The 230686-nt window shown below is 47.8% G+C and carries 222 protein-coding genes, 3 tRNA genes, 4 pseudogenes and 1 riboswitch (2 of these 230 cut by a window edge); of the genes and pseudogenes, 70 read left to right on the top strand and 159 right to left on the bottom strand.

The annotated features are described in order from the left end of the window. A protein-coding gene (gene fliB / locus CIB36_RS01740) for a flagellin lysine-N-methylase (protein ID WP_093987885.1) crosses the window boundary here: on the top strand, window positions 1–175 show its end. It extends 962 nt beyond the left edge of the window; 175 of the gene's 1137 nt are visible here — the last part of the coding sequence; its start codon lies off the left edge, out of view; the stop codon is at window positions 173–175. A gap of 23 nt (window positions 176–198) precedes the next feature. Here fliB and CIB36_RS01735 read toward each other — a convergent pair whose 3' ends face one another. Together CIB36_RS01735 and CIB36_RS01730 are read right to left on the bottom strand one after the other, a co-directional pair. Beyond that, window positions 199–1533, bottom strand: coding sequence for a sensor histidine kinase (locus CIB36_RS01735; RefSeq protein WP_093987884.1), 1335 nt, complete (start codon window positions 1531–1533; stop codon window positions 199–201). Further along, window positions 1526–2224, bottom strand: a complete 699-nt coding sequence (locus CIB36_RS01730) for a response regulator transcription factor (RefSeq protein WP_093987883.1) — start codon at window positions 2222–2224, stop codon at window positions 1526–1528. The genes CIB36_RS01735 and CIB36_RS01730 overlap by 8 nt, the downstream gene beginning before the upstream one ends. A gap of 139 nt (window positions 2225–2363) precedes the next feature. On the opposite strand from CIB36_RS01730, the gene CIB36_RS01725 reads away from it, so the two are divergent. The 3 genes from CIB36_RS01725 to CIB36_RS01715 are packed head-to-tail and all read left to right on the top strand — an operon-like array spanning window position 2364 to window position 6191. Further along, window positions 2364–4841, top strand: a complete 2478-nt coding sequence (locus CIB36_RS01725; RefSeq protein WP_093987882.1) for a YfhO family protein — start codon at window positions 2364–2366, stop codon at window positions 4839–4841. A gap of 17 nt (window positions 4842–4858) precedes the next feature. Continuing rightward, window positions 4859–5260, top strand: a complete 402-nt coding sequence (locus CIB36_RS01720) for a GtrA family protein (protein ID WP_229408158.1) — start codon at window positions 4859–4861, stop codon at window positions 5258–5260. After that, window positions 5253–6191, top strand: a complete 939-nt coding sequence (locus tag CIB36_RS01715; RefSeq protein ID WP_093987880.1) for a glycosyltransferase family 2 protein — start codon at window positions 5253–5255, stop codon at window positions 6189–6191. The genes CIB36_RS01720 and CIB36_RS01715 overlap by 8 nt, the downstream gene beginning before the upstream one ends. Window positions 6192–6238: 47 nt before the next feature. Here the strand turns inward: CIB36_RS01715 and CIB36_RS01710 are convergent, their stop codons facing one another. From CIB36_RS01710 to CIB36_RS01680, 9 genes are all read right to left on the bottom strand, one after another. Then, on the bottom strand, window positions 6239–6466 hold the full coding sequence (locus tag CIB36_RS01710; protein WP_093987879.1) for a serine kinase: 228 nt from the start codon (window positions 6464–6466) through the stop codon (window positions 6239–6241). A gap of 16 nt (window positions 6467–6482) precedes the next feature. After that, window positions 6483–8162, bottom strand: coding sequence for a glycoside hydrolase family 13 protein (locus CIB36_RS01705; protein ID WP_093987878.1), 1680 nt, complete (start codon window positions 8160–8162; stop codon window positions 6483–6485). 14 nt (window positions 8163–8176) lie between these two features. Beyond that, window positions 8177–9004: a carbohydrate ABC transporter permease gene (locus CIB36_RS01700; RefSeq protein ID WP_093987877.1), complete on the bottom strand. Its 828-nt coding sequence runs from the start codon at window positions 9002–9004 to the stop codon at window positions 8177–8179. Beyond that, on the bottom strand, window positions 9004–9867 hold the full coding sequence (locus CIB36_RS01695) for a carbohydrate ABC transporter permease (protein WP_093987876.1): 864 nt from the start codon (window positions 9865–9867) through the stop codon (window positions 9004–9006). The genes CIB36_RS01700 and CIB36_RS01695 overlap by 1 nt, the downstream gene beginning before the upstream one ends. A 55-nt stretch (window positions 9868–9922) precedes the next feature. Continuing rightward, entirely contained in the window at window positions 9923–11245 is a 1323-nt protein-coding gene (locus CIB36_RS01690) for an ABC transporter substrate-binding protein (RefSeq protein WP_093987875.1), read from the bottom strand. Window positions 11246–11260: 15 nt separating this feature from the next. Then, the gene (locus CIB36_RS13205) at window positions 11261–11404 is read right to left on the bottom strand and encodes a hypothetical protein (protein WP_158662544.1); all 144 of its coding nucleotides are present in this window, start codon (window positions 11402–11404) and stop codon (window positions 11261–11263) included. Beyond that, window positions 11394–11540, bottom strand: coding sequence for a hypothetical protein (locus CIB36_RS13200; protein ID WP_158662543.1), 147 nt, complete (start codon window positions 11538–11540; stop codon window positions 11394–11396). The genes CIB36_RS13205 and CIB36_RS13200 overlap by 11 nt, the downstream gene beginning before the upstream one ends. 96 nt (window positions 11541–11636) lie before the next feature. After that, window positions 11637–12881 carry a GNAT family N-acetyltransferase gene (locus CIB36_RS01685; protein ID WP_093987874.1) on the bottom strand — a complete coding sequence of 415 codons (1245 nt, stop codon included), beginning with the start codon at window positions 12879–12881 and terminating at the stop codon, window positions 11637–11639. A 24-nt stretch (window positions 12882–12905) separates the two neighbouring features. Continuing rightward, window positions 12906–16100, bottom strand: coding sequence for a UvrD-helicase domain-containing protein (locus CIB36_RS01680; protein WP_093987873.1), 3195 nt, complete (start codon window positions 16098–16100; stop codon window positions 12906–12908). 134 nt (window positions 16101–16234) lie between these two features. Between CIB36_RS01680 and CIB36_RS01675 the strand changes: the two genes are divergently transcribed. Then, entirely contained in the window at window positions 16235–17608 is a 1374-nt protein-coding gene (locus CIB36_RS01675) for an MATE family efflux transporter (protein ID WP_093987946.1), read from the top strand. Window positions 17609–17777: 169 nt separating this feature from the next. Next, on the top strand, window positions 17778–19070 hold the full coding sequence (locus CIB36_RS01670; protein WP_093987872.1) for an MFS transporter: 1293 nt from the start codon (window positions 17778–17780) through the stop codon (window positions 19068–19070). A gap of 48 nt (window positions 19071–19118) precedes the next feature. Here CIB36_RS01670 and CIB36_RS01665 read toward each other — a convergent pair whose 3' ends face one another. The 15 genes from CIB36_RS01665 to lon form a co-directional block, all read right to left on the bottom strand. Beyond that, on the bottom strand, window positions 19119–19916 hold the full coding sequence (locus CIB36_RS01665) for an ABC transporter ATP-binding protein (RefSeq protein WP_093987871.1): 798 nt from the start codon (window positions 19914–19916) through the stop codon (window positions 19119–19121). After that, window positions 19909–20814 carry an ABC transporter permease gene (locus CIB36_RS01660; protein WP_093987870.1) on the bottom strand — a complete coding sequence of 302 codons (906 nt, stop codon included), beginning with the start codon at window positions 20812–20814 and terminating at the stop codon, window positions 19909–19911. The genes CIB36_RS01665 and CIB36_RS01660 overlap by 8 nt, the downstream gene beginning before the upstream one ends. A 34-nt stretch (window positions 20815–20848) precedes the next feature. Further along, on the bottom strand, window positions 20849–21790 hold the full coding sequence (locus CIB36_RS01655; protein ID WP_407657443.1) for an ABC transporter substrate-binding protein: 942 nt from the start codon (window positions 21788–21790) through the stop codon (window positions 20849–20851). Window positions 21791–22229: 439 nt separating this feature from the next. Further along, window positions 22230–23507, bottom strand: a complete 1278-nt coding sequence (locus CIB36_RS01650; protein WP_093987869.1) for a nickel-dependent lactate racemase family protein — start codon at window positions 23505–23507, stop codon at window positions 22230–22232. A 175-nt stretch (window positions 23508–23682) separates the two neighbouring features. Then, window positions 23683–24063 carry a NifB/NifX family molybdenum-iron cluster-binding protein gene (locus tag CIB36_RS01645; protein WP_093987868.1) on the bottom strand — a complete coding sequence of 127 codons (381 nt, stop codon included), beginning with the start codon at window positions 24061–24063 and terminating at the stop codon, window positions 23683–23685. A gap of 82 nt (window positions 24064–24145) precedes the next feature. Beyond that, complete coding sequence (locus CIB36_RS01640; RefSeq protein ID WP_093987867.1) at window positions 24146–25480, bottom strand: esterase/lipase family protein; 1335 nt, start codon at window positions 25478–25480, stop codon at window positions 24146–24148. Between the two features lie 98 nt (window positions 25481–25578). Beyond that, the gene (locus CIB36_RS01635; RefSeq protein ID WP_093987866.1) at window positions 25579–26004 is read right to left on the bottom strand and encodes an ACT domain-containing protein; all 426 of its coding nucleotides are present in this window, start codon (window positions 26002–26004) and stop codon (window positions 25579–25581) included. Between the two features lie 17 nt (window positions 26005–26021). Further along, window positions 26022–26600 (bottom strand): indolepyruvate oxidoreductase subunit beta, encoded by a 579-nt coding sequence (locus CIB36_RS01630; RefSeq protein WP_093987865.1) that lies wholly within the window; start codon window positions 26598–26600, stop codon window positions 26022–26024. After that, window positions 26597–28336, bottom strand: coding sequence for an indolepyruvate ferredoxin oxidoreductase subunit alpha (gene iorA / locus CIB36_RS01625; RefSeq protein ID WP_093987864.1), 1740 nt, complete (start codon window positions 28334–28336; stop codon window positions 26597–26599). The genes CIB36_RS01630 and iorA overlap by 4 nt, the downstream gene beginning before the upstream one ends. 42 nt (window positions 28337–28378) lie before the next feature. Beyond that, window positions 28379–29680 (bottom strand): phenylacetate--CoA ligase family protein, encoded by a 1302-nt coding sequence (locus tag CIB36_RS01620; RefSeq protein WP_093987863.1) that lies wholly within the window; start codon window positions 29678–29680, stop codon window positions 28379–28381. 96 nt (window positions 29681–29776) lie between these two features. Beyond that, on the bottom strand, window positions 29777–31309 hold the full coding sequence (locus tag CIB36_RS01615) for a sodium:solute symporter family transporter (protein WP_093987862.1): 1533 nt from the start codon (window positions 31307–31309) through the stop codon (window positions 29777–29779). A gap of 184 nt (window positions 31310–31493) precedes the next feature. Continuing rightward, complete coding sequence (locus tag CIB36_RS01610) at window positions 31494–31787, bottom strand: DUF3784 domain-containing protein (RefSeq protein WP_093987861.1); 294 nt, start codon at window positions 31785–31787, stop codon at window positions 31494–31496. Window positions 31788–31800: 13 nt separating this feature from the next. Continuing rightward, window positions 31801–33099: a diaminopimelate decarboxylase gene (gene lysA, locus CIB36_RS01605; RefSeq protein WP_093987860.1), complete on the bottom strand. Its 1299-nt coding sequence runs from the start codon at window positions 33097–33099 to the stop codon at window positions 31801–31803. A 29-nt stretch (window positions 33100–33128) separates the two neighbouring features. Next, entirely contained in the window at window positions 33129–33722 is a 594-nt protein-coding gene (yihA, locus tag CIB36_RS01600; protein ID WP_093987859.1) for a ribosome biogenesis GTP-binding protein YihA/YsxC, read from the bottom strand. 11 nt (window positions 33723–33733) lie between these two features. Further along, window positions 33734–36148, bottom strand: coding sequence for an endopeptidase La (lon, locus tag CIB36_RS01595; RefSeq protein WP_093987858.1), 2415 nt, complete (start codon window positions 36146–36148; stop codon window positions 33734–33736). A gap of 280 nt (window positions 36149–36428) precedes the next feature. Here lon and trhA point away from each other — a divergent pair, with 280 nt between their 5' ends. Then, window positions 36429–37082 (top strand): PAQR family membrane homeostasis protein TrhA, encoded by a 654-nt coding sequence (gene trhA, locus CIB36_RS01590; RefSeq protein WP_093987857.1) that lies wholly within the window; start codon window positions 36429–36431, stop codon window positions 37080–37082. Between the two features lie 6 nt (window positions 37083–37088). Here the strand turns inward: trhA and CIB36_RS01585 are convergent, their stop codons facing one another. The 4 genes from CIB36_RS01585 to CIB36_RS01570 form a co-directional block, all read right to left on the bottom strand. Then, on the bottom strand, window positions 37089–37448 hold the full coding sequence (locus CIB36_RS01585) for an ArsR/SmtB family transcription factor (protein ID WP_093987856.1): 360 nt from the start codon (window positions 37446–37448) through the stop codon (window positions 37089–37091). A 161-nt stretch (window positions 37449–37609) separates the two neighbouring features. Continuing rightward, window positions 37610–37906, bottom strand: a complete 297-nt coding sequence (locus tag CIB36_RS01580) for a hypothetical protein (protein WP_093987855.1) — start codon at window positions 37904–37906, stop codon at window positions 37610–37612. A gap of 80 nt (window positions 37907–37986) precedes the next feature. Beyond that, window positions 37987–38628: a TetR/AcrR family transcriptional regulator gene (locus CIB36_RS01575; protein WP_093987854.1), complete on the bottom strand. Its 642-nt coding sequence runs from the start codon at window positions 38626–38628 to the stop codon at window positions 37987–37989. Window positions 38629–38782: 154 nt separating this feature from the next. Beyond that, window positions 38783–40039, bottom strand: coding sequence for an MFS transporter (locus CIB36_RS01570; protein ID WP_093987853.1), 1257 nt, complete (start codon window positions 40037–40039; stop codon window positions 38783–38785). Between the two features lie 161 nt (window positions 40040–40200). On the opposite strand from CIB36_RS01570, the gene CIB36_RS01565 reads away from it, so the two are divergent. Beyond that, the gene (locus tag CIB36_RS01565; protein WP_158662542.1) at window positions 40201–41112 is read left to right on the top strand and encodes a zinc dependent phospholipase C family protein; all 912 of its coding nucleotides are present in this window, start codon (window positions 40201–40203) and stop codon (window positions 41110–41112) included. A 71-nt stretch (window positions 41113–41183) separates the two neighbouring features. Here the strand turns inward: CIB36_RS01565 and CIB36_RS01560 are convergent, their stop codons facing one another. Together CIB36_RS01560 and CIB36_RS01555 are read right to left on the bottom strand one after the other, a co-directional pair. After that, a complete protein-coding gene (locus CIB36_RS01560) occupies window positions 41184–42440 on the bottom strand; it encodes a chloride channel protein (protein WP_093987851.1) in 1257 nt (418 codons plus the stop codon). 37 nt (window positions 42441–42477) lie between these two features. Then, window positions 42478–43782, bottom strand: a complete 1305-nt coding sequence (locus CIB36_RS01555; RefSeq protein ID WP_093987850.1) for a pyrimidine-nucleoside phosphorylase — start codon at window positions 43780–43782, stop codon at window positions 42478–42480. A 248-nt stretch (window positions 43783–44030) separates the two neighbouring features. Here CIB36_RS01555 and CIB36_RS01550 point away from each other — a divergent pair, with 248 nt between their 5' ends. After that, window positions 44031–44573 carry an NADH peroxidase gene (locus tag CIB36_RS01550; RefSeq protein ID WP_093987849.1) on the top strand — a complete coding sequence of 181 codons (543 nt, stop codon included), beginning with the start codon at window positions 44031–44033 and terminating at the stop codon, window positions 44571–44573. Between the two features lie 123 nt (window positions 44574–44696). Here CIB36_RS01550 and CIB36_RS01545 read toward each other — a convergent pair whose 3' ends face one another. Further along, window positions 44697–45524, bottom strand: a complete 828-nt coding sequence (locus tag CIB36_RS01545) for a hypothetical protein (protein ID WP_093987848.1) — start codon at window positions 45522–45524, stop codon at window positions 44697–44699. Between the two features lie 170 nt (window positions 45525–45694). Here CIB36_RS01545 and CIB36_RS01540 point away from each other — a divergent pair, with 170 nt between their 5' ends. Next, window positions 45695–46033: a helix-turn-helix domain-containing protein gene (locus CIB36_RS01540; RefSeq protein ID WP_093987847.1), complete on the top strand. Its 339-nt coding sequence runs from the start codon at window positions 45695–45697 to the stop codon at window positions 46031–46033. A 16-nt stretch (window positions 46034–46049) separates the two neighbouring features. On the opposite strand, the gene CIB36_RS01535 is transcribed toward CIB36_RS01540, so the two are convergent. Next, window positions 46050–46286 (bottom strand): hypothetical protein, encoded by a 237-nt coding sequence (locus tag CIB36_RS01535; RefSeq protein ID WP_093987846.1) that lies wholly within the window; start codon window positions 46284–46286, stop codon window positions 46050–46052. 339 nt (window positions 46287–46625) lie between these two features. Here CIB36_RS01535 and CIB36_RS01530 point away from each other — a divergent pair, with 339 nt between their 5' ends. Next, a complete protein-coding gene (locus CIB36_RS01530; RefSeq protein WP_093987845.1) occupies window positions 46626–49187 on the top strand; it encodes a cation-translocating P-type ATPase in 2562 nt (853 codons plus the stop codon). Between the two features lie 46 nt (window positions 49188–49233). Here CIB36_RS01530 and CIB36_RS01525 read toward each other — a convergent pair whose 3' ends face one another. The 5 genes from CIB36_RS01525 to CIB36_RS01495 all read right to left on the bottom strand — a co-directional run bounded on the left by CIB36_RS01525 (window position 49234) and on the right by CIB36_RS01495 (window position 55188). Next, window positions 49234–49440: a hypothetical protein gene (locus tag CIB36_RS01525; protein ID WP_093987844.1), complete on the bottom strand. Its 207-nt coding sequence runs from the start codon at window positions 49438–49440 to the stop codon at window positions 49234–49236. 426 nt (window positions 49441–49866) lie between these two features. After that, window positions 49867–51405 carry a DUF5605 domain-containing protein gene (locus CIB36_RS01515; RefSeq protein ID WP_093987842.1) on the bottom strand — a complete coding sequence of 513 codons (1539 nt, stop codon included), beginning with the start codon at window positions 51403–51405 and terminating at the stop codon, window positions 49867–49869. Between the two features lie 40 nt (window positions 51406–51445). After that, window positions 51446–52456, bottom strand: a complete 1011-nt coding sequence (locus CIB36_RS01510) for a LacI family DNA-binding transcriptional regulator (protein WP_093987841.1) — start codon at window positions 52454–52456, stop codon at window positions 51446–51448. Window positions 52457–53206: 750 nt separating this feature from the next. After that, window positions 53207–54385 carry a tyrosine-type recombinase/integrase gene (locus CIB36_RS01500; protein ID WP_093987944.1) on the bottom strand — a complete coding sequence of 393 codons (1179 nt, stop codon included), beginning with the start codon at window positions 54383–54385 and terminating at the stop codon, window positions 53207–53209. Window positions 54386–54405: 20 nt separating this feature from the next. Next, a complete protein-coding gene (locus CIB36_RS01495) occupies window positions 54406–55188 on the bottom strand; it encodes a helix-turn-helix domain-containing protein (RefSeq protein ID WP_158662541.1) in 783 nt (260 codons plus the stop codon). A 302-nt stretch (window positions 55189–55490) separates the two neighbouring features. On the opposite strand from CIB36_RS01495, the gene CIB36_RS01490 reads away from it, so the two are divergent. From CIB36_RS01490 to CIB36_RS01460, 7 genes are all read left to right on the top strand, one after another. Continuing rightward, window positions 55491–55673, top strand: coding sequence for a hypothetical protein (locus CIB36_RS01490; RefSeq protein ID WP_093987838.1), 183 nt, complete (start codon window positions 55491–55493; stop codon window positions 55671–55673). A gap of 1 nt (window position 55674) precedes the next feature. After that, entirely contained in the window at window positions 55675–55950 is a 276-nt protein-coding gene (locus CIB36_RS01485; protein ID WP_093987837.1) for a MerR family transcriptional regulator, read from the top strand. A 15-nt stretch (window positions 55951–55965) separates the two neighbouring features. Continuing rightward, window positions 55966–57468 carry a DNA primase family protein gene (locus CIB36_RS01480; protein ID WP_093987836.1) on the top strand — a complete coding sequence of 501 codons (1503 nt, stop codon included), beginning with the start codon at window positions 55966–55968 and terminating at the stop codon, window positions 57466–57468. A gap of 271 nt (window positions 57469–57739) precedes the next feature. Beyond that, window positions 57740–57961, top strand: a complete 222-nt coding sequence (locus tag CIB36_RS01475) for a hypothetical protein (RefSeq protein WP_154825186.1) — start codon at window positions 57740–57742, stop codon at window positions 57959–57961. Then, the gene (locus CIB36_RS01470) at window positions 57962–58171 is read left to right on the top strand and encodes a hypothetical protein (RefSeq protein WP_093987834.1); all 210 of its coding nucleotides are present in this window, start codon (window positions 57962–57964) and stop codon (window positions 58169–58171) included. 11 nt (window positions 58172–58182) lie between these two features. Next, entirely contained in the window at window positions 58183–58407 is a 225-nt protein-coding gene (locus CIB36_RS01465) for a hypothetical protein (protein ID WP_093987833.1), read from the top strand. 198 nt (window positions 58408–58605) lie between these two features. Beyond that, entirely contained in the window at window positions 58606–59511 is a 906-nt protein-coding gene (locus CIB36_RS01460; protein WP_093987832.1) for a sigma-70 family RNA polymerase sigma factor, read from the top strand. Window positions 59512–61007: 1496 nt separating this feature from the next. Here the strand turns inward: CIB36_RS01460 and CIB36_RS01450 are convergent. Then, entirely contained in the window at window positions 61008–61373 is a 366-nt protein-coding gene (locus tag CIB36_RS01450; protein WP_093987830.1) for a helix-turn-helix domain-containing protein, read from the bottom strand. A 450-nt stretch (window positions 61374–61823) separates the two neighbouring features. Between CIB36_RS01450 and CIB36_RS13455 the strand changes: the two genes are divergently transcribed. Further along, a complete protein-coding gene (locus CIB36_RS13455; protein WP_041968760.1) occupies window positions 61824–62066 on the top strand; it encodes a hypothetical protein in 243 nt (80 codons plus the stop codon). A gap of 116 nt (window positions 62067–62182) precedes the next feature. Here CIB36_RS13455 and ant(6) read toward each other — a convergent pair whose 3' ends face one another. From ant(6) to CIB36_RS01420, 4 genes are all read right to left on the bottom strand, one after another. Further along, window positions 62183–63049, bottom strand: a complete 867-nt coding sequence (gene ant(6), locus CIB36_RS01435; RefSeq protein WP_021422333.1) for an aminoglycoside 6-adenylyltransferase — start codon at window positions 63047–63049, stop codon at window positions 62183–62185. A 176-nt stretch (window positions 63050–63225) separates the two neighbouring features. Further along, on the bottom strand, window positions 63226–63915 hold the full coding sequence (locus tag CIB36_RS01430) for an MBL fold metallo-hydrolase (protein WP_021422329.1): 690 nt from the start codon (window positions 63913–63915) through the stop codon (window positions 63226–63228). After that, window positions 63906–64289, bottom strand: a complete 384-nt coding sequence (locus CIB36_RS01425) for a cytidine deaminase family protein (protein ID WP_021422332.1) — start codon at window positions 64287–64289, stop codon at window positions 63906–63908. Before CIB36_RS01425 ends, CIB36_RS01430 begins: the two co-directional genes overlap by 10 nt. Window positions 64290–64319: 30 nt before the next feature. After that, window positions 64320–65120: a helix-turn-helix domain-containing protein gene (locus tag CIB36_RS01420; protein ID WP_021422317.1), complete on the bottom strand. Its 801-nt coding sequence runs from the start codon at window positions 65118–65120 to the stop codon at window positions 64320–64322. A gap of 469 nt (window positions 65121–65589) precedes the next feature. Here CIB36_RS01420 and CIB36_RS01415 point away from each other — a divergent pair, with 469 nt between their 5' ends. From CIB36_RS01415 to CIB36_RS01385, 6 genes are all read left to right on the top strand, one after another. Next, a complete protein-coding gene (locus tag CIB36_RS01415; protein WP_021423970.1) occupies window positions 65590–66003 on the top strand; it encodes a cysteine-rich VLP domain-containing protein in 414 nt (137 codons plus the stop codon). A 111-nt stretch (window positions 66004–66114) separates the two neighbouring features. Beyond that, window positions 66115–66510 (top strand): replication initiator protein A, encoded by a 396-nt coding sequence (locus CIB36_RS01410; protein WP_054323976.1) that lies wholly within the window; start codon window positions 66115–66117, stop codon window positions 66508–66510. Window positions 66511–66691: 181 nt separating this feature from the next. After that, window positions 66692–67636, top strand: coding sequence for a MobV family relaxase (gene mobV, locus CIB36_RS01400; protein WP_032511066.1), 945 nt, complete (start codon window positions 66692–66694; stop codon window positions 67634–67636). Window positions 67637–67708: 72 nt separating this feature from the next. After that, window positions 67709–67903 (top strand): hypothetical protein, encoded by a 195-nt coding sequence (locus CIB36_RS01395; protein WP_002578728.1) that lies wholly within the window; start codon window positions 67709–67711, stop codon window positions 67901–67903. A 100-nt stretch (window positions 67904–68003) separates the two neighbouring features. Further along, window positions 68004–69626, top strand: a complete 1623-nt coding sequence (locus CIB36_RS01390) for a recombinase family protein (protein ID WP_032511070.1) — start codon at window positions 68004–68006, stop codon at window positions 69624–69626. A 142-nt stretch (window positions 69627–69768) separates the two neighbouring features. Continuing rightward, window positions 69769–70269, top strand: coding sequence for a hypothetical protein (locus CIB36_RS01385; RefSeq protein ID WP_093987829.1), 501 nt, complete (start codon window positions 69769–69771; stop codon window positions 70267–70269). Window positions 70270–70383: 114 nt separating this feature from the next. Here CIB36_RS01385 and CIB36_RS13705 read toward each other — a convergent pair whose 3' ends face one another. Next, a complete protein-coding gene (locus tag CIB36_RS13705; protein ID WP_154825188.1) occupies window positions 70384–70608 on the bottom strand; it encodes a Lar family restriction alleviation protein in 225 nt (74 codons plus the stop codon). Between the two features lie 198 nt (window positions 70609–70806). Beyond that, entirely contained in the window at window positions 70807–71082 is a 276-nt protein-coding gene (locus CIB36_RS01380) for a hypothetical protein (RefSeq protein WP_093987828.1), read from the bottom strand. Between the two features lie 308 nt (window positions 71083–71390). On the opposite strand from CIB36_RS01380, the gene CIB36_RS01375 reads away from it, so the two are divergent. From CIB36_RS01375 to CIB36_RS01365, 3 genes are read left to right on the top strand one after another with little or no spacing between them, the layout of a single operon-like run. Continuing rightward, a complete protein-coding gene (locus CIB36_RS01375) occupies window positions 71391–71606 on the top strand; it encodes a hypothetical protein (protein WP_093987827.1) in 216 nt (71 codons plus the stop codon). Between the two features lie 19 nt (window positions 71607–71625). After that, a complete protein-coding gene (locus CIB36_RS01370) occupies window positions 71626–71940 on the top strand; it encodes a DUF4258 domain-containing protein (protein WP_093987826.1) in 315 nt (104 codons plus the stop codon). Between the two features lie 3 nt (window positions 71941–71943). Next, window positions 71944–72180: a type II toxin-antitoxin system MqsA family antitoxin gene (locus tag CIB36_RS01365; protein WP_093987825.1), complete on the top strand. Its 237-nt coding sequence runs from the start codon at window positions 71944–71946 to the stop codon at window positions 72178–72180. A gap of 270 nt (window positions 72181–72450) precedes the next feature. Here the strand turns inward: CIB36_RS01365 and CIB36_RS01360 are convergent. The 4 genes from CIB36_RS01360 to CIB36_RS01345 all read right to left on the bottom strand — a co-directional run bounded on the left by CIB36_RS01360 (window position 72451) and on the right by CIB36_RS01345 (window position 76013). Further along, window positions 72451–72525, bottom strand: a tRNA-Glu gene (locus tag CIB36_RS01360). A gap of 86 nt (window positions 72526–72611) precedes the next feature. Further along, window positions 72612–73712, bottom strand: a complete 1101-nt coding sequence (locus tag CIB36_RS01355) for a CPBP family intramembrane glutamic endopeptidase (RefSeq protein WP_093987824.1) — start codon at window positions 73710–73712, stop codon at window positions 72612–72614. A 22-nt stretch (window positions 73713–73734) separates the two neighbouring features. Further along, window positions 73735–74667, bottom strand: coding sequence for an adenylyl-sulfate kinase (locus CIB36_RS01350; protein WP_158662540.1), 933 nt, complete (start codon window positions 74665–74667; stop codon window positions 73735–73737). 113 nt (window positions 74668–74780) lie between these two features. Next, on the bottom strand, window positions 74781–76013 hold the full coding sequence (locus CIB36_RS01345) for an LCP family protein (protein WP_158662539.1): 1233 nt from the start codon (window positions 76011–76013) through the stop codon (window positions 74781–74783). 328 nt (window positions 76014–76341) lie between these two features. On the opposite strand from CIB36_RS01345, the gene proS reads away from it, so the two are divergent. Next, window positions 76342–77781 carry a proline--tRNA ligase gene (gene proS / locus CIB36_RS01340; RefSeq protein ID WP_093987821.1) on the top strand — a complete coding sequence of 480 codons (1440 nt, stop codon included), beginning with the start codon at window positions 76342–76344 and terminating at the stop codon, window positions 77779–77781. Window positions 77782–77841: 60 nt separating this feature from the next. On the opposite strand, the gene CIB36_RS01335 is transcribed toward proS, so the two are convergent. The 6 genes from CIB36_RS01335 to CIB36_RS01310 all read right to left on the bottom strand — a co-directional run bounded on the left by CIB36_RS01335 (window position 77842) and on the right by CIB36_RS01310 (window position 83930). Beyond that, entirely contained in the window at window positions 77842–78294 is a 453-nt protein-coding gene (locus CIB36_RS01335) for an Lrp/AsnC family transcriptional regulator (RefSeq protein ID WP_093987820.1), read from the bottom strand. 216 nt (window positions 78295–78510) lie between these two features. Beyond that, complete coding sequence (locus CIB36_RS01330; RefSeq protein WP_093987819.1) at window positions 78511–79956, bottom strand: aminoacyl-histidine dipeptidase; 1446 nt, start codon at window positions 79954–79956, stop codon at window positions 78511–78513. A 2-nt stretch (window positions 79957–79958) separates the two neighbouring features. After that, on the bottom strand, window positions 79959–80330 hold the full coding sequence (locus CIB36_RS01325; protein ID WP_093987818.1) for a hypothetical protein: 372 nt from the start codon (window positions 80328–80330) through the stop codon (window positions 79959–79961). Window positions 80331–80342: 12 nt separating this feature from the next. Further along, the gene (locus tag CIB36_RS01320) at window positions 80343–80678 is read right to left on the bottom strand and encodes a PqqD family protein (protein ID WP_093987817.1); all 336 of its coding nucleotides are present in this window, start codon (window positions 80676–80678) and stop codon (window positions 80343–80345) included. Window positions 80679–80841: 163 nt separating this feature from the next. Beyond that, window positions 80842–82773: an OPT family oligopeptide transporter gene (locus CIB36_RS01315; protein WP_093987816.1), complete on the bottom strand. Its 1932-nt coding sequence runs from the start codon at window positions 82771–82773 to the stop codon at window positions 80842–80844. A 239-nt stretch (window positions 82774–83012) separates the two neighbouring features. Next, window positions 83013–83930: a nucleoside hydrolase gene (locus CIB36_RS01310; RefSeq protein ID WP_093987815.1), complete on the bottom strand. Its 918-nt coding sequence runs from the start codon at window positions 83928–83930 to the stop codon at window positions 83013–83015. Window positions 83931–84196: 266 nt separating this feature from the next. Between CIB36_RS01310 and uxuA the strand changes: the two genes are divergently transcribed. Further along, complete coding sequence (uxuA, locus tag CIB36_RS01305; protein ID WP_093987814.1) at window positions 84197–85237, top strand: mannonate dehydratase; 1041 nt, start codon at window positions 84197–84199, stop codon at window positions 85235–85237. A gap of 264 nt (window positions 85238–85501) precedes the next feature. On the opposite strand, the gene CIB36_RS01300 is transcribed toward uxuA, so the two are convergent. Together CIB36_RS01300 and melA are read right to left on the bottom strand one after the other, a co-directional pair. After that, entirely contained in the window at window positions 85502–86848 is a 1347-nt protein-coding gene (locus CIB36_RS01300; protein WP_093987813.1) for a sodium-dependent transporter, read from the bottom strand. A 294-nt stretch (window positions 86849–87142) separates the two neighbouring features. Continuing rightward, window positions 87143–88465, bottom strand: a complete 1323-nt coding sequence (melA, locus tag CIB36_RS01295) for an alpha-glucosidase/alpha-galactosidase (protein WP_093987812.1) — start codon at window positions 88463–88465, stop codon at window positions 87143–87145. A 122-nt stretch (window positions 88466–88587) separates the two neighbouring features. Here melA and CIB36_RS01290 point away from each other — a divergent pair, with 122 nt between their 5' ends. Further along, window positions 88588–89415 (top strand): AraC family transcriptional regulator, encoded by an 828-nt coding sequence (locus CIB36_RS01290; RefSeq protein ID WP_158662538.1) that lies wholly within the window; start codon window positions 88588–88590, stop codon window positions 89413–89415. Between the two features lie 79 nt (window positions 89416–89494). Here CIB36_RS01290 and mutT read toward each other — a convergent pair whose 3' ends face one another. After that, window positions 89495–89911 carry an 8-oxo-dGTP diphosphatase MutT gene (gene mutT / locus CIB36_RS01285; RefSeq protein WP_093987810.1) on the bottom strand — a complete coding sequence of 139 codons (417 nt, stop codon included), beginning with the start codon at window positions 89909–89911 and terminating at the stop codon, window positions 89495–89497. A 293-nt stretch (window positions 89912–90204) separates the two neighbouring features. On the opposite strand from mutT, the gene CIB36_RS01280 reads away from it, so the two are divergent. The 3 genes from CIB36_RS01280 to CIB36_RS13190 all read left to right on the top strand — a co-directional run bounded on the left by CIB36_RS01280 (window position 90205) and on the right by CIB36_RS13190 (window position 91351). After that, window positions 90205–90567 carry a hypothetical protein gene (locus CIB36_RS01280; protein ID WP_158662537.1) on the top strand — a complete coding sequence of 121 codons (363 nt, stop codon included), beginning with the start codon at window positions 90205–90207 and terminating at the stop codon, window positions 90565–90567. A gap of 123 nt (window positions 90568–90690) precedes the next feature. Continuing rightward, complete coding sequence (locus CIB36_RS01275) at window positions 90691–91194, top strand: hypothetical protein (RefSeq protein WP_158662536.1); 504 nt, start codon at window positions 90691–90693, stop codon at window positions 91192–91194. 4 nt (window positions 91195–91198) lie between these two features. Then, the gene (locus CIB36_RS13190) at window positions 91199–91351 is read left to right on the top strand and encodes a hypothetical protein (RefSeq protein WP_158662535.1); all 153 of its coding nucleotides are present in this window, start codon (window positions 91199–91201) and stop codon (window positions 91349–91351) included. A gap of 176 nt (window positions 91352–91527) precedes the next feature. On the opposite strand, the gene CIB36_RS01270 is transcribed toward CIB36_RS13190, so the two are convergent. From CIB36_RS01270 to CIB36_RS01250, 5 genes are all read right to left on the bottom strand, one after another. Next, entirely contained in the window at window positions 91528–92106 is a 579-nt protein-coding gene (locus tag CIB36_RS01270) for a TlpA family protein disulfide reductase (RefSeq protein WP_093987807.1), read from the bottom strand. A 13-nt stretch (window positions 92107–92119) separates the two neighbouring features. Next, the gene (locus CIB36_RS01265; RefSeq protein WP_093987806.1) at window positions 92120–92782 is read right to left on the bottom strand and encodes a cytochrome c biogenesis CcdA family protein; all 663 of its coding nucleotides are present in this window, start codon (window positions 92780–92782) and stop codon (window positions 92120–92122) included. Continuing rightward, a complete protein-coding gene (locus CIB36_RS01260; protein ID WP_093987943.1) occupies window positions 92770–92982 on the bottom strand; it encodes a DUF6132 family protein in 213 nt (70 codons plus the stop codon). The genes CIB36_RS01265 and CIB36_RS01260 overlap by 13 nt, the downstream gene beginning before the upstream one ends. Before the next feature lie 686 nt (window positions 92983–93668). After that, complete coding sequence (locus CIB36_RS01255) at window positions 93669–94679, bottom strand: LacI family DNA-binding transcriptional regulator (RefSeq protein WP_093987805.1); 1011 nt, start codon at window positions 94677–94679, stop codon at window positions 93669–93671. Between the two features lie 168 nt (window positions 94680–94847). Continuing rightward, window positions 94848–95624 carry an alpha-L-rhamnosidase N-terminal domain-containing protein gene (locus CIB36_RS01250; RefSeq protein ID WP_093987804.1) on the bottom strand — a complete coding sequence of 259 codons (777 nt, stop codon included), beginning with the start codon at window positions 95622–95624 and terminating at the stop codon, window positions 94848–94850. Window positions 95625–96018: 394 nt separating this feature from the next. Between CIB36_RS01250 and istA the strand changes: the two genes are divergently transcribed. Further along, window positions 96019–97587, top strand: coding sequence for an IS21 family transposase (gene istA / locus CIB36_RS01245; RefSeq protein ID WP_093987803.1), 1569 nt, complete (start codon window positions 96019–96021; stop codon window positions 97585–97587). Next, window positions 97577–98320 carry an ATP-binding protein gene (locus CIB36_RS01240; protein ID WP_093987802.1) on the top strand — a complete coding sequence of 248 codons (744 nt, stop codon included), beginning with the start codon at window positions 97577–97579 and terminating at the stop codon, window positions 98318–98320. Before istA ends, CIB36_RS01240 begins: the two co-directional genes overlap by 11 nt. Window positions 98321–98527: 207 nt before the next feature. Here CIB36_RS01240 and CIB36_RS01235 read toward each other — a convergent pair whose 3' ends face one another. The 11 genes and pseudogenes from CIB36_RS01235 to CIB36_RS01185 all read right to left on the bottom strand — a co-directional run bounded on the left by CIB36_RS01235 (window position 98528) and on the right by CIB36_RS01185 (window position 111855). Beyond that, window positions 98528–100411 carry a glycosyl hydrolase family 18 protein gene (locus CIB36_RS01235; RefSeq protein ID WP_093987801.1) on the bottom strand — a complete coding sequence of 628 codons (1884 nt, stop codon included), beginning with the start codon at window positions 100409–100411 and terminating at the stop codon, window positions 98528–98530. A gap of 164 nt (window positions 100412–100575) precedes the next feature. After that, window positions 100576–100917 carry an RNA polymerase sigma factor gene (locus CIB36_RS01230; protein WP_456085487.1) on the bottom strand — a complete coding sequence of 114 codons (342 nt, stop codon included), beginning with the start codon at window positions 100915–100917 and terminating at the stop codon, window positions 100576–100578. Between the two features lie 456 nt (window positions 100918–101373). After that, a pseudogene (locus tag CIB36_RS01225) lies at window positions 101374–101528 on the bottom strand (cysteine-rich KTR domain-containing protein). A 26-nt stretch (window positions 101529–101554) separates the two neighbouring features. Continuing rightward, window positions 101555–102571: a sensor histidine kinase gene (locus CIB36_RS01220; RefSeq protein ID WP_093987799.1), complete on the bottom strand. Its 1017-nt coding sequence runs from the start codon at window positions 102569–102571 to the stop codon at window positions 101555–101557. Between the two features lie 2 nt (window positions 102572–102573). Further along, window positions 102574–103239, bottom strand: a complete 666-nt coding sequence (locus CIB36_RS01215; protein WP_093987798.1) for a response regulator transcription factor — start codon at window positions 103237–103239, stop codon at window positions 102574–102576. A gap of 82 nt (window positions 103240–103321) precedes the next feature. Next, window positions 103322–105883 carry an ABC transporter permease gene (locus CIB36_RS01210; protein WP_093987797.1) on the bottom strand — a complete coding sequence of 854 codons (2562 nt, stop codon included), beginning with the start codon at window positions 105881–105883 and terminating at the stop codon, window positions 103322–103324. Further along, window positions 105873–106559, bottom strand: coding sequence for an ABC transporter ATP-binding protein (locus tag CIB36_RS01205; RefSeq protein ID WP_093987796.1), 687 nt, complete (start codon window positions 106557–106559; stop codon window positions 105873–105875). The genes CIB36_RS01210 and CIB36_RS01205 overlap by 11 nt, the downstream gene beginning before the upstream one ends. Window positions 106560–106702: 143 nt before the next feature. Further along, window positions 106703–107017: pseudogene (locus CIB36_RS01200) on the bottom strand (TnpV protein). A 326-nt stretch (window positions 107018–107343) separates the two neighbouring features. Next, window positions 107344–107697 (bottom strand): annotated as a pseudogene (locus CIB36_RS01195) (VirB4-like conjugal transfer ATPase, CD1110 family); the annotation flags it as partial. Window positions 107698–108158: 461 nt separating this feature from the next. Next, window positions 108159–109460 (bottom strand): ABC transporter substrate-binding protein, encoded by a 1302-nt coding sequence (locus CIB36_RS01190; protein WP_093987795.1) that lies wholly within the window; start codon window positions 109458–109460, stop codon window positions 108159–108161. 160 nt (window positions 109461–109620) lie between these two features. Further along, the gene (locus CIB36_RS01185) at window positions 109621–111855 is read right to left on the bottom strand and encodes a helix-turn-helix domain-containing protein (RefSeq protein WP_093987794.1); all 2235 of its coding nucleotides are present in this window, start codon (window positions 111853–111855) and stop codon (window positions 109621–109623) included. A gap of 308 nt (window positions 111856–112163) precedes the next feature. On the opposite strand from CIB36_RS01185, the gene CIB36_RS01180 reads away from it, so the two are divergent. From CIB36_RS01180 to CIB36_RS13755, 8 genes and pseudogenes are all read left to right on the top strand, one after another. Continuing rightward, window positions 112164–113042, top strand: a complete 879-nt coding sequence (locus CIB36_RS01180) for a carbohydrate ABC transporter permease (protein ID WP_093987793.1) — start codon at window positions 112164–112166, stop codon at window positions 113040–113042. A gap of 33 nt (window positions 113043–113075) precedes the next feature. Continuing rightward, the gene (locus CIB36_RS01175; RefSeq protein WP_093987792.1) at window positions 113076–113888 is read left to right on the top strand and encodes a carbohydrate ABC transporter permease; all 813 of its coding nucleotides are present in this window, start codon (window positions 113076–113078) and stop codon (window positions 113886–113888) included. 70 nt (window positions 113889–113958) lie between these two features. Beyond that, window positions 113959–115062 carry a hypothetical protein gene (locus CIB36_RS01170; protein ID WP_093987791.1) on the top strand — a complete coding sequence of 368 codons (1104 nt, stop codon included), beginning with the start codon at window positions 113959–113961 and terminating at the stop codon, window positions 115060–115062. A gap of 24 nt (window positions 115063–115086) precedes the next feature. Then, on the top strand, window positions 115087–116970 hold the full coding sequence (locus CIB36_RS01165) for a beta-N-acetylhexosaminidase (RefSeq protein ID WP_093987790.1): 1884 nt from the start codon (window positions 115087–115089) through the stop codon (window positions 116968–116970). A gap of 46 nt (window positions 116971–117016) precedes the next feature. Beyond that, a complete protein-coding gene (locus CIB36_RS01160; protein WP_093987789.1) occupies window positions 117017–117652 on the top strand; it encodes a LamG domain-containing protein in 636 nt (211 codons plus the stop codon). 20 nt (window positions 117653–117672) lie between these two features. Further along, complete coding sequence (locus CIB36_RS01155; RefSeq protein ID WP_093987788.1) at window positions 117673–118335, top strand: cyclase family protein; 663 nt, start codon at window positions 117673–117675, stop codon at window positions 118333–118335. A gap of 169 nt (window positions 118336–118504) precedes the next feature. Continuing rightward, window positions 118505–119716 (top strand): Gfo/Idh/MocA family protein, encoded by a 1212-nt coding sequence (locus tag CIB36_RS01150; protein ID WP_093987787.1) that lies wholly within the window; start codon window positions 118505–118507, stop codon window positions 119714–119716. A 305-nt stretch (window positions 119717–120021) separates the two neighbouring features. Next, window positions 120022–121240: pseudogene (locus CIB36_RS13755) on the top strand (IS110 family RNA-guided transposase). 649 nt (window positions 121241–121889) lie between these two features. Here the strand turns inward: CIB36_RS13755 and CIB36_RS01140 are convergent. The 5 genes from CIB36_RS01140 to CIB36_RS01120 form a co-directional block, all read right to left on the bottom strand. Further along, window positions 121890–121976, bottom strand: a tRNA-Leu gene (locus CIB36_RS01140). A 145-nt stretch (window positions 121977–122121) separates the two neighbouring features. Further along, window positions 122122–123936: a Na/Pi cotransporter family protein gene (locus CIB36_RS01135; RefSeq protein WP_093987786.1), complete on the bottom strand. Its 1815-nt coding sequence runs from the start codon at window positions 123934–123936 to the stop codon at window positions 122122–122124. A 180-nt stretch (window positions 123937–124116) separates the two neighbouring features. Beyond that, window positions 124117–125016 carry a rubredoxin-like domain-containing protein gene (locus tag CIB36_RS01130; protein WP_229408156.1) on the bottom strand — a complete coding sequence of 300 codons (900 nt, stop codon included), beginning with the start codon at window positions 125014–125016 and terminating at the stop codon, window positions 124117–124119. Window positions 125017–125109: 93 nt separating this feature from the next. Next, the gene (locus CIB36_RS01125) at window positions 125110–126210 is read right to left on the bottom strand and encodes an FkbM family methyltransferase (protein ID WP_093987785.1); all 1101 of its coding nucleotides are present in this window, start codon (window positions 126208–126210) and stop codon (window positions 125110–125112) included. A 1-nt stretch (window position 126211) separates the two neighbouring features. After that, entirely contained in the window at window positions 126212–128122 is a 1911-nt protein-coding gene (locus tag CIB36_RS01120; protein WP_093987784.1) for an ABC-F family ATP-binding cassette domain-containing protein, read from the bottom strand. A gap of 114 nt (window positions 128123–128236) precedes the next feature. Here CIB36_RS01120 and CIB36_RS01115 point away from each other — a divergent pair, with 114 nt between their 5' ends. Continuing rightward, window positions 128237–128941: an ABC transporter ATP-binding protein gene (locus tag CIB36_RS01115; protein ID WP_456085486.1), complete on the top strand. Its 705-nt coding sequence runs from the start codon at window positions 128237–128239 to the stop codon at window positions 128939–128941. Between the two features lie 254 nt (window positions 128942–129195). On the opposite strand, the gene hemW is transcribed toward CIB36_RS01115, so the two are convergent. Then, window positions 129196–130290, bottom strand: coding sequence for a radical SAM family heme chaperone HemW (gene hemW, locus CIB36_RS01110; protein ID WP_207726150.1), 1095 nt, complete (start codon window positions 130288–130290; stop codon window positions 129196–129198). Then, window positions 130280–131152, bottom strand: coding sequence for a 16S rRNA (adenine(1518)-N(6)/adenine(1519)-N(6))-dimethyltransferase RsmA (rsmA, locus tag CIB36_RS01105; protein WP_093987782.1), 873 nt, complete (start codon window positions 131150–131152; stop codon window positions 130280–130282). The genes hemW and rsmA overlap by 11 nt, the downstream gene beginning before the upstream one ends. Window positions 131153–131302: 150 nt before the next feature. On the opposite strand from rsmA, the gene CIB36_RS01100 reads away from it, so the two are divergent. From CIB36_RS01100 to CIB36_RS01085, 4 genes are all read left to right on the top strand, one after another. Further along, window positions 131303–131704, top strand: a complete 402-nt coding sequence (locus tag CIB36_RS01100) for a cytidine deaminase (RefSeq protein WP_093987781.1) — start codon at window positions 131303–131305, stop codon at window positions 131702–131704. Window positions 131705–131877: 173 nt separating this feature from the next. Next, complete coding sequence (gene pflB, locus CIB36_RS01095) at window positions 131878–134091, top strand: formate C-acetyltransferase (RefSeq protein WP_093987780.1); 2214 nt, start codon at window positions 131878–131880, stop codon at window positions 134089–134091. 61 nt (window positions 134092–134152) lie between these two features. Next, on the top strand, window positions 134153–134890 hold the full coding sequence (gene pflA, locus CIB36_RS01090) for a pyruvate formate-lyase-activating protein (RefSeq protein ID WP_093987779.1): 738 nt from the start codon (window positions 134153–134155) through the stop codon (window positions 134888–134890). A 176-nt stretch (window positions 134891–135066) separates the two neighbouring features. Continuing rightward, the gene (locus CIB36_RS01085; protein WP_093987778.1) at window positions 135067–136416 is read left to right on the top strand and encodes an MATE family efflux transporter; all 1350 of its coding nucleotides are present in this window, start codon (window positions 135067–135069) and stop codon (window positions 136414–136416) included. Between the two features lie 33 nt (window positions 136417–136449). Here CIB36_RS01085 and CIB36_RS01080 read toward each other — a convergent pair whose 3' ends face one another. The 11 genes from CIB36_RS01080 to CIB36_RS01030 all read right to left on the bottom strand — a co-directional run bounded on the left by CIB36_RS01080 (window position 136450) and on the right by CIB36_RS01030 (window position 150832). Then, on the bottom strand, window positions 136450–137640 hold the full coding sequence (locus CIB36_RS01080; RefSeq protein WP_158662534.1) for a ubiquitin-like domain-containing protein: 1191 nt from the start codon (window positions 137638–137640) through the stop codon (window positions 136450–136452). A gap of 479 nt (window positions 137641–138119) precedes the next feature. Further along, on the bottom strand, window positions 138120–140273 hold the full coding sequence (locus CIB36_RS01075; RefSeq protein WP_093987776.1) for a Tex family protein: 2154 nt from the start codon (window positions 140271–140273) through the stop codon (window positions 138120–138122). Between the two features lie 62 nt (window positions 140274–140335). After that, window positions 140336–141778: a DUF4340 domain-containing protein gene (locus CIB36_RS01070; RefSeq protein WP_093987775.1), complete on the bottom strand. Its 1443-nt coding sequence runs from the start codon at window positions 141776–141778 to the stop codon at window positions 140336–140338. A gap of 3 nt (window positions 141779–141781) precedes the next feature. After that, on the bottom strand, window positions 141782–143248 hold the full coding sequence (locus CIB36_RS01065; protein ID WP_093987774.1) for a GldG family protein: 1467 nt from the start codon (window positions 143246–143248) through the stop codon (window positions 141782–141784). Window positions 143249–143262: 14 nt separating this feature from the next. Then, entirely contained in the window at window positions 143263–143964 is a 702-nt protein-coding gene (locus CIB36_RS01060; protein WP_093987773.1) for an ABC transporter permease, read from the bottom strand. Then, window positions 143961–145001, bottom strand: a complete 1041-nt coding sequence (locus tag CIB36_RS01055; protein ID WP_093987772.1) for an ABC transporter ATP-binding protein — start codon at window positions 144999–145001, stop codon at window positions 143961–143963. Before CIB36_RS01055 ends, CIB36_RS01060 begins: the two co-directional genes overlap by 4 nt. 228 nt (window positions 145002–145229) lie before the next feature. Next, on the bottom strand, window positions 145230–146288 hold the full coding sequence (locus CIB36_RS01050; protein WP_158662533.1) for an aldose epimerase family protein: 1059 nt from the start codon (window positions 146286–146288) through the stop codon (window positions 145230–145232). 16 nt (window positions 146289–146304) lie between these two features. Then, a complete protein-coding gene (gene srtB / locus CIB36_RS01045) occupies window positions 146305–147210 on the bottom strand; it encodes a class B sortase (RefSeq protein WP_093987770.1) in 906 nt (301 codons plus the stop codon). Further along, on the bottom strand, window positions 147203–148468 hold the full coding sequence (locus tag CIB36_RS01040; RefSeq protein ID WP_093987769.1) for a competence/damage-inducible protein A: 1266 nt from the start codon (window positions 148466–148468) through the stop codon (window positions 147203–147205). Before CIB36_RS01040 ends, srtB begins: the two co-directional genes overlap by 8 nt. A gap of 26 nt (window positions 148469–148494) precedes the next feature. Further along, entirely contained in the window at window positions 148495–149673 is a 1179-nt protein-coding gene (thiI, locus tag CIB36_RS01035) for a tRNA uracil 4-sulfurtransferase ThiI (RefSeq protein ID WP_093987768.1), read from the bottom strand. A 13-nt stretch (window positions 149674–149686) separates the two neighbouring features. Beyond that, window positions 149687–150832 carry a cysteine desulfurase family protein gene (locus CIB36_RS01030; RefSeq protein ID WP_093987767.1) on the bottom strand — a complete coding sequence of 382 codons (1146 nt, stop codon included), beginning with the start codon at window positions 150830–150832 and terminating at the stop codon, window positions 149687–149689. 175 nt (window positions 150833–151007) lie between these two features. Between CIB36_RS01030 and ypeB the strand changes: the two genes are divergently transcribed. The 3 genes from ypeB to CIB36_RS01015 all read left to right on the top strand — a co-directional run bounded on the left by ypeB (window position 151008) and on the right by CIB36_RS01015 (window position 153510). Beyond that, entirely contained in the window at window positions 151008–152357 is a 1350-nt protein-coding gene (gene ypeB / locus CIB36_RS01025) for a germination protein YpeB (RefSeq protein WP_093987766.1), read from the top strand. A 95-nt stretch (window positions 152358–152452) separates the two neighbouring features. Next, window positions 152453–153184 (top strand): AzlC family ABC transporter permease, encoded by a 732-nt coding sequence (locus CIB36_RS01020; protein WP_229408155.1) that lies wholly within the window; start codon window positions 152453–152455, stop codon window positions 153182–153184. Continuing rightward, window positions 153181–153510 (top strand): AzlD domain-containing protein, encoded by a 330-nt coding sequence (locus tag CIB36_RS01015; RefSeq protein WP_093987765.1) that lies wholly within the window; start codon window positions 153181–153183, stop codon window positions 153508–153510. Before CIB36_RS01020 ends, CIB36_RS01015 begins: the two co-directional genes overlap by 4 nt. 43 nt (window positions 153511–153553) lie before the next feature. On the opposite strand, the gene spoVAE is transcribed toward CIB36_RS01015, so the two are convergent. The 4 genes from spoVAE to CIB36_RS00995 all read right to left on the bottom strand — a co-directional run bounded on the left by spoVAE (window position 153554) and on the right by CIB36_RS00995 (window position 157819). Beyond that, entirely contained in the window at window positions 153554–153922 is a 369-nt protein-coding gene (gene spoVAE / locus CIB36_RS01010; protein ID WP_093987764.1) for a stage V sporulation protein AE, read from the bottom strand. 13 nt (window positions 153923–153935) lie between these two features. Further along, on the bottom strand, window positions 153936–154955 hold the full coding sequence (gene spoVAD / locus CIB36_RS01005) for a stage V sporulation protein AD (protein ID WP_093987763.1): 1020 nt from the start codon (window positions 154953–154955) through the stop codon (window positions 153936–153938). 13 nt (window positions 154956–154968) lie between these two features. Beyond that, complete coding sequence (gene spoVAC, locus CIB36_RS01000; RefSeq protein WP_093987762.1) at window positions 154969–155412, bottom strand: stage V sporulation protein AC; 444 nt, start codon at window positions 155410–155412, stop codon at window positions 154969–154971. A gap of 145 nt (window positions 155413–155557) precedes the next feature. Next, the gene (locus CIB36_RS00995; protein WP_158662532.1) at window positions 155558–157819 is read right to left on the bottom strand and encodes a helix-turn-helix domain-containing protein; all 2262 of its coding nucleotides are present in this window, start codon (window positions 157817–157819) and stop codon (window positions 155558–155560) included. Window positions 157820–158349: 530 nt separating this feature from the next. On the opposite strand from CIB36_RS00995, the gene CIB36_RS00990 reads away from it, so the two are divergent. From CIB36_RS00990 to CIB36_RS13185, 8 genes are all read left to right on the top strand, one after another. Then, complete coding sequence (locus tag CIB36_RS00990) at window positions 158350–159309, top strand: ABC transporter permease (protein ID WP_203226417.1); 960 nt, start codon at window positions 158350–158352, stop codon at window positions 159307–159309. A gap of 16 nt (window positions 159310–159325) precedes the next feature. Then, on the top strand, window positions 159326–160228 hold the full coding sequence (locus CIB36_RS00985) for a carbohydrate ABC transporter permease (RefSeq protein ID WP_093987759.1): 903 nt from the start codon (window positions 159326–159328) through the stop codon (window positions 160226–160228). Between the two features lie 90 nt (window positions 160229–160318). Beyond that, window positions 160319–161803, top strand: a complete 1485-nt coding sequence (locus CIB36_RS00980) for an extracellular solute-binding protein (RefSeq protein WP_093987758.1) — start codon at window positions 160319–160321, stop codon at window positions 161801–161803. 38 nt (window positions 161804–161841) lie between these two features. Next, window positions 161842–162906: an ADP-ribosylglycohydrolase family protein gene (locus CIB36_RS00975; protein WP_093987757.1), complete on the top strand. Its 1065-nt coding sequence runs from the start codon at window positions 161842–161844 to the stop codon at window positions 162904–162906. A gap of 304 nt (window positions 162907–163210) precedes the next feature. Next, window positions 163211–164485 carry an adenylosuccinate synthase gene (locus CIB36_RS00970; protein WP_093987756.1) on the top strand — a complete coding sequence of 425 codons (1275 nt, stop codon included), beginning with the start codon at window positions 163211–163213 and terminating at the stop codon, window positions 164483–164485. Window position 164486: 1 nt separating this feature from the next. After that, a complete protein-coding gene (locus CIB36_RS13590) occupies window positions 164487–164612 on the top strand; it encodes a hypothetical protein (protein WP_267872642.1) in 126 nt (41 codons plus the stop codon). A gap of 113 nt (window positions 164613–164725) precedes the next feature. After that, a complete protein-coding gene (locus CIB36_RS00965) occupies window positions 164726–165706 on the top strand; it encodes an SPFH domain-containing protein (protein ID WP_093987755.1) in 981 nt (326 codons plus the stop codon). 10 nt (window positions 165707–165716) lie between these two features. Next, window positions 165717–165893 carry an Arc family DNA-binding protein gene (locus tag CIB36_RS13185; RefSeq protein WP_154825230.1) on the top strand — a complete coding sequence of 59 codons (177 nt, stop codon included), beginning with the start codon at window positions 165717–165719 and terminating at the stop codon, window positions 165891–165893. A 43-nt stretch (window positions 165894–165936) separates the two neighbouring features. Here CIB36_RS13185 and CIB36_RS00960 read toward each other — a convergent pair whose 3' ends face one another. The 3 genes from CIB36_RS00960 to CIB36_RS00950 are packed head-to-tail and all read right to left on the bottom strand — an operon-like array spanning window position 165937 to window position 167772. Beyond that, entirely contained in the window at window positions 165937–166392 is a 456-nt protein-coding gene (locus tag CIB36_RS00960) for a GNAT family N-acetyltransferase (RefSeq protein ID WP_093987754.1), read from the bottom strand. A gap of 14 nt (window positions 166393–166406) precedes the next feature. Beyond that, window positions 166407–167225, bottom strand: coding sequence for a putative ABC transporter permease (locus CIB36_RS00955; RefSeq protein ID WP_093987753.1), 819 nt, complete (start codon window positions 167223–167225; stop codon window positions 166407–166409). Between the two features lies 1 nt (window position 167226). Further along, window positions 167227–167772 carry an NUDIX domain-containing protein gene (locus tag CIB36_RS00950; RefSeq protein ID WP_093987752.1) on the bottom strand — a complete coding sequence of 182 codons (546 nt, stop codon included), beginning with the start codon at window positions 167770–167772 and terminating at the stop codon, window positions 167227–167229. 174 nt (window positions 167773–167946) lie between these two features. On the opposite strand from CIB36_RS00950, the gene CIB36_RS00945 reads away from it, so the two are divergent. Next, window positions 167947–168849, top strand: a complete 903-nt coding sequence (locus CIB36_RS00945; protein ID WP_093987751.1) for a M14 family metallopeptidase — start codon at window positions 167947–167949, stop codon at window positions 168847–168849. 32 nt (window positions 168850–168881) lie between these two features. Here CIB36_RS00945 and CIB36_RS00940 read toward each other — a convergent pair whose 3' ends face one another. From CIB36_RS00940 to CIB36_RS00920, 5 genes are all read right to left on the bottom strand, one after another. Next, window positions 168882–169319, bottom strand: coding sequence for a GtrA family protein (locus CIB36_RS00940; RefSeq protein WP_093987750.1), 438 nt, complete (start codon window positions 169317–169319; stop codon window positions 168882–168884). Between the two features lie 139 nt (window positions 169320–169458). Beyond that, a complete protein-coding gene (clpX, locus tag CIB36_RS00935) occupies window positions 169459–170706 on the bottom strand; it encodes an ATP-dependent Clp protease ATP-binding subunit ClpX (RefSeq protein ID WP_093987749.1) in 1248 nt (415 codons plus the stop codon). An 18-nt stretch (window positions 170707–170724) separates the two neighbouring features. Further along, window positions 170725–171306, bottom strand: coding sequence for an ATP-dependent Clp endopeptidase proteolytic subunit ClpP (gene clpP / locus CIB36_RS00930; protein WP_093987748.1), 582 nt, complete (start codon window positions 171304–171306; stop codon window positions 170725–170727). A 125-nt stretch (window positions 171307–171431) separates the two neighbouring features. Continuing rightward, window positions 171432–172718, bottom strand: a complete 1287-nt coding sequence (gene tig / locus CIB36_RS00925; protein WP_093987747.1) for a trigger factor — start codon at window positions 172716–172718, stop codon at window positions 171432–171434. Between the two features lie 148 nt (window positions 172719–172866). Continuing rightward, window positions 172867–173553, bottom strand: coding sequence for a metallophosphoesterase (locus CIB36_RS00920; RefSeq protein ID WP_093987746.1), 687 nt, complete (start codon window positions 173551–173553; stop codon window positions 172867–172869). 118 nt (window positions 173554–173671) lie between these two features. Between CIB36_RS00920 and CIB36_RS00915 the strand changes: the two genes are divergently transcribed. Next, window positions 173672–173854, top strand: coding sequence for a DUF1540 domain-containing protein (locus CIB36_RS00915; protein WP_158662531.1), 183 nt, complete (start codon window positions 173672–173674; stop codon window positions 173852–173854). A gap of 40 nt (window positions 173855–173894) precedes the next feature. Here CIB36_RS00915 and thrC read toward each other — a convergent pair whose 3' ends face one another. The 17 genes from thrC to CIB36_RS00830 all read right to left on the bottom strand — a co-directional run bounded on the left by thrC (window position 173895) and on the right by CIB36_RS00830 (window position 187947). Beyond that, window positions 173895–175388, bottom strand: a complete 1494-nt coding sequence (gene thrC / locus CIB36_RS00910; RefSeq protein WP_093987744.1) for a threonine synthase — start codon at window positions 175386–175388, stop codon at window positions 173895–173897. 21 nt (window positions 175389–175409) lie between these two features. After that, window positions 175410–176330, bottom strand: a complete 921-nt coding sequence (locus CIB36_RS00905) for a dipeptidase (RefSeq protein WP_093987743.1) — start codon at window positions 176328–176330, stop codon at window positions 175410–175412. 125 nt (window positions 176331–176455) lie between these two features. Then, window positions 176456–176773 carry a YraN family protein gene (locus CIB36_RS00900; protein WP_093987742.1) on the bottom strand — a complete coding sequence of 106 codons (318 nt, stop codon included), beginning with the start codon at window positions 176771–176773 and terminating at the stop codon, window positions 176456–176458. A 32-nt stretch (window positions 176774–176805) separates the two neighbouring features. Beyond that, window positions 176806–177432 carry a ribonuclease HII gene (gene rnhB / locus CIB36_RS00895; RefSeq protein WP_093987741.1) on the bottom strand — a complete coding sequence of 209 codons (627 nt, stop codon included), beginning with the start codon at window positions 177430–177432 and terminating at the stop codon, window positions 176806–176808. Then, window positions 177429–178313: a ribosome biogenesis GTPase YlqF gene (ylqF, locus tag CIB36_RS00890; RefSeq protein WP_093987740.1), complete on the bottom strand. Its 885-nt coding sequence runs from the start codon at window positions 178311–178313 to the stop codon at window positions 177429–177431. Before ylqF ends, rnhB begins: the two co-directional genes overlap by 4 nt. Before the next feature lie 21 nt (window positions 178314–178334). Next, entirely contained in the window at window positions 178335–178871 is a 537-nt protein-coding gene (gene lepB, locus CIB36_RS00885; protein ID WP_093987739.1) for a signal peptidase I, read from the bottom strand. Between the two features lie 73 nt (window positions 178872–178944). Further along, entirely contained in the window at window positions 178945–179289 is a 345-nt protein-coding gene (rplS, locus tag CIB36_RS00880; protein WP_093987738.1) for a 50S ribosomal protein L19, read from the bottom strand. A gap of 195 nt (window positions 179290–179484) precedes the next feature. Continuing rightward, the gene (locus CIB36_RS00875) at window positions 179485–180177 is read right to left on the bottom strand and encodes an LrgB family protein (protein WP_407657439.1); all 693 of its coding nucleotides are present in this window, start codon (window positions 180175–180177) and stop codon (window positions 179485–179487) included. Continuing rightward, a complete protein-coding gene (locus CIB36_RS00870) occupies window positions 180170–180535 on the bottom strand; it encodes a CidA/LrgA family protein (RefSeq protein ID WP_093987939.1) in 366 nt (121 codons plus the stop codon). The genes CIB36_RS00875 and CIB36_RS00870 overlap by 8 nt, the downstream gene beginning before the upstream one ends. 177 nt (window positions 180536–180712) lie before the next feature. Continuing rightward, window positions 180713–181972, bottom strand: a complete 1260-nt coding sequence (hflX, locus tag CIB36_RS00865; RefSeq protein ID WP_093987737.1) for a GTPase HflX — start codon at window positions 181970–181972, stop codon at window positions 180713–180715. Window positions 181973–182037: 65 nt separating this feature from the next. Then, on the bottom strand, window positions 182038–182640 hold the full coding sequence (spoIIR, locus tag CIB36_RS00860) for a stage II sporulation protein R (RefSeq protein WP_093987736.1): 603 nt from the start codon (window positions 182638–182640) through the stop codon (window positions 182038–182040). 61 nt (window positions 182641–182701) lie between these two features. Beyond that, window positions 182702–183574, bottom strand: a complete 873-nt coding sequence (gene ispE, locus CIB36_RS00855) for a 4-(cytidine 5'-diphospho)-2-C-methyl-D-erythritol kinase (protein ID WP_093987735.1) — start codon at window positions 183572–183574, stop codon at window positions 182702–182704. Window positions 183575–183588: 14 nt separating this feature from the next. Then, window positions 183589–184725, bottom strand: a complete 1137-nt coding sequence (locus CIB36_RS00850) for a DUF362 domain-containing protein (protein WP_158662530.1) — start codon at window positions 184723–184725, stop codon at window positions 183589–183591. Beyond that, entirely contained in the window at window positions 184716–185291 is a 576-nt protein-coding gene (locus tag CIB36_RS00845) for a flavodoxin domain-containing protein (RefSeq protein ID WP_093987733.1), read from the bottom strand. The genes CIB36_RS00850 and CIB36_RS00845 overlap by 10 nt, the downstream gene beginning before the upstream one ends. 73 nt (window positions 185292–185364) lie before the next feature. Next, a complete protein-coding gene (locus tag CIB36_RS00840; protein WP_093987732.1) occupies window positions 185365–186528 on the bottom strand; it encodes an aminotransferase class I/II-fold pyridoxal phosphate-dependent enzyme in 1164 nt (387 codons plus the stop codon). Window positions 186529–186536: 8 nt separating this feature from the next. Continuing rightward, window positions 186537–187007 carry an Lrp/AsnC family transcriptional regulator gene (locus CIB36_RS00835; RefSeq protein ID WP_093987731.1) on the bottom strand — a complete coding sequence of 157 codons (471 nt, stop codon included), beginning with the start codon at window positions 187005–187007 and terminating at the stop codon, window positions 186537–186539. 91 nt (window positions 187008–187098) lie between these two features. Beyond that, window positions 187099–187947, bottom strand: a complete 849-nt coding sequence (locus CIB36_RS00830) for a histidinol-phosphatase HisJ family protein (protein ID WP_093987730.1) — start codon at window positions 187945–187947, stop codon at window positions 187099–187101. A 180-nt stretch (window positions 187948–188127) separates the two neighbouring features. Between CIB36_RS00830 and CIB36_RS00825 the strand changes: the two genes are divergently transcribed. The 3 genes from CIB36_RS00825 to CIB36_RS00815 all read left to right on the top strand — a co-directional run bounded on the left by CIB36_RS00825 (window position 188128) and on the right by CIB36_RS00815 (window position 190652). Then, the gene (locus CIB36_RS00825) at window positions 188128–188763 is read left to right on the top strand and encodes an alpha/beta fold hydrolase (RefSeq protein WP_093987729.1); all 636 of its coding nucleotides are present in this window, start codon (window positions 188128–188130) and stop codon (window positions 188761–188763) included. Between the two features lie 243 nt (window positions 188764–189006). Further along, complete coding sequence (locus CIB36_RS00820) at window positions 189007–189276, top strand: ACT domain-containing protein (RefSeq protein WP_093987728.1); 270 nt, start codon at window positions 189007–189009, stop codon at window positions 189274–189276. A gap of 17 nt (window positions 189277–189293) precedes the next feature. Further along, window positions 189294–190652, top strand: a complete 1359-nt coding sequence (locus tag CIB36_RS00815; protein WP_093987727.1) for a PFL family protein — start codon at window positions 189294–189296, stop codon at window positions 190650–190652. 47 nt (window positions 190653–190699) lie between these two features. On the opposite strand, the gene CIB36_RS00810 is transcribed toward CIB36_RS00815, so the two are convergent. The 3 genes from CIB36_RS00810 to cls are packed head-to-tail and all read right to left on the bottom strand — an operon-like array spanning window position 190700 to window position 193757. Continuing rightward, the gene (locus tag CIB36_RS00810; protein ID WP_093987726.1) at window positions 190700–191719 is read right to left on the bottom strand and encodes a glycoside hydrolase family 172 protein; all 1020 of its coding nucleotides are present in this window, start codon (window positions 191717–191719) and stop codon (window positions 190700–190702) included. A gap of 53 nt (window positions 191720–191772) precedes the next feature. Then, the gene (locus CIB36_RS00805) at window positions 191773–192189 is read right to left on the bottom strand and encodes a hypothetical protein (RefSeq protein ID WP_093987725.1); all 417 of its coding nucleotides are present in this window, start codon (window positions 192187–192189) and stop codon (window positions 191773–191775) included. 35 nt (window positions 192190–192224) lie between these two features. Beyond that, on the bottom strand, window positions 192225–193757 hold the full coding sequence (cls, locus tag CIB36_RS00800; RefSeq protein WP_207739083.1) for a cardiolipin synthase: 1533 nt from the start codon (window positions 193755–193757) through the stop codon (window positions 192225–192227). Window positions 193758–193939: 182 nt separating this feature from the next. Here cls and CIB36_RS00795 point away from each other — a divergent pair, with 182 nt between their 5' ends. Beyond that, window positions 193940–194716, top strand: a complete 777-nt coding sequence (locus CIB36_RS00795) for a type III pantothenate kinase (RefSeq protein ID WP_093987937.1) — start codon at window positions 193940–193942, stop codon at window positions 194714–194716. 65 nt (window positions 194717–194781) lie between these two features. Here the strand turns inward: CIB36_RS00795 and CIB36_RS00790 are convergent, their stop codons facing one another. The 15 genes from CIB36_RS00790 to asd all read right to left on the bottom strand — a co-directional run bounded on the left by CIB36_RS00790 (window position 194782) and on the right by asd (window position 206971). Next, window positions 194782–195243, bottom strand: coding sequence for a hypothetical protein (locus tag CIB36_RS00790; RefSeq protein ID WP_093987724.1), 462 nt, complete (start codon window positions 195241–195243; stop codon window positions 194782–194784). Then, a complete protein-coding gene (locus CIB36_RS00785) occupies window positions 195240–196184 on the bottom strand; it encodes a diacylglycerol/lipid kinase family protein (RefSeq protein ID WP_093987723.1) in 945 nt (314 codons plus the stop codon). Before CIB36_RS00785 ends, CIB36_RS00790 begins: the two co-directional genes overlap by 4 nt. A gap of 145 nt (window positions 196185–196329) precedes the next feature. After that, on the bottom strand, window positions 196330–197619 hold the full coding sequence (locus CIB36_RS00780) for a PLP-dependent aminotransferase family protein (RefSeq protein WP_093987722.1): 1290 nt from the start codon (window positions 197617–197619) through the stop codon (window positions 196330–196332). Between the two features lie 114 nt (window positions 197620–197733). After that, window positions 197734–199029 (bottom strand): nickel pincer cofactor biosynthesis protein LarC, encoded by a 1296-nt coding sequence (gene larC, locus CIB36_RS00775; RefSeq protein WP_093987721.1) that lies wholly within the window; start codon window positions 199027–199029, stop codon window positions 197734–197736. 1 nt (window position 199030) lies between these two features. Beyond that, window positions 199031–199786 carry a nickel pincer cofactor biosynthesis protein LarB gene (gene larB, locus CIB36_RS00770; RefSeq protein WP_093987720.1) on the bottom strand — a complete coding sequence of 252 codons (756 nt, stop codon included), beginning with the start codon at window positions 199784–199786 and terminating at the stop codon, window positions 199031–199033. A gap of 64 nt (window positions 199787–199850) precedes the next feature. Then, a complete protein-coding gene (locus CIB36_RS00765) occupies window positions 199851–200711 on the bottom strand; it encodes a YitT family protein (protein WP_093987719.1) in 861 nt (286 codons plus the stop codon). Window positions 200712–200774: 63 nt separating this feature from the next. Next, window positions 200775–201167, bottom strand: coding sequence for a Mini-ribonuclease 3 (locus CIB36_RS00760; protein ID WP_229408154.1), 393 nt, complete (start codon window positions 201165–201167; stop codon window positions 200775–200777). 22 nt (window positions 201168–201189) lie between these two features. After that, complete coding sequence (gene obgE / locus CIB36_RS00755; protein ID WP_093987718.1) at window positions 201190–202464, bottom strand: GTPase ObgE; 1275 nt, start codon at window positions 202462–202464, stop codon at window positions 201190–201192. A 129-nt stretch (window positions 202465–202593) separates the two neighbouring features. Beyond that, on the bottom strand, window positions 202594–202875 hold the full coding sequence (rpmA, locus tag CIB36_RS00750) for a 50S ribosomal protein L27 (RefSeq protein ID WP_093987717.1): 282 nt from the start codon (window positions 202873–202875) through the stop codon (window positions 202594–202596). 5 nt (window positions 202876–202880) lie between these two features. Then, complete coding sequence (locus tag CIB36_RS00745) at window positions 202881–203195, bottom strand: ribosomal-processing cysteine protease Prp (protein WP_093987716.1); 315 nt, start codon at window positions 203193–203195, stop codon at window positions 202881–202883. Next, window positions 203195–203506 carry a 50S ribosomal protein L21 gene (gene rplU, locus CIB36_RS00740; RefSeq protein WP_093987715.1) on the bottom strand — a complete coding sequence of 104 codons (312 nt, stop codon included), beginning with the start codon at window positions 203504–203506 and terminating at the stop codon, window positions 203195–203197. Before rplU ends, CIB36_RS00745 begins: the two co-directional genes overlap by 1 nt. A 138-nt stretch (window positions 203507–203644) precedes the next feature. Then, on the bottom strand, window positions 203645–204154 hold the full coding sequence (locus CIB36_RS00735) for a prolyl-tRNA synthetase associated domain-containing protein (RefSeq protein ID WP_229408153.1): 510 nt from the start codon (window positions 204152–204154) through the stop codon (window positions 203645–203647). Continuing rightward, complete coding sequence (gene dapB, locus CIB36_RS00730) at window positions 204132–204881, bottom strand: 4-hydroxy-tetrahydrodipicolinate reductase (RefSeq protein ID WP_093987713.1); 750 nt, start codon at window positions 204879–204881, stop codon at window positions 204132–204134. Before dapB ends, CIB36_RS00735 begins: the two co-directional genes overlap by 23 nt. 71 nt (window positions 204882–204952) lie before the next feature. Further along, window positions 204953–205843, bottom strand: coding sequence for a 4-hydroxy-tetrahydrodipicolinate synthase (gene dapA, locus CIB36_RS00725; protein WP_093987712.1), 891 nt, complete (start codon window positions 205841–205843; stop codon window positions 204953–204955). Between the two features lie 48 nt (window positions 205844–205891). Beyond that, window positions 205892–206971, bottom strand: coding sequence for an aspartate-semialdehyde dehydrogenase (asd, locus tag CIB36_RS00720; RefSeq protein ID WP_093987711.1), 1080 nt, complete (start codon window positions 206969–206971; stop codon window positions 205892–205894). A 151-nt stretch (window positions 206972–207122) separates the two neighbouring features. Next, window positions 207123–207301, bottom strand: a riboswitch (Lysine riboswitch). Window positions 207302–207505: 204 nt separating this feature from the next. Between asd and queA the strand changes: the two genes are divergently transcribed. The 3 genes from queA to CIB36_RS00705 are packed head-to-tail and all read left to right on the top strand — an operon-like array spanning window position 207506 to window position 210318. After that, a complete protein-coding gene (gene queA, locus CIB36_RS00715) occupies window positions 207506–208534 on the top strand; it encodes a tRNA preQ1(34) S-adenosylmethionine ribosyltransferase-isomerase QueA (RefSeq protein WP_093987935.1) in 1029 nt (342 codons plus the stop codon). Window positions 208535–208575: 41 nt separating this feature from the next. Then, window positions 208576–209706, top strand: coding sequence for a tRNA guanosine(34) transglycosylase Tgt (tgt, locus tag CIB36_RS00710; RefSeq protein ID WP_093987710.1), 1131 nt, complete (start codon window positions 208576–208578; stop codon window positions 209704–209706). Window positions 209707–209757: 51 nt separating this feature from the next. Then, window positions 209758–210318, top strand: coding sequence for a manganese efflux pump MntP (locus tag CIB36_RS00705; protein WP_229408152.1), 561 nt, complete (start codon window positions 209758–209760; stop codon window positions 210316–210318). 121 nt (window positions 210319–210439) lie between these two features. Here CIB36_RS00705 and CIB36_RS13640 read toward each other — a convergent pair whose 3' ends face one another. Genes CIB36_RS13640 through CIB36_RS00685 form a run of 3 tightly spaced genes read right to left on the bottom strand, consistent with a single transcriptional unit; the run spans window position 210440 to window position 212887 of the window. Then, window positions 210440–211426 carry a GNAT family N-acetyltransferase gene (locus CIB36_RS13640; protein WP_324612326.1) on the bottom strand — a complete coding sequence of 329 codons (987 nt, stop codon included), beginning with the start codon at window positions 211424–211426 and terminating at the stop codon, window positions 210440–210442. Then, a complete protein-coding gene (locus CIB36_RS00690) occupies window positions 211423–211893 on the bottom strand; it encodes a pyridoxamine 5'-phosphate oxidase family protein (RefSeq protein WP_093987709.1) in 471 nt (156 codons plus the stop codon). The genes CIB36_RS13640 and CIB36_RS00690 overlap by 4 nt, the downstream gene beginning before the upstream one ends. Window positions 211894–211909: 16 nt before the next feature. Beyond that, window positions 211910–212887, bottom strand: a complete 978-nt coding sequence (locus CIB36_RS00685) for a peptidylprolyl isomerase (RefSeq protein WP_158662529.1) — start codon at window positions 212885–212887, stop codon at window positions 211910–211912. A 328-nt stretch (window positions 212888–213215) separates the two neighbouring features. On the opposite strand from CIB36_RS00685, the gene CIB36_RS00680 reads away from it, so the two are divergent. Next, a tRNA-Ser gene (locus CIB36_RS00680) sits at window positions 213216–213307 on the top strand. 521 nt (window positions 213308–213828) lie between these two features. On the opposite strand, the gene nspC is transcribed toward CIB36_RS00680, so the two are convergent. The 16 genes from nspC to CIB36_RS00600 form a co-directional block, all read right to left on the bottom strand. Next, complete coding sequence (gene nspC / locus CIB36_RS00675) at window positions 213829–215037, bottom strand: carboxynorspermidine decarboxylase (RefSeq protein ID WP_093987932.1); 1209 nt, start codon at window positions 215035–215037, stop codon at window positions 213829–213831. Window positions 215038–215042: 5 nt separating this feature from the next. Next, the gene (locus tag CIB36_RS00670; protein WP_093987707.1) at window positions 215043–216302 is read right to left on the bottom strand and encodes a saccharopine dehydrogenase family protein; all 1260 of its coding nucleotides are present in this window, start codon (window positions 216300–216302) and stop codon (window positions 215043–215045) included. 17 nt (window positions 216303–216319) lie between these two features. Then, window positions 216320–217186, bottom strand: a complete 867-nt coding sequence (speB, locus tag CIB36_RS00665) for an agmatinase (protein ID WP_093987706.1) — start codon at window positions 217184–217186, stop codon at window positions 216320–216322. After that, window positions 217186–218043 carry a polyamine aminopropyltransferase gene (speE, locus tag CIB36_RS00660; RefSeq protein ID WP_093987705.1) on the bottom strand — a complete coding sequence of 286 codons (858 nt, stop codon included), beginning with the start codon at window positions 218041–218043 and terminating at the stop codon, window positions 217186–217188. Before speE ends, speB begins: the two co-directional genes overlap by 1 nt. A 14-nt stretch (window positions 218044–218057) precedes the next feature. After that, on the bottom strand, window positions 218058–219518 hold the full coding sequence (locus CIB36_RS00655) for an aminotransferase class I/II-fold pyridoxal phosphate-dependent enzyme (protein ID WP_093987704.1): 1461 nt from the start codon (window positions 219516–219518) through the stop codon (window positions 218058–218060). 655 nt (window positions 219519–220173) lie between these two features. Continuing rightward, window positions 220174–221160 (bottom strand): lipoate--protein ligase, encoded by a 987-nt coding sequence (locus CIB36_RS00650; protein ID WP_093987703.1) that lies wholly within the window; start codon window positions 221158–221160, stop codon window positions 220174–220176. Next, window positions 221157–221747 (bottom strand): GDSL-type esterase/lipase family protein, encoded by a 591-nt coding sequence (locus CIB36_RS00645; protein ID WP_093987702.1) that lies wholly within the window; start codon window positions 221745–221747, stop codon window positions 221157–221159. The genes CIB36_RS00650 and CIB36_RS00645 overlap by 4 nt, the downstream gene beginning before the upstream one ends. Window positions 221748–221772: 25 nt before the next feature. Then, a complete protein-coding gene (lpdA, locus tag CIB36_RS00640; RefSeq protein ID WP_158662528.1) occupies window positions 221773–223122 on the bottom strand; it encodes a dihydrolipoyl dehydrogenase in 1350 nt (449 codons plus the stop codon). Between the two features lie 10 nt (window positions 223123–223132). Then, on the bottom strand, window positions 223133–224161 hold the full coding sequence (locus CIB36_RS00635; protein WP_093987700.1) for an alcohol dehydrogenase catalytic domain-containing protein: 1029 nt from the start codon (window positions 224159–224161) through the stop codon (window positions 223133–223135). Window positions 224162–224172: 11 nt separating this feature from the next. Further along, entirely contained in the window at window positions 224173–225441 is a 1269-nt protein-coding gene (locus tag CIB36_RS00630) for a dihydrolipoamide acetyltransferase family protein (protein WP_093987699.1), read from the bottom strand. 11 nt (window positions 225442–225452) lie between these two features. Next, window positions 225453–226427: an alpha-ketoacid dehydrogenase subunit beta gene (locus CIB36_RS00625; protein ID WP_093987698.1), complete on the bottom strand. Its 975-nt coding sequence runs from the start codon at window positions 226425–226427 to the stop codon at window positions 225453–225455. 18 nt (window positions 226428–226445) lie between these two features. After that, window positions 226446–227435 carry a thiamine pyrophosphate-dependent dehydrogenase E1 component subunit alpha gene (locus CIB36_RS00620; RefSeq protein ID WP_093987697.1) on the bottom strand — a complete coding sequence of 330 codons (990 nt, stop codon included), beginning with the start codon at window positions 227433–227435 and terminating at the stop codon, window positions 226446–226448. Beyond that, on the bottom strand, window positions 227432–228235 hold the full coding sequence (locus CIB36_RS00615; protein ID WP_093987696.1) for a hydroxypyruvate isomerase family protein: 804 nt from the start codon (window positions 228233–228235) through the stop codon (window positions 227432–227434). The genes CIB36_RS00620 and CIB36_RS00615 overlap by 4 nt, the downstream gene beginning before the upstream one ends. A 12-nt stretch (window positions 228236–228247) precedes the next feature. Beyond that, a complete protein-coding gene (locus tag CIB36_RS00610; RefSeq protein WP_158662527.1) occupies window positions 228248–228667 on the bottom strand; it encodes an RbsD/FucU domain-containing protein in 420 nt (139 codons plus the stop codon). Window positions 228668–228689: 22 nt separating this feature from the next. Then, window positions 228690–230237, bottom strand: a complete 1548-nt coding sequence (locus CIB36_RS00605; RefSeq protein WP_093987694.1) for a GH39 family glycosyl hydrolase — start codon at window positions 230235–230237, stop codon at window positions 228690–228692. Between the two features lie 61 nt (window positions 230238–230298). After that, window positions 230299–230686, bottom strand: the end of a protein-coding gene (locus tag CIB36_RS00600) for an extracellular solute-binding protein (RefSeq protein ID WP_093987693.1). 1388 nt of this gene lie beyond the right edge of the window; 388 of the gene's 1776 nt are visible here — the last part of the coding sequence; its start codon lies beyond the right edge, outside the window; its stop codon occupies window positions 230299–230301.

The raw sequence follows: 230686 nt of genomic DNA, 5'->3' as shown, positions 1-230686 counted from the left end.
AGGTACGGGGACCCTTACCAGTGATCAGCGGGTCGGCAACGCCAAGGATTATTCCCGGGAGATAGAATACTCTCCGGAAAATCTGGACGCATTCTATTTAAAAAGCTGGGAAGAGGATTGCTTTTCCTTAGACGCGCTTTTCTCGTTACTTTTCACTCATAAAACAAAGGGATGATGAATATTCATCATCCCTTTGTTTTATGATACTGGCAAGGTAATTTGAATAGAAAAGATCCCATCCTCCGACATCACATATAATTCCCCATGATGCAGAGAGACCATCTTCTTCACGCTCTTTAAGCCGATCCGGTTGCTTTCAACCTGTTCGTCATCCTCCTTCACGCGGTTACGCAGGGAAAATACGACCTGCCCGGGCTTGCAGAGCATTTCTACCTCAACGGCAAAATTTTTGTCCCCATATTTCAATACATTGGAAAACAGATTGCTGAAGATCCGCTTAATCATGTTCCCATTGCCCTGCATGCTCCCCGAAGCCACCTTCAGGTTCCGTTTCACCCGGAAGCCGGCTAGTTCAATGAAATCAATGTGTTCGATCAGGTTTTGCTTGATGTCAGTCAGCAAAAGGCTCGAAAATTCGACCGTATCACTCTGTTCAAAAACCAGCGCATACTCAAACATCCGGTCGGACAATTCCCGGATGTCCTCCACCTTTTTCAGGCAGCGGTCTAAATATTCTTCCCGCTTTTCTTCAGAACAACGTTTCCTCTTAATGATCTCCAGATAACCGGTCAGTGTGGTCAGCGGCGTTTTTAAATCGTGGGACATCGCACTGATCAGGTCCCGATTAGCGCCCCTACTTTCCTTTTCCTGCGAAATGTTTTCATCCAGCGCGATCCGCAGCGAGTTTAGCTGGCTGGCCAGCACCGCAATCTCATCCGTCCCGTTTACTGTCACCGGATGGCTTAAATCCCCTTCAGCCATCACCAAAATCTCTTCTTCAATCTGGCAAAGGTATTCCATCCTCCTTCGGACAAAATGCAGGATCGGAAATAAAAATACCCCTAAAGAAATCAGCAGACTCAGCACCAGATAAGGGATCATGATCTGAGCGATATAATAGGAGTAAAAATAAACGTCCGCCTCCTGATCCTGAAAGGCGACCCGCATCTGAACGGTTTCGTCATCGGTCAGATAAACTGCCTCTACCCCGCTCAAAAGGCTTCCAGTAATAAAGTCGTCCAATACCGGGGCGTAGTATCCTGTGATATATTCACCGGTCTGCGCGTCGTAAATACTGATCCCCGTATATTCGTCCCTACCTTGGATCAGTTCCCAAAGCTGGTGTTCTTCCTCCTCGTTTGTTGGGCGGACGTTGATTTGGACCGCGCGTTCCGCAAAATCAGAAATAAACTGCCCCTGGCGAGAGGAAAGCAGATGATGATCGCGCATTGCCTGATAAACCGGGAGCCGGATCCCCCACAGCAGGCAGAACACCAGCACCCCCGCAACACCGGATACCAGCATGGTAAAAAACAAGCGGACCGTTAATTTGGACAGATATTGTTTAATCACAGCAGTAACCCCTTCCCCAGATGGTCCGGATATACTCTGGATGCTGCGGATCTTTTTCGATTTTCTTCCGCAGGTTGCGGATGTGTACCATCACTGTGTTGTTGGCCCCGTAGTAATAATTTTCCTTCCATACCGCCTCGTAAAGCTGTTCGGCCGAAAGGGTGCGCTTCCTATTTTTGGCCAAAAATAAAAGCATGGCAAACTCTGTGTCAGTCAGCTCCACCTTTTTCCCTTGGATCTTCACTGTCCCAGATGCTTCATCAATCGTCATTTGCTTGATCTGGATGACCGGTTCAGACATCACTTCTTCTTTTCCGCGGTATACGTGGTACCGGCGGATCAATGCCTTGACCCTGCCCACCAATTCACTGTAAGAAAAGGGCTTTGGAAGATAATCATCCCCGCCGCTGGAAAATCCCAGCGTCTTGTCCCCATCCTGAGATTTTGCGCTTAAAAACAAAATAGGCGCATTGCTGATCTTCCGGATCTCCAGACAGGTTTGATATCCGTTCATCTTTGGCATCATCACATCCAAAATGATCAGGTCAAATTCATGCTGCATGATCTGATCCAAAGCCTTCAAGCCGTCGTTTGCCTCAATCACCTGATACCCCTCCCCAGATAACAGGATGTTGATGATCTCTCGGATCTCTTTATTATCGTCCACTACCAAGATTTTTGATTCTTCCATACAGGGACCTCTCTTTCTTTCCTTAGCCCTATTATACACGATTCTTCCCAATTTGAAAATCTTAAGAATTCTTTAGATTTTCTTTCGGTAACAATTAAGGAATCGGAAGTATAATCATTGATTGGAAAGGAGCCGTGCCATGCCTAAAAAACAAATTCTATATCCGATCCTATTAACAGCGGCTGTGCTTGTGTTGCTGTTTTTTTCTGTGCCTGCCGGTTCTGCCTTTGGCTCTGAAGTAGACTGGCTCTGCCAGCATGTAAGTATTGCCGAGCATTTTAGGCAGAACGTTTATGAAACGGGCAGCCTGCTGATCGATTACTCCGACTTGGGTGCTGGAAGTAATTTTTATATGTTCTCCTATTACGGGTACCTGCGGCCTGACATCCTGATCGGCTGTCTGCTGCCCATGGTACCGATGAAAACGATTTTGATCGTTTACGCCGTACTTGGCATCATCGCTTCGGTAAACCTGTGTTATTTCTGGCTGAAAAAGCAGGGCTTTGCCCCATTTTTCTGTTTTCTCGGAGGGATGCTCTTGGCATGCGCCTCCTGTTTCTTCCAAGCACACCGCCAACTGATGTTTGTCAATTACCTGCCGTGGCTGTTTTTGGCGCTTTTGGCAATCGACTACTTCTTAAAACAAGGCAGGATCGTACCATTTGTGTTATCTGCACTGATGTTTATCCTGCACAGCTTTTATTTTTCGATCTCCTGCTTTGCAGTTTGTTTCATTTATCTGCTTTACCGTTCCCGGGAAAAACGAACCGTCTTTTATTTTATCATCGGCTGCGGGATCGCCGTGGCATTGGCGGCGGTTTTACTGGTGCCTACCGCCTTGGTTCTGCTGGAGCATACCAAGGACAATGGCTCCGGGGCGTCGCTTCCCATCATTCTGGCGGTCAATCCCACACTGCGCTCCCTGCTCTACAGCGGGTATAGCTGCGGCTTGACCTTAGTCAGCTTATACGGCCTATTTCTGGGGATCAAGCACCGTCCTACCAGAGGCCTTGGCATCGCGGTCTTTTGTGCGGTATTCCTGAATATCGTGCCGTTTATCTTAAACGGCGGCCTGTATATCAAGTCAAAGATTTTAATTCCGTTTGTTCCGCTGGTCATTCTTATTTGTATTACAGTGCTGGCGGCGCTGTATCAGCAAACATTAAAACACAGCCTATGGCTTTTGCTGTTAAGCTTCGTTCCGCTGTTTTTCCAATCCTTCAAATGGCTGGTCATTCTGGACGCAGTATTTCTGCTGCTGTTTTTCCTGTTTTCCCAACGCGCAAAGGGGAAGCTTCTTCCCTATCTGTCCCTGCTGGTCGTCCCGCCGCTTCTATTTGTCCAGACAAACCGCACCGAAAGCTTTGTCCCGGCCGAGGATCCCCGCCAGGCGGTTTTTACCGAGGAAGAAATGAAACAGGTATATCAAAACACCAATGCGCGTTTTGACCAGATCGACACAGACGAAGCGATCGCCACTGTCAACCTGACCCCTGTTCAGGGAATGAAAAAAAGCACGATGTATTCATCCAGCATGAATACGGAATATTCTGCATTTTATTATGATCTGATGAAAAACCCGATCAGCATCAATAACCGCGTCGCCCTGTTGGCGGCTCCGAACCCATTTTTTGAATATCTGATGGGAATCCAATACCTGCAAACCACCAACCAAATGCTTCCTGACGGATATACGGTAAAGCTGCAAAAGGGAGAAAACGTACTTGCTGAAAATGATTCTGTGCTCCCTACCGCTTACGTCAGCTACAATCTGATGGGAAAAGCGCAGTTTGACACCCTTTCTTATCCGGAAACACTGGATGCAATGACAAACTATACCATTGTTTCCAACGCGGAGGAAATCCCATTCCAATCCGAAGTAACGCCATTTCAGCTAGATTACAGCATCGAACCGTCCCCGGACGGATTAGAAACTGCATCTTCCGATGGTGTGTATGACCTTCATGTGAAGCAGGAAACAGAGTTAACGGCCAGTTTAACCCAACCGATCCCGGCAGGGCATACCTTGATCTTGACCTTTGAGGTGGAAAATCCGGATGGACGGGCTGTGATCATCTCCTGCAATGGGATCCGGAACAAGCTGTCCGCCGATTCAGCAGCCTATCCAAATCACAACCATCAATTTACCTATTACCTTTCTTCCAGCCAGCCCATTGACACTCTGGACTTCACATTCAGCAAGGGAGATTACCAAATTTCCAACATAAAAGCATATCTATATGATAACGCAAAGATGGGCAATGAAGGGATCACCCCTCTTTCTTTTCAGGAAACCAAAGGAAACACCGTGCTTCAGGGCAGCGCAGAGGTACAAAAAGACGGGTATTTTGTCACCTCTCTTCCAATTCAAAACGGTTATCAGGCGTTTGTGGACGGGAAAGAAGTGGAGATCGAAACCGTGAACACAGCCTTTGTCGGATTCCCGATCACCAAAGGGAGCCATCAAATACAGATCACCTTCACACCTCCGGGCAGGAATTTAGGCATAGCCATTAGCCTGCTGGCACTGGCCGTGCTGGCTGTAGGAATGATTTGGGAGATCAGGCGTACACGCCGGGGAAAACCGGCCTTATCCAGCCCGGCACAAAGCAAATAAACATAAAGGAAGGACACATGATGAACAAGGAAAACTTCAAGGAATTGATCCGTTACGGTATCAACGGCGTTTTGACCACAGCCGTCAATTATGTGGTGTATTTTCTGTTGCTGCAATGCCATGTCAATTATTTAGTCGCCAATACCATCGCTTGGGTCGCAGCCGTTTTATTCGCATATTATACGAACCGAAAGATGGTATTTCACTCTGACCAGGACGTAAAAAAGGAATTCCTTTCCTTTGTTGGGCTTCGTTTCATCACACTTTTAGCGGAAAATGTGTTGCTGTTCTGCTTTATCAATCTTCTCAGTTTTTCACCGATGTGGTCAAAGCTGTTCGTCAGTGTGATCACCGTACTGGCCAATTATATCATCTGTAAAAGCAAAATCTTTATTAAGGGGGAAAACCAGCATGGATAAGATCAGTATTGTTGTGCCTTGCTATAACGAAGAGGAATCCCTTCCCCTATTTTACCGGGAAGTGTCAAAAGTCATGGAGGGAATCCCAGATACAGAAACAGAATTTATCTTTGTGGATGATGGAAGCAACGACCACACCATGGAGGTTTTAAAATCTCTTTCTTATAAAGACCCCCGCTGCAACTACTTTTCCTTTTCCAGAAATTTCGGGAAAGAAGCCGCCATGTACGCCGGTTTAAAGCATGCCAAGGGTGACTACTGCGTCATCATGGACGCGGATTTACAGCATCCGCCGGCTCTCCTGCCCGCCATGTACGAGGCAGTCAGCCAAGAGGGCTACGACTGCTGTGCCGGTTTTCGGGAAGACCGGGAGGGGGAGGGGAAACTCAGAAATTTTCTTTCCCGCAGCTTTTATAAAGTGATCCAGAAAATGTGCCGTTTGGAAATGAGTGATGGCGCTGGGGACTTCCGGATGATGAACCGCCTGATGGTGGATTCCATCCTGAAAATGAAAGAATACAACCGCTATATGAAAGGGATCTTTTCCTTTGTCGGGTTTGAAACCAAATGGCTTCCGTTCCGCAATGTAGAACGCGCGGCAGGACAAACCAAGTGGACCTTAAAAAGCCTCTTCCGTTATGCGATCGACGGAATCTTCTCCTTTTCCACCGCCCCGATCACCCTGGCAAGCATTGTCGGCGTTCTTTTAGTGCTGGCAGCGCTTGTTATCAGCATTTACGGCCTTGTGCAGATTGGGCTGGATGCCCCGGTCAGCGGTTGGCTCTGGATGACGGATCTGATCCTCTTTTTAGGGGGAATCCAGATGTCCTTTATTGGTATCATCGGCCAATATATTGCAAAAGACTATATGGAAAACAAAAACCGTCCCATTTATATTATCAAAGAGAGCAACCGGTTCCGCCGCAATTAACGGTAGTATAAAAAGAGAGTGGAAAGATAAAACTTTCCACTCTCTTTTTATACTGCAAACTCATCAAATTCCTTTACTACAGGGTCATTTTCTTCGCAGTAAAGGTGCAGCTCGATTGGCTGCGACAGGTCCAGACTGAAAATTCCCATGATGGATTTTCCATCGATCTTATAACGTCCGGATACCAAATCCAATTCATACGGGCAATGGATCGCTTTGGTATTAAAACTTTTCACATCATTGATCGTTTCCAACCGAATCCTTCGTGTTACCATAAAATCAGGCTCCTTTTTAAATCAAATAGACAAAAGCTTCATAAGGCTGCAGCGTCATCTGAGATTCGCAGCAGTACCGTGCCACTGCATTGTCGATCAGGCAAACCCCCGGCCGGACGATAAATTCCTCCGGCGGGAAAAACACTTCTTCCCGCGAACTGAAATTGCAGGCGCATAGCAGCTTCTGCCCCTCCATTTTTCTAGTATATGCAAAAATCGTTTCATCATTCGGGTCTAGCAGCTCATAGCTCCCGTAAACAATGATTCTGTGTGTTTTTCTCAGCCGAATCAATTTCTGGTAGTAACGGTATACTGAATCCGGGTCTGCTATCTGTTGTTTCGCATTGATCTGCGGGTAATTCGGATTTACCTCGATCCATGGCTCCCCTGTGGTAAATCCCGCGTTTAGGGTGTCATCCCACTGCATGGGGGTACGGGCGTTATCCCTACTTTTACGCCGGAGATAACGCAGCATCTCCGGTTGTGTTAGGATTCCATTTCCGGTCAGCTCCCGGAAAGCATTCAGGCTTTCAATATCCCGGTACTGGCTGATCGTTTCAAAGGAGATGTTCGTCATCCCCAGTTCTTCCCCTTGATAAATATAGGGCGTGCCCTGCATCATATGCAGACAGGTGGCAAGCATTTTTGCCGACTGGACCCGGTGCTTTGGGGAATCGTCGCCAAACCTTGAAACGGCACGGGGCTGGTCATGATTGCTCCAGTACAGGCTGTTCCACGCCTTTCCCGCCAATTCGGTCTGCCATTTGGAAAGGGTGGCTTTCAGTTTTACCAGCTTGGGCGGGGTATCATTCCATTTAAAGCCTAACGGGTGGTCGTCCAGTCCCATATGTTCAAACTGGAACACCATGGAAAGCTCATCCCCCTCTTCCCCTGCATATTTTCGGGCCTCCTCCACCGTTACGCCCGGCGTTTCGCCAACTGTCATTACATCATACCGGGAAAGCACTTCCCGGTTCATCTGCTGCAAATACTCATGCACGCGCGGGCCGTTGACAGTATAAGGGGAAGCGTCGCCGTAAAGCCCATTTTGAACAGGGCCGTTAGGGAGTCCCGGCGTTTTGGAGATCATGCTGATGACATCCATCCGAAAGCCGTCGATCCCCTTGTCCAGCCACCATTTCATCATTTGGAACACTTCTTCCCGTACTGTCGGATTCTCCCAGTTCAGGTCAGGCTGTTTTTTGGAAAAAAGATGCAGGTAATACATGTTTGTGTGTTCATCAAATTCCCAAGCGCTGCCGCCGAACACGGACCCCCAATTATTCGGTGGACAGTTTCCGTTTCCCTCCCGCCAAATATAATAATCCCGGTATGGGTTGTCCCGGGAGCTTCTACTTTCCGTAAACCACGGATGTTCATCAGAGGTATGGTTTACCACCAAGTCCATCACTAATCGCATCCCAAGCTTGTGGATCTGGAAAAGCAGCCGGTCAAAGTCCTCCATCGTGCCAAATTCCGCCATGATCGCCTGATAATCTGAAATATCGTATCCATTATCGTCATTCGGGGACTGGTATACCGGAGAAAGCCATATCACGTCGATCCCCAGTTCTTTGAGGTAATCCAGTTTGGATAAGATCCCGTTTAAGTCCCCGATCCCGTCGCCGTTAGAATCACAAAAGCTTCTGGGATAGATCTGGTATACAACGCTTTCCTTCCACCATGTTTTTTTCATCGCGTTCCTCCTATCTACTTGATCGCACCCTCTGTCACGCCTTTGACGATATACTTCTGGCAGAACAGATAAAAAATCACGATCGGGATCATACAAAGAAGCAGCCCTGCGGTGGCTAAATCCCACCGCTTGGAAAACTGGCCGAAAAATAGGAAGGTCTTCAGCGGCAGGGTCTGCCAGCCGGTTTTGTTGATCATCAGCTGCGGCAGCAAAAAGTCATTCCAGATCCACATCACATTCAAAATCGCAACGGTAATCAGGATCGTCTTTAACAGCGGCAGAACGATCCGAAAAAAGGTCTGGAACATATTGCAGCCGTCTATCGTAGCCGCCTCTTCCAGCTCCAGCGGAACATTTTTGATAAACCCGTGCAGCATGATAATGGAAAGGCTTGCCCCAAACCCCAAATACATCACCACGATCCCCGGCCGGTTCATCATGTTCATGGCATCCATCAGGCTTACCAGCGGCAGCATCACACACTGAAAGGGGATCAGCATCGCCGCGGCGAATGACAGGAAAATGATATTGCTGATCTTCCACTTATAACGCACCAACGCCCATGCAGCCATGGCGCAGAAAATTAAAATCAAAACCGTAGCCGATATCGTAATTGCGGCCGAATTGAAAAAAGAGGTGGCAAAATCCAGCTTTTCAAATGCTTCCGGATAGTTTTTCCAGAGAAAGGTGTCCCGGTTCGGCAGCCCAAGTACATCTAAATAAATGTTTTTTAGTGATTTAAAGGAGTTGATCAGCAAAATCCAGATCGGGGATAAAAACAATAATGCCAGCAAGCTCCCCAGTAAAAACAGGCCGATCCGTTTCATTCGCGTCCTGCCCATCACATCTCCACCTCCCTTTTCTTGCTCAGGTACAGCTGTGTCAGGCTGATGGCCGCAACCACGATCAAAAAGAGGACCGCTTTTGCCTGCGCGATGCCTAGCTGATTAAATTTAAAAGCAGAATTATAAATGTTCATAGCCAGCATTTCGGTAGAATGATAAGGTCCCCCGCCGGTCAGCGACAGGTTTTGGTCGTACATTTTAAAGGAATTGGTCAGGGATAGGAATAAACCTATCGTAAATGCAGGGGCCACCAGCGGCAGGATGATTTTTGTCAGGCGGTGCCAGCCGTTGGCGCCGTCGATCTGTGCGGCCTCCATCACACTGTCCGGGATATTCTGAATCTGCGCAATATAAATGATCATCATATATCCGGAAAGCTGCCAAGTCACCAAAATCAAAAGTCCCAGCGCCGCGGTGGCCGGGGTAGATAACCAGCCCTGCAGCCAAGGAATCCCCAAGGCCTTTCCTACTGAATCAAACGCCTGCGTAAAGATAAACTGCCAGGTAAAGCCCAACAGAATCCCCCCGATCAGGTTGGGCAGGAAAAATACACTGCGCATCAGGCTGCGCAGCGGGACCGCCTGGGTCACCAAAAGCGCCAGAAAAAATCCCACTACATTTAAGCTTACTACCGCGCAGGCCGCAAACACAGCCGTAAACAGGAAAGACCGCCAAAAACCGGAATCCTCAAAAATATCAGCATAGTTTCTGACCCCCACCAAGGAAACTTCGTTCCCGATCCCATTCCAATCGGTAAAAGAATAATAAATGCCGGTAAACGCCGGGATCAGCTGAACAAGAATAAAAGCGATCAGCGCCGGGGCAATAAACACCCAAAAGCCCCATTTGGGTCTTTTCATCAGACATACCTCCTCTTAAAAAGCCGGAGAAACGCTTTCCCCCGGCTTTTTCATATTACTTTCTCGCCTTTTCCCAATCTGCTTTTGATTCCCTGACTACTTCGTCCCAGCTTTTTTCTCCCGCCACATAGGACTGGATATTGACCCCTAATGATTCCTGCGCCCAGCCGGTCGGCGCACCGGTCCACACCCACGGGGCGATCGTTCCGTCCTTTACATGCTGTGCAACGATTTTACTTAACGGGTCAGACGGCGCCAGATCGCCGTAATTTGTAAACGGCGGAATAAAGCCTAAATCGTCCACCACGATCTTTTTCCCTTCTTCAGACTGGTACAGCCAGTTTAAAAAGTCTTTCGCGGCCTGTTTATCCGTATCGCTTGATCCGCTGTTTACCGACCAGTAGATCGGTACCCCAACCGGAATATTTCCTTCTGACACGCCTTTTAGCGGGATCGGGATCATACCGGTATGCTGGGCGACCTCCTCATCAACGTTTTTAATTTCAGGATACACCCAGTTTCCCTGCTGGATCACCGCGACCCGTTCGATCGCATATCCGCCGCCCACCTGCATGGAATAATCCACCGCGTTTAAATTAGATGGGGTCTTTGCACTGGAGGTGTATTTGACCTGTAAATCGATCAGGTCTTTGAGCTGGTCCCCGTATTTGAAATCAATCGATTCTGATTCAAACGCCTCTGTGGCGCTGGAAAACTCCTGTCCCAGGCTGACGTTTGCCGTATGCATCCCAGTGACCCATGTTTCCTTTACCGGGTATTCCATCACCGCTTCCAGGACAGGGAACTCGTCTTTTAGCTTTCCGTCCTCGATCATCTCCTGCAATTTTCCAAATGCCTGGTCGATTTCTTGGTAGGTTTTCAGGCTTTCCCCGTCGATACCAGCCGCTTCAAAAATGTCCTTGTTATACAAAAAGCCATATCCTTCCACCGACATGGGCAGTCCGTAAACCTTCCCGTTATCGGAAACATCGTCCAGCAGCCCTTCCGCCACCTTGCCGATCCACTCCTGATCAGACAAATCTTCTAAATTCTTTTTCCAGTCCACAATATCCTGCGGCCCGCCGACATTAAAAATCTCCGGCTGGTCAGAACTGGACATCTTGGTCCGCAGGGCAGCGCCGTAATCGTCCCCGCCGCCGACAGTTTCCAGGTTGATCGTTACATTTTTATGCTCTTTCATGTACGTTTGGGTCGCTGTTTTTAAGGCGTCGTTTACTTCTACCTTAAACTGAAAAATATCAACGGTCGCCTTTTCTTTGTCCGCATTATTTTTCCCGGAATCAGTGCAGCCGGTAACCATAGAACAGCCCAATCCCGCGGCCAGACAGATGGCAAGCATCCTTTTTAAATGTTTCATAGGTGTTTCTCTCCTTTAAAATAAAGCTTTTACCAATGAGGTTTCGTTGTCATCAGTATGCCCAATTTTTGTTAAAATAGACGGTTCGCCCAAGCTGTACAAAAAACAGCAGGCATCTCCCATGCTTGGGACTGCCTGCCGCGCTTTTTTATAGATCATCTGCATCCTGCACCGGACGATCGCCGTCTTCTCCAATGCCGGTATAACTGCCCTGCACATCGGATTGGATCTTATTTTTTTCGGTGCTTTTCGCTTCTTCCCGCAGTGTTTTCTCCATTTTTTTCTTTTTTCCCATGGTGCTGTCACTCCTTGTTTTTTCTTAGTATCACAAAAAGAAAGAAAAATATACAAAAAAAGAAACGCTGTTATCTCACAGCGTTTCCTAAATTTTTTAAAAGAAGTCGTGCAGCCAGATAGATTTTTTAAAGAATACCTGGTCGATCGCCGGCGTATCTTCCCGGATCTCTACATTTGGCATGATGCGGATCTGTTCCCTTTCAAAGCAGCCGGTGATCAGCCGGGTGAATTCCCGAATCCCCATCGAAACCTGTGCATCCCCGCCAGATGTTTTTTCCACCTGAACAGCCTTTCCGTTTTCAAAAGAAACGGAAAATACCCCTTCATTCCATGGTGCCATCGGATCGGACAATTCGATCGAAAGGCTACCGCTGCCCTGATACACAGCCGATCCCAAAACCTTTTGGGCGTCAACTACCCGGTACATTCCCATAAAATGCTGATTCCTGCGGATCGGGTTTGTTTCTCCCAGATAAAATTCCAGCGGAAAATCGGGAGAAAGCGCAACGGTAAGGCAATCATAATCCGAGGAAAAAGATTTTGCAAACCGCAGCAGCGCTTTGAGCCCCTCCGCGTCACTAAAAGCAAATTCCACCTGACGGAAGTTGGAGGAGCAGTTCATTCTTCGCTCCCCGTCCACGGTATCCTTAAAAAACCGTAAATAGCCTTTTGGTTCCCCGTTTTTGTCGCGGTAAAGATACCAATATTTTTTCGAGGTGAGCGGATCGTCCTGAAATAGGGCAAAGTCAAGCTTCTCCCGTACAACCGTTAAATCATACCTGCCGCAAAAATCCCGGTACACCTTTTCAAAATCATCTACCGGTTCCCCCGGCGAGTAAAGGTGGAACTTCCCTCCTTCTTCTGGGAAATCCGGGATCACAGACATCGGAATCACCCATTCCATCGTCTGCGTGGCAAGCTCGTACCCAAACTTCCGGTAAAACTGCACCGAAAAAGGATACAGCGCCGCAAATGCATCGCCCCTGTCTTTCATGTCCTGGATCGCTACGCGCATACATTCCCGGATCACGCCACGGCGGCGGTATTCCGGGCGGGTAGAAACGAACCCTACCCCGCTCATCCCAAGCTCTGTCCCGCCAAACCGTACCTGATACGGATAGGTGGAGATCACGCCCATCATGGTACCGTCGTCATCAAATGCCGCAAACCGGGAAAGGGTATAATAGTCGGTGTGCGAGGACGGGTGTTCCATTTGGCGGCAGATCCGTTCCTCATTGCTCATCTTTAGTGTGTTCTCTTCGATCGGGAATTCAAACGCAATGCTTCCAACCGCCTCAGCTATCGAATATTCTTCCCGTTTGATCTTTCTTGCGATCATATACTTCCTCCTTTGACTTTTTTATCATGAAAAGAAACTCAACTGTTTCCCAACCGGCCTTTCCTTAGGCGCTTTTGCTGTTTCCTCCTGAAGCAGATCACGGGGGATCTCCTTTAAAAAGCGTGACGGTTCTTTCGCGGTAAGAAGGTTTAATTCCTCCCGTGCACGGGTCATCCCTACATAAAACAAACGGCGTTCTTCCTCAATATCAGAAAACAGATTCCCCCGGCTCAACGGCAAATACCCCTCCTGCACGCCAGCCAAAAACACTACCGGGAACTCCAGTCCCTTAGAAGCATGGAGCGTCATCAAGGTAACAGCGTCGGCAGAATAATTTTTTTCGCTCCGCCGTTTCCAGTCCGCCTCTTCGCCGATCATCAGCGCCTGCAAAAATTCCACCATGCTTTGGTAAAACACCGCCATATGAAGCAGTTTTTTCACGCCCTCTGAAACCTCCATACCAAGCCGGGAAACCAAATCGCCCAGAAGTTTTTCCGGCCTTTGTTTGGTAAAATGGGAAGAAAATTCCCAAAACAAGGTAAGCCACAGAGGAAAAGCTTCCTTTTCCTCTGGCCCGGGCTCCCCCAACCCATTTTTTAGGATCTCATCGCAGATCCCGTCCGGGTCGGTAAGCTGGAACAGATACTGCAAACAATCCCGCAAGGCCAGCTTATCCTTCCTGTTCTCCAGAAAGCGAAAAAAGGAAAGCACTCCGCGTACCTGCTCATCCTCCAGCAGATCATCTTTTCCTAGCACAACATAAGGGATGCTTTCTTTCCGCAGGCACTGCTTCAAAATCTCTGCCTGCTGGCGGGTGCGGTACAGCACCGCAATCTCTGAAAAGCTGCGGGGGAGCTCCTGTTCCTGTCCAAAAGCATGGGCCTCCAGCATATCCATGCCGCCCACCATGCGGTTGATGCGTTTTGCCAGTTCAATTCCTTGTGAAAGCTCGCTTTCAGCCTGAACCGCCACCACGGGGCCTTTGCTTTTGCTTTCAGCCAGCAGCAGCCTTTCCCCGCCCGGATTATGCCGTATCGAAGCAAGCGCGCACTGGATAATCTCCGGAGAAGAACGGTAATTGGTGCGCAGACGGATCATTTCGCAGTCAGGAAAGTCCGCTTTCAGACGGTCAAAACAATCAGCCCGCGCGCCACGGAACCCATAAATCGCCTGATCTGGGTCGCCGATCACAAACAGCCGGTTTCCATTCCCAGCCCATGCGCAAACCAACTGATATTGGATCTCGTTAATATCCTGAAATTCATCTACCAATAAATATGAAAAGCGTTTCCGCTCTTTTTTTCGGAAGGAAACGTTATCTTCCCACAGCTTCTTCCCGAAAAGCAGCAGATCGTCAAAATCCATCGCCTGCGCCTGAGAAAGCAGCTGTTCATACGCCTCATACCATTCTTCCCGCAGTGTGTCGCTGCTTTTTATCAGCTTATTTTTGCAGGAGGAAACTTCCTGCAAAAACCGCTTCGGCCTCCAAGAAATGGAGAACCTGTCCAAGACCTCTCTGGCGAAGCTTTCCGCCTGACAGGGATCTAAAATCGCATGAAACGCCCCGTTCTGCTGCAACTGGCGCAAGCAGACCGCGTGGAACGTCCCGATCCGCACCTGATTTGCCTGCCGTTTAGAGCCAAGCTCCCGCTCCAGACGTTCCCGCATTTCCTTTGCCGCCTGATTGGTAAAGGTGACCGCCGTGATCTCACTGGGTTTTACCCCTTGTTCCCGAATCAGATGACAAAGCCTAGAGATCAGGGTCTTCGTTTTTCCAGTGCCGGGTCCTGCTGCCACTGCAACCGCAGACGCTTTTGAATTGACAGCCTGCTGCTGCTCCTCATTTAAAAGCTGCGCGACAGCCTGACTTTGTTCTTCCGATTGCTTTTGCAGTTTGGGAAGATTCGGTTTTTCCTCTGTTTTCTGTTTTCTCTCAGCAATACCAGTGACCGGCAAAAAACTTAGCTGCCCATTTAGTTCATCAATCTCCGATGCGCTCAGCGGCTTCAGCTTGCCGTATTCCCCGTCATAGCCGGGTTCCCATTCTACTTTTCCATTGCGTAGACGTCGGATCCCCTCCTCGATGCAGGGGCCGGCCGCTATTCTGATGTCCTCAAGCGGGGCTTCCCGCAGGATATAAAACTCCGCGCCTAAGCTTTCCAGCATTTTGCCGTACTCTGCCAGCACCTTTTTACTCCCGGCAGAGCGCCCAGTCGAAGCAGCGATCACCTCCGGCAAAGGAACCAAGCTTTCAAAGGGCAATGCATTTTTCGGACGGTACCCCTCTTTCCGGTCTGCCAAATCCTCTACCCGGTGGTCCACCCCAATGGTCAATTTTTTTCCGCAGACAGGGCATTTTCCATCATATTGCTTTGTCTGGGCGGGCCGCAGGCACAAATGGCAACTGCGGTGCCCGTCATAATGGTACTTCCCTTCCTCCGGGAAAAATTCAATGGTCCCCCGAAACCCGCCGGGAGCGCCCTCTTGGATCGCCTTTGCCATAGCATGATAGGAGAGGTCTATCTCCATCAGGTTTGCTTCCCGCCCCAGCTTTGCGGGGGAATGGGCGTCCGAATTGGACACCATGGTCAGCCTGTCCAGTGCGGAAACCCGCCAGTTCATCGGCGGGTCAGAGGAAAGCCCGGTTTCAAACGCATGGATATAGGGAGTAAGATCTTCAAAGCATTCCTCGATCGTATCAAAGCCTGAAAAGGCGCCAAACATGGAAAAATGCGGCGTCCAAATATGGGCGGGGATAAATACCGCGTTAGGACAGGCATCCAGTGTGATTTCCAGAAGATCGCGGCTGTCGATCCCCAAAATGGGGCGGCCGTCCGAATGGATGTTCCCAATGGCCTCTAACTTTTTAGATAGCCTTTCTGCCTGTTCCAATCCCGGTAATAGGATCAGGTTATGTACCTTTCGCACCTTACCGTTCTTTTTATAGATTGAACTGATCTCCCCGGAAACAACGAACCGCGGGGCTTCTCCAAATCGTTTTCCCGGCGCACGCAGATCCTGCTTCAGCACATAAAGCCCTTCTTCTGCCGGCGTTAACGTTTCCTTTAATCGTTCCCTCCATGCCGGGTGGGTAAAGTCCCCGGTTCCCAATAATCCAATCCCTTTCCGGTCCGCCCAAAGATCCAAATATTCCGGGATCCCTTCCTTGCTGGTAGCCCGTGAATACTTGGAATGGATATGAAGGTCTGCAATCAGCATCCTGTTCACCTGCCCCTTTTACAGAATACTTTTATTATACCGTTGACCCTGATAAAAAGCAATCTTTTTCATTGCCGCCGGCTTTCAAATGTGATATGATAAAACCGTACTTTTTTGGCGGGACGGTGGCAGACATGAAAGTGGAAAATAATTTAGGGACGGACTCTATCACAAGGCTGGTGTTCCGGATGGCAATCCCCAGTATGCTCGCGCAGTTTGTAAGCGTGCTTTACAGCATTGTCGATAGAATGTATATCGGCAATATCCCTAAGATCGGCGCTGCCGCACTGGCAGGCGTAGGGGTATGCGGCCCGGTCATCACCATGATTGGCTCGATCGCTTTCTGGGTAGGGATCGGCGCAACGCCTTTGATCAGCATCCGTATGGGGGAAGAAAATCTTCCCGCCGCTAAAAAAATTGTCGCCAACGCGTTTCTTTTAATGGGAGTACTCTCGCTGCTGGCAGGAACAGCAGCTTTTCTGTTCCGGGAGCCGATGCTTCTTTTATTCGGCGCCAGCCCGTCTACTTACCTGTACGCAGAGGAATATTTTTCTGCCTATTTGGCCGGAACCCTATTTGCAGTTCTGGCAACCGGAATGAACCAGATCATTATCTGCCAAGGCTTTGCAAAGGTGGGGATGGCTTCGGTGATGATCGGAGCCGTCAGCAATATTGTCCTTGATCCCGTGTTTATCTTCCTGTTCGATATGGGAGTGCGCGGCGCGGCAGTGGCAACCGTCCTTTCCCAACTGTTCAGCTGTATCTTTGTGCTGCGGTTTTTATTCCATAAAAGCCTTCCCGCCCCGATCACCTTTGGCTCCTATTGCCTGCAAACCATGGGGAAAATATTGTGGATGGGCCTTACTCCGTTTTTGATCATCGCGATCGACAATGTCATGATCATTGCTATGAATGCTGTTTTGCAGCATTACGGCGGGCCCCAGCGGGGAGATGCTTTGGTTACCTGCGCCACCATTGTGCAAAGCTTTATGCTGGTGATCACCATGCCGCTGGGCGGGATCAGCGGAGGCACCCAAACCATCTTAGGCTATAATTACGGTTCAGGGGATACCGGCCGGGTAAAACAGGCGCAAAAACGGATCATCCTAATGTGCGCCGGGTACACGGCCCTGCTGCTGCTTTTTGCCCAGACGGCCAGCCCGTTGTTTATCCGTATGTTCACCCAAGACCCCGCCTTGGTCCATCAGGCTGAATGGGCGATCCGTGTCTATACCCTGGGCGTGATCCCATTGGGCGTACAGTATGCAATCGTAGACGGCTTCACCGGGATCGGCAAGGTAAACCTTTCTTTGCCTCTTTCCTTTTTCCGAAAGCTTGTTTACTTTGTATCCCTGTTTCTGCTTCCCTTCCTTTTGGAAGCAGAGTATACCTTTTTTGCAGAAACCATCTCGGACTTTTTAGGCCCGGCAGCTTCTATCACAGTTTTCCTGCTATTAAACCGCCGCATCCTAACCCGCCGGGAAAAAGAGCTTGGGCTTTACAGCTAACCTTTTTCAAGCGATTCAACTAGAAAGGAACCTTATCATGAAACTCTGTATTGGCAACGCTCCATGCAAGGTCTGCTAGGACGAACCTACATGGAGCACTGACCCTCTTCGTCCCAAAAGGCTTTGCGTCCAGTTTGAAAACAAATAAGAAATAAGGAGCAAAGTCGAAATGAAACAATTACATATATTTTTCCATGAGCTTCACAGCTTTTTGATTTTATGGATCACGCAGGCACTATCCACATTAGGCAGTTCCATGACAAGCTTTGCGCTGATCATCTGGTCTTATCAGCAGCAGGGTTCCGCACTGAACACCGCGTTATTGTCGGTCTGCTCCTATGTGCCCTATATCATGATGAGCATTTTTGCCGGTGCGCTCAGCGACCGATGGGATAAAAAAGCCACCATGCTAGCCAGCGACAGCTTTGCGGCAATGTGTACGATTATCACGCTGTTTTTGCTGCAAACAGGCCGGTTGGAGATTTGGCACCTGTATTGCCTGAACGCCCTGTCTGGCCTTATGAATACCATACAACAGCCGGCGGCGGATGTTACAGTCAGCCTGCTGATTCCCAAAAAGCACTACCAAAAGGCAAGCGGGATGCGCTCGTTTTCTAATTCCCTGATCAATATTTTGACTCCGGTGATCGCGGCGGCCCTGCTGTCGCTATTTCAGATCCAAGCAGTCATTATATTTGACCTTGTCACATTTGGGATCGCGTTTATTTCCCTGCTGTTTTTTGTCAGGATCCCTCAAGCTATTCCGCGCCAAGAGAAACGGGAACCGGTTTTTCGATCTGCCAAGACTGGGCTGCGGTATTTAAAACAAAACCGTGGGATCTTAGACTTGATCCTGTTTTTGGCTGCGATCAACTTTACCGCTTCGGTATATAACGCGGCGTTCCCTGCCATGCTTCTCTCCAAAGAAAACGGCGGGGAAACGGCGCTGGGAATCGTCAATTCAGCAACGGGAATCGCATTGCTGCTGGGAAGCATCGCCGCTTCAGTGCTTCCTGCGCCAAAAAGCCGGGTGCGGGTCATCTGCAACACCCTGCTGTTTTCTATGAGCACGGAAAATTTCCTGCTCGCATTCGGAAATTCTGTCCCTGTATGGTGCATCGGCGCTATTCTGGGCTGGACTTGCATCCCAGTTATGAACGCCAACATGGATGTACTGCTGCGCGGTCATGTGCCTCTTCCTATGCAGGGCCGTGTTTTCTCGACCCGGAACACCCTGCAATTTTTCACGATACCAATCGGGTATTTTACAGGAGGCATTTTAGTGGATAAGGTGTTCGAGCCTTTGATGGCGTCCCAGCCCCAAAACTCCCTGCCGTCGATCTTATTTGGAACAGGGAAAGGGAGTGGAGCCGCGTTTTTATTCTGCCTGCTTGCTGTTGTTGGCATCGTGACCTGTCTGCTGTTTCGGAAAGATCCCCATATCTGGAAGCTGGAACAATAACCTTGCCGAAAAAAACACCTGTATCCTAGGATACAGGTGTTTTTGCATTTATTCCGAAAATAAAATTCGGTCGTTATCCAGTTCTCCGTGATTTTTCTGCGCATATAGCTCCAGCAGCTCCGGCACCGTCATGTTTTCGCGTTCTTCCCCGGAAAGGTCCAGAATGATCTTTCCGGCATTCATCATAATCGTGCGGGTACCGGTATGCAAAGCCTGATTGATATTATGGGTGATCATCAGGGTAGTCAGGTCCTGCTGTTTGACGATTCGGTTCGTGATCTCCATCACCTTTTCCGCCGCCGAAGGGTCTAGCGCCGCAGTGTGTTCGTCAAGTAGCAGTAATTTTGGCTGGGCAATCGTGCTCATCAGCAGGGTGACTGCCTGGCGCTGCCCGCCGGAAAGGAGGCCGACCTTTGTTTTCATACGCTCCTCCAGTCCCATCCCGAAGTCGGCAAGTGCTTCCCGGAAAAAAGCGCTGTCCGATTTTTTCAGCGCAAACTGAAAAGCCCCGCGCTTGCTCCTGGCATAAGCAATCGCCAGGTTTTCCTCCACCGTCATATCTGGGGCGGTCCCTTTCATAGGATCCTGAAACAGCCGGCCAATTTGTGCCGAGCGTTTATGCTCCTTTTTATAGGTGATGTCCTCTCCATCCAACAAAATCGTGCCTCGGTCCAGCCAGAAAGTCCCGCTGACAGCGTTCATCAGCGTTGATTTCCCTGCGCCGTTCGTTCCGATCAGGGTTACAAATTCCCCTTTTTTCAAATGCAGGCTGACGTCGCATAATGCGTGATGCTCATTGGGAGTCCCTGCTAAAAAGGTTTTATCAATATGGTTCACTTCAAGCATTTCGGCGTCCTCCTTTTCTTATTTTTCTTAATTGCATCGTCCTTTTGACCGTTGGGATCGCCAAAGCAATGACAACGATAACAGCGGATACCAGTTTCAGCATATAAGATGGGAAAAAGCTGGTCTTTAGCGCCAAGGCAATGATCAGACGGTATACTAAAGACCCTACAATGGCGGAAATAATCCCCACAGAAACAGAGCGTTTTCCAACGATCGCCTCCCCAATGATGACAGAGGCAAGCCCAACGACTACCATCCCTGTCCCGGAGCTGACATCGGCAAAGCCCTGATACTGGGCGATCACTGCGCCGCTTAACCCTACGCAGCCGTTGGCAACCGCCAATGTAATGATCTTTACCGCGTCAACATTGATCGAAGAGGCCCGCACCATATCCTCATTATTTCCTGTGGCACGGATAGAAAGCCCCAGCTGGGTTTTGAAAAAACAGATACAAACCGCAACACATACAAACGCAAATACACAGCCAACCGCCAGCTGGGAGCCATCCTTTCCCAATGCCGGGAGCGCAGTCAGCAAATCGCTGAACAAGGTGTTTTTCCCAATCAGGGAAAGGTTGCTTTTGGCGCCCATGACAAATAGGTTCACAGAATAAAGGCCACTCATCGTTAAAATCCCTGCCAAAATTGGGTGGATCCCAACTTTAGTCTGCAAAAGCCCGGTGATACAACCGGCAAGCGCTCCAGCAAGCAAGGCCAAAACGATCCCTAAATAAGGGTGCCCCGCTACAGTAAAGGAAGCCGATACCGCCAGCCCTAAGGTGAAACTGCCGTCCACCGTCAAATCTGGAATATTTAAGACCCGGAACGTGATATAAACCCCTAAAGCCAATAGCCCATAGATCATTCCAAGCTGCAAGGAGCCGATCACCAACGTCATGTTTCATTCATCCTTCCCTGAAAATTTTTTGCGGTTATTGCGCATCCTCATCTGTTAGGACCTGCGCGGTAGCGGTGATGTCGTCCGGAAGAGTCGCTCCGATCGCTTCCGCTGTATCGGAGTTGATCACAGTTGTAAATTGATCGGCCACGACCGCAGGGATATCAGTAATCGCCGTACCTTTTAAATACTGGTCGGCCATGTCGGCGCTCATGGCCCCGATCTCCCTATCGCTGATGCTGACCGTGGCAAACGCTCCGGAAGCCACCATGACAGCAGAGCTTCCGTAAACCGGGAGCTGTGCTTCACGTGCCACCTCGGCCAACTGCGGCATCGCAGTCTGCACAACGCTGTCATTCGGGACAAAGATCGCGTCGACCTTCCCCACTAACGACTGTGCCGCCTGCTGCACCTCGCTGGAATTTGTTACAACCGCCTCCTCATACTTTAAGCCGTTTTCATCCATATATTTTTTGACCTCTTCTACCGTTGTTACCGAATTTACCTCGCTAGTGCAATAAATCAGGCCGTAGGTCGTTTTTCCCGGAGTCAGCTGGTCAGAGAGCTTGAACATCTCGTCTACCGGGATCGCATTGGAAGTACCGGTCGCATTTTTGTCCGGTTTTTCCATGTCCGTGATGATCCCAGCCCCGACCGGGTTAGAAACAGAAATAAAGATGACCGGAATATCACTCCCCATGTTGACCATTGCTTGTGCGGCCGGAGTAGCGATGGCCGCTACTAAATCCACATCGGAATCCACCATTTCCTGGCAGATCGAGTTCAGGTTCGTTGCGTCGCCCTGTGCATTTTTATAATTGATCTCCAGCTTATCATCGGTATATCCCAGCTCTGTCAAACGGTCTAAAAAGCCTTCCCGCATATCGGTGAACGCTCCGTTATCTGCCATTTGAACGATTCCAACAGTCAGTTTCCCATCGTCTTTACCAGAATCTTCTCCGCCGCAGGCAGTCATTCCTACTGCCATGGCTCCGGTTAAAAGAAACGCCAATGTTTTTTTGAATAAGTTTTGTGTTTTCATGATTTTGATCTCCTTTTCAAAATAAAATGGTTCGTTTGGCTTTTTGACGGAGGATCGAAGCAATAAAAAAGCATCTGTCCTTCTATCAAGGACAGATGCACTACACCTGCGGTACCACCTTGTTTGACACTAACGTGCCCAACTCATCAGAATGCCAACACACTCTTTGCCCGATAACGCTGGCCTGCGTCACAGAATACTTGGCTTTTACCTTTCCCTGTGCCCTCCGTGGTCCATTTATCTGCTCCGCATCTCCGCCGGGCTTCCAGCCTCCCCAGCTCTCTGTAGGCGCGTGATGCAGTTTTATCTCCACATCATTGGTTTAATAATAGTATAATCACAAATGCGTTATTTTGTCAATACTTTTTTTCATTTATTCCTCTGATAAATAAGGAACTGTGTTTCCGCCCATCGGCATTACATAAACAGTCCGGCCTGTCAAATCAACATGTGACATTAGCTCCTCCATGCTGGAAAAGCCCCGCAGCTGCATATCGCGCAAGGTATCAGCCGGCAGTTCGGTCAGCATCAACACCCGGCTGCGGCGGATCGCTTCACAGCTTGCGTAAAAAATATAACCGGCGATCGTAAAGTTTTCCCGCAGGTCGCGGTCCAGCGTGCCGCTTTGCAGGGAACGGATCCAATCGAAAAAATCCGGAGCCCCGCCGCCCTCTTCACAGCGTGCCAAAAAGATCATGGTCCCGCCGTCCTTCAAGCACTGGGAGGCATTCAATAAGGATTTTACTCCCTGGTACAGGTTCATATCTTTTGGGAAGCCTCCGCAGCTTACCACCACTGTGTCCGCTTTTTCCCGAATCGGTACGCCGAAATATCTGTCTACCAACCGGCAGCTTTCTTCCCAAGCCGCTTTCCAGTTTCCGCAGACCAAACGGGAATGTCCGCCCGAAGCGCCCGTGATAATATTGATCCCAAATACCGGGTCTACAAATTGCGCGGCTTCAATCATATCCTCGTGCACTGGGTTGTCCTTGAGCTTACGCATCCCAATCAGCTCATGGGAATGCGGCTCCAATGGATCCAGGCACATCAGGTGATTCTGTACAATAGTCGACTTCGCACTGACTCCCGGCAAAATGCTCTTTCTTCCGCCGCCAAAGCCGGACATCAAATGGTGTACCGTTCCGCCTATCAGGATCACTTTCCGGTCACAGACCAGCGGGTTTACAAAAACCTGTGTTCCCCGGCTGGTCAGCCCCAAATACTTTAAATCCGGCGCTTCACAATCATGGTTGACCACCCGCACTGTATGGTAAACCCTGCTTCCAGCTAATTTTTCCAATTCTTCTTCCGTCATGGGACGGTGTGTCCCCAGCGCTACCAAAATAATAATTTGTTCTGCCAAAAGCCCTATCGTATCCATCAGGTACGCCACCAACAGATCGCAGATCTTGTCCTGGCGCATCCAATACCGGGTAATGTCGCTGATCACGATAGTTACCTCGTCTTCCGCGCCGATCAATTCCCGCAGGGGTCTGCTTTCAATGCACTCATCCTCTACCGCATGCAAAAACGCATTTGGCAAATCCTCGATTTCTTGGGGGGGAGTCCCCTGTAATACCCGGACAGATTTTGCCGCGCTTAAGTCGACCGGAATTGTTGTATCGCCGTACTTTAGCTGAAACGGATCCATATGATTCCTTCTTTCTTCGTATCGTCTGCTTGTTATTTTAACATAAATCCATAAATCAGTCAAAAACGCTTCCGGTCAACGATACCGTCCAAGCGAATGCCAACATATGAAACCACACATCCTCCCGTTTAAAAAATAAAAGCCCAGGAATTTTCCTGAGCTTTTATGCTGTCTTTTAGTGCGATCCGCAGGAATGGTTCCCGCAGTTGTGGTGTCCGTCCTCGTGATGACTGCATGCGACATCCGGATCAAACTGAAGTTTTCCGGCCGCAAACGCTTTCACCGCTTCATCGGCTAACCCGGTCACTCCGCCGTAAAGCCGGATCCCCGCTTCAGCCAGCGCCTGTTTTGCCCCGGCGCCGATCCCGCCGCAGATCAGCACATCAACGCCCTGCTGCTGCAAAAAGCCAGCAAGCGCGCCGTGCCCGCTGCCCAGCGTGGGAACGACGATCCCATCTTTTACTTCATCGTTTTGCACAGTGTAAATTTTAAATTCCTCGGTGTGCCCAAAATGCTGGAACACCTGTCCATTTTGGTAAGTAACTGCTACTTTCATCTGTTCAGGTCCTTTCAAGATGTTTTACTTCTATTAAATAGTGTATCACATTTTCTAAAAACAATCAACTTCCTAAATTTTTTTAAAATCCCTGTTTTTTCAAATCACTGACCAGGTCTACATAAAATTCCCGCACGTCAAATCCCTTGAGATTCTTGCGGAAAAGGTCGATCATATCCCCGTGCGAGATGCCTTTCCGCCCGGGAGGTGTCAAAACCCGGCACCGGCTTCCCCATTTCGCGGCCTCTAAACTAACTAATCCGTCATTTTCGCGGTCAAAATGCTTGACAAACCCATGGCTGAAATTCAATGGAAACGGCGCACTGAAAAAATTTTTCATGCAGGAGGCCGTACTTTGGTAGAACACCTCTTCCGAATCCGGCATCAGCTGATTCAGTTCTGCGCACCGGGAGGCGGTCAGATCCTGCACAGCGCCCAAAAAATCCGGGTCTTTATCGCCAAATTTACGCAAGGCAGAGTTATATTTCTTCGCCAGAAAATTACGGAATCCTGCCGGAAGCTTTTGCAGCAGATAATCCGCAAAGCCACAGCCGCGGTGCGGGGTATTGATGGTTGTCAACGAAGCGACATAAGGCGCAGCCCCTAAGCGGCTGATCGCATAACGGGTGTCCAGCCCTCCTTTGGAATGTGCGATCACATTCAGTTTTTCTGCTCCTGTTTCTTCTAATACCTGCAGCATCCGGGCCTTCAGCTCCTCCGCGCTTTTTTCCACCGAAGCGGCGGACTGCTGGTTCCCATAAAATAAAACCGCCCCATTTTTCTTTAATTCTTTTGGGATGCGTCCCCAGTAATTAAAATATTTCATATCCCGGAAAAACACTCCATGCACCAGAAGCAACGGATATTTGGTCCTGCAAAGCTCGCTTTCCTGCCGCACGGCATTCAGTTCCATTTTGTCTGTTTCCATCTCGTATTCCAGCCGGACAATCCGGCAAATCTGGAACACCAATACCAGATTAACAATAGGCATCCACCACAACAGAAGAAGGACAATTCTCCGGGTGATCCCCACCTGTCCTGACGTCACAAAAATACGTACCAACCCATTCCACGCCAATACAAGGATCCCCAAAATGGAAACAATTAAATTTGTGATCCACCAGCCATAACCCTGACCGCCGGAAAAAACAGTAATCCCGGTACGGATGCTCACCCACAGATCCACACAGAACACCATTAGAAACAAAATCAGCAGTTCCCGCCCGTCAAACATAGCCTGAAATCGGTCAAAACGCTTGTTCCAAGTTGGTTTTACATTGATCCATAAAAAGGCCAAAACAGCGACCGGCGACAGTAAGATATACGCAGCCGGCGGCAGTTCCGCCAAATGGCAGAGATACGGAAAATTGGTGATCCCCAGCAATACCGCAAAATACACCCACAAACTGACGCGCATTGGGCGTTCTCCCCTTTCTTTTCCTTTGTTTCATCATAGCATAAAATAAGGGATAAAACAACGAAAAGCCACAGAAATGATTCTGTGGCTTTTTCTTCTTAGATGATTTCCCCCTGTTCCAGCACACGGATACCAGCGGTTTTCAGCGCGTCAGTTCCCTTTTGCGGGTCGTCTACCCGCACAATCACCGTTGCAAATCCCGCCTCCGGCGTCAGAAACGCATAGGCATATTCAATATTTTGCCCGGCGTCAGCCAAGGCCCGCATGATCTTCGCAAAATTCCCCTGTTCATCAGGAATGGAAACGACCATGACGTCAATGATAGAAACAGAAATATGATTTTCCAGAAGAACCTCTTCCGCCTTTTCCGGGTCGTTGACGATCATCCGCAAAATCCCAAAATCAGTGGTATCTGAGATTGCAAATGCACGGATATTAACGCCGGCCTCGTTCAGGTAATCGGCGATCTCTGCCAGCTTTCCCACCTGGTTTTCTACGAATACGGATATTTGCTTTACTGCCATAACGATCCCTCCATCTGTTAGTTTCCGGACTGATACCCCAAGTCAAATGCTTTTAAGTTCATTTCCACAAATTTGGGAGGTACCGTTTCCCGGATCGCCTGTTTCCAAACCTCCGGCGACAGGTCCATATGGGCCGCCATTACCCCCATCAGAACAACGTTGACTGCCTTGGCTGACCCCGCCTGCACGGCAAAATTCAGCGCGTCAACTGCATTTACTTTTACCCCGGTTTTTTCCAGCGCTTCCAAAACGCCTTCTGGATACTGCGCCGATCCGATCACCACCGGCATTGGGTCCATCTTCTGAGTATTCACCACAACAGCGCCATCCCGTTTCAGATACGGCAACCACCGGGCCGCCTCCAACTGTTCAAACGCCAGAATAATGTCGGCTTCCCCTTTTTCCACGATCGGGGAGCAAACTTCATCACCATATTTTACATAGGTCACCACAGAACCGCCGCGCTGGCTCATGCCGTGCACCTCGGATACTTTTACATCATAGCCCTGCGCCACCAAAACATTTCCCAACAGGCGGCTTGCCAGCAAAGTCCCTTGTCCGCCGACCCCTACGATCATAATGCTTTTTGTGTTCATTCCTGGTTTCCTCCTTCAATCGCGTTAAAGTGGCACAGCTGCGTACATACGTTACAGCCTACGCACTGGGTAAAGTCGATCTGCGATTTGCCATCCTTAAAGCTGATCGCCGGACAGCCGATCTTCATGCACATCTTACAGCCTGTGCACTTATCTTTATTTACCTGGAACGGAGGGTTGTGCTTCACATTCTTTAACAGCACGCAAGGACGGCGGGAAATCACAACAGACGGTTCTTCGGCCGCCAGCTCTTCCCGGATCACGGTTTCGGTTTCTTTTAAATTGTACGGGTCTACTACACGAACACGGCGGATCCCTACCGCTTCAGCAAGCTTTTCCAAGCTGACCGCGGTGGTCGGGTCGCCCTTGATGGTCTTCCCGGTGGTCGGGTTTTCCTGATGTCCAGTCATGCCGGTAATGCTGTTATCCAAAATGATCACCGTAGAATTGCTCTGGTTATAGGCAATATTGATCAGCCCGGTCACGCCGGAATGCATAAAGGTGGAATCCCCGATCACAGCTACAGAATTCTTTTCATTGGCCGTGTTTGCTTTGTTCCGCCCGTGCAGGCCGGAAACAGAGGCCCCCATGCAAACACAGGTATCCATCATAGCAAGCGGCTGTAAAGCGCCCAGCGTATAACAGCCGATGTCCCCGCTGACTGTCACCTTTAATTTTTTCAGCGCATAATACAGTCCCCGGTGCGGACATCCTGCGCAAAGCACCGGCGGCCGCGGCGGGATCTCCAAATCAGTGGAGATGCTTTGGGTAGCCTCTCCCAAAATCACCTGTTTCACCAGGCTCTGGAAGTATTCTCCCTGCAGGGTGAAGGCGTCTTTCCCGATCACAGTAACGCCGATCTGCTTGCAGTGCTCTTCTAAAAATGGGTCCAGTTCTTCCACAACATAAACCTTGTCGCACTTTGCGGCAAAATCCTGGATCAGTTTTACAGGCAGCGGGTACACACAGCCCAGTTTTAGGTAAGAGGCCTTGTCGCCCAGCGCTTCCTTGGCATATTGATAGCAGATCCCGGAAGTGATGACCCCGATCTTGGTGTCGTGGTATTCCACCTTGTTGATCGGCGCAGTTTCCGCCCAAGCGATCTGCTTCTGGATGCGGTCTTCCACCACAACGTGGCGCACCTTTGCCATCCCTGGCATCATCACATATTTCTGCGGGTCCTTTTTATATTCCCTTACGCCGTTGTCTACCCGTTCCCCTAGTTCAACTAAGCTGCGGGAGTGCGCGATCCGTGTTGTCAAGCGCAGAATCACCGGCGTATCAAACTGCTCTGAAAGCTCAAACGCCATCTTGGCAAAGGAAAGACATTCCGCAGAGTCAGCCGGTTCCAGCATCATCACTTTAGAAGCTTTCGCATAGTGGCGGGAATCCTGTTCGTTTTGGGAGGAATGCATGCCCGGGTCGTCTGCGACCGCAAGCACCATCCCCGCGTTTACGCCGGTGTAGGAGGCGGTAAACAGCGGATCCGCGGCAACGTTTAAGCCAACGTGCTTCATCCCGCAGAAAGAACGCGCCCCGGCAATCGCCGCGCCGATCGCGACCTCGGCCGCCACCTTTTCATTCGGCGCCCATTCGCTGTACATATCGTCATAGGTCGCGGCACATTCAGTGATCTCCGTGCTCGGCGTTCCCGGATAGCTTGAAATCACCCGACAGCCGCCCTCATACAGGCCGCGCGCTACCGCTTCATTGCCAATCAATAACTTTTTTTCCATCATCATGATCCTTTCTATCACTTCAAACGGTATTCCGCATTTTTATTTCTGGTTTCTTAAGTCTACAATCCGTTGTGCTTTTCCCTCAAAGCGCTGCAAGGTTTTGGGACCAACCAGAGAAACCTTACATTGAATCCCCAAAACGGTCTGCAATTTGTGCTTGATCACACCCTGCAATTCCTGGATCTTTACAAAGCTGTCCAGCAAATTGCGGTTTTCCAGTTCGGATTTTACCTCCAATGTATCGGTAAAGCCTTCCCGGCGTACGATCAGCTGATAGTGCGGGCTGATCTGCGGGATGGTGACCAAAACGCTTTCGATCTGGGACGGGAATACGTTCACACCCCTGATCTTCAGCATGTCGTCGCTTCGTCCTTGTACCTTGTCCATCCGGACGTGGGTACGCCCGCAGCGGCACGGCTCGTAATTTAGACGGGTAATGTCACGGGTGCGGTACCGCAGAAGAGGGATCCCTTCTTTGGTAAGCGGAGTGATGACCAATTCCCCGGATTCGCCCGGCTCCAGCACTTCCCCGGTTTCCGGATTGATAATTTCTGGCAGAAAGTAGTCTTCATTAAAATGCAGGCCGTCGCGTTCAGAACATTCTCCGGATACGCCTGGTCCCATCAGCTCACTCATGCCATAGTTATCCGTGGCAAACAATCCCCATGCCGCTTCGATCTGCCAGCGCATCTCCGGTGTACAGCCTTCAGAGCCAAACAGCCCCAGCCTTAAATGGTAATCGCTCATCGGGTAATCCAGTTCTTTCGCCACCTCGGCCATATACAGCGCATAAGACGGAGTGGCCACCAACGCAGTAGTACCGAAGTCGCGCATATACATCAGTGCCTTTTCGGTATTTCCGCTGGAGTTCGGGACAACGGTCGCCCCGATTTTTTCCAAGCCGTAGTGCAGTCCCAAGGCTCCAGTAAACATGCCGTACCCAAACGAGATCTGGACCACGTCCTCCGCAGTTGCACCAGCCGCCATCACTAAGCGTGCCATACAGTCGGACCACATGTCCAAATCCTTGCGGGTATAACCCACTACAGTCGGTTTCCCAGTAGTACCGGAAGATGCATGGATCCGCACCAGCTCTTTTTTGGGCACCGCAAACAGACCAAACGGATAATTATCCCGCAGGTCCGCCTTAGTAGTCATTGGTATGTACTGGATATCCTTGAGAGATTTGATCTTCTCGGCAGTCACCCCGGCTTCGTCCAGCCGTTTTGTATAGAAAGGGACGTTGCGGTAGCAGTAGTCCACCGTCCATTTCAGTCGTTCCAACTGGAGCGCTTCCAGTTCTTTTCTGCCCATCGTTTCTATTTCTTTTTGAAAAAACATAGCATTCTCTCCTATTTCTACCCTTACAATTATAAACGATTCCCTTTTTTTATTCAATAGCAAAAAGGCGGAAAAGAAAATCCGCCTTTTTCCATTCTATTTTTGATACGCCGCAAAAGCGTTGTCTACTAAAGCCTGATCCGGCTTTTTGGTAAATCTGCTGACCACTGGCACCAGTACCAGCCCAAACAGCATGGCAAATGCGCCTGCATTGATCGGCGACAGGATATTCAGCTTCCAGCCCAAACCCTGTACTGCTTCTACCAGTTCCGGGAACCACCCCAAGCTGAACAGCACCATGTGTGCCACCGTAATTCCAACCCCAGCGATAAAGGAAGCCCAAACCGCCGCCACCGTCGTTTTTCGGAAAAACAGCCCATATAAGAACGGTGCCAAAAATGCGCCGGCCAAAGCGCCCCAGGAAATGGACATCAATGTTGTGATGTAAGCGTTCGGGTTGAGCGCAATCACCACAGAGATCACCAAAAATACCGCAATGAACACCCGCATAATGAATACAGTCCGATCTTCCCGCAACCTCTTGCACAGGGGCTTGATCAGGTCGATCGTCAGTGTAGCGCTGGAGGTCAGCACCAGCGAAGAAAGGGTGGACATGGAGGCCGACAGCACCAACACCACCACGATCCCGATCAGAATATCCGGCAAAGCCGATTCCAGCAAAGCGGGAATGATGGCATCATAAACAGGCTTTCCGTTGCTGCCCAATTCCAATTCACTGACAAAGATCCGGCCAAATCCGCCCAAAAAGTAGCTTCCGCCCGCAACCACCAATGCGAACACCGTGGAGATGATCGTTCCCCTGCGGATCGCGGAATTGTCTTTAATGGCGTAGAACTTCTGCACCATCTGCGGAAGCCCCCATGTACCCAGTGAGGTGAGGATGATGACTCCCAGAAGGTTGATGGGATCCGGTCCCAAAATAGAACTCAGACTACCCTGAGGAACCCCGGTATCAGAAACCTTCGACAGGCTTGTGACCGCGGTAAATAATCCGCCCTTTTCCTCCAAAGCAAAGAACACAACGGCGACAATACCGGCCAGCATAATGATCCCCTGTATAAAATCGTTGATCGCAGTTGCCATGTATCCGCCTAAAATTACATAAATCGCAGTAATCACTGCCATGGCGATGATGCAGTAGGCGTAATCAAACCCAAACGCCATGCTGAACAGCCGGGATAGGCCGTTGTAAACAGAAGCGGTATAAGGAATCAAAAAGATAAATACGATCAGTGCGGCGACTGTTTTCAGCTTTTTCGAGCCAAACCGGCGCTCAAAAAATTCCGGCATGGTGGTCGCTTCCAGATGCTTTGACATCATCCGCGTCCGTTTACCCAATATCACCCACGCAAGTAGGCTCCCCAGCAGGGCGTTCCCGATCCCGATCCAGGTGGAGGCCAAGCCGTAAGACCAGCCAAATTGCCCCGCATATCCAATAAATACTACCGCAGAGAAATAGGACGTTCCATAAGCAAAGGCAGTAAACCATGGGCCCAGGCTTCTCCCGCCCAGCACAAATTCTGACACGCTTTTCGTTCTTTGTTTGCAATATACCCCGATCCCAATCATTACGGCCAGGTATACGATCAAAATAATCCAGGTACTCATCTTCGCCCCTCATCTCCTCAGTTTATCACTTTAAAGCTTTTATGCTTTTGCTTCTTAATGATTTTACTCATTAAAGCGACTAGAATTTATTATACGCTCCTTTTCCAGATCCGTCAAGTGTTTTTTCAATCATTTTCAAAAAAGCCGGGCGGGGTTCCCCGTCCGGCTTTTTTGAAAGGCCTGTCTATTTTCTTTTACAGCCAATATTTGCGTAAATCAGCAGTACAATAACCGCCGCACAGATCACAGCCCCAGATAAGACCGCGAACCACAGGGTGTCAGCCAACGCTATTGCCAAAATGATGCCTCCCACGAATAACAGGAAAACGCCCATGGTACGGCACAGCTTTTTTTCATCATATTTTCGTCTTTCTTTTTCAGAAGCAGTATTGTAGCCGGCAATCAGCCAGCTTCCTTTCCCAAAAAGCAAGGGAAAGGACAGCAACAAAAATACGGCTGCAATCACATACACTGCCATCGCCTTTTCCTCCCTACAGATCACAGGAGATCAAATCGTTCAGGGTCTCCCGCCGGACGATCAGGCGGGCTTTTTCATCACGGAGCATCACGACTGCCGGTTTTCTGACCCGGTTATAGTGAGAAGCCATGGAATAATTATAAGCCCCGGTCGCGCAGGAAGCTAAAATATCCCCGATCTGGGCATTTTGCAGCGCCACATCTTTTCCCAGCAGGTCGCCGCTTTCACAGCAGCGCCCGGCAACGGTGACCGTATCCACCTTTTCTTCCCCGGCCTTATTCGCCAAAATAAAGTCATATTCCGACCCGTATAAAGCATACCGCGGGTTATCGGTCATACCGCCGTCTACAGAAACATATTTCCGCACACCCGGGATCTCTTTGATTCCGCCGACGCGGTACAATGTGATTCCCGCCGCCCCTACGATAGAGCGTCCCGGCTCCAGAATGATAAAGGGCAGCGTTAACCCCTTTTCAGCTACGATCTCTTTTACCTTTTTGGACACCTGTTCCATATAGGAACGGTAAGCCGCCGGCTGGTCGGCCGGTACATACCGGATGCCGAATCCGCCTCCAAGGTTCATCGTATGCAATTCATATCCCAATTCGTCTTTTACCTGAGCAATAAAAGAAAGTATTACTTCTGCGGCATGGACGAATGGGTCGATCTCAAAAATCTGGGAGCCGATGTGGCAATGCACCCCGTCCAGCAGAAGATTGGGCAGGGCAAGCGCTTGCTTTACCGCCTCCATAGCAGTGCCGAACTGGATAGTAAACCCGAACTTTGAGTCGATTTGGCCGGTTTGGATAAAGCTGTGCGTATGTGCTTCGATTCCCGGTGTCAGACGAAGCAGGACTTTCACATTTTTGCGCTGTTCCCCAGCGATCCGGTTCAGCAGTTCAAGCTCGCTGAAGCTGTCTGCAACGATCCAGCCCACCCCGTATTCGATTGCTAAATTCAGTTCTTCTTCGGTCTTGTTGTTCCCGTGATAGCAGATCTTTTCCGCCGGAAATTCCACACTCATCGCGGTATACAGCTCCCCGATCGACACCACGTCGATTCCAATCTGTTCGGACTTTGCGATCCGGTAGATCTCCTTGCAGGAAAACGCTTTGGAAGCATAGCATACCAGCCCCCCGCCATGGTAATACTGCTCCACAGAATCCCGAAACTGCCCCATATTGGTGCGGATCATCGCTTCATCCATCACATAAAGCGGCGTACCGTATTCTTCAGCCAGGCTGACAGTGTCCACGCCTGCAAAAACCAGATGCCCGTTTTTCCCAACGCTTAAATTGCTTGATACAAACATCTACCTCTCCCCTTTCCTTATATTATCCGTCAGTCCATTTCCTGACTGACGATCTCCTCGATCAATTTCCTCATCTCTTCAATCCCAGCCCCTGTTTGGGAAGAACAGGGAAGGATGGTGAGCTGCTCCCCGTACGGCAGCTCCTTTCGGATTGCTGCCAAACGTTCTTTGGTCTGCGTCTTATTTAATTTATCCGCCTTGGTAAGCACCACCGCAAACGGAAGCTCGCATTCGATCAGGTAATTTGTCATGTCAATATCCAGTTTTGTGGGCGGATGGCGCATGTCCACCAGCTGGAAAACCAGCCCTAAATTGCGGTCATCCCCAAAATATTTTTCAATCAGCGCCGCCCAGCGCTCCTTTTCAGATTTTGCCACCTTGGCATATCCATATCCGGGCAAATCCACAAAGTGGACATTCTCTACCCGATAAAAGTTAATGGTCGCTGTTTTTCCCGGCACAGCCGATACCTTGGCCAACGCTTTCCGGTTAAACAGCTTGTTGATCAAAGAGGATTTTCCCACATTAGAGCGCCCGGCAAAGGCAAATTCCAACTCATCGCTTTTGGGAAGCTGGCTAGACAATCCATAAGAAGTGAGAAATTCCGCCTGGTTAAAGTTCATAGGTTCCTCCTTTAGCAGGAAATCACCGGTACTGCTTCCGGCTCCGCGCCCAGCATCACCAAATCAGGAAGTGTTTCCTGCGGTTTTTCTGGTTGTGTCAAAGCAACGTCCAGCACCTCGCGGATCGTCCGTACCGGAACAAAATGCAGACCCTTTTGGATGGTTTCGTCAAATTCAGCAATATCCGGCTTGTTTTCCTGCGGGATCACCACCGTGTGAATCCCTGCCCGGAATGCCGCAATCGATTTTTCTTTCAGCCCGCCGATCTGCATGACCCGCCCACGCAGGGAAATCTCCCCTGTCATAGCCACGTCATGGCGTACCGGAATCCCGGAAAGGGCGGAAACAAGCGCCGTCGTCATCGTTACCCCGGCAGACGGCCCATCTTTCGGAACAGCCCCTTCCGGCGCATGGATATGGATGTCCATCGTCTTATAAAAATCAGCCGGAATCCCATACTCCTTGGCGATTCCCCGGACATAACTCACGGCAATTTTTGCCGATTCCTGCATCACAGTACCCAAATTCCCGGTGATCTGGATTTTTCCGGTGCCCTCGTAAACGCCGACTTCGATCTCCAGTGTTTCCCCGCCGACAGAAGTCCATGCCAGCCCAGTTACCGCTCCAACACGGTCTTCCTGTGCCGCTTGTGTCACCGCGTATTTTTTCGGTCCCAGCATTTCTTCCAGCGCTTTGGCGTTCACTGTCACCTTTTTAAATCCGTCAGAAAGCTTTTTCTTTGCCGTTTTCCTGCAAACAGAAGCGACCGCACGTTCCAGCTTCCGCACTCCGGCTTCGCGGGTGTACCGGTCTATCAGGGTGTAAACGCCTTCCTGCCCAAAGGAAATGTCTTTGGCGGTCAGACCGTGTTTTTTCACCTGTTTTGGGACTAGGTATTTTTTGGCGATCTGGAATTTTTCTTCACGGGTATAGGAGGATAATTCAATGACCTCCATCCGGTCCAAAAGCGGCGCTGGGATGGTCGACAGGTCATTCGCCGTTGTAATAAACAGCACCTCACTTAGATCAAACGGCAGTTCTATGTAATGGTCGCGGAAAGTACTGTTCTGTTCGCTGTCCAGCACCTCCAGCATCGCGGCGGAGGGATCCCCTTTAAAATCAGCCCCCATTTTGTCGATCTCATCCAGCAAAATCAGCGGATTGCGCACCTTCGCCTGCTTTAAGGCGTTGATGATCCGGCCCGGCATCGCGCCCACATAGGTTTTGCGGTGCCCGCGGATATCCGATTCATCCCGCACGCCGCCCAAGGACAGGCGGACATATTCCCGGCCCATTGTACGGGCAATGCTTCTGCCAATCGAGGTTTTCCCCACACCCGGAGGCCCGACTAAGCAGATGATCTGCCCTTTCATCTCTGGGGAAAGCTTGCGCACTGCCAGGATCTCCAAAATGCGTTCCTTCACTTTGTCCAGCCCATAATGATCCTGGTTCAAAATCCGTTGGGCACGCTTTAGATCTAATGTATCCTTGGTAACGTTGTCCCAAGGAAGCTCCAAACAGGTCTCCAGATAGGTACGGATCACATTCGCTTCCTGAGACTGGGGCGGGCATTTGGCAAGCCGGTCTGCTTCTTTGTATAATTTTTCCCGGTCGTCATCCGAAATATGCTCGATCGCCGAGATCTGGTCCATCAGGGTTTCAATGTCTTCCCGCGCGTCGTCTGTTTCTCCCAGTTCGTTCGAAATCACCCGCAGCTGTTCCCGCAAAAAGTAATCCCGCTGGTTTTTATCCATCTGTTCTTTGACCTGCTCGTAAATATTCCGCTCCAGGGCCAGTACCTGGCTTTCCCTTTGCAGCACCTCGGATAAAAGCTTTAACCGCTTGTAACTGCTGTTCGCCTCCAGCAAAAGCTGGCGGTCCTCAAAGGGGAGCATGATGTTATATACCACGGATTCAAACAATCCCTCTGCCGTATCCTGCCCCAGCGCCTCCAAAATAATCTCCTTAGACATCTTCGGCACTAAAAGGCTGTAGCTTTCAAACAGGGATTTTATCACCCGCATCATCGCTTCCATCTCTTCTACAGCGACTGTACGCCGCTTGGACACCGGTATTTCTTTCACCTCTGCGACCAGCGCGGGGCTTTCTTCCAAAAGCTCCACCATTTTGGCGCGGTACAAGCCTTCCACCATCACATGGACAACGCCCTCCTGCCCTTTGAGCATCTGCTTGATCACCGCAACGACCCCTACCGCATAAAGGTCCTTTTCCTTTGGGTCGTCTACTAACACATCTTTCTGTGCAGTCAAAAAGATCTGCTTATCGCCAGCCATAGCCTGCTGCAATGCCAGCATGGACTTTTTCCTTCCAACATCAAAATGCAGCGACATTTTTTCCATCATCACCAGCCCGCGCATTGCCAGCGCCGGCATAATTACAGTATTTTCCACTTCAAACCGTTTCATCGTCAAATCTCCTTTCTTCTGAAACTATCTATCGAAATCTTCTAAATTCCACAAATAATTTACCTCATATTATACAAAAAAAGCGGGGACATTGCAAGTTCCCCGCTTTTTGCCGTCAGTGTTTTGTAAGACCTGCCAGAAGCGGTCTGCAAAACAGCTTTCCTTTTGCGTGTTCTCACGATAGAGAAGGGTATTTTCCCCACGCTCATTTTCTGTTCACAAAACATTTTCTTTTGTCTGCTATAATAAAATAGAAATTTTAGAAAAGAGGCACTTGCTTATGTCCCATAACAAAAAACGTTTCCTCCCATTTTATACAGTCGGGGAAGAGATCGCAAATTCCGTTACCCATGGGGTCGGTTCCCTGCTTGCGATCGCCGGCTGTGCCGTTATCGTCGTTTTTGCCGCCTTTACCGGCGACCCTTATAAAATCGTGAGCTCCGCTATTTTCGGTGCTGGACTGATCATCATGTTTACCATGTCCACTCTGTACCATTCTTTGACAAATCCCACCGCCAAATTTGTATTCCGCGTCTTTGACCACACATCCATCTTTATCCTGATCGCGGCCACCTATACCCCGCTGATGCTGGTCAGCCTGCGCGGCTGGCTTGGCTGGACGATCCTTGGCGTGGTGTGGGGCTCCGCCGTTGTAGGGATCGTCTTGAATGCTATCAGTGTGGAACGCTTCAAGGTTTTATCCATGGTCTGCTATATTGCCAGTGGTTGGTGCGTGATCGCCGCCATCTACCCCTTGGCCCGGTCACTGGACCTGTTTGGTACGGTCCTTCTAGTAGCCGGGGGCGTCGCCTATACCGGCGGATTATTCTTTTACCGAAAAAACACGGTCCGGTATATGCACTCTATCTGGCATATTTTTGTCCTGATCGGCGCAGTCTGCCATTATTTTTGCATCCTCTTTTATGTAATCTAAGGCAGCTTACTCCAGCACATGCTCCAGCCCCTGGTCAAAAATGGTTTTGACATGGGCGTCAGCCAAAGAATAGTAGACAGTCTTTCCCTCCCGGCGGTATTTTACCAGCCGGCTCTGCTTGAGCACCCGCAGCTGGTGCGATACTGCCGACTGGCTGGTCCCCAAGAGGTCTGCAATATCGCAGACACACATCTCGCTTTCAAATAAAGCATATAAAATTTTGATCCGGGTACAATCCCCGAATACCTTAAACAGATCTGCAACGTCATATAAAATCTCATCATCCGGCATGTCCTGATGGACGCGGTCTACAATTTCATGATGGACCTGCATACAGTCGCAGCGCTCTATTTCTTCCCGATTCATTCTTTCGCCGCCTTACATAGGAACAGTTGTTCATGTATTTGATTATTATTATAGGAAAGATCCGCCTGTTTGTCAATGACTCCCTTTTCCAAGAAAAAATCAAAGCAGCAAAAAAGCGCCCATGAAAAAACGGGCGCTTTTTTGCTGTCCTTCCCTTATCCTTATGGCCTGCGCCGCAAGAACAGCAGCCGAAACAGATCAAACAAAAGGGCGATGATGCCAAGCCAGAAGCAAATCGCTCCCCATACCCTGTATCCGGATCGAAACAGGAAACAGGCTCCCGCTATCAGCCCTGCTTCCGCCGTGAATGAAACCGTACGAGCAACACGTCGAAACCACCTTCCCCGTTCCCATTTCCGTGTTACAGCCCTGTCAAAACGATCGGCGGTATCTTCGATCTTTTTTCCAAGCTGGTCTGCCATCGCTTCTACTTTCCGGTCAAATTCCTGCTCTGTCATCATAACTCCTCCTTTAATACATTCTCCGAGAATGTATCTTTGTAAAATAAATTGCCTCAAAAGAGGCAATGAGATACATATTATTTTTCCCATTTGGCAAAAACACGGCGCGCCATCTTTAAGATAGTGTCGTCTATCAAGTCAAGACCTGCTTTTTTTAATACTTCGCCAGCAAATAAAAACCTGCGGAAAAGTTCTTCTGAATCAGCCGGGTATATCGATGGGATCAGCCAGATTCCTGTTAGCATCTGCAATAGCTCCGCCAGTTCTTTGGGACAGCCGGAGTGGATAGAACCGTCTTTGATCCCCTCTTCGATCAATTCCTGCCAAAACGGAACAAAAAATTTCTGATCGTTTTCGATCATTTCCGCCAGGATCCTGGGATTCTTCAAAAGCGGAAGAGCCTGCGCAGTCAGTTCTTCTGAGTGGGGAATAGCATGGGCCAGCTTTATCACTTCCCGGATCTTCTGCAAGCCGTTTAAATCCCGCCGCCCTTTGACCTGCTCAAAAGGATTGTTGTCCCAAAACATCTTGTCGCCCAACGCGTCCATAATATCTTCTTTTGACTTAAAATGATGATAGACCGCCCCTTTGGTCAGATCGCCCAGCGCTGATACAATATCTGGTATCGTTGTATTTTCGTATCCCTGTTCCAAAAATAATTTCTGCGCCACCGCAAGGATCCGCTCCCGGGTAACTTCAGGATATTTGTTTCTGGACATACAGCACCTCATTTCTTTTACATTCTTTCGGTATGTATTGATTATAACTGATCTAAACCACTTTGTCAAGAATAGATCCTTTAAGAATGTAAACGCTTTTAAAAAAACTGCAAAGCCGTCTCACTTTGCAGTTTTTTTACTTCTTTAATTTCAATTATGCAGCCGAATCTGTTTTTGTTTCCGCGTTTGGTACGAACAACAGGATAACAAAACCCAAAACAAACAGAACCGCAATGCTCAGCACCCCATACCGGGCGTTTCCGGTCAGCAGAGTAGCAAGCCCCATCAAAGCCGGACCGATCACAGTGGCATATTTTCCAAATATATTGTAAAAGCCGAAATATTCGTTGTTGTTTTCTTTCGGGACCAGCTTTCCAAAATAGGAGCGCGACAAAGCTTGGATCGTCCCCTGTACGATCCCCACAACAACTGCCATGATCCAAAACTGCCATTGGTGCGTCAGGAAATATCCAAAAATGCACACGCCGACATAGGTGACAATGCACCACAACAGGACCCGCTTGGTAGAAAAACGCTGGGAAACCTTAGCGAATACCAGCACCGCCGGGAACGCGACAAGCTGGGTCACCAGCAAGGCAATGATCATCCCGGTGGTGTCCAGTCCAACCGCCTGGCCGTAAGTGGTAGAAAGCTTAATGATGGTATCCACTCCGTCAATATAGAAGAAGTATGCCAGCAAAAACAGCCCGATGCTCTTGTTTTTAGCGATCAGCCTACAGGTGTGCCCAACCTGCTTAAAAGCAGCTTTCATCACGCCGCCCTGAAGCTTGTCGTTATAATATTTTTGATGGACCCTGCGCATCATAGGGATGGTGAACAGCACCCACCAAACCGCGTTGATCAAAATCCCGACCTTAACAGCGCTCATAGCGTCAAGCCCAAACGGGGTGGTAATGTACAGGATAATACTGATGATAAACGGGATACAGCTCCCCACATATCCAACCGCATATCCAAACGAAGAGATAAAATCCATCCGTTCGTCCTGTGTGACGTCGACCAAAAATGCGTCGTAAAAAATATTTGCCCCTGCATACCCGATCCCAGTCAATAGATTGACAGCAAGCAGCACATAATAATTATCAATAAAAGCCATTGCAAAAAACATGACTGCGGCCAGTACAAAAAAGCTGGTGAAAAATAGTTTTTTCTTTCCTTTCCTGTCGGCCAATACCCCCAGCAGCGGGGCAAGCAGCGCGATCACCAGCGTTGCACCCGACTGGACAAAGGACCAGTTAGCCGTGGTGGAAGCGGAGGAAAGTCCGGAAAATTCTTGCCCGATCGTCGCAATGTAGGGCGGGATCATAGCAGTCAGCATCATGATATAAGCGGAGTTTGCACAATCATATAAGCTCCAGCTCAGTTCCTCTTTTGTCAGTTTCAGTTTCATATGATCTCCCTCGCATTGTTCTCGTTTTTCTTATTATCCCCTGTTTTCGTAAGATTTGCAAGAAGATTCATTGAAAGATCATGTAAAATCGTTGCATTCACTGGATTTGCTTTTCATATTTTGGTATAATAACCATATACTTCATGAAACGAGGGATCCCTATGCCGGATTTAACCACACACGCTTTATTTGCCCATCATGTCTTACCGTTGCTGGATCAGTCCCTTCAGGATAAGATCAACCTTCATCCTCAGGTGTTCGTGCTTGGCGCTCAGGGGCCGGACCTGCTGTTTTTCAGAAAAGCTGTTACTGGGAACAGCAGCCTGCGGAAATTCGGTGGGATGATGCATCATTCCAAGGTGCGGGAAGTGTTTGACTATATGCAAAATACCCTGCCTTCCAAAAAGGGAATGGAACGGGAAGTGTTAGAGATATACTGCTATGGCTATGTCTGCCACTATTTTTTGGATAAGACTGTGCATCCGTTCGTCTATTCTGAGGAAGAACGGTTAAAGCCGATCTTATCCGATTACTCCCACAACGCGCTTCACGCCAAGATCGAATCAGAGATCGATTCCGCCCTATACGCTCACTTTACCGGAAAGCCGGTCACAGAATTTTCTGTCCGAAAAGAGATTGGCGTCAGCTCCAGTGAAAAATGGATCATTGCCCAATTTTATACCGACTTGCTGCAAACAGTATACGGCGTGAACGCACCGGCGCTGGAGGTCGACCGATCCATCACGGAAATGATCCGCGTCAGCAGTCTGCTGTATGATCCAACCAGAATCAGCTATACTGCCGGTTCTCTGGTAAGCGCCCTGATCCGCCCGCTGCGCAGCACAGCAAGCCACATGAAGCCAAAATCCGTTGCACATGATGTGTTAAACCTGAACGGCCGGCGCTGGCGGAACCCGTCGCCGCCGTCACAGCGTTCTGAGTTGTCTGTTCCCCTGCTGTTTGAGCAAGCCAAGCAGGAGGTGCTCCCCCTGCTAGAGCAGATCGAACAGACCGGACATTTTTCATTTGACACCTCTTTAGATTTTAGCGGCCGGTTTCCCGAAGCAGATTAACAAAGCCCCTGTTATTTCGTTAAGAAATAACAGGGGCTTTGTTATGTACATCCCAAAAATTCCTGCCAAGCTTATTTTGCCTGCCGGTCAATATAATCTGGATGCAGCTTGGAATAAACGATCTTCTGGCTAGAATAAAGGCTGTAATATCCCGACAGCAGGTAGCTGACTGCGCTGGCCGCGGCAAACAGCGCCAATCCCTGTACCCCGAACAGCTCAATTCCCAAAAACAGAGCCGCGATCGGACAGTTCACCACCCCGCAGAACAGGGAAACCATCCCAATGGCTGCGCCCAACGCAGGCTCAAGTCCAACCAGGCCGCCCAAGGTATTGCCAAATACTGCGCCGACAAACAGCGTCGGTACAATTTCTCCGCCTTTGTATCCAGCCCCCAATGCCACCGCTGTCAAAAGCATCTTCCAAAAAAATGCGTCAGGACGCGCCGTGCCCTCTAATGCCCGCATGATCACATCCATTCCGGCTCCACAATAATCGCGGGAACCGATCACCTCTACTAGGCAGATTGTAACGATCCCACCCAAGGCGATCCGCAGGTATGGGTTAGTCATCTTTGCCCTGCAAAACCGTTCAGAGCGATGCAGAAAAACACAGAATACGATGCTGATCCCCGCGCAGGCGGCCGCCAAAATCCCCACTTTTATCAGAATGGTGACATCCAACCCTTGTACCGCGACCTGAGAGAATTTTTCCGGTACAGCCCCCATCGCCCCCGTGACCAGATGCGCGATCAGCGCAGAAAGGATACAGGGCAGAAAGGCAACATAATACATGATCCCAACGCTGATGACCTCCATACTGAAGATCGCCGCGGTCACCGGTGTCCCGAACAAGGCTGAAAACACCGCACTCATCCCGCACATGGTGATGATATGCAGATCTTTTTCCTCCAGCCGGAGAAATCGGCCCAAAAAGTGGCCCAGGCTCCCCCCGATCTGTAAGGCGGCTCCCTCCCTGCCTACCGATGCCCCGCACAAATGGGAAAGCACCGTGCTGACAAAAATAAGCGGCGCCATCCGCAGCGGGACCCGTTCCGCGGAACGGATCGACCGGATCACCGTATTCGTCCCCTGGTCTCCCAGCATGCCGGCTAGCTGATAGATCCCTACAATCAGAAGCCCGGCGATGGGCAAACAGTATAACAGCCATCTGTGTTCGTCGCGCAGTTGGGTGACATAATTGACGCAAAGATGAAACACCGCGCCTACCGCCCCGCAAAGCAGGCCGGCAGCGACAGCGCAAAGCGTCCATTTTAAAAATGTTTGGAGATATGCTCCCACAGAACGGCATCTCTGTTTGATCACAGACATCATATCCCTCTTCTTTCTCTATTTATGGGGCTATTATCTAGGGCATCAGTTTTTCATAGATCATCGGTTCCGGTACTGGGCAAGCTTCTGAAAGGAAAACAGACTGCCCCAGCTGGCGCTTTGCCTGTTCTAAGCGTTCTGCGCTGTTGGTGTAAAGCCATGCAACTGCCTCGCCCCGGCGCACCGCGTCGCCCGGATGCTTTTCCAGTACGATCCCCGCACTAAAGTCGATCTGTGTATCTTTCGTTTCCCGGCCCGCTCCCAAAAGGCAGGCTGCCAGTCCGACGCCGTGGGTGTCATAACCGGAAAGATAACCATCCTGCTGTGCATAATACGGTTCGATGACTGCTGCTTTTGGGAAAAGGGAAAGGTCATCAAGCCAGTCGGTGTTTCCTCCCTGCGCCGCTACCAGTTCCTTCCACTTCTCAAATGCACGGCCCGATCCAAGCGCCTCCTGCACCAATTCCCGGCAGTGCTCCTCGCTTCCTTTCCCTGCCAGTTGCAGCATTGCCGTGGAAAGTTCTGTGCAAAGATAGGTCAAAGCCTGTGGGCCATTCCCCTGTAAGGTTTGAGTCGCTTCGATCACCTCTAAGGAATTTCCGACTGCATTTCCCAAAGGCATATTCATGTTGGTGATCAATGCGCCGACCTTTCGGCCCGCATTCTTTCCGATCTCAATCATCTCCTTAGCCAGCGCGCAGGCGCTTTCCGTTGTCTTCATAAAGGCTCCGTTTCCGGTTTTCACATCTAACAGCACTGCATCTGCCCCAGCGGCGATCTTTTTGCTCATGATGCTGGAGGCGATCAAAGAAAGGTTATCCACCGTTGCCGTTACATCCCGCAACGCATAGATTTTTTTGTCTGCCGGCGCCAGGTTTCCCGATTGTCCTACCACGCTGATCCCGATCCTGTTCACCTGTTCGATGAACTGCCGCGGGGACAGCATGGTCTGGAATCCCTCAATCGATTCTAATTTATCAATCGTTCCTCCAGTATGCCCTAAGCCACGGCCCGACATCTTTGCTACCGGTACCCCGCAGGCCGCAACAATCGGCCCAACGATCAGCGTCGTTTTATCGCCTACCCCGCCGGTAGAATGCTTGTCAACCTTTACCCCTTGAACCGCAGACAGGTCGATCTGATCCCCTGATCCCGCCATAGCCAAGGTCAAATATTTTGTTTCTTCCGATGTCATGCCATTCAAATAGGTCGCCATCAAAAACGCGGACATTTGATAGTCCTGAATTTCTCCTGCTGTATATCCGTTTATCGCAAACTGGATCTGTTCGTTTGTTAGAACCTTACGGTCCCGCTTGGCCTCAATAATATCTATCATTCGCATAACAACACCCCTTTTTTAAATTATAACAAATACTTTTACTGCTTCACAACCGTTTCATAACAGTTTCAAAAATATTTTTATATTTTTACTGATTCCAGCCTTTGTTCTTTTTTAAAATTGCATGATTTTTTAGTGCCAAAATCGAAAAAAGGTCTTGCAATAATTATACTTATATGGTATAATTAAATCGTATTCAAAGGGAAATATATCCTTGTTGAACGAAAAACTGAATTTAGGAGGACTTGAAAATGAAAAAATTCGTATGTCAGGTTTGTGGTTATGTGTATGAAGGAGAAGCTGCACCGGAATTTTGCCCTCAATGTAAGGCGCCGGCAAGCAAATTTACAGAACAAAGCGGCGAAATGAGCTGGGCTGCTGAACACGTAGTCGGCGTAGCTCAGGGCTCCAGTGAAGATATTATGGAAGATCTGCGCGCTAACTTCCAGGGCGAATGCACAGAAGTTGGGATGTATCTGGCTATGGCAAGAGTTGCCCACAGAGAAGGCTATCCGGAAATCGGCCTGTATTGGGAAAAAGCAGCTTATGAAGAAGCGGAACATGCTGCAAAATTTGCAGAACTGCTGGGTGAAGTTGTTACTGACAGCACCAAGAAAAACCTTGAAATGCGCGTAGAAGCTGAAAACGGCGCAACTGCAGGGAAATTTGATCTTGCAAAACGCGCGAAAGCTGCAAATCTTGACGCTATCCATGACACGGTTCACGAAATGGCCCGCGACGAAGCTCGTCACGGCAAAGCATTTGCTGGCTTGCTGAAAAGATACTTCGGCTAATCAAAGCTTTTGATCGTTGTTTTAAAAAGGGAACAGGATACCTGTTCCCTTTCTTTTTTCACCTTTGATCCCTGTTAGAAAAGGAGCCCTCCATAATGGAGGGCTCCTTTTCCTGTTTTTATATTATGCGTTTACACTGATGTACAAAGCTTCAAAAGCTGGAATCGTCAAAGTAGAACCCATTACAGTTTCATAGGTCTTCATTCCAGAAAGATACCCGTACATAGTAACAATGTCATCTTCTAAGATCCGCGATTCACCGCTGCTGGCCTTTGTATATTGCACATAAATAGTATCGTCCCAAATCCCATATTTTCCTTTTGTAATGTTAACTCTTAGAGCAACTGTATTTCTACTTTCCATAACTTGTATCACTTCGCCTTTAAAAACGGCCTTTTTCCCAAAATATTGATCTGGGTCACGCGCGATCTTATCATAGCTGTAAGATTTGCATTCCTTTTGAAAGGCTTCCCGCTTCTCTTTGTCAGATAATTCGTACGATTCTGTTTCCAGTTCTGCGCCGCATACGGTGCACTTTTTCACTCTGATTCCAGCAGTTTCCAAATCTGCTTTTGTTTTTACTTCCCAATCCCCCGGTGTATGTTCTGCTAAATCTGTCTCTTCTGTAAGCGTTTGCCCACAGTTTGAGCAAACCCCGGAACGCTGCCCTTTCTTAGAACAGGTGGAAGCTGCGTCTACACTCCATTTAGCTACGTTATGCCCTAACGCCGTACCTTCTGTAAGCCCACATCTGGCGCAGGTCTTTGGTGTTTCGCAGAGTGCTTCTTCCCATTCATGCCCCAAAGCCTCTCCTTCTGTTTCTTCACAAAGTGTACAGGTCTTAGGCTCGGTACAGCTTGCTTCCTGCCATTCGTGTTCACAGCCGCAGCCTGTTGCAGCTACCGTAAATGACATCAACAATATCGGGATCAATAAAGCCATTTTTTTCATATCCGTCGCCTCTTTTTGAAAGATTCTATCCATAGCAGTATATTCTTGTCAATGAAAGATAAGAATGTTTTAGTTTATTATATTACAACTTAAAGTTGTTGTCAATAACTAATAATAAGATTTTTATTTCACACTTATAAGTTGTTACCATTAAAACAGAGGTGACATTCATGATAAAAAATTTAAAACTGCTGCGCTCTAAAAAAGGTATTAGCCAACAATTTTTGGCGGAGGTCCTGGGCGTTAGCCAGCAATCCATCAACAAATATGAAAATCATAATATAGAACCGGATATCAGTACCTTATCCAGATTAGCTGAGTATTTCCATACGTCGATCGATTATCTGGTCGGGCACACCGAAATAGACCATGTCATCGAGCCTGTTGCACATCATGATCTAAACAAGCTGGAAAGCTCCCTGATAGATGGATTTCGCAAGCTTGATCCCCCTGAGCAGGAAAGCATCCTTTTGATCATAGAAAACTATAACAAAAACCGCAGCGGATAAAACAACTGGTTGCATCCTATTCCAGATACGGCGCAAAATCACGCTGTACCCTGCCTGCGTCGTCCGTATCCGCGCGCATCAAAACCGGGCGAGATAAATCCATACTGCATATCCCGATTACAGAAGAAGCGCGAAAAACAAAGCTCTCCTCCTGATTAGAACAAAGCTCTACCCGATAGGGCACCATATCTACCTCTCTGACAAAGCATTCCACATCCCGGAAAGACCGGAAACGGATGGAGCGTTCCACCATAACGTTCCCCTCCCTGCTCCATAATTTATGTACCGATAGAAGAATTGACAAAACCACCCTATTTTAAACAAGAATCCGAAAAAAGTTTACAAATACTTCACCCTCCCCCATTGACAACAGGGAATAAAACCGTTATGATAAAAATAAGGAAAAAGGGAGTAGCTTACGAATTTTTTCGTAGCATTTGGCGTCAATTCGGCTTCGTGCCCGCTAATGCTTGAAATTGCAAGACTTTTACCGTAGTTGTTTACTATGGCAAAAGTCTTTTTTATTTCCTTTTTTTGCATGAACTCCCAAGGATCGGGAAGACTGAAAGAGAATGGAAAAGGAGCAAAATCTATGAAAGAATTTTACAAATGTCCCTCTGCACAACTGCTTTCAGAATATGACAGCGGTTTTCAGGGTTTGACCCAGCAGCAGGCCGAGCAGGCGTTGAAACGGTTTGGAGAAAACCGGCTGCAAGAGGAAAAGAAAAAAGGGCCTCTGCAGGTATTTATAGAACAATTCAAGGATCTTCTGGTCATTATTTTGATTGTCGCAGGGATCATTTCCATGTTTACTGGAAATTTGGAGAGCACCATCGTCATTTTTGCAGTGATCATCCTCAATGCGATCCTTGGTACCGTTCAGCATTTCAAGGCGGAAAAATCCCTGGAAAGCTTGCGCTCCTTGTCATCTCCTAACGCAAAGGTGCTGCGGGACGGAGAACGGCAGGAGATCCCCTCCGCCTTAGTCGTTCCGGGGGATGTCGTTGTACTGGAAGCCGGCGACCTAGTCCCGGCAGATGGACGGATCATCGAATGTCATTCCCTGCAGGTGCAGGAAAGCGCCCTGACCGGGGAAGCGGAAAGCGTTGACAAAACCGAAGAAATCATTGAAGGCGACCATATTGCTTTGGGCGATCAGAAAAACATGGTGTTCTCCAGCTCCCTCGTTACCTATGGGCGTGCCTTGGTGCTGGTGACTTCTACCGGGATGGACACCGAGATCGGCCGGATCGCGACCCTGATGAACACCACGCAGGAGCGCCGAACCCCCTTACAGGTCAGCTTGGATAACTTCAGCAAAAAGCTGTCTATTCTGATTTTAGCGGTCTGCGCGCTGGTATTCGGGATCAGCCTGTTCCGGCAAATGCCTGTTCTGGATTCCCTGATGTTTGCTGTAGCGCTGGCAGTTGCAGCGATCCCAGAGGCATTGTCTTCCATCGTTACGATCTCATTGGCGATCGGTACCTCTAAAATGGCGAAAGAGCATGCCATTATGAAAAAACTCCAGGCTGTTGAAGGCCTAGGCTGTGTATCGGTCATCTGTTCTGACAAAACCGGCACCCTGACCCAGAACCGTATGACTGTCACGGATTCCTATGTCTTTGACCCCATCCAGAGCGACCGGCTACAGTTGGCCTCCATTCTTTGCAACGACGGCAGTGTTTCCGGTGATTCTACCCTAGGCGACCCAACGGAAACTGCCCTGATCGACGCATACCGGCTTGCACATACCGATTATTTTGACATGCTCAAGCAATATCCCCGTCAGGCAGAGCTTCCCTTTGACTCCGACCGGAAATTGATGAGCACCGTCCATCAGATCGGGCAGGATTGCCTGCTTTTGACCAAGGGCGCACCAGATGTTTTGCTTCAGCGGGTAGACCATATCACTGATCAGGGGATAGTTCGCCCCATCACCGACGAGGACCGTGAGGTCATCCGGAAAGCAAACCAGAGCTTTTCTGAGCAAGGGCTCCGAGTACTTGCCTTTGCGCAAAAAATCTTAAATTCCTGTGAAGTCTCACAGGAATCTGAAAACGGATATACCTTTTTAGGATTAGTGGCGATGGTCGACCCGCCGCGCGCTGAATCTGCACAGGCTGTCGCAGACTGCTACCGTGCAGGTATCAAACCAATTATGATCACTGGCGACCATGTGGCAACTGCCTCCGCTATTGCAAAAAAAATCGGTATTCTAAAAGACGGAGACTTAGCTGTTACCGGTTCGGAATTAGATCAAATGGATGACGAGACCTTAAGCCATAAACTTCCGCATATCTCTGTGTATGCCCGCGTTTCACCAGAACATAAGATCCGTATCGTCGGGTTATGGCAAAAGCTTGGCAACGTGGTGGCAATGACTGGGGATGGTGTCAATGATGCCCCCGCCCTGAAAAAAGCGGATATCGGGATCGCAATGGGGATCACCGGCACCGAAGTTTCTAAAGACGCCGCCTCTATGATCCTGACCGATGACAACTTTGCCACCATTATCAAGGCCGTAGCAAACGGTCGTAACATTTACAGCAATATCAAAAATGCGATCGGATTTCTCCTTTCCGGGAACACTGCCGGGATCTTAGCAGTCCTGTTTTGTTCTTTGATGGGCCTGCCTGTCCCTTTTGCAGCGGTACACCTGCTGTTCATCAATCTGTTGACCGACAGCCTTCCTGCTATCGCAGTCAGCATGGAGCCTCCCGCAAAAGAGCTTCTGCATGAACCGCCGCGGGACAGCAAAGAGTCCATTTTGACCTCCCAGTTCTTGTCCCAAATCGTAACACAGGGGATACTTCTTACCATTGCAACCTTGGTCGCTTTCTATCTGGGATTGACAGTTAATGCCGCAACCGCCAGCACCATGGCGTTCGCGACCCTGTGCCTAGGCCGGCTGTGGCATGGCTTCAACGCACGCGGCAAAGGGTCGCTGGTAAAGCTCGGATTTTTCAAAAACCCGTATAGTATTGGTGCTTTTTGTCTAGGGGCTGGGCTATTGGCATTAGTCCTGCTGTGCCCTCCTTTGGAACGTTTATTCAGCATCGCTCCATTAAACGGGTTCCAGCTGCTGGCTATCCTTGTATGTTCCATCGTTCCTACCCTGCTCATCCAGTTGTTCCGCATCATCCGTGGCAAATAAATTTTCGTTTAAAAAGGGGCGGCCGAAATGATTTCGGCCGCCCCTTTTATTTACTTGCGATCAACAGCATATCTTCGTTTAAGTCAGATAAATGGAGCTTTGTTTTTCCATCATAGACACTCATCAGGGGGAGGATCACTTTTTTGGATCCTAATGCAAACAGCTTTACCATATATTCGCTCAAACCTCGCAGAATCGTGATTTTATCATGATACGGGATATATACCACCGTCATCCTTTCTGATTCAGCCATACACACTTGTTCAGAACGGGCCTCCAAGTTTTGGGAAGGGGGTCAGCAAAAACATTTGATGCTCTTCATAAGGACGCCCGAAAACAGCGATCCATCATAGATTTTCTGTTGTTTTGGTATCTCAATCAATTCCTGCCATTTTTCTCCAAATAATCCCCATTTTGCGATAATTTCAGCCGCCCCATAAAAATCAATCATTCCTTTCTTCGGAATTTGTGCCGCTCGGCGAAGCCGATTGCCGCTTTGCTTTTTGCAGCAAAGGCACAAAAACGGGGTGTGAAAAAGTATTTTTCACACTATCCTCCTGCCTGTTTCCCAATATTATGATAAAAGACGATCGCTTTCTGCTCCAGTAATTTGTTGCCAAAACAGCCGCCTGAAAAAACCAGACAGCTGTCAGCAATCAGAGCGTTAACAACGTTATTGTTAGTGTTCCACCTTTCTGATCCGAATCGCCATATACTCTTTTCCCGGCAGGTCGACATGGATTTTCCCTTTAAAAGTTCCCGCCTTTTTAATGGTCATTTCCCAGGTATCGATCACTTCTACCTCGTATTCATTCTCATTGTCCAGCAGGTACTCCCGGAATGCAGGGCGGAAATATCCAAAGTACAGCAAAAAATAAGTTCCGCGGTATGCTCCGTCTACCGGGACCGCGACCTCGTCATCCCACGCAAAGGCATTGCTCCGGTTATATACCGGCATGCTCATCGGCTGCAGGCCCAGCCCCGGCGTCTCGCACAAAATCCGGTGCAGGAATTTGATCCGTTCCGGGCTGTCCCCGTGCAGTTCTCCGCCATGGCTCCACCAAAGAATATCCTCTGGGTGCATATAGGTTTCCCCGTGTCCGGCATATCCCCCGCGAATCGTTGCTTCCCAAAAGCGGCGCACCAGCTCCTGCCCGGAAATATTCCCCCAGCAGTGGTTGATGTTCCCCTCATAGGCGATCTCGTCCCAGATGACCGGCTTTTGGAAACGCTGAGCGTATTCAGCAGTCAATTCGGTGGTCTGATGGCGGTCGATCCGTTGTAAGCTGCAATGGGTGATCCACGGACGTTTGTAGTCATATTGCTGCCCGCAGTGGTGAACCGAACGGAGATGGTTATAGGGGTCCTTTTCGCAGATGATTCGGGCGTAACGTTCCCAATCCGCGAGTGTTTTCTTTTTCATAATGTCAAATTCGTTGGCAAGGCTCCACCAAACGTTCCGGTAAGCCGCAAACCGCGCAATGACATAGTTCCAGTAGCGGTCGTCCGATTCCGCATCCATTTCAGAAAAACCCCAGCGGTCATATGGATGGAGAATGATCAGATCCGCCTCGATCCCCATTTCCATTAAATCCTGGATCCGTTTTTCAAAAAGCCGGAAATGCACTGGATTAAACCGGGTGAAATCCCAGTGATTCCCCTCTGCCGCGCCTTCATAATCCATGAAGTTTTCTTTTGTCAGGACAGAGCTGTCCATCGGCGTGCCCTCAAACGGATAGGTGATCGGCTCCCGCAGGTTGTAATCATAGTGTTTGGGGAATACGCAGAAACGGATCTTATTGAAGTATCCTTTTCTCAAAGTATCCAAGGTTTTCTGTTGCAATTCTTCGGACTGGTGGGTCCAGACATAGCAGGTGGTCCCTACAGAATAATAAGGGGTTCCGTCCTCATAAGCCAGATGGTAGGTATTTGCTACCCGTACAGGGCCGTGATTCCCTTTTGACGGCGCCGTCACGGTAAAGTTCCCGGCGATTGGTTCTTCAGAAAAAGTACCGCTCACTTTATAGGTGTATTCCCCTTCAAAAGAAGGCATGAAACGCACTTTGTACATGCCGTTACCGTCATAAAAACCATCTACTGTAACCGTTTCATTTTTACCGGAAAAGGTGCCTTGAATGGTATAATCCACAAAGGGGTTTTTATCTGCATGACCATTGGCGGCTACTTCAAAAACACCCCATTTTTCCACTGTATCCATCACTTTTATCACTCTTCCTATTCTCATTTAATTCTTTTATTTAAAAATTTTTCCGCAAATCTAGTACGCTTTCACGTTCTACAAACTGTGTGCTGATTTGTATTTTTGTGTTGATCATACCGCTCGTCCTAATTTTTTCAACCAGTCGCTGTACTGCTATCCTTCCCATCTCCTTTTGAAAAAATTTGATCGTTGTCAGCCCGGGGGAAGATATTTCTGAAAACGGAAGATCGTCAAAGCCGATAATAGAAACATCCTTGGGGATCTTATACCCAAATTGTTTCAGCGCTTTCATTGCTCCTAAAGCAATAATATCATTATCAGCAATGTACGCGCTGGGAAGCTTCGGCCCAGCTCCAAGGTATTGGCACATATCTTTATAGGCCCCATCCATTGTAGGTGTTAGCCGGACCCTGTACGCAGGATTTACCTGTAATTTCTTCTCTGCCATCGCCTTTCGGTACCCTGTTCCCCGATCCACAAAATTTCTTGTATGCACATTACCGCTTAAATATCCTATCTCTCGGTGACCTTTATCAAACAGGAAATTCACTGCGTCTTTCACCGAATCCTCGTTATTAGCAAGCACTGTGTCAAATGCCATATTTTCAAACCAAGCATCCATTACCACTAATGGACTGCATGATTGTTCAAATATCTTCATGTCCTCTCTTGTCAGTTCCGTTGCCAAAAGCAATATCCCGGCTGAATTGTCCCGGATGATGTCTTGAATGCGCAGCCTATGCTCCTGCTCCCCCTGATTGATGGTATAGATCACAGTATCATAGCCTGCATCCCGGCAAGCTTGGTCCACCCCTTCTATAAGCGCCGCAAAAAAAGGCGTGTCTGCGACTACCAGCCCATCCCGTTTATAAATCACAAATTTAATGGAGTTGACCTTGACCCTGCTTACATATCCGATCTCCTGAGCCACCTTTAAAATGCGTTCCGCAGTATCCTTATTGACTCCTCTTTTGTGATTCAGTGCATTTGATATGGTAGCTGGGGAATACCCGGTTATCTCACTGATCTTTTTGATATTGCTTTTCATCCTTTTCTCCCCTACATAAATAATTATAAATAGTTTTATATTTGCATTCAATACTTCCCAACAAAAACGATCCCTATTCTATCGGAAATTTTACTTTTAATCCATAAATATAGTATTATTATATCATATTTTATCGATTTCATATCAATTATTAAAAAAATAATGTGATTATTTATATAAATATTTATATAAATGGGCATGGAAAGTTTTGCTGTTTGGCAAGACTTTCCCAGTTCGTTTCATATTTATAGTCATCGTCTTTGATCAACCAACCGGCTTGTTTCCTTTTCCAAACCGAGTGATGTATTTCGTTTCAAAAAAGACAGCAGTACTGTTGCCGTATGTATTCAGCAGAAAAGTTATATTAGTAACGGAGTTTTCCAGTATTCCCATACTCTGCCCAATAAAAATTCAGCCAACATATTTGCCAAAAACTCACCATAAGCACAATAAAGACCAAACAACGACCAAAATTAAAACCTTAGAAAAACAAAAAGCCCGCAAACCCCTTTACCAAAGGATTTACAGGCTTCTAATATTGGCACTCCGTACGGGGGTCGAAAGCGCCCAAAAACGTTTTTTAAGGACTCAAAAAGAGCCCAGAAACCCCATTATAAAGGCATTTGTGGCATTTTCTTGTTTTATACAATTTCATAATTTGGTGTTTGTTTTTGCATGAATAAACACCAAATAAACACCAAAAAAGAGCAGGTTTTCAACCCCGTTTTCAGGGCCGGCCTGCTCTTAATTTTATGCTTTCTTTTGGAATGTCATGTTGAGTGCGCTGGAGATTGCTTCACTTGCTTTTGCTTGCGCTTCTGCAAAAGTGTGGGCGTATATGTTTAACGTGGTAGAAGTGTTAGAGTGCCCCAATGAAGCCGAAACCGTTCGGGCATCTATACCGCTTGTAATCAGCACGCTAGCATTGAAATGACGAAAACTGTGAATCCCAAGAAAACGCATCCCCGTACGCTTACAGAACAATTCCAGCCAATCATAAGGATTGTTTGGATTCATAGGTTCTCCATTCCAAGCTGTAAAAAGCCTGTCTGTATAATGCCACTGATCGCCTAGTTTGAAAATCTCCTTGCTTTGGTCTGAACGGTGCCGTTTTAAAATGCTGATAACTTCCGGGGGCATTTTGACGGAACGCATAGAACCTTTTGTCTTTGGCGTATCGGTAAAGATACCCTTTTCTTTGGTGTAAAGCGACGTGCGACGAATATTGACAACCCCTGTTTCAAAATCAATGTCTTTCCATTCCAGCCCCAAGAGTTCCCCACGCCGGAAACCGCCGTAAACTGCCAGCACGAAAAAAGCCTGATATTTCAACGGCTCATTTTGCAACAGGTCAAGGAAGTGCTGCATTTCTTCCAGTGTGTAACAGTCGTGCTCCTTGTGTTCTATTTGTGGAAGTATCACCCCACGGCACGGGTTATCACGAATCATTTTCATTCTGACAGCATATTCAAAAATACCAGAAATAAAACAACGGTAATGCAATATTGTTTTTGGTGCAAGTCCCTTTCCTGTTTTCTGATTGATTCCATTTTCCGACAGATTATTGATAAATTTCTGTATGTGTCGGGTGGTAATCTTATCCATTCTTAAATGTCCGATCGCTTCATACGTTCTTACAGATAATTGCCGGGAGCGAGCAATAGTCCTAGCCTTTAGACGTTTTTCCGCATACTCAGTGAACCATTGTTCTGCAAAGTCTGCAAACTTGATATTACCGCCCAAACTCAGCCCGTCACATTCTTCCTCGAACAATACAGCTTGCCTTTGCAGTTCCTTTTCAATCTGCTTTTTTGTCATACCGGGAGCGGGTTTCCAAGTCTTATGCTGTCTAATCTGTTTCCCGTTGGAATCATATCCACAGGATACAGTGATTTTATATGTCCCGTTCCTCTGTGTGATTGTTGGCATTTTGTTCACCCCGAATCCAGTCAATACTTACCATTCATTCTAGCCCTATGAATTTTGGATTCAACAGAATCACTTTTTAAAAATTCTTTCCATTCTTTTTCTGTTTGTTGTTTTATTTTTTCTTCACGTTCTTTAATTTTTTTCCACTCGTTATCATAATATGATAATTTTTTTAATTTTTCTTCCATTGTATCAAATAACTGTTTCAATTCATCATCTGTATAATTTTGGATTCTTTTTTCTTTTAACCTTTTAATGGTAGAATCCAACACCTTTTCAAAAGAAGAAAACGTTTTATATTTTAAATAGTCATACCCTGTAGCAGAATGGAGGCTGTCCATAGAAAAAAAAGATGTAAATTTACGCGCCATATCCTCTGTTAAATCTAACTGTTCAATATTTTCTAAAATTTCTCCAAATTCGTCATCACGTTTCACAATTTTATAAATATCTCTAGTTATATGGCAAAATAAATCATTTTCAATTAACATGCTCAAAACTTCTTGATCAACAACATCTTCTTTTATATTTTGTATTGCTTTATCACTCAAGCCTAAAAACAAATTTACATCTTGATTTTCTTCGTGGGTAGTGTCAACATATCCGAGTAAATAATCTGTAGGTACACCGAAAAGAAAAGTTACTTTATCCAAAATTTCAATATCCGGGGTTCTCTCGGCATTCTCATAAAAGCTTAAACTTCCCCTTGATATTTTTAATTCGTCAGCTAACTCCGCTTGAGTTAGTCCACATGCTTCACGTAATCCTCGAAGCCGTGTTGCAAAAGTTTCTTTTACTGCCATATTGACACCTCTTTGCATATATTCGTTTCACAATATATTATTTTGCATATTATTGTTGACTCCACAAATGTGTTGTTGTATAATATTATTGTAACATAAATAATCAACATGTCAACAACAAATTTATAAGGGGGGGATAATTTGAGAACGCAGACAAAAAGAAGAGGGTGTACAGCCAAACCGTCCAAAGTCACACTGTACACCCCATAGCAAACCACACCATATAGGAGGGTTCTCTCCTATTATACGCCAGAAACCAAGGAATAACAAGAAATTTTGAAAAGATAGGAGAATATTTTTTTATGAGTTTAGCGAATCAAGATATTAAAAACGAGATCAGAGGGGCAGGGCTTTATCTGTGGCAGATTGCGGACAAACTGGGAATGAATGACGGCAATTTCAGCCGGAAACTACGCCGGGAACTTTCCACGGAGGATAAAAAAAGAATCCGGGAAATTATCAAGGAATTGCGGGAGGGAAACTGATATGAATAACGAAACAATTAAAATCAACCGTCCTTTACCCCGTATGCGAATTGCAAAGGACTGTTACCATATGATACATGAAGCTGATCCCGAAAGCAGAGTAAGCCTTACCTATATCCGTTCCCTTGCCAATGATAAGAAAATCCCGGTGCACTGGACGGGGAACCGTTGTTTAATCAACTATGACGCTTTGCTGGAATACTTAGCCAATCCGGAAGAAATGGACAACGAACCCGCTCCGCAGACGGGCGTTATCCGTCGCATTAGCGAAAGATAGGGCGGTGAACGGGTATTGACAAACAAAGAATTTGACGAGTACCTGCAAAAGCTGGACAAGTTCGACAGAACCGAAGCATTCCGCATAGTCTACTCTGCTAAAACACTGGGAGAATTAGACGAACGCATTCTAAAAGCCGAAGAACGGATGAAAGAAATAAATTATCCAGCAGAACGGTTCAAGGAAAAAATAGACATGGTTTTGCGGGAAATTCAGGAGGAAAGAGCAAAAGCTGATAATGAAACACCGAGTTTCTTTGAGGGAACACGCTTTCGTCATGACCTTATGGGAGATTTTCTAATTGACAAGTATTCGGTATGCAAAATCAACGGAGCACTGCACATCTATGAAAAAGGTATCTACAAAAGGGGTGAAGATGTTCTTCACGGGCACATGATCGAATTGTATCCAGCAATCAGGGATTCTCAACGGCGGGAGGTATATAAATATATGAAAGTAAGCCTGAGAACACCAGAAAAGAAAGTTTCACCGCCGAACCTGATCCCCTTTGCTACCAAGATTTACAATATAGAAACAGACGAATTTATAAACTATTCCCCAGAATATGTGTTTTTAAACCGTTTCCCTTATGACTACATACCAAACGCACCAGAAGCCCCGCTAATCGTAAATACGATAAAGGAAATAGCAAATTTTGATGAAGAAGTTGAACAGCTTCTATATGAAGCGATCGGGAATTGTTTCTATCTGCTTAATTCGTTCCGTGGTTCCGTTATGTTATACGGTGAGGGGCGAAACGGTAAAAGCACCTTAATGAATATCATTTTACAGGTAGTAGGTGATGAAAACGCAAGCAAGCTGTCTTTGCAGAACCTTTCCGAACGTTTCATGCTTGCTGACATTTACGGAAAAGCGGTAAATATCGGCGATGATATTCCAAGCACGTTTATTCCTGATACTTCCGTATTCAAAAAACTGGCTACAGGCGAACACGTGAGCGCAGAGCACAAAGGACAAGACCCATTCGCTTTTTCTTCCTATGCAAAGATGTTCTTTTCCATGAACGAACTGCCGCCAGTAGGCGAAAAATCAGCGGGGTTTTTCAGCCGTGTGTTGCTGATACCGTTGAAACGCATTTTTAAACAGGGCAACGGAGCAAACACCAGCCTAAAAGCAAGGGTGTGGACACAGCAAGAAATGGAATACCTTGTAAGGCTTGCTATGGACGGTTTAAAACGGCTATTAAGCAACGGTGCTTTCACTATGCCGGAGATCGTCAGAGAAGCGTTAAAAGAATATGAGATCATGAACAATCCTGTAAAAGAGTTTTTGGAAGACCGAAAGGACAGCAGACCAATCAAACTGCCAAAACCCACAGAAGAACTCTACAAGGAATTTGGCTTGTGGAGTTGCCAAGCTGGACACAAAAATAAAATCACAAGAAAGCGGTTTACAAAAGCGGTATGCAATGAAACAGGCTGGAAAAGCGGTATATCACGCCACAAGTATTTTGGTGGAAGTATGGGCAGGTGCTTCATAGATTCTTGTAACGATTAAACGAAACATTTTTTTACATAATCGTAACGCCACAAATCCCAGTATAAAAGGATTTATTTTCTATTGTTACGATGTTACTATTTATATTATATATATAAACATTTACAAAAAATATATGGGCTGTAGTGGGCGTGTGTGCAGAGTGTGCGGAGTTAGTTTCAAAATCGTAACATACCAAAAAACACCCGTCAAAGCCCGGTATAAAAGGCTTTTTCGTGTTACGGTATAGGTGCTGAAAAAACGAAACAAGCTAGTAAAGGAGAATGAGAAAATGGACTATGAAACGAGAGCGACAATATTAGATGTATTTGACAGATTGGAACGTGCTAAGGTTTTATCTGAAATATTATCTCATTATTTTGAATCAGAACCAACGCCGGAAAAGTTCAGTCAATACTATAAAGAATTGCAAGGTTTGGTAATATGTACAAATGAAATATTGCTTGAAGCAACAAAAACTTTAGATAAAGCTTTGCCGAAAGGAGTTTTTTAAATGACGTTATATTGTCCGTTTAGATTTAGCGACCCCGCACACCCTGCCCCATGCGGAAAAGAGGAATGCGGTCTGTACAGTACGATATACCACCGTTGCAGTTTTACGGCAATAGCTAACACCATGTTAAGCTTTGATGATTTAACGGATGCCGCCGAAACTATCAGTGATTCGGTGATTACCGTTGCAAAAGAAATACATTCCAAATAGGGGGCGTTGCGTTGAACATAGAAAACCTTTGGGCTGTGGAATATTCCAACGATCAGGGCTGTTTCCATTGTGCCACACTGGGGGAAATCGTAAAGAACAACCGTTTTGCACTTGCCCGGCATGATTCCCACGGCTTTTATATCATTGGTATATGCGGAACATATGAAGAATGCGGGGAAGTTATGAACCAGTGGATAAAAAGCGGATACGCTTATCATTATTCGGCTGTCAAATAAACCGACCTGCTCACCTGTAATATTTACAGATTGTTTCTGTACCTGTTTTGTACTGTGTTTGTATCCTGAAAATGTCACAAAAAGTCACACAAAAAAAGGCGGGCAACCTAACGAATAGGAACGCCCGTCTTTTCGGTGATTGGTATTGACACGAGAAATATTACACCTATATTATACTAAAACGGGGTGTATTTGTCAATGTCAAACGAGGAACTGGCGGTAAGGATTCAGGCAGGAGAAACGACGGTATATTCTGTATTGTGGGAGCAGGTAAAGGGCTTTATATGCAATGCCGCCTACCGCTTCTACAACCGCTATACAGAGCGTTGCAATGCGCACGGCGTTGATTCCTCAGACCTTGTACAAGCTGGCTATCTCGCCCTTGTAGACTGTGTGAACGCATACGACCCGCAGACCGGGTACAAGCTGTTGTCATTTATCAAATATCCGCTTATGAACCGTTTTCAGGAAACACTGGGTATCAGGACGGCAAAGGGAAAAGCTGAACCACTCAATAAGTGCACTTCCCTTGACATGGAAACCACAGAGGACGGGAACACCCTAGCGGAGATCATACCAGACCAGCACGCCGGGGATCTATTTGAGGAATCAGAACACGCCTTATATACCGAACAGCTTCACCAAAAGCTTGAGGAAGTCATGAGCCGTGCGCTGACCCCGGATCAAAAGCAGGTTATCAACTGGCGGTATTATGGCGGGCTGTCTTTGGACAGAGCCGGGGAAAGGGCTGGAAAGTCACGGGAACGTATCAGGCAGATAGAACGGGCTTCTTTGAGGGTGTTGAGAAAGCCGCAGTACGCAAGAGAATTAAAACCCTTTGAATTGTGGAATCACTCATATTATGCCGGGAATGTATCCAGCTTTAAGACAACGCAGGTTAGCAATGTAGAAATGATCGTGGAACGAATCGACCAATGGGAACGGGAGCACCGCAAGAAAGCAAGCTACGGCGTGCGGATAGGCATTATCCACGAGATAAACAACACACATGCCGCTGAAGTCAATCGCACTGAGGAATCGTTCGAGGACTGCATGAAGCGGATCAAGGGACAGGCTAAAGCGAAACAATTAGTATGGGGGTAACGTCAGCGGAGAGCCGTGCAGAGGGGCGGCACACAAGCGTTGTGCCATTGAGCGGGTAAATTTACCCCTTAATGCAAAATGCCTGTAGCACGCCTGTATCGTGAGATATGTTAGCCCCTAAAAGAATATACCGAGATTTCCGAGATCATAAAAAGAGTATTCGGAGATTTCGGAGTCCCTAAAAAGGCGGCACAAATTGGCACAAATAGCCTTTGACAAATCAAAGGGATATTGCTATAATAAACATAGAAAAAGGCGTTACCGGTAAGCGGTTCGCCCTCATAGTTGCTAAGATAGCCGCCTACTTTTGGACGAGAGGGCGGCTATCGTCTTTTATTGCCAGTATGTAAGATTCTTTCAATAAGAACCAGAATAATAATCAGGTAGATTATATTCTCCATAAGCAAGCCCCCTTTCGAGGGCAAAGACTGAACCGCCTACCGCTGGGCTGGTAACGCCATAGTTTGTATTATATCATGTTGCTGTGATCGTGTAAAGAAACTTGTTTTCTGCCCGATCAATCCCGGCAAAGAATAGCTGTGATTTGACTTCATATTCATGCCATCCAATTTGGATGATTTGAAATCGCACCTTTTCCCGGAAGTGGGGAATCCACATCACGAAATTGTGACCTAAAACTTCCCGGCAGCGGTGCCAATAAGTTAAAACCAAAATCGGCAGTGGTGCAGAATTTGAAATCGCATTACCCCTAAAGTACCGTTTTGGTAGTTTTGCCGCAAGCGAAAAAAGGGGGCGGCAAAACGGCGCACCCTTAAAAGGGTATCCCATTTTAGGAAACCCTTAAAGGTGTACTGCATCCGTTTTGCAGAAATCTGCTAAACGGGTAGAAAACATTAGTCAGAAATCTGTCGAATGTTCAAAAGTGGACTTAGACAGAAATCTGACGAAGTCCAAACCTCCAGCTTTTGCAGAAATCTGCCAAAGCTGCCCCTATGCCATGAAGAAAAGGTTAGTCAGAAATCTGTCGAACCTATTTTATTTTGCTTATCCAGAAATCTGGAGAAGCAACGCATACCACGCAGGAAAGGGTACTTCCAATTTGGAAAGCCCTCACATACCGATTCGGTACTTGAGGTGGCGTTTTACCATGTCATGGGTGCCCGATCCGTTCAGCGTGCCAACAAGTTGGCATATGCTATAACGATTCGTTAGGGCGTACCCACTTGTGGGTATGATATTATCCCCCCGCCCCTATGCGGGTATTTCCGATCAAGCAAGGCAAGACCACAAGGCCTATTATATTTACAAACAATTCCCTAAATGAAATTTCAAACAGCAACGAACCCCGAGCGAACGCCGAGAAATCAGAGATTTTTTAGCCCTTAAAAAAACGGCTACACCCGGACACTGTAAAACACATGCAGAGCAGGTCAGTATAGGCTTTCCTCAAGGTGTGGGTGTGTCTGATCTGTTCAGTTTTGTCTATTCGTACATAGCAATAAGAAAAGCAGGGATATTACTAAATCCCCGCTTTTTTAATCTTTATTTTTGTTATGGTATGCAGCTAAACGAAAAATCAATCCGATGATATATTCTTTTTCCTGATTGTCTAATACATTCAATTTGTCAATAATTTCAGTGCCTGATAATTTTTCCCCGTTAATTATAAGTATTTTTTCAAAATCTTTCCAACTCAGTTTATTGTCAGTGTTACCGAGCAGATAATCTATATTTACATTATAAAGATTTGCAAGTTTAACCAAAATATCAAGATCAGGTGCATTGAGGTCTAATTCATAATTAGAAATAGAGGCTTGTAAAACATTAACCTCTTTAGCAATATCAGACTGCCTTAAATCGGCATCCTCTCTCAAATTTCTCAGTCTATTTCCTAAAGTCAAAGTTTATCACCCCTTAGCTGATTTAAGAATATCATTGAAGAGGAGCCTGTATATAGTTTTACAAATAATTTTGATTTTATAAAGTTGATATACAAGAATTTTTAGTATATAATAAGATTGTTTTAGGTGTTCAAACATGACTTTATAAAAGGCAGGTGCAAAAATGAATGACTTTATAACAGAATGGGAAACAGGGGTTTCACTTAGATAAAGATACCACACCATTCCCACGCTGACTTTTGCTCAACCGATACAGCCGGAGGGCTGGATAACAAGAAAAGGCGGTATGCGCCCCGTGGAGGGGTAGCGTACCGCCTTTCCTTGTGGGGGTTTCCAAAGGGGGCAACGCCCCCATTTGGCACACGACTTTGCGAAGCAAAGTGTAGTGTGTTATACGCTCTGTCGGCGTTGCCGTGAAAATGCCGTTGCCGCCGGGGAGGGCAAGGGCATTTGAAGCGGCAGGAAAACAGGGCTGTGCTTGCGTGGCGTGGAGCCGTAAGCGCAGGTCTGGTTTCAACAGCAGACAGGGCGTATATGAAAGCCCCCGTCCCGCGTTCTACGCTCCGACTTGTGGACAAAGTGTCCCGAAGTTGTGGCTACACTCCCGGAAAAGTAACAGGACAGCGGGTAACCGTCAAGGCTGAAATGAACGGGTTTACACCCGGCCTTGACCGCCGCCCGCCGTCCCACTGAATGGGTGGACAAGGCGGTCAATCCCTCAAAGTGCTTGTCCGCGCTCTTTCTGATTTTGAGGTATTCAGTTTTTCAAAATTGAATAATCAAAATAAATTTTTTCGATTGAAAAAATTTTATTTGTTATCATCTTCAATGCCATATTTTTTCTTTTGCCGAATCACATAATTACTGATTTTTTCATCATATAGTGGATACTGGTAATCCAACTGGCATGCCACTTCTGACGAAACCTCCCGGAACAATGCCATACATTGTTCAAAGGATTCCCACATATGGGGATAGGAATCCATATTATAAGTGGATATAAGTCGTTCCCACAATTCCTCTGGGGCATATTGCTTCATAAATTTATAGTTTTTTCCCAAACTGAAATGAAATCCCTGTTTGATACCAATCAGCCAGGAAATCATGCGAAGCAATTCTTTTCGTACTATATCATTCATATGGTCAATAGCAAAAAGAATTTCTTTGCGGCATAAGCCCTTTACTACATATGTTGTAGTATTCCAAAATTCATTACAGCAATCGTCAAACATTCTTTGAGTAGGCTTCTGCAAGTGGTAGTCTATATCCGTTGGTATTGGCGGCTTTACGATACGGTTGTCTTTATCCAACAGTAACTTTACCAGTTTATCCCATGTAAAATACTCGTCTATCAGTTCCAGCGGCAGCAAAGTTAAATCTATCTTAACATCATCAGTAAACAGCATTAAATATGAAAATCCCTTTTCTACAGCTGGAAATAATTCCATATCTTCCGGCTTTTGCAGAATCAACCTTTCACCAAATATATCTAGCCATTTATCATCACTTGTGAAGCTGTCCATATCCGTAACAAAAAAAGTAATATCAAAATCCTGAAAATCATCAGGCGGAATATTTGTATTTGTTCTAGATCCTTCCAAAGTAACCATGCGAATGCGTTTGTCTGTTTTTGCAAAATTCAAAACAATATCATAAACTTCCTTTTCTGATCTCATTTTTATCTCCTCCAATTATTGAAATAGGTGTGAAACCATTTTAGGGCTTTCCCGCCTTGATTACCCTTTAGCAAAGACGGGCGGGGCTGTCAGCGGCGGCGCATTTATGCGCCGTTCATCTTGACCGTTGACTGGCTCGGCTGGCTTTGCCATTCTCGATAAATAAGAAATTTTGATTATTTTAACGTGTTTAAATATGCAAGTAACTCATTCTTCTTTAATGGCTCACAATGACTTAACACGCAATAATCGCAATCTATGGAATATATTCTCTCGATCAAATGCTGTAATTTTCTCTTGTCCATATAGCCGCCATTAAAAAAATCTTCACTTGTAGAGTCACCTAAAAATAAAACTTTCTCCTCCGGGATATAAATACAAGTTGTATCTTCGGAGTGTGGTGAAACAGTATGGAAAATATGAGCGGTTATATTCCCTAAGTTTAATGTCATTTTTTCTACATATTCAATATCAGCTATTACGATATTCAATTCATTTTCCCCAGCATATTCTTTAGCAAAATGAGTATCATCTTTTTTTAGGATGTCAATATATTTTTTATCATTTGCTCGATCCTGCTGTTCTCTTAAAAACAAGTTCGTTTTCTGGTGTGCGATGCTAACTCCACTTATATCATGTAAGCCAAATGTATGGTCATAATGCCAATGCGTAATGACCGTAAAATCGGGTTCTTTCAAATCGCAACTTCTTAATGCTCTATAAAAATCTTGCACATGTTTTTTTGAATATCCTGCGTCAACGGCTAAGGAAAATTTATCCCCTTTTACATAGGCCAGCATTGGCCTGTCAACTTCAGGCTCATGCGGCAAAAAGTAAATATTTTTGGTCAGATTTTTCAATCCCATTTTTTGTCCCATCTTTCCGGCAATAGTTCTTTTAGCCTTACTTCCTTTTCAAAATCGACGACAACCATTGTGTTTTCATTATAAAGGTCTAATTGTGACATCAATTCTCTGCATCTTCCACAGGGAGGCAAAATGCTTCCATCTTCGTATACAGCTACAATCCTCTTAATTTTTGTTTCCCTATTTTTAAGCATTTCGGCAATAGCCGCTTGTTCCGCACATATACCGATAGAACAAGGCACATCAATACAAATGCCTGTAAATACTACTCCACCAACTGTTTCCAATGCACAACCTACATGCCCTGCTTCCCCATTTTTCTTTAATTTTATAGGGGATACAGTCTGTAACGCAATTTGATATAAATTTTTCATAATTTCTCCATAAATCTCGAATAAACTCTCTTACTTTCGCCCCCGTTGTGGCTTTGGATTTTTCAGCAGGTCCGACTTCTGTGCAATTCTTTTTAGCCACTTTCTTTCTTCCTCTGACAGCTTCCCATAGTTCAGCTTGAGCCGCTTGCAAATAAACGCCATCGCCGCCTGCTCCGGGTCGCTGTCCGGGCTGGTGGTTTCCTCTGCGGTCTGCAAGAAATCTTCCAGTGGGTTGTCCTCCGGGACACTGAAAAAATCGTCCTTATGGGCTTCCCGCAGGTCGAGGGCTATCTTGTTTATATCCTGCTGTATCACATAGCGGCAAAAGCTGTCGTCGTCAATATGGGCGGCGATAAGCTGCCTTAACTGCGGGTCAGTCAAGCCGGGATTGTGCTGTTTCATAATCGTTGCACTCACAGCGTCCACAATGGCGTTTGCGCTCTGCACCTGCTTTCCCGCTACGCCGTTCACATAGATTTCAAGGTCGGCCATGAGCCGGGGAAAATCCGGGTGGGTCGCCAGTTCACACAAAAGAGAATTATCCACCAGCCCGCTTTTCAATAGTTCAATCATATCATCACTCAAATGCAGGTCTGCAAGATCGGCGTTTGGGTGATTTCTTGTTTGAGAACGGCCCAGCAGATAATCAACAGTCACTTCGTAAAACTTTGCCAACTCAATAAGGGCGTAATGGCTGATGTCCTTGAGATTATCCCCCTCATAACTCCCTAAAGCGGACTTGGAGAGGTGGGTTTTCTCCGCAAGCTGTTCCAGCGTCAGACCGCGTTCCACACGCAGGTCTTTCAATCGTTCTTGTATGGATAGTTCCATGCGCTCCCCCCTTGTCTGCAAATATCATTTTTATTATACCACAATTCCGAAAGCGTGGAAATAGCCTGTTTTTTAGGCCAATTTCCTACCTTTCGGATATACGGGACGGGCGGTCATTTAGGTGTAGACTTAGGGTAGTTCATCGATGAACGGCACCTTGAAAACAGAATGACCGTCCGAAAAGGAATACCCCGGCTGGGGAAGCACTGCAAGGAGCCAGCTTCTGGACACTTTGTCCAGAGGTCACTTCGGGACAAGTTGTCCCGAAGCTGCGGGGAGCGTGCCTCGTCGCCGCAAGCTGCGTATCATTCGCTTCCGCCAGATGGCGAAAGCTCACTCGCTCCGCTGCGGCTCCTCTCCCCACAAAGTCTGACGACTTTGTGGGGCCCCATGTTGGGAACACGCCGCAGGAATGGGGCAGGAAACCTTTTCGGAGGAACGGCAACGGAAAGCAAAATGGAGGGAACGCATGAGAGATAACCCCTATAAAGACTTGCCGCCACTGGAACGCAGGCCGAACGGTTCCCTTTACCGCATGACACCGGCGCAGAGGAAACAGGCGGCCAGCCTGATACGCCGGGAGTGCTGTTGCTTTGAGGACGGCAACTGCGTTGTTCTTGACGATGGGGACACCTGCACCTGCCCGCAGACGGTTTCTTTCTCGGTCTGCTGCAAGTGGTTCCGATGGGCGGTTTTGCCGCTGTACGGGACGCTGGAAGCGGAGATTTTCCGGGATAAGGACTTGAAACGCTGTGCGGTCTGCGGCAGCGTGTTCGTCCCTAAATCCAACCGGGCTAAATACTGCCCCGGCTGTGCCGCCAGAGTTCACAGGCGGCAGAAAACAGAAAGTGAACGGAAAAGGAGGTCTGCTGTGGACAGTTAGGAGCGAAGAAAGCCTTGATTTATCAGGCTCCGCAAGCCCCAAACCGGGGCAGGTGGTATAAAGTATCGCCCGCCCCGGAAAACGGGCTTCTAACCGTCCACAAAACACGATATGACAAACACCATTTACATTCATCAGCCGGAAAAGGCGTTCAGCTTCACCCGGCTCCCGAATTTTCTCTTTGAAGCCCCCACATTCAAGGCCCTGTCTAACGAGGCAAAGGTTCTGTACGCCTTTATCCTGCGCCGGACAGAGTTATCCCGCAAGAATGGGTGGGCGGATGACTGCGGACGGATTTATCTGTACTATCCCATCTGCGAGGTGGTTGACCTGCTCCATTGTGGGCGGCAGAAAGCGGTGAATACCCTGCGGGAACTGCAATACGCCGGACTGGTGGAGATCCAGAAGCAGGGCTGTGGAAAACCCAACCGCATTTTTCCAAAATCCTATGAAGCGGTTCCAAACACCGACTTTAAGAAATCCCGTTCTGGTACACCGGAGGACTGAAAACCGTACCCATTAAGTACGGAAATCACTCCTGAGACGTACGAAAACCGGACGGTATATAGAAATACAAAGATAAAAAGATTGATTTATATTCTATCCATTCCAATCCTATCCGAGCTATTTTCTGCGGGATTTCCCTGTGGAAAACCCCGGATAGGAAAGGAATGGGGAAAGGAGCAGAATGGCACAACACGCAATTTTACGGTTTGAGAAGCACAAGGGCAACCCGGCAAGGCCGCTGGAAGCCCATCACGAAAGACAGAAAGAACAGTATGCCAGCAATCCCGACATTGACACAAGCCGGAGCAAATACAACTTCCATATCGTCAAGCCGGAGGGACGCTATTACCACTTCATTCAGAGCCGGATTGAGCAGGCCGGGTGCCGAACCCGCAAGGACAGCACACGGTTTGTCGATACGCTGATAACCGCCAGCCCGGAGTTTTTTAAGGAGAAATCCCCAAAGGAGATACAGGCGTTTTTCCAGCGGGCGGCGGACTTCCTCATTGGCCGGGTAGGACGGGAAAATATCGTGTCGGCGGTGGTACACATGGACGAGAAAACGCCCCACCTGCATTTGACCTTTGTTCCGCTGACAAAGGACAACCGCCTGTGTGCAAAGGAGATTATCGGCAACCGGGCAAACCTGACGAAGTGGCAGGACGATTTTCACGCCTACATGGTGGAGAAATATCCCGACTTGGAGCGTGGGGAAAGCGCCAGCAAGACAGGCCGGAAGCATATCCCCACCCGGCTTTTCAAACAGGCAGTTTCCCTCTCCCGGCAGGCCAGAGCCATTGAAGCCACGCTGGACGGCATTAACCCGCTGAACGCCGGAAAGAAAAAAGAGGAAGCCCTCTCCCTGCTGAAAAAGTGGTTTCCGCAGATGGAGAACTTCTCCGGGCAGCTCAAAAAATACAAGGTCACGATAAACGACCTTTTGGCAGAAAATGAAAAACTGGAAGCCAGAGCCAAAGCCAGCGAAAAAGGCAAGATGAAAGATACGATGGAACGGGCAAAGCTGGAAAGCGAACTGGACAATTTACAGCGGCTGGTTAACCGTATCCCGCCGGATATACTGGCGGAACTGAAACGGCAGCAGCGGCACACGGTAAAGGAAAGGTGATAGATATAAGCAGAAAATTTCGCCGCCCTTGTGCGGCATTGTACCTTGAAAACTGAATATGGAGGACACTGGATGGCAAAAAGCGAAAGCGATACTTTTACACCCCGGACAGGGCAGGTCATACAAGCAGAGAACGGCACGCAGTATTTTGTATGTGGGAACAACCGTATAAAAATCTCCGAACACTTCGCCGCAGGCGGGAAGCCCCTCGGTGATCTGATTGTAGATGTGGTGCGGCACACCGCAGAAAAAGCCGCTTCAACCTGATAGCCCATCATTGATAGCACGCCCACGCTTATGATATAATTGCCATAGAGCAAAAGTATTGTAAGCGTGGGTTGTTTCTTTAGAAGGAGGATTTTTAACGGTGAAACAACCTTACAATACTACGATTTACAACACGGCGCTTTATATGAGATTGAGCCGGGACGATGAAAACTATGGTGACAGCGTAAGCATTGAAACACAGCGGACAATCCTGCAACAGTACGCAAAGGAACAGGGGCTTCATGTAGTCGGTGAGTATGTGGACGATGGCTGGTCGGGGACGAACTTTGAACGCCCGGATTTTCAGCGCATGATGGACGATGTGGAAGCCGGAAAAGTAAACTGCATTGTCACGAAAGACCTTTCCCGTTTCGGGCGGGAACATGTGATGATGGACTACTATCTGGAATTTCTGTTCCCGGAAAAACGGGTGCGCTACATCGCCGTTGCGGAGAATGAGGACACAGAAAAAGGGCTTTCCGATTTTGTCCCATTCAAAAACCTGTTCAATGAATGGTTTGCGAAAGATACGAGCCGCAAGGTAAAGGCCGCTTTCAAAGCGAAGTTTGCCACAGGACAGCGTATCGGCGCCTATGCTCCTATCGGGTACAGGAAACACCCGGAAATCAAAAACAAGCTGATAATCGACGAGGAAACCCGCTGGATAGTGGAGAAGATTTTTGACCTTGCTATTCATGGCAGAGGGGCGGCCAGTATCACAAGAATACTGATTGAGGAAAAGGTTCCTACGCCGGGATTTATCAACTTTCAGCGTGACGGGACTTTTGCAAACATCTATGCGGGTGCGCCGGAGGAAAAAAGCTACGCATGGACGATAGCCCAGGTCAAGAGCATTATGAAAGATGAAACCTATATCGGCCATACCATCCACTACCGGGAAACGAACATTTCCTTTAAGAACAAACGGAGGGTACGCAAGCCCCAAAGTGAATGGGTGCGGGTGGAGAACACGCAGGAGCCGATTATCAGTGAGCAGGTTTTCCGGCAGGTACAGGAGCAGATAGCAAACCGCCGCAGAAAATGCAAGGACGGTACAACACAGATTTTTTCCGGATTGGTAAAATGTGCGGATTGCGGCTGGTCGCTGTCCTATGGGGAGAACAGGCAGAACAGCAAGCCTTACGGCCATTATCATTGTAGCAAGTACGGACAGGGCACACGCCAATGCTCCATGCACTATATCCGCTATGATGTGCTTTACGCCTATGTCCTCTCCCGTCTGCAATACTGGTCGGGGCTGGTACAGCATGATGAAGAACGGCTTTTGAAGCGGCTGTTAAATGCCACTGATAAGGGACAGGCCGCCGCAAGAAAGAAGCAGGCCGCCGAACTGAAAAAGGCAGAGAAGCGGAAAGCCGAAGTCGATACCCTGTTTGCCCGGATGTATGAGGACTGGGCGGCGGGGTGTATCACGGAATACAACTTCTCTATGTTGTCCGGGAAGTACCAAAGCGAACAGGCTGAACTGGACACAAAGATTGAACAGCTTCAATCCGCTATCGCCACTGAAAGCCAGAACGCCGCAGACGCAGAAAAATGGATTGCCTTGATGAAAGAGTGCGTCAATCCAACAGAACTGACCGCCGAACTTTTGAATACGCTGATTGAAAAAATCGTTGTCCATGAAGCGGTCAAAGGTGAGGACGGAAGCCGGGAACAGGAGGTAGAAATCTTCTACCGCTTTATCGGCAAAATTGATTGAATGATACCAATATCTTTAACTATGTGATACCGGGGTAAAAATATCTGAAAAAGTTGAACTATTAGAAAAAAATTGGGGTGTCTATCCAGAACAAAGCCCGTTTTATACACATCTATGTGTTGGGGAACTCACCTTTCAAGATATGGCGAACAATTCTGAATACCATACGTTTTTAAATTATGTTCAAAAATTTGTACGCTATTACTTAAAGTTAGCTTATATCTGCAATTTGAAAAGCGGGCTGATCGGAGAATCCCCGGTTATGGAAAAACAAATCAATTCCGTATTGATAAACAGTCCCGCCTATCGAAATTTTCAAAAGATTTTTCCAACATTAGAAAGAAATATATTGACTTCTGCAAGACCGTACCGAATCGGAAGTTTATATGATAAAATCAGGGCTTTTGACCTGCAAACGAATATTGACGTTTTTGCATATATCCTTATCGGTTATCAGGATGGAATCCGTCTTAATCTGGAGATAGATCAATATGCAGTCAACGGAAAGAACATAAAGCAACTAGAAAGCCATTGCAAAAACAAAGCAATCCATACAAAGCAATCGGCTTTTTCCGGGTTTATCCTCCCTATGATCGACACGTTGAAATGGAATATTACAGAAAATAAGCCCCCTATCAAATAAAAAAACAGGCTACCGGGGAGACCGGAGAGTGAAGTACAATTTTACCCGGCAAAGGCTTATAGGGTGGTGTGGATACGGAAAAGCATGAAAGTGCGCATAAAAAAAGAACAAGCCTTAGCCGCTTGTCCTCGTTTGCCACAATGAAACAGCGTAATTTTTCGCCGCCATTACGGTGATTTCCTCATTGTTGAGTAAATTTATCCCAGTAGAAATTAAATTTGTGCTGCAATGACATTTAGTGCAGGTAACACGGTATCCGTCACGACCATACACGTTTACCTTTTTCAACTCTGCTTGTCCTCCACAGAAAGGACAGGAAAATAATTTGTTGGCTTTCATATTTCAACGTTTCCCCTTGACATTATGCCGCTTTTGATTTATGCTTATGGTGTTGTATATTTCTTTGAGTTCCGTTACGGTGTTGGTGCACTGTGCGGAACTTTTCTTTTATCCAGTCATATCCACGGTTCAAGCCCGCAGACAGCAGGAGCACCGCCGGGAATACCAGACAGAGAATAAATAAGCCTAGCATATGATTTACACCTCCGTCACACTGAATCTACGGGTGGCAGACGGCTTTTTGAACTGCTCATATAGATCGGTATAGGCTTTCTTAAAGGCGGCTGTATTGAACCTGTTGGACGTTGTGAAAGTCCAGCGCACAAGGTAGTTGCCTGCCCTCAATTCTTCCATGTCCTGCATGTCTGCTTGAATCTCAGCCTTTATTTTCCCGATCTGCTTTTCAAGGCTGTCCTTTTGGCTTTCCAGTTCCCGGAGTTTCTTTACCCGGTTGATGATTTGCTTTTCGCTCATTTTGATTTCTCCTTTCTTAATCGGTTAACAACTACGGCGGCGGGTGGCTTTAAGTTTATCAACTCATCTCAGCAGTCTTTCTTATCCGTTCCCGTTCTTACGTCCTGTCTCACCCTTTCGGGCTTTAAGTGTTCGCCTTGTCGTTCCCTTGACTGTGATTATATTATAACACTTGTGTAAGTGTATTTCTATTGACATAATAGCCAAACTTGTACTTGTGTAATTGTATATATTTACACTTGTGTAACATGATGTTTTATGTTATGATATACTTGTAAAAATGTACTTTTAAGAAATGGGGGACAATAATGGCATTAAGTGAAGCACGAAAAAGAGCAAATAAAAAATGGAATGACGAAAATCAAAAGAAAATATATGATCGGGTTCAATTAGTGTTTAAAAAAGGCACAAAAGATACCATCAAAGCCCATGCAGAAGAACAGGGAGAGAGCCTAAACGGATATATCAAAAAGGCTGTAGCTGATCGGTACAAGGGCGATACTGGAAACGATATTGAATTATAGAAAAGGTGTGGGATAAAGCATGATAAAACCGGAAGAGTTGCGAAAACTATGCACAGATGATACAATATATCTGACACAGCATTATCTATTAAGAATGCGGGAACGTGGAATCAAGTATCAGGATATAAAAACGGTATTGCTTAATGGTGATATTATCGAACAGTATGAAGATGATACACCTTTCCCAAGTTGCCTAGTGATGGGGTTAACAATATCAGGAAAATTTCTGCATGTAGTTTGCGGGATTGGCAACGGCTTGATTCACGTCATTACTGCATACTATCCAAGTTTAGATAAATTTGAAGATGATTATAAAACTAGAAAGGGGCGTTAAGTTATGAAAACATGCTTTTTATGCAAAGGTGATATGATCGAGGGGAAAACGTTGCATGTGGTAGAACTGCAAAACGGTTGTATCATAGTAGTTAAAAATGTTCCGTGTTTAAAATGTTCACAGTGTGGAGAAACATGGATAAGCGGAACAGTAACCGAACGCCTTGAACAGATTATTGATACAATCGAAAATACTTTGACGGAAATTGCCGTTGTAGACTACGAAACGAGGGTAGCATAACCGAACAAAGAGCGAACAAAGAAAAAGCCCGGCAGAGTGTTGAAACTCTACCGGGTTGTTTTTATATGCCGACCTGCTCTAGACATATTACAAAATACGAGAAAATCCGAACAAAAAAAGAATTGAAAACAGAATTTTTACCTCGCCAAAACCTCACCATAAACACCGAAAAAATGCACAATAAACACCAAATAAACACCAAAATTAAAACCTTAGAAAAACAAAAAGCCCGCAAACCCCTTTACCAAAGGATTTACAGGCTTCTAATATTGGCACTCCGTACGGGGGTCGAACCCGTGCTTCAAGAATGAGAATCTTGCGTGTTAACCACTTCACTAACGGAGCAACTAAACTGTTATTTATTATAACTCGTCTTTTTTAAAATGTCAAGATAGGCGGCTCCTTTTTTGGAGCGCCTATCTTGATACTGACTATATTCCGGGAAAAATTCCTAAGAGCATAAACAAAATCATAAAAATCAAAAAGGCCAGCACCCAGCCGCAACGCCAAAAGCGCGCTCCCGCTTTGGGAATCGAGATGATATTATCCCCTTGAGCGCTGATTGGGTTATCGCTGACAAAATGAATTTTTTTACGCAGTACAATCAGAATGACGATGGTCGCAATCAAGCACCCGATAAAAAACAGGGAAGAAAAAACAGCAATCGCTTGATGCAAAGCGGCGGAACCAAACTGGAAACCGATCTCCGTCAGTACAGAAAAGCTGTTGTTCAGGATATGCAAGCCGATCGTCAAACGGATCGAACCTGTTTTTATCGTAAGATAACTAAACAGTAAACCGACCAGCAACGCAACGCCAAACTGTCCAAAGTTCCCGTGCATCAATCCAAACATGACCGAGGTAGAAACTGCCGCAAAAACTGTACCATACCGGGTCAGGGAGCGAAGCAACACGCCACGGAACAAAAGCTCCTCTGTAACTGGTCCTAATAAGCACAGCAAAAGAATATAAGCGGTCATCCCGATCGCAGAATCTGTGGGAAGGGACATGTTGGTATTTGGGGCATTTAACCCGACTATCCTTAGTAGGGCGTTAAACAGGTTGTAAAACAGCCCGCCTAGAAAATTCAGTCCAAACATGACAACAATAGAAACGAGAGCCAGCGAAACCGTGGTTTTCCCCTTGCAAAACAGCCCGGATATCCGCAGCCCTGTTTTTCGGGAACAATACCAAACAGGAAGCAGGTTGGATAGCACCATGATAAACAAGGTAGGCACATAAAGCAACCCGCCGATGAACATCGGGTCCTGAGACATTTTCCACATTACCAGATTGTACATTTCTTCAAATGAAGTGTAATCGACCACACTGAGATACTCCATTACTTCCGGGATGATCCGCACCATAATGTACACAAATTCAAAGACAAAGGTAAGCGCAAACTGTAAAAGCAGATTCAGCCAAAGTGCTTTGGCCACAGAATTACAGTTTTTGCGAAAGAAAAACAGCTTTTTTTCTTCCAGCGGGTTCTGATGATATACCGGGGGAACCACTTGATAATTTTGATTCATTCTTTTCAATCCTTTCCCTTTTCTAAGAGATAAACTCTGTCAGCAGGCTATCTCTTGGGATCCACGATGGGCTTAATGGTTCAAACCGCTGCTCTGCCAGCAGCAATCTGCGGATCAGCCCCCCATACTTCGGATGCTCCACAAAAGAAGCCAAACTGTCAACAGCCGTTTTCGCATATACAAATGGCTCGTAGCTATGCGCCGAGTTCAAATGATAATCCGCATAACACCGGAACGGCTTGATATATTCTTCTTCTCCCCGCACAACATATTCCCACATGGAAAGGGTTTCTACCGGGCCGGTGTCACGGTGTACCTGATCCCGCAGAATCCGGCGCAGCAACCGCAGGGAACGGGCGTCTAGGATCACCTCGCCGGACTCGGAAACAAAATCGCTGTGTACGCTGACATAGACCCGCATGATTTTCTCCGGCGCAAACTGACGACTCAACAAGGGATTCAGCGCATGGATCCCCTCAAAAATAATGTAAGTGTCCTCTTTCATCACCACCGGGAATGTTTCCTCACTGCGTCTGCCCTTTACAAAGTCAAAAATCGGAAACTGTGCAGCCCCTTCCCGCATCAGGCGTTCCATCAACGCATTGAAATGCTCTAAATCCAAAGCGTCAATACTTTCATAATTCACATAACCGTCATTCCACAGCGGCAGCTCCTCTTCCTGCTTGTAGAAGTTATCCAGCGAGATCCGGTACACGCTTTTCCCAAAGGAAATCAGCTTCTGCTGAAGAAGCTTGGCTGTCGTGGTCTTACCGGATGAGGAAGGCCCTGTCAGCAGAATGATCCGGTCATCGCTTTGCAGAATGGTTTTTGCCAGATCTAAAATCTTGCTTTGATAGGAGCATTCCGCAGCGTCCACCAACATTTTAGGACTGCGCCGCACCGTTTCTGCCAATGGTTCCACCAAGATCCGGTCCATTTTGCTGCAATATTTCATAGATTCCCTCCTCATATGGAATAGAAGCCCTGTCTTTTACAGATACAGCAAATCCATAAGAAACAGAGCTTTTCTATCTTATTCATAATAAATGTTCAAATATACCAAAAATGTTACGCCGCAGCGGCACTGCTGGAGGAGACATCCGTATCCGGCGCATATTGCTGCTCAAAAGTCAGGTCGTCGTAAACAAATTTATGAATCATCTCAGCCGCCTGCTCCAGATCATAGACATAATACCAAACACCATCCTGTTTTACAGTATTCTGTCCGCTTTGGCTGATATCAATATATTCGTTCGGAAATGCCGCCAGTTCCAACTGCAGGTCATCTGCCAGCATGATGGTGGAAAGCTTTAAAATCTTCGCGTAATCCAACGAGGTTTCGCACATTGGTAAAAGTTCCTTCGCAAATCCCGGGTACTTGGAAAAATCCATTTCAACTGCGGTTTTAAACAATTCCGTCAATACCTCGCGCTGGCGTTCTGTCCGCGCATCGTCAGTGCCAAGATAGCGGATCCTAGAGAACGACACCGCCTGCGCGCCGTTCATGTGGACCGTTGTGTCTGCCAGGCTTGTGTCGATCATATTCGATTCATCACCGGTCGTTTCCATCACCAGCTTGTTGATGTGCTTGATCTCTCCTGCACTGACTTCAATATCCACGCCGCCGGCAGCGTCAATAATTTCCGCTAGCTGATAGAAGTTTACGCTGACATAGTCCTTAATATCCGTATGGAAGGTCTGATTAAAGGTTTTGATCGCCAGCTCCGGACCGCCGTACATATAAGCATGGTTGATCTTTGTTTGGCCGTATCCATCAATGTTGACCAAAGTATCCCTTGGGATAGAAACGATCTTGATCTTATCGTGCTTATTATCCAGCGTCAGCATCATCAGTGCGTCAGACCGCCCCTTTACCTTCGTTTTGCTTCGGGTATCTACGCCGCACAACAGAATATTCGTGATGCTGTCATCCCGTTCGATCGAGCTGTCGATCCCAAGGTCCGCGTCCTCTCCGATCGGTTTGATCTTTAATCCGCCGAAATAGTATTGGAACAGGAAGAAAATAATCAGCGCCAAGGCAACGATCACAGTGCCAAGGGCGATCAGCACCTTTTTCCCTCTGCTCATCCTCTTTTTTCCGCGCCGGCCGTTCCGCGTCGCGGCACTTCCTCTTGCCGAAGACGGCCTGCGTGCGGCCGAAGAACGGCTTGATGCGGCAGAACGCCTGCTCCGGGAAACAGAAGAGGAGCGTCTCCCATTTTTATCGTACTCCGCTACTACCGAAGAGCCTCTTACGACCCGTTTTCCGCCAGAACCGGAAGAACGTCTTTTATCCTGCATGTGAAAACACATCCTAACTTTTTTCAATCTTCAGTCAAACCCATTACACCATGACTTATGTAAGCAGTATGTAAACAGATTTCTTTCATTATAGCACCGTGGAAGCAGAAATTCAATGTCCAGTCTGTAAATAACCAATGAATCGACTTCATTTTAATGGTGTAATCTGTCAATTTTTGATACATATTGTTTTTTTATAAAAAAATATACTATTGGTAAAATGTTTTTCGTATTTATGGTTGAAATTGCATTGCAATTTATTTGGAAAAATGATAAAATAATCTGTAATTGTAATGATTTTAACACTTAAAGGATTGGTGAAAATAAAATGGCAAAACAAAAAAAAATGGTGGAAGCCATTACTTCTATGGATGAAGATTTCGCAAAGTGGTATACCGACGTTGTAAAAAAAGCAGAGTTGACCGATTATTCCGGTGTGAAGGGCTGTATGGTCATCCGTCCGTACGGATATGCGATTTGGGAAAATATCCAGAAAGATTTGGATGCCCGCTTTAAAAAGACCGGCCACGAAAACGTATATATGCCGATGCTTATTCCAGAAAACCTGCTTCAGAAGGAGAAAGACCATGTAGAAGGCTTTGCGCCGGAAGTTGCATGGGTCACTCAAGGCGGCCAGGAAAAGCTGGCTGAACGGCTTTGTATCCGCCCTACCTCCGAGGTATTATTCTGTGAGCATTATCAAAAGATCATCAATTCTTACCGGGACCTTCCTAAGCTCTATAACCAATGGTGCTCTGTCATGCGTTGGGAAAAAACCACCCGCCCATTTTTGCGTTCCTCTGAATTTTTGTGGCAGGAGGGTCATACCATGCACGAAACAGAGGAAGAAGCCAGGCAGGAAACCATGCAGCAGTTGATGACATACGCTGACTTTTACCGGGAAACGCTTGCGATCCCTGCGGTGATCGGCCGCAAAACAGAAAAGGAAAAATTTGCGGGCGCAAGGGAAACCTACACCATTGAACCAATGATGCACAACGGTGTTGCCCTGCAGGGCGGTACCTCCCATTATTTTGGGGATGGCTTTGCCAAAAGTTTCGGCATCACCTTTACTGGCAGGGACAACACCCTCCAGTACCCGCATCAGACCTCTTGGGGCGTTTCTACTCGGATGATCGGCGCGATCATCATGGTGCACGGAGATGATAACGGGCTGGTTCTTCCGCCGAAAGTGGCGCCGATCCAAGTGGCGATCGTCCCGATCGCCATGCACAAGGAAGGCGTTTTGGAAAAAGCAAAAGAGCTTGCCGACAAACTGTCTGATACCTTCCGGGTAAAGCTGGATGATTCCGACAATTCCCCCGGCTGGAAATTCAGCGAGTATGAAATGAAAGGCGTGCCGCTCCGCTTAGAGATCGGCCCGAAAGACATCGAGCAAAACCAGTGCGTACTGGTCCGCCGCGACAACCGGGAAAAGACCTTTGTTTCCTTGGATAACCTGACGGAAGAGATTCCAAAGCTTCTTCAAGCTGTCCATGACGGACTGTATGAAAAAGCACTGGCAAATTTAAAGGAAAAAACTTACACCGCGCATGACTACACAGAATTTTTAGATATCGCTGCAAACAAGCCCGGCTTCATCAAAGCAATGTGGTGCGGTGATGTGGAATGTGAAAACAAAATCAAGGAAGAAACCGGCGGTGTAAAATCCCGCTGTATCCCATTTGAAGAAGAACACATTTCCGATGTCTGCGTCTGCTGCGGGAAGCCTGCCAAGCACCAGGTTTATTGGGGAAAACAATATTAAGTAGAAAAACAGCCAAAAAAGCCTCTGCCGTATGGCAGAGGCTTTTGATATCCATCTCGCTCAATGAGCCGGTTCCATTGCTTCCAATTGAATACTGCGGCTTTCCACCGGAGTAGAAAACACGATCTGTGTTTCTGTATTCCCGTAGGTTTGCAGCTGACCGACAAAGGTATCTAGTTCCTGCGTACTCGGAAAAGCTACCTTGATCAGCATGGAATACCGCCCTGTGATACAGTTGCATTCCAGCACATTGGGACATGCTGCAATAAAAGGATAAAAAGATTGCTTTTGCTGAGGCTGTACCTCTAAATTGATAAATGCGGTAATGGGGTACCCCAATTTCAAATAATCCACCTTAGCAGTATATCCTTGGATCACACCTTCCCGCTCCAGCTTCTCAATGCGGGAAGCAACAGCCGGTGAAGACAAAAATACCTTTTGCGCAAGTTGATTGAGCGGTTTTCTGGCATTCTCTGTCAGTAAACGAAGTAATTCTTTGTCAATCTTATCCATGAACACCCGCTCCTTTCCAGTTTTTTGATATTTATATTATACCTCTGTAAAATTCGTATGACAAGATTTTACAAAGTAAAATACTTCGCTTCTGTAGAAATTATCCTTATTGAACGAAAAAACCACCTTTAAACTGTTTGATTTGCTTACGCTTTCTAAAATAAGCTGTTCCTGATTTAAAAAAGCCGCCGGCCAAAGGGCCGCGGCTTTTTTAAATCAAAAGTCTTTTAACCGTTTAAGGGTTTCCACTACCAAATCCCATGTACGGGCAGTTGATGAAATGCTCAGCCGTTCCTTACTCGTGTGGACATTCATCATATCCGGCCCCAAAGAAATGCAGTCCAGACCCTCCACCTTTCCGGAGAAGATCCCGCACTCCAACCCGGCATGGATCGCCTGAATTTCGGGCTCCTTTCCATAAAGGTCGCGATAGGTCTGCATCATGATCTCGCGCAGGCGGGAATCCTTTTTAAATTCCCACGCCGGATAATCTCCAAACAGTTCTACTGTTCCGCCAAGCAGTTCGGCAATGCTTTCCAGACGTTCCAAAACCGCCTGTTTTGCCGAACTGACTGAGCTGCGGACCGCAAAGCTCAGGAAAAGCCCCTGCTGGGTCAGTTCCAAAATTCCTAAATTTAAAGAAGTTTCTACCAAACCGACAAGATCCATGCTCATCGCCTGAACGCCGTTTGGAACATTCGTAAGCAAGCTGACCGCCCGTTTGGTGCTGTCTGCATTCAGCGCGCAGGACCCTGTTTCCAGCACAGCGGCGTGCACGCTCACATTCGGGTCACTGGTCCGGTATTCGTGCCGAAGGACCTGTTCATATTCCTGGACAGCCTGCTGAACAGCCTCCACATCGTCTGTCATGATGACCGCGCGGCAGCTTAGTGGAATCGCATTGTCTTTCAGCCCGCCTTTTAGTTCAGCCAAACGGAAATCCACCTGTTTCATGTGATTGAGCAGCCGCCCCATCAGCATGTTGGCATTTCCGCGTCCTTTGTCTATCTCAATCCCAGAGTGTCCGCCCTGCAGCCCGTCAATCGTGATCTCTACCGGGGTTTTCCCTGTTTCCTCATACGCAACCGGCAGGTTAATGCTTGCGGTCACCCCGCCTGCGCAGCTTGTCAGAAAGATCCCCTCTTCTTCGGAATCCATATTGATCAGAAGCTTTGCCTGAAGCGGAGAAAGGTCGATCGCCGCGGCGCCCAGCATCCCGATTTCTTCATCGGTCGTAAAAACTGCTTCGATCCTTGGATGCGAAAGGTCATTTGAAGCTAAGACTGCCAGCATACAAGCCACCGCAATCCCGTCATCCCCGCCAAGGGTCGTGCCTTTTGCATAAATATAGTCTCCGTCAATCGCTATGTCCAGCGGTGTCTTTGCCATATCCAGATCTGTCAAAGCCATATCCTTTTCGCAGACCATATCCAAGTGTCCCTGAAGCATGACAGCCGGTGCTTTCTCATACCCTGCGGTCGCCGGTTTTATAATGATCACGTTGTAAGCGTCATCCTGCATCCATTCCAGCCCATGCTCCTTCGCAAAGGAAACACAGTAATCGCTGACGGCCTTTACATTCCGTGAACCGTGCGGGATGCCGCACAGATCCTCAAAATAAGAAAATACAGATTTTGGTTTTAAATGCTCCAAAACTCTCATCGTTAACGCTCCTTTTTATGACGCTGAGCAGCGCGGTAGGCTTTCTTTCCGTCAGATACAGTTTCTTCAAGAAAGCCGCGGCCGGTCATGCGTTCTACCAGCTGCAAGCAAAACTCATGCGGTTTTGTTACCACAGCTTTATTTTTACTATGGAATTCCCCGGCACGAATATCCCGCACAAGCTCTTCCATCTCTTTTATTGTAATGGTATCATGTTTTTTCAGATAGTGCAAGACTTTGTCCGAACCCTTTTGATACAGCATCCGCAACAGGTTCTGCTGCTGTTCCATCGACTTTTTAACGCCCCATGCATATAATCCGGCCGTGATCACTGCTACTATCAAGATCCATAAAACGATCTGCCACCATTCCATACTTCCGCCTCCTTATGAAAACAAGACAAAACGGTTGTTTTGCAGGATCCGGAAATATTTCACCAAGCGCTCAATCAAAGGCTCCGCTTCCGCCCCAAATTTTTCAGATACCAACTGCGCGATCTCATAGACAGTACGCTGTCCATTGATCTGCTGCCAAATAAAGCTGCCAAACCGCTCCATTGAAACACGGCTGACCCGCGGCTTTTTCAGCAGCTTCTGCGCCAGCCAGTTATATGGACCCTTATGCTCTACCAATAAAACGACCATGCCTTCCCCGTCAATTTCCCAAGAGTAAGCGGGGTTTTGCCGCGGAACCATATCCAAGTAATTTTTTTTCGATTTCATCTGTTCCTCCAAAACGAAATAATTTAGGCTGTATAAAATTTATACAGCCTAAATCCATGTCGCACTTATTGTTATTATTTTCCGTTCAGGCTTTTCTATCACTGTTTTCACCCATTTTTAGGGTGTTTTTTTCTGCCCTTTTTTCAGAACGAAAAAGTATACCTTATCTGTCTTTTTTAGATTTTTTCGTAGCGAACACAAAAATGGTCGCCAACAAAATCGCAAAGAACACCAAGCCGCCGATATTGCCCAAGTCGATCCCGTAGTTGGTCAGGTTGATGAGATCCCCCAAGCTTTTTTCGTTGGATAACGGGATCACCGCGAAAACAGCCAGCAAAATCCCGATCAAGCCTTCCCCGGCGATCATACCGGAGCAATACAACACACCGTTGTCCACTGTAGTTTTCCGTTTTTCTTCGCTCCACTTCTTTCTCTTTTCAAAGAAAGTACGGACCAAAGCGCCAACCATGATCGGAACACTCAGATAGATCGGAAGATACAAACCAACCGCAAACGGAAGGACCGGGATGCCTAGGATCTCCACTACGACCGCGATCGCGATCCCCACAAAGATGAGGTTCCACGGCAGGTTTCCGCCCATAACGCCCTCGGTGACCATCTTCATTAAGGTCGCCTGTGCCGCCGGAAGTTCGGTAGAACCGTATTCCCAAGCCGCGTTGAGCAAGAACAAGATCCCGCCGATCGCCAATGCGGAAACAAGCGCGCCCAGCAATTCACCATACTGCTGCTTCATCGGAGTTGCCCCAACCAGATACCCTGTTTTCAGGTCCTGAGAAGTATCCCCAGCCATTGCCGCAACAATACAGATGATAGAACCGATCGCGATCGCCGCAACCATTCCACCAGGGCCGTCGTTCCCTGTTACCTTTAATAAAATCGTTGAGATCAGCATGGTTGCGATCGCCATTCCGGAAACAGGGTTATTGCTGGAACCGATCAAGCCAACCATTCTGGAGGAAACTGTTGCAAAGAAAAAACCAAACACAATAACGATCAGCCCGCCGAAGAAATTGAGCGGGATCGCCGGTACCAGCCACATGATCAATGCCACAACTACAATGCCAACCAGCAAGATCTTCATGGACATATCGCGGTTAGTACGCTCTACGGTTACTGTTTTATCGGATTTTTTGAACCCCTTTACTGCCTGCGCAAAAGTGCGGACAATCAGCGGGCCGGATTTGATCAAGCTGATGATACCCCCGGCAGCAACAGCGCCCGCCCCGATATAACGGATAAAGGTGCCCCACAGGTTAGATACCCCGCCCTCGGCAACCAGTTCATTCACAGTTACCGTAGCCGGGAAAATGATGGTATCGCCGCCAAACAGCATGATCAAAGGCATGATGACAAACCATGCGATCACGCCGCCGGCCAGCATGTAGGAAGCGATCTTCCTTCCGCAGATATAGCCGACGCCTGCCAACGCGGGAAGCACGTCCATCCCGATCCCGCTTCCCGGATATGCAGAGATGTCCCATGTCACTTCGGATTTAAAGAGCTTTAATCCATCCGCGATGAATTTATAAAGCGCAGCGATCCCCAAACCGGCAAATACGATCTTGGATTTCTCGCCGCCTTCTTCCCCAGCCATCAAAACCTCCGCACAAGCAGAGCCTTCCGGATAAGGAAGCGTTCCGTGTTCTTCCACGATCAGAGCACGTCTGAGTGGCACCATGAACAGTACGCCCAGAATACCGCCGCAAAGAGCGATCAGGGCGATCTCCAAGAAAGACGGCACGGAATCAATGGTTCCATCAGAAGCCCACATAAACAAAGCAGGCATGGTGAAAATAGCGCCCGCCGCAAGGGACTCACCCGCAGAACCGATCGTCTGCACCATATTGTTTTCCAGGATAGATTCTCTTTTTAACAGCACGCGGATAATCCCCATAGAAATAACCGCGGCAGGAATTGAAGCAGAAACGGTCATGCCGACCTTCAATCCCAGGTACGCATTTGCGCCGCCAAACAAAACCGCCAGCAAGACACCGATTATAATAGAAGTTGCAGTGAACTCAGGCATTACTTTATCAGCGGGAACAAATGGCTTAAAATCTTGATTTTTTTGCATCAAAGCTTCCACCTTTCCTTATGTCTGTTTAACTATTATACCGCATCTTTCTGTTGTCTACAAGACAAACGTAAATAAAGTGTAAAATTTTGTACCATATTGTATAATCGTTTTCTTTTTTTCGAATAAATATGACGAATTGATAAAAGTTTTTGTCAAATTCTGTTTTCTTCTGTATTCTTTAGAAAGACAAAGTAAAAAATGTCTTTCTTGTAAAAACAGACTAGCAAGCTGCATTTTTATTTCGCCAGTTTTGCAAACAGGTCGGTGAAGATCTTGTCCCGATCCACATGATAAATATAATTCATAAAATGCCGTGTTTCATCCTGCGCATAGTGATGGTCATATTCTGGGATCGGCGCATGGACAAGTTTTCCCTCCATAAACGATTCGTCCAGCAGCCATGCCACCGGCGTAATGTCCCAGATCACCCGCGTCCAGCAGCCTGTCTGTCCACAGATCGCCGCTTCATCTACCGTATGCGCAACCAAGTAGTCACACAGCTTATTTTTGCCTCTCAGCCAATAGTCCAGTTCCGGGCCGCTGGTAGCGCAGTTGGAAACCACACCGCTGCACGGGAGCTGTACAAAAGCAGCCCCGCAGCCAAAAATGATCCGTGCGGCCGCCACATCCTGATACAGGTTAAATTCTTTGTTATTCGGCCAGTTATGCGCGTTTCCTCCCAGCCAGACAATGACGATCCGGTCAACGATCTGCGGGTTTATCAAAATAGCGGAGGCAACATTTGTGATCGCCCCAATAGCCAGTACGTAAAGCGGATCCTCCTCCGTATATTCCATAGCGCGTTTTGCCAGATCCTCCGCAGCCGGGGAAACCACCGGTTCGGTTTCACTTGGAAGATAGCGTTCCGATCCCCGGTAAACCAGCGCTTTCAGATCCTGCCGATCCATCAGGTCGAACAGGTTCATGATCTCCTGATAGCTTTTCTCCATACCATCAGCAGGGCCAGAGGAATGATGATTGTGAAACGGGGCCGCATATACCGCTTTCAGGTTCAGTTTATCATCGGATTTCACCAGATATGATAAGGCAAATTGGTCATCGATCTCATTGTAGGTATCGGTATCCAGTACAACGTCAACTTTTCCTTCCGGACGTCTCAGCCGCCGGATTAATTTTTCATCCATGTGTTTCATGAGGTATCTACCTTTCTTTTCTTCAAATTGTTCATTTATTATACTCTGTTTTGCGGCAGGCTGACAAGGCATGTCCCGAAAGCGCAAAAACTTTCATGACTTTACCTAATTTCTTTGCCAAGGATTGTGTAATATCACAAAGAGCGCCTCTCCCGTTTCAGAAAACACCTGTCGCCTCTAAGAACGATAAAATTGACTTTCCCAATCCTTCCCTTTATAATACAAGTAACCGTATAAATACATAGATTTTTGGGGAGGAAATTTTTATGAAGCTATCCTTTCGCTGGTATGGGCCGGATGACGCCGTACCGCTGAAATTTATCCGCCAGATTCCCAACATGCACGGTATTGTTACCGCAGTATATGATACGCCTCCAGGTGAGGTTTGGCCCCGGGAAAGCATCCAAAGCCTGAAACAGCAGGCACAGGAAAACGGGCTTGCCTTCGAGGTAGTGGAAAGCGTGCCCGTTCATGAGGAGATCAAGCTAGGAGGAAGCGACGCTCCCCGTCTATTGGAAAACTACTGTGAAAATCTCCGGCGTTTAGGGGAAGCCGGAGTCAAGGTAGTCTGCTATAATTTTATGCCTGTTTTTGACTGGCTGCGCAGCGATTTGAATTTTGCACTGCCGGATGGTTCCACCGCGCTGAGTTACCAGAACCAAACGGTGCAGCAGATGGACCCCACCAGCGGTTCCCTTTCCCTGCCCGGCTGGGACGAAAGCTATGGCAAGGAAGAGATGAAGAGGCTGATCCAACGCTGGCAGATGTTGACCGAGGAAGACCTGTGGCGTAATCTGGAAATATTTCTGCGCACTGTAGTCCCTGTCGCGGAAGAATCCGGCATCAAAATGGCTATCCACCCGGATGACCCGCCGTGGAGCCTGTTTGGCCTGCCAAGGATCATCACCTGTGCGGAAAACGTACGGCGTTTATTCTCGATTGTTGACAGCCCATCCAATGGGCTGACCCTGTGCACCGGTTCATTCGGGGCAGGGGCGCACAACGATGTGGTCAAAATGGCGGACGAATTCGCCGGGCGCATCCCGTTTGTCCATCTGCGCAACGTTTGGCGCGATGAGGAGAAAAACTTCTATGAAGCGCCCCATCCCAGCAGCTGCGGCTCGCTAGACCTGTATGGCGTTGTCAAGGCTCTGGTCAAACACGGTTTTGACGGCTGGGTCCGGCCGGACCACGGTCGGATGATCTGGGATGAACAGGGCCGGCCCGGCTATGGGCTTTACGACCGCGCATTGGGGGCGGCATATATCAACGGGCTGTTTGAGGCGGCAGAAAAGGAACTGCAATAAAGCTTCGTGAACCGTAAAACGAAAGACAGAAATAGTTTATCACCATAGGGGCCTCATTGATGTCGCTGTGCCTATGATAGATAAATCTATTTTCCATATTCCGAATGTCATTTATATTCCGTTAGCTGTGGTAGGGATCGTTTTAATTTGGGCAGGAAGTTCTAATGGTAAGGCAAAACGGCAAAGCCCAGTTTGCCTGCGCATTTAGAATATTTCCGAACACATGGAAAGAAGCGAAGGGGAGCATGCTCCCCTTCGCTTCTTTTATCCGATCCCTTGGAATACGATCCCTAGTACAAACACGACTGCGGTCAGCCCGCAGAAAACAACCATAGTCATCGGTTCCAGCCATTTTCCGATTTTTCGTTTTCTCCCCTTTTGCAGTTCCTTGCGTGCAAATTTGGGGCCGAAGACCCAGTAGAACATGATCCCGGCCATCCCGGCGCCCAGCGGACAGATATAAATGGAAACCGCGTCCATCCATTCGCCCACGATCGCCTGAATAAACAGGCCGACTAAGGTACCGATCCCCAAGATCACGGCAACTGCCTTGGCACGGGTGAAATGCAGCACCTCCTGCAAGGTGGCGATCGGCGCTTCAAACAGGTTGATCAGAGAGGTGATTCCTGCAAAAAATACCGCGATAAAGAAGATAATGACCAGTATTGTTCCTCCCGGCATCCCTTTAAACAGGTTGGGCAGATGAATGAACATCAATCCGGGACCCCCGTCGAACAGGCTGGTTCCAGCCGAAGCCATTGCAGGAATGATCACCAGCGCCGCGAGCATGGCCGCTAAGGTGTCAAACAGTGCCACCTTCCAGGCTGAGCCGATCACATTCTCATCATCCCGCAGATAGGAGCCGTAGATCAGCGTGCCGTTCCCTGCCAGCGACAGCGAAAAAAACGCCTGCCCCAATGCATAGACCCAAGTGACTGGATTCTTGATATTTTCATCGATAGAAAACATGTACCGGTACCCATCGATCGCGCCGGGCTGGAACAGCATATAAACGGCCAGTCCTACAAACATGGCAAAAAACAACGGCATCATGACCTTGTTGACCTTTTCGATCCCCGTGCTGATCCCGGCGATCATAATGACAGCGACCAGTAACAGTCCAATGATCTGCCATAGGTTATTCCCAAAGCTGGAGGCCATTTCCCCAAAGGAAGCGCCGAATTCATCTACGTTTTTCGGAGCAAGGGTAGAGCCGGTAAAGGAACCGACGGCATATTTTAAAATCCATCCCATTACCACCGAATATCCGATCGCCAGCGCCAGAGAACCCAGTACCGGCACAGCGCCTAATATCTTTCCGATCCTGCCGTTCCAGCCACGGGACTCTACCGCTTTTTGAAACGCGTCCATCGGCCCGGAACGGGTCGCGCGGCCAAAGGCCATCTCCCCGATCACACCGGAAAATCCGATGATGATCACAAACAAAAAATAAGGGAGCAAAAACGATCCTCCTCCGTACTTTGATACGCGGCTGGGGAACATCCAAATATTTCTCATCCCTACGGCAGAGCCGATACATGCCAAAATATATCCCCAGCGTGATACAAAGGAATCTCTTTTCCCCTTTTGCGCTGCAATGTCCTTTGTCATAATGTTACCCCTCTTCTTTTCATCTGTCTTGTATTTTTGTCCCAGTGTCTGCTTTATCTTATCAAAGCAGATCGCGTATTCATTGTATGCTATTTTCCAATCCCTGTCAACGTTACGCTAAACCGCTTCAATCATTTCAGCAAGGCGCGCTTTTTAAAACGTCCCTTTTGTAATTTTGTCGCCGTACAGCCTGCCGCAGCTTCTTGGCAGGCTGAAAACAAATTTTCCCCTAAAAAAAGAACACCGCCCCTTTGCTGGAGCAGTGTTCTTTTTCTAGGTCAGTGTAGTTCCGGCTTACCGGTACATCTTCATGTAATCACCGTGTGCTTCGATCAGTTCATCGCACATTTTTACAATATCGTCAATGTTCAGTTCTGCCGCAGTGTGCGGGTCTAACATCGCCGCCTGATAAATGTATTCCCGTTTCTTAGTTACAGCCGCTTCAATGGTCAAAAGCTGGACGTTGATGTTGGTCATGTTCATGGCTGCCAGCTGTACCGGCAGTCTGCCGACCCGGCAAGGGTTGATGCCGGTGCTGTCCACCAGGCATGGCACTTCCACGCAGGCGTCTGCCGGCAGGTTTTCAATGCTTCCGCGGTTGAGTACATTCCCGCCGATCTTATAAGGCTGATTGGTAACTACCGCCTCCATGATATAAGAAGCATATTCCTTGCTTCTTTCGTGGGTGATTTTTCCATCTTTTAAAATATTGGCCTTTTCTTCGTCCCATTCCGCGATCTGTTTGACACATCTTCTTGGGTATTCATCCAACGGAATGTTGAAACGGTCGATCATTTCCGGATAACGGCTCTTGATAAAGAGCGGATTGTACTCTGCATTATGTTCGCTGGACTCAGTGCAGTAATAGCCAAGATGCTTGATGTATTCGTAACGGACCATATCGTCGTGCTTTTCAGAAGCGTTTTTCTGGGCCGCGCGTCTGCGGATTTCGGGATACAGGTCGTTTCCGTCTTTATCTGTAATACTGAGCAGCCAGCCCATATGGTTAATCCCGGCGATCGTTTCGATCCGACCCTCCAGCTTATCCTCCATACCCAGATTTTTCAGCAATGTTTCCGAGCAAACCTGAACGCTGTGGCAAAGCCCTACCGTTTTCACGCCAGTATAACGCTGCATGTAACCGGATAAAATGCCCATAGGATTGGTGTAATTTAAGAAGATCGCATCCGGGCAGACTTCTTCCATATCGTCCGCAAAATCCTGAAGCACGGGAATGGTGCGCAGCCCGCGCATGATCCCGCCAATCCCCAGCGTGTCTGCAATGGTCTGTTGCAGGCCGTATTTCTTCGGGATCTCAAAGTCGATGATCGTGCAGGGGTCGTATCCCCCTACCTGAATGGCGTTTACCACAAAATCAGCGCCCCGCAGCGCTTCTTTCCTGTTTTCCACCCCTAAATAGGTTTTGATGTTTACCCGTCCCTGATTTGCATTTTTGTTTATTGCATCAAGGATGATTTTAGAATCCTCCAGGCGGTGCGGATCAATGTCATACAGCGCGATCTCACTTTCGCACAGTGCCGGCGTACACATGCAGTCACCCAGGACATTCCTTGCAAATATAGTGCTTCCCGCACCCATGAAAGTAATTTTAACCATCTTGAATTCCTCCTTGTTTTTGTTGCTATCTACTGTTTTGTATTATATAATGGAAAGGTAGGATTTAATATCTATTTTGTTTCTAAAAATTGTTAATTTGTTGTATAGGAGGCATGGTTCCCATGTACCCAAATACCGGTTCCCCATTTTCCATATATTTCTGCGGAAGTGAACAATGTGTACCCGGTCATTTTTTCGGCCCGGCAGTCCGTACGCAGTATTTGATCCATGTCGTTTTACATGGGGCGGGTATCTACCAGCGAAACGGCCAGACCTACCGCCTTCATGCCGGAGATGCCTTTTTGATCTTTCCGTTAGAGTCCACCTATTACCAGGCGGATCAGAACGATCCATGGGAATATGCCTGGATCGGATTTGACGGTACCATGGTGCCCCTTCTATTAGAAAACACCTGTTTCCGCAATTCCTGTATCTATCGCTGTCCCGACAGCCCTGACGCCAAAGAGTCTGCCGCCCAAAGGGTCCTTGCCGCCCTGCAGACCTTTCATGGCGGCAACAATCATTCTATTTCCTTGGCCGGTGATGTCCTGAAGCTATTCGGACTGATGCAGGAGGAGTCCGTTTCCTCTTCAGAAAGCTATTCAAAGCAATATCTGGCAAAGGCCAAGGAATACATGGAAAACAACTTCAGCTATCATATTCGTATTTCCGACATCGCCAGCTTTGTAGGGATCGACCGGACTTATTTGTACCGTCTTTTCATGGAGGAGGAGCACCTCTCCCCGAAGCAGTACCTGTTTCAGTTAAGGCTGCGAAACGCGACCAACATGCTGCGGGACCCCCGTTATACAGTTACGGAGATCGCCTATTCCTGCGGCTTTAAAGATGCCTCCGCCTTTTGCAATTATTTTAAAAAGGCCATGGGGGTCACCCCACGGAAATACCGGCCTGATTTAACGCTGGAAAAAACGCCTTCTGAGCACCGATGAGCGTTTTTGGTCATACTCTAAAAAAACCGGACAAGCCGATTCCTTGTAGGATCGGCTTGTCCGGTCGATAGCGTTTCCCCTAAAAGCCGCGGTGTGTTGTTTCTCGGACAGGTAGGTTTTGAAGCCGTTCTAAGACATCCTTGTTGGCCGGGCAGAAATCATAATGGGGAATCTCTTCCTTTTTGATCCACCGAATGTCCTGATGCTCCAATTTTTGGGGCGTGCCCTCTTTGATATTTGCTTCAAACAAGGTCAGATGAACGATCGCGTCTGGATAGTGATAGGTCACCTCCCAAAAGACATCCCCTACCGCAACAATGACCCCAAGCTCCTCCTGACACTCCCGGACCAGGGCCTGTTCCTTTGTTTCCCCTTGTTCCACCTTTCCGCCTACAAATTCCCAAAACAATGCAAGGGATTTTCCCGCAGGCCGCTGACAAATCAAAAAGCGGTCCTGTTCCTTGATCAATGCCGCTACAACCTCTGTCGTATCCATCGTTTTTCCCTTTCTGTTCCCATGATTTTTTCATCTGTATACTGCCCACATTATAGCACAGCTTTACCGGAGAAAGCAAACCAAAAGCTTTGTTCCACAAACTATTCCGAGGGGCTTTCTTTGATTGCCAGCCCGCATTCTTTTTGTTATAATGAGGTCAATGAAAGGGGAAATGTTAAATCAAGAGGAGATCAATCAGGCCCAATATGGGTGTTTTCTAATCATTCCGTTGAAAATACGATGCTGACAAGCTTCAATATTCACGGCTAGAAGAGATCGGAAGTTATCAGCCGTTGACCACAATGGACCTCAACGAAAATATCAAGGCCATGCTGGAACGCTCCAATGAAGCGACGGTCGGTTCTTGTTATATCATTAAATGCCAAGATCTCACTTCAAAGATCTGTGATACCCTAAAGCCTGTAGACCTGCAAAGATCCCTTGTTTCTGACAATGAGGGGACTTATTCGTTTGAACTGGCCTCTTCCTACCTGTATCTGTTCCATACACAGGTCGCTTTCCTCTGCTTAAGCCTGTCCTTTACGCAGCTGGAGGCGCTGAAGCCCATCTGCAATCCGGGGTTCGCCTACAGCGCCGCCGTCTTTCAATGGATAGACGGCTCCGGGGAAAGACATCCCTTTTCCATGGAAAACTAGCTGGCAGATTTCTGCACGCCGCTTGGCCTCCACAAGTTTTTTGACGGTCCCTCTTCCTTTTTGCTAGACGCCTACGCTTATATTTTTGCAATGGTCCCAAAGCGTTTTGACACCCTGGAGGAAATGCAAAAAATCACCTTTAACCTGCACAAAATGATGCCGCTGGACGCACCGATCGAGGATATGTCTGAAGACGATATTCGTTACGTTTATGCGGTGAAGCACCAATCGTTCAACACCTACCGGTGGGGATGCTGTGTCGCTTCACAGGCGATCTCCTATGTAGTCGCGAATGAAGCGATGGATTGGGCCGCAGAAACGCAAGCGCAAGCCAATGACGGGCTGCCGGTAGTATTGTTGTCCTTATACGAAAAATATACTTGCCTGCGCTTTACTGAATTGATCACCCATCTGGAAAAAGGGCAGATCAAACGTCTGAAAAACCTGATGTTAAAATTCCAGGCATTTGGAACAGTGACACCGGCAAACCTATCGCGCTGGCATAATGTCAAGCAAATCTACGCACATCTGCTGGAAGTAAACGACATTCCCAGCAATCCAAGACATCAGCAGCAAACTGAGCCTCCTGATAGAACACCAGCAGGAGATCGAACGGGCACGCAATGAAACTGTGATCAACATTATCACCCTCTTTGGGATCGTCTCTATTCTGGCGTCGGTATTGTCCATTGTACAGATCCTGTCTGGCGGCGACGCGCTGATCTGGGTCTCTACGATTCTGACCACGATCATACTGGTACTTGTTACAGCGGCCGCCGTCTGAAGCCGGCGAAAATAGAGTAGTAAACAAAAAACAGGACATGATAGCGAGGCATTCTTTTAGCGCTTTCATTTAGAACAACGAAACCGTTATGATGTCTAAAAAACAAAAGGGCTGGATTTGGAACTCAAAAAGGAGTATCTAAATCCAGCCCCTTATTTCATTTTCATGCCGGTTATTTATGGGACGTATATCATATCAATCCCCTTTTGGAGCGTTTCCCCATCAATCGCCCCGGAAGCCTGCGCGGTCAGATATCCATCCTTATCTATAAAATACGTGGTTGGCAGAGAATAAACACTGTACGTAGTTGCCGCATCTATGCTCTGGTCATATAAAACCGGAAAGGAGAATCCCTCCTTGTTCACGTAGCTACTTGCAATTTCCAGAGTTTCGCGGCTTCCATCCGTCATATTGACCATTAAAAACTCCACGTTTCCCGCAAGCTCCCTATATTTCTCGTCAAACTCCGGCATCTCGCTTTGACAGGGGCCGCACCAGCTCGCCCAAAAATTGAGTACGATGGGCTTTCCAAAGTAATCCGACAACTGTACTTCACGGCCGTCTTTGTCATAAACGGTAAAATCCGGCGCCAACTGTTTTTCCTGCCCAGAAGCTTCAGAGCTGCTGTCAGTCTGCTGTGTCCCAAGCTGTTCCGGTTGGAAACCTTCACTAAATTTCGTGTAAAGCAGGTAGGCGCCGCCAAGCAGTAGAATAAATGCCAAAATTATGATGAGCAGGATCTTTTTGTTTTTCATACAGTAATCTCCCTTAGCTTAATAGGCTGAGCAGCCGTCCCAACAATCCGGTCGCCATAAAGACGCCAATTATGACAAGCAGGCCGCCGCTGATCATATTGATCACTTGATAATGTCTTTTGATCCAGTGAAACGCCGACTTTAAATAGTCGATCAACACAGCACTCAGAACAAAAGGGATCCCCAGCCCCAATGAATAGGTCAGCAGCATAAAGGTCCCTTCCAATACATGTCCTTGCTGTGAGGCAAGCATCAAAGCCGAACCGAGAAAAGCGCCGACACATGGCGTCCACCCGATGGAAAAAACCATGCCAAACAACAGAGTCGAAAAAAATCCCATATCGCGGGTATCCATTTTATGATTGATCCCCTTGAACAAATTCAGCCTGAAAACACCGAGAAAATTCAGGCCGAAACAAATGACGATAAGCCCGGAAATAATATTCACCGCGGTCTGATATTCGCGCAAAAATCCTCCAATGGTTCCGGCAAGGGCGCCCATAGCCATAAAAACAAGGGTAAAACCGAGAACGAATCCAAGCGCCCCGGTTACAGTTTTCTTCATCCTTCTTTCTCCCCCGCCTGCGAAATAGGAGATATAGATCGGCAGCATCGGTAAAAGACAGGGAGAAATAAAGGTAATGATCCCTTCTAAAAAGGAGATTACATATTGCATGTTTCACTTCCCCCTTTTGAAAAGACAGCAGATAAAATCCCACCGACAAGCCCCATATACCCCATTGTGAGCCATAGGTTCGAGGTCAGCGGGCACGAACCGTTTTCGCAGCCAACCAAGTAATAATATACCAAGCCAACTATTGCGCCGCCTATGATGAACAGGATCGGCCGAAGGAGTTTCCGGAATTTTATTTTCATGCGCATAGTCTCTCTTTCTATGATATGGTTTATAGCATATCGGAAAGCAATATTGATTTCTGTGATTTTATCACAAAAAATTTTCTGCCGGATTATTTCGGCAGAAAATTCAACCATTATTTGTGCTTTCAGGTATGTCAGTATTAAGACCATTTTTTCTTTTTATGTAAGAGGCATATGAGGTCTTAGTTTCACAAAAAGCATTTTGGGTATCCGCATCCAACAGTATCGGGACTGCTACACTAGGCACGGCGTTACAGGTGTTTTTTATCGTTTTCGTTGGTTATGTTGGCGCAAGACAGGATTTTGTGGGACGAAAAACACTCAATATTCTTTATATTATTACAATGCTGTTTAACGGCGGGTGATCCCGACCTATATTATCGTAAAAGAAACAGGTTTGATGAACAATTTACTGGCTATTGCAAGACTGCTGGATAAGGTGATCTGCGGAGAATAAAAATTCCCCTTGTTTCCGCTCATAAGGGCAAAAACATCAGCAAATGCACGGCACACCAAAACATTGACCCCTGTCACATTTCTAAATACACCAATTCCAAAAGCTGACCAATAGAACAAAGCGGCGTCTCCAGCTTAAAAAGTCAGGCGGAAACTCCACTTTTTTTGTTCCTCTTCTTGGCTTTAGAAAAAATCAAAAAGAATCGTTGGAATGCTTCATAGCATTTTTAATGTGGACAAGAAGATTCACGTATCACGAGTTTAGGCTTGAGAAGAACTTTTTCAACCGGGGTATTGGCATCAGATAGTAAGTTGAGCATAGTGGATACAGTGCGCTGACATATTTGTTTAATCGGCTGATGAACGGTAGTAAGCGGTGTCTCCAGTACAGATGCATACAGCAAATCGTCGTATCCTGCAACAGATATATCTTGTGGAACCTTGATATGTCGCTCTTTCAAACATTTCAATACGCCCATAGCCATAAAATCATTAACCGTTAAGATGGCATCAGGACGAAATTGTGATAATACATGTTCCGTTGCCGAATATCCGCCTTGAAAAGTTACTTCATCGGCAACGATCCAACTGGATTGATGAGAAATACCAAGACTGCGATACGCGGAAAGGTATCCTTCCACCCGAAGGTTAGAAACCGGAACAGAACGGTTCCCGACTAAGTAGGCAATACGGTGATGGCCATTTTCTAACAGATATTTGGTAAGCTGATAAGCGCCATCGCTGAGATCTGTCATTACACAAGGGGCTTCTATATTGGGATAATATGAAGTGATAAAACAAATTGGGATATTTAGATTTTGTAATTTCTGATAATGAAAGGTGTCAGGTGTAGGGTTATGGGAAGGAACTGCAATTACTCCATCTACGTGCAGATCAATAAATTTTTGTATGATTCGTTTTTCTTCGGAAATACTCCCTCGTGAAATCCCCAGCACAATATCGTAGCCGTGATGTCCAAGTTCTTCCTGAATTACATCAATCATATTACCGAAAAAAGGATTCGTGATATCGGTTACGATCAAGCCTACTACATTGGTCTTTTTCCCGGTAAGAAATCGGGCATATCGATTAGGCTTATAGTTTAGTATTCTAGCTGCTTCTAAAACTCGCTGCCTGGTATCTTCGTTTACGCCAGGCTTCCCGTTTAATGCCATGGAAGCAGTTCCGATGGAAACATGGGCTGTACGAGCAACGTCTTTAATAGTAGATTCAGACATAAAGAACACCGGCTTTCTTGTGATTCAAAACGTTTCAAATAATTTATTATATAGTTTAACATAAAAGTAAAAATATTACAATAATATATCTACTATTTTGTTTAAATAATGTAAATATAAATCAAATAATGGTAAAAATCGACTCATTAATAATATAAAACGTTTTAGTCATAGTGAATAGAAAATACGGAATATACATTTTCCCGAGCTGACCAGACAGCGTACTGAGACAAAACCCGTAATATTTTCACCGCAATCATAGATTCTCCGGTCCTTTTCGGTATACACTAATTGGGGCGTAACCGAACGGATTATCTTATCGGCCGGACAATTCTGCCGGTAAAAATTGGTTTCCGGAGCAGGCACCTGACACGCAGGTTTCCATGCACTGTCGTCAAATCCTGACAGCATCCAGCCATCCTGTTTTTTACGCAGGTCGTGCAGTTCCCCAAAAAATAAGTTGTTTTCAAGGATCTCACTTTCCGACCATTTCATCTCAGAGTCACTGTAAAACTGCAAAGTTTGTCCGGCTTGATCTGTTATCAGCAGTTCAAAACAAAGCTTGGGAAAACCATAGTCTAAATCCCCCTCTTCGGTGCGTCTGACCTGATGATACCAGCCGTTTCCCAGCATCACCCCAATGGTATTGACTCCCTCGTTCAAATAAGAGGATACGTCATATTCCAAATAGTAGGTACGGTAGTTGGAAAGCTCATCCTGCAATGGATACAAAAGCCTTCTATTCTCTCTTTTCTCATAGTTCGTCCAAACGGGAACAAACAAGTCATCGCTGACCTTTTTTCCATTTAGATATAATTCAAAAAATCCCAATCCGCAAATTGAAATTTTAGCTTCCTTTACTGACCTAATTGAAAATTCACGGCGGAATATCGGAGCCGTACAGTTTTGATCGCCGGTAATCCAAATAACATTTTTAAAATCCATCGTCCTTCCTCCACCATCTTGATCTTTCTGAATCAATCTCACTATATGCCGACTATAAGAACAATCACACGGCAATGACTTTATGTCCTATTTTTTACTAAATTTACTAGAATCACAAATTATCCTAGGTCCGGGGATTGGAAGTTCAAATTTAATCACTTTTTTACTTTTGGATATCCCGTTTTGACAAAAAAGAGTAAACTGAATATTTCACGCTATGAGGGCCATCGATACGCTTTTGAGATCCACCAGTACACATAAGTGATCCACCATTGATCAGTTCATGCAATAGATCCGCCCCGATGCCGAGAGGCCAGGTTTTTACTTCAGCTATTCTTTTGTAGAATCTTTATTGGAGAAATAGTCTCCGATTCTATGAAAGGAGGCCGAAAACATGGCCAAAAAGATTAACGTGAAGCTGATACTGGAGCTTCGCAGTGCCGGGATGGGGCGGAATGCAATCGCCGCCAGCAGGCACATTTCAAAGAACTCTGTCGGTGATGTGTTCCACATCGCTGACAGGATGGGCATATCCTATGAGGACATCGCCCAGATGGATGAGGATACGGTTTACCGCAAGTTTTATCCGGACAAGTTTGCCCTGGAAAGCTTGTATGACAAGCCGGATTACGAGTATGTCCATCAGGAACTGAAACGTACGGGCGTGACGCTGAAGCTCCTTTGGCAGGAATACCAGGACAAATGCAGGGCGTCTGGCAACATTCCCATGGGATATACGAAATACTGCCAGGGCTACAGCGAATACACGATTGTAAACAAGCTTACGAACCACCTGGAACATAAGCCCGGCGTTGCTGTGGAGGTAGATTGGTCAGGGCCTACCATGACCTATGTCGACACTTCCACAGGGGAGATCGTAACCGTATACCTGTTTGTAGGGACACTGCCCTACAGCCAGTACTCCTACGTGGAACCCTGCCGGGACATGAAGATGGACAGCTTTATCCGCGCCCACATCCACATGTATGGGTTCTTCGGCGGGGTTGCCACGCGTCTTGTCTGCGATAACCTGAAGACGGGCGTTGTATCCCATCCCAGAGAAGGGGAAGTTGTCCTGACTGCGGATTATGAAGCCCTGGGCAGCCACTACCAGACAGCCATCATGCCGGCAGGCATCTGTAAACCCAAACAGAAAGCTTCCGTGGAAGGCACAGTGGGGAAGATTGCAACAGCGATCATCGCACGGCTGAGGAACGAGACTTTTTACAGCTTTGAGGATCTGAAAGCTGCCGTTGCAAAAAAGCTCTACGGCTTCAACCACGAGAGTTTCCAGAAACGTGAAGGGAGCCGCTATGACGCTTACCTGGATGAGAAGCCGTTCCTGCATCCACTGCCGTCTGTCCCTTATGAGATCGCCACGTGGGTCTATGGCAGGAAGGTAAACATCGACTACCATGTCGTCTTTGAGTATAACCGGTACTCTTGTCCTTACCAGTACGCCAGGAAGAGTGTTGACCTAAAGGTTACGGACAGCACCGTGGAGATCTACAGCGGTTCTGCTCGCATAGCCACGCATAACCGCTTCCCGGCTGGCCGGAGGAACCAGTATTCCACCCATCCGGAAGATATGCCGGATAAGTTCAAGTTTTCCCCATGGGATGATATCCGGATCAAAAACTGGGCACGATCCATCGGCGATTATACGGTACAGGCGATTGACCGTATCTTTGAGGGGGTTCCCATAAAAGAACAGGGCTATAACCCTGCGCTGGCCGTCCTGAGACTGAGCAACAAATACTCCGAAGCGCGCCTGGAAGCTGCCTGTGAGTTTGCCATCACCAGCGGGATTAAAAAGCCCCGTTACCACCATCTTAATTCAATCCTTGCATCCAATCAAGATGAGATTTACGTAGAGCGCAAAAAAGCAAATGCAAAGGACCATTCCCAGATGGGATACCTGAGGGGAAGCAGCTATTACGGAGGTGGCAGAGATGATCAATGAAGAGACCAGGCGCAAGCTGCGTGAAATTAATCTGGGCGAGGCAATCAAAGGGCTGGAGGTACAGCAGGCGGATCCTGCGACAATAGCCCTGCCCTTCGATGAAAGGATGCAGCGGCTGGTGGACTACATTTACCAGGAGAAATACAATGGGAAGATACAGCGGCTGATCAAGTCAGCAAAGCTCCGTTTTCCGCAGGCAAACCGGCAGGGAGTCATCTATGCCAGCCGCGGATTAAACAGGGAGCTCATTGAGAACCTGTTCAGTGGCCAGTACATCGGTTTGCACCAGAGCATCATCCTCCAGGGATTTACCGGTTCAGGGAAGACCTACCTGGCCTGTGCCCTGGGAAAAGAAGCCTGCCTGAACCATGTCAGGGTACGGTATGTCAGGCTGCCTGATCTGCTAATGGAGTATGGGGACTCCACCGTAGTTGCCGGGAATCAAAGGAAGCTGCTTGAACGTTACAGCCGGATACCTCTCCTGATACTGGATGAGTGGCTGGTGTCTGACATATCGGATGCGGAACTCTACTTCCTGTTTGAACTTATGGAAAGGCGCTCGGATACAACCTCTACCATCTTCTGTACACAATACCGCAAGGATGACTGGGTGAAACGTCTGGGCGAAGGAGTACGGGCAGAAGCGATTGTAGACCGTTACGCATACACAGCCTTCTGGATTGAAACTGGCAGCACCAATATGAGGGAATACTGTGCCAAGCATAAAAGGTAAAAAACACACCGGTGGATCCCAAAAGCGTATTGCTGGGTCTGAGAGAAAAATCAGTGGGTCTGAGCAAAGCTCAGACCCGGATCCCTTGGCGTGAAATAATCATAAACCCTGAAAACAACTTCAGTACTAGCTTTATGAAATAAAAAAGAGGTCCGAATTTGGATATCTCATTTTTTGAGTTCCCAATTCCGGCCCCTTTTCATCCAATTATTTGGGCAATTTTAAAACCTGCCCCGGATAAATCGTTTCACTGTTTAGATTATTAAGTTTCATAATCTCAGTATAACGACTACCGTATCCCAGTTTCGCTTTGGCTATTTTCCATAGTGTATCTCCACGTTTGACAGTATATTCCGTATAAGACATTTCTGGCTTAGAAAGACTTTCAGTTCCGGGAATCTTTAACTTCATACCAGGTGTAATATAGTCAGATGACAGGTTATTTAACTCTACAATCTCCGGATATCGTTTTCCTGCTCCCAAAAACCGTTCCGCTATTTTCCATAACGTATCCTCGGACTTCACTTCATAGATAAAATATTCCTGAGAAGGAGGTTTGACCTCGGGAGTAGATTCTTGAAAGGACAGATGATTTGCAGAAAGATATCCAATTTCTCCATTAGTAAGTTTGACCTGATAAACGTCCTTTTTATATTCCAATACTGAAACAGCTGTTCCGCCGGAAAGCGTTGCGACAACTTTGCCTTTTAAATTTGGGTTCTTGTAAACAGAAGCCTGTTTTATCTCTTGTTTGATCCATGCATTAACAAAGTCGTTTTCAGAAGGAGGAGTAACCGAATCGTCCGTATCAGGTGGAAGGGGGGAGGGATCAGTGGAAGCAGGTGGAAGTGTTCCGTCTACGCTAGTATTTTCTCCATCAATCCAGTCTTCATAATGCTCCCAGATAGAAGGATCCTCTTGCCCTAAAGACCAGGCACCAGCTCCCTTTAAATTATATTTTTCAATTAAGTTTAGTTTAGACTGATAGGACTGGTCATTTTCAAACCAGATAACATACCTTCCAGGCTGCAAGACAAAATCCCCACCAACAGTAAAGTGGCCGCTTGACTCAGTAACGGTAACTTCTGCTTTAACAGCTTGATTTTGCTCATCATAGGTGATTATTGACTCACAGTTTTCCAATATCTGTTGAATAGTTTTGGTACTAACCCCTTTTCCCGTAATCCGATTGCTGTCGAGTCCCCAAATACGGCCATAAAATGGAACCCCAACAACAATTTTATCCGGCGAGGTTTTACTCAAAGCATATTGAATAGACCGTTCCACGAAGTCGATACTAGCTACTGGACCGGCTGTGCCGCCTTCGTAATGTTCATCATATGCCATAATGAGAAGATGATCGGCATATTTTGCAAGTGCAGTATAATCATAGGAACCATGCCAGCCAGTCTGCCAATTATTCGGATTTGCCGCTACTGCAACAGAAATTTCTTTATGACTTGGGATTTTTTCACGCAAAAGCTTTACTAGCTGCGTATACTGATCTTTTTGTTCGTGGGTTACATTTTCAATATCTACATTAATCCCGTCTAAATCGTATTCTTCTATATACTCGGCAAGCTGTGTAGATAATGAATCGACGTCTTTTAAGGCATTCATTCCTGCAGTGCGGTTCCAATGGTTGCTTAAAAATGGAACAACCTTTATTCCCTTGTCGTGCATACTTTTAATAAAGAATGGGCTAAGATAATTTAACTTCAAACTGCCATCTTCACGCAGGTCAAAATAGCTGGGCGAGACAACATCTAAGGCATTGTTTGATTGGTCAACATATGCGATTTGCTGATGGTCGGTACCACCGTATAGATACCCCATTGTATAACGGTCTGTCGCTGCAAAAACATTTATAAACGCTGGGAAAGCCAGCGTGGTAACTAGCACACCGGAAACCAGAATCTTTACACTTTTTATTCTTAGGTTCTTAATATGCGAAAAAAGAGATTTTGGGAGTCTTTGTTTTTCCGCTCTAATGTCAAATTCTTCTGCAAATTCTACATCATACTTTTCATAATTGAGAATAAGGTCATAGGTTCCGTCTTGATTAGAAATCAATTTGATCGATGGATACAAGTAGATTCACCTTTCCTTTCTGAGTCTAAATGGCCATATTGATATTATCTGTTGCTAAATTGAAAATATTATATGAGAAGAAAAAAGAGAATATTTAAAAAGATGTATTTTAAAAAACACATCTTTTTCTTTCTTTTTAGCAGGAAACAGCAGGGCTTTAGATACTATAAGCATTTTCTCAGCTTTTTCCGCAGATGGTCTAACCTTGTATAGACAGCGCCCGCCGATAAATCAACCATCGGCACAGTCTCCTTTAAGGAATATCCCTGCATTTTCTGCAGGACAATTTGCAGGGCACGCTTATCCACCGTAAGCAATGCACGGTACAGGTTTTCGTCCTCGATTTCATTCAGTATATCCCAAACTGTATTGACCTCCATAGGCGTCTCCTGCATGGTGGTTTCCGCTATGTATTCCCCAATATCATTCAAGCGTGTGTAAAAACCGTCTGTCGGAATTAAATTCTTCCCTGTCAAAAGTGCGAATTTCATCAATCGTTTCTTCATCAACGCCGCACTTCCGTAAAATCTTTTCTTCTTTCTCTTTTCAGAGCCGCCATCTGCGCTCTGCCTTTCCGTGATTGTATGCCACTGTTCTTTACCTCCAATCTGAATTTTTTGAAAATCCAGATTGGCAGGCGCAGAGCGACACCCAACGCCAGAAACAGACTTGTCCTGTCTCTTGATAAAAAGCGACAAAAGAAAAACCGCAAAGACTGTCAGGCCATTGCGGCTATGAGAAGTAAAAGCTCTTTTATATAGATATTTGACATCTACTTTTAGCGCGTAAAAGAGCCATATCAGAACAAGGATTTTTTTAACAGGTTATCCTCGTTTCTGTCTGGTAATATGTAGAACGTCACATGAATTAGCGGCAGAATAGCAAATGAAGAAAGACGCAAAAAATCCCTCCAAACTCAAAACGGATTTGGAGGGAGCATTAGGGCATAGCAATACAGTCCGTCAAAACTCCGTTTTTTTATATGGCGGACTGATTATAGTTTCTCGTTTGCATTAGGACAGTAGAGAGGATAATTCTTCAATACGGTATCTTCTCTAATTCTGTCACGAGTTTTATTTTCGCATACAGGACATAGTACCCAGTGTATTTCCTGCATAATATTCCTCCTCCCTTTTTATATAGTTAAATCTTTTTCAAAAAGATCGAAAAAGTGCTGCCGTTTTCATCGGACGCCACCTTGATGTATCCTTTCTGCTTATTCACAATATCACGGGTAAGATATAAGCCGATCCCTACGCCGTCAACCCCCGCCGACTGCTTCCCACGGTAAAATCTGCCGAAGATTTTTGCCTGTTCTTCTTCGGGAATCCCAATTCCGTTATCGGATATATCCAGCCGCAGATAGGATGGGTATTCGGTGATTTTTAAACCCACGACGCCGCCGTCTGGCGTGTATTTCACAGCATTGTCAAGCACATTGGTAATGGCCTCCGCCGTCCAGTTAAAATCGAGCAGGGCCTCAAAGGTCTGTTCGCAGTCAAAGGTAATGATGATGTTTTTTTCCCTCGCCTTGGCATAAACCGTTTTTACCGCCTGCAAAACAATATCGTTCAGGCTGGTTCGTTCGGGTTTTAGACGGATAATGCCGCTTTCCAAACGGGACATTTTAATCAGGCTGTTTGTCAAAAAGGTCAGCTTTTCAAGGGATGTTTGCAGGGTGGCAATATATTCGCTTCTCTCCTCATCGGATAGCCCTGTATCACCGAGCAGCTGTGCAAAGGTATTCGCCGCCGCTACCGGCGTTTTGATTTGGTGGGAAATATCGGAAATCAAGGTCTTGATGCGTTCTTTTTCCTGTGCCAGCATTTGATTCTGCGCCGTCAAAATGTTGCGGAGTTTCAAAAGTTGGTGTTGCAAGCGTGCAGTCAAAGTATCCTCGGCTTCTGAAAAGACAGTCCGTTCCTGTTGTTCCACCAAAGCCTCAATGAGCAGCGTAATATCTTCTAACAGAGTATCATTATAGCGGTTGTACAGAAAGTCCAACAGAAACAACAACCCGCATAAAAGCACAAAAGCGGAAACGATAAAAAGCATACGGAAAAGGATGTCCTCCATAAAAAAGAACACACCGATAGATACCGCCGCTGTGGCAGTACCTACAATTAAAATTAGTTTTCTGTAAATTCCAAAATGCTTCATCGTCATTCTCCAAAAGTGTAGCCCATACCAAAAACCGTCACAATGTATTCTTGATTTTCATCATTCAGTTTCTGCCGCAGCCTCTTAATATTCACACGCACCGTATTGTCATCAACAAAGTTTCCGTCTATATCCCAAAGCTGTTCTAAAAGCATTGCCTTTGTAACAACCCTGCCCCTGTTTTCCATTAGATAAAGGAATAATTTGTATTCCGTTGAGGTCAAGTGTATTTCCTGCCCTTTCATCAAAACAAGGCATTTTTCTTTATCCACTTCCAAATCCCGGTATCGGACGCGGGCAGCTCCGCCGCCCGTCCGTTTTAAGACCGCCAGCACCTTTTTTCGCAAAACCTCAATGGGAAAGGGTTTAGAAATATAATCATCACAACCTGCCGAAAAGCCGGAAAGCATATCTTCCTCGGTGTCGTTGGCAGTCAGGAACAAAACAGGTGTTTCAGAAGTTTCACGGATTTTTTCACAAAGGGCAAGACCGCTGCCGTCGGGCAGGTTAATATCGAGCAGGAACAAATCATACTTTTGTTTTTGATATTGCTGTAAGGCTTCCAGATAACCATAGACTGCCGTAACCGTATGCTCGTCCTTTTTTAAGGCGATAGAAATTCCTTTGCTCAAAATTTTGTCGTCTTCAAGGAGAAAAATATTTGCCATAGTCGCAGAACACACCACCTTCCTCAATATATAGAGTTGCAGGAACAGGCGCAGCAACGCTGCCTCCGTCCCGCAAACTCACTTAGTTATCAAAATTGTGCAGTCGCTCAATGACCGTTTCATCAGAAGTCACCTTGTAAACAATGGCGGGAACACTCAAACAAATTACAAAGATTGCCGCAATCAAACCGATGACAAGCGCAACAGGATACTCAAACACCGCATAGTTTGCTATGTGGGGAACGGCGTCCGCTACCAGCAGCAAAAACGCATTGCCAAAAGTCATAATCAGCAGAGTAGAAATCAAAGCGTAAACACCGCCTTCCAAGGTCAGTATCTTCATAATCTGCTTTTTCGTTGTGCCGATGCTTTCCATAATGGCAAATTCATTTTTCCTTGCCACGACACCCGTCAGCATCACATTGACAAAGTTAATCAAGCCGATAACAATGAGCAGAATCGCCGCACCATTTCCTAACAGATTGACAGAATAGAACATCTGATTAAATTGTTCTTTCTGATTAATGGCAGATTTCATCTGCCATTCCGATGTGGTCAAGGTGCTGTTGATGGCCTGCAATTCGCCGTCAATCTGATCTAAGTCGTTAAAATCTTTAATATTCACACCGATTGCGGAAATGATCGGTTCTTTCGTCAGTCGTTCCATCCCCGCTTCGCTGACAAAGATGATATTCGGCACAATTTGAATGTCTTTGCGTCTTCCAATACTATCGGAAAGATTATTCCCATAATCGTCATAGTAAAAAGCTCCGCCGATTTTGAAATCGGTTGCCTTGCCGTCAGTGCTGTCGGCGGTCAGCGTCAGTGTTTCACCCACTAATGCGGCATTGGGCGCATTATATTCGGTATCTTTTCCTGCAATCGCTGTTTCGCCACGCTTGAATGCTTCCATGTCAATGGGCGTATCCGGATGCTTGGCATTGTATTCTTTCAGCGCCTTGTCATCGTCAAGCGTTGTGATATAGCAGCCGTACTCACCGGATTCAGCATACCCTTTCAGCGCCTCTATCATCTGTTCATAAGACTGCCCTTTGGACTTATATCTGCTGTCCTCATATTGGATTTTCATAAAGCCTTCCAAAGCGGTTTCATCAAAGTCAATGCCCGCCCAAACGGTCTTTTGAACATCCACATTTTCAATACCATTGACTTGCTTGATCTGTTCCACAAAATGTTCGTCAAACTGCGGTACTTCCTTGTTGGGCTGTTCGGGCTGTTCAAACTGGATATCGTTGTACTCAAAGTGATAATCCATATATTCTTTAATAAAGTTTTCGGCGGTCATACTTCTTATGACTCCGTTTACGCCTAAAATCATTGTGATACCCATAAACAAGGACATAAACACAAGGATCGCGCGCTTTCTGTCACGGAATACATTGTGGAACGCCATCATGTGCAGCTTTCCGCCGTTGGTGGAATTTCTGCTTTTCGTTTTCTTCGGCGCGAAGTTCTGGAATTTCAGCGCCTCCACAGGCGAAATCTTTGCCGCCGCTTTTGCCGGTGCATTGCAGGAAATCCAAACTGTTACCGCTGAAAAGAGGATGGACAGAATATAGATCGACGGGTGGAAGAACACCTCGGCCTCCATGATCGACTTGCCCTGTTCAAAGCCCTCATTCAAAACAAGGGGGACAATTCCAAAGGAAACGGCGGTAGCTAACACAATACCAATCGGAATACCAATACAGGCAAACTTGACCGCTTGATTTTTTACCAGCGACTTGATCTGTGCCTGTGTTGTACCCAATGTTTTCATCAAGCCGTAAAAACGGGTGTCCTTTGATATGGAGATATACAGGACATTGTAAATAAGGAGATACCCGCTGCCGATGATAAAGAATACCAAAAGGGCTACCATTGCGATAACTGAACTGCTTGATGATTTCATCGAAACCGCACCGCTGAAAGACTGGTTTTCGTTTAATTCCACATCTTTTTGAATACGGTGAAAATCATCGGGCATTTTATTCAGCGACAAAGAGAGGATGCCGTCCTGTGCCATTGTATAGCCTGCGTTTTTACAATACGCCTCGGAAACAAAGCCCATTCCCGTACCTGTATAGGAATGAAACCAGCCGCTTAATGTGAAAGTTTTTTCCTGCTGACCGTTTTTATTATAGTAGGACAGCGGAATTTCCATATTCAGTTTCGGTTCTGTAATACCGAGCTGTGAAAGGGCGTCTTCCGACAGCATGATTTCATTTTCGCTTGCGGGATATTTGCCCTCCAAATCCTTAATGGTTTCCTGATAGTGTTTTTCCCATTCAGTGGTGTCGTAATACTGGAGCGCAATGGAAAGCTCACGCCCCTCGTCGTTCTCCTCGGCAACTGAACCGACCATATACTGCGTACCGACGGTTTTGACATAATCCAAGTTCCGGATCTGCTGTTCCTGCTCTGCCGTTGGCATAGCAAGGGAAACATCGGCGGTCGTACCCGCAGTACGCACCTGCATTAACTTCATATTTTCCATATAGTTAATGCCCAAACTGAACACCGTGGTGATCATAAAGGTGGTGAGGACGATTGCAAACACCGCAAACAGATTACGGGTGCGGTTTGCTTTCATCATGCCTTTTTCCACTCGCTTGACTGCGCTTTTATTCCGGTTAGCGTGCATACTTCACACCTCCCGAAACGACCTTTCCGTCCTCAATGCGTATTGTGCGGTCTGCCATCTGAGCAATTTCCTCATTGTGGGTAATCATAATGGTAGTCTGGTGGAACTGGCGGCTGATAGCCTGCATCAGCAGAATAACATCCATACTCGTTTTGGAGTCCAGATTTCCAGTCGGCTCATCGGCAAGGATAATGGCGGGCTTGGTAGCCAATGCACGGGCAATCGCTACACGCTGCTGCTGACCGCCGGACAGATTATTCGGCATATTTTTGAGCTTCTTTTCCAGTCCAAGCGTATGAATGATCTGCCGAACAAACTCCGTATCGGCTTTCGCCCCGTCAATCTCGATAGGGTACACAATATTTTCGTACACATTAAGGACAGGGAGCAGATTGTAATTCTGAAAGACAAAGCCGATGTTTCTACGGCGGAAAATGGTTAATTCCTCGTCTTTCATTTTCAAAAGCTCTTTGCCCCGAATTGTGACGCTGCCGGAAGTGGGGCGGTCTAACCCGCCGATCATATTTAAGAGGGTGGATTTACCACTGCCCGATGTACCGACAACAGCGACAAATTCGCCCTCGTCCACGGAAATAGATACACCGTCCAAAGCGTGGACTTCATTTTCTCCACTTCCGTATATCTTTCGTAAGTTTTTCGTCTCCAATATTGCCATAGCTAAAACCTCCAAATTTGTTTTGTGATTTTAGTATAGCATTCACTTCTTACAATCTCATTACAAACTATACTGCAATCTCAAATATAATATAAATTATAGGCAGTTTGAAACAAATCATCAACAATCATCGCTAATAAGTCTTAATTAAAAATAATCTCCCTTGCACACGCCCGTATGTTATTCATTCTCTGCACCCATTCTAAGGCATTTTCCGCCTTTAACTGCTCTGTGGATACCCTGCGCCTATTTCATCTGCTCCGTAAGCCTTTCCATGCTCTCCTGTGACTGCCCGTCGATGTTGGCAAGGTAAGCGTTCAGCCTGCCGCTTGTGGGTAGGGTTATGTAGACGGCTCTGCGGTACTCTTTCAGATACCGCAAATGTTTTTGCCCCCATACGCCTATGGGCTTCGTTCTGGGTGGGTACTGTGAGGCAAGGAAGAATAATCCCCTTGCATTTCCTACCTGAGAAAGAGCAAGCGTGACCAGATCCCCGCTGTTGTTTCCGATCCCGTACAGGGCAGCCGACCAGAGGCTTTGGTTCTCCAGCTTTAAAAGTTTGGCAGGCTGCCGGTCTTGCTCCGGCGTAAATCTGTATTGCTCCGCCGCAGAGTTCGCCGGATCATTCGAAGATACTGCGGTTTGTTCATCCGAGACAGCCTTTTCTTTCGACTTCAGCCATAGGTCCTTCATAGCTGTCTTGGGAGCTTTGGCAGCGCTTTCTAACAGCTTCGGTTTTCTCCGGCTTTTGTTTAATATCCTTCACCAGATTCCTCCTAACAGATTATACGCTCCGAAGCGCCTCATCTGGTTTGGTAGTCATAAGCTGGTAAAGACGGGGGCTGTGCGGGAAGCTGTTTTCAAAAGGAACGATGTTCCCGGCGCACCGGATCAGTCCGCATCCGGCTAATACATTGGTGATATAACCGAGCTGTGTTTCTGAAATGTTTAATAGCTTCGCCAGTTCTTCCCGGTCAGTTGCGGATTGGTTCCGCAGGATTAAAAACTCTGAGTTGGCCAGCATGAGGCGGGCAGTGTCGGAACGGAGGAGCTCCTCCACATTCCGCGTCAGCCCTGTCACCAGTCCGTTGTATTTCCTAATCCGCTTCCACAGCTTGTAGAAAAAGTCAGCGCTGTACTAATTTGGGCGTAACCGAACGGATCCTTTTGTCGACCGGACAATTCTGCCGGTAAAAGCTGGTTTCCAGTGCAAGCACTTGACGCGCGAATTTTCAGGTATTATCGTCAAATTTTGAGAGCATCCAGCCATCCTGTTTTTTACGCAAGTCGTGCAGTTCCCCAAGAAATAAATTGTTTTCAAGGATCACACTTTCCGATCATTTCATCTCAGGAACACTGTAAAACCACGTCTCGTTTTTACAAAATGCGTAAGCCTAGAAAAGCGGCTTAAATACTGGGTTTATAACATAAAAAAGATACTGACTTGGATAATCTCATTTCTGAGTCCCAGATCGCGGCTGTTTTGTTGCCCGGTAAGGAAAAAGGCAGGGATGCGGCATTGAAACGCCGCATCCCTGCCTTTTTAAGATTTTCTAAAAATGATGTTAATTTCAGGAGGATCGTCAATTAAGTATCCTGCTATTCAGCCAGCAATTCGTTGGCAAAGTCGGCCGCACCTTTAATCCCTTCTTCTGGAGATAATTCATTCATCATGACCATCTGCATATTTTTATAAAGATAATCGTTGATCTTAAAGGAATTTTTTACTGGCTTTTCAGCGATCAACTGATGAGAATGGTTTTCGTACAGATCCTGGAATACAGGGTTATCGTGATATTCTTCATCTTTTGCAACCGGCGGGAAAGGAGTCAGTTCGGTATGGAATCTTTCCATGCTTTCGCCGCTGAGCATTTTGCGCATCAGTTCAACGGTCAGTTCTTTGTTTCTTGCCGCGGACATCAATACCAGGTAGTCCGCAACCATCATGGTTTTCGCTTCCTGTCCATTCACCTCCAGACCAAGGATGTAACCCCAGTCTACCGTATCGATTGTGGAAGCGCTGCTGGTTGCCGAAGAAACAAACGCTACTTTGGAAGCCTTAAACATATCGCCGACATCGGGACCAGTCATACCGGTGCAGTTTTCGGGCATAACTTTATGCGTATATACAAGATCCCAAAGGAACTGGGCTGTTTCTACCCCTGCTTCATTTCCAAAATCAGCCTTTGTACCGTCGTCAGAGAAAAGCTGTCCCCCGGCAGACAGTAAAAACGGGGTGAAAATTTCCTGCATACAGCCGTAAGCTTTGTCCCCCCAGCCCTGGGCGTAGCCCCACTGGTCGATCTCGCCATCGCCGTCTTTGTCGATCGTCAGCTTCTTGCAGGCTTCTACAAACTCATCCCGCGTTTTTGGCGGCTGCACACCCGCTTCTTCCAACAGGGTTTTGTTATACAAAATAACCCTTGGGTTTCCTACAATGATCGGAAGACCGTATTGCTTACCCTGAATAAATCCCTGCTCTAAGTAAAGGAAGTTGTCCCGGTCGGCGTCTGTTAAGTAAGGGCCAACATCCTCGATTCCATTTGTGTTGATGAATTCCAGCACCATATCCGCATACATATACCCTAAATCCGGGCCGTTTCCAGAGTTTACACCGGAAAGGTACTTATCCGGGTATGCTTCCCAGCCAATTATCTGGCATTCAACTTTCCCGCCGGTTTCCTCTGTGAATTCATCAAAGGTTTTCTGCCACACAGCTTTATCCAAAGAATCTTCCGTACCATATGGAGGCAGCCATACACGAACGTCTTTGATGGTGTTTTCTTCTTTAGACTGGCCGCTTTCATTTCCGCCAGTCTGTCCTTTTCCGCAAGCCGCCATACTGCACATCATTGCACCGGTTAGTAGCAAACAAAAAATAGTTTTCAAATGTTTTTTCATAGTAGCACACTCCTTTGTTTGTTTTTGATAAATAAATCAAACTTTATAATAAAATTATAGCTACTATTTACATTTTCGTAAACAAACCTTTTTTTATACCCTAACCGTTTTTATAGTAAAAGCAGCTTTTTAGCGGTTTTTTCCCTTAACAAAATTTGATTCAGCTATCATTTGGCGACATTGCCTCCCTGAATTTTCCCGGCGTTGTGCCCTCATAGCGTTTAAAAATCCGAATGAACGTAATATCACTGATATACCCAATGGATTCGGAAATTTGCAGCAAAGAAAGGTTGGTGTCGATCAGCATTTGTTTCGACTTTTCAATACGCAATTTGTTGATGTATTCCAGCACTCCGACCCCAAAACTCTTTTTGAACACCTTGGAAAGGTAGCTGTTATTCATAGAAAAGTGCTCTGACAATAGATTCAGACCAATATTCGGGTCGCAGAAGTTTTCATCAATATAATTTTTGATCATTACGATCTTCTTATCAAAATTGATCAAAATTTTCTCCTGCTTCATGCTTTTTAATTCTTCCAGCAGTTCCAGAACAGCCTTCTGCAGCTTGCCATTATCTGCGGCACCGCTGGCCAAACAGCGGTAATAATAATGATAGTTCATTCGTTCAAAGGAAACGGATGCTTCTTCCAACATCATAAAAGCGATAAACAGCGTCGCTTTGGCAGCTTCCTCGTTCCCTTCTTCATCAATACAAGAAAACAGGGCTGGGATCACCTCGATACAATTTTCGTAATCCTGCAATTTAATACAATTTACCACTTTTGCAAGCAGGTCAAGCGAATCGCTTTTTTTATACAGGAATTCTTTGGGAAGATCCGCGTAAACAAGCATTCCAGACCGTTCGCTGTTCGCTAAATATTTTAAACTGCTTTTTGCTTCGCTGTAAGAAATGGGGATCTGGGCGTATCCCTTGTAAACATTTCCGCAGCCAATTTGTAGCCCTGCCTGAAATTCCTGAATCAGGCAGGAAGAAAGTTCTGTTATAAAAGCGCGGCAATGTTGCATCTCTTCCTCTGTCTGGCTGATTATCATGCAATAGAAATCGTCCAGCACGCACAGCGTTGCCTGACAATATGTATTGGAGCACTTTTTCGCGGCATATTCTAACCGGCTTCGAAACTCCTCGATATTTTCATAAATCAAACTTTTATCTAAGGAATCAAAAATCAATACGCCAAAATAATCCCCGGCGAAATCCAGTTTATATTTTTGGATATTTGCGGCGAAAACCGCTTCTTCTTGAATATCGCCCTTTAACGCCTCTGCCAAAAAGGTATTGCACAGTTCTGTTTCCTGCCGGTTCAATTGATTGCTGAGCGTTTCGTTTTTATCAATCATGGATTGGATATTCGATTCGATATAAGAAAATGGGTTGTCAGAGATCACGGATTTTTCAGGATTTTCCTGCATCATTCCCACGATCCGGGAGAATGATTTCCGGTATTTTTTGGAAGAATAGACAGAAATAATAAGGTCTATTAAAAACACCAGCGCCACGCCGGCAAACATGACCTTATAAGAGGTAAAGAGCGCGCTCATCAATCCGTTTTGCTGCGTAATGGATAAATAATTGATATCCTGATAAGCCGAAGATCCATAATAAACGACATGATCTCCCACAACCTTCGCCGTGATATCATTCTGATCGTCTATCTTCGTCAAATCCACATGCTCTAAAAGTTCTTCATTGCCGGTAATCGTAATGACGCCCACCTCTTCATTTAAGATCGCGAAGCATTCCGAGGTGTTCGAGATCAGTTCGCCAATTAAATTATTGATCTTCTTCATATCTATTTTGATAATGATTACCGGCATTTTTTCCAAAGCGCTTGAATTTTTAAGCGTATAGTAGTAATAAACATCATTTATATGTCCGTCCAGACGTCCTGTATCGGTGAATATTTTAAAGGTAGAAACGGGTTGTTCCGCAAGCTGTTCTAAATACGACGCATAATAATCCGCATTATCCTGATGGTAAAGCCGGTAAAAACACCGGACGGTAAACGGTCCGCTGTCGCTGATCACCCGGTCGGAGTCCGGGTAGTAAACTCCTATTGTCTGAATGATCCCTGAAGAGGACTGGATCACACTGAGTTGATTCGCCAAAAGGACATCGTCTTTTATATTCAAAGAATCCGAAAGAGGGATCTGTTTGGAAAAATCCAACTCGTAAGCTAGTTGTTCGATTTCTAAAATATGGTTATCCACATAACTGTTTACAAAATCCACCATTGTGGCGTGCTTTTGGATCATATCATTGGTCAAAATCTTTTTAGTGGCATAGCCAGCAACGCCAGCTAAAGCCACGGTGATCAGCACCATAAAAATATAAGGATTGATAAATTTTGAAAACAATTTTTTCTTCCATTTCATTTTCTTAGAACCTTTCTTACCGAAGCGCTGATTTGATATTTACACTAAATATAATACCAAATAAATGCTATTTTTGTCAAATGAGCACATAATGATCAGCGAATCAAATTTGGTTAATTGCAAACCCGCCATATCCGCCTGATCTGTTAACCAATAAAAAATGGATTATTTACTTGGCAGGGCAAACCATATTACAATGATTTTAACAAAAGAAAACATCCGCCGCTGGCGGCTTTCTTTCCCAAAAAGCTGTTGAGCGGCTGTGTTTTCTTAAAAACGCCTAAAACAAATAGAAAGGGGTATTCCAAATGAAATCAAAACCAAAATCAGATCTGTCAGGATATCTTTATGTTTTGCCTGCAACTATTTTTATCCTGGTATTCGCCTTAATTCCCATTATTGTATGCTGTGTCTACAGCTTCCACAAATACAATCTTGTGCAGTCCATGGAATTTATTGGCGTTGAAAACTACGTCAGGATGGTCGATGACCCATATATCAAAGCCGCTTTAAAAAACACGCTGGTTTTCACGATCATCGTCGTTCCGCTGCAAACATTTCTGTCTATGCTGATCGCCGCCCTAATCGCCGCTCAAAAGCAGAATTGGTGGAACGGTTTTGTAAAAAGCGCCTTGTTTATCCCGGTCATTTCCTCTATGATCTTGGTCGGTACTTTGTGGCGTATTATCTACAATCCGGAAGTGGGGTTGTTAAACCAGTTTTTAAGTATCTTCAATCTTCCCACCCCTAACTGGCTGGGATCCAAGGATCTCGCCCTGCTCAGCGTCTGCGTCGTATCTATCTGGAAAAACGTTGGGTATTTTATGGTAATATACATAGCCGCCCTTATGGATATCCCGCGCGACCTTTACGAAGTCGCCCGTGTAGACGGAGCCAGCGGCATTCAGCAGTTTTTGCACATTACCCTGCCGATGCTCAAACCAATCACCTATCTTGTCATCACGCTGGGAACCATTTGGTCGTTCCAGGTATTTGACCTTGTATACGCCATGACAGGCGGCGGACCCGGCACTTCCACAGTAACGCTGGTTTCTACGATTTATAACGCGGCGTTCCGTGAATACAGAATGGGCTATGCTTGTGCGGCCGCCATGTTGCTATTTGTCATTATTTTGATTGTTTCGTTTATCCAGCGAAAATTCTTAAATCCAAAAGACGACATATAACAACTACTATTCCGATGACAGGAGGGACTAATTATGAAGCAAAGAATATCGAAACTTTTTATCAACCTGCTTTTTATAATCATGACGTTCACCGCGATCATTCCCTTTATCTATATGCTGTTTACCTCATTCAGGCAGGTTTATTCCCTGACGGACTTCAATTTTCAGTTAAGCGATTTTAACTTTGATAACTACCGGGCTGTTTTTACCAATATGCCTTTTTTGACATATTTTAAAAACAGTATGATCATTGTGATTTGTTCCTGCGCGCTGAATATTGCGGTCAGCGCCCTGGCCGGCTACGGTTTTGCCAAAAAACGCTTTAAAGGCAAAGATCTTCTGTTCTCGCTATTTTTAGCTACCATGATGATCCCCGGTCAGGTGACGATTATCCCGGTATTTACAATGTTTAATAAGCTGGGATTGCTTAACAGCTATGCTTCGTTAATTTTACCTAACGTAGGTGCGTTTGGCGTATTTATGATGAAACAGTTTATGGAAGGGATCCCCAATGAGTTGATTGAAGCCGCTAAAATTGACGGCTCCGGCGAAATAAGAACTTTCTTCAGCATCGTGATCCCCTTGGTAAAGCCGGTCATCATTTCTCTCACGACGTTTACCTTTATCACTGTATGGAACGACTTTATCTGGCCTTTGGTAGTTGTTAGTACAGACGACATGACAACGCTGACATTGGGACTGTCTACTTTACAGGGGCTATACCTAACGAATTACGGGTTAGTCATGGCCGGTGCCACATTAACGTTTATCGTCCCGTTTACTTTGTACATCTTCTTGCAGAAGCAGTTTGTGGAAGGGATCGCGCTCAGCGGAATCAAAGGATAAAGCCTGCTAAAATGTAAAGAAATATAAAAATATAAATTCTGTCCATTTTACTACATAAGGAGCTGTTTATATGTTAGAAAAAACTGACTTTCAATTTATATTCCCGGTCGATGGGGATGTTTTATTTAGTATTGCAGATGGGAAAGTAATTGATAATAAGCTTTTCACCAAAGTTACTGTTCAGGCTCCAAATTTAAGCAATATCAAAATCAATGGGGTGCCGGCAAAAGAAGATCACGGAATCTTTACTGCAGAAATATTTCTGAATTCCTATCAAAACAAAATTCAACTGCTTGACGAAAATACAGGCTATACCGAAACCATTCAGGTGCTTTGGCTGAAAAATGGATATAAAACATATCGGATCTGCGTAGACGACGTAATCTGGTGTTTGGAAGACATTTATAAAAACAAATACCATTCCATTTTTGAAAACCCGTTTTTCAAGCTGTTCCAAGAACTACATCATCAATATCACAATCATGTCCAGATGCACGTTTATTATCAAAATGATGATAACAGCTTTAATCTTTCCATGTTCCCGGATATATATAAGCAGGAATTTATTGATAATTCTGACTGGTTGCAGCTCACATTCCATGCTTTTAAAAATGAGCCTGACAGACCCTACCGGCATGCTACTTATGACCAGGTTATCAAAGACGGCACCCTTGTGAACAACGAGATCCTCAGATTTGCAGGGAAAGAGGTCATGTGCCGCGCCACCGCAGAGCATTGGGCTGATTCCAACTTAGAAGCTACTAAGGGATTCCGCGACTTGGGATATCAGGTTTTACAGGCATATTTCATCTTTGATGAAAACGGAAATCCCGATGTTTCCTATTATTTGAACCCCGAACAAACAGAGCATGCGGCGGAACGGGATTTTTGGATCGATACCAAAGAAGATATTATCTTTTTAAAAGACGATATTGTGCTGGATTCTGTAAAATTAGAGGATATCGATGGTTATTTAGATCTCCGTTCTATCGAAAATCATAAACAGCAGTCGTTTTTAAATCTGCTGATCCACGAAGAATATTTTTATGAGCATTATTGCCTCTATCAGCCCGAATATCGTGAAAAGGTGTTTAAAGCCTGCCAGTGGGCTGTTGACCATGGGTATTCGCCTGCCAAGGTGGAAGATGTAATCTTCCAAAAGGGGGCATTTTAAAAGAAATGGGAGTGAATTTTTAATATGAAGCAGTTTCATTTTACTTTTGCAAATCAATTTTTACCAGCGTTAAAAGAATTGCAGGAAACGTATCGTTTTTCCATCTCAAAAGATGGGATCCCAGTCACTGTAATACAGCGTGATTCCTCTGAACTTGCGGTTTCTTTCCATTCCGATTCCGCAACGATCGTTTATAAAGAAAACATTCATTTTTTCCGGGGCTTTGGGCTGCTGCTGGAACATTTGGAAAACGGAGAGCAGGATTTTGAATATTCAGAAACCCCGCAGTTTTCCATGAACGGCGCTATGTTCGACGTTTCCCAAGGAAACGCCGTCATCACAGTAGAAACGTTGAAAAGCATCATTAGAAGTATGGCTGTCATGGGGCTTAATATGCTGATGGTTTACTGCGAAGACAGCTTTGAAGTTAAGAATCAGCCCTATTTTGGTTATATGCGTTCCAAATACAGTCAAGAGGAATTAAAAGAACTGGACACCTACGCAAGCTTGTTTGGGATCGAAATGATCCCCTGTGTGCAAACATTAGCGCATCTGACCGATACCTTAAGATGGGAATGTTTTCGGGATATTAAGGAAGACAGTTCCACACTGCTTGTAGGAGAAGAAAAAACCTACGCCTTTATCAGGGATATCTTAAAATCTGCATCAGCGCCCTTTCAAACAAAAAGGATCCATATCGGGATGGATGAAGCATGGCGGCTGGGGCTGGGAACTTATCTTGAAAAGCATGGCATAGTCCCTCCATACAAGATCATGAAAGAACACTTGTTAAAAGTCATGGAAATCGTGCGGAAACTTGGGTTGAAACCTATGATGTGGGGAGATATGTTTTTCCGCACGGCCGGAAAAGATTATTATGACCTTTCCAATGTGATCACAGAAGAAGTCATCCAAAGCGTTCCAAAAGATATGCAGGTGATCTACTGGGATTATTACCATGAAACACAGGACTATTATGAAACGATGCTGCAAAGGCATAAACTGCTTGGCGAAACTATTTTCGCAGGCGGAGTCTGGTCATGGTCAAGTTTTGGCGCCAATTATGGAAAAACCATTACAACCACCAATTTAGGCTTAAGCGCAGCCAAAAAGATGGGGATCAAACAGGTTTTTGCAACCATTTGGGGCGATAATGGGACTGAATGCAACCCATTGGCTACCATGGCGGGGCTTTCGCTTTTTGCAGAACACGGGTATCGGGAAAAAGTCGATATGAAGGAAGTCAAACAGCGGTTTCATTTTTGTACCGGCGGAAATTTTGATGATTTTGTCAACTTGAAATATTTTGACGAAGTGCCGAATTGTAAGGAAAACAATCCTGATGAATACAACACTTCTAAAATCCTGATGTGGCAGGATCTGCTGACCGGCCTTTATGATAAAAACATCGAAGGGCTCCCGTTGGATTCGCATTATAAAAAACTGGCGCGGGAGATGGGCAATGCCTCCGCAAGAAACGGAAGATTCAACCAGCTTTTCCAGTTTAACGCTTCCGTTGCTGATGTGCTTTCCATAAAATCAGAACTCGGTTTAAAACTCACTCGGGCATATCTGGAAAAAAACACTGCTTTGCTGGAACAATTAAAGGAAGCTACACTTCCTGAACTTTTCACAAAGGTGGTAAACCTCAGAAAACTGCACCGGGCATTGTGGATGTCCACCTGTAAGCCAATCGGTTTCGATATTATTGATATGCGTTACGGCGCCCTTTTAGCACGGATCACATCAGCAAAGGAGACCCTTTCTGATTACCTAAACGGGACGATCGACAAAATAGAAGAGTTGGAACAGGAACGGCTTCCTTACAGCGGAAGCAGCGAAGAGGGCATTTATAATAACTGCTACGGTGATATTGTTTCCGCCAGCAGGATTGCCCCCCGCGCTTAACAACAATCTTCCTACGCAGATGATATGAGAACAAAGGAGTATTTTTATGTTGAAAGTTATGGAAAAGGAGATCGATTTAGCAGCCAGTCCGATCCTGCTGGAAGATGATTTTTCAAATCCGTCCTTAAGCGAAAACTGGGATTTGGAGCACTCCACAGGAGAATGGTGGGTCGAGGACGGCTGGCTTACCGGACGTCACCGTGGCAATTCAGGGGGATTGCTTTACTCTAAAAAAGGGTATCCCGGAAATGTCCTGCTTGATTTTGAGGCAAGAACCGTCCCTCCCTGTGATAATGATTTGAATTTCACCTGGTGTTCCGAAGGCTGGGATTATCATGCAAACGACGCCGGGATCGGTTACATTGCTGGACTAAACGGCTGGTGGGAAAAGAAAGCGGGAATTGAACATTACCCTGAATGCAAAATGCGTTCTACAACCACCCTTTTTACTTTGGTGCCTGGGCAGACTTATCATATCCAGGCAGGCAGTATTGATGGCTTGTGCTTCATCTTTGTAGACGGAAAATTGGTGATTGAAGCGTCAGACCCAGACCCAATTGATTCCAATCGCTTTAACCGTGTAGGATTCGGCACCTATGCCAGCTTTATCCAGTACAGGAACTTCAAATTAAGGCAGATCTCGTGGAAACCGGTTGTAATGGAATACACCGTAGAATTTTAGCTGAAAAGGAAAATACTGCTATGAGAGTAATTGATTTAAGCGGAAAAATAAAGAAAGGGATTTGGCTTTATGGGGATGTTTATCCAGAGTTTCATCCCAGACGGATCCAAGTTGCGAAAAATACTTATTTCTGCGATGTGTTTGATGGATTTAGTTCCCACACAGGCACATATCTTGAAACCACCGCACATTTTAATGGATATGAGGGCAATCCATTATTGCAAGATATTGACATCAAGGAGCTTGTCGATATCCCCTGTTATGTTATCCATCTTGACCCATTGCGGTTTGGACGTCCAAACTCCCCCATTTCTGCCGCCGATCTAAAGCAAGCGGCAGGCGGAGCTGATTTTGCGCCAAATTCCGCGATTCTTTTCAGCTGCGGCTGGGAAAACTGGGATTCCGGCGATTTTCTTGACGATTCCCCCTATTTAACCAGATCGGCCATCCAATGGTTGTTATCATGGGAGCCAAAAATCATAGGATCGGATATTCCGGCGTGGCAGGGACCCGCCGAGGAGGATGTGTTTGAAATATTCTCCAAACACAACAGCCTTCTTTTGGCTCCTCTGGTAAACCTGAAAGACGCCCCAATAAGCGGAGGACGGCTGACTGTTTTGACGCCAAACCTCACGGATACCTGCTGTGCCCCCGCCAGAGCCGTGTTAACGGCGGAGGAATGACAAATCCTTCCCTTTTCATTCATCTGATTCAGAAAAAATTACTGTTATAAGACAACCATCAACAGAGGCGGTGGTTCTGTTAATTTCCCTTTCCCTTCAAGGCGGTTGATAACCTGCGTTTTGATTTCCAAGGGATGATTGCAATTATAAGAATGCGGAGGTCAATTTTATGAAAAACAGCATTAAAATGGGCGTTATCGGGCTAGGCGCTCGTGGAACAATGATTTTAAAAGACGTTCTGCTGCCAATGGAAGACGTAGAAGTGATCGCGGTTTGTGATGTATACGAAGATAGGATAAACGACGCCATTGCTATGACGAAAGAGCACAACCACAATCTGCCTTTAGGTTTTGCGGATTATAGGGAACTTTTAAAGATTCAGGATTTAGAGGCGGTATATATCGCTACTTCCTGGCAAACACACTTTGAAATTGCCGCCGCCGCTTTGGAAGCGGGAGTTCCGGTCGCCTGTGATGTAGGCGGAGCTTTTTCACTAAATGAAATATGGAAGCTTGTGCGCACCTATGAAAATACCAAAACCCCCTGCATGTTTATGGAAAACTGCTGCTATGGCAGAGATGAGATGATGCTGATGAATATGCGGAAAAAAGGAGTGTTCGGCGAGATCGTACACTGTGCAGGCGGATACCACCATGACCTGAGAAACGAAGTTTCATTTGGCCGTGAAAACAGGCATTACCGCTTGGATAACTACCTGCACCGCAACTGCGAAAATTACCCCACCCATGAAATCGGCCCGATCGCACGGCTTCTTGATATCAATCGTGGCAACGCTATGGTTTCGCTTACTTCCACCTCGTCAAAATCAGCGGGTCTGCACCAATATATATTAGAACACAAAGCTGAGGATCAGGCATTGCGAAACGCTTATTTCGCTCAGGGAGATGTGGTTACTACCGTAATTCGATGCGCCAATGGGGAAACTATCACCATCACCCTTGATACTACGCTTCCCGGCGCTTATTCCAGGGGGCTTATTGTAAAGGGTACCAAAGCCATGTTCATGGAAGACAACCGTTCGCTGTTTATAGACGGAGTCCATACAGAATTTGAGTGGAAGTGGCACGAACAATATCAAAACATAGAACAATACCGTAAGGAATATGAACATCCGTTATGGAATTCTTTTTTAAACGACGGGGTAAAAGGCGGACACGGCGGAATGGATTGGCTAGTCTTCCAAGATTTTATTGACGCCTTAAAAAACAAAAAATCGATGCCAATCGACGTATATGACATGGCTTCTTGGTCAGTTATTTCTTTGCTGTCGGAACAATCCATCGCCCTAGGCAGCCAGCCCGTAGCTTTCCCTGATTTTACGGACGGAAAATGGATCACTAGAAAACCAGTTGACAGATAATACGCAACAAAGACGCTGTACACAAAAAAATCAAGGTGTTTCTAACGCAGCCAGTCGTAATTTGTTAAAATGTACTTGAGAAAGCAGGCACATGACAGAGCACGTGAAGGTAAGTAGGCTCAACCTTTGTGTTGGACTGAATAATTATGTGTGCCGGACGCTCTTTCAATCATCAATGAGTAGGGCAAGAACCCTGTAACCTTATCTTTGGAGAGACGGACTTCAGTGAGCGTCCAAGCGCACTGTTCATCCACCGGACGGTGCGCACTGCCTGTTCCCTCAAAATTTTTTTAAGGAGATGTGTTATGCTTAAAATTGTTTACCGCATCTGCTAGGGATGTGTCCACAAGTCCTTCGTCGTAGCCTGTATTGCCTCTACCAGTGAGCAGGGAGTGACAACCTACAAGAGCAAGCGGTTTTCCACCTTTACCGGAGATTTGCGGCGGTGTGCAGCTTGGCTGGCCGAAAACAACTGCAAAGATGTGTGTATGGAATCCACCGGGAAGTATTGGATCCCCATCTACAACATTCTAGAGCACACCTGCAACATTGTTCTCGCTCACCCTAAGTATGTGAAAGCTATGCGGGGCAAAAAACGGACAAGCGAGACGCTAAATGGATTGCTGATATCTTCAAACATGATCTTGTCACCGGGAGCTTCATCTCTCCTGCGGATATTCGCCAGCTTCGGGACTTGGTTCGTTACCGTTGCAAACTTACCAGCTTTGCCATCGGCTAGAAAAACCGGGCGCAAAACTGTCTGACGGTCTCCAATTTCAAACTGGATAATGTGTTCTCAGATGTGTTCGGCAAGGCAGCCTCCGCAATCACTGCCCGTATTCTGGAAAATCCAACGGAGAAAATTACGGATGTTTCTGGTTTCCGAACCAAAGGCATGAAAGCGACCAATGAACAGGTGCTTGCCGCTGTGGACGGAGTGATGTGTGAAGAACAGGCTGAAAAGTTTCGCATCAACTGTTCCCACATGGACAGCCTTGAACTGTGCAAACTCAATCTGGAATCCCTGATTCTGTCTGTTGCTGAGAAGTACCTCCCCCAACTGGGTCTTGTTATGACGGCTCCGGGCATCCAATCCTTTGCCGCAATCGGCATTATCTCTGAAATCGGAGTGGATATGTCCGTGTTTCCTACCTCGAAGCATCTTTGCTCTTGGGCTGGGATTACGTTGTAGAACAACGAAAGTGCCGGGAAGAAGAAAAATCAGCCGAGCCGGTGCCTACATCAAACCGTTGTCGTTCAGTGCGCTCTTTGTGCCATTTGTGTCAAGCAGTTCCCGGAAGTACGTAATCGCTATCTTGCCCTCAAAAAGTGCAGAGGACACAAGAAAGCCATTATTGCCATCGCCAGAATGCTGCTCACGGCTATCTATAACATGCTCAAGAAGAACGAGCCTTACACCGCAAGGGCGAACAGCCACCCGCACATTGAGAAGTTTCCGTGGAAGAAGCCATCTTCATTCTACAACGGCAAGGTTATTTAGTGACTGCTCCACTAACATCTTAGACCTTAAGCATATCTTCATTTTTGCCTGCTTTTAGGGGGCTTGGTTTTGTGCGCCTTTTTTTGGAATAGTACTTAGATTACAATGTTTCAATCGTTTCCTCATCCTTTCTGTTTGATTGTCGAAAATTGCTTATGTTTAAACAACAGTGTGAAAAAGCACGGTTTTGCACAGCAAAATACAGATCCTGCGGTATGATCTGTAAGTGATTCTTCAGGAAGATATGGCGTAAGCCCATATTCTTCTTCCCAGCTAGTAAGATATCAGGGGAGAGCGTCTGAGAGAGGTGGAAAGCAGGTCTCTGCCGCAAAAAACCTCTCTCCGTATCGGAGAGAGGTTTAAAAAAGGGCGCACTGACCCCATGTGATTTGAGGATTTAAAAGCCTTCCTTTGTGAAGAGATCTGTCAATCTATCTATGAAACTGCCGGAAACTTCTACACTTCTGACAGTAGAAAAAAGAGTAAAAACGCAAAAAAGCGGAGCCTCGGGCCTGATTTTTCAGGCCCGAGGCTCCGCTTTCTCGCTATTTGATTCGGTTTTATTTTTAGGCCTCCACGGTAAAATGGTTTTTGGGATTTTGCTTTAAAAAGCCCCAAAAACCGCATGAATACTAAGAAAGATGGAGTGACATTTTTTTCGTCACTCCATCATGGTGCTGGTGACCGGACTTGAACCGGTACGGTATTGCTACCGAGGGATTTTAAGTCCCTTGCGTCTGCCTGTTCCGCCACACCAGCGACATTGGTTATCCAACCGAATGCTTATATATAATACTACATTTGACGGCGTTTGTCAAGATAAAAATCACTGGCCTAACCAAAATCCTTTGCCTGCAAAAACCGTATGTAACATAAAAGGAAGCCGGGGAATCCCGGCTTCCTTTTATGCTTTTACTTTGCTTATGATCTTGTCAAAGTAACGTTTTTTATAATCATCCATATAGTATGCATAGTCGTTAAAATCGCCTTCATGCATCCGGCGGATATATTCATGCCGGTTAATCAAGTCCCCGCCCTGTTGATAGCCAATAATATAAACTGCAACATTAGAGCAGTGATCGGAGATCCGTTCCATGTTGGAAAGCACTTCTAAGAACGCAAGACCACCGTCAATGGTGCACTTGCCTTTTTTCAAGCGTTCAATATGTTTTGCCTTTAGAACGTCCTGAATCATGTCAATCGTTTCTTCCAGTGGTTCCACATGGATCGCGGTGGTAATATCATTGTCGCGGAAACTCTTAATGGCCATTTCAATGATCTCACTGACTGCAGCATGCAGTACTTTTAATTCTTCCATAGCCTTGGCTGAGATCTTCGCTTCTTTTTCTTCGATCGCCTCTGCACATTCTACAATATTGATAGTATAATCCCCAATTCGCTCAAATTCGGGAATCATACGCAAAATATTGCTCATCATTTTATTTTCGCTGTCTGTCAGCTCATGATCCGACATTTTCACAATGTAGTTATTCAGCCGGTCCTCCATCTTATCAATGGATTCTTCCCGCTGACGGATCTTGTCCGCTTTTTTCGCGTCATATTTTCCAAGAAGCGTAATACACTTTGTAAAATTCGTCTGTGCATATTCGCCCATTTTTAAAACAACATCCTTACATTGGTTCAACGCCAAAGACGGAGAAACTAAGAAACGGTCATCCAACGTATTGATCTCTGCAGAAGCTTCTATCCCATCTTCTTCATCTTGGGAACCATTGCGAATCGTAAGTACTGCGAGCTTTTCCAAAACACGAGTAAACGGCAGGAACAAAATCGTAACTACAATGTTAAACAACGTATGGACATTGGCAATCCCGCCCATACCGATAGACTCCGTCCAGAAAGAAAACGGCCAAAAAGCATTGATCGTATAAACGGCAATCAAAAAGACGATCGTCCCAATAATGTTAAAATACAGGTGTACCATTGCCGCCCGTTTTGCATTTTTCGAGGTCCCGATACTGGAGAGCAAGGACGTGACGCAGGTCCCGATATTCTGTCCCATAATGATGGGGAATGCCGCGGAATAACTAACTGCACCGGTAGAAGCCACTGCCTGCAAGATCCCCACAGAAGCAGAGGAACTTTGAATAATAGCAGTGACTCCCGCACCAACCAGAACGCCTAACAGCGGATTATTTCCCAAAGTCTGGAACAGGCTGTGGAACATTGGTGAATCACTCAACGGTTCTACTGCTTCGGTCATAATAAACATTCCCTGGAACAAAACCCCGAATCCCAGTAAGATCTCGGAAACGATCTTCACTTTTTTCTTTTTGGCTGTCATCAGCAGGACAACGCCAATGATCGCGATAAGCGGAGCCCAAAAGTTCGGTTTGATCATCTGGATGATCGTACTGGCGCTTCCGCTGGAATCCAGTTCTGCCAAACGCAGGATCTGCCCCGTTACCGTGGTCCCGATATTGGCGCCCATAATGATCCCCACCGCGGAATGAAGCTTTAGGATCCCTGCATTGACTAATCCCACTACAATCACCGTGGTTGCGGACGAGCTTTGGATCGCCGCCGTGACAACGGCCCCAAGCAGGACCCCTTTGATCACATTGCTTGTCAGTTTTTCCAAAATCTGTTCTAAGCGGCCACCGGAAAACTTCTCTAACCCGGCGGAGAGCATATGCATCCCAAACAAAAACAGAGCAAGTCCGCCCGCCATGGTCACAATCTGAAAAAATACGTCCATAATTTTTCCTCCATGTACCGTTACATACTGTTAATAAAATATCTCATAATGATTCATTTTATATTATAGCACTGTAAAATTATTTATGTAAAGGAGAGAAATGAAAAATCTATGTAAATTTTGCATGAACTTATGCAAAATTTAAGCACCTGCTAAAAACAGGCGCTTAGTTTCCATGTTTTATTCAGCTTGAAAATGAGTGGAATCTACCCCGCAAACCGGGCATGTGTATCCTTCCGGCAGACTATCCCCTTCATAGACATACCCGCACACATCACAAACATACCGTTTTGTTTGCTGTCTCACAATGACCGGAGTTTGTTTTTCAAAATGGCTGGAATCCACCCCGCAGACCGGACATACAAAGTCAGCCGGGAGTTCCTCCCCTTCATACACATAACCACAAACCTCACAAGCATACCGGGTAGGCTGTCCTGCTTCTGCCTGTGCCTCTTCCTTCTCAAAGTGGCTCGCATCTACCCCGCAGACCGGACATACAAAGTCAGCCGGGAGTTCCTCCCCTTCATACACGTAGCCGCACACATCGCAGGTGTAACGGGAAGTTACGGCGGCAGTTTCCGCCACATAGGTCGGGGCATTTTTCGGTGCTTTACCCTTTACTACCTTGTGGTAATAATCGTAGCTCATTGGATCTGTCTGCGTCCCCATAACGATGTCGTTTAAGCGTCCAAAGATCACAGAATGAGTCTCCATCTCCACATGGTCTATCACATCAAACACCAAAGAAATACAGGTATCCTCTTCCAGGATCGGCAGCCCATTTTCCAGCACGGAATAACGGATCCCTTCAAACTTATTGCGTTCCCGGCTGCTGAAAAAGCCAAAACTTGAGATGACAGACGGACTTGTCTGTTCTGACAGGATCGACAAAGCAAACACCTTACCATTTAAAATCAGATCGTGTGTTTTATTGTTTTTATTCATACTGATCGCGAAAATCGGATTTTCGCTGGTGATCTGCATGCAGGTATTGATGATACATCCTCCCTGCTGACCGCCATCTCTGGCCGTAACAACATACATTCCATAGGTGACATAGTGCAACAAACTGAGATCCATTGACATCGCAAACCGCTCCTTTTTTGACAGAAAATTCTGTTTTTCTTTAATTATACTCTTTTTGTATGTTATGTCAACTGAATTTTTCCTCTTTTATATCATATAAAAATTTGTTTCCCATGCAGGAATATAAGGGTGATGCCGCAGGTAAAACCGGTAATCCGGGTTCATTCGGCGGATCAATAGAGGAAGCTTAAACAAATCGCTGTTGCGGTGATAGGCGGATACCATAAGCCTCGGGCGATACCGCCGGATCGTTTGCTCACAGCCTAAAATACTTTTTTCCTCTGCGCCCTCCACATCAAATTTTATGACGCTGACAGAAGCGCCGCCCAGCAAATGATCGACCGAATCTACCTTCACCGGCTTTCCTTTTATCTGGTCTATCGAAGAATTTCTGCCTGCACGGGCCGAAAATAGAAGGGTATCTGTTCTATCATAGCTTCCTGCATTTACTGCCGTAATATTCGTCAATCCCATCGCCTCTGCCCGCTTTAATAGTTTCTGATAATTTTTGCGGTCCGGTTCCATGGCCCAAATCTGGCGGCAGGCGCCGCCGGCGGCCCGTACAAATTCTTCGACCGTGTCTCCGGTATACGCGCCCAGATCAACGTATACATCCTCCCTACCGGGGCAGATCAAAGAAGTGTAGACTTCTTCCATCGGAGAGGTCGCCTCCTTCAAGTAACACAGCTTCCCGCTGATTTTGTAATCCAAAATACTGCGCATCACCTTTTGGGAATGGGTATCCGCCAGCAGTTGATACACCTGGTCAAGTTCCTCTTCATGATTTTTCACGTACTCCAGATCAAACATACTGCCCGGCTCTTCACACCAGGAAGAAATCGGACCGTCCAGAATCACCGGAACATCCGGCGCCACCATCTCATATGCTTCACTTAATTGATATAAATAACTCAGCAGCGGCTCCCGAAAGGTCCCAAACGCCAGCACGATCACAAAATCCCGGTACAGCTCTTTGGTCTGGGAAAAAGAACGCACCGGATACCCCTCGAAAGAATGCCCGCGCACAAATTCATCACTGGCAAAGATCCCGGCCAGCGGGATCTCATACTTCTTCAGTGCAGCCATGATTTTTAGGGCGCCATCCCCCATTCCATACAGGACGACTGGTTTTTCTGTCTGTTTCAGCCGTTCCCAAACAGTTTGCTTTTCCCGCAGCAATTCCAGCATGTTAATCCTCCTGTAATGTGAGCCATTCTTCCATACACTCGTCAGCCTTTGCTTTCACTTCTTCCAGCCGGGCGCACATTTGGGCCAACCGTTCATAGTCGGAGGCAGCTTCCGGGCTGGCGATCCCCTGTTCCAGCTCCGTGGCCTCCTCTTCGTATTCGGCCATCTCCTTTTCCAGCTGGGCGATCCGGTTTCTGCGTTTGGCCTCTAAAGCCCGCTGCTGCTTGGAGCGGTAATATCCCTGCGCGCCTTTCTTTTCCGCCAGCAGCGTTTCCTGCCGGGATTCCTGCCCCGGCTGGCGGAGCTTGGATTTTTCCAGATAATAATCAAATCCTCCGTCATAGATCTGGATGCCCTGTTCTGTCATATCAATGATTTTCGTTGGGATCGTATTTAAAAAATACCGGTCATGGGAAACAAAGATCAAGGTGCCTTCAAATTCCCGCAAAGCTTTTTCCAAGGCCTCTTTACTTGCCAGATCTAAGTGGTTGGTCGGTTCGTCAAATAACAATGTGTTGCTGTGCTCGCTGACCATGATCGCAAAGCTTAGCCGGGCGCGTTCGCCCCCGCTGATGACATTGATCTTTTTATAAACATTTTCCCCTGTGATCAGCATCTGCCCTAGGATAGAACGCACCTTAAATTCAGGAAGATTGGGGAAGCGTTCCCAAAGCTCTTCCAGTACTGTGTTTTCAAAATTCAGATTTTGATTCTCCTGCTCATAAAAGGAGGTCGTCACGCCTTTTCCCCAGGTAACCTCCCCTATGCTTTGCGGGTTTAGCCCCAGTAGGGTTTTCAGCATGGTGGATTTCCCGATCCCATTGCGCCCGATCAGCGCAATCTTTTCACCGCGTTTGATCTCAAAGCTCAGCGGGCCGCACAGTTTTTTCTGTTCTCTTCCCACCCGAAGCACCAGATCGTCCGCAAACAGCACGTCGCGCCCGGAAGCACGGTCAAAGGTAAAGGAAAAATTCGGCGTTTTATCATATTCCTGCGGGGCCTCCAGAATCTCCATATTTTCCAGCTGATGCAGACGGCTTTTCGCACTGTTTGAGGTAGAAGCCCTTGCAATATTTTTCTCCGCATATTCCAACATGGAAGCGATCTTGTTCTGCTGCTGTTCGTATTCCTTTTTTTCTCTGGCGATCCGTTCGGCTTTAAGCTGTTTATACTTGGTGTAATTCCCCTGATAAGTGTAGACCCGGCTGTGGGATACCTCCCAGATCTTGCCCACCATTTTATCCAAAAAATACCGGTCATGGGAAACGACCAGCAACGCGCCTTTATATTCACTGAGATAATCCTCCAGCCACAGCAGGGTCTGGAAATCCAGGTGGTTGGTCGGTTCGTCCAAAATCAAAAGCCCCGGCTCCTCCAGCAAAAGCTTCGCCAGCGCCAAACGCGTTTTTTCACCGCCGGACAGGGTAGCAATATTGGTGCTGTAGGCCTTGTCCGCAAAGCCCATACCAGTGAGCACCGTTTTTATTTTTACGTCGATCTGGTATCCGTCCTTCGCCTCAAAATAAGCGGAAAGACGTCCATACTCCTCGGTCAGCTTCTGGTATTCTTCCGTTTCATGGCCGCAGGCCGCGATCCTGTGTTCTAAGTCCCGCAGCTGCGCCTCCACTTCCCGCAGGGAAGAAAATACGCTGAGCATCTCCGCGTAAATGGTATTTTCCCTGTCAAGCCCTGTGTTTTGGCGCAGATAACCGATCTGGATGCCTTTTTCTAAAAAAATATCACCGCTGTCAAAATCGGTATGCTCGGCAATCAAATTCAGCAAGGTCGTCTTTCCCGCGCCGTTTACCCCGATCAGGCCGATCCTGTCCCGGTCTTCGATGGTCAAATTGATCTCATTTAAAATAACGCGCTCTCCAAAGCTTTTGGTCACGTCTTTTATTGTCAAAACCATGTTCTTTCTCCTGTTTCTGGTTTGAAAATTCCTTTTATTTTCCTTTTTTATTTTATCTAAAAAACTGGGTTTTTACAAGTTTTTTGCGTAAAATAACTTTGATTTGAATGTGAAATGGGAGTTGTTATTGTGAAAGAACTGATTCGATTGTCGAATATTATCAAACGCTATCCCTCTGGGGAAAGCGAGATCCGCGCGTTGGATGGAGTCAGTCTTTCCATACAAAAGGGGGAATTTGTTGCTATCACCGGCACCTCCGGCTCTGGAAAATCCACTCTGATGAACCTGTTAGGCTGCTTGGACCTGCCCGCAGAAGGTCTTTACGAGTTAGATGGAACAGACGTATGCTCCCTGACCGATCGAGAGCTTTCTAAGATTCGCAACCAAAAAATCGGCTTTGTGTTTCAGGGTTTTAATTTGATCCCAAGCCTGAATGCTTTAGAAAATGTGGAGCTGCCCCTTACTTACCGTAATTTTAACAAACGCCGCCGGCGGGCACTGGCCCAAAAGGCGCTTTGTGCCGTTGGATTAGCGCACCGCATGAATCACACCCCAAGCCAAATGTCCGGCGGACAGCAGCAGCGTGTTGCCATTGCCCGCGCCCTAGCAGCCGATCCGGAAATGATCTTAGCCGATGAGCCGACCGGAAACCTTGATTTTGAATCCAGTCAAGAGGTTCTAACCCTATTGACCCGTCTTAATCAAAGCGGCAAAACAGTGATCCTGATCACGCATGATCCTTCTATCGCCGCCCGTACAAAACGGATGATCCAAATTCAAAACGGCAGGGTCACCTTTGACCAAAAAAGGAAAAGCTGATTGGGGCAATCAGCTTTTGGGTAAAAAAATAGAGCAAGAATATCCTGCTCTTCAAAAGAATGTATAAGAAAAAATTCAAAGAAATTATTAGCTTGTTTTTATGATACAACTCAAATCAAAAAGTGTCAACCACCCTAAAAGAAGTTCTATTATTCCCCTAAAAAGTTCCTTTTATTCTTCTAAAATCCTATACAGGATTCCTATTTATTGTAAAAAAATTGTGAAAAACCTCGAAACAGCCTGTGACAGGGTCCCTACAAAAGCTGCGACAGAATCGCGTTGGACACCAAAAAGCCTTTCGGCGTCATGGCGATCCGGCCATCGGTCTCTTCCATCAGCCCTGCCGTTACATAGCGCCGGCAGCTTTGCCAGATACGCCGAGCCTCTTCCGGGCAGCAGCGCAGCAATTCTTCCTGCCCTATACCTTTCCGCAGCCGGAACCGCAGCATCAAAAAATCCTCCCAAGCCTGCTTGGAGCACGCCTCTTCCAGCCGGTTCGTGCCGCCGGACTTCAGATATGCGTCAAGGTCTCTAGGATAATAAAAGCGTTTTCCCTGATAAAAGGAATGTGCAGATGGCCCGTATCCCAAATAGTCTTCGCTGTTCCAATACTTTAAATTGTGTTTGCTTTCCATCCCGGGCTTTGCAAAATTGGAGATCTCATATTGCATGAATCCCAGTTTTTCTAACTCCCGGCAAGCAGTTAAATATAGCTCGCAGGTCAAATCCTCGTCCGGAAGATCCTTTTCGATCCCAGACGCTGCAAACGGCGTACCTTCTTCGATCTTTAATAAGTAGGCGGACACATGCTGTATCCCCAGCCTGCTAAGAAACGCGATGCTCCCAAGAAGGCTTTCTATGGTCTGGTAAGGGACGCCCAGCATCAAATCTACCGACAGGTTTTCAAATCCCGCCTCTTTCGCCCACAGCACCGCCTGTTCCACCTGTTTGGTGGAATGCCGCCGTCCCAGCACCTGCTGTTCTTTAGGGTCCGCGGACTGCATCCCCAACGAAAGGCGGTTGATCCCCGCTTTCTTCCATGCAACCAGCTTTTGCGGGGTAACGGTGCAGGGGTTTGCTTCGATGGTGGTCTCCCCGGACAGGGAAAACTGCTCCTGCGCGGTTTTGATCACCTGCTCCAGCAGCGCCGGCTCTAGCAGGGATGGAGTCCCGCCGCCAAAATAAAGGGTATCTGCCTGTACGTTCTGTTCCCGATTTATGCTGTCGCAGACAGTTTTTATATACTGCCGGTGCATCTTGTCGGAAGCAGGCAGGGAATAAAAATCACAGTAGGGGCATTTAGCGGTGCAAAACGGGATGTGCACATAGATCCCAGTTTTATTTCCCATGGCCGCATTCCTCCGCCAAACGGTTGGCAAATGAGATCCATTCCTCAAACTTCATTTCTTCCGCCCGCACCGTCTTTTTGACGCCAAGCTCTTCCAGCACCCCGGAAACCACTGCTTTATTCAGCCCAAGCACCGTAGAAACCGGATTCACCAGCGTTTTCCGCCGCTGGGAAAAGCCTGCCTTTACCACACGGAACAAAAACCGTTCGTCTTTCACATCATGACAGGTTTCCGGCTTTACCTCCAGACGGATCACTGCGGAATCCACATTCGGCGCCGGCATAAAGCTGCCCCTGGAAACCGGGAAAAGCTGTTTCGGCTCGCTGTAATACCGCACCGCAAAAGTCACAGCCCCGCAGTCCCGGGTTCCCACCTGGGCGCACAGCCGGGCCGCCGCCTCCTTCTGCACCATAACGGTGATGGAACGGATCGGGAGCCGCTGTTCCAAAAGGGTCATGATGATCGGCGAGGTGATATAATATGGCAGATTGGCGCAGACGCAGACCTCCATCCCGTCAAACTTCTCCTTCAGCAGTGCGGGAAGATCCACCTTCATAATGTCCTCGTTAACGATCTCCACATTGTCGTATTCTGAAAGGGTTTCAGCAAGGATCGGCAGCAGACGGCCGTCAATCTCCACCGCCACAACCTTTTTGGCCCGTTTTGCCAGTTCATTGGTCAGTACGCCAATCCCTGTCCCGATCTCGATCGCGCCAAATTTCGGATCGCGCACGCCGTCCTCGGCAATGCGCGGACAAACGGAGGGATTGATCAGAAAATTCTGCCCCAACGCTTTTGAAAACTGAAACTGGTGCCGTGCCAAAACCTCTTTAATGACTGAAATATTACAAAGCTGTTCCATCGCTCTTTCTCCATTCCTTTTTCCTGCCTTTATTGTATCACAGAACGAACTGGAAAGCAAAATGAGGAAAGTTTCCGTATGGTTTGACAATTGTATTCCCCCGTCGAATCCTGTATAATAATAGCAGTGACAAAAAGGGGCGAATACCGGTTGAAACGGCAGGATAAGATCAATTATTATTTAGTCATCGCGCAAACGGTTGCCAAACGCTGTACCTGTCTGCGGCGCAGTTTCAGGGCGATCATTGTTAAAAACGACAGTATCCTTTCAACCGGATATGTCGGCTCGCCCCGCGGACGGAAAAATTGTTCCGATTTAGGATACTGCACCCGGGAACAGATGCTGGGCGCGACCTTATACCTTTGCGGCGCCGATCCCGTAACAGGGGAACTGGTTGCGGGAACCAATTCCTGCGTTATGTGCAAACGAATGATTCTCAATGCCGGCATCACTACCGTGATCGTGCGTGATACTGCTCAGGATTATCGTGTCATCAATACAGACCAATGGATCGAACATGACGATTCTTTGATCGGGCAGCGGGGATATTGACCAAAAGAGTTTCACTTATGTGACTGTATTTTTACCAGTCACATATTTTTGTTTTGCCATGGCAACCTAATACCAGCCGGCTCTTGACAAAGTACGGCCTTTGTGGTAAAATTCAAATGTACACAAAATTAGTCCACATTAAGTGTTCTTGATAAATAGGAGGAGGCTCATCAATGCAATTTAAAGAAGGCGCATGGACTCAGGAAATCAATACCCGCGATTTTATCGTAAAAAATTACACCCCCTATGACGGGGATGAAAGTTTCCTGACAGCTCCGACAGAACGCACCCGCAAGCTTTGGGAGGAAGTTTGCGACCTGATGAAGACAGAACGGGAACGAAACGGGGTCCTGGATATTTCTACCGACACCGTTTCTACCATTTCTTCCCACGATGCAGGATATATTGACAAAGATTTGGAAACCATCGTTGGTTTGCAGACAGACGCGCCGTTAAAGCGTGCCATTATGCCGTTCGGCGGTTACCGGATGGTGAAAAATTCCCTGGAGGCATACGGTTTTCAGGAGGACGAGCACGTAAAGGAGATCTTTAAATACCGAAAGACCCATAACGACGGGGTCTTTGACGCATATACCGACGAGATGAAGCTGGCCCGGCATACAGGCATCATCACCGGCCTGCCGGACGCTTACGGCCGTGGAAGGATCATTGGCGACTACCGCCGCGTTCCCCTTTACGGCGTCGATTATCTGATCGAACAGAAAAAGACCGCAAAAAAGGAAATGATCCTGGACATTATGGACAGCCCAACGATCCGCCTGCGGGAAGAAATTTCCGAGCAGATCCGCGCACTGGAAGAATTGAAAGTGATGGCTGCCAAATATGGGTATGACATTTCTGGCCCGGCACAAGATACCAAAGAAGCGATCCAGTGGCTGTATTTCGCGTATCTTGCCGCAGTAAAGGAACAGAACGGCGCCGCGATGAGCTTGGGCCGCACCTCTACTTTCTTAGACATTTACGCAGAACGCGATTTGAAAGAGGGACGTTATACCGAAGAACAAATTCAGGAATTTGTAGATCACTTCATCATGAAGCTGAGGATGGTCCGCTTTTTGAGAACGCCCGCCTATGACGAGCTGTTCTCCGGCGACCCGACTTGGGTGACAGAATCTATCGGCGGTATGTGCGTAGACGGCCGCCACATGGTAACCAAAATGAGCTACCGCTACCTGCACACCCTCACGAACCTTGGACCCGCCCCGGAACCAAATATGACCATTTTGTGGAACACCCGGCTTCCGGAAAACTTTAAGGATTACTGTGCCAAGATGTCCATTCAAACCTCGGCGATCCAGTATGAATCAGACAACATCATGCTGGAACAGTTCGGGGACGATTACGGCATCGCCTGTTGCGTTTCCCCGATGAAGATCGGGAAACAAATGCAGTTCTTCGGCGCGCGCTGCAACCTTGCAAAGGCGCTGTTATATGCGATCAACGGCGGGAAAGATGAACGGTACGGCACCCAGGTGGGCCCGTATATCGCGCCGCTGAAAAGCGATCGTCTGGAATATGCGGAGGTTGTCGGCCGGTTTGATTATATGTGCGAATGGCTTTCCAAGCTGTATATCAACACCCTGAACATCATCCACTACATGCACGACAAATACTGCTATGAAAAATTACAGATGGCCCTGCATGACGAAAAGGTGTTCCGCACCTCTGCGGGCGGGATCGCTGGCCTTTCTGTTGTCGTTGACTCCCTGTCGGCGATCAAATATGCCAAGGTAAAAGCTATCAAAAACGAAGACGGATTGATCACCGATTTTGAGATCGAGGGCGATTACCCCAAATTTGGGAACAACGACCCGCGTGCTGACGAGATCGCTGTGGAAGTGGTCAAAGAGTTTATGAAAAAGCTTTCCCGCCACACCACCTACCGGGACAGCGTGCCGACCATGTCTATACTGACGATCACCTCAAACGTAGTTTACGGCAAAAAGACCGGGAACACGCCGGACGGCCGCCGTGCCGGGGAACCGTTTGCGCCGGGTGCGAACCCAATGCATGGAAGAGATACCCACGGCTGTGTCGCTTCCCTGAAATCCGTTGCCAAGCTGCCGTTTAAATACGCACAGGACGGTATCTCCAATACTTTCTCCATCGTGCCGGGCGCTTTGGGCAAGACCGAAGCGGAACAGGTGAACAATCTGGTTTCCCTGATGGACGGCTACTTTGAAGATAACGGCTACCATTTAAACGTCAATGTTTTAAAACGGGAAGTCCTGCTGGATGCGATGGATCATCCGGAACTGTATCCGCAGCTGACCATCCGTGTTTCCGGTTATGCGGTCAACTTTATCAAGCTGACCCGGGAACAGCAGTTAGACGTCATCAGCCGGACATTCCACGAAAAATTCTAAACTACACCATTATAAATCGGGACAAGACCATTCTTGTCCCGATTCTTATAGGAGAATGATAATGGCAAACAACAATGATGTGATCGGATATATCCACTCTGTAGACAGCTTTGGCGCGGTAGACGGCCCCGGCATCCGTTTTGTGGTATTTTTGCAGGGATGCCCTCTGCGGTGCCTGTACTGCCACAACCCTGATTCCTGGAAATTCAAAGAGGGGCAAAAACGTTCCGCAAATGACCTCATGCAGGAAATACTGGGATATAAAAGCTATATCCGCCGGGGCGGCGTTACCCTGTCAGGCGGGGAGCCGTTCGCCCAGATGGAATTTGTAAAAGCGTTGCTTTCCCTGTGCCGGGAACATGGGATCCACACTGCGGTAGATACCTCCGGCGCGATCCCCTTGGAAGTATCCAAAGAAGGAATCGACCTTGCGGACATGCTTTTGCTGGATCTGAAAGCGATAGACCCACAAGAATGTCTTTCCCTGACCGGACAGGATAACCGTCACGCGCTGCAAACGCTTGCGTACTGCGAACAGACCGGAAAAAAGATATGGCTGCGCCATGTCTGCGTGCCGGGTTATACGCTGGACAGCGGCAAGCTGGCACAAATGGCCGATTATCTGAAATCTTTTCAGTGTGTCGACCGGGTGGAGCTGATCCCATTCCACCAAATGGGAAGCTACAAGTGGGAATACCTTGATACCCCTTACCGATTAGGAGCGGTGGAACCACCTTCCGCAGAAGAAATGGAGCAAGCTAAAGAGCTCTTCCGCACGCGAGGGTTAAATGCCGTATAGTGATTGACAGTATTTTTTTGCTTTGCTATAATAAAATTAAATCGGAGGGCTTTCGGTTCTGCTGATTCCAACAGGCCGAACGACTCAACTTTATGACGTCAGGCCGGATAAGATGATTGGAACATCCAACTTCTTACCCGGCTTTTTTATTTGGACAGAAAGGATGAAACAAGCCCATGCAGCAAAATGATTTGACGCAGGGGAGAATACTTCCCTCCCTTCTGCGCTTCGCGATCCCTTTTTTACTCGCCAACTTTGTACAGGCGCTTTATGGCGCAGTTGATACCGCAGTGGTAGGCTGGTTTTCCAACGATGCCGGGATCTCAGCCGTATCCATTGGTTCTCAGGTCATGCAGATCATTCAGGCGTTTATGGTAGGGCTTACCACCGGCGGAACGGTATTGATCGCACAGTACTGCGGCGGGCAGAAACGGCAGGATGTTTCCCAAACGATCAGCACCATGCTGCTGACCTTTACCGTATTCTCTTTGATACTGACCGGGGTGATGTTTCTGTCCTGTGATGGAATCCTGTTTTTATTACAGACGCCCAAAGAAGCCATGCAGATGGCGCGGGAATATGTGATGGTCTGCTCCGCCGGGATCCTGTTTCTGGTAATGTACAACGCGGTCAGCGCGGTTCTGCGCGGGACCGGGGATTCCAGACATCCGCTGATCTTTATCGCTATTGCCTGCGTTACCAACATGGTATTAGATGTACTGATGGTGGGGGGACTTGGCATGGGGCCGGCAGGGGCTGCTTTGGCAACGATTTGTTCCCAAGCGCTGAGCATGGTGGTTTCCCTGCTGTTTTTAAAACGCCAAACTCATTTGATAGACCTTCATTGGAAGAGGCTCCGCTTATCGGTCGAAAAGCTGAAGCTGGTTTTCCAGATCGGGTTCCCAATCTCCTTGCAGGATACGATGGTTCATATCTCTTTTTTAATTATCGCCGCCATTATTAACCACATGGGACTGATCGCCTCCGCGGCGGTTGGCATCGCCAATAAATTCGAGGGCTTTGCCATGCTGCCGGCGGCAGCCTTTTCCGGTGCCATTGCCACCTTTGCGGCGCAGAATATGGGGGCCGGCAAGCCGGAACGCGCGCAAAAAGGGCTTCATTGGAGTATTATTTCCGCCTTGCTTCCTGCCGTCCTGTTTTTCCTGTGGTCCCAGCTCCTGCCCGAAACGATCTTTGCCATCTTCAACGCTTCCCCAGAGGTCACTGAAGCGGGGGTATCTTACTTAAGAAGCTTCAGCATCGACTTTTTGCTGGTGGCTTTTGTGTTCAGCATGAACGGCTTCTGCAACGGCTGCGGCAAAACCACCTTTACCATGATCAATGGCATTGCTGCTACGATACTAATCCGTATCCCGGTATCCTATATTGTCATGACGCTAAACGGCGGCTTATTTGAGGTAGGGCTGGCGGCGCCTTTGGCTAGCTTTTTATCGATCGTAGTCGCTTTCTTTTACATCCGTACTGGAAAATGGAAAAATTTTAAGCTTTCTGAAAAAACACAATAAAAAAGGCACAGCTTAAAAGCTGTGCCTTTTTGACTACTCTAATACATATACATCAACGGTCTTTGCGCCGAACCGGCAACTTTCTTCATAGGTGTTAAAGAACAGGTCTACCAATACTCCGCTTCCATTGTGTACAAAGGCTCCGGTGTCCGCCACTTTGGAATAACCATAAACATAGCTTCCGCTTGGCGTACGGATATAGAGCTTTGTCCCTTTCGGGAACCGGCTTAAATCCATTGCCACACAGCCCGGGACCAGTTGGGTTGGACGGCCCAGCGCACTATAAGCAGTCGCCTTGCCGGTCACCTTATATTTGTAGTTCTTCGGAATGCCGTTTTCATCTAGTTGCAGGTCGCTGCTGTCGTATTTAAGCACGCTACCGCCCCAGGAAACCTTAGCGCGGTACTCGATCACCTTATCAACCGGCTCCTTGGAAACAGTTTCCTTGATCAAAGTAGTTTCTTTTTCCACGCCGTCCACAAACCGTGTCTGCTTGGTCAGGATCTTTTCCCCATTTCTCCCTGTTTGGGTCACAACTTCACGCTGGTTGCTGGGACAATCCTGATCCGGACGTTTTGTTTCAAAAGGAATCTCTTCTGTTTCTTCAAATGTTTTAAAGGTAACGCGATTGATCTGAATATTCATGTCAGCAACTGCCTGTTCTGTTAATGGAACATTGATCAAATCGTCTTCACTGTAGGTAACGCCCGCTTTTTTCAAAGCGTCTTTTACCGTTCCCTCTGCCATCACGACAGTCTGGGTTTCCCCGTCTGCGCTGACAGTCACGTTAAATGCGCGCTTCACAACAATGCTAGCTTCATTTTCACTATTAAATCCGGAAAACACACAAATATCATCTTTTCCTAAAGTGATCTTCTGCTCCTCCAGAATATCCTCCAGTTCGGAATATGGGGTGTACCGGTAATATACTTCATCTCCCTCATACACAGCGATGCGGTGGTCTGCAACAGTCAGTCCCGTACAGACAGCCAATGTCATTGTACCGATCAGTCCGATCGCCAAAACCTTGCTCATGGTACGTGACAGCCTTTTAGAGGCGACGCCCTTTACAAAACTCTGTGTATTTTCAGCAACAGCTGTCCCAATTTTGCTGAACTGGTCTGTAAGACCTTGATAAGCATTGGAAACAAACTGCTTTACCTGCTGTTCTTTTTTGGGGGGATCAAGCTTTTCCGTACCCTTGTTCTGCTCTTGTACGTCCATGTTTGATACCTCTTTCCCTGTCCCTTTTTCTGGAAAACGGAACAGTGTTTTGTTACTATTGTTACTCTTTTGTAATATTATACGGATTTCTTCCTGTTTTGTCAAGCGAAGCGATCCAATGATATATAGCATTATCACGAAAACAACAGGTATTTCTTCCTATTTTCCACAGATTCCAGACATAATTCTCGGTAATTTTTTCTCTTTTTTACCTAATGTTCCTCTCGCTTTGTATCTTTTTACAAATCAGTCTTTGTAAAAGATCATAATATTTCTGGATCATTTCTTATTTCCTCTCCCATATTATATACATATAGAAATATATTATAAAAATATACTATTAGTTTTATTATTATATCACATTCTTGATAGTGATAAAAAAATAATTACAAAATGTTATATTTTGTCAAACCAAATCATGATTTCCAAATAAAAATAAGACAGAGGAACGGCTGTCATTCCTCTGTCCATAAAAACATTTATTTGGATCCGGCTGGTTTTTTCATTGTCAAACCAATCCTTTTTCTCTTTACATCGACATCCAGCACCCAAACGGTGACAATGTCCCCCACGCTGACCACATCCAGCGGGTGTTTCACAAAACGGTCCGCCAGTTGGGAGATATGGACCAGGCCATCCTCATGGACACCAATATCTACAAACGCCCCAAAATCAATGACATTGCGGACTGTGCCTTTTAGTTCCATCCCCGGTTTCAGGTCCTTTAACTCCAGCACATCAGACCGCAGCAAGGGTTTTGGCAGCTCATCTCTTGGGTCGCGGCCAGGCTTCAAAAGCTCCGCAATAATGTCCTGCAATGTGGGAACTCCTATCCCCAAACGCTCCGACAGAGTTGAAAGCCCGATCTCAGATGCACGCTCTTTTAAATCCCCGATCTTTTGATCTGCTACATCGGACAGTTCAAAGGAGCATTCTTTCAAAAGGCCCTCAGCGGCCTGATAGGATTCTGGATGAACCCCTGTGTAATCCAGCACATTTTTTCCGCCCGGTATCCGCAGGAAGCCGGCGCATTGGGTAAATGCCTTAGCTCCTAATTTGGGGACTTTCATCAGTTCTTTCCGATTTTGGAACGCACCATTCTCTTCCCGGTAGGATACGATATTTTTTGCTACGGAAGCGTTAATCCCCGCTACCCGCGCCAGCAGGGGCTGGGAAGCGGTGTTCAGGTCTACCCCGACCGTATTCACGCATTGCTCTACCACTCCGCCAAGTGCGGCGTCCAGCTGTGCTTTTGGCATATCATGCTGATATTGGCCTACCCCGATTGCTTTTGGGTCGATCTTTACCAGTTCTGCTAATGGATCCTGCAAGCGCCGTGCAATGGATACCGCGCTTCTTAATGAAACATCGTAATCCGGGAATTCCTCTGCCGCCAGCTTAGACGCCGAATAAACAGATGCCCCCGCTTCTGACACCACCATATAAGAAACCGGCGTTGGAATCTCCCGGATCAGATCCGCCACAAAGGCTTCGCTTTCCCTGGAAGCCGTTCCGTTTCCGATAGAGATCACAGTGACATGATATTTTTCGATCAGCGCCTTTAATTTCCTTTTAGCCTCTTCCACCTTATTCTGTGGAGGAGTTGGATAAATGACAGTTGTTTCCAAAACCTTTCCTGTGCCGTCCACTACAGCGATTTTACAGCCGGTCCGGTAGGCTGGGTCTAAGCCTAAGGTGACACAATCCTTAACAGGGGGCTGCATCAAAAGCTTGCCCAAGTTTTCAGAGAATACGCGTATTGCCTGTTCATCAGCTTTTTCTGTCAGGTAGCTGCGGATCTCCCGCTCCAAAGACGGGAAAATCAACCGGGAGTAGCTGTCTTCACATGCCTGCAGCACCAGCCCGCTGGCCTCCCCTTTTCCAGTCACGAAACGGGAAGAGATCAGCCGCAGGGCAGGCCCTTCCTCCACGTCGATCCCGACCTTTAAAAAGCCTTCCCGTTCCCCGCGGTCTACCGCCAATACACGGTGTCCAGCGATCTTTAACACCGGCTCCGAATAGTCGTAATACATCGTATAAACACTCTCCGCCTCCGGGTCAACGGCTTTGGCAGAGAGCTTCCCCTGCCGCGTCATATGCGCGCGCAGTTCCTTGCGCAGGGCAGCGTCATCAGAAACCCGCTCTGCAATAATGTCCAAAGCCCCGGCAATAGCAGATTGGGCGTCTGGTACTTCTTCCGTAATAAATTTTTCAGCTTCTGCTGTCACATTTATTTTATGGTCCTGATGTACGATCAATTCTGCCAAAGGCTCCAATCCCTTTTCTTTTGCCACGGAAGCACGCGTTTTCCGTTTGGGTCGATATGGGCGGTATAAGTCGTCGACCTCGGTCATGGTGTTCGCCTGTCCAATCGCCTGAGCCAGTTCATCAGTCAGCTTGCCCTGGCCGTCGATTAAAGCGACCACCTCCTCTTTTCGTTTTTCCAGCCCCTGCAGGTAGGCAAGCCTTTCCGACAGTTCCCGCAACACCTGATCATCCAAAGACCCAGTCAGTTCTTTTCGGTAACGAGCAATAAAAGGGATGGTGTTTCCCTCGTCGATCAGCTTGATCGTGTTCTCTACCTGTTCTTTTCGCAGATGGAACTCTTCCTGTAAACGTTTTTGTATCTCCATAAATATCCTTTCTGAGAAAAAAGCGCTAGGCACAATGACCTAACGCTTTTTATCACACCTGTTTACCAATCTGTCGTGACTTCTTTGCCGTCAATCAGATTTTGAATTTCTTTCTCCAATTTATCCAGATATGCGCTCCGTCCTGTACGGTTAACAACTCCGTTAATCCCAAATACCATCTGCCGGCCGCCATCATTGTACATGCTGACGACATCAGGGTCAGAACCATCACGGTATTCAAAGGTGATCTTGACCGCAGGATCAGACAGTTGTTCTCCCAAATAGATCGCATTCAAACTCGGATTGAGGATCAACTGATACAACTGTTTAAAGTTATCAGTATCAACGGTTTTGCCATCGATCGACACAGATAAGTCATCATCTTCCCCGTCTAAAACATATTCATAGGTCTTATCCTGGAAACGGATTTTTACCTTGCTGACATCATCGATGTACGGCAGGATAGACAGACGGGAGATCAAATTATTAGGATCTACCGTTAAAGCAGCGACACTTTCCGCTTTTACCCGGTAAACAACATTGTTCTTGCCAAATGTCATGTAATAGGACTCGTCATCCGCCTTATCTCCAAAGGCCATATCCACACTTCGCCCATCGTATTCCAGATGGATCTTCGCAAACGGATCGTCCAACCCATATTTTTCTTTGACGGAATCAGCGTCCAACGCAACTGCTTCTTCTGCTTCCAAGCCAAACAGGGTCATGATCATTTCTTCATCCGCGCGCTGGGCATCCACATCACACTGGATCGGGGCAGTCATCATCAAACTGGAAGCATACATTTGCGTGTTATTTTCATCATCAGAAGCTTCCTGTTTCGGCTGCTGCTCCAATACGACCTTATAATCCAGATCTTTCCGTTCCAAGGTAAAGTTTTCAAGCGTCGGGTAGCTTTCCGCATCTTCCGTGTCAAATGAATTCAATAAAGTCAGATCCAGATAAATCAGCTCGGAGCCCAGCAGGCGTTCCCCATTGACAACTGTAATAATGTAAAGCGCGTCATCGCCCTCTGCCATGGCATAGTAGCCCGCCTCGTCCGGAGTCATATCCCCAACATAGACAGTGTGGGTATTCCCGTTTTCAAAGGTTGCCACCCCAGTTGCACCTGGCTTATCCAAACCATATTTCGCCTTGTCTTCTACTGTATCCAACAGTTTTTCCTTTGCCGACATCTGTGTATACCGGTCGGCTACATCTTCATACATTTCTGTATCGACCTTATAGTCATCCAGCGCAGGTACGCCCCACTTTTCTTCCCCAACCTTTTCCAAGGTATAGGTGCCGTGGCTGTTGGTAACTTCCAAAGTTTTCAGGCTGCCTTCCTCTTCCTCATACAGATATACCGATTCAGAAGAGGTCGTAGAATCTACCGAAGAAGTGTCTTCTTCCCCTTTCGGCTGAGTAAAAAGCAGTACCAGCATCGCAGCGATCAAAAGTACCAGCACAACTGCGCCGATGAGCAACGTTTTTTTCTTCTTGTTCATAGGTTATTTGTGCCTCCTGACGACCCAGATCACAATCCCCACGATCACACAGACGATCGGCAGCGCGAACATAAAGACGATGCTGAAGGTCATGTACTGGGACTGTGTGATGCTGAGTGCTTCCTGATCAAAGCTGACAGAAACGATGTTCAGGCTGTCTTCTTTTCCCATCAGCTTGTTGACCAGATTGACAGTGTACTCGTTATTATTGTAATTTGCACTGGCCAGTACCTGTGCATTAAACATCGTATCTCCGCCAAATACCAATACGTTGGAGGAAGTCGGGTCAGTGCCTTCATAACGGGTGCGCTGGCCTAAAATTGCCACTGGATGAGATTCCTGCGGCTGGGAGTTAACATCAAAGTCCTCATCAGGGTTGAGCGGTACTACAATGCTGGTTTCTGGAGTGGAGAGCAGCACTTTTGTAGTCGCATTACTGTATTCCTCCCATTTTGCGGAAAGCGGACGGGTATAATAGCTCAAGAACGGCAGATCAGGCTGTCTTAAGTCAGCGGTATAATCGGTATCTGTGTAATCCAGACCCATGATGTAGCCCTGCTGTCCATATACATTTTTCGTGTTGGTCTCATATGCAAGGCCATCACCGATCTCGATGCCCCATTCGCCTAAAAACTCTTCCAGATTTGGAAGATCCGGCTGATTGACAGATGCGATGTAGATCAAAGTTTTTCCAAATTTACCATCGTTGTCCAAAAAAGCATCCAGCTTCTTTAATTCTTCATTGGTGTAGTCGGTGGTCGGTGCATAGATAACCGCCATAGAAGCTTCCGGATCCAGTTCTTCTGTGGTAATGTTCTGCTCGGTCACCTCATAGTTGTTGGAATTGAGCAAAGAGGTAAAGCCGGAAATATCTGTTTCACTGTGCCCAGTCAGAAGAGAGGCCTTCAAAACTTCTTCATCTGTAACATACATCAGCGCAGAGGTCATGACCTGCTCCGCTTTGGAGGAGATCTTTGTATTCCCCTGTGAATCATACTGCTGGTCCAACAAGTCGGTCAAGCTGGCGATCACCTTAACGCGCTTGTCGCTTTTTACAATGATACTGTATTCAGACACATTGTAGCCTGCATATTCATTCGCAAATTCCGGTTCTTCCAGCAGGTTTACATATTCTACATTGATATGGGAATTCTGTTTCTCATAGGCTTCAATGATCTCCATCGCCTGCTTATAATACACCGTACTGGAGGCTATAGATTCCAGTGTGGAATGATCTGCACAGACATAAATATCCACGTCTGTCTTTACATTCTTTGCGTAATCTACCGATTCCTGAGTCAGCTGATAAATGTTATCCTCTGTCAGGTCAATATTCACCGGGAAACGGGCCAAAAGCAGGTTTGCGATCACGTTGATCACGATCACAAGCGCAATAAAACCAACGGTCAGAATCGTCGCCATAGAGCCATGTTTAAAGCGACGACTATTTAATATCTTTAATTTCTTCATCTCACTTCAACTCCTTAGCTCCAGCGTTTTCTTTCTAAAATACGGACCGTCAGGAAGTTGAAGATCACAACTACACTGAGGAAAAACAGGATATGGGTAAAGTCCAAAATCCCAGAGGTAAAGTCATTGTAACGCGTGGTGAAAGACAGCTGTTTGATCGCATCCCCCAACCAGCTGATCGGGATCAAAGAAGCAATGCTGTCGATCAGGAAAATAAAGAACATTGCTGCGAAACCACCGATCGCTGCGATCATCTGGCTTTCCGTCAGGGAAGAGATGAACATACCGATCGAGATCAGCGCAGCGCCCAGCAGAATGATCCCCAGCAGGTTCCCGAAAAAGATGTTCCACTGCGGGCTTGCCATGGCAGAAAGGATCAGGAAATAGATCACTGTGATCGCGATCCCGATCCCAAACAGCGCAAATGCCGCCAAAAATTTCCCCCATACGATCCCATTTAAGGAAACCGGGGCGGTCAGCAGTGCCTGATCCGTTTTCAGACGTTTGTCTTCACTCATCAGCCTCATCGTCAGCAGCGGGATCGTAAAGAGCATAATGCTGAACATGCTGGAAAATATGATAGAAATGTCATTGGTCATACTATACAGCACGCTGGAAAAGAACTGTCCTCCAAAGAAATAGAAGATCGCCAAATAAATATATCCCAGCGGCGCTCTGAAATAGGTCGCGAATTCGCGTCTTAAAATTGCGCTCATTCTTCGTCACCCCCGTCTTTTTCTTCAGAATCAGCTTTTTCTACCGGTTCTGTTTCAGGCTCCTCCACATTGACTGGAGCAACCAAAACCGTGTCGTCCATCCGGCCCTCTGTCAGCTGGAGGAAGATGTCTTCCAAGGTCAGTTCGCTGCTCTTTAAGCCCATAATCGGCCAGTTGCGCCCTGCCGCGCGCTTAAATACCTCACGGCGGATGTCAAATCCTTTCTCCGCTTCGATATTATACTCGTAAACACCCGGTTCGCGCATTCCCAATGCCTGCACTTCCGTCATTGCCGGGATCGAGCGCAGCATGGACAGAACATCTTTTTCCGGCCCGTCAATCCGAATCGTGTAGCGGATATCGTCCGACAATTTATTGGACAAGTTGCTTTCGGTATCGTCCGCCACCAGTTTGCCCTGGTTGATTACGATCACCCTGTCACAAACTGCCTGGATTTCCGGCAGGATATGGGAAGACAGAATTACCGTATGGCTTTCACTGAGTGATTTAATCAGGGTCCGGATCTCAATGATCTGTTTCGGGTCCAAGCCAACCGTCGGCTCGTCCAAAATCAGAACTTCCGGATTGCCAAGCAGTGCTTGTGCGATCCCCACACGCTGTTTGTACCCCTTTGACAGGTTGCGAATCAAACGCTTGCGCACATGGGAAATCTTTACAAGGCTGCAAATTTCACTGATGTGTGTTTTTTTACTTGCGCCTACTTTCACGCGTTTCAGGTCATACATAAAGTCCAGATATTCATCCACTGTCATATCAACATACAGCGGAGGCTGTTCCGGCAGATAACCTATCTTCTTTTTTGCTTCGGTCGGGTTTTCCAAAATATCAAACCCATCGATGATTGCCTGTCCCTCTGTTGCGGAAAGGTATCCTGTCAAAATATTCATGGTCGTGGATTTCCCCGCACCGTTCGGACCTAAAAAACCTAAAATCTCACCTTTGTTTACTGTAAAAGATACATTGTCAACTGCCATCTTGTTACCGTAACGCTTGGTCAGGTTTTTTATCTCGATCATCCGTTCTCCCTCCAATTTTCATTTTTTGCGTCCATTTTTCAAAGCAGCTTTGCCGCCGCCCCTTATCATACAGACAGGAAAACAGACGCCAAAACGGGCGTCTGTTGTTCCGAATCTAAAATAGACAAAACAACAATTATTAATATATCACATTTCATTCATATTTGCCACATTTTTTTATGAATGAATGTGAAAATATTGTGTTTTCCTATTCACAGTTTATTCATATTATTCCGCATGAGAAGAGAAACGGTACACTGTCGTATAGTTATAAACATCGCCCGCACGCAGGATCGGCGCACCGAAATGCTGCAAGTTAATGGCGTTTGGCACGCTTTGGGTTTCCAGGCAAAAGCCGCCGAACGGCTGGTAGCGCGCCCCATTTTTTCCTTCCACATCCTGAATGCCGTTCCCGGTGTAGAACTGCATAGCAGGCTGATTGGTATAAACTTCCATCTGGATCCCGCTCTGGTCGCCGATCACTTTGGCGCTCAGGGCCATCTGGCGTTCCTTCGTGCGCAGAATATAGTTTAAGTCATAACCGCCTGTATAGGAAAAGTCCGGGGTTTGGCGCAGGCGTTCCCCAATGGTATGGAATTCTGTAAAGTCATAAGGCGTGTCCTTGACAAAGCGCACTTCTCCGGTCGGGCAGTTGGTTTCATCGGTCGGGGTGTAAAAATCTGCCATCAGGCACACGCGGTGCCCTTCTACCGAGCCGCTGTCGTGCCCATTTAGGTTAAAATACGCATGGTTTGTCATGTTTACCAGAGTATCCGCATCAGTCTTTGCAAAATATTCTAGGATCAGCCCGTTGTCCGCCGCCAGAGAATACCGTACGCAAACCTGCAAATTCCCCGGAAGCCCCTGGTCTCCCGCCGGGCTGAACAGCGAGCATTCCAAAGACTGGCCGTGCTCTGTCTGTACAACAGCCGTATTCCACATCCGTTTGTCAAACCCGTTCGGTGCGCTGTGAAGGTTGTTTCCGCCCTCCCCAACTTCCATTTGGTAAGCTTGGCGGTTGATCTCGACCCGTCCGCCTTTGATCCGGTTCCCATTTCTTCCAATCAGAGCGCCAAAATAATTGCCCTGCCGCTGGTAGCCCTGCACATCGTCTTCTCCCAACAAAAGATCGCGGTACTGTCCTCCCTGATCCGGTATACGGATCGAAACCAGCGTTGCACCGTAATTGGAAACGTCTACTTCCGCTATGCCGTTTGTCAGCGTGTAGAGCGCGGCCTGCTGTCCGTCGTAGGTCAGTCCAAAGGGCCTGCTTGTAATACTTGTCATAAAAAACACTCCTTTATCATTGGTTTGGATTTTCCCTGCCTGTTGCCTCATACCAGGCATCCGGCATAAAGTGGTCGGGATGCTCTACAGCGCTTTGCGCCATTGCTGCACCGTCCTCGCCTTCTTCTAACCGTTTTGCTACGACCACAAAACGGGAATCCTCAAATTCATAGTCACAGGTAGATAATGTCAGCAGGTCGTCGCCGTAGGATACTGGGATGTCCGTCGTGATATAACTGCGGCGGGCCACCTCCTCCACATAGGCGTTAAATTTATCTTCCGAGCCTGCCTCAATAAAATTGTGGTATTCAAACATTTCCCCCTGCGACGGGTAGATGCCGGACATAAACGCCCCAATGATCACCCACTCCTGCTCGCCGTAAATGGTGTCGAATTGGATGACCGGGTGTTCCTTGTAGTAGTCCAGCTTTTTATATTTTAGCAAATCGCGGAAATAGGAGCCGTTTACCGCACTATGTCCATACACAACGGTGTTGTCCGAAAAGGCGTCCGGCCCAAACTGACAGCGGTAATCGGTGAATACCGTTCCCAACCGGTGGTATTCCCCATCCATATTCCGCCGCAGGTAAAAGTCGTTGTCCTTCCCTTGCACAACCGGATAGTCGATCTTGGTGCCATCAATGGTGATCCAGCCCCGGAAGTCCGGATGCTTGGCATAGATCGCCGCAAATTGATCCTCCGCACCCTCCGGCATAGCATCGATTTCTTCCTGCGTCGGGATCTGCTGGCGCATCTCCTGGATCTTCCCTACAAACTGGCTGGCGCTGTAATAATCATACAGCCAATAGCCTAAAACTGCCAAGGATACGATAAAAATCAGCGCAAACACAGCGATCAAGATATTATAGACGCGGTTCTTTTTCCGTCTTTCCTGTGTCATCACTACTTTTTTTTTACTCATAATATTCCTCGTAAATTTTAGGGTCCGTCAGCGTTAGCCGGACCATATTCATTGCGTTCAGGCAGGCTTGGGTGCGGTTGTAATCCCGCTCTTTCTGATTCCTTGCAAAATAGTAGTGGTGACACCAAACCTTTCCGCCATGCTCTACTGCAATGTATACTGTTCCCACCGGCTTTTCTGTCGTCCCGCCGGAAGGACCCGCGATCCCGGTCACTGCCACGTTAAAATCCGCGCCGCTTTTTTGAGCAAGGCCGCGCGCCATTTCCAGTGCACATTCCCGGCTGACAGCCCCAACTGTCTGCAGGGTCTGCTCCGATACCCCTAACAGATCCCGTTTGATCCGGTTGGCATAGGTCACTGTCCCCATTTCAAACACCTCAGACGAGCCAGGGACATCGGTGATCTGTTCTGCGATCATCCCGCCGGTGCAGCTTTCTGCTGTCGCTACCGTCTTCTTCTGCCGCTTCAGTTCCGCGACAAGCGCCTCGTTCAGTCCCGCGACGTCAATCCCATAAACCGTGTTTCCCAGCCGTTCCCGAAGCTGGCCTATCATCCCATCCACCAGCTCTTCCGCCTGCTGCTGATTGGGTGCTTTCGCTGTAACACGGATCAATACTTCTCCTGTTTTTGCATACAAGGCGACGGTCGGGTTTCCAGAGGTCACCAAGTCAACGATCTCTTCCTCCAACAGGGACTCCCCGATCCCAAACACCCGGACGTTTTTAGAAAAGATGATCCCATTCGTTTTCTGTTCCAGATAAGGCTTCACCCGCTGAAGAAACATCGGCTGCAATTCACGCGGTGGGCCGGGCAGCAACACTACGGTCTTCCCTTCCTTTTCCAGAATAAAGCCCGGGGCAGTCCCCCAGTCGTTTTGCAGGACGACAGCACCCTGGGGCACCATTGCCTGCTTTTTGTTGTTTTCGCTCATCCTTCTGCCGGAGCGGGCAAAATAACTGCGGATCCTTTCTCCGATCGCTTCATCATAATGGCACTCCAGCCCCATAAGCTGGCAGGCAGTTTCTTTGGTGATGTCATCCGTTGTTGGGCCAAGCCCCCCGGTCAGAAAAACAATATCGCTCCGGTTTAACGCATTTTCCAGCATTCCGGTAAAGCGCCGGTCATTGTCGCCTACTGCGGTGTGGTAATATACGTTGATGCCCATCCCGGCAAGCTCGCGGGAAAGGAATTGTGAGTGTGTGTTCAGAATATCCCCCAGCACGATCTCCGTGCCGACAGAAATAATTTCTGCGTTCATGGTAATTCCAGCTTTCTTTCTATAAATTATAGGGCGGCGATGGTTTTCACCTCAATACCTTGGATCGCCTCTTCTATCAAAGGCGCGAAATCAAAGGCCGCCTGTGACGCCCGCACCTGTTCCAGATTAGGGCGTGTTTTCGGATGCTTTGGCGTAAACACAGTACAGCAGTCCTCAAATGGAAGGATCGAGGTTTCAAAGGTCCCGATTTTGCGTGCGATCTCAATGATCTCATTCTTATCCATCCCAATCAATGGACGGAACACCGGCATGGTGCAGACCTCGTCGGTCGCCGCGATAGCCCCAATGGTCTGGCTTGCCACCTGTGCCAGGCTTTCCCCGGTGATCAGCGCTTTCAAATCATTTTCCTCGCTGACGCGGATGGCGATCTCCATCATCAGGCGGCGCATAATAATGGTGAAGAACTCTTCCGGGCAGTGAAGCTTGATCGCCTCCTGGATCTTAGTAAAGGGCACACAGTGAAAGGTGATCTTCCCTGCATACTGGCTAACGATCTCGCACAAGTCCTCTACTTTCTGCTGGGCGCGGTCGCTGGTGTAGGGCGGACTGACAAAATGGATCGCATGCAAAATAAGCCCCCGCTTCGCCATCATGTAAGCCGCCACCGGGCTGTCGATCCCGCCGGAGATCAACACCATCGCTTTCCCGGACGAACCCACCGGCATCCCGCCTGCTCCCGGCAGCTGTTTCGCATGGATATACGCGCCAAAATCCCGGACTTCGATCGTCACCGTCACTTCCGGATGATGGACGTCTACCTTCAGGTGCGGATAAGCCTCCAAAAGCACGCCGCCCAGCTCCTGCTGGATCTGCGGAGAGGTCAGCGGGAATTTTTTATCCGCCCGTTTTGCGGTCACCTTAAAGGTTTTCGCATAGGGCAGTACGTCTTTCATGTATTCCACCGCGTCTTTTTGGATACAAGAGAGCTCTTTCTCGGTGACCAGCGCGCGGGTAAAGGCGGCGATGCCAAATACCTTTTGCAGGTGCTCCACCGCTTCCTCAAAGTCGATATCGTCTTCTTTCGGCTCGATATACATGGTAGACTGCGCACGGGTCACTGAAAATTTCCCCACACCGCGCAGACGCCATTTGATATTCTTGACCAAGGTGTCTTCAAACGTCTTCCGGTTCAACCCCTTTAAGGCGATCTCCCCCAACTTTATCATAATCACTTCTTTTTTCATGTTCTGTCCTCTTCTATTTTAATTTCATCAGGGTCTGTGCGCCCTCTTTCAGCTTATCTGCAAAATAATCCAGATCTTCTTTTGTTGTCTGCGGGGAAAAGCTCAGCCGAAGCGCCGTATCGATCCGATCGTCCGCATATCCAAACGCCGAAAGCACATGGCTTTTTGCCCCCTTGGAGCAGGCCGACCCGCTGGATACATAAATCCCATACTGTTCCAGAAAATGGAGCATGACCTCGGAACGAACCCTTTTCACAGACAGGTTGACAATGTACGGCACGCAGTTCCCCTTTTCGTTAATGGAAACATCCTCGATCTGCGCCATACGGGACAACAAGTGTTCTTTCAATTTTTCGTAATGGGCAAGGTCTTGTTTCTGGTGTTCTGCAACCTGTTTTGCGGCGGCGTAAAATCCCGCGGCAAGAGGAACCGCTTCGGTCCCCACCCGGATGCCATCCTGCTGTCCTCCGCCGAAGAAAAGCGGTTTTACCCGCACCCCTTTGCGAAGGTATAACAACCCCACGCCCTTGGGCGCATAAATTTTATGCCCGCTCGCGCTCAAAAGGTCGATCTGGGAGCGTTTGAGCCGAAGCGGCTGTTTCAAAAAGCCCTGCACAGCGTCAACGTGAAACAGCACATTCGGGTTTTTCCGCTTTACTGCCTTTCCGATCTCCTCGACCGGCAATAACAGCCCGGTTTCATTGTTGACATACATTGCAGACACCAACACAGTGCGGTCGTCCACCGCCTCGTAAAAATCCATTGGGTCAAAGTTGCCATCCTCTCTGGGGAGGATCTTCACCACCTCATATCCCTGGCGTTCCAGCTCCCCGGCGCACGCCAGCACCGACGCATGTTCGACCGCCGTGGTAACGATCCGGTCCCCCCGGCGCTTGGCCGCGGCCGTGCCGCCTAAAATACTGATATTGTTTGATTCCGTCGCCCCTGAGGTGAAATAAATTTCCCCTTCCTCACAGGCAAGCAAGCGGGCAAGCCCTTTTTTTGCTTCTATTAAAAGCTTCTGCGCTTCCCAGCCCTTTTTATGTAAGCTCGCGGCGTTCCCGTACTCCTGCCGCATCGCGCGGAGCACAGCCTGCGCCGCTTCTTCGCACACCTGTGTTGTGGCGCTGTTGTCCAAGTAGACTTCCCGTTGTTCCAACCTTTGTCCAATTCCTTTCCTGCTAATTCCATATACATTGTTTATTATACAACATCTCCCCCGCCATTTCTATATTTTTTATGAATAAATTGCGGGAAAAAAGCAAAACTTCCTCGGTATATTTTTCCTGATAAAACACATAATAACAGGGAAATTGATTCTGGAGGTCTTTGTGATGCAAAAAACATTCTCCCGCCGCGGGATCGTACGCGTCGTTTCCTTTGCCGCTGCGCTGATCCTCGGCTTATCTTTTTTCTGTTACACAAACTTAAAGCGCGCCCAAAAAGCAGAGCTTCAGCTGGAATACCAATACCTGAAAAATATCGACGACCTGACCACCCACATGGATAATATCGACAACACCCTGTTAAAGCTTCTTTATTCTGGAAGCCCGACCACCATGACGCCTCTTGCCTCGAAGCTGTGGCGGGAAACCGGGTTTGCCAAAGAATGCCTGTCAAATCTCCCGGTCGGCTCCCTCCGGCTGGAAAACACCTATAAATTTTTATCGCAGGCCGGCGATTACACCGTCAGCCTTTCCCGCCAGCTTGCTGACGGAAACATGATTTCGGAAGAGGAACGTGAAAACCTGACCACCCTCAAAGGCTATACCCACAGCTTTTTGCAGGAGGTCCTTGCCGTGCAGGATGGCGTGCGTTCCGGTTCCCTTTCCTTTGAACGGGTCAAGGAGGATGTCAGTCAGACAAAGGACCAGGTCCAGACCGCTTCATTTACCGAAGGGTTCCAGGAATTTGAAGAAGGCTTTTCCTCCTACCCGACCCTGATCTATGACGGGCCGTTCTCCGACAACCTTCTGGAACGGGAGCCGGAAATGGTGAAGTCCGCGAAAGAGGTATCCCGCGAAGAGGCGAAATCCTCCGTTGCAAAATTACTGAAAATTTCTACAGACGAGTTAAAGGACGATTCGGACGAAGCGGGAAAAATGCCCTCCTACTGTTTTTATTCGGACAACCTGAATGTTGCCGTCACCAAACAGGGCGGATACCTGAGCTATCTGGTCAACAGCCGGCAGATCGGGGAACGCTCCGTATCAGAGGAGGACTGTTTGCAGGCTGCGGCACGGTTCCTCAACAGCATGGGGTATTCTTCCATGAAGCAGACCTATTATGAGATCAACGGCAACCTGATCACGATCAACTACGCCGCGACGCAGGACAAAGTGACCTGCTACCCGGACCTGATGAAGGTGAGCGTCGCCATGGACACCGGGGAAGTGGTGCGCTATGACGCGAGAGGGTACCTTACGAACCACAAGACCCGTTCTGACCTGGCCCCGACCATAGAACAAGGGACACTGACCGAAAAAATCAGCCCGCTCCTGACCATTCAAAAGACTTCGCTCTGCGTTATCCCAAGCGATGGGACCAGTGAAAAATTCTGTTACGAGCTGGAGTGCATCTCCGAACAGGGCGACCATGTTTTGGTGTATATCAACGCACAGACCGGGAAAGAAGAACAGCTTCTGATCCTGTATATTGACGAAAATGGTACTTTGACCCTATGATCCTGAACTGGCGGTTGCAAGTTTTGACAATATCTTCTATAATGGATGAGGCTTCTTATCAGCGAAGCACACATTTCACAGCGAGGTGCTCTGTTTTGAATCAACCATTGCAGCCGCTTTCCTTTCAGAAAGGCCTTCGGGATGGCATCCCGATCTGCCTTGGCTATCTTTCGGTATCGTTCACCTTCGGGATGATGGCGACAGAGGGCGGCCTTCCTGTCTGGATCGCAGTACTGATCTCCATGACCAACCTGACTTCCGCCGGGCAGTTTGCCGGAACGGCGCTGATCTTAAGCGGCGGAATGTACATAGAAATCGCGGTAACTACCTTTGTCATCAATATCCGGTATATGCTGATGTCCCTCTCCCTTTCACAGAAGGTAGAGGACAGCATGACTATGCCCCAGCGGCTCGGCCTTTCCTTTGGCATCACCGATGAAATTTTTGCCGTAGCCATGCAGCAGCGGGGGCTGATCAACGCCCGTTACCTGACCGGGCTGATCCTTACCCCTTATTTTGGCTGGGCGGCCGGAACGTTTCTGGGCGCCGCCGCAACCGGCTTTTTGCCCCTTGCGGTCCGTTCAGCCTTGGGGATTGCCATTTATGGCATGTTTATCGCTATCATCGTACCGCCGGCCGCCAAAAGCCGCCCGATCCTCTTCGTCGTGGCCATCGCCGCAGGGTTAAGCTGTATTTTCCGGTATGTGCCGGTGCTGAACACTCTTTCCAGCGGGTGGGTCATTATTATCTGCGCCGTGATTGCCTCCGGGCTTGCCGCCTGGAAATTCCCGGTGGCTGAGGATGATCCCGAGGAGGTGCCGGCATGAATTATCCTAAAATTTTAACCGCCGTTGCGATCATGGCGCTTGTCACCTACCTGCCGCGGGTACTGCCGCTGGCTGTATTCCGCAAAAAAATCCAAAACCGGTTTATCAAATCCTTTCTGGCCTATGTCCCATTTGCGGTGCTTGCCGCCATGACCCTGCCGGAGATCCTTTATTCCACGGCCTGCCTGTGGTCGGCTATCGCCGGGCTTGCCACCGCGTTGGTACTGTCCTACTTTAACCGGGGGCTTTTAACTGTAGCGCTGGGCTCTGTGGGGGTAGTATTTATCACAGAAACAATATTAAAGCTGTGCGGTGTTCCTATGTAACTAAAACCGCCTGTCTTGGTTTTTAACCAAGACAGGCGGTTTTTTATACCTTATCTTTTTGTTTAAAAATCAACGCGATGATCAGCCCGAAGAAAACGGCTGCCCCAAGCCCGGCGCTGGCGGCGGTAAATCCCCCGGTAATAGCACCCAAAAGTCCCTTTTCCGCAACAGCTTCCTTGACGCCCTTCGCCAGCAGGTACCCAAAGCCGGTCAGCGGCACGGTGGCCCCTCCGCCAGCCAGTTCAACCAACGGCTCGTATACGCCGATCCCGCCTAAAATGACCCCTGCGATCACAAAGGCCACCAAAATCCTAGCCGGCGTCAGCTTCGTATAGTCGATCAGAACCTGTCCAACCGCACAAAAAAGCCCGCCGACAACAAAGGCCCACATATATTCTTTAAAAATCTCCATCTCTTGTTCCTCCCTAATTCCCCTTTTGATAGGTCAGGTGTACCAGATGCGCGATCCCGGGGATCGTTTCTCCCTGCTGGAAGCTGGTGGTGGACATCAGCGCTCCGGTGGCCACAAACAAAACATTTTGAAGCGCCCCTTCCTGGATCCGGGTCAGCAGATAAGAGCAAAGTACAGAGGCCGAGCATCCAGCCCCGGATCCACCCGCGTGGACATCCTGCGCTTCCAGATCATACAGCAGTTTTCCACAGTCGTTGTGTACTTTGGAAATGTCGATTCCTTCCCTTTTTAACAGGTCGATCAGCAAATCGCTCCCGATCATCCCCAGATCCCCGGTAATGATCAGGTCGTAGTCCTGCGGCGCGGTATGGCTGTCATACAAATAGGTTTTAATGGTATGGGCAGCGGCCGGAGCCATTGCGGCTCCCATGTTGTTGATATCCTTGATGCCAAGGTCGGTGATCGTCCCGGCGCAGGTCGCTTTTACATAGGGGGGCCCGGCGCTTTCTGCCACCATAGCGGCTCCCGCCGCCGTAGCAGTCCATTGGCTGGTCGGCGGACGCTGTCCCCCATATTCCAGCGGGAGCCTAAACTGCCGTTCCGCCGAGCAGAAATGGGAAGAGGTAACCGCCATAGCGTGTTTTGCAAGCCCGTTATCCACGAAAATCGAAGCCAAAGACAGCCCCTCCGCCATGGTAGAACAGGCGCCGTACAATCCATAAAACGGGATGTTCAGATCCCTTAGTCCATAGTGGGAGCTGATACACTGGTTCAACAGGTCTCCCGCAAAGATAAAATCAATCTCTGTGCTGGCGCTTTTTGCTTTTTCCAGCGCCTTGATCACAGCTTCCCGCTGCATCCGGCTTTCTGCTTTTTCCCAGGTTTCTTCGCCCAGGGTGGTGTCGTCAAAAATAACGTCGAAATGGCGTGCCAAGGGGCCCTCCCCTTCTTTTTTCCCGACGATCGCCGCAAAGGCTTTCACACTGGGATAGCTGTTTAGAAGCAGGGTGCTTCTTCCAATTTTTTGCGACATGGCTTTCCCCTCCTTAATATAGTTTAAACAGATATAAGATGATCCCATAAATAATAGAGGCGCTGATCCCGTATACAATGACTGGTCCTGCGATCACAAACAGCTTCGCGCCCAATCCCAGAACATAGCCCTCAGACTTAAATTCTAATGCTGGGGAAACCACGCCGTTGGAAAATCCGGTGATCGGCACCAGTGTTCCCGCGCCCGCATACTTGGCGATCGTGTTGTAAAGATCCAATCCTGTCAATAAGGCGGCCACAAAGATCAATGTGATCGAGGTCACGGCGCCTGCGGCGTCCTTGCTCATCCCCATATACTGATACAGGTTCAAAAGCCCTTCGCCTGCCATACAGATAAGTCCCCCGATCAAAAACGCCATAGGGATCGTTTTATAGGATTTTGTACCCGGCGAGGCCTTTTTGGTCATTTCGTTATATTCATTCGGTGTAATTTTCATACCATGTTCCTTCTTCCGTTATTTTCTTGTTTTACACAAGGATAGTATCATTTTTTCCCAGAATAACCTTGATATTCTGAAATTTTCAAAAAAAGGCGGCCTGTGCGGTATTTCGCACAAGCCGCCTTTTTATTCATGGCAACAGTTATTGATCCTGCGCCTGCTGGCGGTATTTCCCCGGTGTCATGCCAACGGTCTTTTTAAACATCCGGATAAAGCTTTGTGTGTTGTTATATCCAACGGCCTCCGATATTTGATAAATCTGCATGTTGGTGTCCTCCAGCATCTGCTTCGCGTTTTTCATCCGGATCTCGGTCAGCATGTCGTAAAAAGTCGTATTGGAATAAATTTTTAAAATTTTATTGATATAGGGCGAGGTATAGGAAAATTCCTCTGCAATTTGGTCCAAAGACAGATCCATGGAAAAATGGGTTTGAAGATACTCCGCAATATTCTGCGCCAGTTTTCTGGACTTGATATTGCGCTGCTGTTCAAAACGATGTGCGGTTTTGCAGCACAGTTCCAGCACGAACTGATGGATCTCCTGAAGCTGGCTTGCGCGATAAATATTCCCAGTGATCTCATAAAAGGAAGCGCTCAGCGATTCCCCGTCTTCCCCCTCATGGCCCAGTAGGAAAACCATATTCATGATCCCAATATAAAACTGCCGGATCATCCTGATATTATAATGGCTTTGCTCCACCATATGATACATGTCTTCCAAAATTTGCACAATTTCTTCCCGGTTATCATTTTTCATAGCCGCTGACAGTGTTTTTTCATAAGATAATGGGTTCAGATAAGAAACCGGCGTGTTTTTTTCCACCTGCCGGTAAAAAACGATCTGGTCGCTCCCATAAACATAGTTCTGTTCCACGACCTCCTGTGCCTGCTGAAATGAAATTTGCAGGGAGGAAATCTCCTTGACAGAGTGCCCGATCCCCACAATAATACTGGTGTCTAGCGCCTGCTTACTGTATTCCGCCAGCAAACGATGCAGCTCGGTCAGTTTGCCGGTGCTGTATTGTCCTTCGGAAAACCCAAAAATAAATTCCAAAGATTCCTGATTGACCCCAACATCACGGAAAAATATTTTTTCCTGCCCGCATAGCTGCCTCATTTGTTCCTGCATAGCCATCATTACCAAAATCTGGATCTCATTTCTTGACTGTTTGATCTCAAACATGCTGGTATCCGTTTCCAGAATCTTTATCACGGAAACTACATATCTTTGGTAAGGGAGCTGGTCCAGCCGCAGAAAGGACAACCTTTCCCGGATCTGGCCCGGGCCGATCAGCTGGCCGGTCAGCAAATCGGAAAAGAATTTTTCCTGTAAATAGGGAGCCAGCTCCTGCATTTTATGCTGCAATTCCTTATTTTCACTCTCTATATCGTCAAAATGCCCGTGAATCGTCTTAAATTCCTGGTACTCCACTAGTTCCCCCTTCTGGATATCTTCCCCGGAGGCTTTTTTCATCAGTTGCTCTACCGGACGGTAAATAAAGGTCCGGAACCGACTGGACAGGACCACCGCCAAACAAATAGTAAACAAAAGCGTGCACGCTACAATACAGATGCCCCACAATGTGGTTTGATACAGGTCGCCCAACGGGGAAAATACAAAGTAGTTCCACTGGTTGACCGGGTCCTTCAGCATTTGGACCCGATGGATCCCGGAATCCAAATGTATTTTTTGTTTGCCGTCTTCGGGAAGCGTCTTCTTGCAGATAGAGATGTAGTGATCGTAATAATCCGACAGGTCAAGGGAGTTAGAGCTGGCAAGAAGCTGATAGTCACTGCTGGTAACCAGCAAATGACTCTTCTGAAATACGGCCTTTAAAAGGATCTCCTCTAAAGCCGGCTGGCGGATGTTCATAACAATATATCCGTTCGGCCGGCTGGCAGCATAAAAGGGAAGCTGGTAAACCGCCGTGATCACCGGCTCCGATTCCATATCGCTTAGATTGCCTGTCCGTTTGACCGTATGCTCACCCACCCAGCGGATACTTTGCGACGGCGGAGAATCCTCATACCAGACACGGTCGTTAAAAGTATCCCATGCGTAGATCCCGTAAGAACTGATCACCATGTTGTGGTACGGGTACACCACATAAATGGAGTCTACATAGTCAGAGAGCGAGGAATATGTATTGTAAACAGAACGTGAGATATTGCCGATCTCCAGATAATCCACCTGATTATAGGGACGGAGATATTTTTCTACCAAGGGGTCCAGCCCCATCTGATAAGCGGAAACAACAATGTTGTCAATGATCTGCTGAATTTCAGTCTGAGTGTACTGAATGGTATTAAAGTTATACTGTTCGTTATTCCAAGACAGCTTTGTCAAAAAATAACAGCTTAAAATCCCCCCGCACAAAGAGGTGCAGATCGTTGCGATTAACACAAAGGAAACAAAAACCCTTTTTGAGTAACTTTTTTTCGTTGACTTGAAAACAAAATGTGGAACGCGCATAGAATAAAACTCCTTACCCTAAAAACTATCATTTTTCGTTCAAACCGGATATTCGCGATTTTAGGTTGTTTTTTGAGTGCTTTTTCCGTCTTTTTTAAGGAACGAAAATGTATAACTTTCCGAAATGCTTCCTCTTGTGTATTTTTATCATATCGAAAAATATTCTAGAAAGCCATGTACAATTAGCAAACATTTCCTGTACTTTGTTAATTGTATACATTATTTTCGTCCAATATTCGGAATTGTATATTTCTTTTCACAACAACCAGTGCTATACTTGGCACATCGGCTTCAGGAAAAGCGAATATTTCGCACCCTTTAAAGTTTGATTATACCATAAGAGTTGTCTTGCTGCAGCAGCTTCCTAACACAGGATGCGGCAATTTCTTCATGGTGCACGGGTTTGCAAACACATTGCCCCATGCTGTAAGCCACAGCGCTATTACAACTTAAAAAGGAGGATGGATATGGTAAATGCCGCCAAACGATCCAAGCGCAAGGACAAACAACATCAAAAAGGCAGTCTGCTCCGTTCTATGGCAAAGCACCGGAACTATTATATTATGTTGATCCCCGGTCTTTTGGCAGTCACCATCTTTTTGTATCTCCCAATTTTGGGAAATTTCATTGCTTTCAAGGACTACAAAATTTTTATGGGCCCGTTTGAAAGCCCTTGGTGCGGGTTCGATAACTTTATCCGGTTATTTGAAGCCGACCAGTTTGCTCAAATTTTTAAAAACACATTGATCATTGGGTTATATAAGCTGATTTTTGGATTTCCGATCCCTATTTTGCTTGCCCTTTTACTCAACGAAGTACAGTGTCAGCCCTTCAAAAAAACCGTTCAAACAGTCGTTTATCTGCCCCACTTTATCTCTTGGGTCGTGATCGCCTCCCTGGCAACGACGCTGCTTTCCCCAAACGATGGCTTTTTAAACTCCGTGATCCAAAGCTTAGGTGGGGACCCGATCTTTTTCATGGGGGATTCTAATTATTTCCGGGGCGTCTTAGTGATCTCCGACATCTGGAAAGAAATGGGCTGGTCCGCGATCGTTTACCTGGCTGCGCTGTCCGGTATCCCGACTGATATGTATGAAGCGGCAACCATTGACGGCGCCTCCAAATTTCAAAAGCTTATTTACATCACCCTGCCCAGTTTGATCCCAACGATCGTGATCATGCTCCTGCTGCGGGTCGGAAGTATTGTCAACGTAGGGTTTGAACAAGTGTTTACCATGTACAGCCAGCCGGTTTATGACGTTGCGGATATTATTGACACCTATGTTTACCGGGTCGGGATCATTGACGTACAGTACGGCTTTGCAACAGCCGCCGGACTGTTCAAATCGGTTATTGCCTGCTTCATGGTCGTTTTCTGCAACTGGCTCGCCAAGCGTGCCGGGCAGGAAAGCCTGTTTTGATAGGAGGGGATAACACATGCGAACCAGAAAAAAGGTGAAACAAACAAAGGCTGACCTTGTGTTCAGCACCTTTATTTACATCATTTTGATTTTGGCCGGGATCTGCACCCTTTTCCCATTTTTGGATGTAGTCCTGACCTCGATCACCCCAACTGAGGAGATCGTCAAAGGCGCTAAAAACCTGATCACGATCCCGACGCATCCTACATTAAGCCACTATGAATATGTCTTCCGCGGGAACAACGCCATCCTCCGAGCAATGGGCGTCACCGTGTTCCGGACGGTTGTCGGCACGCTGCTAAGCCTTCTGGTAACTGCACTGACCGCTTACCCGCTCTCTAAAAGGAGCCTGCCGTTCCGCAATGGATTGATGAAATATTTCTTCTTCACTATGATCTTTACCGCCGGCATGATCCCCACTTTCCTGGTCGTCCGTACTCTTGGGTTGACCGATACCATTTGGGCGTTTATCCTGCCGGGGGTGCTGAATGTTTACAACATGATCATCATGCGGACATTTTTCATGGGCGTCCCAGAGGAACTGGAAGAAGCGGCCAGGATCGACGGATGCGGAGATTTTAAGATCCTGTTCCAGATCGTGCTGCCGGTATCCAAACCGGTGCTTGCCTCTATCGGGCTGTTCTACGCAGTTTGGCACTGGAACTCCTTCTTTGATGCGGTCATGTACATCACCGACCGGAATCTGTGGCCGCTGCAAACGCTTTTGCGGGAGATCTTGCTCACCACCAGCACCAGCGAACTGCTTGGAAATACGGGATCGCTCGCCGACGCGACCCCGCCCTCTACCGCCGTTATTGACGCAACGATCATGATCTCCTGTATCCCTATCATGCTGGTATATCCATTCCTGCAAAAGCATTTTGCAAAAGGGGTCATGGTAGGGTCGATCAAAGGATAAAAATAAAGCCCATATCAGAAAAAGGGGGGAGTTTTCACACATATTTCTTGTTCAGACGTAGATTCAAATACAGAAACCAAGGAGGTACCTATGAAAGGAAAACGTTTTTTAGCGATCTTATTGGCAGGTATGCTGTCGGCCGGTGCTTTGACTGCATGCGGTAAGGAAAACAAAGACACAAGCGGGGATTCCGCTAAAAGCAACGAAGTGACCTTTGTCTTTACCAAAGGTGGTTTTGAAAACCATCCTGACAACGATGTCATTTATCAAAAAATTTGCGAAGCTGCCGACGTTACCCTCAACCATATCTCACCGCCGGCTGCAAACTATGATGAAAAACTTACCCTGATCCTTTCCGGACAGGAAGGCGACCTGCCGGATCTGGTAAAAATCCAGAAAACCCAGTTTAATAAATTATTTGACTATGCCGACCAAGGCGCTTTGATGGACCTGACCGACCTTGTCAAAGACTGCCCCAATATTTTGGAGAATATCCCGCAGGAAGCGCTGGATATGTGCACCCGCGACGGAAAGCTTTGGGCGATCCCCATCTGGTGCAGCCCGAATCGTATGAATACGATCATCCGCCAAGACTGGCTGGATAATTTGGGGCTGGAGGCGCCGGAAACTCTGGAGGAATACCATGATGTATTGAAAGCCTTCACCTTTGACGACCCAGATCAAAATGGCAAAAATGATACCTACGGCATGACGGGCTGCGGCATGGAAGCCTTGGAGCCCTATTTAGGGGCATTTGGCGTGACAGGCATCCATCAGGACTTTTTCTATGAAGACAACGGAAAATTGATCGCACAGGCCGTGAATCCAAAGGCAAAAGAGGCTTTGGCCGTACTGCGCGATTGGTACGCGGAAGGCCTGATCGACCCGGAATTCGCGATCATGAAAAACGATTCCGAATTAAACGATAAAGCGATGAAAAACCAGTTCGGCGTTACCTACCGTTGGTGGACATGGGAACCGAAAATCGAACAGGAAATGCAAAAAGTCGACCCCGATGTCACCTTTGCAAGAATTGCTCCTCCAGTCGGCCCGGACGGAACCTCTGGCGTAAGAGGCGTCAGCGTACTCAATGGCTGTGTGGTCATGCTTAAAGATGCCAAAAACCCGGAAGCCTGCATGAGATTATTAGACTGGTATCATACGGAAGAAGGAATGATGACCGTTTACACAGGCGTAGAAGGAACCCATTGGGAAAAACGGGATGATGGTAAATACTACACCCTGCCGCAGTTTGACGAAGACCAGAGCTGGATCCAGTGGTACTCTGCTTTTGAAAGTGAATGGCCGCTGCTTCAGGTGGAAACTCCGCTGGTACAGTCCAGACGCGATGCATTCAACTGGCCTGTTATCACCAATGCCGGAGATGGTTATATTACTGACGCGCAGCTCCAGTACTCTACTGACCTGACAACCTTGGTCACCGACGCTTATACTAAGATCATCACCGGTCAGGAACCACTTGATTATTTTGACCAGTTTGTTCAGGAATGGTATGCAAAGGGCGGCCAGGAATGGACCGATCAAATCAATGAAATGTATCAGGCAGATAAATAATGACATCATTACAACTGATTGATTAGGAGAAATGAAACATGAATGTTACTTTAAGAGATAAATTTTTCGGCTGTATTGCCGGCTGCCATATCGGCTCAGCCATGGGCGCCCAGGTTGAGGGCATGTATTGGCAGGACATTGAAAAACAATTTGGCTTTGTAGAGGATTATACCTCCTATGAGCATTACGGGAACGGCTGGAAACGGGAACCCGGAACAACAGAGGATGGCGTGGAACGCCAACGCCTGATGATCACCGCCATCATGGAAAAACAGGGACGTGTCACTGCCGAGGATGTGCGTGCGGCATGGATCGACCATGCCAATCCAAATGCCGGTGGCTGGGTTTCCGAGCCATTTGAAGGCACCCTGCTCGCCATGGCGAAAAGCGGTATCCCCGCCCGCGATTTAGGAAAATACTGCGATTATGCTGGCTTAAACAGCTTCTCCCGCGCCTGCCACGCCATTGGCCTCATCAATGCTGGAAACGTTGAAACCGCCAAAGAAGATATTTTAGAGGTCGGCCAGCTTTATCAGACATCCAACAGCCGCGGGTTAAAATGGGCTTGCGTGACCGGCGTTGCGATCGCGGCGGCTACCATGCCGAATGCTACGGTGGATTCTGTGATCGGCGCGATCTATGACAACTGTGACAAAGACCTTGTTGTCAGTGAGATCGACGAACAGTTAAAGAAAACCGCTTCTTTGAAAGATATTCGGGAGCTGCGCCAATATTATGACGGCGTTTACAGCGGCAAGGGCATCCCATATCCGTTCAGCTACGCCAACGAAGTTGTCACGAAAGGGATCACCATCTTCAAAATGGTAAATGGCAATACGAAGGACGCTGTCCTCTCTGGTGTAAATATGGGCCGCGACACCGACTGTGTCGCAGCGGTTGCCGCCGGGATCTCCGGTGCTTTGACCGGCGGTTCCTCATTGCCGGAAAAATGGATCACACAGCTTGACTATGCCACCAGCATCAACCCGTACACTAACTCCAAACGTACCCTGCAGGAAAACGCTGATGCCGTTTACAACGCATTTTGCAGCCGGCTCAAAAAAGAGCACGAATTCTATACCAAAATGAGCGCGCTGTTATAATAGTTTTTGGGGAAACGCTGGATAACACCTGCCGGCGCTCCTTCCCGTGAAACAAAACCGATCCCGTCCGGAATAGATGCAGCCCGATCCGCATTTGCTCCGGGCACCGGACACCCGAAACAAAGGGGGCGCCTCCTCCTCGTGTTTCGGGTGTCTTTGTTTTTCTTATTGCATATTGCCTAAAAAAGAAAAAGAATCTTAGATTATTTACATTTGCATCTTTCTGTATTTTTTGCTATAATTGAAATGTTTGGGAGCCGCTTTTTCGGCTTTCAGGAAAATACAAAAGAAATGAGGAATCGCAATGCCAACAAAAGTAGTAGTAGGCACCCAATGGGGCGACGAGGGCAAGGGCAAGATCATTGACATCCTTGCTTCCCAGGCTGATGTGGTGGTACGTTCCCAAGGCGGAAACAATGCCGGCCATACCGTGGAAAGCAACGGAGAAGTGTATAAGCTTCATCTGATCCCTTCCGGTATCCTGTATCCGAATACTACCTGTTTGATCGGCTGTGGTGTTGTTATCGACCCACAAGATATTCTAAAAGAAATTGATGGCCTGACACAGCGCGGCGTCAACTGTGGATCATTAAAAATCGACCCGCGGGCACATGTGATCATGCCATGGCACCGTGTGCTGGATGGTTTGAGCGAAAAAGCGCTGGGCGGCGCTCAGATCGGAACAACCGGCAGAGGCATTGGTCCTTGTTATATGGATAAATATGAACGCTGCGGGATCCGGATCTACGATCTGGTTCATGAAGACATCTTCCGCAAAAAGGCAGCGGCAGTAGGCGCGTTGAAAAACAAAATCATCACCAAGATCTATGACGGAGAGGCTTTAGATGTCGATGCGGTGATCGAAGAATATATCGGCTACGCAAAACGCCTTGCCCCATTTGTAGCTGACGTATCCGTCCTGACCTATAACGCCATTAAAGAGGGGAAGGAAGTCCTGTTCGAGGGCGCGCAGGCGACCTTGCTGGACATCGATGTGGGAACTTATCCTTATGTCACTTCTTCCCATCCAGTAGCCGGCGGCTGTCCGTTAGGGGCAGGGGTAGGGCCAACTGTTATCGAAGAAGTGATCGGGGTAGCAAAAGCCTACACCACCCGTGTTGGGATGGGGCCATTCCCAACCGAATTGAATGATGAAACAGGCGATACTATCCGAAACCGCGGAAACGAGTTTGGCACCACAACAGGCCGCCCAAGACGGACCGGCTGGTTCGACGCCGTGATCATGCGCCATGCAGTGCGCACCGGCGGGCTGACCTGTCTGGCGATCAATAAATTTGATACCTTGAGCGATCTGGGTGACTTAAAAGTCTGCGTTGCTTATAAAAAGCCGGATGGCGACATGATCTATGAATATCCTGCTGATATTGATGAATTAGCTAACTGCGAACCGGTTTATGAAACAGTTCCCGGCTTTTCCGGCGACCTGTCCGGCTGCAAATCCTTTGAGGAACTGCCGCAGGCCTGCAAAGATTATATCGCATATCTGGAAAAACAGGTCGGCTGTCCCATTAAAATGGTCGGCGTCGGCCCGTCCAGAGATCAAAACCTGGTAAGATAACATGAAGAACTGGGAAAAGAAGCTGCAACGCAGAAAACGCACGATGCAGATCGTTTCTATTTCACTGGCTGTTTTACTTCTGATCGGTGTGATCTGCATCCCACTTTATTCGATGTTAAGTTATTGATAAAAGGACCCAAAATTTTGGGTCCTTTTTATTTTTCCTCTTGACAATTACAAGAAAAGTGATATTATTTTAATATCATATAAATATCAATTTCGATTGAAAGAAGGATCGTCATGAGTTATGATAGCTTACAAAACAAACATATCGCTGAAAAAGAAATCGAAGGAAAAAATGGTTACCTGATGCTGATTTTAACGATTCTGGGCTTTTTGCTGGGCCTTGCCGGGATCGTATTGGGCTCTATTTGGCCGAATGCATTAGGGATCATTGCCATTGTCCTAGGCAGCCTACTCATAATTGTATGCAGTATTTGCTGGGGTGGGCTAAAAGCTGTAGCGCCAAACGAAGCGATCGTATTGGTACTGTTCGGCAAATATTACGGTACCATCCGCAAAGACGGCTTTTTCTTTGTCAACCCTTTCTGCATTAGCATCAATCCAGCCGCGGCTTCCAGCGGGCTTACTATACAAACAACGACCGGCGCGGTATCTGCCGGCCCGAAAAATAAAAAAGTATCCTTAAAAGCCATGACCTTAAACAATGAAAAACAAACCGTCAACGATGAATTGGGAAACCCTGTCATCATCGGCACCATCGTTATTTGGCGTGTTGTGGATACTGCGAAAGCGGTTTTTAATGTCAACAATTATAAGACCTTCCTTTCGATCCAATGCGACTCCGCTACCCGGAATATTACCCGACAATACCCGTATGACGTTTCTGACGGCAGCGATGAAAAAACTCTCCGTGGAAGCAGCCAGGAAATTGCGGACATGATGAAGCAGGATCTGCAGCAGCGTGTGGAAGCGGCCGGACTTGAAATTTTGGAGGTACGCATCACGCACCTCTCTTATGCGCCGGAGATCGCGGCTGCTATGCTTCAGCGCCAACAGGCGGCTGCCATTATTGCTGCCCGGCAAAAGATCGTGGAAGGAGCTGTTGGAATGGTGGAAATGGCGCTCCAGCATCTGAGTGAAAATGAAGTGGTAGAACTGGATGAAGAACGAAAAGCCGCCATGGTCAGCAATTTGTTGGTGGTCCTTTGCGGCAATAAGGATGCCCAGCCAATCGTCAACAGCGGTTCTATTTATTGATCGGTGCGGCATGGCACAGAAAGATAACGGAAAAAAGCAAATCCTGCTTCGTATTTCAAACAGCCTTTGGAATGATCTTGCGAAGTGGGCTGAGGACGATTTTCGTTCTATCAACGGACAGATTGAATATCTGCTGACCGAATGTGTCCGTCAACGGAAAAAGCCCGGAAAAAGTCGGGAAGAATAAAAAAGAAGTACCAGATTAGTCTGGTACTTCTTTTTTATTCTAATTATATTTCTAAACGATTTATCTCCCGCATTCTGTCTAAGCATTTTGAAAATTTATAGTGAGAGCGATCCATTCCCTGATTTTGATAAAACAAATGTGTCCGTTTTCTTATCTGGTTGCAGGCCACCTCTATCTGCGTACAGCCCATTTTTTCAGCAGTTTCACAGGCGGCCTTCAACAGTTGCCTGCCGATACCCTGTCCCCGGTTTCTGTAATCCACCACAAATTCCATGATCTCTGCGATCCTCTGCACATGGTGCAGTTGCCACTCTACCCGCAGATTCAGGAAACCTGCCGCTTTCCCATCTCGTTCATAGACCAGGCAGGTGTAATCCATGTTGTTTCTTTGTTCATGATAAATTTTTTCAAAAGCTTCTCTGTCAAGTTTTATTTGCTCCATATCACAAACCATGTCGTAAATCGCTTCACAATCTTTGGGTAAGCTGTTGCGGATCATTTTTCTGCCTCCAGTTATTTTGATTTTTTATCCCGTTTCCATTCTTCCAGCCGTGCCCTTAGCACATCCAGCGCCTCCCGGTGCACAGATTGCAGCCGAGGATAAGCGCGCAGCAGACGCCGTTCCTGAAAACGTTTTTGATTCAACAATTCTTTGAAGCGGCTGCCGTTCCACTGGCTGCTTTTTTCCAAATGATCCAAAATCTTCTGACCGCGGTTATGGAAACGCCCACGGCGTTCGCTGAATTCTTCCCGCAGGTCTTCGCGCATCTTTTCCCATGCGCGGTCTAACGCCCGCTGTACCTCCGATAACTTTTGATCCAGGTGCAAGACAGACCGGACCGTTACGATGATATCACAGACCAACAATGCCAACAAAATTCCACTGATCAGTAAAACCGCAGTATCAGGCAGTTTTGATGTCCAAGAGGAAACCCATGGATGCACCCATTTTAAGATCACGACCGACATAGCTCCAAATGCCACTGCGCCCAGCAGGCAGACGCGTCCGTTTATCTGAAAACGATATTCGCTGTAATCCCACCAGCGCGCGTGAAACAGTTTTTCCATCAACCATGAGGTGATATATTCCAGCGTGCAGGTAAGCACCGCTCCAGACAAAAATAAGCTTAGAATACTCCCATCCGCTTCTTTTCCCAAGCAAAGGATGATTACCAACGCACCGCTCCCATAAATCGGACAGATTGGACCATTCAAAAAGCCCCGGTTAACAGGGCGTTTCGCCGTAATAGAACAGAGGGTTGACTCGTAAACCCAACCTAAAAAACTGTACAGCATAAGCCATAAAAACCAAGTTGCTACTTGTACCAACATGCTATCCCTCCTGTTTGCGAAGTTTGCACCATACTTTTAATACCGCCGCCTGTGTCTTTGCATCCCGGATCTGATCGGCCAAGATTTGCCGCACCAATTCTTCCAAAGCCACCGGCTCCGCTTCCAAAAATTCATCTTCATCCAAATGCTGCTTTGACCGCTCTAAACCGGTAGCCAAATACATGTGGATCACTTCGTCTACGTAGGCGACAGTTGGAAGCAAATGCCCCAAGCTTTCCCAGTGAGAGGCCGTCACCCCAACTTCTTCCTCCAGCTCCCGTTTGGCAGCTTCCAGCGGGTCCTCGCCCGGTTCCAGCTTCCCTGCCGGCAGTTCGGTGAGCACCTCATGAAACGGATAACGGAATTGGCGCACTACATACGCCGCACCATCCTCCCGCAGTGCTAATACCGTGACTCCGCCCGGATGGTGCACCACTTCCCGGGTCGCAGTCTTTCCATTTTCCAGTTCTACCTGGTCTTTATAAAGATCAATGATCTTTCCTTCATAAATCGTTTCTCTGGACAATCTTTCTTCATATAACCTCACGGCCAAATCCCTCCATTTTTTCAAATACTGCTCCCAAGCAGAATGCTAGGACGATACTGGAATCAATGAAATGTCCTTACTGCGAAATGACGAAAGCAGAAGTCTCTATTTCTATTATCACATAATTAAGCCGGTATTTCAATATATTTTAATGTTTGAAAGGAGACGCAAAGCATGGATTTCGACTTTTATTCCGTTCCCCCTGCTTATGACCTGATGGCAGAAAAGCTGCACCAGCTTCAAAAGCAGTTCCCGTTTTTGCGGCTTTTCCATATCGGGAAGAGCGTTCTGGGAAGAAAAATTTATGCTGTCGGTATCGGAAACCTTCGGCATGTCAACCTATTTGCAGGGGCATTTCATGCGCAGGAATGGCTGACCTGTTCTCTTTTGATCCGTTTTTTGGAAGATCTATGCCGTTCCATTGAAGAAAATGAAAAGAAACAGCCCATGAGCCTGCACGAAACCCTGTTGGAAAAAGGTTTTTTGATTATCCCAATGGTGAACCCCGACGGGGTGGAAATTGCACTGCATGGTCCGCAAAGCGCGGGGCGGTATGCGGGCTTTGTGGAATGCCTGCTGAAAAATTCTTCCGTTACATGGCAGGCAAACGCGCGCGGGATCGACCTGAACCACAACTTTGACGCCGGGTTCTGCCTAAGCAGACAAGCGGAACTGGCGGCTGGCATCACCGGGCCTGCTCCAAGGCAATACGGCGGGCAAACGCCCCACAGCGAACCGGAGACCCGCGCGCTGGTACAGTTATGTATCAGCTTCGATGTACGCGCGGCCTTTGCATTCCATTCCCAAGGGGAAGAAATATTTTACGAGTACGGCTGCCACACCCCGGCAATCAGCCGCCATATCGCTTCTTTGCTTGCAGCCTACAGCGGCTACCAGTTAGTGCATCAGGAGGGGCTGGCCTCCCATGCGGGATTTAAAGACTGGTTTATTGAACGGTTCCACCGTCCCGGGTTTACCTTTGAGATCGGAAAAGGCGTCAACCCGCTCCCTATTACAGACCTGAATCAGGTGTATCAGCGCCTGCACGGCACCCTTTCCATTGCCTCCCTGCTTTAAAAAGAAAAAGGACGGCTATCTGCCGTCCCTTTTCATCCCTCTGTTACTGCTGCTTTTTCTTTACGAAAAATACAGAATTTGCTGACCAGATAATTGATCAAAATAGACATCGCACTCGCCATCACCTTAAACAGATACGGCTGCAATCCCATACGGCTGACAAATACCCACACAAAACCCGTTTCAAACAGGCCGGTCCCAGCCCGCACGCCGGTAAATTGAACCAGTTCGTGGAATTTCTGCTTCACCGAAGCCGGCGGGCTTTTAAACACAAATCTGCGGTAAAGGCAAAAGCTGACAAGCACTGCCCCCACCCAAGAAATCAAGGAAGAAATCGCCGCATCAAAATGGAACACATCCATAAGCAATGCATAGCCCCCAAAGCTGACCGCAGTAGATGGAATCCCATACAATGCGTATAAAATTAAAGATTCATACTTTTTGTATAAATTTTTGAGTTTTTCTTTCATATCCTACTCTTTTCTTAATTTAGTAGCTTCTTAAATGCTTTTATAAATATACTACAAAAATTTATTCCTGTCAATGTATAAATCTACCAAAAACATTTCAATAAAAATACCCGCTGAAACAAAGCTTCAGCGGGTATTTTTATCCATGTATGATTTCTACCTTCTCAGGATCATCAATACTGTCCGCGTTTAACACAATACGGGAAACTGTTTTGTCCGAAGGGATATGGAACATCAGGTTGGTCAGCACATTTTCCAAAATGCCGCGCAAACCGCGCGCCCCGGTTTTCCGTTCGATCGCTTTTTTGGCAACAGCCTTCAACGCATCTTCCTGAAAGACCAGTTCTACCCCATCCATGTGGAACATCGCCTGATATTGCTTTACCAAGGAGTTTTTAGGCTCTGTCAAGATCCGGACCAAAGAAGCCTCGTCCAGATCCTCCAGCGCTGTGATGACCGGCAAACGGCCCACAAGTTCTGGGATTAGCCCATATTTTACGAGGTCGTGCGGGATGACCTTTTTCATAATGTCTTTCCCGTTGATGTCGGTCTTGGAACGGATCTCGCTCCCAAAGCCGATCGCAGAGGTATTATACCGTTTATTAACGATTTTTTCGATCCCATCAAACGCCCCCCCGCAGATAAACAGGATATTGCGGGTGTCCATCTGGATAAATTCCTGATGAGGATGTTTGCGTCCGCCCTGCGGCGGGACATTGGAAACAGTCCCCTCAATAATTTTTAACAAGGCCTGCTGTACCCCTTCCCCGCTAACGTCACGGGTGATAGAAGTATTTTCTGATTTCCGGGTGATCTTGTCGATCTCATCAATATAAATGATACCGCGCTGCGCCGCTTCTACATCATAATCGGCAGCCTGAAGCAAACGGACCAGGACGTTTTCCACGTCGTCGCCCACATAGCCGGCCTCTGTCAGTGTAGTTGCATCCGCGATCGCAAACGGCACGTCTAATGTTTTAGCCAAAGTCTGAGCCAGAAATGTCTTTCCTACCCCAGTCGGCCCCAGAAGCAGGACATTGCTCTTTTGAAGTTCTACTCCCAGATCCTCCTGACAATGGATCCTTTTATAATGATTATACACAGCTACAGACAGGGTCACCTTGGCTTCATCCTGTCCAATGACGTATTCGTCCAAAACCGCTTTGATCTCTGCTGGTTTCAGCAGGATCGGAGGCTGCTCCGGCTTTGCTTTTTTCTTCCGCCGTGCCAAAGGCGCTTCGTCTTCCTCATATAGCATCTGATAGCACAGGCTCACACACTCATCACAAATGAACGCTGTTTTTCCATACAGCATCAGATCAACTTCAGCCTCTGTCTTACCGCAAAAGCCGCACCGCGGCGTTACTTTTTCCCCAACATTTTCCACTTATTATACACCTAAATCCTATCTTTTAGTCAGAACCTTGTCGATCAAGCCATAATTGCAGGCTTCGTCTGCAGACATAAAGTTGTCACGGTCTGTATCCCGCTCAATTTTATCCAACGGCTGGCCGGTTGCCTCGGACAGCATTTTATTGAGCTTTTGTTTGGTCTTTAAAATCCAGTCCGCATGGATCTGGATGTCAGAGGCCTGCCCCTGAACACCGCCCAACGGCTGGTGGATCATGATCTCACTGTTCGGCAGGGCATAACGCTTGCCTTTAGCTCCGGCAGTCAGCAGGAAAGCCCCCATGGAAGCCGCCAAACCAACGCAGATGGTAGAAACATCGCAGCGGATCAGCTGCATAGTATCGTAAATTGCCATCCCCGCCGTGACAGAGCCGCCCGGGCTGTTGATATACAGGCTGATATCTTTGTCTGGGTCCTGGCTTTCCAAATACAAAAGCTGGGCTACTACCAGGCTGGCAGTCTGGTCATTCACTTCATCGCACAGCATGACGATGCGGTCGTTTAACAGGCGGGAATAGATGTCATAAGAGCGTTCCCCGCGGCTTGTTTGTTCTACTACATAAGGTACAAGTGCCATAATAACAAAATCCTTTCTTATTGATTATAATTTTGTGATAATCTACTCATAAAGTATTCATAAATCGCTTAGAAATAAAGGCAGCCTGCCTGAATATTCAGACAGGCTCCAGCCTCAAAAAATACTTATTTTACAGTAACCTTTGCGCTGTCTTTGATCAAATCGACCGCTTTGTTTACTGCCATATCTTTTCTGAATTCCTCATCTGGAATAAAGCCTTTGACCTTTTCTACCTCCATCTTGTAGTTTTCAGCCAGTTTTGCATATTCTGCTTCTACTGCTTCATCGTCTACTGTGATGTTTTCCAAGTCAACAATCTTTTCCAAAGCCAGACGGATCTTCACCTGTTTTTCAGCCTGTGCCGCAAAGGTCTTGCGGAAGGAATCCAGTTCCATGCCGGTGTATTTCAGGTAGGTTTCCAGATTCATTCCCTGCATCTGCAAACGGTATTCAAAGTCGCGGACCATGTCGTCGATCCGTACTTCATACATTTCTTCCGGAATTTCCCCAGTCATGTTTTCGATCACGGTATCGATCAATTTGTTTTCCACTTCGGTTTCCGCAGCTTTTTCATTTGCTTCCACCGCTTTTGTTCTCAGATCAGCCTTCAGCTCGTCCAGCGTGTCAAATTCGCTTGCGTCTTTCGCGAATTCATCATCAAGGATCGGCAGTTCTTTAAATTTGATTTCATGCAGCTTGCATTTGAATACGGCAGGTTTCCCTTTCAGATCGTCTACGTGGTAATCTTCCGGGAAGGAAACATTGACGTCAAACTCTTCCCCGATGGACTTGCCGACGATCTGATCTTCAAAGCCAGGGATAAACTGACCGGAGCCAAGTTCTAAGCTGAATTTTTCGGCTTTCCCGCCTTCAAACGCAACGTCGTCTACAAAGCCTTCAAAATCGAATACGACAGTATCGCCATTCTGTGCCGCACGGTCGTCGATGTCAACCATTCTAGCATGTTTTTCCTGCAGATTCTGCAGTTTTCTGTCGATTTCTTCGTCCGTTACTTCTTTTACTTCTTTTTCTACTTCAATGCCTTTATAGTCTTTTACTTCTACTTCCGGCTTCGTCACGCATTTTGCAACAAAGGTAAAGCCTTCTTCCTTGCTGACTTCGGTCACTTCCACTTCTGGACGCGCTACGATCTCCAGCCCGGATTCTGTCATTGCTTCCTGCAAAGCAGCCGGATACAGGTCGTTGATCGCATCTTCAAAAAATACAGCTTCACCGTACATTTTTTCCACGATCTTTCTTGGAGCATGACCTTTTCTAAAGCCCTGGATATCTATTTTTTTTACATTTTTACGGTATGCTTTTTCAATGGCCGCCTCAAATTTTTCAGCGTCAACCTTCACCACCAGCTCATAGCGGTTTGTAGCGACATTTTTTGTTTCTGCTAAACTCATTCTGGTTTCCTCCAACCTCTATTTTTACAACTTTCCCGCCATTTACGGGCATAGTATAACATCTGTATGATTATATCATAATTTCCACAGAATAGCTACTACTTTTTCAAAAAAATAGCGAAATTTACAATTTTTCTATCCCGCGCCCTTATAATATCTGAACGGGCGTGAAATTCACCTGATCGCAGGACACCAGCCTGAAATCGATCCCCTTGCGCTCCCCGTTGATCGCATACTGCGCAGACCTGCCGTGGATATGGCCGTAATAGCACTGCTTTACCCCATATTCCAGCAAAACCTCCAATATCTCCCAACACTCATTGCTGCCGTAAATGGGGGGATAATGTAAAAAGGCGATCGGAGGCTTGCCGATTTTTTTTCCGGCTTCCAAAGATAACCGAAGCCGGCCGGCTTCCCGGTTTAAGACCTTTTTATCCACGGCTTCTCCCTGTTCATTGATCCAGCCGCGCGTTCCGCAAAGGGAGTATCCGTCATATTCATAAGCGTTATTAAACAAGATGCGGATACTGTCAAATCCCTTTTGCTCCAAATACTGCTCCACCTTTGTTTTGGTGGAGAACCAGTAATCGTGGTTCCCTTTCATCAATATTTTTTTCCCGTTCAAACGGTGGATAAAGGAAAAGTCCGCGTCGCATTCTTCCAGACTCATCGCCCAGGAGATATCTCCCGCTACAACAACGGTGTCCTCCGGCTTTACGGTCTGGTTCCAAGCGGTTTTTATCAGTTCTATATAGTTTTCCCAGCCCGGGAAAATATCCATCGGTTTATCAGTCCCCAAGGACAAGTGAAGATCGCCAATGGTAAATAAGCTCATATCCAGCATCACCTCCTTGATTTTTTAAAAATTTTCCATGAATGGCCGCTCCGCTTTTCGGGATGATAATATCGTGAGGGCAAACGCCTTCGCAAGAATTGTAAAGGAGTGGAAATTCATGTCTGATCAAAACTGTCAGCAGCATTGCATCCGCGGCATCGCCTGCAATGTCGAAAACTGCATTCACAATAACCACCACTGCGGCTGCACCGCCAATAAGATCGAAGTGGGTCCTTCCTTCGCAACCACAGTCAACGATACGATCTGTCGTTCCTTTGAGGAACAGAAAAAGTCGTACTAGACTGCAATTCCCCCTGCCAAATCTGGCCGGGGGAATTTTTTTATGCCAAACCTAACATCGCTAAAACGACCTGCTCCATGTTTTCTTTCTTCACCGAACCGGTAAAGCGTACTTCTTTGTCCTTCAGATCGGCAAGCGCTTTCGGAATCTCCAGCTTAGACAGCTCTTCCAGCTGGTCAAGCTGTTCGTAATCGTCTTCTGCCGCTTGGCCTGCTACCGCACTTAAAACGCTTGGCGCGAATTTATAGGGGCTCGCGGTAGAAACAATGATCATCTTGCGGTCGTCTCCGGTTTCCTGTTTGTAATCCTGCGCCACCTTTACCGCAACGGCGGTGTGGGTATCGCACAGGTAGGAATACTGGTCAAAGATCTTTTTGATCGTTTCTTTGGTCTGTTCATCATCACAGCAACCGGCAAAAAAGCTTTCCGACAGCTTTTCCATTACATCGGCATCCACTGTGTACCGTCCGGTTTCACCCAACTGGCGGAACCATTCCGTGATTTTTTTGTCATCCCGTCCGCACAGATCATAAAGCAAACGCTCCAGATTGGAAGAGATCAAAATATCCATCGACGGGGAGATCGTGGTATGGAAATCACGGATTTTATTGTAAGTCCCGGTTTTGATAAAATCAGTCAGAACATTATTGGCATTGGAAGCACAGATCAGTTTTCCGATCGGCACGCCCATCTTTTTCGCATAGTACGCCGCCAGAATGTTGCCGAAGTTCCCGGTAGGCACTACCACGTTGACAAGGTCGCCCATAGCGATCTCTTCGTCTTTGACCAATTCGCAGTAGGTGGAGATATAGTACACGATCTGCGGCAGCAAACGTCCCCAGTTGATGGAGTTAGCAGAGGAGAACATCATATTGTTTTCCGCCAACTTTGCCACGATCTTCGGATCGGTAAAGATTTGCTTTACCCCGGTCTGCGCGTCGTCAAAATTCCCTTCGATCGCGCTGACTGCCACATTTTTCCCTTCCTGTGTGGTCATCTGGCGTTTCTGCATAGCGCTGACGCCGTCTTCCGGATAGAACACCAGGATCTGTGTATCCGGCACATCCTTAAAGCCCTCCAAAGCAGCTTTTCCGGTATCGCCGCTGGTCGCTACCAAAATGACGATCTTTTTCCCTTTAGCTACCTTTTTAGCGGAGGTCGTCAGCAGGTATGGCAAAATCTGCAGCGCCATATCTTTAAACGCACAGGTTGGTCCGTGCCACAATTCCAGCATATAAGTGCCGTCTAACAGACAGGACAATTCCGCAATGTGGTTGCTTTTAAACTTTTTATCCGTATAAGCGTTTTCCGCGCAGTAACGGATTTCAACATCGCTGAAATCGGTCAAAAACTTCGCCAAAATTACGATCGCGCGTTCTACATAGGATTTATCAATCAGCTGTTCAAAATCAGCGTCATTTAGTTTCGGCAATTCTTCCGGGACAAATAATCCGCCCTCCACAGAGATCCCCTGTGTGATCGCCTGCGCCGCGCTTACTTTCAGTTCACTGTTGCGGGTACTGTTATATAACATTTTCTTTCTTCCCCTTCCTCCTCAAATGCGGCGGAAAAATTCTGCGGCATTCTCGAAAAAGATTTTTTTCGTTAGGTTTCCTCCAAAATATTTTATCATACTTTGATATAGGTTTTCAAGCCCCATTATTTCCGGCAAAGCCTTTGGCATCGCGGCTCCGTCGAAATCACTGCCTAAGGAAAGGACCTGTTCTCCCCCGGCACACAAAATGTGTTCCGCATGCCGGATTAGTTCCTCTATCATGCACTCCTGTTCTCCGTTCACAAACAGCGGGTAAAAATTCAAGCCGATCAATCCGCCCCGTTCCGCGATACACCGGATCTGGTCGTCTGTCAAATTCCTTGGATGCGGGCAAACCGCCGCCGCATTCGAATGCGTGGCCACAAACGGCTTTTTGGAAACCCGTTCCACCCCATAAAAACCCTGCTGATTTAGGTGGGACACGTCAACAATGATCTGCTGTCGTTCTAATTCCTTTACCGTCTCTTTCCCAAGCGCGGTAAGCCCCTGGTCGCTACCCAGCACGCCGCTTGCCAGTTCATTGTCCCCGTTCCACGTCAGGGTAAAAAGGGCCACTCCCATCTCACGAAGCGTTTCGATCCGGGAAAGCTTTCCGGCGATGGCGGCGCCCCCTTCAACTGACAGCAGGGCGTTGCAGCAATGCTCCCGCAGTTCGTTTCCGGGTTCCCAAAGGCAAAGCCTTTGCGGGGATCCCTCCAAAAATTTTTGAAACAAACGCCGCTGTTCCCGACAGTGATGCCAAGCCGGTTCCCCGCGGTAACAGTCGTCGATCCAAAAGGCAAACGTCTGCACCCACTGTGGAAATGTGCATCCGCGCTCCAGATCAAGCTGAAGGGGGTTTCGTTCCAATTCGCAGCCCTGTTCCAAGCAGGCTGAAACGGTATCGCAGTGAAGATCAAATACTGCACGAATCTGTTCCATTGCATCTCCTCCTCATTCTGCTTATATGTCAGGGCGGTTCGTTTCATGCCGAAAAATCACCGGAGTGCCCTTTGCATTTTCCTATTGTCATTAATTACGGCAGGGCTAAAGGAACGCTTCTTCCCTTAGCCCCCACTGTCCTCTTCAAACGCGTTTTCCAGATACCGGATCAGCACCCGCCGGTCCTTGGTGAAATACACCTCGCAAACGTCAAACCGCGGCTGATATTCACAAGGATATTGTGCTAGATAAGCAAGCGCTGTACGGTGAAGCTTTTTTTGTTTCTGCGGCGTTACCGCATCCTGCGCCGCATACCGTGTGTCCTCGGCGCGCGCCTTGACTTCGACAAACGCCAAAGTCAATCCCTTTTGGGCAACGATGTCGATCTCCCCGTCGGGAATATGGTAGTTCCGGGTCAAGATCTGCCAGCCGTGCCGTTCCAAATATTTACAGGCAAGGTTCTCCCCTGCCGTTCCTACTTTTTTTCCGGGATTTCCTCCCCGTTTTTCTGCGCATAATACTTTTTTAAAAAGCTGTGCCGGTGCACCGGGCTTTCTCCAAACTCGTCCAGCTTTTGGTAATGAAGCTTCGTACCGTATCCCTTATGACGTTCAAATTCATATTCCGGGTACTGTTCCGCCACTTTCTGCATATAGTGGTCCCGCGCCACCTTGGCAAGGATGGAAGCCGCGGCAATGCTTGCCGATGTCGCGTCGCCCTTTACAATGCATTTGGTATGTACCGAAAGCCCCGGGTTTCGGTTCCCGTCCACCAGCGCTATTTGCGGACGCTGGGCTAAGCCCTCCACCGCGCGGCGCATCGCAAGGAAGGTCGCGTTGAGGATATTGTGTTCCTCAATCTCTTCTACGCTTGCGGTCGCAATGCAGTAAGAAACTGCTTTTTCCTGAATTTCCACAAAAAGGGCTTCCCGCTTTTTTTCAGTCAGCTTTTTGGAATCGTTCAGTCCGTCAATGGTACAATCCCGCGGTAAAATCACTGCCGCCGCATAAACGTCTCCGGCCAGCGGTCCCCGTCCGGCTTCGTCTACCCCGCACAGCACCTCGCATTCCTGCTCCCGGTCAAATAAAAACAAGTCGTTCATTCCGAAACCTCGCTTTTCGGCGGGCGGTCAAAGGTGATTTTTCCCAACTTCCCAGAGCGGTATTCGTCCATCACCGTGATCGCAGCCCGTTCTGTATTCACTTCGCCGCCGGACACCAGCATCCCGCGTTTCCTTCCCACCAGCTCCAGCAGTCCAAATTCGTCCAATTCCTGATAACCGGTGCCGGCCAGCTTATACCGTTCTTCGATCGTGTGCGGGTACTCCCTGCGCAGGTAACCCAAAAGACGCATGGCAAGCAGTTCAATGTCAATAACATCGTCTTTCACCGCGCCGGTAAAAGCAAGCTTTTCCCCCACTGCCGGGTCCTCAAATTTCGGCCACAGCACGCCGGGCATATCCAGCAGCTCCATGTCGGTGCCAATACTCACCCACTGCCGTCCGCGGGTCACTCCCGGGCGATCCTCCACCTTGGCGCGTTTAGAGCCTGCCATCCGGTTGATAAAGGAGGATTTTCCTACATTTGGGATGCCCACGATCATAATGCGGACCGCCCCGCCGACCAGCCCCTTTTTGCGGCGGCGCTTCATCACATCTGCCAGCAGTTCTTTGACCGCAGGCAAAAAGCGGTTTAGCCCTTTCCCGCTTCGGCAGTCGCAGGCAAGGGCAGTGATCCCCCGTTCGCGGTAATATTCCAGCCACTGCGCCGTAACAGCCGCATCGGCGGAATCTGCTTTATTTAATAAAATCATTCTGGGCTTATTCTGCACCCATTTATCCAATTCCGGGTTCCGGCTGCTCTGCGGGATTCGGGCGTCGGTGATCTCCAGCACCAGATCTACCAGCTTCAGGCTTTCCTGAATCAGCCGCCGGGTTTTTGCCATGTGTCCCGGAAACCACTGAATCGACGGTGTTTCTATCATGGTATTTTCTCCTTATCCTGTCTAAAAAAGTTTGAACGGATATAGCCTTAAAATCACTTTTCCAAAAATCTGTTCTTCCTCTACCAGCCCTACTTCCTGATACCGGCTGTCCAGTGAATCGCCGCGGTTGTCACCCATTACAAAATACTCTCCCTCCGGCACTGTGACCGGGAAAGAGATCATCCTGCTTCCGTTGTATGGCGGGGTCAGTGAGCTGACATACGGCTCGTCCAAAACCGTACCATCCACCGTGACTGTCCCTGTTTCAAAATCAATATCAACGGTCTGCCCACCGACAGCGATCACCCTCTTGATGATCGGGTCGTCATCTTTGCGGTGTATCACCACAATGTCCCCGGTATCCGCCTGGTAAAAGACTGGAGAGGTGATCAGCCGCTCCCCGTTATGCAGGGTATCTTTCATAGAATCCCCACTGACGACTACGACCCCGATCACAAAAATGAACAGGAAGATCATCACAGCCAGCGCGATCATCATAGATTCTATCCAATCGATCAGTTCCTGTTTCCAGCTCGTCTGTTTTTTTGTTTCGTCCATAAAATATTTTCCTCAACACAAAATCAGCAAAAAGAAAAAAGGACAGCCAAAAACTGTCCTTTCCTTGTCACTGTTAGCGAATTCTTTCTTTAACTTTTGCAGCTTTACCAACTCTGTCACGCAGATAGTACAGTTTGCTGCGGCGAACCTTACCGCTTCTTACCAGTTCAACCTTTTCAACGTTTGGTGAGTGGATCGGGAAAACCCTTTCGATCCCACAGCCGTGCGCAACGCGGCGTACGGTAAAGGTTTCGTGGATCCCGCCGTGTTTCTTGGCAATAACCGTTCCTTCAAAAATCTGGATTCTGGATTTGTCGCCTTCTTTGATTCTTACGTGAACTTTTACAGTGTCACCAATTTCCATGCTCGGCGCTTCTTCTTTCATGCTCTGAGAGCTGATCAATTTTAATGCGTCCATATTGTTCCTCCTAGTTTTCAGACATTCTTGCTTTTTATGTTCAGCAGAGGACTGCCCGCTTTAATGTTTCCAGTGTTACATTAATCCCCACCATAAAGGCGGCGAACCCTCTGACCCTGTGATCAGAGCACACTAAATGCTTATATACTATACCACAAAGCATCAAAAAAAGCAAGTCTTTTCCAAAATTTTTTCTTATTGCAAAAAGATTGAGAAAATTACGGTCACAAGCCCTGCCACACCGATGGCGGTCCCGCTCATAGCGCCCTCCACTTCGCCGATCGTCAGCGCCTTGGAGGTACCCATCACATGGCTGGAGGTTCCAATCGCCAAACCGGCGGCAACCGGATTTTTGATCCGGAACAGTTTAATTAAAGTTGGTGCCAGCATTGCACCGATAATCCCGGTGATCACCACCGCCGCCACCGTGATTGAAACGATCCCGCCGTGCTGTTCTGCAATTCCCACCGCAATAGGCGTGGTGGTCGATTTGGGCAGCAGCGCCGCCGTTACCTTTTCATCAAGTCGGAACAGCCTGCAAAGCCCGTACACGCTTGCCATGGATACCAGCGAGCCTACAACTGTTCCCGCAATCACCGGAATCAGGTTCTTCTTTAGAATATCCATCTGCCGGTAAATAGACACCGCCAGCACCGCAGTGGCAGGCCCTAAAAACATGGCGATTATATCGCCGCCCTGATTATAGCTTTCTATTGGAATCCCCAAAAGCTGAATCGTGGCAATTACAAGCGCAATCGCAATCAAAAGAGGGTTTGCAATCGCCAGCCCCACTTTCCGGTGAATCCAGTGTCCCGCCAGATAGGCCGCCGCGCTCAAAAAAACCGCGAATAACGGGGAAGCATAGATTTCCTGCAGCAAATCATTCATGTTCCTTCCCCCTGTCCATCAGCCGTGTTACCAATATCACCGTTCCTGCCGTTGCGGCAAAGGTGATGATCGTAGTGACAAAGCAGATAATCAAAAACGGGACGATCACCGACTTCAGCACCCCATAATGTTCAATAATCGACACCCCGGCCGGGATAAAGAAAAACGCCATGTTCTTCAGCAGAAAATCCGCCTTTTCCCGGATATGTTCTTCACGCAAGGCACCGCACAGCAAGCATAAAAATAAAAGCACCATACTCCACACGCTGGCAGGTATTGGCAGGGGGACCAGCATCTCCAGCACTTCGCCCACCAAGCAAACGCCGAACACCACCGCGATCTGCAATAACAGCTTCATTTCATTTCCTTCTTCCTTTTGAAAACGGGCAGAAAAAAACCGGCTGTGATACAACCGGTTCTTTCCTATCCAAACCAAACGGTCTGGGATTATTATATCATACGACAGGTTTCGTGCCTAGTGATAACCTGCACAAAATTTATTCTGACATAAACCAAGGTTTCAGCAAAAGCAAGATCATTCGGCAAGGTAGTTTTCCGCCTCCCGAAGCATTTTTTTGTCTACATTCGCCTCTACTAAGGTTCCCTCTGCTTCATACTGCTCGGAAAAGATCTTCCCTGTCCGGCGCAGGCGGTCCAAAAAAGCCCCGTCCCGGTACGGTATCCGCAGCCTCATGCGGCGGGTGCCTGCCCGCAGAACCTCGCAAATCATCTTTAACAGTTCGTCGATCCCGCGGTTTTCCTTAGCGGAGATAAACACGCTCTTTTCGCTGATGGTCAGCATGCTCTGAAACTGGTACAGATCCGTTTTGTTAAACACGGTCAGCACCGGCGTTTCCCCGCATCCCAAGTCCTGAAGCAGGCTTTTGGTCACTTCCAGCTGCTCCGCCGAATCCGGGGAAGAAATATCGCAGACATTTAAGATCAGATCGGCGTTTGCGGCCTCCTCTAACGTAGAGCGGAACGCCTCCACCAGTTGGTGCGGCAGGCGGCGGATCAAGCCTACCGTGTCGATCAGCACCGCGGTTTGTCCATCCGGCAGGCGCAGTTCCCGTGCGGTTGGGTCCAGCGTAGCGAACAACTGGTTTTTTGCCAGCACCCCCGCGTCGGTCAGCAGGTTGAGCAGGGTAGATTTCCCCACATTGGTATATCCTACGATTGCGATGGTAGTAACGTCATTTTTCTTCCTGCGCTGGCGCACCCGTTCCCGGCGCTGGGCAAGGCTGTTCAGCTCTTCCTGAAGCGAGTCGATCCTGCGCCGGATATGCCGCCGGTCTGTTTCCAGCTTGGTTTCCCCCGGGCCTCTGGTACCGATCCCGCCCCCCTGGCGGGACAGCTCCGTTCCCAGCCCGGTCAGTCTGGGTAGCATGTATTTTTGCTGTGCCAGCTCCACCTGTAGTTTTCCTTCTCGGGACAGGGCGCGCTGTGCAAAAATATCTAAAATCAGCATGGTGCGGTCAATGACCCGAATATCCAGCGCCTGCTCGATATTCCGGATCTGCGCACCGCTTAATTCGTCGTCAAAAATCGCGAGTTCCGCCTTTGTTTGCCCGCACAGCTCCCGCACCTCTTTGAGCTTTCCCGGACCAATATAGGTCGCTTTATTGGGAACCGGCAGGTTTTGCAGTACCGTTCCCACCGTTTGGGCGCCGGCTGTTTTCGCCAGTTCCTCCAATTCCCGCATGGATTCCTCCGCGTCATATGCTCCGGTATCCACGCCAACTAATACTGTGCGCTGCAGCGCCTCTTCTGTATGATACAGCTCAACCGCCTCCATTCATTCCCATCATGTTTCTGCAACACAAAGCATAGCATGTTTGCGGCAATCTTGCAACTGCCTGTTTAAAAGGAAAGCCAGTCCTTTAATTTTTCAATCAGCTCTACTGTCGCGAATTCGATCTGGTAATCGTCCGAATTTTCGATGATCTCAGTCTGGGAGGCAGTAAAGGTTTCTTCCAAAGCTTCCTTTGGCTGCGCGGCTGGAAGGCACATCATCGGATACAGCACACACCACCAGTTATGCCCCTTGGCTTCCCCGATCGTGATGCGCACCGCGTCGTACTGTCCCGCCGGCAGGGTAAAATCCTCGTAAACACGGGTATCGAAAAACATGTTCACACATTCCGCTTTCACCGGGTAGGAATATCCCTGTCCCTCGATCTCCTGCCGGGCGATCTCTTCAATTTGCGCTAAATGCTCCTTGACAGAATCCTCTGCTTCCGTTTTGGAGCCCAATGTTTCAAACAGTTCCCCGCTCTCTTCCAAAATACGGTCCCGGACCGCAAGCTTTAACTGCTGATCCTCCTCGGAATCCGAATTGGCGAGAATATGTAGCCGAAGAACCTGCTCCCGTATCTCCCCGCAGTCGGAAGCGAACCCCATCATAAACTGCGCTGAAATTGCGATCACCAGCCCGACCGCCATTGCCTTAAACCACTTGCCCATATCGTTTGGCCTCACTTTCCAGAAATACTTTCTGTGGAAAGTATGGACCAGATTTTTCCAATTATTCAATCACCGGGCCATGAGAGATTGGTTTGCACAAAAAACATTCCTCGTACCGTTGTGAAAGCCTTCTTTCACAGGCATAGGCTTTCCCCCGGTCAGTGAACACCCCAAATACCGCCGATCCGCTGCCGGTCATCAACGCTCCCTTTGCCCCGCAGCTTGTCATGATATTTTGAATCGCTTCTACCTCCTTGAGCGGGCAGACACGTGCAAGTGCGTTGTACATCTGCGCGCAGGCTCCCGCTGCATCCCGGTCTTCGATCGCCTTGACCATTGCCGTGATGTCTAGGCACGGCCCAATCTCCGCACGGTCAAACTCGGAAAACGCGCGCTGGGTGCTGATGCCGCCTTTGGGCTTTGCAACGACAAAATCACAATCCGGGAAATCGGCAATCGGCGTGATGATCTCTCCAATCCCCTCTACCACAGCCGTGCCCCCAGTCAGACAAAACGGCAGGTCCGCGCCCACCGTTTTCCCGATCCCGCACAGCTCCGGCAAAGACAGCCCCGTTTGGTACAGCTCGTTTAGCGCCGTCAATGTGCCGGCTCCATCCGCTGAACCGCCGGCCATCCCGGCCTGCTGGGGGATCACCTTGTCAAGCCGAATCTCCACACCGCGTTCTTCGATCCCGCAGTGTTGAAAAAACGCCTCTGCCGCCGCATACGCGATGTTCCGTTCATCGCACGGGACCGATTCCAGACCGCAGGACAAGGAAATCTTCCCGGTATCGTTTTTTCGGATCCGGATCGTATCATACAGGTCAATCGCCTGCATTACCATCTTCATCAAGTGGTACCCGTTTTCTGTTTTCCCGGTAATATCCAAAGCCAGATTCAGCTTTGCCGGTGCCTTTACTGTAACCTGATCCATCGTTTTCCCCTCTATCAGTGGTCAAATAATTTAGTCCGTTTAATGTCGATCGCCTTGACTGGGCACATTTCATGGCAGCAGAAGCAGTGGATGCATCTCTGGTAGGAGATGACTGCTTTTTTGTCCTGAATCCGGATCGTCTTGGCAGGACAGCTCTGCGCGCATTTTCCGCAGCCAATACAGTCCCTTTTACGGATCACCGGGCGAGATGTAAAAAACCGGTTCACAAATTTTTTCGTAACCCCGCGCAAGGGCGCCGGTACCTGTCCCATAAAATCTACGCCCTTATCCTGCGGAATGGCAAAGGGCTTGGCCTGCGGTACGTCTCCTATAATATCCAGCTTTTGAAGATCGCCGCAGCACAGCCTGCGGTCGATCGCGCTTTTTACCATACAGATCTTCTGCGGGTCCGCCCCAATAACATGGCACAAAAATAAATCTAGATCATAAAGCTGGTCGGACGCTGCGATCATGTGGAGCTCCCGTTTGTCCCCGCCGGAGGGGCCGTCCCCCTCCATGGCGTGCACCCCGTCTACCAGCGCAAAGCCGGGACGCACTGTTTCGCACAAATCTATAAGCATATCCCCAAACAATTCCTTCTCCGGAAAACGCCAGTGAAATTCCGGCTTTGTCAGCCCGGGGATACAGCCGAACAGGTTTTTCACTGCCCCGCTCAACCCAGTCATTGCGTGGGTCTTCAGCTTGGCTATGTCGATGATAAAATCCGCCTCGCACACCGGCTGGATCAGCGGGAATGATTTTACCAGCTTGTTTTCTTCCCTGCGCACTTCCCGCGAATCGGTCGTAAAATTCAAGTTTACCTGCTGCCTTTGGCAGACCTCCGTCATTCCGGAGACGTCATAAATCCCTTTTAACGCCTGCGCTGTATACAAGCCCCCGGGACTGTCCGCCACGGTGATATTGTGAATCCCCGCCTCCTTCAGATAACAGATCACCGCTTCTACCAAGCTGGGATGCGTTGTCGTAAATTCTTCCGGACGGCGCTTCATCAGCAGGTTCGGCTTAATTAAAACCCGCATCTCGGGAGTAATACGCCCTGCAATGTGAAATTGTTCCAAATGAAACGCAACATCCCTTTGCACCTGTTTTAATTCGTAAGTCGGTGTATGGGTGACTGTGATCATCGACATGTTGAATCTCCTTTTTTCTTTTGTTCTTCCCTGACCCATTCCACCAGCGGCAAAATTATTTTTCTGTCTGTAAAATCAACGGCTTTGCCATAGGTGGCGATCATCTGTCGGTCTTCTTCCCGCAGGCCGGCAGGATCCCTTTTGTGGAGGGAAGAAAACAGCATCGTCATCATCGCCTTGTGCACCGCACTTAAACGAGAATAGTCGATCCCGCCCCGAAAATGGAACATCGTAATCTGCTTTTGCATTTCGGGTGTCAGCACCCGCTTTAACCCATTGCGGATATGAGAGATGTTCTCCGGGTCATTGGGGTCCGCCAACCCGCAGGTAAACAGAACCCATTTGGTATGAGGAAACCTTTTAAAGCCCTTTGTCAGCAGATCAATCCCACTGACGCCGCCTGCGTACAGCCCGCCGCCAAAAATAACAAGGTCATATTCTTCCAACTGTTTTAGGTTTATCTTTTTCCTCTCGGAGAGTCCGCACTCCAATGCTTTGGCGATCCACTGTGCATATTTCTTGGCAGAACCGTACTTAGACTGGTATACTACCAGTATCTTTCCCATAACAAGCCTCCCTCTATTTCCATATGATTTGAAAAAATGACTTTCTGTTTCCACAAAAAGCCATTCTCTCTGGTTATAGTGTTTCTAAAAACTTGCGGATACGTTCTACCGCCTCTAAAATATGGTTGACAGAGTATGAGTACGAAACACGGATAAACCCTTCCCCGCTGTTTCCAAACGCAGTTCCCGGCACCACTGCGACCTTCTGGCTGAACAGCAGCTTTTCGCAGAACTCTTCCGAAGTAAGCCCGGTGCTTTTGATACACGGGAAAATATAAAACGCGCCCTCCGGTTCAAAGGTAGGCAGCCCCAGACGGTTGAACTCATTGACGATCAAACGTCGGCGCATGTTGTATTCCGTCGCCATCTTTTCGATACTTTCATCCCCATTCCGCAACGCTTCCACCGCAGCGTACTGGCTGGTAGTAGGGGCGCACATGATCGCAAACTGGTGGATCTTCACCATCTGCTTGATCACCGGCGCGGGGCCTGCCGCGTAGCCCAGCCGCCAGCCGGTCATGGCATAGGCTTTAGAAAAGCCGTTTACCACAACCGTCCGCTCTTTCATCCCCTCGATCGAAGCAATCGAAACATGTTTCCCATTATAGGTCAATTCCGCATAAATTTCGTCGGACAGCACCATGATATTGCGTTCCCGCAGCACCTCGGCAATCTCTTCCAGATGCTCTTTGCGCATAACCCCGCCGGTTGGGTTATTCGGGTAAGGCAGAACCAGCACCTTGGTTTTATCTGTAACTTTTTCCAGCAGTTCTTCTTTTGTTAGCCGGAATTGGTTTTCCGCTTTGGTTTCAATCGGCACCGGCACCCCGCCGATCATTTCTACCAGCGGCGTGTAGCAAACAAAGCTAGGTTCCGGGATCAGTACTTCTTCGCCCGGGTCCACCAAGGCGCGCAAGCACAGGTCGATCGCTTCCGACCCGCCCACGGTCACAAACACATCGCTTTTCGGCTCATAGGAAAGCCCAAAGCGGCGTTCTAAATAACGGCAGATCTCTGTCCGCAGCTCCATAAGCCCCGCATTCGCAGAATACCATGTCTTTCCGCGTTCCAAGGTGCGGATCCCCTCTGCACGGATCGCAAACGGCGTTTTAAAATCCGGTTCGCCGACCCCCAGCGAGATCACCCCCTCCATTTCATTGGCAATGTCAAAAAATTTCCGAATACCGGAGGGCTTGACCTGCTGAACTCTTTTCGACAATATAGTTTGATAGTCCATCACGGAAATCAGACACTCCTCTCGTCCAGTTCAGTATGATCGATCAGTACCCCATGCTCCTTATAGCGTTTCAGCAAAAAGTGGGTTGCTGTAGATACGACCGAATCCAGCGTAGACAAACGCTTTGCAACAAACATGGCAATGTCCTTAAAGTTTGTACCTGTCACGATGACTGCAAGGTCATACCCGCCGGACATCAAATAAACATCCTTTACCTCGTCATAAGCGGCCACTCGGGTCGCGATCTCTTCAAAGCCATGGTCGCGCTGCGGGGTAACTCTCAGTTCAATGTACGCCTCTACATACTCCTTATCCAGACGCTCCTGGTCTACTACCGCCGTATATCCGATCAAGATCCCTTCCGCTTCATACCGGCTGATTTGCTGAGCTACATCTTCTTCCGTTGTGCCGAGCATTACGGCAAGCTGTGCATTGGTCAGGCGCGAATTTTCTTCCAGCAGTCGAATTAACTGATTCATTCTGATGACCTCCTCGATCTATCATAAAGCTTTTCCAAGTATATGTGATGATGCTTTATTATAGCAAACTATCCGCATTTAAGCAAGTTCTTTACAGTTTGATCAACACCGGGCGCCGTTTTTCAAAATAAGTCAGTTTAGAAAATCCCGCTTTCTGCAAAATGCGGTACCCCTCTTTGATCCCGCTGCCAACATCTTCTACACGGTGCGCATCGGAGCCGATGGTCACAAACTCTCCGCCCAGTTCCCGGAACCGCTTCAGGTATTTCTCCGGGGGCAAAGTCTGGCCGATCTTCTGCCGTAGGCCAGAGGTATTCACCTCCAACGCCTTTCCTGACTGCGCCAACGCGCGGAGCACCTCGTCGATCTGATCGTCAAAACTGCTTAAGGAAAAGGGGACTCCCTGTTCTACTAAATAACGGAACGGGTAAGTGATGTGGGCCAACGTGTCAAACTTCCCCCACACAACGGTCCGCAGCATCTCTTCAAAATAGGCCGACAGCAGACGGTCTATCTCCACTTTGGACATCTCCCGGTAGTTTAAATAGTAAAAATCCGGATGCCCCGATATGCTGTGCAGCGAACCAATCACCATATCGTAGGGGCGGGCCAGGATCTGTTCCGCAACGGGCAGATCCTGCAAAGGCTGCCCCAGTTCGATCCCGTTCAGCACCTTTACGGGGAAATCCGGATGCGCTTCTTTCCACGCCGATACCCCTAAAAAGGCTTCTTCGGTATCCTCCCATGCACGTGATTTGTCAAATTCCAGACAAGTAGGCTCCTGATCCGCCGTATCAGCACAGTGATCGCAGTGGTCGGTCACCGCATATACCGATATACCCAGCCGGAGTGCCTGCCGGCACATCTGCTCCAGCGGCGTTGTGGAGTCAAAAGAAAAAGCCGTATGGGTATGACAGTCTACTAAAATTCGTGGATTCATCTTGCCTTTCTCCTTTATTTCAAAGCACGTTTCGGGAGAAAAACCGAAACGCTGTTTTCTCCCGTCGGGTTTTGTGATATAATAGCCCCATAGCGTGAGCCAAAGCCGTGTAAAACAAACTTTCGCGCGCCATACGGCACTGTTGTTTTTATTGATTTCCTATCAAAAGGGGGATGCGCCATGCAATATATTTTTCTTCACGGTTTAGGGCAAACTGCGGAAAGCTGGGAGCAAATGCTTCAAACGATCCATACAAAAGAACCCCTCGCCTGCCCCTCCCTATCCGATTGGCTGCACGGTGAGCTGGCATCTTATGACATATTATATCAAAATTTTGAAAACTACTGCGACAGCATCACAGGGCCGGTCGGCCTGTGCGGGCTGTCCTTAGGCGGCGTCCTTGCACTGCAATATGGGATCGAACACCCGGAAAAGGTCCATTCACTGACCTTGATCGGCACGCAATACCGCATGCCAAAACGCCTGCTAAAAGCTCAGAACCTCATATTTCGTTTGATGCCTGACAAGGCGTTTTCCGGTATGGGGCTTGGAAAACAGGGATTCATCCGACTTTCCCATTCCATGCTGGAGCTGGATTTTCAAAATAGACTGGGCCAGCTTGCCTGCCCTGTCCTGATTATCTGCGGGGAAAAAGACCGCGCCAACAAGCTGGCCTCCTTTCAGCTCAAAGAGCAGATCCACGGTGCGGAACTAGTGGTCCTCCCGCATTCGGGCCATGAGGCAAACCTTGACGCGCCTGAAAATCTTGCCCTGATCTTAAGCGCCTTTTTCCGCAAGCACGACCCCGGCTTTTAACAGGGCTGTCATGCCAAAGCCTTTCCCCAAAGGCTAGATCATTTTTATTATACCTATTTTTCGTCAGCTTGTCACACAAAATTCTGCCTATATTTTCCGCGGCCTCCCATTTTTATTTGTGAAATATTCTATTCTTCCCCGCCTTTTAAAAGGCGGTTAGATATGATATAATGAAATCACTGGTCACCACGCCCGTAAAAAAGGGCGATCAAAACATGAATTTCTGCCGAGGAGAGAGAAAAAATGAAAGCAGTAATTACCGTTATCGGAAAAGATACCGTTGGCATCCTGTCAAAGGTGAGCACAGTTTGCGCGGAATACGGCGCCAATATCATTGATGTAAACCAAACCGTTATGCAGGACCTGTTCGCTATGGTCATGCTGGTGGAAACCGACCGCCTGACTGTTGACTTGAGCGTCATGAGAAGCGCACTGGAAGCTTTGGGACAGGAAAACAACCTTCAGATCCATGTCATGCATGAAGATATTTTTAACAGCATGCACCGAATCTAGGCGTTAGGAGGAACCTCATGTTAAATACCAATGATATCTTAGAAACGATCCAGATGATCCAGGAGGAAAATCTGGACATCCGTACGATCACCATGGGAATCTCCCTGCTCGATTGCATTGACAGCAACATCGACCGCGCCTGTGAAAAAATCTATCAGAAGATCATGAAAAAAGCGGGGAACCTTGTAAAAACCGGGGAAGAAATCGAAAAAAAATACGGCATCCCGATCATCAATAAACGGATCTCCGTGACGCCGATCGCGATCGTGGCCGCCGCCTGCCCGGGAGAAGACCCGGTAAAATTCGCCTTAACGCTGGAGCGCGCTGCAAACGACTGCGGCGTCAACTTCATCGGCGGATATTCCGCACTGGTGCAGAAAGGCTTTTCCGCCGGAGATAAAGAATTGATCGAGTCTATCCCCCGCGCGCTGAGTGTTACCGATCATGTCTGCTCTTCGGTCAACATCGGCTCCACCAAAACGGGGATCAATCTGGACGCCTGCAAGCTGATGGGGCAGATCGTCAAACAGGCCAGCGAGCTGACCGCTGACCGCAACTGTATCGGCAGCGCGAAACTGGTGGTGTTCTGCAACGCCCCAGAGGATAACCCGTTCATGGCAGGGGCTTTCCACGGCGTTGGGGAACCCGACTGCATCATCAATGTCGGCGTATCCGGGCCTGGCGTAGTCCGGGCCGCGCTGGCAAAAGCTCCCGAGGCAAACATCACAGAAATCGCAGACATCATCAAAAAGACTGCCTTTAAAATCACCCGTATGGGGCAACTTGTCGGCACAGAAGCTGGAACAATGCTGGGCGTTCCTTTTGGGATCGTGGACCTGTCCCTTGCGCCGACCCCTGCGGTGGGCGACTCTGTAGCGCATATCCTGGAAGAGATCGGTCTGGAAAAATGCGGTACCCACGGTACCACCGCCACTCTTGCCATGCTCAACGACGCGGTGAAAAAGGGCGGCGTTATGGCTTCCTCCAAGGTCGGCGGATTGTCCGGCGCATTTATCCCGGTCACCGAGGACGCCGGTATGATCGACGCCGCACGCTGCGGCTCTTTAAGCCTGGAAAAGTTAGAAGCGATGACTGCGGTCTGCTCTGTGGGGCTTGATATGATCGTTGTCCCCGGCGATACCCCGTCCGACACCATCGCCGCCATCATCGCTGACGAAGCGGCGATCGGCATGGTCAACTCCAAAACCACCGCTGTCCGCCTGATCCCCGCTATCGGGAAGAAGATGGGCGAGGAGTTAGATTTCGGTGGTTTACTGGGATACGGCCCAATCATGAAGATCAATCCGAATTCTTCCTCAAAATTCATTAGCCGCGGAGGACAGATCCCGGCTCCGATGCAAAGCCTGAAAAACTAAATGACATGAAAAATCCCTGCTGTGAACTGGTTCACAGCAGGGATTTATTATTTCATGATCAGTTCGTGGTCTTCCGGCAGTACAAAGGGCAGTTTTTTCGGTTTATCCAAATACCAGTATGCAACAGAAGTATAATCGTCATATCTGGGGCCTGTCCAGCCCAGATTATCCATCGTCATTTTAAAGCTTTTTTCAAAGTAGACCGCATCCGCAACATGCCACCGGTACAGCAAAAACCTTTTCTGTGCGTTATACATTTCGTTTGTATCCCCTAATATCGCGTATAACCCCGCATACAGGCCGCTGAACGGCTGGTATTTTTTCAATTGAATATCGTTCCCAAACCCATAGGAACCGCAGAAGTAATCTTCTGTTCCCGTGTAGTTCAGTGACGGGTATTCCTCCCCGTCAAGGTATATCTTGGCTTCTCCTTCTACCCAGCAGGTGTTATGCCCGTTCACCCCGACCGAAAGCGTCATGCCGATAAAACGGCCTTTTCCTTCTATGTGGTCAGCTACCACATAGCTTCTCCCTTTCTGTACCGGGTGCTCCTGACGGTAAGCGGCATGAAAATAGGAGATGTTTTCCGGCAGAGCGCCCCGCCAGCCGGTGATCATATAAAATAAATACTGCGGTTCGCTACTCCTGTTTTCTATCGTGATCCGGCAGTGCTTTTGAAAGGGCATCTCAAAATAGCTGTTATACCCTCTTCCGGGTGCCACCAGCATCATACTGGAATTCAAAACCGGATACCGGCCTTCGGCATCGGCAAAATTCTCATCATATCCGCATCCGAAAAATGCGGAGATCGGCGCTTCCACACTGGGAAAATCAGAACCCTCCCAGTAGATCCGCAGAATAAAGGAATGACCGATATATCCTGTAAACCACAGGTGGGTGATCATCCCCGGCCCGTCAACCTCGCACAGGGTCACAGTATCCCCTTCCTTTACCAAAAGACAGGGATTCAATTTTTCGCAGTCCTTTCCGCGGGTCCCGCCATTTCTTGTTCCAGTTGGATTTTCCGCAGAAAAAGCAAAGGTGGAACGATCCTTTAATTGATACATAGTTATTTCTCCATTTCTTAACAAATTATTATTCCAGCAAAGCTACCTATGTGCTATAAAGTGGTGGTGAGCCCTCCCAAAAATCCAAACCATTCCTCAAACAACTGAGAAATACTGGTCGGAAGCAGTACATAAACAGTATGCAGTACCTCCTGATACAGGACGATATAAACGATCGTTACTCCTGCTGTTGCCAAAAGGCCTAAAATCCAAAACACCAGCGCCACAACCGCCGTTGTTTTTCCTTTTCCCTCCCGTTTTTTGGCAAGGTGGAATCCGGCAATAATCAAAATCAGCCCCAGCACCAAAAACAATAGGTTGTAAACGGAAAGGCAGCTTCCCAACAAGCTGACCACGCCGAAAAACATTGCCCAGTTCGATGCCCGGTTCACCTCTGAAACCGGAGCGCTGCACCCTTTGCAGACAATATCCGTCCGTTTCACCCTTGCGCCGCAATAGCCGCACCTCATTTAACTCCCTCTTTCTTTTTGATTTGTCAAGATTTTTACATCAGCGGAGAGAACACCCGCAACAGTGCCCGCAGGATCCTGACCGGCAGTTTTACCTTTTCACAATCATTTTCTGTGATCTCCTCAGAAAGCTGCTGTGTCTGCAAAAAGTCATTGCGCACATCCAGCACCGTAGATGCACGGAATAAAAAGACCCCACATTCAAAGTGCAGGTAAAAGCTGCGAAAATCAAAATTCGTGGTCCCAACGATCGCATAAGTATCATCCGAAACGATCGTTTTCGCATGGATAAAGCCCGGCGTGTATTCATAAATCTTCACCCCGGCCCGCACCAATTCCGCATAATTGGCTCTGGTCACCGCATGCACATACCATTTATCCGGAATATGCGGCGTGATGATCCTCACGTCGATCCCGCTTTGCGCAGCCAGACAGAGTGCAGTCGTCATTTCGTGATCCAAAATCAGGTAAGGCGTCTGGATATACACATATTCCTTCGCATTATTGATAATGTTCATATAGGTATTTTCTCCAATCAGGTCCGAGTCGATCGGAGAATCCCCAAAAGGCTGCACAAACCCATCGGTCGGATAGGACTTCGTGGGCTTATAGGCTTCAAAGTCAATGTCATTTTCTGAAAGGGTATTTCCCCACATCTGCAAAAACAGGATCGTCAGCGACCAAACTGCATCCCCTTTGAGCATAATAGAGGTGTCCTTCCAATGCCCATGCTTTTCGTAGGCGTTGATGTATTCATCCGCCAGATTGATCCCCCCGGTAAAGCCCACATTCCCATCAATGATACAAATTTTCCGATGGTCCCGGTAATTCATGAAAACATCCAGCGACGGACGGAATCGGTTAAACACCCGGCATTCAATCCCCACGTTTTCCATTTGCTCCCGAAAGTCATCCGGCAGGGTTTGGATCGAGCCTAAGTCATCATACAGCAGGCGCACCTCCACCCCTGCGCTGATCCGCTCTTTCAGCACTTCCAGAATACTATCCCACATCAATCCCTTTTCGATGATAAAATATTCTAAGAAGATGTAGTGCTGCGCTTTTTTTAGTTCTTCCAGCATATACTCCCATTTCACTTCGCCTGGGGTGAGTAGTTTGGTGTAAGTGTTTTGGAACACCGGGGCAAAGGCCTTTTGGGTAATATAATAGCTCTGCTTATAGGCGATCGGGTCTAGTTTTTTCAGTTCTTCACTAACCTGCTTCGGCTGGTTTTCGATCACCTCACGCGCTTTTAAATAAATAATTTCCATATAACGGCGGATCTTGCGCGAGATATTTCGGTTACCGAACATCAAATAAAATAGACCGCCTAACACCGGCACCAACAGAATCGGGATCAGCCATGCGATCTTATACATCGGATTGCCCGGTTTAGAAACAAGGTAGATCACGATCAGCAAAGACAGCACTTCCAGTCCTATCATGACATAGCTGAAATATTCTGCCAAAAAGATCATGCCCAGCACAAACACCGCCAGTTGTACCACGATCAGTACGGCAAAAACGACCATTCGGCTCGTTAAAAGCTTAAACATTTTTTTGATCATCTAAAAACCCTCTTTATCTCCGCTTTTTACAAGATTCGATTGCTTATTCAATATTATATCATAAAAATAAAAAATGAAAAGCCCTGCATTCCTATTCCGGCAAATTGGTTGATTTTTCTGGCGTTTATTGCTATAATGAAAAATCGGTAACCGGCTTAATTTTAAAATTGGGGGAAATAAAAATGCTCTTAGCAGTAGATATCGGGAATACCAATATGGAGTTCGGCGTGTTCGATCAGGAACAACTGAAAGCAAGCTTTCGTTTAGCAACGCATCACGACGTTACCTCTGACGAGCTTGGCTTGTCGATCCGGCAATTCTTTTTGATCCACGAGATCCTTCCCGAAACGATCGAAGACGTCTTGATCTCCTCGGTGGTCCCGCAGGTCGTTTATTCGGTAAAAAACGCCATGCGCAAATATTTGTCGATCGAACCGCTGATCGTACAGGAAAATTTTTCTATCCCGATCGTGAACAAATATGACAACCCCTCCGAAGTGGGCGCCGACCGCCTAGTAAACGCCTATGCCGGCTTTCGGAAATACGGCGGCGGCATCGTAGTTGTAGATTTTGGAACTGCTACCAATTTTGACGTGATCGATCAGGAGGGCGCTTATCTGGGCGGCGTCTTGTATCCGGGCATTAAAATCTCCTTGGAGGCTCTGGTACAAAGGACTTCCAAACTGCCTAAAGTAGAGATCGAAGCACCGGGGCGTATGATCGGGACCAACACAGCGATGAGCATGCAGTCTGGGATCGTGTACGGATATACCGGCGCAGTGGTGCGGATCATTGAAAATATCAGCAAAGAGCTGGGATACCAGCCGAAAGTTATCGCCACCGGCGGGCTGGCCCGTGTGATCGGTGAGCAAACCGATATTTTCTCTTACATTGACCGTTCCCTCACGTTAGACGGTCTTTGCCTTATTTACCGGGACTATCAAGCAGGGAAACAATAACTATTTGTATAAAACTTTAAAAATATACACCCCTTGCAGACTTTAATGTCAGCAAGGGGTGTGTTTTATGAAAGTTGGATCATTTCTTTTGTCCCGCTTCGGTCCACTGTGACCATTTGACGGTCTTCCCGGATGCTGACTTTCTGCAAGCCCTCCTGGTCATATGACAGTACTACACGCCGAAGATAGACATTCCCCTCTTCCGCCACATAATCAAGCGTCAGTGTTCCTTCCAGGATCTCGGCAGAAACCAGTTTCCCTCCATCCGGCAGTGATCCCGCCAAGGCCTCCAGCACCACCTCATTCGAAATCTCGCCGTCCTGGTTTTTATCCTCCAGCAGCTTCTGGACAACCGCAGTTCCGGAAGTATCCTGTAGCCCATATTTTTCATATTCCAAAAATTCCTGCGCGGAAATCGACTCTGTTTTCACCGATTGTCCATGCACAGTTGAAACAACAAAGATAATCCCCGCAATAACGACTGCCGCAAAAAACACTGCTAAAGCTGGGGTAAGGTACCGTTTCATCCTTCCTCGCTTTCTGCTTCCATCAGGCTTTCGATCATCTTGATCGGATCGGTCATGATCCGGATCGCCCGGCAATGGTTCTGGATCGAAACTTCTGTATAAGAGCCTCCAAATTCGCCGTCTAACGTCCAAGATACCTCTTCATCACAGACGATCTTCAGTTCCGACGCCCGGAAAGTGGTGATAAAATCCTGATTGATCTCCTTTTGCAGGAGCGCACTGATGATGATCTGCATCTCGATCGGGTTTTTCGGCGCTTTGATCAGGGACACTTCAAACTCCCCGTCATCCAGCTTGACCCCTTTTCCACGGTATCCTTTGAATCCTCCCACCGAAGTAGAGTTGGTGATCAGCCCAAAAATAAAATCGTCTTCTAAAACCTTGTCCTGATAGCATACCGTCATATGGTAGGATTTTAAATTGTAAAGCTGCTTGGCCCCCTCCAGCACATACGCTGTCTTTCCCAAAATATTTTTAAAATGCTGCGGGGTTTGATAGGCTACATCTGTAAAGATCCCAAAAGCTGCAACATAGGAAAAATATTTGTCGTTAAATCCCCCAATGTCACAGTCAAAGGGCATCCCCTCTACGATCAGGTGGGCCGCTTTCCGAAGGTCGCGCGGGATATGGAGGCTTGCCGCGAAATCATTGACCGTGCCCGAAGGGATATAACCCAGCACGGGACGCCGGCCTGTTTTCATCAGCCCGCTGACTACCTCATTCACCGTACCGTCACCGCCACTGAATACGATCATATCATACTCTCCGGACTTTTGCTCCACCATATGCAGCGCATCTTCCCTCTCCTGTGTGGGATGGACCGTGACCTCGTAATGGTTTTTTACAAAAAGGTCAATGATCTCTGAGATCTTATTTTTGATCTGCGCCTTTCCAGAATGTGGATTATAGATAAAAAACAGTTTTTTCTGTCGGGTTTCCATCAGCCGGGAGCCTCCTTACCATGTGCTTTTTTTCATCATATCACATGCGGAATGTAAAATCTATCATTAACTTGTAAAAAATATTCTTCCCCAAAATCTTTCTTTACCCAAAAATAAGCGCCTAAATATATTAGGCGCTTATTTTTTAGTTCATTTCACTGAGCAATTTCTCCACACTGGCCAGACGAACGCACAGGCAGAACAGCTCCATCGCCTGATCCAGCTCGGAAACAGACGGATAGGTGGGCGCGATCCGGATATTGCGGTCTCGCGGGTCTTTCCCATAAGGATAGGTTGCCCCAGCTCCAGTCATCACGGCTCCCGCCTCTTTGCACAGGCCAACGACCCGTTTCGCACAGCCGTCCATGGTGTCAAGGGAAATAAAGTATCCCCCGTTCGGCGCGTGCCATTCGGCAATTTCAAGCGGTTTGATCTCTTCGTCCAATTTCTTTAATACCGCATTGAACTTCGGTTCCAAAATCTCCCGGTGCTTTTGCATGTGTGCTTTCACGCCATCTATATTTTTAAAATATTTGACATGGCGCAGCTGCTTGATCTTATCGAACCCGATCGTCTGGATCGACATCTGCTGTTTTACAAAGTCAAGGTTATGTTTTGTTGCAGCCATGGCCGCGATCCCAGCACCCGGAAAGCTGATTTTTGACATAGAGGCGAAAATGAATACACGGTCTTCCGTTCCCTGCTTTTTGCACGCATCCATCAAGTTCATCAGCCGGTCTGGCGTATCGGTCAAGTGATGAACGCAATAAGCGTTATCCCAAATGATCTTAAAGTCCGGCGCCGCAGTTTTCATCGAAGCAAAACGGGCGACTGTTTCATCGGAATAGGTGATTCCCTGTGGGTTGGAATACATCGGCACACACCAAATAAACTTGATGCTTTCATCTTCCGCCGCCAGTTTTTCCACCAGATCCATGTCCGGGCCGGCCGGGGTCATTGGAACGTTGATCATTTCAATGCCAAATAATTCGCTGATTGCAAAATGCCGGTCATATCCCGGCACCGGGCATAAGCATTTTACTGTTTTCTCGTCTTTCCACGGGCGCGGGGAGTCTACAAAACCAAACTGCATCGCCCTGACGATCGTATCATACATCATATTCAGGCTGGAGTTTCCGCCAATGATGACCTCATCCGGGCTGACCTCCAGAATTTCGGCATATAATTCCTTCGCTTCCGGAATCCCATCCAGCAAGCCGTAGTTTCTAGCGTCCAGACCATCTTCGCAGGCTAAAACATCCTGGCTGGTCAGTACATCCAGCATGCCCATAGATAGGTCCAGCTGGTTCGGCGCAGGTTTTCCGCGGGACATATCCAGCTTTAAACCACGGCCTTGAAATTCTTTATATGCGCTTTGAAGAACAGCCTGCTCCTTTAGCAGTTCCTCTTTTGTCATCTTCTGATACGGAATCATAAAATTGCCTCCTGAATATTGATTTGCTGTAAACTTATCCCAAAGTGGGTCGTTTTTAATTGTACTATATTCTATGCGTTTTTGCAAGATTGTTTTTAAAATCCTGCAAAAAAATCATTGACAAATTTTAGATAGCGTTTCTTCAATAACTTGTTGAATTGTTACATGGTGCTGTTTTGCAGCCTCTTTTGCCGGTTCAAACTCCACATAATGCTTCGTTATCCCCTGATAGGTGCATCGCTTTACCTGCATTTGGCCAAACCTCGTCTGTACAGGCAGCACCTCCCTGTGCATAATGGAACGCTGCAAAATGCTTTTTCTCACCCCGATCGAAGTGGTATGCGCAAAGATAATCCGCAGCAGTTTCTCCTCTTTTGCAGGTTCTGACAGCACACAAAGCTTATAGGCGGCACGCCCTTTTTTCATAAAGATCGGCTCTGTCCAAACATCCAGCGCCCCCTCTTCCCGCAGCAGGTCACAGGCAAAAGCCAGTGTTTCCCCGGTCTGGTCGTCGATATTGGTTTCCATTTGCAGTACCTCTTCGCCCGATGCGCCCGCTTCTTCCAGCAGGTAGGCGCGCAGCACATTCGCCTGACCCGGCAGGTCTTTCTTCCCGGCGCCGTATCCGATCCGCAGGATATTCATCTGGGAAGGAACTTGGAAGGCCTCAGCAGCTGCGCTAGCGATCGCGATCCCGGTCGGGGTGACCAGCTCCCCAGGAATCCCGGTCATCACAAGCGGCACCTTGCGGGCAGCCGCAATGTTAGCGACAGCCGGCACCGGAACCGGCATCTGCCCATGGGCGCAGTGCACATGGCCGCATCCCTCTGACAGCGGGGATACGATCACCCGATCGACCGCCAACAGGTCTATACAGACTGCCGCGCCCACAACATCCACGATGGAATCCACAGCCCCCACCTCATGGAAATGCACCTGTTCCAAGGGAAGCCCATGCGCCTTTGCTTCTGCCTGCGCGATGATATGAAAGATTTTTTTTGCCAGTTCCCGCGCTTTTGGCGTCAGATCCCCGCTGTCGATAATTGCCAGCACATCGTCAAGGTTGCGGTGGACATGCGCGTGGTGATGGCTGTGTTCCCCGTGATGATGTTCCCCTTCATGCTGGTGTTCATGGTGGTGATGGTGTTCTTCATTGTGGTGGTGTCCGTCGTCATGATGGGGGTGGGTGTGGGTAACATCCGGATGTTCCGGATGCTCCAGCTTCACATCAAAATCAAAGGCGTCGATCCCGGCTTTTTTCGCACGACCAAACTGCAAGGCATACCCTTCCACCTGAAGGCTGTTCAAGGCGGCTTCCAGCTTCTGACGGTCCACGCCTAAATCCAGCAGTGCGCCGACAGTCATATCGCCGCTGATGCCGGAGCTGCATTCCAAATATAACGTTTTCATGTTATTCCTCCCCTTTTCCAGTCACCAAGCGGTTGATCTGCGCGCCCAGATAGCCGGCTCCATAGCCGTTGTCAATATTCACGACCGAGATCCCGTCGGCACAGGAATTAAGCATCGTCAGCAAGGCGCTCAGTCCATGGAAATTTGCCCCGTATCCCACGCTGGTAGGCACGGCAATCACCGGCTTGTCGATCATTCCGGCCAGCACACCCGCCAATGCGCCTTCCATCCCTGCAACCGCGATCACAACATTCGCGCGCTCGATCTCGGGCAGTTTGTCAAACAGGCGGTGGATCCCCGCCACACCCACGTCATAATACCGCTTGACATTCGCGCCGAAAAACGCCGCTGTCGCCGCGGATTCTTCCGCTACTGGAATGTCAGCCGTTCCAGCGGTACAGACAGCGACTTCTCCTATGTACTGGGGCTGTTCCCTGATCAAAGTGATCAAACCGCCGTTTTCCTGATACTCCGCCTGCGGGCAAACCGCAAGCACCGCTTCATACTGCTCCTTTGTCGCCTTGGTCGCCAAAACAGAAGTGTCCCTTGCGGCAAGCCGGTCAAAAATCACGGCGACCTGTTCCTTGGTCTTCCCCTTGCAGAAGATCACTTCGCCAAACCCGGTGCGCAGTTTCCGGTGATGGTCGATCCGCGCAAAGCCCAAATCCTCATAAGGCAGGCTTTTTAAAGCCTGCTGGGCCTGTTCGATGGATACCGTTCCCTCTTTTACCTGCTGCAATAATTTTTCAACATCCATGTAAGCTATCCCTCCCGTCTGAACCTGTGAAAATGGACGGGGAAAATCCCCGTCCGGTATGAACTTATACTTTGTCGATCGCTTTAAATCCTTCTCCTACGACCTCACTCGTCGTAGTAACGATAATAAAGGCCGCCGGGTCGATCTCCTGCACAATCCGCTTTAAATGATAGTACTCGTTTTTCCGTACTGCGCACATCAATACTACCTTGTCCTGGTTTTGGTATGCGCCGGTCCCCAACAGTTTGGTTACCCCGCGGTCTGCCTCTTTCATGATTTCAGCCGCAATTTCATCGCTGTGATTGCTGATGATCATCAGCATCTTTCCGCTGTCCAACCCATACATCATCGCATCGATGACCTGAGCGGTGACAAACATCGCAACCGTTGCATATAAAGCGGAGCTAATACTTTTAAAAACCACAGTGGAAGCGGCAATGATAATCACATCGGTTAAAAATACGATCTTGCCGATCGGCACATGCGGCAGCTTCATCTGAACGACCTTGCTGGTCACATCGATCCCGCCGGTAGAACCGTCCACCATAAAGGCGAATGCGATCCCCGCGCCGCTCAAAGCGCCGCCGAACAGCGCCGCCAGCATAGAATCCCCAGTAAACTGCGGCAGATGGCACCAAGAGAAAATATAATCATAAAACACAGTAAATGCGATCACCGAAATGACGGATTTAGCCAAAAACCGTTTCCCTAAAGAAAAATGCCCCAACAGCAGCAACGGAATATTGATCAAGAGATTCAGCCAGCCGATCGGGATGTGGAACAGATGATTCAACAAAATCGCGATCCCGGACACCCCGCCCGGCGCGATCTGATTCGGCGCAATAAACACATAGGTGCCCAGCGCCAGCAACCCTGTCCCAAAAATAACGACAACACAATCCCATAAAAAATGATTCTTTTTCATCTCTCGTTTTACCTCTTTTATCCAGCCAACAGAGCAGCCCAAAAACAGAGCCTTTGTTTCTGATTAGTCTTTCCAAATCAAGGCAAATAATTCGTCGATCCGTTCTTGCTTCCCTTTTAAGTGAAGATACCCAAACAGCGCTTCTAAGCCGGTCGCCCGCCGGTAATCCTGAGGATCCGCATTTTTGGGAACGTGGTTCCCGTTGGCATTCCTGCCGCGCTTGTAAATAGCAAGCTCTTCCTCTGTCAGGCGGTCGTATACGATCTCCACCGCGGCAGACTGCGCATCCGCACAGACGCGTTCCACCGTCATTCTGTGGAGCTTGTGCACCGGCATGTTCGCCCGCCGGATCAGCTTTTCCCGGACCATGATTTCCAGCACGGCATCGCCCATGTATGCCAGCACCAGCGGGCTGTATAGTTTTGGATTTTCGCAGTCCATCTGCTCCAAGGCCATAGTAAAATCCTTTCTGAACTTTTTATTTTACAAAATCAAATTGCAGGCCGAAGATATCAACAGTATCTCCCTCCTGAATTCCCATTTCTTCCAGTTTATCAATAATCCCGGAAAAACGCAAGACTCTTTGGAAATACTGAAGCGACTCGTAATCCTCCATATTGACGGTCGAAAGTACCGGTTCCAAAAATGGCGCGTCAATATAATAAACACCATTTTCGACAGTGATTTCAAACTGTTTTGCAGACTTTTTCGCTTCCAGCTCCTCCACACTGATCGGTTCCGGTTCGTATTCCGTAATGGGCGGCAGGGTGTCAAGCCGTTTCCCAACTTCCTCTACCAGTTCACGGGTCCCCTGTGTGGTAGCCGCTGAGATCTCGAAAAATGGGATCCCCTGGTTTTCCACAAAGGTGCGGAACGCCTCGATCTGTTCCGGGGCAGCCATATCACATTTGTTCGCCGCTACGATCTGCGGGCGGTTTGCCAGTTCCTCGCTGAAATTGCGAAGTTCCCGGTTAATGGCATGAAAATCCTCTACTGGGTCGCGCCCCTCGATGCCTGACACATCGACCACATGGACGATCAGCCGGCAGCGGTCCACATGACGCAAAAACTCGTGCCCCAGTCCAACGCCTTCGCTCGCCCCTTCGATCAGCCCGGGAATATCCGCCATGACAAAGCTTTTATGCTCGTCCAGCTTTACCACCCCAAGCACCGGGCTGAGCGTGGTAAAATGATAGTTCGCTATCTTGGGTTTTGCGGCGCTCACTACGCTGATCAAGGTGGATTTCCCCACGTTAGGGAATCCGACCAGGCCCACATCCGCCAGCAGCTTCAACTCCATGGTCAAATCATAGCTTTCCCCAGGGATGCCCGGCTTTGCAAAACGGGGGATCTGCCGGGTAGCTGTTGCAAAATGCTGGTTCCCGGCGCCGCCGCGCCCTCCTTTGGCGATCACATAAGGGCGGTCGCCTGAAATGTCCGCCAGCAACCGACCGGTTTCACTGTCGCGCAGCAGGGTGCCGCGCGGCACCTTGATGATCAGATCCTCCGCGCTTCTGCCGGAACAGCGGTTGCTCCCGCCGTTCTGACCATTTTCCGCCGCAAATTTACGCTTATATCGAAAGTCCACCAATGTGGACATATTATCATCTACCACAAAGACAACGTCGCCGCCTTTTCCGCCGTCGCCGCCATCCGGACCGCCCGCGTTGACATACTTTTCCCGGTGGAAAGACACCGCGCCGTTTCCCCCGTTGCCTGCCTTAATGGTGATCCTTGCTTTATCTACAAACATACCGTTCCTCCTTTTTCGCGGTATTTTCCGCTTATTATCAGGATGCGGAATTCCCCCGATCTGTATTCATAAGAACAGAAAAGGCGTGCCCGGGTCCGTCCCAAAAGCACGCCTTAACGTTCGTTTCGACTATTGAGCAGCGTAAACGCTAACTTTTTTACGGTCACGGCCAACACGTTCAAATCTAACGACACCGTCGATCTTTGCGAACAAAGTATCATCAGAACCACGGCCAACGTTTTCCCCAGCGTGAATGTGGGTACCGCGCTGACGTACTAATATGTTACCCGCTAACACAAACTGACCGTCCGCGCGCTTTGCGCCCAGTCTTTTGGATTCGGAGTCACGGCCGTTCTTTGTGGAACCTACCCCTTTTTTGTGTGCAAAAAACTGCATGCTGATTCTCAACATATTACTTACACCTCCAGATCGGTTATTTTTATCGTATTTGGATAGTCTTCAGCCAAGCATGTCAGCTGAAGATGGAAAGCCTCCAAAAGCAGGGCGGCTTCCCTGCTGCGGCTTTTTAACCGCAGACGGATCTTGTTTTCCTCTACCTGAAGCTGTGCATCCTCACCCAGCACTTCGGTGATCCCGTTGGCTGTCATCTGCAAAGCCGACGATACGCTGGCGCAGACAATATCTTGTCCTGCCTCGGCATATCCCGCATGGCCGGAAACACAAAACCCGGAATAAGCATTTTGACGCTTCTCAAACTGAGCCTGTATCATTATGCCTGAATGGATTCAATTCTTACCTGAGTGTAAGCCTGTCTGTGACCCATTTTGCGGGAAGAAGACTTTTTCGGTTTGTAGGTGAAAACGGTAATTTTCTTGCCTTTTCCGTTTTTCAGAGCGGTCGCGTTTACAACTGCGCCGTCAACATACGGAGCGCCAACCTTTAACCCTTCATCGCCCGAAACTGCAACTACTTTATCAAAAGCTACGGTCGCGTTTGCTTCCACATCCAGCTTTTCAATAAAGATCACGTCGCCTTCACTGACACGATACTGTTTTCCGCCGGTTTCAATTACTGCATACATTTCCTAAGGCACCTGCCTTTTCTCTAATCTCGCTGTTTTTCCAAGGCGGATACAGCTTAAAAAACTGCATCACTTAAAAAGCCCGATACATGCGGCTCTATCAGTTTAGCATAAACCCTGTTTAAAGTCAAGGATTTCCTATAATTTTATCGAAGTGACGGGATTCTCCGCCTCTTCCAGCACGGTAATTAGATCTTCCCACAAAAGATATAAGGTAGCGGTGTTCACGTTCGGGTGAACGGCCACTTGTTCCCTTTGCTTAAGATCTTCATCCAGCACCACTGTAACTGCCGGGTCCAGTCCATTCAGCACTCCCAGCGGCGTCACCGAACCGGGCTGTACCCCCAAATGCTTTACCAGCCGGTCTTCCGAGGCAAAGCTCAAATTCTTTTCCCCTAATTTGCCGCGCAGTTCTTTCAGATCCAACGGCTTGTCATGCGGCATGGTGACCAGATAATGGCGTTTCCCGTTTGCGTTGCGCAGAAATAAATTTTTGGCAACGCACTGCATGTCCAGCAGGCCGATCTTTTCCATATCCTCAATGGTGCGAACCGCCTCGTGCTCTACCAGCCGGTACGCGATCCCCAGACTGTCCAAAAGCCTGCATAACTCTTCCTGTCCCATACTATACCATTTTTCCCATGTCATAGATCCCGGCAGGCTTCCCCTTCAGGAAGACTGCGGCGTTTACCGCCCCGACTGCAAAGATCTCCTTGGACATCGCCTGATGTTTTAAGGAAAGGAGCTCGTCGTGTCCCGCGAAGATCACTTCGTGCTCGCCTACAATGGTTCCTCCGCGGACAGAATGGATGCCGATCTCATTTTTATCCCGCTTTTTCCGCTGCGCATGGCGGTCATACATATATTTCTGAGTCTGGTCCAGGGTGTCATTGATCGCATCCGCGATCATCAGCGCCGTACCGCTTGGGGCATCTATCTTTTGATTGTGGTGCTTTTCGATGATCTCAATATCAAACTGCCCGCCCAATACTTCAGCGGCCTTTTTTGCCAGGGACACCAAAAGGTTGACCCCCAGCGACATATTAAAGGAGAAAAATACCGGGATCTGTTCTGCAGCTTTCTGGATCTTTTCGATCTGTTCCGGGCTGTATCCGGTCGTAGCGATCACCACAGGGGTATTGGTCTTCAGCGCATAGTCAAGCATACCGTCAAGAACAGCCGGATTGGAAAAATCAACGATCACATCGCCGCTCTCCCCGCATTCAGAAAAGGAAGGGTAAATATCAAAGTCACTGTATGCCTGGGTGTTCAAATCTACGCCGGCAACGATTTCGCAGTCCTTCCGTTCCTCTGTGCAACGGGCAATCACCTTTCCCATTTTTCCGTTCGCGCCGCTTAAAATTATCTTTGTCATCTTTCTGATTCCTTTCTTTTCAAGGTATGGAAAAATCTGCACATAATACGATTATGTGCAGATCCAAGGCTCTATTTTACCAAACCGACGTTTTGCAGCGCTTCCTTTAAGACCGCGACCGAAGCGTCATCCATGCGTATCAGCGGCAGACGGCATTCGCCTACCTCCATCCCCATCAGGTTCATCGCTTCTTTTACCGGGATCGGGTTGACATCAAGGAATAACTTGTTCGCCACATCCAACAGTTTTAATTGCAGGTCTGCACTTTCCTTTACTTTTCCATCTAAATAAAGCTGACAAATGTCATGTGTTTCCTTTGGCATGATGTTGGACAGTACGGAGATAACGCCGATCCCGCCCAAAGACATGATCGGAACGATCTGATCGTCGTTCCCGGAATACACATCCAGCTCATCTCCGCACAGTTCACGGATCTTGGCAACCTGAGAAATATTGCCGCTTGCCTCTTTAACCGCTACGATATTTTCGATCTTAGACAACTCATAGCAGGTTTCCGGCGCGATATTCACGCCAGTGCGGCTTTGCACACTGTAAAGGATAATTGGCAGCGAAACGCTTGCCGCAATTCTTTTATAGTGTTCGATCAAACCTCTTTGCGAGGTTTTGTTGTAATATGGAGTTACCAGCAGCAACCCGTCTGCCCCAAGCTGTTCCGCTTCCTTGGACAGAGAGATCGCATATGCGGTATCGTTGCTTCCGGTTCCCGCGATTACCGGGACCCTTTTAGCAGTATGTTCGATCGCGCACTTGATCGCCTCGCGGTGCTCTGCATCTGACAGCGTCGACCCTTCCCCGGTGGTGCCGCAGATAATGATAGCATCGGTACCGTTCTCGATCTGGAAATCAATGATCTCCTTGAGCTTATCAAAATTTACAGACATATCTGGATTCATCGGGGTAATAATTGCCACGCCAGCACCTGTAAAAATTCTTTTCTTCATAACAGGGTTCTCCTTCTTTCTTTGCTTTGCCGCAAAAACGGCATCGAATCAGTCCATGTATCCCTGTGCCGCCAACAACTCTGCCAACAGGACCGCGCCGCCGGCTGCGCCCCTAAGCGTGTTGTGGGACATGCATACAAATTTATAGTCGTATTGGCTGTCTTCCCTTAACCGGCCGATGGAAACCGCCATCCCATTTTCCAGCATCCGTTCCGATTTGATCTGCGGACGGTCCGGTTCTTCAAAATAATGCAAAAACTGTTTTGGTGCGCTCGGCAGCTCCAAACGCTGTGCTTCGCCGCTGAAAGAAGCCCATTTTTCCTTGATCTCCTCAATGCTCGGCTTGTGGTTAAAAGAAACGAAAACAGCCGCTGTGTGTCCGTCGCTCACAGGAACACGCAGGCATTGGGTGGTGATTGCCGGACCCTTTGCATCTACGATCACATCGCCTTCGATCGTTCCCCAAAGTTTTAACGGTTCCTTCTCGGATTTTTCCTCTTCCCCGCCAATATAAGGGATCAGGTTGTCAACCATTTCCGGCCAGCGTTCAAAGGTTTTTCCCGCGCCGGAAATTGCTTGGTAGGTGCAGGCTAATACCTTCGTGATGCCGTATTCCATCAATGGGTGAAGCGCTGGAACATAGCTTTGCAGGGAGCAGTTGGATTTTACCGCCACAAATCCCCGTTTGGTGCCCAAGCGTTTGCGCTGTGACGGAATGATCGCAGTGTGGTCTGCGTTGATTTCCGGAACGATCATCGGAACGTCCGGTGTATGTCTGTGCGCGGAGTTATTGGAAACAACAGGGCATTCCGCCTTGGCATATGCTTCCTCTAACGCGCGGATCTCGTCTTTTTTCATATCGACTGCACAGAATACGAAGTCGACCATAGAAGCGACCTTTTCAATGTCAGCGGTCGCATCGAAAACCACCATATCCTTCATGCTCTGCGGCATCGGCGCTGGCATAGCCCAGCGGTTTCCCACGGCTTCTTCATAGGTTTTCCCAGCGCTGCGGGAAGACGCGGCCAGTGCTTTCACTGTAAACCATGGGTGATTTTCTAAAAGGGTCGCAAAGCGCTGTCCAACCATCCCGGTTGCCCCAATGATCCCTACATTATAGTGTTTCATTTTTCATTCCTCCAAACCAAAATAAAAACAGATAAATGTTACAAATCCGCCGACAGAGAATCCATAATAAATATGAAAAAAACCGGTTGAAAACCGGCTCATCTTATTATATAATGGAAAAGTTGACGATACTACTCTGTTTTTAGCATTTTCCGTCGATAGCTCTCCATCAATAACTTGATGACAATCCTGTACTTCTTCAATACAGGCTCAGGGCAAACGCTGCCGGAAGCAGTTCCCCTTCGGCAAATTTTCCTTTCAACACAAAATCAAACGACTTCGGCAGTCTCCTTTGCTTTACTCATAAAATCCGCGACCTCTATCCGCCTTTTATTCAATTTACTATTATAATATCACCGAAGGCACACACTGTCAATTCTTTCAGTTATTTTTTCTATTTCTTCTATTTTTTATGGGAACGGTCAATCCTATCATATGCGGATTGACGGGATTATGTGCCCCATTCCCCTTATTTTCATTTGATTTATCTTAAAACAGTCGGTTTTGCCTGTTTTGGAAAGGATCCGATCTATGATGAAAACCAGCGACTTTTATTACGACCTACCGCAGGAGTTGATTGCTCAAACTCCGGTAGAACCACGGGACCATTCCCGGCTGATGACCCTTTCCCGCGCTACCGGGAAGGTAGGCCATCATCATTTTTATGACATCCTTGACTTTTTAAAACCGGGAGATCTTTTAGTGGTGAACAACTCCCGCGTTCTGCCTGCGCGGCTTTATGGCGTCAAAGAAGACACCGGGGTGCAGATGGAGCTGCTTTTATTAGAACAGAAAGAAACCCTGTTGTGGGAATGCTTAGTCAAACCCGGCAGGCGCTGTAAGTTGGGCGCCCGTTTTTCATTTGGGAACGGCCTGCTTCACGGTGAGGTCGTAAAGGTACAAGACGATGGAAACCGGCTAATCTGGTTTTCCTGTGAAAAAAACTTTTTCACCGCGCTGGACGAGATCGGCCAAATGCCCCTGCCGCCTTATATCACCGAAAAGCTACAGGATAAAGAGCGGTACCAAACTGTCTATTCCAAAGAGCTGGGTTCCGCGGCGGCCCCCACCGCCGGTCTTCATTTTACCGAAGAGCTGATGCAAAAGCTCAAGGAAAAGGGGATCCAGATCGCAGAGGTAACGCTCCATGTGGGGCTTGGGACGTTCCGTCCGGTAAAGGCCGACGATGTCACCAACCATAAAATGCATTCGGAGCACTATTTCCTGCCGGGAGAAACCGCGCGTCTGATCCGGCAGACCAAAGAAAATGGCGGCCGAGTGATCGCTGTGGGCACCACCAGCTGCCGTACCTTGGAAAGCGTAGCTACCTTTCACAACGGTATTCTGGAAGAATGCGAAGGATACACCGACATCTTCATCTATCCCGGCTATCAGTTTAAGGTATTGGACGGCCTGATCACCAATTTCCACCTGCCCGAAAGCACCTTGATCATGTTAGTGAGCGCCTTTGCCGGCTATGAACATACCATGGAGGCCTACCGGCAGGCGGTAGAAGAAAAATACCGCTTTTTCAGCTTTGGCGACGCCATGCTGATCCTTTAATCCCCTCATTCGTGACCACCCCATTTTAGAAAGGACTTTCTATGTATACCTTACTGAAACAAGAAGGAAATGCCCGGCGCGGCGAATTTAAAACAGTACACGGCACCGTGCAGACTCCTGCTTTTATGAATGTCGGCACAGCTGCGGCGATCAAAGGAGGGATCTCCTCCTACGATCTGGTCGATCTGAAATGTCAGGTGGAGCTGTGCAATACCTATCACCTGCATGTCCGGCCCGGAGATGATTTGATTTATGAAATGGGCGGCCTGCACCGCTTCATGGGCTGGGAACGGCCGATCTTGACTGACAGCGGCGGGTTCCAGGTGTTTTCCTTGGCCTCCCTGCGGAAAATCAAGGAAGAGGGCGTTTACTTTAACTCCCATGTAGACGGCAGGAAAATTTTCATGGGACCGGAAGAAAGCATGCGCATCCAGTCCCATCTTGCCTCTACCATTGCCATGGCTTTTGATGAATGTGTGGAAAACCCCTCCACCCATGAATACTCTAAGCACTCCTGTGAGCGGACCACCCGCTGGCTGTACCGCTGCAAGGAGGAGATGGAACGCTTAAATGCCCGGCACGATACCATCAACCCCCACCAAATGCTGTTCGGGATCAATCAAGGCTGTGTTTTTGAGGATCTGCGCGTCGCCCATATGGAAGAGATCGCAAAACTCGACCTGGATGGCTACGCGATCGGCGGGCTGGCTGTCGGGGAACCCACGCAGGATATGTACCGCATCTTGGATGTTGTCACCCCGCATATGCCGCAGAACAAACCTCGCTATTTAATGGGGGTAGGAACGCCCGGAAATATCATCGAAGGGGTCGCGCGCGGCGTAGACCTGTTTGACTGCGTGATGCCAAGCCGGAATGCCCGGCACGGGCATCTGAACACCTGGAGCGGGATCCGCAACATCATGAACGCCAAATATCAAAAAGACGACGCGCCGATCGACGAGTCATGCGACTGTCCGACCTGCCGCCGGCATTCCCGCGCATACCTTAGGCATTTGTTCAAGGCCAACGAAATGCTTGCTATGCGGCTTGCCGTCATGCATAACCTTTATTTTTACAATACCCTGATGGAAAAGATCCGAGAAGCGTTAGAACAGGGAAGATTTTCCGAATTCCGTGAAAAGTATTCTGTTCTGCTGGACACCAGAATATAAATCATTAAACGGATATTCCGTGCAGACAGTTATCATTGGAGGTTTGGGAACGTGGGAATTCTGGAAATCATCATCATAGGGATCGGGCTGTCAATGGACGCCTGTTGTGTTTCTATTTCAAACGGGATGTGTACAAACCCTTTAAAGGCCCGGCACGCGCTGGCGGATGCGCTTTTTTTCGGGAGCTTTCAGGGGATCATGCCGCTGATCGGTTTTTTTGCCGGCTCTTTATTCGTTGGGATCCTTTCTAAATACAGTTTTTGGATCGTGTCTGCCATTTTCCTGATCCTTGGCGGGAAAATGATCTACGATGCCGCCACCGAAGAGGATAAGGTAGAATGTAAAAAGATGACGTTCCGCCTTTTGCTGATCCAAGCCATCGCGACCAGTATTGACGCGCTGGCGGTGGGTGTCAGCTTCAGCGCGATGCAGGTCAATATTTTCATGGCGGTATGTCTGATCGCGGCAACCACTTTTGTTATCTCCTTTGCCTCTGTGTATGTAGGACATAAAATCGGCACGCTGTTAAATAAAAAGGCTGGTATCTTTGGCGGGATCTTGCTGTTAGGGATCGCCGCCAAGGTGCTTTTAGACGGACTTTTGGCAGCATGAACAGCGCATGATTTTTTATCTGTCAAAAAAGGGATATTCTGATAGGACTTATCAGAATATCCCTTTTCTCTGTTTGGTTTCCTGTTAAAGCTGCGCCCAGGCCTTGACGAGCTAAAACTGGTCAAAGGCCAAATTCTTCGGCGTACAGGACCGTACCGCTGGGCAGGACAGCATCCTCGCACAATTTTAATACCATAAAGTTTTGATCCGGCACCTCGAATGGGGCGGAAATCCCAAATTTTCCGGCAGGCAGATACCCAGCTTTGGGATAATATTTCTCACTCCCTAAAACAATGCAGCAATGAAAACCCAGCTTTCTGGCGATACAGTGGCCTTTTTCCATCAGGGCTTTGCCAACACCTTTCCGTTGATACATAGGCAGCACCGCCAAAGGCGCCAGCGCTAACTCCACCGCGGTATTGATCTTCACTTTCGTAAACAGGATATATCCAATGATCTCCCCTGCGCATTCCGCCACCAAAGAAAGCTGAGGCAGAAAAGCATTGCTGCTGCGCAGCGCCTCTACCAGCTCCTGTTCATTGCCATCTGCATGCTCCGCTTCTTCAAAGGCCCGCTTGATCACCTGATAAACCGCTGGATGATCCTCTTCTCTTTCCTGCCGGACTTTAAACAGCAGAGGAGAAAAAGCCATATTTTTTCTCATGACAAAGTTCGTCAGCGTCTGCCCTTTCCGCACCACGCTTTGCTCCCGGAACGTTTCATATCCGTATTTTTCAAAAAAAGGCTTGGCGGTGACCGAAGCATGTGTTTCAATAAACGAAATCGCTCGTTTTCTGGCTTCTCTTTCCAAACAGGACAACAACGCAAAAGCCACCCCTTGACGCTGATGGTCTGCATGGACATACAGCCTGTCCAGATAACCGTCCTTTGTCAGATCTGCAAAACCAATGATTTTTTCAGACTGTACAGCTACAACTGCAAAATGGCCGAAAAAAGAGTCATTCCATGCTGCGCTGTCACGGTCTGCAGGCGCCCATGCCTCCACCTGCTCGGAGGTATAATCTAGCCTGTTGACCCGATGGACCGTATCATAAAACAGTTCCATCGTTTCCCGGCAATCTGAGCTACAATATTCCCGGAGGATCATGTGCGCTTTCCCTTTCCAGTCAATTCCAGGACCTCGATTTGCACTACCATCGTTTTTCCGGCGCCGCCCTGTGCCTTATCGCGGATCTGCTCTTTTGTCAGGGCCTTAGAACAAAATCGCAGACAAAGCTCTTCCAAGCGCCGGGCGCGCTGGGCATGGTCTGTGATGAGTGACACCTTTCCCTTCACGATAACGCATTGGAAATGACTGGTCAGTTTTTCTGGAACAGTTTGATATTGCTCCACCACCGTAAAACAAACCCTGTCACAGTGCCGCAGGGCGTCAAGCTTTTCCCCTTCTTCCGCACAGTGAAAAAACAGCGCGTTCTCCTGTTCGTGGTAGTAATAGTTCACCGGCACCGCATAAGGCGCCCCGTCAGCGCCCAGCATGGCAATCGTCCCATAATCGCCCCTTTTTAATACGGCGCGGCATTCCTCTGAGGGCAATGCCAGTTCGGCTCTTCTCATTTCGTTTTCTCCCTCGTTATTGATAAGTCTTATAGGTGATCTTCTTATATGCGTTTGTGTATTCAATATCCATCTGATTCATCAAATCAGTCAGCTTAGCTGTATATTCTTCGTTAAAATCATCAGGAGCAAATTGTGAAACATTTTCTTTGATATACTCCATATCCAACGGCAGGCGCTTAATGATATGGTACCCGTAGCTGGATTCCACCAAGCCGCTGATCTCTCCGATCTCCAACGATTTGGATGCTTCTGTATATTCTGTTACAAAGCTGCTCCCATCTGGGGTTTGTCCATTCGCATCAAGATAATATCCCTGCGGGCTCTGGCTCATACCAGGATCCTCTCCGTATTCTTCGATGAGGGTGTCAAAATCCTCGCCAGACTGTGCGCGTTTTAGCAGTTTTTCCGCCGCTTCTTTTTCCTCTGTGTGTTTACTTGCGTTTTCATCTGCAAATTTCACTAAAATATGTTTGGTGCAATACCATGTTTTATCATCAATGCTCTCTATCGTTTTTTCACCATAAAATTTTTCAAAAAGGCGTTCATTCAAGAGTGAGATTTCTTGCTGGGAACGATATACATCCAAAGTCAGGTGGCTCTGCTCCAACGCCTCTTCTAGTGCTTCTTCGCTGTCATAATTTGCTTTTAACGCTGAGACATTATCCTCAATGCTCTGCTTCTCCTCGTCAGTCAATTCCACACCTTCCTGCTTTGCCAACTCACGGATCGCATACCCATAAATTACGTCCTGTGTAGCCTGAGTTTTGACAGAAACGAACTGATCTGAATTTGTTTCCCAGTAACTGCTGTCGCCGGAATCATACATGGCCTGATAATTATTCAAAAAATAGCGAAGTTCTGCACCGGACACATCCTGTCCGTTGATGTTCAGGACTGCAGCGTTCAGGTCTGAAGCGCCGCATCCCGCCAGAATGCTAACCGAAAGCACAACTCCCGCTGCTAAGCAGGAAGCCTTTTTAAAAATTTTCATATGATAAGTCTCCATTTCTCATCAAATTTTTTCTGTTGAAAGTTTGCGCTTATTCTATCATAACTTTGTTGTGCGAAGTGTAACAAAGTGGCACAAACACAGAAGTGATTGCCCTGAATCATGATAAAATGTTCTCTCAAACGCCGAAGACCTTGCAAAACCAGTCTTCTGTTCACGCCGTGAGGTTATTATAGCATATCCCCTTTAAAAAAACAAATTCGGGAAAAGCTTGCAACTTGAGGAAAAATAGTATATAATAAATGACGTTGCCTGTGCAAATTTTTTATGTGATAGTAAAGGTGGATAAGGCCTGGCAACCTACTATTGTGGAGATGTACCCAAGCGGTTGAAGGGTCCGGATTCGAAATCCGGTAGGCCGGTTTTGCCGGTGCAAGGGTTCAAATCCCTTCATCTCCGCCAGCGAAAAGCCGTATAAACCTAGCGTTTATGCGGCTTTTCTATACTTTCTAACTACTTGCTGCCCGTTTTATGCATAGGCAACTTCATGTTTTTCCCATATCCTTGCATTTCTTGAATTTTTGACGTATGAAAGTTTATTATTTGGCAGTATATAAAGCGGGGGTTTTGTTCCAAAAACGTGAGAAAATGTGTTTTGCTACAGGGTCAATTTATTATATGCTTGATTTTTTAAATATTGAAAAGCAAAGCCAGCAGAGAAATTCATCTCTGCTGGCTTTATTTTCCCATTGCTGTTAAAGGCATCGTTCCATCCTCTTTTATGCTCTTGTTATAGTTTCACCATCACCATAATATCCTGAGTTTGCCAAATGGACAGTCTTGGTAGTGGATCTGAAAGGATGGGACAGCAAAGGCTGTTCCCGATGAAAAAATACGTCTGATCCCATAAACAGCCTGCTATATTCCAATATTGAAAGGCAACGCTTCTATCGAATGCAGCTATCTTTCCTTCTTCCTGTGGTTTATAAGCTGCCTAACCGTGATTTAAAATCTGCATACTCAAATTTTCGCAGGCACTGCAAGCTGCCGTCGGCATGCAGAACAAAGATAGCAGGAAGCGGCATTCCGTTAAAAGTATTGTTCTTGCAAGTAGTGTAAATAGCCATGTCGCCGAACAGCAATAACTCTTTTTCTTGTAGTGGAGCGTGAAAGCTGTAATCCCCAATAACATCGCCCGCAAGACAGGTAGGCCCACCTAAACGAAATGTATAGGGCATCTCGTTTTCCTCTCCCGCACCATACAGCGGCGGACGGTAAGGCATTTCTATGACATCGGGCATATGGCAGGCTGCACTGGCATCTAAAATAGCGATTTTGGTTTGGCCGTTTGTTACAACATCCAATACATGAGACGCCAAGTAACCGGCATTTAAGGCACACGCTTCCCCCGGCTCTAAATATATCTGCACGCTCCATTTGTTCCGGGCTGTGCAGAGACACTGTTCCAGCCGAGGAATATCGTATCCGGGACGGGTAATATGATGCCCTCCGCCTAAATTCAGCCACTTCATCCGGGGCAAAGCATCCCCAAAAAGCTTTTCTACCGCCTTTAGGGTAAGTTCCAGCGCATCTGCATCCTGTTCACATAAAGTGTGAAAGTGGAGCCCATCCAGCAGTTCCACCAGCTGGGGTGTCATTTGCCTGTCCCACTGGGAACGGGTGGTGCCCAGCCTGCTGCCGGGAGCGCAAGGATCATAGATAGCATGTCCCTCCTGCGTAGAGTATTCCGGATTGATTCGCAGCCCAATACTTTTGCCGGCATTTTTGGCTTTTTCCCCGAACTTTTTCAGCTGCCGGGGAGAATTGAATACGATATGGTCCGCATAGCGCAGCAGCTCGGAAAACTCGTCTTCCCGGTACGCCCCGCAAAACACATGTACTTCCTTTCCCGGCATTTCCTCAGCGCCCAGACGGGCTTCATAAAGCCCGCTTGCTTCGGTTCCGGCAAGATAGGGGGTCAAAGCCGGATATAAATCGTAGTTGGAAAACGCCTTTTGCGCCAACAATATTTTGCAGCCGGTGCGTTCAGCTACCCCGGCCAATATTTGGCCGTTCCTTTGCAGAGCAGGCTCATCTAAAATATAGCAGGGGGTAGGAAGGTTTTGAAATAATTCTTCGGGGAATCTTCCGTTCAATCCGGCAAAAGGCGGGCGCGTATCTTTTACAGAGATCTTCATTACTTCACCAGCACCGGGTTCCAGCTTTCATTTTTGGGAAGGCCGTATTGATCCAGCGCTTCCAGGAACGGGTCCGGATCGAATTCTTCCACAGTGTAAACACCCGTTTTTTTCCATTGTCCGGTCAACAGCATCAAGGCTCCGCACATTGCGGGTACACCGGTCGTATAGCTGACGGCCTGGCTTCCTGCCTCATGGAAGCATGCCTGATGATCGCAAACATTATAAATATAGTAGGTCTTTTCTTTCCCGTCTTTTTTCCCTGTGAAGATGCAGCCGATGTTTGTTTTCCCTTTTGTACGGGGACCTAAACTTGCCGGATCAGGCAGTAAAGCTTTTAAGAACTTGATAGGAACGATCTGCTGCCCCTCAAATTCGACCGGGACAGTGGAGAGCATGCCGACATCCTCTAAACAACGCATATGGTCCAGATAACTCTGCCCAAAGGTCATAAAGAAGCGGATCCGCTTCACCTCCGGAATATTCAGCGCCAAGCTTTCGATTTCTTCATGATGGAGCAGATACATATCCTTCTGTCCCACTTGGTCAAAATCATATTGCCTCTTGATGCTCATAGCGGGAATTTCTACCCAGCGGCCATTTTCCCAATAGCTTCCGGGCGCAGATACCTCCCGCAAATTGACTTCTGGATTAAAGTTTGTGGCAAACGCATAGCCGTGGTCTCCGCCGTTGCAGTCCAGAATATCAATGGTGTCGATCGAATCAAATTCATGCTTCTTGGCATAAGCGCAATATGCCTGCGTTACGCCGGGGTCAAAGCCACAGCCAAGCAACGCGGTCAAACCGGCTTCCTCGAACTTTTTGCGATAGGCCCATTGCCAGCTGTAGTCAAAATAGGCGGAAAATCCAGCTTCCTCACAGCGCTTTTCATAAACGGCACGCCATTCTGGATCATCGGTATCCTCCGGCTCATAATTTGCAGTATCCATATAGTTGACGCCGCAGGCGAGGCAGGCGTCCATAATGGTGAGATCCTGATATGGAAGCGCGATGTTCATCACCAGATCTGGCTGAAAACTGCGGATCAAGTCAATCACCTGCTGCACATTATCCGCGTCGACCTGTGCAGTGGTGATCTTAGTGGCGGTTTTAGGCGCCAACTCTGCCGCAAGCTTGTCGCACTTGGATTTTGTACGGCTGGCAATACATAATTCGGTAAACACCTCGCTTACCTGACAGCATTTATGAATGGCAACAGAAGCTACGCCCCCGCAGCCGATAACAAGAACTTTACTCATAATCAATTTCTCCTTTTTTATTTTACTTTTGTATCAAGTGCAATCAATAATTCCCGCAGCACCTTACAGGCAGCAGCGGTAGAAACGCCGCTGTGATCAAGAGAAGGAGCTAGCTCGTTCAGATCGGCTCCCACCACATTGGCAGTACATACCATACGCAGGGCTTTTAAAAGCTGAAGGAAACTAACACCGCCGGCTTCCGGCGTACCAGTCCCCGGAAAAACAGACGGGTCCAGGCAATCCAAATCTATGGTGAAGTAAATCGGGGCATTCTGCTTTCGCAGTACGGAAATAGTATGCTCCAAGCCTTCAAAATCAAAGGGATGGAAATCCGTGTGCGCCTTTGCAAACTGGAACTCTTCCTGTTCCCCGCTGCGGATCACAAATTGATGGATACGGCCGTCTCCGAGCAGGTCCCAACAGCGCCGTATCACACAAGCATGGCTGAGTTTTGCTCCCAAATAGTGGTCGCGCAAATCAGCATGCGCGTCAAAATGGATGATATGTAGGTTGGGGTATTTCTTTGCCGCCGCACGTACCGCTCCCAAAGTGACCAAATGCTCTCCTCCCAGTAACAGAGGGATCTTTCCATCGCGCAAAATTTTCCCTGCACGGGATTCAATATCATGAAGAGCTTGTTCCGGGTTGCCAAAGCACAGTTCCAGATCGCCGCTGTCGAAAACAGCGCATTCGGTCAAGTCTAAGTCCTGATATGGGCTGTACGTTTCAAGGCCAAAGCTTTCATGCCGCATAGCTGAAGGGCCAAACCGGGCTCCGGGCCGGAAACTGGTAGTAGAATCGAACGGCGCGCCGTAAAGCACGATCCGCGAATCCGAGTAACTGGCTTCACAACCAATAAAGGTTTCTATATTGGGCTGTAACATCATTTCCCCTCCACTTCTTGTAGCATCTCTTCTAAAAATGCAGGAAGCCAGAACGCTCCCACATGTAATCTGGTCGTGTAATACCGGGTATGCAGGTTCAGGGCATTCCATGCTTCGCTGTTTAAATCATCGACAGGGTGGTACTTTTTGCTGGCAAAGCCAAACAGCCAATATCCTGCCGCATAGGTAGGGATGTGCGCCTGATACACCTTGCTGATCGGAAAGGTGCTGACAATCCGCATATGGCTGCGTTGCATAGCATTGGCATCCTCCGCATAGAATGGGCTTCCCTGTTGGTTGACCATAATGCCATCCTTCCTCAAGGCATTATAACAGTTTCCATAAAACTCCCGTGTAAACAAGCCCTCAGATGGGCCGAAAGGATCTGTAGAGTCAACAATGATTAAGTCGTAGCTTTCTTCGCATCTACGGATAAACTTCAACGCGTTTTCAAAATAGATATGTACCCGACGGTCATCCATACGGCAGGCATTGCTGGGAAGGTAAGTGCGGCAGGCTTCGACTACCTGCGGGTCCATTTCTACCAGGTCGATCCGTTCCACCCGGTCGTAGCGGGTCAATTCCCGCACTACGCCGCCGTCCCCCGCGCCAATTACCAGAATATCTTTAATACCGGGATGCACTGCCATTGGCACGTGGGTGATCATCTCGTCATAGATGAATTCATCACGCTCCGTCAGCATAACATTTCCATCAAGTGTCAAAACACGCCCAAATTCCGGTGTTTCAAAGATGTCGATCCTCTGGTAATCGCTCTGCTTGGAATATAAATGCCGATTGACCCGAATGCTGTGTTTTACATCCGGCGTATGAAATTCACTAAACCACATTTCCATTCTATTACCGCCTTTCATACCAGCACGTTAAGTTGCTTTATTTCCGGGTCTTCCGGCCCTGTCATGCTGCATCCTTTTTCTTTTGCATACTGGATATGTTCTAAAATTTCTGCTGTGATACGTTCTCCCGGAGCCAATATCGGGATGCCGGGGGGATAGCACATCACAAACTCACTGCAAACGCGGCCTTCGCTTTGTTCCAGCGGCAGGCTGATCTTTTCCGCATAGAATGCTTCCTGCGGGCTGGTCACTACTTCCGGCTCAATATATTCCTGGCTTAACAGCCCCGATCCATCTTTTTGATAGCGGCGGCGGATCTCGGCCAATGCGCTGACTAAACGTTCCAGTTCCTGAGCGCGGTCGCCCATTGACAGGTAAGCCAAAATATTTCCAATGTCACCGAATTCGATTTGGATATCATACTCATCCCGCAGGATATCATAAACTTCGATCCCCGCTAATCCTATGTCTAAGGTATGGACGCTTAATTTTGTAGTATCAAAATCAAAAACTGAATTTCCATTCATCAGTTCTCTCCCAAAGGCGTAATAACCCCCCACGGCATTGATCTCCTGCCGGGCATATTCGGCCATATCTGCCACTTGATGGAATACGTTACGTCCCCGCAGCGCCAAATTGCGGCGGCTGATATCCAGACTGGACATCAAAAGATAGCTTCCGGAAGTAGTTTGAGTCAGGTTGATGATCTGCCGCACATAACCAGCATGGATATTCGGGCCAACCAACAGCAAGCTGGATTGCGTAAGGCTTCCGCCGCTTTTGTGCATAGATACGGCAGCCATATCAGCTCCCGCCGCCATAGCGGATACAGGCAGGCCGTTTCCAAAATAGAAGTGGGTGCCATGGGCCTCATCAACTAAGCAACGCATACCAGCATCATGCGCCATTTTTACAATTGCCCGAAGATCACTGCAAATACCGTAATAAGTGGGATTATTCACCAGAACTGCCACCGCGTTGGGGTGCTCTGCAATCGCTTTGGCCACCTGTTCCCGTTGCATCCCCAAAGAGATCCCAAGGCGCTGGTCCACCTCAGGGTTTACATATACCGGTATTGCACCGCACAGTACCAACGCATTGATCACACTTTTATGGACATTGCGGGGCAGGATGATCTCTTCCCCTCGTTTACATGCGGTCAACACCATGCTTTGCACAGAGCTGGTAGTACCGCCCACCATTAAAAACGCATGGGCCGCGCCAAAAGCGTCTGCGGCCAGTTTTTCTGCTTTCTGGATCACCGAAACAGGATGGCAAAGGTTATCTAACGGTTTCATGCTGTTGACATCTACCCCAACGCATTGCTGCCCCAAAAAAGCAGTAAGCTCCGGATTTCCCCGGCCACGTTTATGACCCGGTACGTCAAAAGGGACGACCCGCATTTTTCGGAAAGTTTCCAAGGCCTCATAAATCGGCGCATAGCTTTGGTCCAGCTGAAAGTTGCCTGTTTTCAATTTTAATTCATCCTCCCGTCAATTACTGAAAAAGAAAAAACGCAAGCTATGCCTAAAAACACAGCTTGCGTTCATCTGAAAAAGTTATTTCTTCCTGTTTTCCCCGTTAGTGGCGAAAACGGACATGTGAAATAAAAATCAGGCAGGACGGAATGATCAGAGTCTATATAGCAATATTACTTTTACTACTCTTATTGACCGTTTCACAAGTCTGTGCACATAAGCACATTTCGGTTATGAAGTAACCAACTTATAAAATTTGAGCTTCAAACTCAATCAATAAGGCAACACAAAGGCCGCCAATCGGCAGTGGACCCGGCTGTCCGTATGGCCTTAACTCCAACTGGAGTGGTCCAAGATTATTGCTTTGAAAAGACTCTAATAATTACCCTTTCAAAATTACTTAAAGTTTAACGCAATCCGGAGATTTTGTCAAGTGTAAATCCATCAGCATTTTTATTGTCCGGTAAGTTCCATAAATAATTAGAAAAAGAACTGATATCCCCTAAACTATGGCATACGATCTCCTATGTCCGCAGTTGCTACTTTTTCTAATTTTGGATGCCTCATTTTTGAATGCTGAATTTCAACCTCTTTTCAATGAAAAAACGGTTATCATTTGAACTTTCTTGCTCAAATGATAACCGGACTTCAATCAATCAAATAATTGTAATAATTCCTCATGGTTTATATGGTAAAAATAATTTTGCACCGGGAAGCTTCTGAGCTTCTGCTTGAAATTTTGAGAAGGGAACGGAATTCCTAAAAATTCTTCCGCCAGTTCTTCCGGAGGAGCTTCCCCAAGAAAATCACCGTAAAATTTCAGATCAGAAATGCAGCCATGTTGAATAGCGATCCGCACCTCCACAAAACCACAGCCCTGAAAATACTTTTTTCTGCTGATCGTACAGGAAGGGGATTCTCCATAATTCCACGCCCAGGTATGATACCGTTCATCCGCGATCCGCTGGATCTCAGAAAAATCATAGTCTGATAAAATATATGGGGAAACTTTCACAGAAGACAAGATATTTTGCTTTAGCAGTTCTTTAAATTCAAGGAGCGAAACGGGATTGGGCAGATGGTCCCGAATATTCGTGACACGGTCACGCACAGATTTGATTCCCTTAGAAATCATTTTATCTTTTTGGACCCGCAAAGCCTTTTCCAAAACTTCCAGTTCTGAAGAAAACATCAGCGTTCCATGATGCAGCAGTCGGCCACCTTTTACATATTGAGAATTCCCTGAAAATTTTCTGGACTGAATCGTCAGGTCATTTCTGCCTGAAATTTCCGCAGAAACCCCTAATTGGTTCAAGGTTTGAATCACCGGCGTACAAAACGACTGCATGTGAAGTTGACTGTCTTGATTTTGACTGGTAATAAAGGTAAAGTTTAGATTTCCCAAATCATGATAAACCGCCCCTCCTCCAGACAAGCGCCGCACAACAGGAATGTTGTTTGCTTCCACAAAGGCGCGGTTGATCTCTTCCATGGTGTTTTGATGTCTTCCTATAATGATGGAGCCCTTATTCTGCCAGAGCATAAAACAATCGGCTGTTTGGCCTACCGTTTCAAATAAATATTGCTCCAATGCAAGGTTCCAATACGGATCTACTATTTTCGATTCCAAATATATCATTTTTCTGACCCCATACTATAAAAGAAATTGCAGATCTGTTCTGCAATTATTTGATGCCCTTGATCGTTAGGATGGATCCCATCCAAATACAGGCCGGAAACATCTTGATCCTTTATTTTGGTAGAAAAGGTATGAAAGCAATCAATTACAGGAATTTGAAAGCTTTCGCTATAATCAAAAATCCATGTTACATATTGGGCAATTAACTCTTCCGCTTTCTGAAGATCAATCAATTTTTCCCACTGGGTCTTCATACTGTACCGTTCTACCGGAAGCGGTGTGATAAGAATCGGTTTTACACCGTAAAACACAGATTGCTGCACCATTGCAGCGATATTTCCTTTGGCACAAGAACAATCATGACATAAAAAAATATCATTGCTGCCGCCCCAAATCAATACATATTCCGGCTGTGTTTCGGAAATTTCCCGATAAAGACGCGCCAGCATCCCGGCGGTTGTATCGCCGCAGATTCCCCGGTTAAAGACTGCGGCGCCCAGAGCCTGCGCTGCCTGCGACGTCCAAGCCGTTCTTTTTAATACCCCATATCCAGCTGTCAGGCTATCCCCTAATGCGAGAAGTTTCATTTTTCCTCCTTGCTGCGATTTGAGATCAAATCGTATGAATCCCTCTGCCGCAAATCCCAGCGGCCGCTTCCATAATACCTTCGCAAAGGGTAGGGTGCGGGCTGATCAGATCCGCCAAGTCTTCAATACATGCTTCCGCCTGCATCGCCGCTAAAATCTCCCCGATCATATCAGATGCATGGGAGCATACCAACTGCGCCCCCAGAATCTCTCCTGTATCCCGGTTTGAAATCAGTCGTATAAAGCCCGTTTTTTCTCCGTCAGCCATGGATTTCCCGTTGTGGCCGATCGGATAGGTAAAGATGTCGGCCTGTTCGCATTGTTCTGCTTCCTGGGCTGACATCCCAACCCAGGCCGCCTCCGGCTGGGTATAAATACACTGAGGGATGCGGTCGTACCGCATCATCTGGTTCCCGCCCGCAATCGACTGTACTGCTGCAAGCCCTTCCGCACTTGCCTTATGAGCCAGCATAGGGCCGGCTACCAGATCCCCGATCGCATAAACATGCGGCAAACTGGTCTCCATCCGTTCATTGACCCGAATTTTCCCACGATCGCAACGGATCCCCAGCTTTTCAAGGCTTTCTGTGGATAAGTACGGCGCGCGGCCAACAGAAACAAGTACGGAATCACATTTCAGGGAGGACGCTCCCTCTTTTGTTTCAAAGCGGACCTCTCCGGGCAAGCAATCTGTTACACGGGCCTGTAAATGGATTTCAACGCCTTTCTTCTCCAGCAAATCAAAAAGGATTTCGGAAATATCCGGATCGGCCGCCGCCACCAGACGTTCCGCAAGCTCCAAAATGGTCACCTTGCAGCCAGCCCCGGAAAGCATTTCGGCAAACTCCACTCCAATAACCCCGCCGCCTACAATGACAACAGAATTCGGCAGCTCTGCAAGACTCCAAAAATCATCGCTTGTCATTGCTGTGTCTGAAATACCTTTGGGCAGAACCGCTTTGGAGCCGGAAGCCAATATGACGTTTTCCGTTTCCCAAATCGTACCGTCCGCCTCGATCCGGTGCGCGTCGATCAGTTTTGCCTCCCTGTGCACCACCTCGACCCCGCTGTTCCGAAGCAGCCCTTTCACCCCGATTCTTAACTGGGATACGATTTCATCCTTGCGGTGCATTGCCTGAGAAAAATCAAACGGCTCCATAGCGGCATGGATTCCGTATTCTTTCGCATGCCCTGCTTCCCAGTAAAGATGCGCTGATTTTAATAATGCTTTCGTGGGAATACAGCCCCTGTTCAAACAGGTTCCTCCCAGCTGGTCTTTCTCAAATAAAACGGTTTTTAATCCCAGTTTTCCGGCGCGGATAGCAGCCACATAACCGCCCGGTCCTCCTCCGATCACCGCCACATCATATTTCACAAAAATCTCCTCACTTTATTGGATCCACCAAAATTTTAACCGCTTTTCCCTGGCGCAGCAACAGGATCATCTCTTCTAACTCTTCCAAAGAGCAGCGATGCGTCACCAGTCGTTCCAAGGGAAGCAAGTTGCTTTCCAAAATACTGATCGCCGCCGGAAAACTTGCATTTGCAAGCCAAGTCCCCAAAACTGTGATCTCTTTCTGTGTAATCCTGCTCTGAGCGATCTCAGTTGCAGCAGAAGCATTCACTCCAAACAAAAGGATCTGCCCGCCTTTGCGAACCAATTCCACAGCTTGGCCGAACAATCCGCCGGTCATGTCTAAAACATGATCCGGTCCGAGCTGTGTATTTTCAGCGACAATCTCTTTCAGGCTTTCATTTTGGGGATCTACAACGATATCCGCTCCTGATTCCAGCGCGATTCCCCTTCGAATGGTACTTGTTTCGCTGACAATAACCGGGGAAGCGCCAGAAGCCTTCATCAGCTGTACCATCATCAGGCCGATCGGTCCCGCTCCCAAAACCAAAACGCTTTCTCCCGGCTGTACGCACAGCTTCTTCACGCCGTTCATCATACAGGCAAGCGGTTCCGCAAACATTGCGATCTCTGCCGGAAGGTCATCAGCGACGCGGTACGTACAGCATTCGGAAAGCCTGACATATTCCGCAAAGCCCCCGTCCTCTTCGATTCCAAGCGGGATGATATGCTCACATAAATTGGGGAGGTTTCTTCTGCAATAGTTGCACACGCCGCAGTATTCGTTGGGATTGCAAACAACACGATCCCCTATTTTTATCTGGGTTACCGCTTCACCTACAGCAACCACCTTTCCCACCAATTCATGCCCCAGGATCGTCCCGGGCTTTGCATGATAACCGGGGGGAACATTTAAAATATGAACGTCTGTCCCGCAAATAGAACAGGCCTCTACCTGCACTAATACATCATCCGGCTTCCTGAGTTTAGGGATGTCGACCATACAGATCTCCAGTTTCCCATCTCCCTGAAATACAGCGGCCCTCATTTTCTGTTCCATTGCATCGCCTCCTATAATATCATCCGCCACGGCTCCCGACAGAAACGATCAAGCTGCTGTAAAAAAGCTGCTGCTTCGGCGCCGTCTATCAGCCGATGATCCGCAGACAAGGTGACCGTTGCCATTTTCTTTATTTTCATCTCCCCGTCAACGGCACAAACACGGTCTTCCACCGCGCCAACTGCCAGAATCCCCGATTCCGGCGGGTTGATGATCGCGGAAAACTGACGGACGCCGTATTTTCCAAGGTTGCTTACCGTAAAGCTTCCCCCCGACATCTTATCCGCAGGCAGTTTTCCCTCTTTTGCCTGCTTCGCCAATTCTGCCGCTCGCTCGGCAAGCGCTGTCAAAGACGGCTTTTCCGTACAGCAGATCACCGGAACTACCAATCCGCCGTTTACAGAAACCGCCATCCCCAAATTCACCCCGTCGGGATAAATGATCTGCCCTTCCTCGATCCGCGCGGTGAAAAGCGGATTTGATTGTAACACACGGGATACGCCAAACAACAACAGATCGTTATAAGTAAGTTTCAAACCTTCCTTAGAAAGTTTGCACTTTATCTCTGCCAGTGCCCCCATGTCAATGTCATAAGTATAGTAGGCGTGCGGAATATTTTGCTTGCTCTGCGTCAGGCGCGTGGCAATCGTACCGCGCATGGAGGACAGCCTTTCGGTGCGGGCGGCCATCTCCACAGTAGTTTGCGCGTGCTGGACATCTTCTTTGCCAATTCTTCCACGCGGCCCGGTACCTGTCATCTGGTCAAGCGTAATTTCTCCCTGCGCCGCCAGTTTTTGTGCCAAATGCGTCGCCTTGGGCCGTGCTTCGGCAAAGGACAACACATCTTTTGCTTGGATCCGGCCTTTTGGCCCGGTACCCGTTACCGCCATCAGGTCAATTCCCTGATCCTTTGCAATTTTACGGGCGCGCGGGGTCGCAAAAGCTCGTTCCGCTTTCTTCGGTTTTTCTGTTTCCGGCACAGCTTTTTCATCGACCGGTTTTGGCTGTGCGTCCCCTGCCTGTTCGGCCGGAATTTCTTCGCCCGGCTCCCCGATCACCACCAATGGGGACAAAACCGGATAGCTCTCCTCTTCGCGCGCCAAAATCTGCAATACGGTCCCAGCACCGCTCGCCTCTACCGTACCGGTCAGTTTATCCGTTTCATATTCCAAAAGCGGGGTCCCCTTTTGCACGCTCTCACCAATCTGTACCAAAATTTTGCTCACAAAGCCTTCCCGCATTGTATATCCGCTTTTCGGCATACGTTCTATTACTGCCATATTGCTCCCTCCTAAAACATTTCACGGATTTCCCGTACAATGCGTTCCACTGAAGGCAGAATATACCGTTCCAATTTAGCGCTGAAAGGATTCGGAGCATCCAAAGCGCCAATTCTCAAAATAGGCGCATCCAAATATTCCAGCGCTTCTTCCGCCACAACGGCCGAGATCTGGGAAGCAACAGAACAGGTCAGCCATGTTTCCTGCAAGCAGCACAATCTGTTCGTTTTCTTCACGGAAGTAATCACAGTATCCGTATCCATTGGCTTGATCGTGCGAAGGTCGATAATCTCCGCATGGATCCCGTCTTTTTCCAATATTTCAGCCGCCTGTTTCGCCATGTCTACCATATAAGCGTAAGTGGCAATCGTTACGTCGCTCCCCTCACGCACCACATTTGCTTTGCCCAACGGGACTAAAAATTCAGGATCGTCAGGCACCTCGCCGGGAATATCATAAAGCATTTTATGTTCAAAAAACAAGACCGGATTGTTATCCCGGATCGCGGATTTCAAAAGGCCTTTCGCATCTGCCGGGTTAGACGGCAAAACAACCTTTAAACCAGGGATAAAGGAAAACCACGATTCAAACATATGCGAATGCTGGGAAGCGGCCGCCATATATCCTCCTACCGGGGCACGCAATACCATAGGTACGCTCAGCGAACCGCCGAAAGTATACCGCATATTCGCCGCCTGGTTCACCAGCATATCGGAAGCGATCGTGATCCAATCAGTAAACTGTAATTCTGCAATCGGGCGCATGTTGGTCATTGCTGAACCTACCGCCGCCCCCACATATCCCGCTTCGGAAATCGGCATATCCATGACGCGTTCCCGGCCAAATTCCTGCCACAGTCCCCGGGTACAGCCAAAGGCACCTCCGTAGGGACCTACATCCAATCCCATAATATATACGCTTTCGTCGCGCAGCATCTCTTCACGCTGCGCCATCGCGATCGCAGCGGACATTGTTTTTCTGCTCATCATCGTTCCTCCTTTCCTCTATTCAGCAAAGACGTCAGCCAAAGCGGTGGAAACATCTGGTTCCGGACTATTCCTTGCAAATTCCAGAGCGGCATCCATTTCACGAATCACGTCCTGCTCTATTTCATCTAGTTGTTGTCTGGAAGCCACCCCTTCTTCTATCAATTGCTGTCCATACAGCACGATCGGGCAACGTTTTTTCCACTCTTCCACCTCTGCTGGATCACGGTAGGTATCCGGTTCCACTTCAAAATGCGTGCGCCAACGGTAAGTCAGGCACTCTATCAGGGTCGCGCCTTTGCCTTCTCTGGCACGCTCCACAGCCTCGCCCACTGTTTTTATAACATCTTCCACACGGTTACCGTCAATGGTAATACCCGGAATATCATAGGCCTTTGCCCGCTCCGCGACAAATTTCACCTTTCTTGGGTAATCCATATTTTTATTGCGGAAAACCCCGTCATAATGCTGTTTCACCCCGCCGGCATACAGATTGTTTTCACAAATAAATACCACTGGCAGATTATAAGAAGCCGCAATGTTTAACGCTTCATGGAACGTTCCTTCATTAGAGGCACCGTCCCCAAAAAAGCAGAGCGTTACTCTGCCATTTTTCAATTTCTGTGCGCTCATGGCGGCGCCGACTGCCAACGGCAAGCCCCCGCCGACGATCCCGTTTGCCCCCAGTATGCCAAGTTCCGGGGCCGCTAAATGCATGGAGCCGCCTCTAGCCTTGTTATATCCGGTTTCCCGGCCCAGCAGTTCCGCAAACATTCTTCCTGCGTCTGCGCCTTTGGCCAAAACGTGTCCATGGCCCCGATGGGTAGAAGTCAAATAGTCATCCGGCCGGATGGCTGCGCAGGCGCCTACTGCAACGGCTTCTTCCCCAATATATAAATGTACCGAACCCAAAATTTCGGTTTTTGCAAACAGATCTTTCACCATTTCCTCAAATTTCCGGATCTTCAGCATTTCCCGGTACAGGTGAAGTTTTTGCTGTTGATTCATATATCGTCACCCCTTTTTATTTGATCCAATACGGTCTGTAGTATTTTTTTGCTGTCTTTTTGGGACGAGGAGAACTCAAACCCTACAATTTTATCATAGCCAGCCTCTCCAAGCGCCCTGATAATGTTCTTAAAATTCATCTCACCTGTTCCCGGTTCCATCCTGCCGGGCACATCCGCAACATGGAAATACCCGATCTCCTGGACGTGATCGCGGATCGTTTGTATGATATTCCCCTCCATGATCTGCATATGGTACGCGTCATAAAGCACGCGGATACCGGGATGGCCAATCTCTCTGACCAGATCAAACGCCGGCTTGCTGTGGCACAGGGAATATCCCGGATGATCCACCTTGATATTCAAAGGCTCGATCAGGAAATTGATATTTTCCCTGTCAGACACCTCTTTTAGCTCCGTCAAAACCCGTTTGGTTTGTTCCAATTTCTCTTCGTCTGTGATCGGCGGATCCATTTCCAGCACGGATCTGTCCTCGCGCATGATGTCAGACATTAAAAATAAGTTTTTGCAGCCTAATTGTTTCGCTGTTTTTACTGATTCCTGTACGCCCTGCAAATAAAGCTGCTGATCTCTGGCGTCTACCATTCTGCCGTGGATATTCCCTTGAAAAATACCGACTTCCATCCCGGTATCCTCCAAGGCCCGCGATATTTTTGCACAGTCTTTATCCGTCCAATTCCAAAATTCAATCGCGTCAAACCCGCATTCCTTTGCATGGTAGATCCGTTCCACAAACGGATACTCGGTAAATAATAGTTCAATACAACAGGAAAATTTCATATCTTTCTCCTTCTACTCTGTGCGGATGCCTACCGTTAACAAAATACAGCCGTATAGCCGCAGATCCCCGGTTTGTATCAACAGCCCGGTTTCCGGCGCCATGCAGGAGGCTCTGAAATCCCAGCGTTTCTGCTTCTGAATGGTCACGCCCTCCGGCAAATATTCCTGAAATTCTTTCATAATAGAGGTATCGTTCATATCATCCCGTACCGCAACAATAGCCGATTCGATATTTACCAGCCGCGAAACAGTTTCCAGTATCTCCGTGACCCGCGGCTTATCCGGCGCGTAATTTAAAAATACCTTTTCCGTCCGTTCCGGCACGCCGATATCTGCCGGGAAATTCCCATCTGCGATCAAAATATTGGAACCGTGTCCCGCAGTTGCCAAGGCCTTTAATAAATCCGGGTGAATACAATCTGTAAATGTCATTGCTTTCTCATCCTTTCTAAAATCAATAGGGAATAATCGACAGCAGATATACATCGTTTTCCCGTTCAAGCGTATCTAAAACCACCGTTGCTCCGCCCTCTTCATCACAGGAGAAGAAGCTGATTTGAAACGGCTGCCCCGAACTGACGCTGTCCAGCAGTTCCACCTGCTCTTTGCTTAGGCTCTCCTGCTTCTTCATCCGCAGATACATCGTATAAGCGTCGTTTTTTTGATACCCTGTGCTGTATCCCTTCATCAGATAATTGCCCGGTGCCAATCCGGATACCGCCACCTGCAGCCTGCCGGCTGTGCACGGCGCAACCTCGTGGTCATAGTATCGTTTGTTTTCTTGGTCCTGATGGGCAGCGTCGTTCCACACCAAAACCTGATATGCGTTGCCTTTCTTCGCGGCGATGCAGTTGGAGTCCGTGCAAAAAATCCTTTCCGTTCCCAGCTGAGATAAAAACCAATAGGCAAAATAGGCCGGTTTTCGGATCCCCTGCAAATTAAGCAGTCCAAACCCGCCGTGGAAGGAATCGGAAGGCGGCCCGTCTTCTTCAAATACATCCGATATTTCACAGTAAGAAAGCGAATCCACCAGTTCCGATACGGCATTGATCCGCGATAATATGTACGAGGCCGCATGATAACTGTCCCGAAGCGAATCCCAGTAATCCCAAGTTAGCCCCCATTCCGTATAATGCAGCTCCAAATGGGGCATGGCAGATTCTGAAATGGCTTTTCGGACTGCAAGCACTGCCGGCAGCACCCCTTCCGGATCATAACATTGGTTCCCCAACTCCCAAGACGGTCCCGGTTCCCAGGCCGGGATCCCCGGAAGGGCCGGTAGATGTGTTCCATCCTCGCAAAATCCTTTTGTGGAGTAACTGTGAGCGGAGATAAAATCTAATGGAACAGTATTTTGGGAACAGTACTGAATCAGCCCGCTGACCCATTCCACGTTCCCGGAAATTGCCGGTCCGCCCACGCGGTAATCTTCACATACTGCTTTCACAGCACGGGCAGTTACATCGTATAGCTTACAGTAGTCTTCAAACGTCCCGCTGAAAAATGGGGCGTTATCCGGTTCGTTCCAGACCTCAAAATACCATTTTTTTATCTCTTCTCGTCCATAACGCAGGGTAAAATGCTCTGTTGCAGCTGTGATCAGGTTTTGCCATTTTTCATAGGAATTTGGAAGCGTCACATTGGCCTTTTCCCAATATACCGTTGTTTCCCCGCTTGCCAAGGCGCTGGGCATAAAATCAAATACCACAAAGGGACGGATTCCAATACCCAGCAAAAAGTCGTATACCTGATCGACATACTGCCAGCTGTAGACAGGGGCTCCAAAGGCATCTTCCCGGTACGCCCCCATATCATCTTGAAAGATCCCGTGAAAGCGAAGATACTGAAACCCACATTCCTGAACAGCACGTTTCAGATGCTGTTGATGGTCGCTCCGAAGCAGCAAATTTGCCCTAGCCGCACTAACACAGAATAAAGGGCTCTCCGGTACTTTTCCGATACTCTTTTTTGCATCGATCTCAATATGACGTATTTGTTCCATGGCCGCCTCCTATCTTTATGAATTCGGCCGATACCATGTATCGGCCGAACCCAAATGATTGCTATTCGATTCCCAAAGCTTCTGCCGCCTGACTGATCACAGGCTTTAATTCTTCCTGCTGCTGTTTTGCAACGCCAAGCCAATACTCGTAGATCTCATCAATTTTGAATGCATCCAGGCCATCAATGTATTCGTCCTGCAATTTTTCAAATTCCGCATCGTCTTTTGCCATAATGCATTTAAACAGATTTTTAAATTGGTAGCTTTGCAGGCTGGCGTCTAATGTTTGCAGCTCTTCCGGCAAGCTTCCCAAATTGTATACTGTCATGTCAATGGTACCTCCCGGCGAGAGGGCCTCATACATTTCCGGCATGGTATCATATCCATAGTGGCTCAGCATATCTTTATGAACGGTACGCATCTTTTTCTCGATCGCCTGTGTAGAAGAG

This window comes from Massiliimalia timonensis (assembly GCF_900186585.1).
GTDB lineage: Bacteria > Bacillota > Clostridia > Oscillospirales > Ruminococcaceae > Massiliimalia > Massiliimalia timonensis.
This window is presented reverse-complemented; position numbering and strand designations above follow the sequence as displayed.

What these genes read in the sequence shown, in the direction of transcription:
- CIB36_RS01730 (WP_093987883.1), bottom strand. Translation starts at nt 2,224, where the DNA reads ATGGAAGAATCAAAAATCTTGGTAGTGGACGATAATAAAGAGATCCGA.
- CIB36_RS01725 (WP_093987882.1), top strand. Translation starts at nt 2,364, where the DNA reads ATGCCTAAAAAACAAATTCTATATCCGATCCTATTAACAGCGGCTGTG.
- CIB36_RS01720 (WP_229408158.1), top strand. Translation starts at nt 4,859, where the DNA reads ATGATGAACAAGGAAAACTTCAAGGAATTGATCCGTTACGGTATCAAC.
- CIB36_RS01715 (WP_093987880.1), top strand. Translation starts at nt 5,253, where the DNA reads ATGGATAAGATCAGTATTGTTGTGCCTTGCTATAACGAAGAGGAATCC.
- CIB36_RS01710 (WP_093987879.1), bottom strand. Translation starts at nt 6,466, where the DNA reads ATGGTAACACGAAGGATTCGGTTGGAAACGATCAATGATGTGAAAAGT.
- CIB36_RS01705 (WP_093987878.1), bottom strand. Translation starts at nt 8,162, where the DNA reads ATGAAAAAAACATGGTGGAAGGAAAGCGTTGTATACCAGATCTATCCC.
- CIB36_RS01700 (WP_093987877.1), bottom strand. Translation starts at nt 9,004, where the DNA reads ATGGGCAGGACGCGAATGAAACGGATCGGCCTGTTTTTACTGGGGAGC.
- CIB36_RS01695 (WP_093987876.1), bottom strand. Translation starts at nt 9,867, where the DNA reads ATGAAAAGACCCAAATGGGGCTTTTGGGTGTTTATTGCCCCGGCGCTG.
- CIB36_RS01690 (WP_093987875.1), bottom strand. Translation starts at nt 11,245, where the DNA reads ATGAAACATTTAAAAAGGATGCTTGCCATCTGTCTGGCCGCGGGATTG.
- CIB36_RS13205 (WP_158662544.1), bottom strand. Translation starts at nt 11,404, where the DNA reads ATGATCTATAAAAAAGCGCGGCAGGCAGTCCCAAGCATGGGAGATGCC.
- CIB36_RS13200 (WP_158662543.1), bottom strand. Translation starts at nt 11,540, where the DNA reads ATGGGAAAAAAGAAAAAAATGGAGAAAACACTGCGGGAAGAAGCGAAA.
- CIB36_RS01685 (WP_093987874.1), bottom strand. Translation starts at nt 12,881, where the DNA reads ATGATCGCAAGAAAGATCAAACGGGAAGAATATTCGATAGCTGAGGCG.
- CIB36_RS01680 (WP_093987873.1), bottom strand. Translation starts at nt 16,100, where the DNA reads ATGCTGATTGCAGACCTTCATATCCATTCCAAGTATTCACGGGCTACC.
- CIB36_RS01675 (WP_093987946.1), top strand. Translation starts at nt 16,235, where the DNA reads ATGAAAGTGGAAAATAATTTAGGGACGGACTCTATCACAAGGCTGGTG.
- CIB36_RS01670 (WP_093987872.1), top strand. Translation starts at nt 17,778, where the DNA reads ATGAAACAATTACATATATTTTTCCATGAGCTTCACAGCTTTTTGATT.
- CIB36_RS01665 (WP_093987871.1), bottom strand. Translation starts at nt 19,916, where the DNA reads ATGCTTGAAGTGAACCATATTGATAAAACCTTTTTAGCAGGGACTCCC.
- CIB36_RS01660 (WP_093987870.1), bottom strand. Translation starts at nt 20,814, where the DNA reads ATGACGTTGGTGATCGGCTCCTTGCAGCTTGGAATGATCTATGGGCTA.
- CIB36_RS01655 (WP_407657443.1), bottom strand. Translation starts at nt 21,790, where the DNA reads ATGACTGCCTGCGGCGGAGAAGATTCTGGTAAAGACGATGGGAAACTG.
- CIB36_RS01650 (WP_093987869.1), bottom strand. Translation starts at nt 23,507, where the DNA reads ATGGATCCGTTTCAGCTAAAGTACGGCGATACAACAATTCCGGTCGAC.
- CIB36_RS01645 (WP_093987868.1), bottom strand. Translation starts at nt 24,063, where the DNA reads ATGAAAGTAGCAGTTACTTACCAAAATGGACAGGTGTTCCAGCATTTT.
- CIB36_RS01640 (WP_093987867.1), bottom strand. Translation starts at nt 25,480, where the DNA reads ATGCGCGTCAGTTTGTGGGTGTATTTTGCGGTATTGCTGGGGATCACC.
- CIB36_RS01635 (WP_093987866.1), bottom strand. Translation starts at nt 26,004, where the DNA reads ATGGCAGTAAAGCAAATATCCGTATTCGTAGAAAACCAGGTGGGAAAG.
- CIB36_RS01630 (WP_093987865.1), bottom strand. Translation starts at nt 26,600, where the DNA reads ATGAACACAAAAAGCATTATGATCGTAGGGGTCGGCGGACAAGGGACT.
- iorA (WP_093987864.1), bottom strand. Translation starts at nt 28,336, where the DNA reads ATGGAAAAAAAGTTATTGATTGGCAATGAAGCGGTAGCGCGCGGCCTG.
- CIB36_RS01620 (WP_093987863.1), bottom strand. Translation starts at nt 29,680, where the DNA reads ATGTTTTTTCAAAAAGAAATAGAAACGATGGGCAGAAAAGAACTGGAA.
- CIB36_RS01615 (WP_093987862.1), bottom strand. Translation starts at nt 31,309, where the DNA reads ATGAGTACCTGGATTATTTTGATCGTATACCTGGCCGTAATGATTGGG.
- CIB36_RS01610 (WP_093987861.1), bottom strand. Translation starts at nt 31,787, where the DNA reads ATGGCAGTGTATGTGATTGCAGCCGTATTTTTGTTGCTGTCCTTTCCC.
- lysA (WP_093987860.1), bottom strand. Translation starts at nt 33,099, where the DNA reads ATGTTTGTATCAAGCAATTTAAGCGTTGGGAAAAACGGGCATCTGGTT.
- yihA (WP_093987859.1), bottom strand. Translation starts at nt 33,722, where the DNA reads ATGAACTTTAACCAGGCGGAATTTCTCACTTCTTATGGATTGTCTAGC.
- lon (WP_093987858.1), bottom strand. Translation starts at nt 36,148, where the DNA reads ATGAAACGGTTTGAAGTGGAAAATACTGTAATTATGCCGGCGCTGGCA.
- trhA (WP_093987857.1), top strand. Translation starts at nt 36,429, where the DNA reads ATGTCCCATAACAAAAAACGTTTCCTCCCATTTTATACAGTCGGGGAA.
- CIB36_RS01585 (WP_093987856.1), bottom strand. Translation starts at nt 37,448, where the DNA reads ATGAATCGGGAAGAAATAGAGCGCTGCGACTGTATGCAGGTCCATCAT.
- CIB36_RS01580 (WP_093987855.1), bottom strand. Translation starts at nt 37,906, where the DNA reads ATGACAGAGCAGGAATTTGACCGGAAAGTAGAAGCGATGGCAGACCAG.
- CIB36_RS01575 (WP_093987854.1), bottom strand. Translation starts at nt 38,628, where the DNA reads ATGTCCAGAAACAAATATCCTGAAGTTACCCGGGAGCGGATCCTTGCG.
- CIB36_RS01570 (WP_093987853.1), bottom strand. Translation starts at nt 40,039, where the DNA reads ATGAAACTGAAACTGACAAAAGAGGAACTGAGCTGGAGCTTATATGAT.
- CIB36_RS01565 (WP_158662542.1), top strand. Translation starts at nt 40,201, where the DNA reads ATGCCGGATTTAACCACACACGCTTTATTTGCCCATCATGTCTTACCG.
- CIB36_RS01560 (WP_093987851.1), bottom strand. Translation starts at nt 42,440, where the DNA reads ATGTCTGTGATCAAACAGAGATGCCGTTCTGTGGGAGCATATCTCCAA.
- CIB36_RS01555 (WP_093987850.1), bottom strand. Translation starts at nt 43,782, where the DNA reads ATGCGAATGATAGATATTATTGAGGCCAAGCGGGACCGTAAGGTTCTA.
- CIB36_RS01550 (WP_093987849.1), top strand. Translation starts at nt 44,031, where the DNA reads ATGAAAAAATTCGTATGTCAGGTTTGTGGTTATGTGTATGAAGGAGAA.
- CIB36_RS01545 (WP_093987848.1), bottom strand. Translation starts at nt 45,524, where the DNA reads ATGAAAAAAATGGCTTTATTGATCCCGATATTGTTGATGTCATTTACG.
- CIB36_RS01540 (WP_093987847.1), top strand. Translation starts at nt 45,695, where the DNA reads ATGATAAAAAATTTAAAACTGCTGCGCTCTAAAAAAGGTATTAGCCAA.
- CIB36_RS01535 (WP_093987846.1), bottom strand. Translation starts at nt 46,286, where the DNA reads ATGGTGGAACGCTCCATCCGTTTCCGGTCTTTCCGGGATGTGGAATGC.
- CIB36_RS01530 (WP_093987845.1), top strand. Translation starts at nt 46,626, where the DNA reads ATGAAAGAATTTTACAAATGTCCCTCTGCACAACTGCTTTCAGAATAT.
- CIB36_RS01525 (WP_093987844.1), bottom strand. Translation starts at nt 49,440, where the DNA reads ATGGCTGAATCAGAAAGGATGACGGTGGTATATATCCCGTATCATGAT.
- CIB36_RS01515 (WP_093987842.1), bottom strand. Translation starts at nt 51,405, where the DNA reads ATGGATACAGTGGAAAAATGGGGTGTTTTTGAAGTAGCCGCCAATGGT.
- CIB36_RS01510 (WP_093987841.1), bottom strand. Translation starts at nt 52,456, where the DNA reads ATGAAAAGCAATATCAAAAAGATCAGTGAGATAACCGGGTATTCCCCA.
- CIB36_RS01500 (WP_093987944.1), bottom strand. Translation starts at nt 54,385, where the DNA reads ATGCCAACAATCACACAGAGGAACGGGACATATAAAATCACTGTATCC.
- CIB36_RS01495 (WP_158662541.1), bottom strand. Translation starts at nt 55,188, where the DNA reads ATGGCAGTAAAAGAAACTTTTGCAACACGGCTTCGAGGATTACGTGAA.
- CIB36_RS01490 (WP_093987838.1), top strand. Translation starts at nt 55,491, where the DNA reads ATGAGTTTAGCGAATCAAGATATTAAAAACGAGATCAGAGGGGCAGGG.
- CIB36_RS01485 (WP_093987837.1), top strand. Translation starts at nt 55,675, where the DNA reads ATGAATAACGAAACAATTAAAATCAACCGTCCTTTACCCCGTATGCGA.
- CIB36_RS01475 (WP_154825186.1), top strand. Translation starts at nt 57,740, where the DNA reads ATGGACTATGAAACGAGAGCGACAATATTAGATGTATTTGACAGATTG.
- CIB36_RS01470 (WP_093987834.1), top strand. Translation starts at nt 57,962, where the DNA reads ATGACGTTATATTGTCCGTTTAGATTTAGCGACCCCGCACACCCTGCC.
- CIB36_RS01460 (WP_093987832.1), top strand. Translation starts at nt 58,606, where the DNA reads ATGTCAAACGAGGAACTGGCGGTAAGGATTCAGGCAGGAGAAACGACG.
- CIB36_RS01430 (WP_021422329.1), bottom strand. Translation starts at nt 63,915, where the DNA reads ATGGGATTGAAAAATCTGACCAAAAATATTTACTTTTTGCCGCATGAG.
- CIB36_RS01425 (WP_021422332.1), bottom strand. Translation starts at nt 64,289, where the DNA reads ATGAAAAATTTATATCAAATTGCGTTACAGACTGTATCCCCTATAAAA.
- CIB36_RS01420 (WP_021422317.1), bottom strand. Translation starts at nt 65,120, where the DNA reads ATGGAACTATCCATACAAGAACGATTGAAAGACCTGCGTGTGGAACGC.
- CIB36_RS01415 (WP_021423970.1), top strand. Translation starts at nt 65,590, where the DNA reads ATGAGAGATAACCCCTATAAAGACTTGCCGCCACTGGAACGCAGGCCG.
- CIB36_RS01410 (WP_054323976.1), top strand. Translation starts at nt 66,115, where the DNA reads ATGACAAACACCATTTACATTCATCAGCCGGAAAAGGCGTTCAGCTTC.
- mobV (WP_032511066.1), top strand. Translation starts at nt 66,692, where the DNA reads ATGGCACAACACGCAATTTTACGGTTTGAGAAGCACAAGGGCAACCCG.
- CIB36_RS01395 (WP_002578728.1), top strand. Translation starts at nt 67,709, where the DNA reads ATGGCAAAAAGCGAAAGCGATACTTTTACACCCCGGACAGGGCAGGTC.
- CIB36_RS01385 (WP_093987829.1), top strand. Translation starts at nt 69,769, where the DNA reads ATGGCGAACAATTCTGAATACCATACGTTTTTAAATTATGTTCAAAAA.
- CIB36_RS13705 (WP_154825188.1), bottom strand. Translation starts at nt 70,608, where the DNA reads ATGAAAGCCAACAAATTATTTTCCTGTCCTTTCTGTGGAGGACAAGCA.
- CIB36_RS01380 (WP_093987828.1), bottom strand. Translation starts at nt 71,082, where the DNA reads ATGAGCGAAAAGCAAATCATCAACCGGGTAAAGAAACTCCGGGAACTG.
- CIB36_RS01375 (WP_093987827.1), top strand. Translation starts at nt 71,391, where the DNA reads ATGGCATTAAGTGAAGCACGAAAAAGAGCAAATAAAAAATGGAATGAC.
- CIB36_RS01370 (WP_093987826.1), top strand. Translation starts at nt 71,626, where the DNA reads ATGATAAAACCGGAAGAGTTGCGAAAACTATGCACAGATGATACAATA.
- CIB36_RS01365 (WP_093987825.1), top strand. Translation starts at nt 71,944, where the DNA reads ATGAAAACATGCTTTTTATGCAAAGGTGATATGATCGAGGGGAAAACG.
- CIB36_RS01355 (WP_093987824.1), bottom strand. Translation starts at nt 73,712, where the DNA reads ATGAATCAAAATTATCAAGTGGTTCCCCCGGTATATCATCAGAACCCG.
- CIB36_RS01350 (WP_158662540.1), bottom strand. Translation starts at nt 74,667, where the DNA reads ATGAAATATTGCAGCAAAATGGACCGGATCTTGGTGGAACCATTGGCA.
- CIB36_RS01345 (WP_158662539.1), bottom strand. Translation starts at nt 76,013, where the DNA reads ATGCAGGATAAAAGACGTTCTTCCGGTTCTGGCGGAAAACGGGTCGTA.
- proS (WP_093987821.1), top strand. Translation starts at nt 76,342, where the DNA reads ATGGCAAAACAAAAAAAAATGGTGGAAGCCATTACTTCTATGGATGAA.
- CIB36_RS01335 (WP_093987820.1), bottom strand. Translation starts at nt 78,294, where the DNA reads ATGGATAAGATTGACAAAGAATTACTTCGTTTACTGACAGAGAATGCC.
- CIB36_RS01330 (WP_093987819.1), bottom strand. Translation starts at nt 79,956, where the DNA reads ATGAGAGTTTTGGAGCATTTAAAACCAAAATCTGTATTTTCTTATTTT.
- CIB36_RS01325 (WP_093987818.1), bottom strand. Translation starts at nt 80,330, where the DNA reads ATGGAATGGTGGCAGATCGTTTTATGGATCTTGATAGTAGCAGTGATC.
- CIB36_RS01320 (WP_093987817.1), bottom strand. Translation starts at nt 80,678, where the DNA reads ATGAAATCGAAAAAAAATTACTTGGATATGGTTCCGCGGCAAAACCCC.
- CIB36_RS01315 (WP_093987816.1), bottom strand. Translation starts at nt 82,773, where the DNA reads ATGCAAAAAAATCAAGATTTTAAGCCATTTGTTCCCGCTGATAAAGTA.
- CIB36_RS01310 (WP_093987815.1), bottom strand. Translation starts at nt 83,930, where the DNA reads ATGAAACACATGGATGAAAAATTAATCCGGCGGCTGAGACGTCCGGAA.
- uxuA (WP_093987814.1), top strand. Translation starts at nt 84,197, where the DNA reads ATGAAGCTATCCTTTCGCTGGTATGGGCCGGATGACGCCGTACCGCTG.
- CIB36_RS01300 (WP_093987813.1), bottom strand. Translation starts at nt 86,848, where the DNA reads ATGACAAAGGACATTGCAGCGCAAAAGGGGAAAAGAGATTCCTTTGTA.
- melA (WP_093987812.1), bottom strand. Translation starts at nt 88,465, where the DNA reads ATGGTTAAAATTACTTTCATGGGTGCGGGAAGCACTATATTTGCAAGG.
- CIB36_RS01290 (WP_158662538.1), top strand. Translation starts at nt 88,588, where the DNA reads ATGTACCCAAATACCGGTTCCCCATTTTCCATATATTTCTGCGGAAGT.
- mutT (WP_093987810.1), bottom strand. Translation starts at nt 89,911, where the DNA reads ATGGATACGACAGAGGTTGTAGCGGCATTGATCAAGGAACAGGACCGC.
- CIB36_RS01275 (WP_158662536.1), top strand. Translation starts at nt 90,691, where the DNA reads ATGCAAAAAATCACCTTTAACCTGCACAAAATGATGCCGCTGGACGCA.
- CIB36_RS01270 (WP_093987807.1), bottom strand. Translation starts at nt 92,106, where the DNA reads ATGAAAAACAAAAAGATCCTGCTCATCATAATTTTGGCATTTATTCTA.
- CIB36_RS01265 (WP_093987806.1), bottom strand. Translation starts at nt 92,782, where the DNA reads ATGCAATATGTAATCTCCTTTTTAGAAGGGATCATTACCTTTATTTCT.
- CIB36_RS01260 (WP_093987943.1), bottom strand. Translation starts at nt 92,982, where the DNA reads ATGAAAATAAAATTCCGGAAACTCCTTCGGCCGATCCTGTTCATCATA.
- CIB36_RS01255 (WP_093987805.1), bottom strand. Translation starts at nt 94,679, where the DNA reads ATGTCTGAATCTACTATTAAAGACGTTGCTCGTACAGCCCATGTTTCC.
- CIB36_RS01250 (WP_093987804.1), bottom strand. Translation starts at nt 95,624, where the DNA reads ATGGATTTTAAAAATGTTATTTGGATTACCGGCGATCAAAACTGTACG.
- istA (WP_093987803.1), top strand. Translation starts at nt 96,019, where the DNA reads ATGGCCAAAAAGATTAACGTGAAGCTGATACTGGAGCTTCGCAGTGCC.
- CIB36_RS01240 (WP_093987802.1), top strand. Translation starts at nt 97,577, where the DNA reads ATGATCAATGAAGAGACCAGGCGCAAGCTGCGTGAAATTAATCTGGGC.
- CIB36_RS01230 (WP_456085487.1), bottom strand. Translation starts at nt 100,917, where the DNA reads ATGAAGAAACGATTGATGAAATTCGCACTTTTGACAGGGAAGAATTTA.
- CIB36_RS01220 (WP_093987799.1), bottom strand. Translation starts at nt 102,571, where the DNA reads ATGAAGCATTTTGGAATTTACAGAAAACTAATTTTAATTGTAGGTACT.
- CIB36_RS01215 (WP_093987798.1), bottom strand. Translation starts at nt 103,239, where the DNA reads ATGGCAAATATTTTTCTCCTTGAAGACGACAAAATTTTGAGCAAAGGA.
- CIB36_RS01210 (WP_093987797.1), bottom strand. Translation starts at nt 105,883, where the DNA reads ATGCACGCTAACCGGAATAAAAGCGCAGTCAAGCGAGTGGAAAAAGGC.
- CIB36_RS01205 (WP_093987796.1), bottom strand. Translation starts at nt 106,559, where the DNA reads ATGGCAATATTGGAGACGAAAAACTTACGAAAGATATACGGAAGTGGA.
- CIB36_RS01190 (WP_093987795.1), bottom strand. Translation starts at nt 109,460, where the DNA reads ATGAAAAAACATTTGAAAACTATTTTTTGTTTGCTACTAACCGGTGCA.
- CIB36_RS01185 (WP_093987794.1), bottom strand. Translation starts at nt 111,855, where the DNA reads ATGAAATGGAAGAAAAAATTGTTTTCAAAATTTATCAATCCTTATATT.
- CIB36_RS01180 (WP_093987793.1), top strand. Translation starts at nt 112,164, where the DNA reads ATGAAATCAAAACCAAAATCAGATCTGTCAGGATATCTTTATGTTTTG.
- CIB36_RS01175 (WP_093987792.1), top strand. Translation starts at nt 113,076, where the DNA reads ATGAAGCAAAGAATATCGAAACTTTTTATCAACCTGCTTTTTATAATC.
- CIB36_RS01170 (WP_093987791.1), top strand. Translation starts at nt 113,959, where the DNA reads ATGTTAGAAAAAACTGACTTTCAATTTATATTCCCGGTCGATGGGGAT.
- CIB36_RS01165 (WP_093987790.1), top strand. Translation starts at nt 115,087, where the DNA reads ATGAAGCAGTTTCATTTTACTTTTGCAAATCAATTTTTACCAGCGTTA.
- CIB36_RS01160 (WP_093987789.1), top strand. Translation starts at nt 117,017, where the DNA reads ATGTTGAAAGTTATGGAAAAGGAGATCGATTTAGCAGCCAGTCCGATC.
- CIB36_RS01155 (WP_093987788.1), top strand. Translation starts at nt 117,673, where the DNA reads ATGAGAGTAATTGATTTAAGCGGAAAAATAAAGAAAGGGATTTGGCTT.
- CIB36_RS01150 (WP_093987787.1), top strand. Translation starts at nt 118,505, where the DNA reads ATGAAAAACAGCATTAAAATGGGCGTTATCGGGCTAGGCGCTCGTGGA.
- CIB36_RS01135 (WP_093987786.1), bottom strand. Translation starts at nt 123,936, where the DNA reads ATGGACGTATTTTTTCAGATTGTGACCATGGCGGGCGGACTTGCTCTG.
- CIB36_RS01130 (WP_229408156.1), bottom strand. Translation starts at nt 125,016, where the DNA reads ATGGATCTCAGTTTGTTGCACTATGTCACCTATGGAATGTATGTTGTT.
- CIB36_RS01125 (WP_093987785.1), bottom strand. Translation starts at nt 126,210, where the DNA reads ATGCTGGAATTGCTGCGGGAAAAGCAAACTGTTTGGGAACGGCTGAAA.
- CIB36_RS01120 (WP_093987784.1), bottom strand. Translation starts at nt 128,122, where the DNA reads ATGGTTTTGACAATAAAAGACGTGACCAAAAGCTTTGGAGAGCGCGTT.
- CIB36_RS01115 (WP_456085486.1), top strand. Translation starts at nt 128,237, where the DNA reads ATGGGAGTTGTTATTGTGAAAGAACTGATTCGATTGTCGAATATTATC.
- hemW (WP_207726150.1), bottom strand. Translation starts at nt 130,290, where the DNA reads ATGGGAAATAAAACTGGGATCTATGTGCACATCCCGTTTTGCACCGCT.
- rsmA (WP_093987782.1), bottom strand. Translation starts at nt 131,152, where the DNA reads ATGGAACAGCTTTGTAATATTTCAGTCATTAAAGAGGTTTTGGCACGG.
- pflB (WP_093987780.1), top strand. Translation starts at nt 131,878, where the DNA reads ATGCAATTTAAAGAAGGCGCATGGACTCAGGAAATCAATACCCGCGAT.
- pflA (WP_093987779.1), top strand. Translation starts at nt 134,153, where the DNA reads ATGGCAAACAACAATGATGTGATCGGATATATCCACTCTGTAGACAGC.
- CIB36_RS01085 (WP_093987778.1), top strand. Translation starts at nt 135,067, where the DNA reads ATGCAGCAAAATGATTTGACGCAGGGGAGAATACTTCCCTCCCTTCTG.
- CIB36_RS01080 (WP_158662534.1), bottom strand. Translation starts at nt 137,640, where the DNA reads ATGGACGTACAAGAGCAGAACAAGGGTACGGAAAAGCTTGATCCCCCC.
- CIB36_RS01075 (WP_093987776.1), bottom strand. Translation starts at nt 140,273, where the DNA reads ATGGAGATACAAAAACGTTTACAGGAAGAGTTCCATCTGCGAAAAGAA.
- CIB36_RS01070 (WP_093987775.1), bottom strand. Translation starts at nt 141,778, where the DNA reads ATGAACAAGAAGAAAAAAACGTTGCTCATCGGCGCAGTTGTGCTGGTA.
- CIB36_RS01065 (WP_093987774.1), bottom strand. Translation starts at nt 143,248, where the DNA reads ATGAAGAAATTAAAGATATTAAATAGTCGTCGCTTTAAACATGGCTCT.
- CIB36_RS01060 (WP_093987773.1), bottom strand. Translation starts at nt 143,964, where the DNA reads ATGAGCGCAATTTTAAGACGCGAATTCGCGACCTATTTCAGAGCGCCG.
- CIB36_RS01055 (WP_093987772.1), bottom strand. Translation starts at nt 145,001, where the DNA reads ATGATCGAGATAAAAAACCTGACCAAGCGTTACGGTAACAAGATGGCA.
- CIB36_RS01050 (WP_158662533.1), bottom strand. Translation starts at nt 146,288, where the DNA reads ATGACAAGTATTACAAGCAGGCCCTTTGGACTGACCTACGACGGACAG.
- srtB (WP_093987770.1), bottom strand. Translation starts at nt 147,210, where the DNA reads ATGAGTAAAAAAAAAGTAGTGATGACACAGGAAAGACGGAAAAAGAAC.
- CIB36_RS01040 (WP_093987769.1), bottom strand. Translation starts at nt 148,468, where the DNA reads ATGAACGCAGAAATTATTTCTGTCGGCACGGAGATCGTGCTGGGGGAT.
- thiI (WP_093987768.1), bottom strand. Translation starts at nt 149,673, where the DNA reads ATGAAAAAAGAAGTGATTATGATAAAGTTGGGGGAGATCGCCTTAAAG.
- ypeB (WP_093987766.1), top strand. Translation starts at nt 151,008, where the DNA reads ATGCAAAAAACATTCTCCCGCCGCGGGATCGTACGCGTCGTTTCCTTT.
- CIB36_RS01015 (WP_093987765.1), top strand. Translation starts at nt 153,181, where the DNA reads ATGAATTATCCTAAAATTTTAACCGCCGTTGCGATCATGGCGCTTGTC.
- spoVAE (WP_093987764.1), bottom strand. Translation starts at nt 153,922, where the DNA reads ATGGAGATTTTTAAAGAATATATGTGGGCCTTTGTTGTCGGCGGGCTT.
- spoVAD (WP_093987763.1), bottom strand. Translation starts at nt 154,955, where the DNA reads ATGTCGCAAAAAATTGGAAGAAGCACCCTGCTTCTAAACAGCTATCCC.
- spoVAC (WP_093987762.1), bottom strand. Translation starts at nt 155,412, where the DNA reads ATGAAAATTACACCGAATGAATATAACGAAATGACCAAAAAGGCCTCG.
- CIB36_RS00990 (WP_203226417.1), top strand. Translation starts at nt 158,350, where the DNA reads ATGGATATGGTAAATGCCGCCAAACGATCCAAGCGCAAGGACAAACAA.
- CIB36_RS00985 (WP_093987759.1), top strand. Translation starts at nt 159,326, where the DNA reads ATGCGAACCAGAAAAAAGGTGAAACAAACAAAGGCTGACCTTGTGTTC.
- CIB36_RS00980 (WP_093987758.1), top strand. Translation starts at nt 160,319, where the DNA reads ATGAAAGGAAAACGTTTTTTAGCGATCTTATTGGCAGGTATGCTGTCG.
- CIB36_RS00975 (WP_093987757.1), top strand. Translation starts at nt 161,842, where the DNA reads ATGAATGTTACTTTAAGAGATAAATTTTTCGGCTGTATTGCCGGCTGC.
- CIB36_RS00970 (WP_093987756.1), top strand. Translation starts at nt 163,211, where the DNA reads ATGCCAACAAAAGTAGTAGTAGGCACCCAATGGGGCGACGAGGGCAAG.
- CIB36_RS13590 (WP_267872642.1), top strand. Translation starts at nt 164,487, where the DNA reads ATGAAGAACTGGGAAAAGAAGCTGCAACGCAGAAAACGCACGATGCAG.
- CIB36_RS00965 (WP_093987755.1), top strand. Translation starts at nt 164,726, where the DNA reads ATGAGTTATGATAGCTTACAAAACAAACATATCGCTGAAAAAGAAATC.
- CIB36_RS13185 (WP_154825230.1), top strand. Translation starts at nt 165,717, where the DNA reads ATGGCACAGAAAGATAACGGAAAAAAGCAAATCCTGCTTCGTATTTCA.
- CIB36_RS00960 (WP_093987754.1), bottom strand. Translation starts at nt 166,392, where the DNA reads ATGATCCGCAACAGCTTACCCAAAGATTGTGAAGCGATTTACGACATG.
- CIB36_RS00955 (WP_093987753.1), bottom strand. Translation starts at nt 167,225, where the DNA reads ATGTTGGTACAAGTAGCAACTTGGTTTTTATGGCTTATGCTGTACAGT.
- CIB36_RS00945 (WP_093987751.1), top strand. Translation starts at nt 167,947, where the DNA reads ATGGATTTCGACTTTTATTCCGTTCCCCCTGCTTATGACCTGATGGCA.
- CIB36_RS00940 (WP_093987750.1), bottom strand. Translation starts at nt 169,319, where the DNA reads ATGAAAGAAAAACTCAAAAATTTATACAAAAAGTATGAATCTTTAATT.
- clpP (WP_093987748.1), bottom strand. Translation starts at nt 171,306, where the DNA reads ATGGCACTTGTACCTTATGTAGTAGAACAAACAAGCCGCGGGGAACGC.
- tig (WP_093987747.1), bottom strand. Translation starts at nt 172,718, where the DNA reads ATGAGTTTAGCAGAAACAAAAAATGTCGCTACAAACCGCTATGAGCTG.
- CIB36_RS00920 (WP_093987746.1), bottom strand. Translation starts at nt 173,553, where the DNA reads ATGAGCTTATTTACCATTGGCGATCTTCACTTGTCCTTGGGGACTGAT.
- CIB36_RS00915 (WP_158662531.1), top strand. Translation starts at nt 173,672, where the DNA reads ATGTCTGATCAAAACTGTCAGCAGCATTGCATCCGCGGCATCGCCTGC.
- thrC (WP_093987744.1), bottom strand. Translation starts at nt 175,388, where the DNA reads ATGTTATATAACAGTACCCGCAACAGTGAACTGAAAGTAAGCGCGGCG.
- CIB36_RS00905 (WP_093987743.1), bottom strand. Translation starts at nt 176,330, where the DNA reads ATGGAACAGATTCGTGCAGTATTTGATCTTCACTGCGATACCGTTTCA.
- rnhB (WP_093987741.1), bottom strand. Translation starts at nt 177,432, where the DNA reads ATGAACGACTTGTTTTTATTTGACCGGGAGCAGGAATGCGAGGTGCTG.
- ylqF (WP_093987740.1), bottom strand. Translation starts at nt 178,313, where the DNA reads ATGATAGAAACACCGTCGATTCAGTGGTTTCCGGGACACATGGCAAAA.
- lepB (WP_093987739.1), bottom strand. Translation starts at nt 178,871, where the DNA reads ATGGACGAAACAAAAAAACAGACGAGCTGGAAACAGGAACTGATCGAT.
- rplS (WP_093987738.1), bottom strand. Translation starts at nt 179,289, where the DNA reads ATGGACGCATTAAAATTGATCAGCTCTCAGAGCATGAAAGAAGAAGCG.
- CIB36_RS00875 (WP_407657439.1), bottom strand. Translation starts at nt 180,177, where the DNA reads ATGAATGATTTGCTGCAGGAAATCTATGCTTCCCCGTTATTCGCGGTT.
- CIB36_RS00870 (WP_093987939.1), bottom strand. Translation starts at nt 180,535, where the DNA reads ATGAAGCTGTTATTGCAGATCGCGGTGGTGTTCGGCGTTTGCTTGGTG.
- hflX (WP_093987737.1), bottom strand. Translation starts at nt 181,972, where the DNA reads ATGGAGGCGGTTGAGCTGTATCATACAGAAGAGGCGCTGCAGCGCACA.
- spoIIR (WP_093987736.1), bottom strand. Translation starts at nt 182,640, where the DNA reads ATGGGCAAGTGGTTTAAGGCAATGGCGGTCGGGCTGGTGATCGCAATT.
- ispE (WP_093987735.1), bottom strand. Translation starts at nt 183,574, where the DNA reads ATGGATCAGGTTACAGTAAAGGCACCGGCAAAGCTGAATCTGGCTTTG.
- CIB36_RS00850 (WP_158662530.1), bottom strand. Translation starts at nt 184,725, where the DNA reads ATGTCGATGATCACAGTCACCCATACACCGACTTACGAATTAAAACAG.
- CIB36_RS00845 (WP_093987733.1), bottom strand. Translation starts at nt 185,291, where the DNA reads ATGGGAAAGATACTGGTAGTATACCAGTCTAAGTACGGTTCTGCCAAG.
- CIB36_RS00840 (WP_093987732.1), bottom strand. Translation starts at nt 186,528, where the DNA reads ATGGACTATCAAACTATATTGTCGAAAAGAGTTCAGCAGGTCAAGCCC.
- CIB36_RS00835 (WP_093987731.1), bottom strand. Translation starts at nt 187,007, where the DNA reads ATGAATCAGTTAATTCGACTGCTGGAAGAAAATTCGCGCCTGACCAAT.
- CIB36_RS00830 (WP_093987730.1), bottom strand. Translation starts at nt 187,947, where the DNA reads ATGAATCCACGAATTTTAGTAGACTGTCATACCCATACGGCTTTTTCT.
- CIB36_RS00825 (WP_093987729.1), top strand. Translation starts at nt 188,128, where the DNA reads ATGCAATATATTTTTCTTCACGGTTTAGGGCAAACTGCGGAAAGCTGG.
- CIB36_RS00820 (WP_093987728.1), top strand. Translation starts at nt 189,007, where the DNA reads ATGAAAGCAGTAATTACCGTTATCGGAAAAGATACCGTTGGCATCCTG.
- CIB36_RS00815 (WP_093987727.1), top strand. Translation starts at nt 189,294, where the DNA reads ATGTTAAATACCAATGATATCTTAGAAACGATCCAGATGATCCAGGAG.
- CIB36_RS00810 (WP_093987726.1), bottom strand. Translation starts at nt 191,719, where the DNA reads ATGTATCAATTAAAGGATCGTTCCACCTTTGCTTTTTCTGCGGAAAAT.
- CIB36_RS00805 (WP_093987725.1), bottom strand. Translation starts at nt 192,189, where the DNA reads ATGAGGTGCGGCTATTGCGGCGCAAGGGTGAAACGGACGGATATTGTC.
- cls (WP_207739083.1), bottom strand. Translation starts at nt 193,757, where the DNA reads ATGATCAAAAAAATGTTTAAGCTTTTAACGAGCCGAATGGTCGTTTTT.
- CIB36_RS00795 (WP_093987937.1), top strand. Translation starts at nt 193,940, where the DNA reads ATGCTCTTAGCAGTAGATATCGGGAATACCAATATGGAGTTCGGCGTG.
- CIB36_RS00790 (WP_093987724.1), bottom strand. Translation starts at nt 195,243, where the DNA reads ATGAAACGGTACCTTACCCCAGCTTTAGCAGTGTTTTTTGCGGCAGTC.
- CIB36_RS00785 (WP_093987723.1), bottom strand. Translation starts at nt 196,184, where the DNA reads ATGGAAACCCGACAGAAAAAACTGTTTTTTATCTATAATCCACATTCT.
- CIB36_RS00780 (WP_093987722.1), bottom strand. Translation starts at nt 197,619, where the DNA reads ATGATTCCGTATCAGAAGATGACAAAAGAGGAACTGCTAAAGGAGCAG.
- larC (WP_093987721.1), bottom strand. Translation starts at nt 199,029, where the DNA reads ATGAAAACGTTATATTTGGAATGCAGCTCCGGCATCAGCGGCGATATG.
- larB (WP_093987720.1), bottom strand. Translation starts at nt 199,786, where the DNA reads ATGGATGTTGAAAAATTATTGCAGCAGGTAAAAGAGGGAACGGTATCC.
- CIB36_RS00765 (WP_093987719.1), bottom strand. Translation starts at nt 200,711, where the DNA reads ATGAAAAAGAATCATTTTTTATGGGATTGTGTTGTCGTTATTTTTGGG.
- CIB36_RS00760 (WP_229408154.1), bottom strand. Translation starts at nt 201,167, where the DNA reads ATGGCCTTGGAGCAGATGGACTGCGAAAATCCAAAACTATACAGCCCG.
- obgE (WP_093987718.1), bottom strand. Translation starts at nt 202,464, where the DNA reads ATGTTTGTAGATAAAGCAAGGATCACCATTAAGGCAGGCAACGGGGGA.
- rpmA (WP_093987717.1), bottom strand. Translation starts at nt 202,875, where the DNA reads ATGTTGAGAATCAGCATGCAGTTTTTTGCACACAAAAAAGGGGTAGGT.
- CIB36_RS00745 (WP_093987716.1), bottom strand. Translation starts at nt 203,195, where the DNA reads ATGATACAGGCTCAGTTTGAGAAGCGTCAAAATGCTTATTCCGGGTTT.
- rplU (WP_093987715.1), bottom strand. Translation starts at nt 203,506, where the DNA reads ATGTATGCAGTAATTGAAACCGGCGGAAAACAGTATCGTGTCAGTGAA.
- CIB36_RS00735 (WP_229408153.1), bottom strand. Translation starts at nt 204,154, where the DNA reads ATGACATGGGAAAAATGGTATAGTATGGGACAGGAAGAGTTATGCAGG.
- dapB (WP_093987713.1), bottom strand. Translation starts at nt 204,881, where the DNA reads ATGACAAAGATAATTTTAAGCGGCGCGAACGGAAAAATGGGAAAGGTG.
- dapA (WP_093987712.1), bottom strand. Translation starts at nt 205,843, where the DNA reads ATGAAGAAAAGAATTTTTACAGGTGCTGGCGTGGCAATTATTACCCCG.
- asd (WP_093987711.1), bottom strand. Translation starts at nt 206,971, where the DNA reads ATGAAACACTATAATGTAGGGATCATTGGGGCAACCGGGATGGTTGGA.
- queA (WP_093987935.1), top strand. Translation starts at nt 207,506, where the DNA reads ATGAAAACCAGCGACTTTTATTACGACCTACCGCAGGAGTTGATTGCT.
- tgt (WP_093987710.1), top strand. Translation starts at nt 208,576, where the DNA reads ATGTATACCTTACTGAAACAAGAAGGAAATGCCCGGCGCGGCGAATTT.
- CIB36_RS13640 (WP_324612326.1), bottom strand. Translation starts at nt 211,426, where the DNA reads ATGATCCTCCGGGAATATTGTAGCTCAGATTGCCGGGAAACGATGGAA.
- CIB36_RS00690 (WP_093987709.1), bottom strand. Translation starts at nt 211,893, where the DNA reads ATGAGAAGAGCCGAACTGGCATTGCCCTCAGAGGAATGCCGCGCCGTA.
- CIB36_RS00685 (WP_158662529.1), bottom strand. Translation starts at nt 212,887, where the DNA reads ATGAAAATTTTTAAAAAGGCTTCCTGCTTAGCAGCGGGAGTTGTGCTT.
- CIB36_RS00670 (WP_093987707.1), bottom strand. Translation starts at nt 216,302, where the DNA reads ATGAGTAAAGTTCTTGTTATCGGCTGCGGGGGCGTAGCTTCTGTTGCC.
- speB (WP_093987706.1), bottom strand. Translation starts at nt 217,186, where the DNA reads ATGTTACAGCCCAATATAGAAACCTTTATTGGTTGTGAAGCCAGTTAC.
- speE (WP_093987705.1), bottom strand. Translation starts at nt 218,043, where the DNA reads ATGGAAATGTGGTTTAGTGAATTTCATACGCCGGATGTAAAACACAGC.
- CIB36_RS00650 (WP_093987703.1), bottom strand. Translation starts at nt 221,160, where the DNA reads ATGATATATTTGGAATCGAAAATAGTAGATCCGTATTGGAACCTTGCA.
- CIB36_RS00645 (WP_093987702.1), bottom strand. Translation starts at nt 221,747, where the DNA reads ATGAAACTTCTCGCATTAGGGGATAGCCTGACAGCTGGATATGGGGTA.
- CIB36_RS00635 (WP_093987700.1), bottom strand. Translation starts at nt 224,161, where the DNA reads ATGGAACAGAAAATGAGGGCCGCTGTATTTCAGGGAGATGGGAAACTG.
- CIB36_RS00630 (WP_093987699.1), bottom strand. Translation starts at nt 225,441, where the DNA reads ATGGCAGTAATAGAACGTATGCCGAAAAGCGGATATACAATGCGGGAA.
- CIB36_RS00625 (WP_093987698.1), bottom strand. Translation starts at nt 226,427, where the DNA reads ATGAGCAGAAAAACAATGTCCGCTGCGATCGCGATGGCGCAGCGTGAA.
- CIB36_RS00620 (WP_093987697.1), bottom strand. Translation starts at nt 227,435, where the DNA reads ATGAATCAACAGCAAAAACTTCACCTGTACCGGGAAATGCTGAAGATC.
- CIB36_RS00615 (WP_093987696.1), bottom strand. Translation starts at nt 228,235, where the DNA reads ATGAAATTTTCCTGTTGTATTGAACTATTATTTACCGAGTATCCGTTT.
- CIB36_RS00610 (WP_158662527.1), bottom strand. Translation starts at nt 228,667, where the DNA reads ATGACATTTACAGATTGTATTCACCCGGATTTATTAAAGGCCTTGGCA.
- CIB36_RS00605 (WP_093987694.1), bottom strand. Translation starts at nt 230,237, where the DNA reads ATGGAACAAATACGTCATATTGAGATCGATGCAAAAAAGAGTATCGGA.